General features: G+C 61.7%; 223 protein-coding genes, 5 tRNA genes and 7 pseudogenes (2 of these 235 cut by a window edge). 148 read left to right on the forward strand and 87 right to left on the reverse strand.

All coding sequences use genetic code 11. The features are described 5' to 3' along the window. The 7 genes from GEV38_RS07095 to GEV38_RS07120 form a co-directional block, all read left to right on the forward strand. Positions 1–24, forward strand: the final stretch of a protein-coding gene (locus tag GEV38_RS07095; RefSeq protein WP_015269251.1) for an adenosylcobinamide-GDP ribazoletransferase. Its footprint begins 699 nt before the window's first position; only the last 24 of its 723 coding nucleotides appear in the window; the start codon falls outside the window, past its left edge; its stop codon occupies positions 22–24. A 342-nt stretch (positions 25–366) separates the two neighbouring features. Then, positions 367–1,482 carry a glycoside hydrolase family 5 protein gene (locus GEV38_RS07100; protein ID WP_173896067.1) on the forward strand — a complete coding sequence of 372 codons (1,116 nt, stop codon included), beginning with the start codon at positions 367–369 and terminating at the stop codon, positions 1,480–1,482. A gap of 60 nt (positions 1,483–1,542) precedes the next feature. Then, complete coding sequence (locus tag GEV38_RS07105; protein WP_013971386.1) at positions 1,543–1,947, forward strand: MarR family winged helix-turn-helix transcriptional regulator; 405 nt, start codon at positions 1,543–1,545, stop codon at positions 1,945–1,947. A gap of 64 nt (positions 1,948–2,011) precedes the next feature. Next, positions 2,012–3,214 carry an MFS transporter gene (locus tag GEV38_RS07110; protein ID WP_015269253.1) on the forward strand — a complete coding sequence of 401 codons (1,203 nt, stop codon included), beginning with the start codon at positions 2,012–2,014 and terminating at the stop codon, positions 3,212–3,214. Beyond that, complete coding sequence (locus GEV38_RS27575; RefSeq protein WP_013971388.1) at positions 3,211–3,333, forward strand: hypothetical protein; 123 nt, start codon at positions 3,211–3,213, stop codon at positions 3,331–3,333. The genes GEV38_RS07110 and GEV38_RS27575 overlap by 4 nt, the downstream gene beginning before the upstream one ends. A 46-nt stretch (positions 3,334–3,379) precedes the next feature. Further along, positions 3,380–3,931 carry a glutathione peroxidase gene (locus GEV38_RS07115; protein ID WP_015269254.1) on the forward strand — a complete coding sequence of 184 codons (552 nt, stop codon included), beginning with the start codon at positions 3,380–3,382 and terminating at the stop codon, positions 3,929–3,931. 125 nt (positions 3,932–4,056) lie between these two features. Continuing rightward, positions 4,057–4,380 carry a hypothetical protein gene (locus tag GEV38_RS07120; protein ID WP_173895706.1) on the forward strand — a complete coding sequence of 108 codons (324 nt, stop codon included), beginning with the start codon at positions 4,057–4,059 and terminating at the stop codon, positions 4,378–4,380. Here GEV38_RS07120 and GEV38_RS07125 read toward each other — a convergent pair. After that, complete coding sequence (locus GEV38_RS07125) at positions 4,287–4,547, reverse strand: DUF2798 domain-containing protein (protein WP_061303109.1); 261 nt, start codon at positions 4,545–4,547, stop codon at positions 4,287–4,289. The genes GEV38_RS07120 and GEV38_RS07125 overlap by 94 nt on opposite strands. 114 nt (positions 4,548–4,661) lie before the next feature. On the opposite strand from GEV38_RS07125, the gene GEV38_RS07130 reads away from it, so the two are divergent. Next, positions 4,662–5,591: a LysR family transcriptional regulator gene (locus GEV38_RS07130; protein ID WP_054572790.1), complete on the forward strand. Its 930-nt coding sequence runs from the start codon at positions 4,662–4,664 to the stop codon at positions 5,589–5,591. Between the two features lie 41 nt (positions 5,592–5,632). Here the strand turns inward: GEV38_RS07130 and GEV38_RS07135 are convergent, their stop codons facing one another. The 3 genes from GEV38_RS07135 to GEV38_RS07145 form a co-directional block, all read right to left on the reverse strand. Next, a complete protein-coding gene (locus GEV38_RS07135; RefSeq protein WP_039614588.1) occupies positions 5,633–6,913 on the reverse strand; it encodes an OmpP1/FadL family transporter in 1,281 nt (426 codons plus the stop codon). 147 nt (positions 6,914–7,060) lie between these two features. Further along, positions 7,061–7,543, reverse strand: coding sequence for a hypothetical protein (locus tag GEV38_RS07140; RefSeq protein ID WP_003257336.1), 483 nt, complete (start codon positions 7,541–7,543; stop codon positions 7,061–7,063). A 249-nt stretch (positions 7,544–7,792) separates the two neighbouring features. Continuing rightward, positions 7,793–8,017 carry a hypothetical protein gene (locus GEV38_RS07145; RefSeq protein WP_003257337.1) on the reverse strand — a complete coding sequence of 75 codons (225 nt, stop codon included), beginning with the start codon at positions 8,015–8,017 and terminating at the stop codon, positions 7,793–7,795. Positions 8,018–8,969: 952 nt separating this feature from the next. Here GEV38_RS07145 and GEV38_RS07150 point away from each other — a divergent pair. Together GEV38_RS07150 and rmuC are read left to right on the forward strand one after the other, a co-directional pair. Beyond that, positions 8,970–9,389, forward strand: coding sequence for a tetratricopeptide repeat protein (locus tag GEV38_RS07150; protein WP_024086418.1), 420 nt, complete (start codon positions 8,970–8,972; stop codon positions 9,387–9,389). A gap of 231 nt (positions 9,390–9,620) precedes the next feature. After that, complete coding sequence (rmuC, locus tag GEV38_RS07155; RefSeq protein ID WP_161551463.1) at positions 9,621–10,994, forward strand: DNA recombination protein RmuC; 1,374 nt, start codon at positions 9,621–9,623, stop codon at positions 10,992–10,994. On the opposite strand, the gene GEV38_RS07160 is transcribed toward rmuC, so the two are convergent. Further along, positions 10,966–14,442, reverse strand: a complete 3,477-nt coding sequence (locus GEV38_RS07160; protein WP_173895714.1) for a hybrid sensor histidine kinase/response regulator — start codon at positions 14,440–14,442, stop codon at positions 10,966–10,968. The two genes, rmuC and GEV38_RS07160, sit on opposite strands and share 29 nt — an antisense overlap. Before the next feature lie 126 nt (positions 14,443–14,568). After that, complete coding sequence (locus GEV38_RS07165) at positions 14,569–15,747, reverse strand: MFS transporter (protein WP_015269261.1); 1,179 nt, start codon at positions 15,745–15,747, stop codon at positions 14,569–14,571. 269 nt (positions 15,748–16,016) lie between these two features. Here GEV38_RS07165 and GEV38_RS07170 point away from each other — a divergent pair, with 269 nt between their 5' ends. Next, positions 16,017–17,894 (forward strand): MFS transporter, encoded by a 1,878-nt coding sequence (locus GEV38_RS07170; RefSeq protein ID WP_173895716.1) that lies wholly within the window; start codon positions 16,017–16,019, stop codon positions 17,892–17,894. Between the two features lie 9 nt (positions 17,895–17,903). Here GEV38_RS07170 and sugE read toward each other — a convergent pair whose 3' ends face one another. The 3 genes from sugE to rdgC all read right to left on the reverse strand — a co-directional run bounded on the left by sugE (position 17,904) and on the right by rdgC (position 20,518). Then, a complete protein-coding gene (gene sugE, locus GEV38_RS07175) occupies positions 17,904–18,221 on the reverse strand; it encodes a quaternary ammonium compound efflux SMR transporter SugE (RefSeq protein WP_009686221.1) in 318 nt (105 codons plus the stop codon). 223 nt (positions 18,222–18,444) lie between these two features. Then, positions 18,445–19,410 (reverse strand): bile acid:sodium symporter family protein, encoded by a 966-nt coding sequence (locus GEV38_RS07180; protein WP_015269263.1) that lies wholly within the window; start codon positions 19,408–19,410, stop codon positions 18,445–18,447. Positions 19,411–19,597: 187 nt separating this feature from the next. Then, complete coding sequence (rdgC, locus tag GEV38_RS07185; RefSeq protein WP_013971401.1) at positions 19,598–20,518, reverse strand: recombination-associated protein RdgC; 921 nt, start codon at positions 20,516–20,518, stop codon at positions 19,598–19,600. A 217-nt stretch (positions 20,519–20,735) separates the two neighbouring features. On the opposite strand from rdgC, the gene GEV38_RS07190 reads away from it, so the two are divergent. From GEV38_RS07190 to GEV38_RS07205, 4 genes are all read left to right on the forward strand, one after another. Continuing rightward, a tRNA-Val gene (locus GEV38_RS07190) sits at positions 20,736–20,811 on the forward strand. 13 nt (positions 20,812–20,824) lie between these two features. Further along, positions 20,825–20,901: transfer RNA gene (locus GEV38_RS07195), tRNA-Asp, on the forward strand. A gap of 170 nt (positions 20,902–21,071) precedes the next feature. After that, positions 21,072–21,147: transfer RNA gene (locus tag GEV38_RS07200), tRNA-Val, on the forward strand. 13 nt (positions 21,148–21,160) lie between these two features. After that, positions 21,161–21,237, forward strand: a tRNA-Asp gene (locus tag GEV38_RS07205). A 225-nt stretch (positions 21,238–21,462) separates the two neighbouring features. Here the strand turns inward: GEV38_RS07205 and map are convergent. Continuing rightward, positions 21,463–22,311: a type I methionyl aminopeptidase gene (gene map, locus GEV38_RS07210; protein WP_080604847.1), complete on the reverse strand. Its 849-nt coding sequence runs from the start codon at positions 22,309–22,311 to the stop codon at positions 21,463–21,465. Positions 22,312–22,577: 266 nt separating this feature from the next. On the opposite strand from map, the gene GEV38_RS07215 reads away from it, so the two are divergent. The 4 genes from GEV38_RS07215 to pcaQ all read left to right on the forward strand — a co-directional run bounded on the left by GEV38_RS07215 (position 22,578) and on the right by pcaQ (position 30,907). Next, a complete protein-coding gene (locus GEV38_RS07215) occupies positions 22,578–26,603 on the forward strand; it encodes a bifunctional nitrate reductase/sulfite reductase flavoprotein subunit alpha (RefSeq protein WP_054573870.1) in 4,026 nt (1,341 codons plus the stop codon). 305 nt (positions 26,604–26,908) lie between these two features. Continuing rightward, positions 26,909–29,461, forward strand: a complete 2,553-nt coding sequence (nirB, locus tag GEV38_RS07220) for a nitrite reductase large subunit NirB (protein WP_054573871.1) — start codon at positions 26,909–26,911, stop codon at positions 29,459–29,461. Continuing rightward, the gene (gene nirD, locus GEV38_RS07225) at positions 29,461–29,823 is read left to right on the forward strand and encodes a nitrite reductase small subunit NirD (RefSeq protein ID WP_054573872.1); all 363 of its coding nucleotides are present in this window, start codon (positions 29,461–29,463) and stop codon (positions 29,821–29,823) included. The genes nirB and nirD overlap by 1 nt, the downstream gene beginning before the upstream one ends. Positions 29,824–29,974: 151 nt before the next feature. Beyond that, complete coding sequence (pcaQ, locus tag GEV38_RS07230; RefSeq protein WP_015269268.1) at positions 29,975–30,907, forward strand: pca operon transcription factor PcaQ; 933 nt, start codon at positions 29,975–29,977, stop codon at positions 30,905–30,907. Here pcaQ and GEV38_RS07235 read toward each other — a convergent pair. Beyond that, the gene (locus tag GEV38_RS07235; RefSeq protein WP_152976837.1) at positions 30,898–32,223 is read right to left on the reverse strand and encodes a hypothetical protein; all 1,326 of its coding nucleotides are present in this window, start codon (positions 32,221–32,223) and stop codon (positions 30,898–30,900) included. The two genes, pcaQ and GEV38_RS07235, sit on opposite strands and share 10 nt — an antisense overlap. A 311-nt stretch (positions 32,224–32,534) precedes the next feature. Between GEV38_RS07235 and GEV38_RS07240 the strand changes: the two genes are divergently transcribed. The 4 genes from GEV38_RS07240 (at position 32,535) to GEV38_RS07255 (ending at position 34,847) form a co-directional block, all read left to right on the forward strand. Then, entirely contained in the window at positions 32,535–33,299 is a 765-nt protein-coding gene (locus GEV38_RS07240; protein WP_003257347.1) for an FKBP-type peptidyl-prolyl cis-trans isomerase, read from the forward strand. A gap of 292 nt (positions 33,300–33,591) precedes the next feature. After that, the gene (locus GEV38_RS07245) at positions 33,592–34,032 is read left to right on the forward strand and encodes a YkvA family protein (RefSeq protein WP_015269270.1); all 441 of its coding nucleotides are present in this window, start codon (positions 33,592–33,594) and stop codon (positions 34,030–34,032) included. 111 nt (positions 34,033–34,143) lie between these two features. Next, on the forward strand, positions 34,144–34,482 hold the full coding sequence (locus tag GEV38_RS07250) for a helix-turn-helix transcriptional regulator (RefSeq protein ID WP_015269271.1): 339 nt from the start codon (positions 34,144–34,146) through the stop codon (positions 34,480–34,482). Further along, complete coding sequence (locus GEV38_RS07255) at positions 34,479–34,847, forward strand: hypothetical protein (protein WP_013971408.1); 369 nt, start codon at positions 34,479–34,481, stop codon at positions 34,845–34,847. Before GEV38_RS07250 ends, GEV38_RS07255 begins: the two co-directional genes overlap by 4 nt. Positions 34,848–34,908: 61 nt before the next feature. On the opposite strand, the gene GEV38_RS07260 is transcribed toward GEV38_RS07255, so the two are convergent. Continuing rightward, positions 34,909–35,877: an EAL domain-containing protein gene (locus GEV38_RS07260; protein ID WP_015269272.1), complete on the reverse strand. Its 969-nt coding sequence runs from the start codon at positions 35,875–35,877 to the stop codon at positions 34,909–34,911. Positions 35,878–35,993: 116 nt separating this feature from the next. Further along, positions 35,994–38,075: a carboxy terminal-processing peptidase gene (locus GEV38_RS07265; protein WP_013971410.1), complete on the reverse strand. Its 2,082-nt coding sequence runs from the start codon at positions 38,073–38,075 to the stop codon at positions 35,994–35,996. 144 nt (positions 38,076–38,219) lie between these two features. Here GEV38_RS07265 and GEV38_RS07270 point away from each other — a divergent pair, with 144 nt between their 5' ends. Continuing rightward, entirely contained in the window at positions 38,220–39,182 is a 963-nt protein-coding gene (locus GEV38_RS07270; RefSeq protein ID WP_054573874.1) for an NAD(P)H-quinone oxidoreductase, read from the forward strand. Positions 39,183–39,299: 117 nt separating this feature from the next. On the opposite strand, the gene GEV38_RS07275 is transcribed toward GEV38_RS07270, so the two are convergent. The 6 genes from GEV38_RS07275 to GEV38_RS07300 form a co-directional block, all read right to left on the reverse strand. Next, a complete protein-coding gene (locus GEV38_RS07275; RefSeq protein WP_015269274.1) occupies positions 39,300–39,953 on the reverse strand; it encodes an HAD family phosphatase in 654 nt (217 codons plus the stop codon). A 14-nt stretch (positions 39,954–39,967) separates the two neighbouring features. Further along, positions 39,968–40,957 (reverse strand): ABC transporter ATP-binding protein, encoded by a 990-nt coding sequence (locus GEV38_RS07280; protein WP_015269275.1) that lies wholly within the window; start codon positions 40,955–40,957, stop codon positions 39,968–39,970. 1 nt (position 40,958) lies between these two features. Beyond that, positions 40,959–41,753, reverse strand: a complete 795-nt coding sequence (locus tag GEV38_RS07285; RefSeq protein ID WP_013971414.1) for an ABC transporter permease — start codon at positions 41,751–41,753, stop codon at positions 40,959–40,961. Beyond that, complete coding sequence (locus tag GEV38_RS07290) at positions 41,743–42,594, reverse strand: ABC transporter permease subunit (RefSeq protein ID WP_039614575.1); 852 nt, start codon at positions 42,592–42,594, stop codon at positions 41,743–41,745. The genes GEV38_RS07285 and GEV38_RS07290 overlap by 11 nt, the downstream gene beginning before the upstream one ends. Further along, complete coding sequence (locus tag GEV38_RS07295; RefSeq protein ID WP_013971416.1) at positions 42,591–43,397, reverse strand: alkaline phosphatase family protein; 807 nt, start codon at positions 43,395–43,397, stop codon at positions 42,591–42,593. The genes GEV38_RS07290 and GEV38_RS07295 overlap by 4 nt, the downstream gene beginning before the upstream one ends. A 146-nt stretch (positions 43,398–43,543) precedes the next feature. Further along, a complete protein-coding gene (locus GEV38_RS07300) occupies positions 43,544–44,608 on the reverse strand; it encodes an ABC transporter substrate-binding protein (RefSeq protein WP_024086428.1) in 1,065 nt (354 codons plus the stop codon). A 315-nt stretch (positions 44,609–44,923) separates the two neighbouring features. On the opposite strand from GEV38_RS07300, the gene phnR reads away from it, so the two are divergent. After that, positions 44,924–45,637 carry a phosphonate utilization transcriptional regulator PhnR gene (gene phnR, locus GEV38_RS07305; protein ID WP_054573875.1) on the forward strand — a complete coding sequence of 238 codons (714 nt, stop codon included), beginning with the start codon at positions 44,924–44,926 and terminating at the stop codon, positions 45,635–45,637. Positions 45,638–45,749: 112 nt separating this feature from the next. Here the strand turns inward: phnR and GEV38_RS07310 are convergent, their stop codons facing one another. From GEV38_RS07310 to minC, 7 genes are all read right to left on the reverse strand, one after another. Further along, positions 45,750–47,906 (reverse strand): mechanosensitive ion channel family protein, encoded by a 2,157-nt coding sequence (locus tag GEV38_RS07310; RefSeq protein WP_015269279.1) that lies wholly within the window; start codon positions 47,904–47,906, stop codon positions 45,750–45,752. Between the two features lie 44 nt (positions 47,907–47,950). Beyond that, positions 47,951–48,118, reverse strand: coding sequence for a hypothetical protein (locus GEV38_RS07315; RefSeq protein ID WP_003260099.1), 168 nt, complete (start codon positions 48,116–48,118; stop codon positions 47,951–47,953). Between the two features lie 196 nt (positions 48,119–48,314). Next, positions 48,315–49,604: a M18 family aminopeptidase gene (locus GEV38_RS07320; RefSeq protein ID WP_015269280.1), complete on the reverse strand. Its 1,290-nt coding sequence runs from the start codon at positions 49,602–49,604 to the stop codon at positions 48,315–48,317. 169 nt (positions 49,605–49,773) lie between these two features. Beyond that, positions 49,774–50,409, reverse strand: coding sequence for an RluA family pseudouridine synthase (locus tag GEV38_RS07325; RefSeq protein WP_011532730.1), 636 nt, complete (start codon positions 50,407–50,409; stop codon positions 49,774–49,776). 156 nt (positions 50,410–50,565) lie between these two features. Continuing rightward, complete coding sequence (minE, locus tag GEV38_RS07330) at positions 50,566–50,820, reverse strand: cell division topological specificity factor MinE (protein WP_003252572.1); 255 nt, start codon at positions 50,818–50,820, stop codon at positions 50,566–50,568. 3 nt (positions 50,821–50,823) lie between these two features. Then, the gene (gene minD / locus GEV38_RS07335) at positions 50,824–51,636 is read right to left on the reverse strand and encodes a septum site-determining protein MinD (RefSeq protein WP_013971423.1); all 813 of its coding nucleotides are present in this window, start codon (positions 51,634–51,636) and stop codon (positions 50,824–50,826) included. Positions 51,637–51,737: 101 nt separating this feature from the next. After that, a complete protein-coding gene (minC, locus tag GEV38_RS07340) occupies positions 51,738–52,496 on the reverse strand; it encodes a septum site-determining protein MinC (protein WP_023660587.1) in 759 nt (252 codons plus the stop codon). Between the two features lie 111 nt (positions 52,497–52,607). Here minC and GEV38_RS07345 point away from each other — a divergent pair, with 111 nt between their 5' ends. Further along, a complete protein-coding gene (locus GEV38_RS07345; protein ID WP_054573876.1) occupies positions 52,608–53,543 on the forward strand; it encodes a lipid A biosynthesis lauroyl acyltransferase in 936 nt (311 codons plus the stop codon). A 149-nt stretch (positions 53,544–53,692) separates the two neighbouring features. Then, complete coding sequence (locus tag GEV38_RS07350; protein WP_013971426.1) at positions 53,693–54,841, forward strand: patatin-like phospholipase family protein; 1,149 nt, start codon at positions 53,693–53,695, stop codon at positions 54,839–54,841. Between the two features lie 99 nt (positions 54,842–54,940). Here the strand turns inward: GEV38_RS07350 and GEV38_RS07355 are convergent, their stop codons facing one another. Both GEV38_RS07355 and GEV38_RS07360 read right to left on the reverse strand, forming a co-directional pair. After that, the gene (locus GEV38_RS07355; RefSeq protein WP_043936071.1) at positions 54,941–55,684 is read right to left on the reverse strand and encodes a VacJ family lipoprotein; all 744 of its coding nucleotides are present in this window, start codon (positions 55,682–55,684) and stop codon (positions 54,941–54,943) included. A 73-nt stretch (positions 55,685–55,757) separates the two neighbouring features. Next, on the reverse strand, positions 55,758–57,056 hold the full coding sequence (locus GEV38_RS07360) for a hypothetical protein (protein WP_003260096.1): 1,299 nt from the start codon (positions 57,054–57,056) through the stop codon (positions 55,758–55,760). Positions 57,057–57,246: 190 nt separating this feature from the next. On the opposite strand from GEV38_RS07360, the gene GEV38_RS07365 reads away from it, so the two are divergent. Then, complete coding sequence (locus GEV38_RS07365) at positions 57,247–57,615, forward strand: hypothetical protein (protein ID WP_054573877.1); 369 nt, start codon at positions 57,247–57,249, stop codon at positions 57,613–57,615. A gap of 127 nt (positions 57,616–57,742) precedes the next feature. Here the strand turns inward: GEV38_RS07365 and GEV38_RS07370 are convergent, their stop codons facing one another. Continuing rightward, a complete protein-coding gene (locus tag GEV38_RS07370; RefSeq protein ID WP_054573878.1) occupies positions 57,743–59,308 on the reverse strand; it encodes a hypothetical protein in 1,566 nt (521 codons plus the stop codon). A 197-nt stretch (positions 59,309–59,505) separates the two neighbouring features. Here GEV38_RS07370 and GEV38_RS07375 point away from each other — a divergent pair, with 197 nt between their 5' ends. The 3 genes from GEV38_RS07375 to GEV38_RS07385 all read left to right on the forward strand — a co-directional run bounded on the left by GEV38_RS07375 (position 59,506) and on the right by GEV38_RS07385 (position 62,588). Then, complete coding sequence (locus tag GEV38_RS07375) at positions 59,506–60,366, forward strand: glycine betaine ABC transporter substrate-binding protein (RefSeq protein WP_054573879.1); 861 nt, start codon at positions 59,506–59,508, stop codon at positions 60,364–60,366. A 249-nt stretch (positions 60,367–60,615) separates the two neighbouring features. Beyond that, positions 60,616–60,927, forward strand: coding sequence for a DUF485 domain-containing protein (locus GEV38_RS07380; protein ID WP_054573880.1), 312 nt, complete (start codon positions 60,616–60,618; stop codon positions 60,925–60,927). Then, positions 60,924–62,588 carry a cation acetate symporter gene (locus GEV38_RS07385; protein WP_013971432.1) on the forward strand — a complete coding sequence of 555 codons (1,665 nt, stop codon included), beginning with the start codon at positions 60,924–60,926 and terminating at the stop codon, positions 62,586–62,588. Before GEV38_RS07380 ends, GEV38_RS07385 begins: the two co-directional genes overlap by 4 nt. Positions 62,589–62,642: 54 nt before the next feature. Here the strand turns inward: GEV38_RS07385 and GEV38_RS07390 are convergent, their stop codons facing one another. Next, positions 62,643–62,795, reverse strand: coding sequence for a DUF3309 family protein (locus GEV38_RS07390; protein ID WP_013971433.1), 153 nt, complete (start codon positions 62,793–62,795; stop codon positions 62,643–62,645). Between the two features lie 281 nt (positions 62,796–63,076). Between GEV38_RS07390 and GEV38_RS07395 the strand changes: the two genes are divergently transcribed. After that, entirely contained in the window at positions 63,077–63,886 is an 810-nt protein-coding gene (locus tag GEV38_RS07395; protein WP_015269287.1) for an SDR family oxidoreductase, read from the forward strand. Between the two features lie 120 nt (positions 63,887–64,006). Beyond that, positions 64,007–64,195 (forward strand): carbon storage regulator CsrA, encoded by a 189-nt coding sequence (csrA, locus tag GEV38_RS07400; protein WP_003259056.1) that lies wholly within the window; start codon positions 64,007–64,009, stop codon positions 64,193–64,195. Between the two features lie 43 nt (positions 64,196–64,238). On the opposite strand, the gene GEV38_RS07405 is transcribed toward csrA, so the two are convergent. The 13 genes from GEV38_RS07405 to GEV38_RS07465 form a co-directional block, all read right to left on the reverse strand. Next, complete coding sequence (locus GEV38_RS07405) at positions 64,239–64,475, reverse strand: YheU family protein (protein WP_015269288.1); 237 nt, start codon at positions 64,473–64,475, stop codon at positions 64,239–64,241. 183 nt (positions 64,476–64,658) lie between these two features. Continuing rightward, complete coding sequence (locus GEV38_RS07410; protein ID WP_085617662.1) at positions 64,659–65,843, reverse strand: osmoprotectant NAGGN system M42 family peptidase; 1,185 nt, start codon at positions 65,841–65,843, stop codon at positions 64,659–64,661. Positions 65,844–65,973: 130 nt separating this feature from the next. Continuing rightward, entirely contained in the window at positions 65,974–67,719 is a 1,746-nt protein-coding gene (ngg, locus tag GEV38_RS07415; RefSeq protein ID WP_054573481.1) for an N-acetylglutaminylglutamine synthetase, read from the reverse strand. 3 nt (positions 67,720–67,722) lie between these two features. Further along, complete coding sequence (locus GEV38_RS07420) at positions 67,723–69,510, reverse strand: N-acetylglutaminylglutamine amidotransferase (protein ID WP_015269291.1); 1,788 nt, start codon at positions 69,508–69,510, stop codon at positions 67,723–67,725. A 36-nt stretch (positions 69,511–69,546) separates the two neighbouring features. Next, positions 69,547–70,737, reverse strand: a complete 1,191-nt coding sequence (locus tag GEV38_RS07425) for a site-specific integrase (protein ID WP_173895718.1) — start codon at positions 70,735–70,737, stop codon at positions 69,547–69,549. Between the two features lie 236 nt (positions 70,738–70,973). Beyond that, the gene (locus tag GEV38_RS07430; RefSeq protein WP_012315790.1) at positions 70,974–71,216 is read right to left on the reverse strand and encodes a hypothetical protein; all 243 of its coding nucleotides are present in this window, start codon (positions 71,214–71,216) and stop codon (positions 70,974–70,976) included. Next, a complete protein-coding gene (locus GEV38_RS07435) occupies positions 71,206–71,763 on the reverse strand; it encodes an HNH endonuclease signature motif containing protein (RefSeq protein ID WP_173895720.1) in 558 nt (185 codons plus the stop codon). The genes GEV38_RS07430 and GEV38_RS07435 overlap by 11 nt, the downstream gene beginning before the upstream one ends. Next, a complete protein-coding gene (locus tag GEV38_RS07440; protein WP_173895722.1) occupies positions 71,760–71,903 on the reverse strand; it encodes a hypothetical protein in 144 nt (47 codons plus the stop codon). The genes GEV38_RS07435 and GEV38_RS07440 overlap by 4 nt, the downstream gene beginning before the upstream one ends. Beyond that, on the reverse strand, positions 71,900–72,295 hold the full coding sequence (locus tag GEV38_RS07445) for a carbon storage regulator (RefSeq protein WP_173895724.1): 396 nt from the start codon (positions 72,293–72,295) through the stop codon (positions 71,900–71,902). Before GEV38_RS07445 ends, GEV38_RS07440 begins: the two co-directional genes overlap by 4 nt. A gap of 85 nt (positions 72,296–72,380) precedes the next feature. Then, complete coding sequence (locus GEV38_RS07450) at positions 72,381–72,860, reverse strand: hypothetical protein (RefSeq protein WP_047594881.1); 480 nt, start codon at positions 72,858–72,860, stop codon at positions 72,381–72,383. After that, positions 72,860–73,426 carry a hypothetical protein gene (locus GEV38_RS07455; RefSeq protein WP_173895726.1) on the reverse strand — a complete coding sequence of 189 codons (567 nt, stop codon included), beginning with the start codon at positions 73,424–73,426 and terminating at the stop codon, positions 72,860–72,862. The genes GEV38_RS07450 and GEV38_RS07455 overlap by 1 nt, the downstream gene beginning before the upstream one ends. A 586-nt stretch (positions 73,427–74,012) precedes the next feature. Continuing rightward, positions 74,013–74,402, reverse strand: coding sequence for a LuxR C-terminal-related transcriptional regulator (locus tag GEV38_RS07460; protein ID WP_173895728.1), 390 nt, complete (start codon positions 74,400–74,402; stop codon positions 74,013–74,015). A gap of 123 nt (positions 74,403–74,525) precedes the next feature. Next, positions 74,526–75,305, reverse strand: coding sequence for a S24 family peptidase (locus GEV38_RS07465; protein WP_060709464.1), 780 nt, complete (start codon positions 75,303–75,305; stop codon positions 74,526–74,528). A gap of 98 nt (positions 75,306–75,403) precedes the next feature. Here GEV38_RS07465 and GEV38_RS07470 point away from each other — a divergent pair, with 98 nt between their 5' ends. The 17 genes from GEV38_RS07470 to GEV38_RS07550 all read left to right on the forward strand — a co-directional run bounded on the left by GEV38_RS07470 (position 75,404) and on the right by GEV38_RS07550 (position 84,927). After that, a complete protein-coding gene (locus GEV38_RS07470) occupies positions 75,404–75,739 on the forward strand; it encodes a YdaS family helix-turn-helix protein (RefSeq protein WP_060709463.1) in 336 nt (111 codons plus the stop codon). Further along, positions 75,736–76,341: a KilA-N domain-containing protein gene (locus GEV38_RS07475; protein WP_173895730.1), complete on the forward strand. Its 606-nt coding sequence runs from the start codon at positions 75,736–75,738 to the stop codon at positions 76,339–76,341. Before GEV38_RS07470 ends, GEV38_RS07475 begins: the two co-directional genes overlap by 4 nt. A gap of 414 nt (positions 76,342–76,755) precedes the next feature. Continuing rightward, on the forward strand, positions 76,756–77,061 hold the full coding sequence (locus tag GEV38_RS07480; protein ID WP_012313226.1) for a hypothetical protein: 306 nt from the start codon (positions 76,756–76,758) through the stop codon (positions 77,059–77,061). Then, complete coding sequence (locus GEV38_RS07485; protein ID WP_173895732.1) at positions 77,058–77,294, forward strand: hypothetical protein; 237 nt, start codon at positions 77,058–77,060, stop codon at positions 77,292–77,294. Before GEV38_RS07480 ends, GEV38_RS07485 begins: the two co-directional genes overlap by 4 nt. Next, entirely contained in the window at positions 77,291–77,584 is a 294-nt protein-coding gene (locus GEV38_RS07490; protein WP_173895734.1) for a hypothetical protein, read from the forward strand. The genes GEV38_RS07485 and GEV38_RS07490 overlap by 4 nt, the downstream gene beginning before the upstream one ends. Beyond that, entirely contained in the window at positions 77,578–77,874 is a 297-nt protein-coding gene (locus GEV38_RS07495; protein ID WP_173895736.1) for a hypothetical protein, read from the forward strand. Before GEV38_RS07490 ends, GEV38_RS07495 begins: the two co-directional genes overlap by 7 nt. Further along, entirely contained in the window at positions 77,871–78,644 is a 774-nt protein-coding gene (locus GEV38_RS07500) for a Rha family transcriptional regulator (protein ID WP_173895738.1), read from the forward strand. Before GEV38_RS07495 ends, GEV38_RS07500 begins: the two co-directional genes overlap by 4 nt. After that, a complete protein-coding gene (locus GEV38_RS07505) occupies positions 78,641–78,955 on the forward strand; it encodes a hypothetical protein (protein WP_015271444.1) in 315 nt (104 codons plus the stop codon). The genes GEV38_RS07500 and GEV38_RS07505 overlap by 4 nt, the downstream gene beginning before the upstream one ends. Beyond that, the gene (locus GEV38_RS07510; protein WP_015271443.1) at positions 78,952–79,515 is read left to right on the forward strand and encodes a hypothetical protein; all 564 of its coding nucleotides are present in this window, start codon (positions 78,952–78,954) and stop codon (positions 79,513–79,515) included. The genes GEV38_RS07505 and GEV38_RS07510 overlap by 4 nt, the downstream gene beginning before the upstream one ends. Then, positions 79,512–79,742, forward strand: a complete 231-nt coding sequence (locus GEV38_RS07515; RefSeq protein ID WP_015271442.1) for a hypothetical protein — start codon at positions 79,512–79,514, stop codon at positions 79,740–79,742. The genes GEV38_RS07510 and GEV38_RS07515 overlap by 4 nt, the downstream gene beginning before the upstream one ends. Further along, the gene (locus tag GEV38_RS07520) at positions 79,739–80,512 is read left to right on the forward strand and encodes a hypothetical protein (RefSeq protein WP_173895740.1); all 774 of its coding nucleotides are present in this window, start codon (positions 79,739–79,741) and stop codon (positions 80,510–80,512) included. Before GEV38_RS07515 ends, GEV38_RS07520 begins: the two co-directional genes overlap by 4 nt. Beyond that, positions 80,499–81,317, forward strand: a complete 819-nt coding sequence (locus GEV38_RS07525; RefSeq protein ID WP_043936255.1) for an ATP-binding protein — start codon at positions 80,499–80,501, stop codon at positions 81,315–81,317. Before GEV38_RS07520 ends, GEV38_RS07525 begins: the two co-directional genes overlap by 14 nt. Beyond that, the gene (locus tag GEV38_RS07530) at positions 81,314–82,726 is read left to right on the forward strand and encodes a DnaB-like helicase C-terminal domain-containing protein (protein ID WP_015271440.1); all 1,413 of its coding nucleotides are present in this window, start codon (positions 81,314–81,316) and stop codon (positions 82,724–82,726) included. The genes GEV38_RS07525 and GEV38_RS07530 overlap by 4 nt, the downstream gene beginning before the upstream one ends. Next, positions 82,713–83,219, forward strand: a complete 507-nt coding sequence (locus GEV38_RS07535; RefSeq protein WP_015271439.1) for a hypothetical protein — start codon at positions 82,713–82,715, stop codon at positions 83,217–83,219. The genes GEV38_RS07530 and GEV38_RS07535 overlap by 14 nt, the downstream gene beginning before the upstream one ends. Then, positions 83,216–83,515, forward strand: coding sequence for a hypothetical protein (locus GEV38_RS07540; RefSeq protein WP_015271438.1), 300 nt, complete (start codon positions 83,216–83,218; stop codon positions 83,513–83,515). The genes GEV38_RS07535 and GEV38_RS07540 overlap by 4 nt, the downstream gene beginning before the upstream one ends. After that, a complete protein-coding gene (locus GEV38_RS07545; protein WP_015271437.1) occupies positions 83,512–84,060 on the forward strand; it encodes a hypothetical protein in 549 nt (182 codons plus the stop codon). The genes GEV38_RS07540 and GEV38_RS07545 overlap by 4 nt, the downstream gene beginning before the upstream one ends. Before the next feature lie 357 nt (positions 84,061–84,417). Next, on the forward strand, positions 84,418–84,927 hold the full coding sequence (locus GEV38_RS07550; protein WP_015271436.1) for an acyloxyacyl hydrolase: 510 nt from the start codon (positions 84,418–84,420) through the stop codon (positions 84,925–84,927). 316 nt (positions 84,928–85,243) lie between these two features. Here GEV38_RS07550 and GEV38_RS07555 read toward each other — a convergent pair whose 3' ends face one another. After that, complete coding sequence (locus tag GEV38_RS07555) at positions 85,244–85,432, reverse strand: hypothetical protein (protein WP_015271435.1); 189 nt, start codon at positions 85,430–85,432, stop codon at positions 85,244–85,246. A gap of 117 nt (positions 85,433–85,549) precedes the next feature. On the opposite strand from GEV38_RS07555, the gene GEV38_RS07560 reads away from it, so the two are divergent. Further along, positions 85,550–86,371: a hypothetical protein gene (locus GEV38_RS07560; protein WP_173895742.1), complete on the forward strand. Its 822-nt coding sequence runs from the start codon at positions 85,550–85,552 to the stop codon at positions 86,369–86,371. 353 nt (positions 86,372–86,724) lie between these two features. On the opposite strand, the gene GEV38_RS27580 is transcribed toward GEV38_RS07560, so the two are convergent. Continuing rightward, on the reverse strand, positions 86,725–86,958 hold the full coding sequence (locus GEV38_RS27580; RefSeq protein WP_015271433.1) for a DUF6555 family protein: 234 nt from the start codon (positions 86,956–86,958) through the stop codon (positions 86,725–86,727). 286 nt (positions 86,959–87,244) lie between these two features. On the opposite strand from GEV38_RS27580, the gene GEV38_RS07565 reads away from it, so the two are divergent. The 32 genes from GEV38_RS07565 to GEV38_RS27585 all read left to right on the forward strand — a co-directional run bounded on the left by GEV38_RS07565 (position 87,245) and on the right by GEV38_RS27585 (position 112,038). Next, a complete protein-coding gene (locus GEV38_RS07565) occupies positions 87,245–87,568 on the forward strand; it encodes a phage holin, lambda family (protein WP_047594930.1) in 324 nt (107 codons plus the stop codon). Positions 87,569–87,571: 3 nt separating this feature from the next. Continuing rightward, the gene (locus GEV38_RS07570; RefSeq protein WP_123083831.1) at positions 87,572–87,790 is read left to right on the forward strand and encodes a hypothetical protein; all 219 of its coding nucleotides are present in this window, start codon (positions 87,572–87,574) and stop codon (positions 87,788–87,790) included. A gap of 188 nt (positions 87,791–87,978) precedes the next feature. Continuing rightward, positions 87,979–88,317 carry an HNH endonuclease signature motif containing protein gene (locus GEV38_RS27990; protein ID WP_225785886.1) on the forward strand — a complete coding sequence of 113 codons (339 nt, stop codon included), beginning with the start codon at positions 87,979–87,981 and terminating at the stop codon, positions 88,315–88,317. Between the two features lie 60 nt (positions 88,318–88,377). Beyond that, entirely contained in the window at positions 88,378–88,743 is a 366-nt protein-coding gene (locus GEV38_RS27895) for a hypothetical protein (protein WP_103446279.1), read from the forward strand. Further along, the gene (locus GEV38_RS07585; protein ID WP_009685291.1) at positions 88,743–89,081 is read left to right on the forward strand and encodes an HNH endonuclease; all 339 of its coding nucleotides are present in this window, start codon (positions 88,743–88,745) and stop codon (positions 89,079–89,081) included. The genes GEV38_RS27895 and GEV38_RS07585 overlap by 1 nt, the downstream gene beginning before the upstream one ends. Positions 89,082–89,230: 149 nt before the next feature. Further along, positions 89,231–89,704, forward strand: coding sequence for a terminase small subunit (locus GEV38_RS07590; protein ID WP_102059533.1), 474 nt, complete (start codon positions 89,231–89,233; stop codon positions 89,702–89,704). After that, complete coding sequence (locus GEV38_RS07595) at positions 89,701–91,398, forward strand: terminase large subunit (protein WP_102059534.1); 1,698 nt, start codon at positions 89,701–89,703, stop codon at positions 91,396–91,398. The genes GEV38_RS07590 and GEV38_RS07595 overlap by 4 nt, the downstream gene beginning before the upstream one ends. After that, positions 91,398–92,795, forward strand: a complete 1,398-nt coding sequence (locus GEV38_RS07600; RefSeq protein WP_232859870.1) for a phage portal protein — start codon at positions 91,398–91,400, stop codon at positions 92,793–92,795. Before GEV38_RS07595 ends, GEV38_RS07600 begins: the two co-directional genes overlap by 1 nt. A 13-nt stretch (positions 92,796–92,808) precedes the next feature. Continuing rightward, positions 92,809–93,684 carry a head maturation protease, ClpP-related gene (locus GEV38_RS07605; protein WP_102059536.1) on the forward strand — a complete coding sequence of 292 codons (876 nt, stop codon included), beginning with the start codon at positions 92,809–92,811 and terminating at the stop codon, positions 93,682–93,684. Between the two features lie 14 nt (positions 93,685–93,698). Beyond that, positions 93,699–94,913, forward strand: a complete 1,215-nt coding sequence (locus tag GEV38_RS07610) for a phage major capsid protein (RefSeq protein ID WP_102059537.1) — start codon at positions 93,699–93,701, stop codon at positions 94,911–94,913. A 42-nt stretch (positions 94,914–94,955) separates the two neighbouring features. After that, entirely contained in the window at positions 94,956–95,345 is a 390-nt protein-coding gene (locus GEV38_RS07615) for a hypothetical protein (protein WP_102059538.1), read from the forward strand. Positions 95,346–95,348: 3 nt separating this feature from the next. Next, positions 95,349–95,825, forward strand: a complete 477-nt coding sequence (locus tag GEV38_RS07620) for a head-tail connector protein (protein WP_102059539.1) — start codon at positions 95,349–95,351, stop codon at positions 95,823–95,825. Beyond that, positions 95,825–96,145 carry a phage head closure protein gene (locus tag GEV38_RS07625; RefSeq protein ID WP_232859869.1) on the forward strand — a complete coding sequence of 107 codons (321 nt, stop codon included), beginning with the start codon at positions 95,825–95,827 and terminating at the stop codon, positions 96,143–96,145. The genes GEV38_RS07620 and GEV38_RS07625 overlap by 1 nt, the downstream gene beginning before the upstream one ends. Continuing rightward, positions 96,142–96,612: an HK97-gp10 family putative phage morphogenesis protein gene (locus GEV38_RS07630; protein ID WP_102059540.1), complete on the forward strand. Its 471-nt coding sequence runs from the start codon at positions 96,142–96,144 to the stop codon at positions 96,610–96,612. The genes GEV38_RS07625 and GEV38_RS07630 overlap by 4 nt, the downstream gene beginning before the upstream one ends. 4 nt (positions 96,613–96,616) lie before the next feature. Continuing rightward, positions 96,617–96,964, forward strand: a complete 348-nt coding sequence (locus GEV38_RS07635) for a DUF3168 domain-containing protein (RefSeq protein WP_102059541.1) — start codon at positions 96,617–96,619, stop codon at positions 96,962–96,964. Positions 96,965–96,972: 8 nt separating this feature from the next. Beyond that, positions 96,973–97,443, forward strand: a complete 471-nt coding sequence (locus GEV38_RS07640) for a phage tail tube protein (RefSeq protein WP_102059542.1) — start codon at positions 96,973–96,975, stop codon at positions 97,441–97,443. Next, positions 97,443–97,910 carry a phage tail assembly chaperone gene (locus GEV38_RS07645; protein ID WP_100413833.1) on the forward strand — a complete coding sequence of 156 codons (468 nt, stop codon included), beginning with the start codon at positions 97,443–97,445 and terminating at the stop codon, positions 97,908–97,910. Before GEV38_RS07640 ends, GEV38_RS07645 begins: the two co-directional genes overlap by 1 nt. A gap of 14 nt (positions 97,911–97,924) precedes the next feature. Beyond that, a complete protein-coding gene (locus tag GEV38_RS07650) occupies positions 97,925–98,230 on the forward strand; it encodes a DUF4035 domain-containing protein (protein ID WP_202982206.1) in 306 nt (101 codons plus the stop codon). Between the two features lie 62 nt (positions 98,231–98,292). After that, positions 98,293–98,649, forward strand: coding sequence for a hypothetical protein (locus GEV38_RS07655; protein ID WP_121757750.1), 357 nt, complete (start codon positions 98,293–98,295; stop codon positions 98,647–98,649). Between the two features lie 223 nt (positions 98,650–98,872). After that, positions 98,873–102,064 carry a tape measure protein gene (locus tag GEV38_RS07660; protein ID WP_158239720.1) on the forward strand — a complete coding sequence of 1,064 codons (3,192 nt, stop codon included), beginning with the start codon at positions 98,873–98,875 and terminating at the stop codon, positions 102,062–102,064. Then, on the forward strand, positions 102,064–102,402 hold the full coding sequence (locus tag GEV38_RS07665; RefSeq protein ID WP_100413835.1) for a phage tail protein: 339 nt from the start codon (positions 102,064–102,066) through the stop codon (positions 102,400–102,402). The genes GEV38_RS07660 and GEV38_RS07665 overlap by 1 nt, the downstream gene beginning before the upstream one ends. Before the next feature lie 7 nt (positions 102,403–102,409). After that, positions 102,410–103,093, forward strand: a complete 684-nt coding sequence (locus GEV38_RS07670; RefSeq protein ID WP_100413836.1) for a phage minor tail protein L — start codon at positions 102,410–102,412, stop codon at positions 103,091–103,093. After that, positions 103,090–103,866 carry a C40 family peptidase gene (locus GEV38_RS07675; RefSeq protein WP_162998281.1) on the forward strand — a complete coding sequence of 259 codons (777 nt, stop codon included), beginning with the start codon at positions 103,090–103,092 and terminating at the stop codon, positions 103,864–103,866. Before GEV38_RS07670 ends, GEV38_RS07675 begins: the two co-directional genes overlap by 4 nt. Next, a complete protein-coding gene (locus tag GEV38_RS07680) occupies positions 103,866–104,462 on the forward strand; it encodes a tail assembly protein (protein WP_232859868.1) in 597 nt (198 codons plus the stop codon). Before GEV38_RS07675 ends, GEV38_RS07680 begins: the two co-directional genes overlap by 1 nt. Positions 104,463–104,517: 55 nt before the next feature. Next, positions 104,518–108,243: a phage tail protein gene (locus GEV38_RS07685; RefSeq protein WP_173895744.1), complete on the forward strand. Its 3,726-nt coding sequence runs from the start codon at positions 104,518–104,520 to the stop codon at positions 108,241–108,243. Further along, positions 108,240–109,295 (forward strand): hypothetical protein, encoded by a 1,056-nt coding sequence (locus GEV38_RS07690; RefSeq protein WP_173895746.1) that lies wholly within the window; start codon positions 108,240–108,242, stop codon positions 109,293–109,295. Before GEV38_RS07685 ends, GEV38_RS07690 begins: the two co-directional genes overlap by 4 nt. A gap of 8 nt (positions 109,296–109,303) precedes the next feature. Further along, on the forward strand, positions 109,304–109,891 hold the full coding sequence (locus GEV38_RS07695; RefSeq protein WP_173895747.1) for a hypothetical protein: 588 nt from the start codon (positions 109,304–109,306) through the stop codon (positions 109,889–109,891). A 2-nt stretch (positions 109,892–109,893) separates the two neighbouring features. Continuing rightward, positions 109,894–110,436, forward strand: coding sequence for a tail fiber assembly protein (locus GEV38_RS07700; protein WP_173895749.1), 543 nt, complete (start codon positions 109,894–109,896; stop codon positions 110,434–110,436). Positions 110,437–110,647: 211 nt separating this feature from the next. Then, a complete protein-coding gene (locus GEV38_RS07705) occupies positions 110,648–110,854 on the forward strand; it encodes a hypothetical protein (RefSeq protein WP_284147786.1) in 207 nt (68 codons plus the stop codon). A gap of 55 nt (positions 110,855–110,909) precedes the next feature. Further along, a complete protein-coding gene (locus GEV38_RS07710) occupies positions 110,910–111,398 on the forward strand; it encodes a glycoside hydrolase family protein (RefSeq protein WP_173895751.1) in 489 nt (162 codons plus the stop codon). Then, positions 111,395–111,757, forward strand: coding sequence for a hypothetical protein (locus GEV38_RS07715; RefSeq protein ID WP_173895753.1), 363 nt, complete (start codon positions 111,395–111,397; stop codon positions 111,755–111,757). Before GEV38_RS07710 ends, GEV38_RS07715 begins: the two co-directional genes overlap by 4 nt. Further along, complete coding sequence (locus GEV38_RS27585) at positions 111,754–112,038, forward strand: hypothetical protein (RefSeq protein WP_102082348.1); 285 nt, start codon at positions 111,754–111,756, stop codon at positions 112,036–112,038. The genes GEV38_RS07715 and GEV38_RS27585 overlap by 4 nt, the downstream gene beginning before the upstream one ends. Positions 112,039–112,040: 2 nt before the next feature. Here GEV38_RS27585 and GEV38_RS07720 read toward each other — a convergent pair whose 3' ends face one another. Then, positions 112,041–112,565, reverse strand: a complete 525-nt coding sequence (locus GEV38_RS07720; RefSeq protein ID WP_102082349.1) for a hypothetical protein — start codon at positions 112,563–112,565, stop codon at positions 112,041–112,043. Between the two features lie 475 nt (positions 112,566–113,040). Further along, positions 113,041–115,005, reverse strand: coding sequence for a bifunctional tRNA (5-methylaminomethyl-2-thiouridine)(34)-methyltransferase MnmD/FAD-dependent 5-carboxymethylaminomethyl-2-thiouridine(34) oxidoreductase MnmC (gene mnmC, locus GEV38_RS07725; RefSeq protein WP_054573482.1), 1,965 nt, complete (start codon positions 115,003–115,005; stop codon positions 113,041–113,043). A 153-nt stretch (positions 115,006–115,158) separates the two neighbouring features. Between mnmC and pap the strand changes: the two genes are divergently transcribed. Together pap and GEV38_RS07735 are read left to right on the forward strand one after the other, a co-directional pair. After that, positions 115,159–116,652, forward strand: coding sequence for a polyphosphate:AMP phosphotransferase (gene pap / locus GEV38_RS07730; RefSeq protein ID WP_173895755.1), 1,494 nt, complete (start codon positions 115,159–115,161; stop codon positions 116,650–116,652). Positions 116,653–116,907: 255 nt separating this feature from the next. Further along, positions 116,908–117,873, forward strand: a complete 966-nt coding sequence (locus tag GEV38_RS07735; RefSeq protein WP_015269294.1) for a DMT family transporter — start codon at positions 116,908–116,910, stop codon at positions 117,871–117,873. 131 nt (positions 117,874–118,004) lie between these two features. On the opposite strand, the gene GEV38_RS07740 is transcribed toward GEV38_RS07735, so the two are convergent. Further along, positions 118,005–119,399: a class II fumarate hydratase gene (locus GEV38_RS07740; RefSeq protein ID WP_054573483.1), complete on the reverse strand. Its 1,395-nt coding sequence runs from the start codon at positions 119,397–119,399 to the stop codon at positions 118,005–118,007. A gap of 155 nt (positions 119,400–119,554) precedes the next feature. Here GEV38_RS07740 and GEV38_RS07745 point away from each other — a divergent pair, with 155 nt between their 5' ends. The 7 genes from GEV38_RS07745 to GEV38_RS07775 all read left to right on the forward strand — a co-directional run bounded on the left by GEV38_RS07745 (position 119,555) and on the right by GEV38_RS07775 (position 127,517). Further along, on the forward strand, positions 119,555–120,079 hold the full coding sequence (locus GEV38_RS07745; protein WP_003259051.1) for a DUF2059 domain-containing protein: 525 nt from the start codon (positions 119,555–119,557) through the stop codon (positions 120,077–120,079). Positions 120,080–120,089: 10 nt separating this feature from the next. Beyond that, positions 120,090–120,386 carry a BolA family transcriptional regulator gene (locus GEV38_RS07750; protein WP_003252644.1) on the forward strand — a complete coding sequence of 99 codons (297 nt, stop codon included), beginning with the start codon at positions 120,090–120,092 and terminating at the stop codon, positions 120,384–120,386. Between the two features lie 226 nt (positions 120,387–120,612). Further along, positions 120,613–121,545 (forward strand): rhodanese-related sulfurtransferase, encoded by a 933-nt coding sequence (locus GEV38_RS07755; protein ID WP_013971443.1) that lies wholly within the window; start codon positions 120,613–120,615, stop codon positions 121,543–121,545. A 3-nt stretch (positions 121,546–121,548) separates the two neighbouring features. Next, entirely contained in the window at positions 121,549–122,181 is a 633-nt protein-coding gene (locus tag GEV38_RS07760) for a DsbA family protein (protein WP_054573484.1), read from the forward strand. Further along, positions 122,174–124,006, forward strand: a complete 1,833-nt coding sequence (locus GEV38_RS07765; protein ID WP_054573485.1) for an ABC transporter ATP-binding protein — start codon at positions 122,174–122,176, stop codon at positions 124,004–124,006. The genes GEV38_RS07760 and GEV38_RS07765 overlap by 8 nt, the downstream gene beginning before the upstream one ends. 238 nt (positions 124,007–124,244) lie before the next feature. Further along, a complete protein-coding gene (locus GEV38_RS07770) occupies positions 124,245–126,701 on the forward strand; it encodes an EAL domain-containing protein (RefSeq protein ID WP_054573486.1) in 2,457 nt (818 codons plus the stop codon). Between the two features lie 30 nt (positions 126,702–126,731). Further along, complete coding sequence (locus GEV38_RS07775) at positions 126,732–127,517, forward strand: TenA family transcriptional regulator (RefSeq protein WP_015269299.1); 786 nt, start codon at positions 126,732–126,734, stop codon at positions 127,515–127,517. 121 nt (positions 127,518–127,638) lie between these two features. Here the strand turns inward: GEV38_RS07775 and GEV38_RS07780 are convergent, their stop codons facing one another. The 3 genes from GEV38_RS07780 to ubiG all read right to left on the reverse strand — a co-directional run bounded on the left by GEV38_RS07780 (position 127,639) and on the right by ubiG (position 129,844). Further along, the gene (locus GEV38_RS07780; protein WP_102083829.1) at positions 127,639–128,379 is read right to left on the reverse strand and encodes a YciK family oxidoreductase; all 741 of its coding nucleotides are present in this window, start codon (positions 128,377–128,379) and stop codon (positions 127,639–127,641) included. A gap of 92 nt (positions 128,380–128,471) precedes the next feature. Beyond that, positions 128,472–129,143, reverse strand: a complete 672-nt coding sequence (gene mupP, locus GEV38_RS07785; RefSeq protein WP_054573488.1) for an N-acetylmuramic acid 6-phosphate phosphatase MupP — start codon at positions 129,141–129,143, stop codon at positions 128,472–128,474. A gap of 2 nt (positions 129,144–129,145) precedes the next feature. Then, positions 129,146–129,844, reverse strand: a complete 699-nt coding sequence (gene ubiG / locus GEV38_RS07790) for a bifunctional 2-polyprenyl-6-hydroxyphenol methylase/3-demethylubiquinol 3-O-methyltransferase UbiG (protein ID WP_003260863.1) — start codon at positions 129,842–129,844, stop codon at positions 129,146–129,148. Positions 129,845–129,955: 111 nt separating this feature from the next. Here ubiG and mtnA point away from each other — a divergent pair, with 111 nt between their 5' ends. The 7 genes from mtnA (at position 129,956) to rpsA (ending at position 141,706) form a co-directional block, all read left to right on the forward strand. Beyond that, complete coding sequence (gene mtnA, locus GEV38_RS07795; RefSeq protein WP_015269302.1) at positions 129,956–131,032, forward strand: S-methyl-5-thioribose-1-phosphate isomerase; 1,077 nt, start codon at positions 129,956–129,958, stop codon at positions 131,030–131,032. Positions 131,033–131,590: 558 nt separating this feature from the next. Next, the gene (gyrA, locus tag GEV38_RS07800; protein WP_015269303.1) at positions 131,591–134,356 is read left to right on the forward strand and encodes a DNA gyrase subunit A; all 2,766 of its coding nucleotides are present in this window, start codon (positions 131,591–131,593) and stop codon (positions 134,354–134,356) included. Positions 134,357–134,623: 267 nt separating this feature from the next. After that, a complete protein-coding gene (gene serC, locus GEV38_RS07805) occupies positions 134,624–135,709 on the forward strand; it encodes a 3-phosphoserine/phosphohydroxythreonine transaminase (protein ID WP_162491229.1) in 1,086 nt (361 codons plus the stop codon). After that, the gene (gene pheA / locus GEV38_RS07810) at positions 135,709–136,803 is read left to right on the forward strand and encodes a prephenate dehydratase (protein WP_013971453.1); all 1,095 of its coding nucleotides are present in this window, start codon (positions 135,709–135,711) and stop codon (positions 136,801–136,803) included. Before serC ends, pheA begins: the two co-directional genes overlap by 1 nt. 211 nt (positions 136,804–137,014) lie before the next feature. Beyond that, positions 137,015–139,222 (forward strand): bifunctional prephenate dehydrogenase/3-phosphoshikimate 1-carboxyvinyltransferase, encoded by a 2,208-nt coding sequence (locus tag GEV38_RS07815; RefSeq protein WP_054572623.1) that lies wholly within the window; start codon positions 137,015–137,017, stop codon positions 139,220–139,222. Further along, the gene (gene cmk / locus GEV38_RS07820) at positions 139,219–139,905 is read left to right on the forward strand and encodes a (d)CMP kinase (RefSeq protein WP_003260862.1); all 687 of its coding nucleotides are present in this window, start codon (positions 139,219–139,221) and stop codon (positions 139,903–139,905) included. The genes GEV38_RS07815 and cmk overlap by 4 nt, the downstream gene beginning before the upstream one ends. Positions 139,906–140,029: 124 nt before the next feature. Beyond that, positions 140,030–141,706, forward strand: coding sequence for a 30S ribosomal protein S1 (rpsA, locus tag GEV38_RS07825; RefSeq protein WP_003252673.1), 1,677 nt, complete (start codon positions 140,030–140,032; stop codon positions 141,704–141,706). Between the two features lie 239 nt (positions 141,707–141,945). Here the strand turns inward: rpsA and GEV38_RS07830 are convergent, their stop codons facing one another. Beyond that, positions 141,946–142,401 carry a transposase gene (locus tag GEV38_RS07830; RefSeq protein WP_039614560.1) on the reverse strand — a complete coding sequence of 152 codons (456 nt, stop codon included), beginning with the start codon at positions 142,399–142,401 and terminating at the stop codon, positions 141,946–141,948. Between the two features lie 493 nt (positions 142,402–142,894). Here GEV38_RS07830 and ihfB point away from each other — a divergent pair, with 493 nt between their 5' ends. The 3 genes from ihfB (at position 142,895) to GEV38_RS07845 (ending at position 145,069) form a co-directional block, all read left to right on the forward strand. Further along, positions 142,895–143,194 carry an integration host factor subunit beta gene (gene ihfB, locus GEV38_RS07835; protein ID WP_013971456.1) on the forward strand — a complete coding sequence of 100 codons (300 nt, stop codon included), beginning with the start codon at positions 142,895–142,897 and terminating at the stop codon, positions 143,192–143,194. A gap of 19 nt (positions 143,195–143,213) precedes the next feature. Continuing rightward, complete coding sequence (locus GEV38_RS07840) at positions 143,214–143,477, forward strand: lipopolysaccharide assembly protein LapA domain-containing protein (protein ID WP_054573434.1); 264 nt, start codon at positions 143,214–143,216, stop codon at positions 143,475–143,477. A gap of 98 nt (positions 143,478–143,575) precedes the next feature. Then, complete coding sequence (locus GEV38_RS07845; protein ID WP_173895757.1) at positions 143,576–145,069, forward strand: MBL fold metallo-hydrolase RNA specificity domain-containing protein; 1,494 nt, start codon at positions 143,576–143,578, stop codon at positions 145,067–145,069. A gap of 143 nt (positions 145,070–145,212) precedes the next feature. Here the strand turns inward: GEV38_RS07845 and GEV38_RS07850 are convergent. Beyond that, a pseudogene (locus GEV38_RS07850) lies at positions 145,213–145,347 on the reverse strand (IS256 family transposase); the annotation flags it as partial. Between the two features lie 925 nt (positions 145,348–146,272). On the opposite strand from GEV38_RS07850, the gene GEV38_RS07855 reads away from it, so the two are divergent. The 14 genes and pseudogenes from GEV38_RS07855 to GEV38_RS27595 all read left to right on the forward strand — a co-directional run bounded on the left by GEV38_RS07855 (position 146,273) and on the right by GEV38_RS27595 (position 161,840). Continuing rightward, positions 146,273–147,718, forward strand: a complete 1,446-nt coding sequence (locus GEV38_RS07855) for a hypothetical protein (protein ID WP_054573435.1) — start codon at positions 146,273–146,275, stop codon at positions 147,716–147,718. A gap of 162 nt (positions 147,719–147,880) precedes the next feature. Then, complete coding sequence (locus GEV38_RS07860; protein ID WP_054573436.1) at positions 147,881–149,071, forward strand: glycosyltransferase; 1,191 nt, start codon at positions 147,881–147,883, stop codon at positions 149,069–149,071. Next, positions 149,068–150,108: a polysaccharide biosynthesis protein gene (locus GEV38_RS07865; protein WP_173895758.1), complete on the forward strand. Its 1,041-nt coding sequence runs from the start codon at positions 149,068–149,070 to the stop codon at positions 150,106–150,108. The genes GEV38_RS07860 and GEV38_RS07865 overlap by 4 nt, the downstream gene beginning before the upstream one ends. A gap of 4 nt (positions 150,109–150,112) precedes the next feature. Further along, on the forward strand, positions 150,113–151,231 hold the full coding sequence (locus GEV38_RS07870; protein WP_054573438.1) for an NAD-dependent epimerase/dehydratase family protein: 1,119 nt from the start codon (positions 150,113–150,115) through the stop codon (positions 151,229–151,231). 22 nt (positions 151,232–151,253) lie between these two features. Further along, complete coding sequence (gene wecB, locus GEV38_RS07875; RefSeq protein WP_054573439.1) at positions 151,254–152,384, forward strand: non-hydrolyzing UDP-N-acetylglucosamine 2-epimerase; 1,131 nt, start codon at positions 151,254–151,256, stop codon at positions 152,382–152,384. A 6-nt stretch (positions 152,385–152,390) separates the two neighbouring features. After that, complete coding sequence (locus tag GEV38_RS07880) at positions 152,391–153,611, forward strand: glycosyltransferase family 4 protein (RefSeq protein ID WP_054573440.1); 1,221 nt, start codon at positions 152,391–152,393, stop codon at positions 153,609–153,611. Positions 153,612–153,656: 45 nt separating this feature from the next. Further along, on the forward strand, positions 153,657–154,253 hold the full coding sequence (locus tag GEV38_RS07885; protein WP_054573441.1) for a sugar transferase: 597 nt from the start codon (positions 153,657–153,659) through the stop codon (positions 154,251–154,253). After that, positions 154,250–154,873 (forward strand): acetyltransferase, encoded by a 624-nt coding sequence (locus GEV38_RS07890; RefSeq protein WP_081014006.1) that lies wholly within the window; start codon positions 154,250–154,252, stop codon positions 154,871–154,873. Before GEV38_RS07885 ends, GEV38_RS07890 begins: the two co-directional genes overlap by 4 nt. Before the next feature lie 89 nt (positions 154,874–154,962). Further along, complete coding sequence (locus GEV38_RS07895; RefSeq protein ID WP_054573443.1) at positions 154,963–156,138, forward strand: DegT/DnrJ/EryC1/StrS aminotransferase family protein; 1,176 nt, start codon at positions 154,963–154,965, stop codon at positions 156,136–156,138. Between the two features lie 51 nt (positions 156,139–156,189). Then, a complete protein-coding gene (locus GEV38_RS07900; protein ID WP_054573444.1) occupies positions 156,190–158,187 on the forward strand; it encodes a nucleoside-diphosphate sugar epimerase/dehydratase in 1,998 nt (665 codons plus the stop codon). A 168-nt stretch (positions 158,188–158,355) separates the two neighbouring features. Further along, a complete protein-coding gene (locus GEV38_RS07905; RefSeq protein WP_054573456.1) occupies positions 158,356–160,368 on the forward strand; it encodes a nucleoside-diphosphate sugar epimerase/dehydratase in 2,013 nt (670 codons plus the stop codon). Positions 160,369–160,429: 61 nt separating this feature from the next. Next, positions 160,430–160,605 (forward strand): annotated as a pseudogene (locus tag GEV38_RS07910) (transposase domain-containing protein); the annotation flags it as partial. Positions 160,606–160,954: 349 nt separating this feature from the next. Next, positions 160,955–161,515: a hypothetical protein gene (locus tag GEV38_RS27590; RefSeq protein ID WP_256674077.1), complete on the forward strand. Its 561-nt coding sequence runs from the start codon at positions 160,955–160,957 to the stop codon at positions 161,513–161,515. Further along, positions 161,496–161,840 carry a reverse transcriptase domain-containing protein gene (locus tag GEV38_RS27595; protein WP_239688297.1) on the forward strand — a complete coding sequence of 115 codons (345 nt, stop codon included), beginning with the start codon at positions 161,496–161,498 and terminating at the stop codon, positions 161,838–161,840. Before GEV38_RS27590 ends, GEV38_RS27595 begins: the two co-directional genes overlap by 20 nt. Before the next feature lie 44 nt (positions 161,841–161,884). Here GEV38_RS27595 and GEV38_RS07920 read toward each other — a convergent pair. Together GEV38_RS07920 and tnpB are read right to left on the reverse strand one after the other, a co-directional pair. Next, positions 161,885–163,424: pseudogene (locus tag GEV38_RS07920) on the reverse strand (IS66 family transposase); the annotation flags it as partial. 121 nt (positions 163,425–163,545) lie between these two features. Beyond that, a complete protein-coding gene (tnpB, locus tag GEV38_RS07925) occupies positions 163,546–163,683 on the reverse strand; it encodes an IS66 family insertion sequence element accessory protein TnpB (RefSeq protein ID WP_239688298.1) in 138 nt (45 codons plus the stop codon). Between the two features lie 153 nt (positions 163,684–163,836). Between tnpB and GEV38_RS07930 the strand changes: the two are divergent. Further along, positions 163,837–164,955: pseudogene (locus GEV38_RS07930) on the forward strand (IS66 family transposase); the annotation flags it as partial. 358 nt (positions 164,956–165,313) lie between these two features. Further along, positions 165,314–166,396 (forward strand): acyltransferase, encoded by a 1,083-nt coding sequence (locus tag GEV38_RS07935; protein WP_054573446.1) that lies wholly within the window; start codon positions 165,314–165,316, stop codon positions 166,394–166,396. A 134-nt stretch (positions 166,397–166,530) separates the two neighbouring features. Here the strand turns inward: GEV38_RS07935 and GEV38_RS07940 are convergent. Then, positions 166,531–166,740, reverse strand: a pseudogene (locus tag GEV38_RS07940) (IS66 family transposase zinc-finger binding domain-containing protein); the annotation flags it as partial. Between the two features lie 427 nt (positions 166,741–167,167). Between GEV38_RS07940 and GEV38_RS07945 the strand changes: the two are divergent. From GEV38_RS07945 to GEV38_RS07970, 6 genes are all read left to right on the forward strand, one after another. Beyond that, the gene (locus GEV38_RS07945) at positions 167,168–168,673 is read left to right on the forward strand and encodes a hypothetical protein (RefSeq protein ID WP_152976829.1); all 1,506 of its coding nucleotides are present in this window, start codon (positions 167,168–167,170) and stop codon (positions 168,671–168,673) included. Positions 168,674–168,999: 326 nt separating this feature from the next. Next, entirely contained in the window at positions 169,000–170,070 is a 1,071-nt protein-coding gene (gene rfbB, locus GEV38_RS07950; RefSeq protein ID WP_054573447.1) for a dTDP-glucose 4,6-dehydratase, read from the forward strand. Beyond that, positions 170,067–170,972 (forward strand): dTDP-4-dehydrorhamnose reductase, encoded by a 906-nt coding sequence (gene rfbD / locus GEV38_RS07955; RefSeq protein WP_054573448.1) that lies wholly within the window; start codon positions 170,067–170,069, stop codon positions 170,970–170,972. Before rfbB ends, rfbD begins: the two co-directional genes overlap by 4 nt. Positions 170,973–170,980: 8 nt before the next feature. Then, entirely contained in the window at positions 170,981–171,862 is an 882-nt protein-coding gene (rfbA, locus tag GEV38_RS07960; protein WP_054573449.1) for a glucose-1-phosphate thymidylyltransferase RfbA, read from the forward strand. Beyond that, complete coding sequence (gene rfbC, locus GEV38_RS07965) at positions 171,862–172,410, forward strand: dTDP-4-dehydrorhamnose 3,5-epimerase (RefSeq protein ID WP_054573450.1); 549 nt, start codon at positions 171,862–171,864, stop codon at positions 172,408–172,410. The genes rfbA and rfbC overlap by 1 nt, the downstream gene beginning before the upstream one ends. A gap of 251 nt (positions 172,411–172,661) precedes the next feature. Further along, entirely contained in the window at positions 172,662–173,858 is a 1,197-nt protein-coding gene (locus GEV38_RS07970) for an O-antigen ligase (protein WP_173895760.1), read from the forward strand. Here GEV38_RS07970 and GEV38_RS07975 read toward each other — a convergent pair. The 3 genes from GEV38_RS07975 to wecB (GEV38_RS07985) all read right to left on the reverse strand — a co-directional run bounded on the left by GEV38_RS07975 (position 173,855) and on the right by wecB (GEV38_RS07985) (position 177,003). Continuing rightward, positions 173,855–174,745, reverse strand: a complete 891-nt coding sequence (locus tag GEV38_RS07975) for a glycosyltransferase (protein WP_054573452.1) — start codon at positions 174,743–174,745, stop codon at positions 173,855–173,857. The two genes, GEV38_RS07970 and GEV38_RS07975, sit on opposite strands and share 4 nt — an antisense overlap. A gap of 176 nt (positions 174,746–174,921) precedes the next feature. Continuing rightward, on the reverse strand, positions 174,922–175,761 hold the full coding sequence (locus GEV38_RS07980) for a lipopolysaccharide kinase InaA family protein (protein ID WP_054573453.1): 840 nt from the start codon (positions 175,759–175,761) through the stop codon (positions 174,922–174,924). Between the two features lie 135 nt (positions 175,762–175,896). Next, positions 175,897–177,003 (reverse strand): non-hydrolyzing UDP-N-acetylglucosamine 2-epimerase, encoded by a 1,107-nt coding sequence (gene wecB / locus GEV38_RS07985; RefSeq protein ID WP_054573454.1) that lies wholly within the window; start codon positions 177,001–177,003, stop codon positions 175,897–175,899. Positions 177,004–177,592: 589 nt separating this feature from the next. On the opposite strand from wecB (GEV38_RS07985), the gene GEV38_RS07990 reads away from it, so the two are divergent. Then, complete coding sequence (locus GEV38_RS07990; protein WP_024086485.1) at positions 177,593–177,928, forward strand: ComEA family DNA-binding protein; 336 nt, start codon at positions 177,593–177,595, stop codon at positions 177,926–177,928. A gap of 279 nt (positions 177,929–178,207) precedes the next feature. On the opposite strand, the gene GEV38_RS07995 is transcribed toward GEV38_RS07990, so the two are convergent. Next, positions 178,208–178,375 (reverse strand): DUF2897 family protein, encoded by a 168-nt coding sequence (locus GEV38_RS07995; RefSeq protein ID WP_010952850.1) that lies wholly within the window; start codon positions 178,373–178,375, stop codon positions 178,208–178,210. Positions 178,376–178,556: 181 nt separating this feature from the next. Between GEV38_RS07995 and pyrF the strand changes: the two genes are divergently transcribed. Beyond that, the gene (gene pyrF, locus GEV38_RS08000; RefSeq protein WP_015269338.1) at positions 178,557–179,258 is read left to right on the forward strand and encodes an orotidine-5'-phosphate decarboxylase; all 702 of its coding nucleotides are present in this window, start codon (positions 178,557–178,559) and stop codon (positions 179,256–179,258) included. A 59-nt stretch (positions 179,259–179,317) separates the two neighbouring features. Here pyrF and GEV38_RS08005 read toward each other — a convergent pair whose 3' ends face one another. The 3 genes from GEV38_RS08005 to GEV38_RS08015 form a co-directional block, all read right to left on the reverse strand. Next, on the reverse strand, positions 179,318–180,148 hold the full coding sequence (locus GEV38_RS08005) for an undecaprenyl-diphosphate phosphatase (RefSeq protein WP_015269339.1): 831 nt from the start codon (positions 180,146–180,148) through the stop codon (positions 179,318–179,320). A 193-nt stretch (positions 180,149–180,341) separates the two neighbouring features. Next, positions 180,342–180,617: a DUF3077 domain-containing protein gene (locus GEV38_RS08010; protein WP_015269340.1), complete on the reverse strand. Its 276-nt coding sequence runs from the start codon at positions 180,615–180,617 to the stop codon at positions 180,342–180,344. Positions 180,618–181,289: 672 nt separating this feature from the next. Continuing rightward, a complete protein-coding gene (locus GEV38_RS08015; protein WP_054572718.1) occupies positions 181,290–182,291 on the reverse strand; it encodes an NADP-dependent oxidoreductase in 1,002 nt (333 codons plus the stop codon). A gap of 174 nt (positions 182,292–182,465) precedes the next feature. Here GEV38_RS08015 and GEV38_RS08020 point away from each other — a divergent pair, with 174 nt between their 5' ends. The 5 genes and pseudogenes from GEV38_RS08020 to GEV38_RS28000 all read left to right on the forward strand — a co-directional run bounded on the left by GEV38_RS08020 (position 182,466) and on the right by GEV38_RS28000 (position 186,088). Further along, positions 182,466–183,227: an SDR family oxidoreductase gene (locus GEV38_RS08020; RefSeq protein WP_039614939.1), complete on the forward strand. Its 762-nt coding sequence runs from the start codon at positions 182,466–182,468 to the stop codon at positions 183,225–183,227. Between the two features lie 161 nt (positions 183,228–183,388). After that, a pseudogene (locus GEV38_RS27605) lies at positions 183,389–183,832 on the forward strand (aminotransferase class I/II-fold pyridoxal phosphate-dependent enzyme); the annotation flags it as partial. Positions 183,833–183,845: 13 nt separating this feature from the next. Continuing rightward, positions 183,846–184,031, forward strand: coding sequence for a hypothetical protein (locus GEV38_RS27610; RefSeq protein ID WP_054572719.1), 186 nt, complete (start codon positions 183,846–183,848; stop codon positions 184,029–184,031). A 668-nt stretch (positions 184,032–184,699) separates the two neighbouring features. Further along, positions 184,700–185,227: pseudogene (locus tag GEV38_RS27995) on the forward strand (HAMP domain-containing protein); the annotation flags it as partial. Continuing rightward, positions 185,225–186,088: a methyl-accepting chemotaxis protein gene (locus GEV38_RS28000; RefSeq protein ID WP_370290417.1), complete on the forward strand. Its 864-nt coding sequence runs from the start codon at positions 185,225–185,227 to the stop codon at positions 186,086–186,088. The pseudogene GEV38_RS27995 and the gene GEV38_RS28000, both read left to right, overlap by 3 nt. 143 nt (positions 186,089–186,231) lie before the next feature. On the opposite strand, the gene GEV38_RS08035 is transcribed toward GEV38_RS28000, so the two are convergent. Then, positions 186,232–187,422 (reverse strand): benzoate/H(+) symporter BenE family transporter, encoded by a 1,191-nt coding sequence (locus tag GEV38_RS08035; protein ID WP_054572721.1) that lies wholly within the window; start codon positions 187,420–187,422, stop codon positions 186,232–186,234. Between the two features lie 292 nt (positions 187,423–187,714). Between GEV38_RS08035 and GEV38_RS08040 the strand changes: the two genes are divergently transcribed. Further along, the gene (locus tag GEV38_RS08040; protein WP_015269346.1) at positions 187,715–188,317 is read left to right on the forward strand and encodes a glutathione S-transferase family protein; all 603 of its coding nucleotides are present in this window, start codon (positions 187,715–187,717) and stop codon (positions 188,315–188,317) included. Between the two features lie 130 nt (positions 188,318–188,447). Here the strand turns inward: GEV38_RS08040 and GEV38_RS08045 are convergent, their stop codons facing one another. The 5 genes from GEV38_RS08045 to GEV38_RS08065 all read right to left on the reverse strand — a co-directional run bounded on the left by GEV38_RS08045 (position 188,448) and on the right by GEV38_RS08065 (position 191,216). Further along, complete coding sequence (locus tag GEV38_RS08045) at positions 188,448–188,819, reverse strand: glutaredoxin (protein WP_003260822.1); 372 nt, start codon at positions 188,817–188,819, stop codon at positions 188,448–188,450. Positions 188,820–188,878: 59 nt separating this feature from the next. Continuing rightward, positions 188,879–189,424, reverse strand: coding sequence for a GTP cyclohydrolase I FolE (gene folE / locus GEV38_RS08050; RefSeq protein ID WP_013971502.1), 546 nt, complete (start codon positions 189,422–189,424; stop codon positions 188,879–188,881). A gap of 70 nt (positions 189,425–189,494) precedes the next feature. Continuing rightward, on the reverse strand, positions 189,495–190,055 hold the full coding sequence (locus GEV38_RS08055; protein ID WP_013971503.1) for a Smr/MutS family protein: 561 nt from the start codon (positions 190,053–190,055) through the stop codon (positions 189,495–189,497). Positions 190,056–190,218: 163 nt separating this feature from the next. Beyond that, positions 190,219–190,539, reverse strand: coding sequence for a hypothetical protein (locus tag GEV38_RS08060; protein WP_054572722.1), 321 nt, complete (start codon positions 190,537–190,539; stop codon positions 190,219–190,221). Between the two features lie 86 nt (positions 190,540–190,625). Beyond that, positions 190,626–191,216: a cysteine hydrolase family protein gene (locus GEV38_RS08065; protein WP_015269349.1), complete on the reverse strand. Its 591-nt coding sequence runs from the start codon at positions 191,214–191,216 to the stop codon at positions 190,626–190,628. Between the two features lie 180 nt (positions 191,217–191,396). Between GEV38_RS08065 and prmB the strand changes: the two genes are divergently transcribed. Then, positions 191,397–192,305 carry a 50S ribosomal protein L3 N(5)-glutamine methyltransferase gene (gene prmB, locus GEV38_RS08070; protein WP_015269350.1) on the forward strand — a complete coding sequence of 303 codons (909 nt, stop codon included), beginning with the start codon at positions 191,397–191,399 and terminating at the stop codon, positions 192,303–192,305. 109 nt (positions 192,306–192,414) lie between these two features. Here the strand turns inward: prmB and GEV38_RS08075 are convergent, their stop codons facing one another. Together GEV38_RS08075 and GEV38_RS08080 are read right to left on the reverse strand one after the other, a co-directional pair. Further along, positions 192,415–193,197 carry a hypothetical protein gene (locus GEV38_RS08075; RefSeq protein ID WP_054572723.1) on the reverse strand — a complete coding sequence of 261 codons (783 nt, stop codon included), beginning with the start codon at positions 193,195–193,197 and terminating at the stop codon, positions 192,415–192,417. Positions 193,198–193,410: 213 nt separating this feature from the next. Then, entirely contained in the window at positions 193,411–194,373 is a 963-nt protein-coding gene (locus tag GEV38_RS08080; protein ID WP_054572724.1) for an alpha/beta hydrolase, read from the reverse strand. A 130-nt stretch (positions 194,374–194,503) separates the two neighbouring features. Here GEV38_RS08080 and aroC point away from each other — a divergent pair, with 130 nt between their 5' ends. From aroC to GEV38_RS08095, 3 genes are all read left to right on the forward strand, one after another. Further along, entirely contained in the window at positions 194,504–195,595 is a 1,092-nt protein-coding gene (aroC, locus tag GEV38_RS08085) for a chorismate synthase (protein WP_054572725.1), read from the forward strand. Positions 195,596–195,727: 132 nt separating this feature from the next. After that, a complete protein-coding gene (locus tag GEV38_RS08090; RefSeq protein ID WP_015269353.1) occupies positions 195,728–196,882 on the forward strand; it encodes an MFS transporter in 1,155 nt (384 codons plus the stop codon). Then, a complete protein-coding gene (locus GEV38_RS08095) occupies positions 196,882–197,418 on the forward strand; it encodes an oxidase (protein ID WP_054572800.1) in 537 nt (178 codons plus the stop codon). Before GEV38_RS08090 ends, GEV38_RS08095 begins: the two co-directional genes overlap by 1 nt. Positions 197,419–197,543: 125 nt before the next feature. Here GEV38_RS08095 and GEV38_RS08100 read toward each other — a convergent pair whose 3' ends face one another. Continuing rightward, positions 197,544–197,816: a DUF3509 domain-containing protein gene (locus GEV38_RS08100; protein ID WP_013971511.1), complete on the reverse strand. Its 273-nt coding sequence runs from the start codon at positions 197,814–197,816 to the stop codon at positions 197,544–197,546. Between the two features lie 265 nt (positions 197,817–198,081). Here GEV38_RS08100 and GEV38_RS08105 point away from each other — a divergent pair, with 265 nt between their 5' ends. Together GEV38_RS08105 and GEV38_RS08110 are read left to right on the forward strand one after the other, a co-directional pair. Then, positions 198,082–198,606: an ankyrin repeat domain-containing protein gene (locus GEV38_RS08105; RefSeq protein ID WP_015269355.1), complete on the forward strand. Its 525-nt coding sequence runs from the start codon at positions 198,082–198,084 to the stop codon at positions 198,604–198,606. A gap of 60 nt (positions 198,607–198,666) precedes the next feature. Next, positions 198,667–199,197, forward strand: a complete 531-nt coding sequence (locus tag GEV38_RS08110; RefSeq protein WP_015269356.1) for a hypothetical protein — start codon at positions 198,667–198,669, stop codon at positions 199,195–199,197. Between the two features lie 122 nt (positions 199,198–199,319). Here the strand turns inward: GEV38_RS08110 and GEV38_RS08115 are convergent, their stop codons facing one another. Further along, positions 199,320–200,258, reverse strand: a complete 939-nt coding sequence (locus GEV38_RS08115) for a ZIP family metal transporter (protein WP_054572799.1) — start codon at positions 200,256–200,258, stop codon at positions 199,320–199,322. Between the two features lie 125 nt (positions 200,259–200,383). Between GEV38_RS08115 and GEV38_RS08120 the strand changes: the two genes are divergently transcribed. The 4 genes from GEV38_RS08120 (at position 200,384) to GEV38_RS08135 (ending at position 203,844) form a co-directional block, all read left to right on the forward strand. After that, on the forward strand, positions 200,384–200,575 hold the full coding sequence (locus tag GEV38_RS08120; RefSeq protein WP_012271091.1) for a PLDc N-terminal domain-containing protein: 192 nt from the start codon (positions 200,384–200,386) through the stop codon (positions 200,573–200,575). A 240-nt stretch (positions 200,576–200,815) separates the two neighbouring features. Then, positions 200,816–202,891 (forward strand): LTA synthase family protein, encoded by a 2,076-nt coding sequence (locus tag GEV38_RS08125; protein WP_015269358.1) that lies wholly within the window; start codon positions 200,816–200,818, stop codon positions 202,889–202,891. A gap of 207 nt (positions 202,892–203,098) precedes the next feature. Further along, positions 203,099–203,335 carry a hypothetical protein gene (locus GEV38_RS08130; protein WP_015269359.1) on the forward strand — a complete coding sequence of 79 codons (237 nt, stop codon included), beginning with the start codon at positions 203,099–203,101 and terminating at the stop codon, positions 203,333–203,335. Between the two features lie 176 nt (positions 203,336–203,511). Continuing rightward, positions 203,512–203,844 carry a ribonuclease E inhibitor RraB gene (locus GEV38_RS08135; RefSeq protein ID WP_003260395.1) on the forward strand — a complete coding sequence of 111 codons (333 nt, stop codon included), beginning with the start codon at positions 203,512–203,514 and terminating at the stop codon, positions 203,842–203,844. Positions 203,845–203,966: 122 nt separating this feature from the next. Here GEV38_RS08135 and GEV38_RS08140 read toward each other — a convergent pair whose 3' ends face one another. Continuing rightward, positions 203,967–204,767 carry a cytochrome c gene (locus GEV38_RS08140; protein ID WP_015269360.1) on the reverse strand — a complete coding sequence of 267 codons (801 nt, stop codon included), beginning with the start codon at positions 204,765–204,767 and terminating at the stop codon, positions 203,967–203,969. A 528-nt stretch (positions 204,768–205,295) separates the two neighbouring features. Between GEV38_RS08140 and GEV38_RS08145 the strand changes: the two genes are divergently transcribed. Beyond that, the gene (locus tag GEV38_RS08145) at positions 205,296–206,027 is read left to right on the forward strand and encodes an amidotransferase (RefSeq protein WP_015269362.1); all 732 of its coding nucleotides are present in this window, start codon (positions 205,296–205,298) and stop codon (positions 206,025–206,027) included. 132 nt (positions 206,028–206,159) lie between these two features. Here GEV38_RS08145 and GEV38_RS08150 read toward each other — a convergent pair whose 3' ends face one another. From GEV38_RS08150 to GEV38_RS08160, 3 genes are all read right to left on the reverse strand, one after another. Continuing rightward, positions 206,160–207,131 carry a magnesium and cobalt transport protein CorA gene (locus tag GEV38_RS08150; RefSeq protein ID WP_015269363.1) on the reverse strand — a complete coding sequence of 324 codons (972 nt, stop codon included), beginning with the start codon at positions 207,129–207,131 and terminating at the stop codon, positions 206,160–206,162. Positions 207,132–207,195: 64 nt separating this feature from the next. Beyond that, positions 207,196–207,915, reverse strand: coding sequence for a 1-acyl-sn-glycerol-3-phosphate acyltransferase (locus GEV38_RS08155; RefSeq protein ID WP_054573476.1), 720 nt, complete (start codon positions 207,913–207,915; stop codon positions 207,196–207,198). Positions 207,916–208,034: 119 nt separating this feature from the next. Then, on the reverse strand, positions 208,035–208,724 hold the full coding sequence (locus tag GEV38_RS08160) for a crotonase/enoyl-CoA hydratase family protein (RefSeq protein ID WP_015269365.1): 690 nt from the start codon (positions 208,722–208,724) through the stop codon (positions 208,035–208,037). 198 nt (positions 208,725–208,922) lie between these two features. On the opposite strand from GEV38_RS08160, the gene GEV38_RS08165 reads away from it, so the two are divergent. Beyond that, a tRNA-Ser gene (locus GEV38_RS08165) sits at positions 208,923–209,012 on the forward strand. A 104-nt stretch (positions 209,013–209,116) separates the two neighbouring features. Here GEV38_RS08165 and GEV38_RS08170 read toward each other — a convergent pair. The 4 genes from GEV38_RS08170 to GEV38_RS08185 all read right to left on the reverse strand — a co-directional run bounded on the left by GEV38_RS08170 (position 209,117) and on the right by GEV38_RS08185 (position 214,065). Further along, the gene (locus GEV38_RS08170) at positions 209,117–211,249 is read right to left on the reverse strand and encodes a TonB-dependent siderophore receptor (protein ID WP_054573475.1); all 2,133 of its coding nucleotides are present in this window, start codon (positions 211,247–211,249) and stop codon (positions 209,117–209,119) included. 141 nt (positions 211,250–211,390) lie between these two features. After that, entirely contained in the window at positions 211,391–211,771 is a 381-nt protein-coding gene (locus GEV38_RS08175; RefSeq protein WP_015269367.1) for a hypothetical protein, read from the reverse strand. A gap of 120 nt (positions 211,772–211,891) precedes the next feature. Continuing rightward, positions 211,892–213,079, reverse strand: coding sequence for an MFS transporter (locus GEV38_RS08180; RefSeq protein WP_015269368.1), 1,188 nt, complete (start codon positions 213,077–213,079; stop codon positions 211,892–211,894). A 236-nt stretch (positions 213,080–213,315) separates the two neighbouring features. Next, the gene (locus tag GEV38_RS08185; RefSeq protein WP_015269369.1) at positions 213,316–214,065 is read right to left on the reverse strand and encodes a 3-oxoacyl-ACP reductase family protein; all 750 of its coding nucleotides are present in this window, start codon (positions 214,063–214,065) and stop codon (positions 213,316–213,318) included. 118 nt (positions 214,066–214,183) lie between these two features. Here GEV38_RS08185 and GEV38_RS08190 point away from each other — a divergent pair, with 118 nt between their 5' ends. Further along, positions 214,184–215,122 carry a LysR family transcriptional regulator gene (locus GEV38_RS08190; protein ID WP_054573474.1) on the forward strand — a complete coding sequence of 313 codons (939 nt, stop codon included), beginning with the start codon at positions 214,184–214,186 and terminating at the stop codon, positions 215,120–215,122. A gap of 124 nt (positions 215,123–215,246) precedes the next feature. Here GEV38_RS08190 and GEV38_RS08195 read toward each other — a convergent pair whose 3' ends face one another. Further along, on the reverse strand, positions 215,247–215,717 hold the full coding sequence (locus GEV38_RS08195) for a GreA/GreB family elongation factor (RefSeq protein ID WP_054573473.1): 471 nt from the start codon (positions 215,715–215,717) through the stop codon (positions 215,247–215,249). 2 nt (positions 215,718–215,719) lie between these two features. Next, positions 215,720–216,118: a hypothetical protein gene (locus GEV38_RS08200; RefSeq protein WP_013971528.1), complete on the reverse strand. Its 399-nt coding sequence runs from the start codon at positions 216,116–216,118 to the stop codon at positions 215,720–215,722. Between the two features lie 130 nt (positions 216,119–216,248). Here GEV38_RS08200 and earP point away from each other — a divergent pair, with 130 nt between their 5' ends. Together earP and efp are read left to right on the forward strand one after the other, a co-directional pair. Further along, positions 216,249–217,376 (forward strand): elongation factor P maturation arginine rhamnosyltransferase EarP, encoded by a 1,128-nt coding sequence (gene earP, locus GEV38_RS08205; RefSeq protein WP_015269372.1) that lies wholly within the window; start codon positions 216,249–216,251, stop codon positions 217,374–217,376. A gap of 48 nt (positions 217,377–217,424) precedes the next feature. Further along, positions 217,425–217,994 (forward strand): elongation factor P, encoded by a 570-nt coding sequence (efp, locus tag GEV38_RS08210; RefSeq protein WP_013971530.1) that lies wholly within the window; start codon positions 217,425–217,427, stop codon positions 217,992–217,994. A gap of 57 nt (positions 217,995–218,051) precedes the next feature. Here the strand turns inward: efp and GEV38_RS08215 are convergent, their stop codons facing one another. The 3 genes from GEV38_RS08215 to GEV38_RS08225 form a co-directional block, all read right to left on the reverse strand. Further along, the gene (locus GEV38_RS08215; RefSeq protein WP_013971531.1) at positions 218,052–218,480 is read right to left on the reverse strand and encodes an organic hydroperoxide resistance protein; all 429 of its coding nucleotides are present in this window, start codon (positions 218,478–218,480) and stop codon (positions 218,052–218,054) included. Between the two features lie 141 nt (positions 218,481–218,621). Continuing rightward, positions 218,622–219,077: a MarR family winged helix-turn-helix transcriptional regulator gene (locus GEV38_RS08220; protein ID WP_003260416.1), complete on the reverse strand. Its 456-nt coding sequence runs from the start codon at positions 219,075–219,077 to the stop codon at positions 218,622–218,624. A gap of 58 nt (positions 219,078–219,135) precedes the next feature. Then, a complete protein-coding gene (locus tag GEV38_RS08225; protein ID WP_013971533.1) occupies positions 219,136–220,089 on the reverse strand; it encodes a LysR family transcriptional regulator in 954 nt (317 codons plus the stop codon). A 114-nt stretch (positions 220,090–220,203) separates the two neighbouring features. On the opposite strand from GEV38_RS08225, the gene GEV38_RS08230 reads away from it, so the two are divergent. Then, complete coding sequence (locus GEV38_RS08230) at positions 220,204–220,953, forward strand: sulfite exporter TauE/SafE family protein (protein ID WP_015269373.1); 750 nt, start codon at positions 220,204–220,206, stop codon at positions 220,951–220,953. Between the two features lie 70 nt (positions 220,954–221,023). Here the strand turns inward: GEV38_RS08230 and GEV38_RS08235 are convergent, their stop codons facing one another. Further along, positions 221,024–221,400 carry the 3' portion of a LysR substrate-binding domain-containing protein gene (locus GEV38_RS08235; protein WP_015269374.1) on the reverse strand. 475 nt of this gene lie beyond the right edge of the window, so 377 of the gene's 852 nt are visible here — the last part of the coding sequence; its start codon lies off the right edge, out of view; its stop codon occupies positions 221,024–221,026.

Consider the following 221,400-nt stretch of genomic DNA (forward strand, 5'->3'; position numbering starts at 1 on the left):
CTGGGGTTGGCGTTGGGCCTCTGAGCCTTGCTCTGGGCCCTGTAGGAGCGGCCTTGTGTCGCGAATGGGCTGCAAAGCAGCCCCGGCAATTTATGCACTAACGCTGAAGTCATGGGGCTGCTTTGCAGCCCTTTCGCGACACAAGGCCGCTCCTACAAGTGACCGCGCAAGCAGGATGTTTCTGTAGGGCGTTTCTGAGCCTAACGTGTCGGTAAATTCCTGAAAAACTCAGCAAGAACCGGCATCTTTTCACTGGCGTATGCTTGCCCCTCCCGCAAACTGTCGAGGAGTGTCGGCACCATGCGTCATGTCATTCTTGCTGCGTTTTTGTTGGCCATGGGGCCTGCCGCCGTGGCAGCCGATCTCATGGCTTTCTGGAACACCCCCCGCCACGGTGGCAACAGCTTCAACCGGCTGCCACCTGACCAAGCCTACTTCGACGCCTTGAGCGGTTATGGCGCGACCTGGGTGCGGCTGTCCTACGACAAATGGCAGCCGGCGGAACGCGATTTCCTCCTCGGCGATGCCGATGCCTACCAAGGCCTGCCTGCCGCCGACCTGGCAACGCTGCGAGCCACCCTCGACCGCGCCCACCAAGCCGGCCTCAAGGTGGTCATCGCACCGCTCTCGCTACCCGGCATGCGCTGGTCGCAAAACAACCATGGCCAGTTCGACGACCGCCTCTGGCAGGACAAACGCTACTGGTTGCAGGCTGCGGCCTTCTGGCGGGATCTGGCCCATGAGCTGAAAGGTCACCCGGCCATCGCCGCCTACAACCTGGTCAACGAGCCCGCCCCGGAGAAGCACGGTGGCCTGGCCGAGCATGCCGACCCTGGGCAAATGCAGCAGTGGTATGCAGGGCAGCAGGGCAGTGCGCGTGATCTGCCGGCTCTGTATCGGCAGTTGATAGCGGCCATTCGCGAGGAGGACGCGGACACGCCGGTCATGCTCGATGCCGGCTGGTTCGCCGCCGCTGATGCCTTCGGTTACTGGCCGGCTCCCCTGGAAGACCAGCGGGTGCTGTACAGCGTGCACATGTACGAGCCCTATCTGGTGACCAGTGCACCGAACATGACGCGCAAGCAACCCATCGCCTATCCCGGCCCGGCACCGTTTGCGGGGCAGACGCAGCAGTGGGATGGCCAGCGTGTGGCGCAATACCTGCGCCAGCCGCTGGATTGGGCCGCGGCCATGAACGTGCCCCGCTCGCGGCTGGTGGTGGGTGAGTTCGGCTGCATGCGCAGGCTGCCGGGCTGCCGGCAATACCTGGAAGACGTGCTCAGCGTGCTGGATCGCCACCGGTTGCACTGGGCCTTCTACAGCTTCCGTGAAGATAACTGGGACGGCATGGACTACGAATTGGGCTCGACCAGGGTACCGTGGCGCTATTGGCAGGCAATCGAGCAGGGCGCTCCAGACCCGCTGGCGCGCAAGGCCACGGTGGAGTTCGAGCCGATTCGCAAGCGCCTGAACCCAGGCTGAGGTGTCTGACAGTCGTGAAAACTCTTGCAACACACATGATGCGGGTATATACACGTATCCATGTTGACCAGTGAATGCATCTGCACCCATCTGCGTCGCGCCGCCCGTGGGGTGAGCCGGCATTACGACGAGGCCCTTGCCAGCTTTGGGGTCAATGTCGCCCAGTTTTCCCTGTTGCGTCATCTGCAGCGGCTCGATCGTCCCAGTATCACCACCCTGGCGGAGGCCATGGGCCTGGAGCGCAGTACCCTGGGCCGCAACCTACGGGTGCTGGAGGCTGAAGGGCTGGTGGCCTTGGCCGATGGTGACGACCAACGCAACCGCGTGGTGCTGCTGACCGAGGCCGGTACCCAGTTGCTGCACGCGGCCCATCCGGCCTGGGAACAGGCACAGGCAGAGTTGGTGGAGCGGCTGGGGGCAGGGCAGCGGGATGAACTGGTCCGTTTGCTGAACCAGCTGGCTTGAAATTGATACGACTATAAGCGGGTATATACCCGTAAAACCTTGCGATGTGCTGGAGATAACGACAATGACTTCGGTGTGGCGAACCAGCGGGTGGGTATTGGTGGGGGCAGCGCTGATCCTGGCGCTATCCCTGGGTGTGCGGCACGGCTTCGGCCTGTTCCTGGCGCCTATGAGCGCGGACTTCGGCTGGGGGCGTGAGGTGTTTGCCTTCGCCATTGCCTTGCAGAACCTGATCTGGGGGCTGGCGCAACCGTTCGCCGGCGCCCTGGCCGACCGCATGGGTGCGGCGCGGGTGGTGATCATTGGCGGTATTCTCTACGCTGCCGGGTTGGTGTTGATGGGCATGGCCGACTCGGCCTGGTCGTTGTCGCTGAGTGCCGGCTTGCTGATCGGTATCGGTCTGTCCGGCACCTCGTTCTCGGTCATCCTCGGCGTGGTCGGGCGTGCCGTGCCTGCGGAAAAGCGCAGCATGGCCATGGGCATTGCCAGCGCTGCCGGTTCTTTCGGCCAGTTCGCAATGTTGCCGGGCACTCTCGGCCTTATCCAGTGGCTGGGCTGGTCCGCAGCGTTGCTGGTACTGGGCCTGATGGTGGCGCTGATCGTGCCCTTCGTCGGCCTGCTGCGCGACCGGCCTCTGCCCACTCATGGAGCCGAACAGACCCTGAGCCAGGCTTTGCGCGAGGCTTGCTCGCACTCAGGCTTCTGGTTGCTGGCGCTGGGCTTTTTCGTTTGTGGTTTCCAGGTGGTGTTCATTGGCGTGCATCTGCCGGCCTACCTGGTCGACCAGCATCTGGCCGCGACTACCGGCACCACGGTGCTGGCGCTGGTAGGCCTTTTCAATATCGTCGGTACCTTCACTGCCGGCTGGCTGGGTGGGCGCATGTCCAAGCCGCGCCTGCTGACCGGGTTGTACCTGCTGCGTGCGGTAGTGATCGTGCTGTTCCTCTGGGCGCCGGTGACCGAATTCAGTGCTTATCTGTTCGGCATCGCCATGGGCCTGCTGTGGTTGTCCACGGTGCCGTTGACCAACGGTACCGTTGCCACCGTATTCGGCGTGCGCAACTTGTCCATGCTTGGCGGTATCGTCTTCCTGTTCCACCAGCTGGGTGCCTTCCTGGGCGGTTGGTTGGGCGGGGTGGTGTATGACCGCACCGGCAGCTACGACCTGGTCTGGCAGATTTCCATCCTGCTCAGCCTGCTGGCTGCCGCCCTCAATTGGCCCGTGCGCGAACGCCCGGTTGCCCGCCTGCAGGCCCAGGCCGCATGAACCGCTACCTGGCTCGAGGGCTACTGGCCCTCGCCGCCCTGTCGTTGCTGGCGCTGGTGTGGTGGGGCTGGCACAAGGGCGGGATGGCGTTGATGCAACTGGGCATGAGTGTTTGTTAGGCGCTACCCTGCAAGTTCGAGGATTGTCTTGCGGGAGAAAAGAGTCATGCGTGCACATTGGTTGACGGTGCCGGTGCTGGCCCTGCTTGCCAGCGCATCGAGCTGGGCTGCTGATTGCCCGGCGTTGTTGCAGGGCAGCCTGCCAGAGTTGCGGGGCAAGGGGCAGGTGGACCTGTGCGAGCGCTTTGCCGGCAAGCCCCTGGTGGTGGTGAATACGGCCAGTTACTGCGGTTTCGCGCCGCAGTTCGAGGGGCTTGAAGCGACCTACAAGGAATATCACGGGCAAGGCTTGGAAATGCTTGGCGTGCCGTCCAATGACTTCAAGCAGGAGGACGCCGACAGCGAGAAGACAGCCAAGGTATGTTATGCCAACTATGGCGTTACCTTTACCATGACCAAGACACAGTCGGTGCGGGGGGCGGATGCGATACCGCTGTTCGCGGAGCTGGCAAGCCAGAGCAGTGCGCCGAAGTGGAATTTCTACAAGTACGTGGTGGACCGAAAGGGCAAGGTGATTGATAACTTTTCCAGCCTGACCAAGCCGGATGATCCAGCATTCCGGGCAGCCATCGAAAAGGCCATTGCCTCCCAGCCATAACCTAGCAGCTCTTGCTCTTGCTCTTGCTTTGGCTTTTGCTTCTAAGTGCGCGATAGTGCAGGCGCTGCAGATTGCGACTTCAGGAGGCCGAGCGAAGGGACTGCGGAGGGAGGTGACGGGCATGGATGCCCGTCACCTCCCTCCGCAAGACCTCTGCTCGGCCTCCTGAAGTCGCGAAGATCAAGATCAAGATCAAGATCAAGATCAAGATCAAGATCAAGATCAAGATCAAGATCAAGATCAAGATCAAGAGCAAGAGCAAGAGCAAGAGCAAGAGCAAGAGCAAGAGCAAGAGCAAGAGCAAGAGCAAGAGCAAGAGCAAGAGCAGGGGGCTTGCCTGGGCTTTGGGGTTACTTCACTTTGCATGCACAGTAATCGCCACCAACCGCACCACCACCGGCCTGACCATCAATACACAAACGAACGCCACAGGCATTGCCAATTGGTAAGCCTTCAGCACGTTGCCAAGGTACTCAGGGTTGACCCCCGCATTCGCTGCCGTGATCACGAAACACATCAATAGCGCCATGATCGACGACATGTAAAAGGCAAAAACGTAAGGCGTGGCGGCGGGATGCAATTTGCGTCGGCTGCGTGCCTGGGACAAGTTGCTCATGCGAACTCCTGAAAAGTAAGTAGAGACGCAGGTTAGCAACGCACCTGGCAACAGTTGTAGACCAGTCGTATTGAGTTCTTTATAAAGAAATTCTTACGAATCAAAGGGCTCAGCATGGACCTGCTCAACGCCATTCGCAGCTTCATCAAGGTTGTCGAGGCCGGCAGTATCGCCGCCGGTGCCCGCAACCTGGGCCTGAGCCCGGCTGCGGTCAGCCAGAACCTGGCACGCCTGGAAGGTCACTTGCAGGTTCGCCTTCTCAGCCGCACCACCCGCAGCATGGCGCTGACACCCGCCGGTACCCAGTATTACGAACGCGTCAGGCACATCGAGCGCGATCTGGCCATGGCCGAACAGGCTGTCACCACCCCCGACAGTGAACCCCAAGGACGGCTCTGCATTGCTTCGACATCCGCCTTCGGTCGCCATGTCCTGGCACCATTGATACCTGCGTTCAATGCCCGCTACCCACTGCTTTCGATAGAGTTGGTAACGACTGATCGCCGGGTCAACCACGCGCGGGAGGATGTGGACGTGAGCCTGCGCATTGCCCCGCAACTCGAAGACCAGTTGCTGGCCCGGCATATCGCCCGTATACCGTTCATATGCTGTGCCTCGCCCGGTTACCTGCAAAGCGCCGGCGTGCCGGCCACGCCCGAGGCCTTGCGTGACCACCGCTGCCTGGTGTTCCGCTACCCGGTGGATGGGCGCTTCCTGCGTTGGGGGTTCATGCGCGACGGGCTGCGGTTCGAGGCAGAGTTCGGCGGTGTCCTGATCAGCGACGACATCGATGCCCTGACCCAGATGGCGCTGCACGATGGCGGCATCACCCGCCTTGCCGAGTTCATCGTAAGGCCGCATCTGGATAACGGGGCGCTGGTGCCGTTGTTCGAATACAGCGATAGCGGCCAGGCCTATGCCCAGACCGAACCGATGGATATCTATCTGTGCCTGGCCGACCGCTTTGCCATGACCGCAAAAGTACAGGTGTTCATGGACTACCTGCGCGAATGCCTGGGCGATGACTGGCAGGTGAAGGTGTAAAAAAACCGCCACGAGGGCGGTTTTCATGTCACGCGTATGAATCAGAAGCGGTAGGTAAGGGATGCACCAATACCGTGAGCACTGTTCTCATACTTGGCCTGATAGGTGCCTTTCAGCGCCTGTTGTGTCGGCGAGCCGGACACATTGTTCACCTTGGTATCCTCTTCCCACAGATACGAGTAGGCAACATCGATGGTCATGTCGTCGTTCGGGCTCCAACCGGCACCAAAGCTGACAGCCTTGCGGTCGCCGGTAGGAATGCGCGGCGAGCGATCATGGTTGTTGGTGGGCGACTGGTCGACGGAGAAGCCTGCACGCAGGGTCCACTCCTTGTTCACCTTGTAGGCAGCACCAATGGCGTGTGCCCAGGTGTCATGCCAGTTTTGCTCTTCGGTGATGGTCTGCAGTGGGTAGCCCGTCGGTGCTTCGTTCTTGACAACGATGCTCTCCAGGCGGCTCCAGCGAGTCCAGGTACTACCCGCATAGAGTGTCCACTGGTCATCCAGTTCATGGGTGATCGAGAAGTCCACCGATTCTGGCGTCTTTATTTTCAGGCTGGCGTCGAATTTGCCGTTCAGGCCGAGGGCTGCAATCGGGTACGACACTCGCGTGTCGCCTTCAAGCTTGTAGTCGACCATGGAGTGATAGGTCAGGCCCAGGCGGGTACGGTCTGTGGCTTGCACGAGGACGCCAATGTTGTAACCGATCGCGGTGTCGTCGCCCTTGATCTTGATTTCGCCATCCGGCCCGTTCGGGCCCAGCAGCGCCTTGCTGGACAGATTCGAGCCCAGTTCACCCTTGATACGGTTGATGGTCGGACCGAAACCGATCGACACCTTGTCGTTGAAGGCATAGCTGATGGTTGGCTGGAAGGTGACAACCTCGACCTTGCTCTTCTTGCCCCAGTAGCGTGCCGCGTCGTCGCTGCCGTAGTCCGTGATCAGGCCGTATGGCACGTAAACGCCGAAACCGACGCTCCAGTGATCATCGATCGGTTTGACGTAATAGCCCATGGGTACACCCACGACCGGGACCATGTCGCCATCGGTTTCCCCCCCGAAATTGCTACCACGACCCGAAATATCAGTTTTGGCAATGACAGCCGCGCCACCCACGGTGACCTGTTCGCGCTTGAGGCGAGACATGCCCGCAGGGTTGCCATACACCGTGCTGGCATCTTCGGCAGAAGACGAACGTCCCGCAAACCCGGTTCCCATGCCGCTGATGCTTTGTTCGTTCAGCGCGAAACCTGCGGCGAGCAGTTGGCTGGAAGCAAGTGCAACGGCTACGCCGAGGGAGGCTTTGAGCATTACTTTTTTCATTATTAGAAAACTCCTTGGGATCTCCGGGGCGAAAAGCTACCAACAAATCACGCGCCGCGCTATAGCCTCAATCGCAGGAGATAGAGCGGTTTTGTAGGACAATCCGACCAAAATTCCCTTTTTTCCGGGTGCGTTGTAGGACGCGTCTTAAGATGCCTGCGGCAATCTCTGATCTATGCAGGTATGCCAGGCGTGTGTGAAGTCGCGCAGGCGACCTTGGGGGTTGAAAATCTGTCGCCAGATTCGCGCAAGCGCGAGAAGGTCATCGGCGGCCGGCAGTGGCGTGGCCTGCTCTTCGATGAGCATCCAGGCAATCGCGGTTGAATAACGCAGGTTGACGGTGAGTTCCAGGTGCGGGCCGCCGAGGAAGGCGTGCTGGCTGGCCAGGCCGCGGACCAGGCTGGCCAGGTCGGGGTCACGGGCAAGATAGTCGTCCCAGATAGCCTGGTGACGGTGTTCGCCAATACGGTACAGACCGTGCCCACGACGGTCGTGCAAGGCCGACCCCAGGGCCGACTGGCTGGCGGCGATGCCAAGCAACAAGGCTTCGGCGCTGGCGCAGTGACGGTTCAGGTAGACCAGGGTGGGTCGGATCACATACTGACACAATTCATTCGCCGCGATACCCATGATGCCCTCGAGCAGTTAAGGGCCGGACGGGCGCTGGAGCTTGGCAGCTGGTGAGTGATCAGGCCCGCCGGAAGCGGCAAGCACCGCTCGAGTTGAAGTGTAGTGTGATAATCGTGGTGTAAAGGGCTGTTTTTAAATCGATTGCTGCCTGACGTACTTGGCTATATGCCTTAAGGCAATTACGCCACGAACGTTCAGGCAGGCTTGCGATGGGATGATTCAGCGCTTGAATACCGCAGCATTCGCCGCTCACGCGGTGAGCGACTGGCGGGTTCGAGCGATGACCGCCTGCAGCGGTTCACTGCGGCTGTACTGTTCAGGGTACAGGCGTTCGGTGTGGCAGGCGACGCCGTGTTCGTCTACCAGGGTGAAGCTGAAGCTGCCTTTGCGAGGGGCAACGATAAGGCACTTCAACGGCGAGAAGGCCTGGGAGAGGGTGCCAATGGCAGCCTGAATCTGATGATGAGTTTGCATATTGTTGGAGGTTCCTGCTTTAAACACGGGAGTTATGATCCGTGCATGATAGAAACGTTCCAGTGACGCCTTTATTAAGGGACGAACGAACCTGACTGGAACAGGGCAGCCAGAGGGAGCGCAATCAAAGGTGGGCGCGTGGGCTGACTGGTAGGTACTTCAGAGGACAGGCAGCACGCCGGGGCCAAGGTTCTAGGCCGTCGGGGTGGGATCCTGATCAATCTGTCACGTGATTCGTGCTTGAACAGCGCAGGGCTGGCGAGTGAATCATCGAATGGGCCGGTCCTGGTTTCAGCAGCGTCACCCTTGGGAGGAGTGTGTCTGCAAGGACGCTTAAGGCCAGAATTGACTTTCAGCTTGGTACTAACGATGCGCACCTTAGCGAGAATACAGGTGCTTGGCAAGGACTTTGTGTTAATACAGGTTAGCCGCGCAGTATGGCGCGTATTTTCCCTGATGGGAAGGGGCTGCAAAAGCCCCGTATCCGGCCTGATGTACCGATTTCGTGCATTCAATTGAAGGTTTTTGGTGCACTTGTTCACATTTGGAGCAGCGCTTGCAACTGCCTTGCAGCATGCGATGACAGCCTCGCCAATGCCTTGACTGGCCGGTTAAGTCAATGAAAAAAAACACTATTTTTAGCTGGTGAAAAAATCGTCAGTTTGAGCGAAAGCCCCAATTCATAGGGGTTTGCGGGGGATGCCAGGGGGTTGTCCACCGAGTTATCCACAGGAACTGTGGATTGTCCCTGGCGCTTGCTCTAGGACGAGCGTGCCAGCAATACAGTGAACTGTCCGACAATCTACATGCTTCAGGAGGCCAGTTGGTCATCCACTTGAAAACGTCAAGAAAAGATCATTGAAAATTTTTTCAATCCTGCAGAAATCGGAAGGCCATGTCGCAAAAAAAAGGGTAGAGTGGCGCGCCTTTCGAGTTGCCAATCCTGTTGCTCATGAAGTTTCGCGGTAAACACCTCGCCAGCCCTGCTGCATCGACGCCTGCGCCTCCCCCCAAACGTTTCTCCCTCAAAGTGGCCTTGTGGCTGCTCGACAACCCGCGCCTGGGTGACAAGCCGCAGGTCAAGCACTTGGCCGGGCGCCTGTTGAAACAGCCGGCGCGTCAGGGTGTGGTAGTGGCGCAAAGCCGCCTGGGACAGATGTTGTGCCGTGATTGCGGCAATGCCCGTGACCGGCGTATTGGCCATGAACTGCTGCGCCAGGCGGCCCGCGCCGGTGATCGGCGCGCGCAACTGGAGTATGCACGGCTGTGCCAGCACAACGAGCCGGAGCAGGCGCGGTACTGGCTGGAGCTGGCGGCAGGGCAAGGGTCGCAGGAAGCACGGCGGCTTTTGCGGCAGTGGTTCCATGCCTGAGGTGTATTGCCAGCACTGGCCTTTTCGCGGGTTTACCCGCGAAGAGGCCGGAACAGGCAACACACCGCTCAGGCTGATAAGCTGCGATGCATTCATCCAGGATCATTCGGGGTAAGCATGACAGTGGATCTGGCCAGCATTCTGCTGGGCTTGGTGGCAGGTGCATTACCTTGCCTGGGTTGGGTCATGCAGGTGCAGCGTCGCCAGGGCACGCGGCAAGGCGAACAGGCTTTGCTCGAAGAGCGCCTCAATGCTGCCCAGCTGGCCCTGGCCGGCTTGCAGGCGCAACTGGACGCCAGCCGCGATGAAATCAGCGATCTCAGCGAAGCCAACACCGTCAAGCAGACCCAGCTGGCCGCCCAGGGCCGTGAGCTGGAACTGCTGCAGATCGACCGTGACAATGCCCGTGATGCCGCTCACGCCTGGAACCTCGAACGTGCCAACCGCGAAGCCGAACTGCGTCGCCTGGAGGCCCAGACCGCACGCCTGGACGCCGAACTGCGCGAGCAGCAGGAAAGCCACCAGCAGCGCCTGGAAGACCTGCAGGAAGCCCGCGACACCCTGCGCGCCCAGTTCGCCGACATGGCTACCAAGATCTTCGACGAGCGCGAGCAGCGCTTCGCCCAGACCAGCCAGCAGCATCTCGGCCAGTTGCTCGACCCGCTCAAGGAGCGCATCCAGGCTTTCGAAAAACGCGTGGAAGAGAGCTACCAGCAGGAAGCCCGCGAGCGCTTCTCGCTGGGCAAGGAGCTGGAGCGCCTGCAGCAACTCAACCTGCGCCTGTCCGACGAAGCCACCAACCTGACCCAGGCGCTGAAGGGCCAGAAAACCCAGGGCAACTGGGGTGAGTTGATCCTCGAACGGGTGTTGGAGCATGCCGGCCTGGAAAAGGGCCGCGAATACCAGACCCAGGTCAGCTTGAAGAGCGCCGATGGCGAGCGCTTCCAGCCTGACGTTCTGATCATGCTGCCCGGCGACAAGCAGGTAGTGGTGGATGCCAAGGTCAGCCTCACCGCCTACCAGCAGTTCGTCGCCGGCAACGACGAGGCTGCGCTCAAGCAGCATGTGCAGTCGCTGCGCAGTCACGTCAAAGGCCTGTCGAGCAAGGACTACAACCGCCTCGAAGGCCTGCACAGCCTGGATTTCGTGCTGCTGTTCGTGCCGATCGAGGCCGCCTTCTCGGCAGCCCTGCAGGCCGAGCCGAACCTGTTCCAGGAAGCCTTCGACCGGCAGATCGTGATCGTCAGCCCGACCACCTTGCTGGCCACCTTGCGGGTGATCGACAGCCTGTGGAAGCAGGAACGCCAGGGCCAGAACGCCCGCGAGATCGCCGAACGCGCCGGCTGGCTGTACGACAAGTTCGTGCTGTTCATCCAGGACCTGGACGAGTTGGGCAGCCGCCTGCAGCAGGTGGACAAGGCCTATGCCGCGGCGCGCAACAAGCTGTGTGAAGGGCGCGGCAACCTGGTCAGCCGCAGCGAACAGCTGAAGCTGCTGGGCGCCCGCGCCAGCAAGAGCCTGCCGGCCGACCTGCTGGAGCGGGCGCTGTCCGATGAGGCGTTGCCGGACGAAGCGCTTACTGAACCAGGTTCAGATGGCGATTGAGCATGGCACGCAGGGCCGCCGGCTTGACCGGCTTGGCCAGGTAGTCCAGGCCAGAGGCATGCACCATGGCGATGGTTTCCTTGCTGCCGTCAGCGCTGATCACCACGCCCGGCACCGGCTCGCCAAGGCGCGCGCGTAGCCAGCCCATCAGCCCGGTACCAGTTTCGCCGTCGTCCAGGTGGTAGTCGACCAGCGCCAGGTGCGGGCGCATGCCCTTGGCCAGCAGAGCTTCGCATTCGGCGCGGTTGCGCGCGGTCCACACCTGGCAACCCCAGCGGCTGAGCAGGCTGTTCATGCCAATCAGGATGCTGTCTTCGTTGTCCACGCACAGTACCTGCAGCCCGGCCAGTGGCTGGCCGCCCTGTTCCACCGGGGCGGCGGGCGCCGGCGCGGCCTGGTGGGCAATTGGTACGCTGACGCGGAACACCGTGCCCTTGCCCGGCCACGAGCGCACTTCCAGCTTGTGCCCCAGCACCCGGCACAGGCCGTCGGCGATCGCCAGGCCCAGGCCCAGGCCCTTCTCGGCGCGGGTCTGGTGGCTGTCCAGGCGCTTGAACTCCTGGAAGATCACCTGCAGCTTGTCGTCGGCGATGCCGGGGCCGCGGTCCCACACTTCAAGCCACAACTGTTCACCCTGGCGCCGTGCGCCCAGCAGGATCGGGCTCTTGCCGTAGCGCAGGGCGTTGGTCAGGAAGTTCTGCAGCACCCGGCGCAGCAGCTTCATGTCACTGTCCACCCGCAGGCGGCTGCCGCGCAGGCGAAATTCCAGGCCCTTCTCGGCGGCCAGCACCTTGAATTCGGCACCCAGGGTGTCGAACAGCTCGTTGAGGGCAAAGGGTTTGGCATCCGGGGTAATCTTGCCGTTTTCAAGGCGTGAGATGTCCAGCAGGTCGCTGATCAGCTCTTCGGCCGAGCGCAGCGAACTGTCCATGTGCTGCACCAGCTGCCGGGCCTCTTCATTCATGCCCTCGGCCTGTTGCGACAAGGCGGCGGAGAACAGCCGGGCCGCGTTCAGCGGCTGCATCAGGTCATGGCTGACCGCAGCCAGGAAACGGGTCTTGGACTGGCTCACCGCTTCGGCACGGCTCTTGGCTTCGGACAACGCCTGGTTCAGTTGCGACAGCTCCTGGGTGCGTTCCGCCACCCGTTGCTCCAGGCGTTCGTTGGCATCGCGCAGGGCCTGCTCGGCCTCACGGAACGGGGTGATGTCGGTGAAGCTCATGACGAAACCGCCGCCCGGCATCGGGTTGCCGATCAGCTCGATCACCCGGCCATTGGGGAACAAGCGCTCGGAGGAGTGCGCACGGCCCTGACGCATCCAGTGCAGGCGACGCGCCACGTGCACCTGCGCCTCGCCCGGTCCGCACAGGCCACGCTCGGCGTTGTAGCGGATGATGTCGGCGATCGGCCGGCCCACGCTGATCAGCCCGTCGGGGTAGTTGAACTGTTCCAGGTAACGGCGGTTCCAGGCCACCAGGTGCAGGTTCTGGTCGACCACGCTGATGCCCTGGTTGATGTTCTCGATTGCCCCTTGCAGCAGGGCGCGGTTGAACTGCAGCACCTCGCTGGCTTCGTCGGCGATACGCACCACGTCTTCCAGCTGCATGTCGCGGCCTTCGATGGCGGCCTTGACCACGGCGCGGGTCGACGAGGTGCCGAGTACGCCGGCCAGCAGGCGTTCGGTATGTTCGATCCAGTCGCCGTCGGCGTTCTGGTTGGGGTTGAAGCCCTTGCCCTGGCGGTAGGCGAAGCGGATGAAGCTCTGCCGGGCGCGTTCTTCACCAACGAAGCGCGAGGCCAGGGTCAGCAGGTCGTCGATCTGCACCGCCAGCAGCGGCTTGCTGCTGGGCCTGGCGCTGGTCTGCTGGCCGATGAAGCGGCCGGCCTGCCAATGCTCGGAAACCCGCGTGCGCGAAAGCACCGAGACCCAGGCGAACAGAGTGAAGTTGCCCGCCAGCGACAGCACGACACCCTGGGTCAGTGGGCTGATCGGCAGGTCAAGCGGGTTGCCGTGCAGCCACGCCAACCCTGGGAACAGCTGCAGCGACCAGCCCACGCTATGCGCGGCAATCGGCAGCACCAGGGTGTAGAACCACAGGAAAATACCTGCGGCCAGGCCGGCGAACACACCGCGGCGGTTGGCCTGTTTCCAGTACAGCGCACCAAGCATGGCCGGTGTCAGTTGGGTCACGGCAGCGAAGGCGATCTGGCCGATGGTCGCCAGGCTGGCGGTGGAGCCCAGCAGGCGGTAGCTGACATACGCCAGCAGCAGGATCACCACGATGGTCACCCGGCGTACAGAGAGCATCCAGTGGCGGAATGCCTCGAACGGCCGCTCGGCGTTGGTACGGCGCAGCAGCCAGGGCAGCAGCATGTCGTTGGAGACCATGGTCGACAGCGCCACGGCCTCGACGATGACCATGCCCGTGGCCGCCGATGCACCACCGATGAATGCCAGCAGGGCCAGGCTCGGGTGTGCCTCGGCCAGAGGAAGGCTGATGACGAACGAATCGGAGATCACCGTGCCCGGCAGCAGCATCTGCCCGGCCAGGGCGATCGGCACCACAAACAATGCGGCGAGCGCCAGGTACATCGGGAATACCCAGCGCGCCAGGCGCATGTCCTGGGGTTCGATGTTCTCCACCACGGTGACGTGGAATTGCCGTGGCAGGCAGATGATCGCCATCATCGCCACGGCGGTCTGCACCACCATCGACGGCCAATTGATGGTCTCCTGCCAATAGTCCTGAAGGTGGATCGACTGGCGGGCCTGGCTGAACAGGTCGTCGAAGCCGTCATACAGGTTGAAGACGACAAAGATGCCCACGGCGAGGAAGGCCAGCAGCTTGATCAGTGATTCGAAGGCAATCGCCAGGACCATGCCACGGTGGTGTTCGGTCACGTCCAGGCTGCGGGTACCGAAGACGATGGCGAACAGTGCCAGCACCAGGGATACAACCAGTGCGGTGTCCTGTACGCGGGTGCCGGTGGCGTCGGCGTTGGCGCCGATCAGCAGGTTCACCCCCAGCACGATGCCCTTGAGTTGCAAGGCGATGTACGGCAGCACGCCGACCAGGCAGATGAGCGCCACGACCACCGCCAGGGACTGCGACTTGCCATAGCGCGCGGCGATGAAGTCGGCAATCGAGGTGATGTTCTGTTGCTTGCTGATCAGCACCATCTTCTGCAGCACCCAGGGCGCGAAGATCAGCAGCAGCACCGGGCCCAGGTAAATCGGCAGGAATGCCCAGAGCTGTTCGGCGGCCTGGCCGACCGCGCCGAAGAAGGTCCAGCTGGTGCAGTACACGGCCAGCGACAGGCTGTACACCCAGGCACGCAGCTTCGGCGGCAACGGCGTGCTGCGGCGGTCGCCGTAGAAGGCGATGGCGAACATGATGGCCATATAGGCCAGGGCGACCACGGCGATCAGCCCGCTGGACAACGACATGAAGACTCCGAAGCAAAAAGATAACGCGGTCCCGATCAATCAGTCTGGCACGCAGGTGCCGCTTCGTCAGCGCAGACGATGGTTGTAGGAGCGAGCTTGCTCGCGAAGAGGCCGATACAGCCAACATCAGTTACTGCGGGTACCCAGCCAATAAAACACCCCCGCCAGTATCACCGACAACACCAGCAGGTAGAAGATCGCCCCCGGCCACAGATGTACCAGGGCAAACCCCACCATCACCGGCCCCAGCGCCGCACCGAGGTTGGACAGGTTCTGCGCGCCGTAATACACCCCACGCAAGTGCTCCGGCGCGATCAGGTCGATGAACATGTACTCGGCCGGGATCACGATGATCTCGCCCAGGGTGAACACCAGCATCGCCAGGCACCACGCCAGCGCCGAACCGGCCAGGGCGAAGCCCAGCAGCCCGGCGATGAACAGGCCCATGCCGGCCAGCAGCCAGGGCATCAGGCGCTGGCGGCTGATGCGGCGGCCGATCAGGTACTGCAGGGCAATCACCGTCACCGCGTTGGTGGTCACCAGGTAACCGATCAGGCGCGCCGCCTCGGCCGGGCTGCTGGTTACCACCAGGTATTGCGACAGGTAGGCAGTGAACTGGCCGAATACTACCGCGCTCAGCACCCCGCCCAGGGTGAAGCATATCAGCCGTCGGTCACGGGCCAGACCCAGCGCCACCTGGCCAAAGCCGACCCCGGGTTTGTCCGGCACACTGGCCTGCAGGCCGCGGTCCCCCAGGCGCCAGTAGGTCAGGCACATACCCAGGCCGAGCAGGGCGGAGGCAATGAACGGCATATGGTCGTTCAGCTCCAGCATGGCCACGCCCAGCAGCGGGCCGGCGGCGTAGCCGACGTTGCTGAGGGTGTACTTGATGGCGAACACTTCGGCCCGTGCCTCCACCGGTAGCAATGCGCAGAAGCCCGCCTTGGCAGCGATGTCGACCACTGCCAGGGCCAGGTTGATCAGCACCAGGCAGATAAAGAACAGCAGCGCCGAGTTGCTGGCGACCGCGCCGACGAAAGCCAGGGCAAACAGCAGGGTGCTGGCGCTGACCAGGGTGTGGTTGCGCAAGGTATCCACAAGGTGGCCGCCATACAGGCTCAGCAGCGAGGCGATGATCAGCGCACCACCGATCAGCAGGCCGATCTGGCTGATCGGCAGCTGGAAGTTGTCAGCCAGGTACACCACCAGGTAGGGCAGGGTAAGGGCACGGGCGACGGTGAGGGTGAAGGTAGTGCCGAGCAGCAGGCGCACGGTGTGCGGGTAGCGTTTGATGGCGGCGAGCATTGCCACGTCCTTGTTGTGGAATAGCCGAATCGGAGCATATGACAAATGGGGGCTGCTCTGCAGCCCATCGCCGGCAAGCCAGCTCCCACCTCGACCGCATTGATCTCAAGCCATGTGCGGTACCTGTGGGAGCCGGCTTGCCGGCGATGAGGCCGGGACAGGCTTGCTACAGAATCACCGCGCTTGCCAGTCAGTGCATTTCCCATGCAGATTTGTGGCTTGTCGCGCCCTGCGCGCCTCCAATTGAAAAGCCCTCAGGACCAAGGACGATGAGTCACTCCTCGCAATTCACCTTGCTCGGCAAGCGGCGTTTCCTGCCGTTTTTCATCACTCAGTCGCTGGGTGCCTTCAACGACAACCTGTTCAAGCAGTCGCTGATCCTGGCGATCCTGTTCAAGCTCAGCCTGGGCGACGGCGACCGTTCGATCTGGGTCAACCTGTGCGCCCTGCTGTTCATCCTGCCGTTCTTCCTGTTCTCTGCGCTGGGCGGGCAGTTTGGCGAGAAGTTCGCCAAGGATGCGCTGATCCGGGCCATCAAGCTGGCCGAGATCGCGATCATGGCGGTAGGCGCGCTCGGTTTCATCACCAACCACCTGGCACTGATGCTGGTGGCGCTGTTCGGCATGGGAACCCACTCGGCTCTGTTCGGCCCGGTGAAGTACTCGATCCTGCCGCAGGCCCTGCGCGAGGAAGAACTGGTCGGCGGCAACGGGCTGGTGGAAACCGGTACTTTCCTGGCCATCCTCGCCGGCACCATCGGCGCTGGGGTGATGATGTCGGCTGACAGCTATGCCACCGTGGTGGCTGGTGGCGTGGTCGGCACCGCCGTGCTCGGTTACCTGGCCAGCCGCTGGATCCCGCGGGCCGCTGCCGCTTCGCCGCAAATGCCGCTGGACCGGAACATCTTCAGGCAGTCGTGGGCGATCCTGCGCATGGGCCTGGGGCAGCCGCCGGCGGTGTCGCGCTCGATCGTCGGCAACTCGTGGTTCTGGTTCGTCGGTGCCATCTACCTCACGCAGATCCCGGCCTACGCCAAGGACTGGCTGCACGGTGACGGCACGGTGGTGACACTGGTGCTGACCCTGTTCTCGGTGGGGATCGCCCTGGGTTCGCTGCTGTGCGAGCGGCTGAGCGGGCGCAAGGTGGAAATCGGCCTGGTGCCGTTCGGCTCGTTCGGCCTGAGCCTGTTCGGCCTGCTTTGGTGGTGGCACTCCGGCGATGTGCCGGCTGCGGCGGCCCCGCACGACTGGCTGGCGCTGTTGGGCATGGGCCAGGCCTGGTGGATCCTGCTGTCGATCGTCGGCCTTGGGGTGTTCGGCGGCTTCTACATCGTACCGCTGTATGCACTGATCCAGGCCCGCACCGCCGAAGACCAGCGCGCCCGGGTGATCGCGGCCAACAACATCCTCAATGCCTTGTTCATGGTGGTGTCGGCAGTGCTCACCATCATCCTGCTGGGCCTGGCCGAGCTGACCATCCCGCAACTGTTCCTGGTGGTGTCGCTGCTCAATATCGCGGTCAACGCCTATATCTTCAGGATCGTGCCCGAGTTCACCATGCGCTTCCTGATCTGGCTGCTCAGCCATTCGATGTACCGCGTGCAGCACCGCGACCTCGAACGCATCCCCGACGAAGGCGCGGCGCTGCTGGTTTGCAACCACGTGTCGTTCGTCGATGCGCTGCTGCTGGGCGGGGCGATTCGCCGGCCGATCCGCTTCGTCATGTACTACAAGATCTACAACTTGCCGGTACTCAACTTCGTGTTCCGCACCGCAGGCGCCATCCCGATTGCCGGGCGCAACGAAGACCTGGCCATCTACGAACGTGCTTTCGCGCGCATTGCCGAGTACCTGGCCGATGGCGAGCTGGTATGCATCTTCCCTGAAGGCAAGCTGACCGGGGATGGCGAAATCGACGTGTTCAAGGGCGGCGTCAACCGCATCCTCGAAGAAACCCCGGTGCCGGTCATTCCGTTGGCCTTGCAGGGGCTGTGGGGCAGCTTCTTCAGCCGTGACCCGGCAAAGGGCTTTTTCAAGCGCCTGTGGTCGCGGGTGACCATCGTGGCAGGCGCCGCCATCCCGGTGGAGGCGGCGCAGCCAGAAGCCTTGCGTGAGCAGGTCAGCCGCCTGCGCGGCAACCTGCGCTAGGGAAGGGCGTCAGCTGGCGCTGACTTTCAGGCCGACCAGGCCGGTAATGATCAGCGCCACGCTGACCAGGCGTACCAGGGCCATGGACTCGCCGAACAGGATGATGCCGGCGATCACCGTGCCGACGGCGCCGACGCCGGTCCATATGGCATAGGCGGTACCCAGCGGCAACTCTTTCATGGCCAGGCCCAGCAGGCCTAGGCTGATGGCCATGGCGGCGACGGTGAGGACGGTGGGCAGTGGTTTGCTGAAGCCGTCGGTGTATTTCAGGCCGACGGCCCAGCCGACCTCGAACAGGCCGGCGAAGAACAGGATGATCCAGGACATGGTGCGTCTCCATCGTTGTGAATGATGGGGCCGTCCCCGGAATGGTCACGCTGTGCGTCGTGAGGTCGTCCTCACAGTGGATACATGGTGCACACCTGCAGCCCTAGGGGCAAGCCTGTACCGGCCTCTTCGCGGGTAAACCCGCTCCTACAGGGATCTCCACAATTTTCAGACCTGTGCAGTACCTGTGGGAGCACCCGCGAAGGGGCCAGTTCAGGCAACTTCAATGCCTGGCCAGCTCCCCACCTTCGGCTTCTGCCACAGGGTCCCCCATACGCCGGAACCAGGTAGACAGCAGCGCCCCGGAAATATTGTGCCAAACGCTGAACAACGCACTCGGCACCGCAGCCAGCGGCGAAAAATGCGCCGCTGCCAGTGCTGCGCCCAGCCCGGAGTTCTGCATGCCCACCTCCAGCGCCAGCGACTTGCGCTGTGCCAGCGGCAGCTTGCACAGCCTGCCGGTCAGGTACCCCAGCAAGTAGCCGAAGCTGTTGTGCAATATCACCACCGCCATGATCAGCAGCCCTGACTCGGCGATCTTCGCCTGGCTGGCCGCCACCACCGCGCACACGATCATCACGATACTCACCACCGACACCAGCGGCAGTACCTGCACCGCCGCCTGCACCCGCGCGCCAAGCAGCCGCTGGGCCAGTACGCCGAGCACGATCGGCAGCATCACCAGCTGCAGGATCGACCAGAACATGTCCATGAAGGACACCGGCAGCCAGGCCGAGGCCAGGAACCAGATCAGCGCCGGGGTCAGCAGCGGGGCGAGCAGGGTGGTGACCGCAGCGATGGCCACCGCCAGCGCCAGGTCGCCGCGTGACAGCCAGACCATCACGTTCGATGCCGTGCCGCTCGGGCAGCAGCCAACCAGGATCACGCCCACGGCGATTTCTGGTGGCAGGTGGAACAGCTGGCACAGCAGCCAGGCCATGCCCGGCATGATCACGAAGTGCGCGACCACCCCCAGCATCACCCGCCAGGGCTGGCGGGCGAGGGCGGCGAAGTCATCGAGCTTGAGGGTGAGGCCCATGCCGAACATCACCAGGCCCAGCAGCGGCACGATGGCCACCTTCAGGGCGATGAACCATTGCGGTTGCAGGAAGGCCATTACGGCGAACACCAGCACCCACAGGGCGAAGGTATTGCCGACGAAGCGGCTGAGGGTGGCGAGGGCACGCATGGGGGGCAATTCCTTTTTGTTTTATCGCTTCAAGAATTTCACTGGCCTCTTCGCGGGCTTGCCCGCTCCCACAGGTACACCACAGTACTCAGAAGCTGTGGTGTACCTGTGGGAGCGGGCAAGCCCGCGAAAGGGCCAGTACGGTCTGAGGATATCTCCCAGGCCAGCACCGGCATTTCAAAACCAGTCAGACCCCTTGCGGAATCTCTTCTCCACCCAGCGCCTCGAACAGCACCGGCAGGAATTCGGCAAAGGTCATCATCATCAACTGGAAGCTGGCATCGAACTGTTGCGCAGCCTCATCGCCACCATCCTGTTCGGCCTGCTCCTGCAGCAGCTCTTCGAACTTCAGGCGCTTGATCACCATCTTGTCATCCAGAATGAACGACAGCTTGTCCTGCCAGGCCAGGGCCAGCTGGGTGACCACCTTGCCAGTGCTCAGGTGCAGCTGAATTTCCTCGCCGGTCAGGTCCTGGCGCTTGCAGCGCACGATGCCGCCGTCTTCGGCAGTGTCGCGCAGTTCGCACTCGTCCAGCACATAGAAGCCTTCGGCAGCTTCCTGCGACTTGACCCACTCGGTCATGGTGGCAACCGGGGCGATTTTCACGGTGGCCGGGCGCACCGGCAGCGAGCCCATCACTTCACGCAAGGTCGACAGCAGGTCTTCGGCACGCTTGGCGCTGGCCGAGTTGACCAGGATCACGCCCAGGCGCGGGGCGATGGCGGCGAAGATCATCGAGCGGCGGATGAACGCGCGCGGCAGGAAGGCCTGGATTATCTCGTCCTTGATCTGGTCGCGTTCCTTTTTATAGACCTTGCGCATCTGCTCGGTCTCGATCTCTTCGACCTTTTCCTTCACCGCGTCGTTGACCACGCTGCTGGGCAGGATGCGTTCCTCCTTGCGCGCGGCAATCAGCAGGTACTCGCCGCTGACATGCACCAGGGGAGCGTCTTCGCCCTTGCCGAATGGCGCGACGAAACCATAGGTGGTCAGCTCCTGGCTGGCGCAGGGGCGGGCCGGCTTGCTGGCCAGGGCCGCTTCCAGCGCTTCAGGCTCGAACGGGACTTCCTGGGTCAGACGGTAGGTCAGCAGGTTCTTGAACCACATGAGGGGCAATCTCTTCTTAATGCATAAGGCGGGCATTATTCTCCGAGCGGTGCTCTCAGGCCAACCCTGTCGGAGTGCCAGTAGCTGTAGCTGAATGTAAAGATGCACGTGGCAACGCTAGGTCTTTGAAAGGCCTGAGGTTTTTTTTGAAAAAAGTTAAAAAAGTGCTTGCCAGGGTACGGGGTCGTCCGTAGAATGCGCGCCACACCGAGACGAAGGGTGATTAGCTCAGCCGGGAGAGCATCTGCCTTACAAGCAGAGGGTCGGCGGTTCGATCCCGTCATCACCCACCACTCGATGTTTAGCGCAGCGGTAGTTCAGTCGGTTAGAATACCGGCCTGTCACGCCGGGGGTCGCGGGTTCGAGTCCCGTCCGCTGCGCCATATTTCACTTCCAGGGCCTACTGAACACCCTGAAGTAACAGAGAAAGCGACCTCAGGGTCGCTTTTTTTGTGCCTGCGATTTGGTGTTTTCGCGAAATCTGCAAAAAGTTTGATAAGTGCTTGCCAGAGCGCCAAGTCGCCCGTAGAATGCGCGCCACACCGAGAGACATGGGTGATTAGCTCAGCCGGGAGAGCATCTGCCTTACAAGCAGAGGGTCGGCGGTTCGATCCCGTCATCACCCACCACTCGATGTTTAGCGCAGCGGTAGTTCAGTCGGTTAGAATACCGGCCTGTCACGCCGGGGGTCGCGGGTTCGAGTCCCGTCCGCTGCGCCATATTCCACTTCCAGGGCCTACTGAACACCCGGAAGTAACAGAGAAAGCGACCTTAGGGTCGCTTTTTTTGTTTCTGCATTGAGCAAAAAACTATCTTGTATTGCCTGTCAGGGCCTCATCGCCGGCAAGCCAGCTCCCACCTCGACCGCATTGATCTCAAGCCATACGCTATCCCTGTGGGAGCTGGCTTGCCGGCGAATGGGCTGCAAAGCAGCCCCGGCAATCTCAGCGGCGACGCTCTTCTTCCCGTAAGGTCAGCACCTCGACCCCATCCTCGTTCACCGCCACGGTATGCTCCCACTGCGCTGACAAGCTGTGGTCGCGGGTAATCACCGTCCAGCCATCCTTCAGCGTGCGCGTCCCGCGTCCGCCCTGGTTGATCATCGGTTCGATGGTAAACACCATCCCCGGCTTCAACTTCAGGCCCATCCCGCGCTGGCCAATGTGCAGCACCTCGGGCCCTTCATGCATCTGCTGGCCAATGCCATGCCCGCAATACTCACGTACGACGCTGTAGCCCGCCGCTTCGGCATGGGTCTGGATGGCATGGCCGATATCACCCAGCGTAGCCCCGGGGCGTACCTGTTCGATGCCTTTCCATAGCGCGTCATAGGTGGTGTCGACCAGGCGCTGCGCCTCATCGCTGATCGGCCCGATGCTGTACATCTTCGACGAGTCGGCGATATAGCCGCCTTGTTCCAGGGTGATGTCGACGTTGATGATCGAGCCTTCTTTCAGCACTTCATCGACCTTGGGCATGCCATGGCACACCACATGGTCCACCGAGGTGTTGAGCGCATAGGGGAAACCATACTGGCCCTTGCTCGCCGGGCGGGCCTTGAGCGTGCCGACGATGAACGCCTCGGCGCGGTCGTTGATCTGCATGGTGGTTACGCCGGGGCGGATGAAGCTGTCGAGGTCGGCGAACACCTGGGCAAGCAGCTGGCCGGCGCGGCGCATCAGGTCGAGTTGGGCGGGGGTCTTGATAATCACCTGGGACATGGGGGGAGGGCAGTGGCTCATGCTGGAATGTGCCCCAGCATAGCGCCATGGGGTGCGGGGTTGCCATCGCATGGTGCACAGCCTGTACCGGCCTCTTCGCGGGCACGCCCGCTCCCACAGGTGCAGCACCGCCCTCAGGCCTTGCGATATCCCTGTGGGAGCGGGCATGCCCGCGAAAGGGGCGGCACAGCTGGCCCATAAATTGCTGTTTCACCTCCATCCAGGGCTATCAACGTCGACAGCCCACAAAACTTCACGACAAAGGCGCCGTGTTGCCCCGCTTGCCCAGCAAGCAGGGGCAGCCGGCGCCTTTTTGCGTTCCCTACAGGAGCCCGCCCATGGCCAACAGCGAAGTGCGCAGCGTCTGCCCCTACTGCGGCGTCGGTTGCGGCATCGTCATGAGCGTCGCCGATGGCAAGGTCGGCAAGATCAGCGGCGACAAGCAGCACCCCAGCAACTTCGGCCGCCTGTGCACCAAAGGCCTCACCGCACACCTGCCGCTGACCGCCGCCGGGCGCATGGAGGATGCCTATGTGCGCCAGCAGCGCAGCCAGCAGCCAGCGCGTACCGGTATCGACCAGGCCATCGCCGCCGCCGCTGCGCGCCTGCGCGGCATCATCGACCAGCACGGCCCCGACGCCGTGGCGCTGTACGTGTCCGGGCAGATGTCGCTGGAGGCGCAGTACCTGGCCAACAAGCTGGCCAAGGGCTTTATCCGCACCCGCCACATCGAGTCCAACTCGCGCCTGTGCATGGCCAGTGCCGGCAGCGGCTACAAGCTGTCGCTCGGTGCCGATGGCCCGCCCGGCAGCTACCAGGACTTCGAGCACGCCGACGTATTCCTGGTGATCGGCGCCAACATGGCCGATTGTCACCCGATCCTGTTCCTGCGCCTGCTCGATCGGGTCAAGGCGGGGGCCAAGCTGATCGTCGTCGATCCGCGGCGCAGCGCCACCGCCGACAAGGCCGACCTGTTCCTGCAGGTGCGTCCCGGCAGCGACATGGCCTTGCTCAACGGCCTGCTGCACCTGCTGCTGCGTAACGGCCACACCGACCCCGACTTCATCGCCCGCCACACCGAAGGCTGGGACGAACTGCCGGCCTTTCTCGATGACTACACCCCTGACCGGGTGGCAGCCGTCACGGGGCTGGCCGAGGCCGACATCATCAAGGCCGCCGAATGGATCGGCAGCGCCAGCAACTGGATGAGCTGCTGGACCATGGGCCTGAACCAGAGCATCCACGGCACCTGGCACACCAATGCGATCTGCAACCTGCACCTGGCCACGGGCGCGATCTGCCGCCCGGGCAGCGGTCCGTTCTCGCTGACCGGCCAACCCAATGCCATGGGCGGCCGCGAGATGGGCTACATGGGCCCCGGCCTGCCAGGTCAGCGTTCGGCGCTGCTAGCGCAAGACCGAGCCTTCGTCGAGCAGCAGTGGCAACTGGCCCCGGGCAGCCTGCGCAACGAAGGCGGCGAGGGCACGGTGGCGCTGTTCGAGCAGATGAAAAGCGGCGCGGTAAAGGCCTGCTGGGTCATCTGCAGCAACCCGGTGGCCAGTGTCGCCAACCGCCAGCAGGTGATCGACGGCCTGCGCCAGGCCGAACTGGTAATTACCCAGGATGCCTTCCTCGACACCGAGACCAACCGCTACGCCGACATCCTGCTACCGGCTGCACTTTGGGCCGAAGGCGAGGGCGTGATGATCAACAGCGAGCGTAACCTCACCCTAATGCCACGTGCCGTCGAACCGCCCGGGCAGAGCCTGCCAGACTGGCAGATCATCGCCCGGGTCGCCTGCGCCATGGGCTATGCCGACGCCTTTGACTACCCCGATGCCGAGGCGGTGTACGAGGAGATCCGCCGCTTTCACAACCCAACCACCGGCTACGACCTGCGGGGCATCGGCTATGCCGAACTGCGCGAGCAGCCGCACCAGTGGCCCTGCGCCCCGGGCCGCGACAACCCGCGCAGCCCGCTGCGCTATCGCAACGACGGCAGCAGCCAGACGCTGTTGCGCGATGCCCAGGGCGAGTGCCCGGTGTTGGCCTTCCCGACCGCCAGCGGCAAGGCCCGCTTCTTCGCCCGGCCCTGGTTGCCGGCGGCGGAGCTGCCGGATGCCGATTACCCCATGGTGCTGAATACCGGCCGCGTGCAGCACCAGTGGCACACCCTGACCAAGACCGGCAAGGTAGCGGCGCTGAACAAGCTGGAGCCCGGCCCCTTCGTGGAAATCCACCGCGACGATGCTGCCCGGCTGGGCATTGCCGAAAAGGACCAGGTGGCCATTCGCTCGCGCCGCGGGCAGGCCGTGCTGCCCGCGCGAATCAGCGACCGGGTCATGCCGGGCAACTGCTTCGCCCCGTTCCACTGGAACGACCTGATTGGCGAGCAACTGGCGATCAACGCCGTGACCTGCGATGCGGTCGACCCGCTGTCGCTGCAGCCGGCGTTCAAACATTGTGCCGTGACCCTGGAGCGGATTGCCGGTGAGCGCATCGAAGCCCTTGATCTGAACACTGCCAATCCGGAGCCTGCCCGCATGCCGACCGCCACCCTGTCCCGTCTGCTTGGCCTGGACACCCTGCCAGCTCCGGTGCTGGCCGAGGAAGAGCGCCATTACCTGCAAGGCTTTTTGCTGGGCCTGGACCAGGCTCGCGCCGAGGGCGTGCCCTGTCTGCCGGCCAGTGCGCCGCTGGCCGCCAACCGCCGGTTGTTCGTCGATGGCTTGCTGGCCGGGCTGTTCGCCCAGCCGGCGGTGCTGCCCGATGCGGCGTTGATGGCACCACGGCACCAGGTGCTGTGGGCTTCGCAAACCGGCAACGGCGAGCTGTTGGCCGAACGCTGTGCCGAGCGCCTGCGCGGTGCCGGCCTCGACGTGCAGCTCAGTTGCATGGAAGCGGTCAGCCCGCGCCAGCTGCAGGGCGCCGCCAGCGTGGTGCTGATCGCCAGCACCTTTGGCGATGGTGACGCGCCCGACAGCGCAGCGGCATTCTGGCAAGCCTTGCAGGGCGAGGAGGGCGCCCACTGCGCCGAACTGCCTTTTGCCGTGCTGGCCCTGGGCGACTCCAGTTACGACCAGTTCTGCGGCTTTGGCCGCAAACTCGACCAACGCCTGGCCGAGCTGGGCGGGCGGCGCCTGCTGCAGCGGGTGGACTGCGAGCCGGACTTCGACGACGCCTTCGCCGCCTGGCTGGATGCGCTGCTGCCCACGCTAAGCAGCGCTGCTGCACCGCAACCGGTCACCGAGCCTGCGCCCGTGGCGGCCTATGGCAAGCAGCAACCCTGGGCTGCCACCTTGCTGGAAAACCGCCTGCTGAACGGCCCGGGTGCTACCAAGGAAACCCGTCAACTGGTGTTCGACCTCAGCGGCAGCGGCTTCACCTATGCCGCCGGTGATGCCCTGGGCGTGTGGCCGCGTAACTGTCCCGCCCTGGTCGACGAGCTGCTGGCGCTGATACAGCTCGATGGCCAGACCATGGTCGAACTGAAAGGCCAGCCCGCCATTCCGCTGACCGAAGCCCTGCAAGCGCACCTGGAAATCGCCAAGGTCACCACGCAGCAGCTGCAGGCCTTCGCCGGCAATGCCCCGGACCTGCAGCGCCTGCTGCAGCCCGAGTGCAAGGCCGAGCTGCAGGACTGGTTGTGGGGGCGGCAACTGGTCGATGTGCTGCGCGCCTTCCCCCAGCAACTGCCGCTGGCCAGCTGGCTGGAGCTGCTCAAGCCCTTGCAGCCGCGCCTGTACTCGATCAGCTCCAGCCCGCTGGCGCACCCGCAGCAGGTGCACCTGACCGTGTCCACGGTGCGCTATGGCGCGCGCAAAGGGGTGTGTTCAAGCTTCCTTGCCGACCGTGCGCAGGCGCTGAAGGTTGCCATCTTCCCGCAGGTGTCGAAGCACTTTCGCCTGCCCGAGGACGACAGCGTGCCGGTGATCATGGTCGGCCCCGGCACCGGAATTGCGCCGTTCAGGGCCTTTCTCGAAGAACGAGAGGCACGTGGGGCGAAAGGGGCTAACTGGCTGTTCTTTGGCGAGCAGTACGCGGCCACCGATTTCTATTACCAGGAGCAGCTACAGGCCTGGCAGGCTGCAGGGCACTTGCGCCTGGACACAGCGTTCTCGCGCGACCAGGCCGAGAAGGTCTACGTGCAGCAGCGCATGCTCGAGCACGGCGCGCAGTTGTGGCAGTGGCTGGAGGCGGGCGCGTACTTCTATGTGTGTGGCGATGCGCAGCGCATGGCCAAGGATGTGGATGCGGCGTTGCGGGTCATCGTCGCCGAGCATGGCAGCATGGATGCAGCGGCGGCTGCGGCTTATGTCGAAGCGCTGGGCAGGGCCAAGCGGTATCGGCGGGATGTGTATTGATGTGCTCCAAGATGGGGAGTGATGCACTTGGAATGTGCATTTGCTGTACTGGCCTCTTCGCGGGCACGCCCGCTCCCACAGGTACTGCACAGGTCTGAATAAACGTGGAGAACCCTGTGGGAGCGGGCGTGCCCGCGAAGAGGCCGGTACAGGAAACAGGGTTGGCACACTCCCTGCTTTATCCCAGTTACAACAAAGCCCACTGATCAACGGCGATCAACCCGGGCCCCCTACCGTGATGAATACAGGCAAAGGCGCCTGGAGCTTCGGCTCCAGGCGCTTTTTTTTTGATCGAGGATCGGCTTATGAAGGCAACAGCGAGCAGCGGGCAACGAGAGCGACTGGTCATCGTCGGCAACGGCATGGTCGGCCACCATTGCGTCGAACAACTGGTCAGCCGCGGCGCCTTGCAGCGCTTCGAAGTGCATGTGTTCGGCGAAGAGCGCCAGCGTGCCTACGACCGCGTGCACCTGTCCGAGTACTTCGGCGGCAGCTGTGCCGAAACCCTGGCCCTGTGCGGGCAGGACTTCTACGGCGCCAACGGTGTGCACCTGCACCTCGGTGAAGGGGTGCTGGAAATCGACCGTGAGCACGCCGAAGTGGTTACCGCCGAGGGCCGCTACGGCTACGACCAGTTGGTGCTGGCCACGGGTTCCTATCCCTTCGTGCCACCGATCGAAGGTTCCAGCGGCAATGCCCGCCTGGTCTACCGCACCCTCGACGACCTCGACGCCATCCGCGCTGCCGCAGCCAGTGCCCGACGTGGCGTGGTAGTGGGCGGTGGCCTGCTTGGCCTGGAAGCAGCCAACGCCCTCAAGTCGCTGGGCCTGGAAGCCCACGTGGTGGAGTTCGCCCCACGGCTGATGCCGGTGCAGCTGGACGGCGAGGGCGGTGCCGCGCTCAAGGCACAGATCGAAGCGCTGGGTGTTGGCGTGCATCTGTCGCGGGCCACCCAGTCGATCAGTGCGGGTGAAGACTACCGCTACCGCATGAACTTCGATGGCGGCGAGCACCTGGAAACCGACCTGATCGTGTTCTCCGCAGGTATCCGCCCGCAGGATGCCCTGGGCCGTGCCTGTGGCCTGGACATCGCCGCGCGTGGCGGCGTGGTGATCGACAACCATTGCCGCAGCAGCGACCCACGCATCTTCGCCATCGGCGAGTGCGCCTCGTGGAACGGCAGCGTGTTCGGCCTGGTCGCCCCTGGCTATAGCATGGCGCGCAACCTGGCGGCTTTGCTGATGGGTGAGGCCGCTGGCGAATTCACCGGTGCCGACATGTCGACCAAGCTCAAGTTGCTGGGCGTGGATGTCGGCTCCATCGGCGATGCCCATGGCGCCACCCCGGGCGCACGCAGCTACCGCTTCATCGACGAAGCCAACAGCGCCTACCGCCGGCTGGTGGTGGATGCCAGCGGCAAGCACGTGCTCGGTGCGGTGCTGGTGGGCGACAACAGCTACTACGACACCCTTCTGCAATACGCCCAGAACGGCATCGCCCTGCCAGCCGACCCCGCGGCACTGATCCTGCCGCAAGGCGGCGGCGCACCGGCCCTGGGCGCCGATGCGCTGCCCGATAGCGCGACCATCTGCTCGTGCCACAACGTCAGCAAGGGCGCGGTCTGCGCCGCCATAGACAGCGGCTGCGGCGACCTTGCCGCAGTCAAGGGCTGCACCAAGGCCGCCACCGGTTGTGGTGGTTGCGCGGCACTGCTCAAGCAGGTGTTCGAGCACGAGCTGACCGCCCGTGGCGTGGCGGTGGACAAGAGCCTGTGCGAGCACTTCGCCTACACCCGTCAGGAGCTGTACGGGCTGGTGCGGGTAGAGGGTATCCGCACCTTCAACGAACTGCTCGAACGCCACGGCAAGGGCCACGTTGGCTGCGATATCTGCAAGCCGGCGGTGGGCAGCATCCTTGCCTCGTGCTGGAACCAGCCGATCATGGACCCGGCGCTGGTGCCGCTGCAGGACACCAACGACACCTTCATGGCCAACATGCAGAAGAATGGCACCTACTCGGTGGTGCCGCGCATCCCCGGTGGTGAAATCACCCCCGACAAGCTCATCGTGATCGGCCAGGTGGCGAAAAAGTACGACCTGTACACCAAGATCACCGGCGGCCAGCGCATCGACCTGTTCGGCGCCCAGTTGCACGAGCTGCCGCTGATCTGGGGCGAGCTGATCGAGGCCGGCTTCGAAACCGGCCACGCCTACGGCAAGTCGACCCGCACGGTAAAGTCGTGCGTCGGCAGCACCTGGTGCCGTTATGGCGTGCAGGATAGCGTCGGCATGGCCCTGCGCCTGGAAGACCGCTACAAAGGCCTGCGCAGCCCGCACAAGCTCAAGTTCGCGGTGTCCGGCTGCACCCGCGAATGTGCCGAAGCACAGAGCAAGGACATCGGCGTGATCGCTACCGACAAGGGCTGGAACCTGTACGTATGCGGCAACGGCGGCATGCGCCCGCGGCACGCCGAACTGTTCGCCACCGACCTCGACGACGAAACCCTGGTGCGCCTGATCGACCGCGTGCTGATGTTCTACATCCGCACCGCTGACAAACTGCAGCGCACCTCGGTGTGGCGCGAGAACCTGGAAGGTGGGCTGGACTACCTGAAGCAGGTGATCATCGACGACAGCCTGGGCCTGGCCAGCGAGCTGGAGGCGCAGATGCAGCATGTGGTCGACCAGTATGAATGCGAATGGGCCAACGCCCTCAACGACCCCGAGAAGCTCAAGCGCTTCCGTACTTTCGTCAACGACCGCCGCGCCGACCCGGACGTGCACTTCGTGCGCGAACGCGAACAGCGCCGGCCTGCTGCGCCACTGCACCTGATCCCAACCGTCGAGGAGGCTATGTGATGAACTTGTCCAATGCTGCTGTGAAAACCCACGAGAACTGGCAGACGGTGTGCCAGGCGGATGACCTGGTGGCTGATTCCGGGGTGGTGGTTTGGCTCGACGGGGCCCAGGTGGCGCTGTTCTACCTGCCGGGGCAGGCGCAGCCGCTGTACGCGGTGGACAACCGCGACCCGCGGTCCGGCGCCAACATCATCGGTCGCGGCCTGGTGGGCAGTGTGCAGGGCGAGCTGGTGGTGGCGGCTCCGTTGTACAAGCAGCACTTCAGCCTGGAGAGCGGGGAGTGCCTGGAGGATAGCGGGCAGCGCCTGCGGGTGTGGCCGGTGCGGTTGAACGGGGAGGCTGTGGAGTTGGCTGTGGCCTGATAGTCATCTGCCGCCTGCACCGGCCTCTTCGCGGGCACGCCCGCTCCTACAGGTACTGCACTGGTCTGGAGAACTGTGGAGATCCCTGTGGGAGCGGGTTCACCCGCGAAAGGGCCGCTACAGGCTACCTGCATGCGGTAAGCTTGAGCCCATGAACCTCGACACCCGCATCAAGTACCGCCACCTGCTGTGCTTCCTGGAGATTGCCCGGCAGGGCAGCCTGGCCAGGGCTGCCGACATCCTGGCAATCAGCCAGCCAGCCATCTCCAAGACCCTCAAGGAACTCGAAGACCTGCTGGAAACACGCCTGTTCGCGCGCAGCCGCCAGGGCGTCGAGCTGACCCCGGCCGGTACGCGTTTCATGCGCTATGCCGGGCCCAGCGTGCAAGCCCTGCGCGATGGCGTCAGCAGCCTGCGTGGCGAGGCGCGGGCGCCGTCGCAAGTGCGCATCGGCGTGTTGTCCACGGTCGAAGGCCTGCTCATGCCCGAAGTGCTGTGCCGCCTGCACCAGCGGCATGAGGCGCTGGTGATCAGTGTGGTCACAGGGGTCAGCGCGCAGTTGCTCGGCCAGTTGCGCCTCGGCGAACTGGAACTGGTGGTCGGGCGCATGACCGACAGCCCGCAGATTCAGGGCCTGTCGTTCGAGCACCTGTACAGCGAGTCGATGAGCCTGGTGGTGCGGCCAGGCCACCCGCTGCTGGCCAGCAAGCCATTAGAGCGCGGGGAGGTTGGACATTACCCGCTGGTGCTGCCGCCAGCCGGCACCACCATCCGCCAGCATGCCGACAGCCTGTTCGTGCAATGTGGCATCCAGATGCCCGCCCAGCGCCTGGAAACCCTGTCGCTGGCGCTGAGCCGGCGCTACCTGTTGGGCAGCGATGCAGTGTGGGTGGCGCCGCGCGATGCGGTGCTGCTCGACCTGCGCCGGGGCGAGCTGGTCGAGCTCGACCTGGGTGTGCGCGAGCCGGGCGGCTCGGTCGGCATCTGTCGCAATGCTGCCTTGCCGCAGAGCCTGCCCGGTCAGTGGGTATGCGAGGTGTTGCGTGAGATGGCGGAGCAGTATCGGCAGGGGAGTTATCCCTGAGGGCGTTCACCAAGACCGGCTTGGTAGGAAATAGCTGCTATCACAGCGTTGGCACCTTTCTGGTTGTCTCGGAATATTCGTCCGGCGACCAACAACCGTTGGCTATCGGGCACGAAGGCAACAGAGGCCTCGATAGTCGGGCGGAAACCATCCATGTAGGGGGTTACACCCAGCTCTCCAAAGCCATCCGGAAAGACGAATCGGGTGTCCAGGTTACCTTCAAGGGCGTAGCACACCGCTCGGTTGTGGCTGTAGAAACTACCGTATCCCATGAGACGACCGTTGACCTCGTGCATGTAATGCCAGCCACCCGGCGTGTCGAACCGTACAGGTTTGCCGCCGTTGAATTCTGCCAGCGGCTTGCCATCGGCACTCAGGCGCAGAAGCTCGGGGTACATTGTTACGTAATCATCGCTATGGCCACCGGGCAGGGTGATTACCATCGCCGGCTCATGGATGGACAGACCGTAGTGATACGTCCCGTCCTGGGCTTTGAAGACGCCTTGATCTGCGAACCCGGTGTCGAGTACCCCGACATCGTTGAAGCTGGCCAGCAGGGAAAAGTCGTGTTCAGAATCGACCGCGACTATGGTTACAAGGACGTTTTGGCCAAATGCGGCCAGTGCGAATCCGGCTCCCGTGGAAAGCGGATACTTCAACGCTGCGTCGAGATCGACAAAGCCGTCGCTACCAAAACCACGTTTCAACTCCCCCTTATCATCGAGCGCGATGAGGAAAGGCCTGCCGTCCTTCGTGGCAATCAACTTGTATCCGTGCGCATGCGAGGTCAACTGCAAGATAGCGCCAGCACCGAGCATCAACTCTTCGCTGTCAATGTAGCCCTTGCTCGCAAAACCCTGATCCAGGCTACCATCAGCATCGAATCGCCACAGGCGCATGGTGAAGCTATTACCGGTGGACAGCCTGCCAAGGCAAAGAAGCTTTTTGTTGTCTGGATCCTCGACCAATTGCGTTGGCGTGAAAGTCTGGTTGGAGAGGTAGTCGTTGAAGCTGGCGAAGGGGGACTCGGCTATTCCTTTTTCGTCCAGCTGCCGGATAAAGCTGCCATTGTAGTCGTCAGCCGCCCGGTATCTATATGTGGCAGCATAGTAAAGCCGCGAATTGATATGGCTCGCGCAAATGTCGGCGCAAACCGAACCGTGCAGGGGGTCATGGCTCTCTACGTGGCTGTAGCCGCCTTCTCCGTAACTCACATCCACAGGCGCCGGCTGCAATGCATCGGTGATACGTGCTGCTGAAGGTGGCATTGGCATTGGCATTGGCATTGGCATTCTGGTTTTGAGTTCACTGTTCATGTCCATCGAACCTCACTGGTTTTGACGTATGGGCATATCTCGCCCGGGGTTCGATTAGGCTCCGTGCAGTGGAGAGGCACCACTGGCAGAAATGACAGGTACTTCAAGCGGCTCGTGCACGTAACGGAGGAAAAAACCTGCTTTCAGGTCAATACTGGCCAGTGGCTGCACATCCTTTGATGAATAAGCGTTTAACTACTGAACTTCCTTACCAAAACCCGCTCCTATGCCGGTAGCCATTGGTCATGGCCGCCTGCTAAGCTCGCGGCTTTACCCTGATTGCCCTTTTGGCGCATGAACAAGGAAATAGCATGAAACAGCATCGTTTGGCGGCTGCGGTTGCCCTGGTAGGCCTGGTACTGGCTGGCTGTGATCAACAGACCAGCAGCCCCGAGCTGAAGACTCCGGCACAGAAAGCCTCCTACGGTATCGGCCTGAACATGGGCAAGAGCCTGGCTCAGGAAGGCATGGAAGACCTTGATTCGAAAGCAGTAGCCCTCGGCATCGAAGACGCCGTTGGCAAGAAGGAACAGCGCATCAAGGACGAAGAGCTGGTAGAAGCCTTCACTGCGCTGCAGAAGCGTGCCGAAGAGCGCCTGGCCAAGGCCAGCGAAGAAGCCGCCTCCGCCGGCAAGAAATTCCTCGAGGAAAACGCCAAGAAGCCAGGCGTGGTCACCACTGCCTCGGGCCTGCAGTACGAAGTGGTCAAGAAGGCCGATGGCCCGCAACCCAAGGCGACTGATGTGGTCACCGTCCACTACGAAGGCAAGCTGATCGATGGCAAGGTGTTCGACAGCTCCGTCGAGCGCGGCAGCCCGATCGACCTGCCGGTCAGCGGCGTGATCCCGGGTTGGGTCGAAGGCCTGCAGCTGATGCACGTCGGCGAGAAGTACAAGCTGTTCATCCCGGCTGAACTGGCTTACGGCGCACAAAGCCCAAGCCCGCTGATTCCGGCCAACTCGGTTCTGGTGTTCGACCTGGAACTGATCGCCATCAAGGATCCGGCCCAGTTGCAGGGCGCCGAGCCGGAAGCGGAAGCTCCTGCTGAAGCCCCGGCCGAAGCGCCTGCCAAGTAACACTGGCTGGCTCACGCAAAACGCCCCGTCCTGACGGGGCGTTTTCGTTTGTGCCGGGTAGTTGGACGAACCTGCAACTGCTGATACTGTCCGAGGAAATGCAGCGTGAAGAAGCAGTATGCTTCTGACGCAAATCGTTTGCGGCGTACGCACCCACGGTGTGAAACGACTGTGTAAAAAACGCCCGATCTGACCGAGGCCCTTGCCTGGCAGGCACCTGGGGTCAGAAACATCGCCCTGTTCACAAGGTTATCCACAATAAATGTGGATAACCTTTTCCTCTGGAGGCTCCATGAGCGCACCCTGGAATTTTGCCCGTTTCCTGCCGTTGGCCGAGCGCCTGCTCAGCCGCGGCCGGTTGCCCGCCTTGCTGTTCGCGGTAGCTCGCAAAGGTCCGCGCATCGGCCAGCTGCGTGAAGACGTGAAGCTGCTGCAGTCGCTGTGCCTGGCCTGGTGGCGCGGCGAGTACCGTGCCATCAGCCCCAAGGCGCTGGTCACCATCGTCGCCGGGCTGCTGTATTTCGTCAGCCCCATCGACGCCATCCCCGACTGGCTGCTGGGCGTGGGTTTCCTTGATGACATCGCGGTGCTGGGCTGGGTACTGAAGACCGTGGCTGACGAACTGGCGCGCTTCAAGGCCTGGCGCGACAGCCAGGCGCCCGAACGGCTGCGCGTGGTCGAGCGGCTGCCGGCCACCCCCGAAGCGCTGCGGTTGGAACGCAACACGCAGTGAAACTGGCCGCAACCGCAGCGCAACTGCACAGACCCCAGAGTTGGTAATATAATTGGCATAAGGGTTATGCCTACGGATTACATGCTGTAATCCTTTTTAAAGGGGTTTGTAATGGGTATTCAGGTCATCAGCCGGGACGGTCAACCCGAGTACGCCGTCGTTCCCTGGGAACAGTACCAGGCACTGCTCAAGGCCGCTGGGCAGGCACCAGCCGAGGTAGTTGCCAGTGAAGCGCAGGGCGATGTAGCCAGTGCGCCATTGCCGGCCTTCAGCGAAGTGGCACAGATTCGCCAGGCAAAGGGCATTGCCCCTGAGCAGTTGGCGCGCAATGTCGGGGTAAGCCCGGCATACCTGGCCATGATCGAATCAGGTGAACGCCAGCCGGATGCTGCTATCCGCCGTGCTCTGGCCTGGCATCTGGGGGTGGCTGGCTGGAGCGAACCATCATGAGCCAGGTCAGGATCAGCCGTCAGCACTGGGATAACCTGCTGGGCGAGCTTGACCTGGCCCGTCGTCAACGTCACTTGCTGACCTATCGAGCGCTGATCGAGCGCTTGCAGTTGCCCAGCCCGGCCATGCAGACGCTGACGGCCGCGCTGGAGTATCTGGCGGTGCTGGATGCCCGCGCCGAGCAGCCATTGCGCAGCTCTCTGGTGATCAGTCAGGGTGCCAGCCGTTTGCCGCGTACCGGATTTTTTGAGTGCGTTGAACGGTTGGGCCGATTTTCCGGGCCGGTCGACGGCATGGAAGCAGCCTCATGGCATGCCTCCGAGGTGGTCAGGGTGTTCGAGTACAGCTATCCCGAAACGGCCTGATTCGTTGCCTGTCCCGGCCTCTTCGCGGGTAAACCCGCTCCTACAAGGTACTGCACAAGGTTCAAGATGTGTGGTGAGCCTGTGGGAGCCGGCTTGCCGGCGATAGGGCCGGAACAGGCAGTGCATCCCTGTGAATCAATCCGCAAGCCCTGCCATCGGCATCCACCACCTCCAATACCTCCAGGTGCCGGTGTCGGCCAAACAACTCCAGCAACTGCCCAATCGTGGCATTGAGCCGCACCGTCGGCTGTTCGGCCTGCGGAACGTTCATCAGCGCCGGTAGCGGCCGGCTTTCGCGCACCCCCAGCTCCTGCGGCCGCCCCAGCAGATAGCCCTGCACCAGGTCCACCCCCATCTCCACCAGCACCGCCAGCTCCTCCGCCATCTCGATGCCTTCGGCAATTACCTGCGCCTTCGACGCTCGGGCAATCTGCAATATCGAACCGACAAATTCACGCTTGAGCGGGTCGCGGTGGATGCCGTCGATGAAGTGGCGATCGATTTTCACATATTCGGGGCGCAGCTCCGACCACAGGCGCAGGCTCGAATAACCCGCTCCCAGATCGTCGATGGCAATCGAGAAGCCCATGTCCCGGTAGTGGTGCAGGGCGTTGGACAGCAGCTGGAAGTCGTCGGTCGGGGTGTGTTCGGTCAGCTCGATTACCACCCGGCTAGGCGGCAGGCCGACCTGTCCGAGCAGTTTCAGGGTCTGCCCGGACGGGTAGTGCGGCTCGAGCAGCGATTCTGGCGAGATGTTGAGAAACAGTTTGCCCTGCAACTGCTGTTCGCTGAAACGCCGGCAGGCGCTTTCCCGGCAGGCAGCCTCCAGTTCGGTCAGGCGGCCAGCCTGGCGGGCGATGGTAAACAGGTTCAGCGGTGCGTGCAGCGGGCTGTTGGACGGCCCGCGGCTCAACGCCTCATGGCCGAAAACCCGTTGCTCGCTCAGGCACATGATCGGCTGGAACAGACTGTGGATGCTGCGTTGAGCCAGGATGGCACTCAAGGCACTGAGCTGTTCGGCGACGGTCATGGCGTATTCCTGAAAATGAAAGGGCCGGGCGATTCCACGCCCGGCCCCTCTATTTCACGACAGCGCGATGACTGTTTGATGACAGGTAAAGCTAATTTGCCATCATTGCCACAGTCTTACTTCTTGGCCACCTTGGTGCTTGCACTCAGGTAGTCGATAAGGATGCGGCCGGTTTCCGACAGGTAGGCATCGTCTTCCGGCTTGGTGTTTTCATCCTCGGTCGGCAGCGCGTCCTCGTCCTCTTTCTTCAGCTCCTTCAGCGGCTCTTCACCCTTGGCCTTGCGGCGGATGTTCTCCAGTGCCAGCTGCTTGGCCTCGATTGCATCGTGGCGTGCACGACGGTCCTGCTCGTTGAGGCTGACGGTCTTTTCGTTCATCAGCTTCTGGGTCAGGGCCAGGCGGTCGCGGATGTAGGTGAACTCTGCATCCTTGTCGCTGCGCGCTTCATGCTGTGCCTTGAGTTGGGCCAGGAACGGCTTGAACGGGTCGGCCGCCGGCTTGACCACCGGGCGAATGGTGTCCCACGGCATGGCCTCGGGCAGGGCGCTCTCGCCGATCTCTTTGGTATCGATGATCGACGGGTAGTCGATGTCCGGCAGCACGCCCTGATGCTGGGTGCTCTGCCCGGAAACCCGGTAGAACTTGGCCAGGGTAAGCTTCAGCTCGCCATGGTTGAGTGGCTGGATGGTCTGCACGGTGCCTTTGCCGAAGGTCTGGCCGCCGATGATCAGCGCACGGTGGTAGTCCTGCATGGCACCGGCGAAGATCTCCGAAGCCGAGGCCGACAGGCGGTTGACCAGCAGTGCCAATGGGCCCTTGTAGAAGGCGCCGGGGTTTTCGTCTTCCAGCACGTCGACACGGCCGTCGCTGTTGCGCACCAGCACGGTCGGGCCTTTCTCGATGAACAGGCTGGTCAGCTCGGTGGCTTCCTGCAGCGAGCCGCCGCCGTTGTTGCGCAGGTCGATGACCACGCCGTCGACTTTTTCTTTCTGCAGCTCGGTCAGCAGCTTCTTCACGTCACGCGTGGTGCTCTTGTACTCCGGGTCACCGGCGCGATAGGCCTTGAAGTCGAGGTAGAAGGCCGGGATCTCGATGATGCCCAGCTTGTAGTCACGCCCGTCCTGCTTGAGCTTGAGCACCGACTTCTTCGCTGCCTGCTCCTCGAGCTTTACCGCCTCGCGGGTGATCGACACGATCTTGCTGGTCTGGTCGCTAGGCGCGTTACTGGCGGGGATGATCTCCAGGCGCACCACCGAGCCTTTCGGGCCGCGGATCAGCTTGACCACTTCGTCCAGGCGCCAGCCGACCACGTCGACCATCTCCTTGTTGCCTTGGGCCACACCGATGATCTTGTCGGCCGGTGCCACCTGCTTGGTCTTGGCCGCCGGGCCTGCCGGCACCAGGCGCACGATCTTGACCTGGTCGTTGTCGCTTTGCAGCACTGCGCCGATGCCTTCCAGCGACAGGCTCATGTTGATGTCGAAGTTTTCTGCGTTGTCCGGCGACAGGTAGTTGGTGTGCGGGTCGTAGGACTGGGCGAAAGTATTGATGTAGGCCTGGAAGATGTCCTCGGCACGGGTCTGGTCCAGGCGCGACAGTTGGTTCTTGTAGCGCTTGGTCAGGGTTTCCTGGATCTGCTTGGGTTCCTTGCCGGCGATCTTCTGGCGTAGCACTTCGTCCTTGACGCGTTTGCGCCACAAATCGTCGAGCTCGGCCTGGTCCTTCATCCACGGGGCGTCCTTGCGGTCGATCAGCAAGGTTTCCTTGGCGTTGAAGTCGATCTTGTCCACGCCCTTGTTCAGCTCGGCCAGGGCGAAGTCCAGACGTTGCTTGACGCGGTCCAGATAGCGTTTGTAGATGGTGAAGCCCGGGTCCAGATTGCCGCTCTTGAGGAAATCGTCGAATTGCGTTTTCCATTTGTCGAATTCGGCGATGTCGGCAGCGGTGAAGTAGCTGCGCGCCGGGTCCAGCAGCTTGATGTAGCTGTCATAGATGATGACCGAACGGGCGTCGTCCAGCGGCGGCTTGCTGTAGTGGTGGCGCTTGAGCAATTCCACCACGTTGAGGCTGGCGACGATCTCGTCGCGGTCCGGCTGCAGGCTGTCCCATTTGTTGGCGGCCGCCGCATTGCCGCCGAGCGTGAGGCTGCCCAGGCCGATCATCAGCGCCAGGGCGGTGCTTGGGAGGAAATGCTTCATGCTGATTCGACGTGGAGACAATTGATCACGCATAGTAGGCCGTCTTTTCTGTTCACCGGTTGCAAAAAACCGGATGCATACTGCAAAAAGCCTGGGGACTTGGCGTTCCCAGGCTCGGTCATATGATTCAACTATGGAGGCACTGTGAAGGCATTGCAAGGCGTTGACGGACATGTGGCTTGGGTCGAGGCCGAGCGCCCGGCCTGCGACGCGGGTCAAGTGCGCATTCGCGTGGCTGCTGCGGGGCTGAACCGCGCCGATCTGCTGCAGATGAAAGGTTTGTACCCACCACCGCCAGGCGCCAGCCCGTACATGGGCCTGGAGTGCGCCGGGGTGATCGAGGAAGTGGGGGCCGGTGCCGACTGGCGGGTGGGTGACCGGGTGTGTGCGCTGCTGGCCAGCGGCGCCATGGCCGAGGAAGTGGTGGTGGATGCCCGCCACGTGCTACCGGTGCCCGAAGGCCTGAGCCTGCACGAAGCGGCGGCGTTGCCGGAGGTATATGCCACTGCTTGGCTGAACATCTTCCAGCTGGGTGGCGTGAAAGCTGGCGAGAAGGTGCTGGTGCACGCTGGCGCCAGTGGCGTTGGCTCGGCCGCCATCCAGCTGTGCAAGGCGTTCGGCAGCCCGGTATGGGTCAGCGTCGGTTCCCAGGACCGCCTGGCCTACTGCGAGGCGCTGGGCGCCGCCGGTGGTGTGGTACGTAACGAAAACCTGGAAGCACTGGAAGGTTTCGGCCCGTTCGACGTGATTCTCGACCCGGTGGGCGCCAGCTACGGCGAGCTCAACCTCAAGTTGCTGGCGCGTGACGGGCGCTGGGTGATCATCGGCCTGATGGGCGGGCGCAAGTTCGAGCTGGACCTGGCACAGGTACTGGGCAAGCGCCTGGAGATTACCGGTTCCACGCTGCGTAACCGCGATGACGGCTTCAAGGCCGAACTGCTGCGCGAGTTGCAGCAGCAGGTGTGGCCGCTGTTTGCCGAAGGGCGCCTGTCGCCGCAGTTGGTGGACACCTACCCGGTGGAGTTTGCCCAGGCGGCGTATGCCGAGCTTGAGACCAACCAGGTGTCGGGCAAGCTGGTGATGGTGATCGACCCAGGCCTGGCTTGAGATTGCCGGGGCTGCTTTGCAGCCCATCGCGACACAAGGCCGCTCCTACAAGGGAAAGCGATTTCCTGTAGGAGCGGCCTTGTGTCGCGAAAGGGGCGCAAAGCGCCCCCATGGCCCTCAAGTCCAGCTCAGAATCGGCCAGCCATTGATCTCGGCATGCTCCCGCAACACCGCATCCGGGTTCACCACATGCGGATGATCCACCTTCAGCAACAGCGGCAAATCGTTGCGCGAGTCGGAATAGAAAGTCGCCCCTTCCAGGTTCTCCTGCTCCTGGTCCAGCCATTCCAGCAACCGCGTGATCTTCCCTTCGCGATAGGTCAGCACCCCGTGGGTCTTGCCGGTATAAACCCCGTTCACCGCCTCCAGTTCGATCGCCAGGTATTCGTCCACCCCCAGCCGCGCCGCAATCGGCCCGACCAGGTGCGTACCCGACGCCGAAATGATCAGGATGCGATCCCCGCGCTTGCGGTGCTCGGCAATGCAGCGGCAGGCGTCGCCGTAGATGATTGGCTCGATCACCTCTTCGACCCACGGTGCTACCAGGTGCTCGACCTCTTCCAGGGTGCGCCCGGCAATCGGCTCCAGGCTGAAGGCCATGTAGTCCTCCATCCGCAGGTGGCCCTTGCCATAGGCTTCCATCAACTCATGGTCGCGGCGCAGGAAGGCTTTGCCGTCGACCCAGCCCAGCCGGGCCATCTGCTCGCTCCACAGTGAGGCGCAGTCGCCGTGGATCAGGGTTTCGTCCAGATCGAAAATTGCCAGTGCCATGGTGTTGATTCTCCTTAGGCCACTTCCCGTAGCGCCGTGGGGTCGATCGACAAGCTTACCCGTTGCCCGTCCGCGTGCAGGTCGGACGGTGAGCGGTTGAGTACGTCGACCACCAGTTCCACCTCGCGCACCCGCACCCGGTAGCGGATCACGTTGCCCAGCAGGCTGTGGCTGCGCACTTCGGCGTCCAGTTCACCGTTGTTGCCCAGGGTGATCGACTCGGGGCGAATCGCCAGGCGGCTGGTCACCGGGCGCTGCAGCAGGCGGCTGGCGCTGTCGGCGTCGAGCAGGTTGTAGTTGCCGATGAAGCCGGCGGCAAACAGGTCCACCGGCGCGGTGTACAGGGTTTCGGCATCGCCGCTCTGGACGATGCGCCCCTGGTTCATCAGGAAGATGCGGTCGGACATGGTCAGCGCCTCTTCCTGGTCGTGGGTGACGAAGATGGTGGTCAGCCCCAGCTCGCGCTGGATGGCGCGGATCTGCTCGCGCAGGTGCTTGCGGATGCGCGCATCCAGCGCTGACAACGGTTCGTCGAGCAGCAGCAGGCGCGGGCGGGTGACCAGCGAGCGGGCCAGGGCAACGCGCTGGCACTGGCCGCCGGACAACTGGTGCGGGTAGCGCCCGGCGAAGTTGCCCAGTTCCACCAGTTCCAGCGCCTCGCGCACCCGGGCCTGGCTTTCGTCGGCCTTGACCTTCTGCATGCGCAAGCCGAAGGCGACGTTCTGCTCCACGGTCATGTTGGGGAACAGCGCGTAGCTTTGAAACACCATGCCGATGCCACGCTTTTGCGGGCTCAGCGGTACGATGTCATGGCCGTCGAGCAGGATCTGCCCGCTGTCCACCGGGGTCAGCCCGGCGATGCAGCGCAGCAGCGTGGACTTGCCGCAACCGGACGGGCCAAGCAGGGTGACGAACTCACCGCGTTCGATATGGCAGTCGATGTTCTCGAACACCGGGCTGCCGGCGTAGCTTTTTTGCAGTTTCTGTACGCTGACGAAGCTCATGTCAGGTCTTGTCCTTGTTCAGGCGGTTGGCGACCCAGGTCAGTACCAGCACGAAGGCGAAGTACGAGATCACCAGCGCGCTGTTGAAGTGGCCGCTGCTGTTGCGCATGTTGTTCAGGTACACCTGCAGGGTCTCGTAGCGGGTGCCGACCAGCAGGTTGGCGAACACGAACTCGCCGAACAGGAACGAGAACGACAGTAGCAGTGCCACCATCAGGCCCTTGCGCAGGTTCGGCAGCACCACCAGCAGCGCCGCCTGCCAGGTGCTGGCGCCCAGCAGCTGGGCGGCGTCCATCAGGTCGCGCAGGTTGATCGCCTGCAGGTTGTTGGTAATGGCCCGGTACATGAACGGCAAGGCGATGGTGAAATAGCAGCCGATCAGGATCCACGGTGTACCGACCATGGCCATGGGCCCGCTGCCATACAGCTGCAGCAGCCCCACCGACGACACCACCGGCGGCACCGCGAACGGCAGCAGGATGAGGATGTTCATCAGCGCATCGAGCCTCGGGAAGTGGTAGTGCACCACGAACAGCAGCGGCAGGATCAGTACCACCGACAGCAGCAGCGCGCCCACGCACACCAGCAGCGACTGGCCGAAGGCGGCCAGGAAGCGCGGCTCACTCCACAGCGCGATGTACCACTTGAAGGTCAGGCCGCTGGGCAGCAGGCTGGCCGACCAGCTGGTGGCCAGCGAGTAGAGCAGGGTGCCGGCCAGCGGCAGCAGCAGGATGAGGAACAGCAGGTAGACCACGGCGCGGTGGTACCAGCCGCCGGAACGGGCGTCAGCGCGCATGGTAGCTCCTTTTCAGCAGCCATTGGTGCACCACCGTGACCAGCGTCATCAGCCCCACCAGTACCATCGCCAGGGCGCTGGCCAGGTTGGGATCGAGGCTGATGTCACCGGCCACCAGGCCGGCGATGCGGATCGGCAGTACGTTGAAGTTGCCGGTTGTCAGCGCGTACACGGTGGCGTAGGCACCGAGGGCGTTGGCCAACAGGATGACGAAAGTGCCCAGCAGTGCCGGGGTCAGCACCGGCAGGCCGATGTGCCGCCAGAATTGCCAGTGGCTGGCCCCCAGCAGTGCGGCCGACTCGCGCCAGTCTTCGCGCAGTGCGTCGAACGCGGGGTACAGCAGCAACACGCCAAGCGGGATCTGGAAGTAGGTGTACACCAGGATCAGCCCGCTCTTGGAATAGATGCTGAAGTCCTCCAGCAGGCCGACCTGCTTCAGCAGCAAGGTCAGCGCGCCGTTGAAACCGAGCAGGATGATGAAGGCGAAGGCCAGCGGCACCCCGGCGAAATTGCTGGTCATGTTGGCGAAGGCGCTGACGAAGTCGCGCAGCTTCGAGTCCACCTGGCGCAGCGAGTAGGCGCCCAGGGTGGCGATGACGATGCCGAACAGGCTTGACCAGAAGCTGATTTCCAGGCTGCGTTGCAGGGCCTGCAGGTAGAACTTCGAGGCGAATACCTTGCTGAAGTTGTCCACGCCCCAACCCGCTTCCGATTGCAGGCTGTTGATCGCCACCCAGGCCAGCGGGGCGATCTGAAAGATGACGAAGAACACGGCGAACGGTAGCAGGCAGAGCAGGGCCAGGTAGCGGCCACGGGTGTTGCTGCTCTTGGGTGTGGTCACTTCAGCAGCTCCCGGCAGACGGTCTTGTCATGCGGCGCGCCGAGCAGCTCGCAGATGGTCCCGCACAACTCGGTCTGCAGCGGTTTGGCCGCAGGATCGAGGCTGAAGGCATCGCCGAAGACGAACAGCGGCACTTCGCGCTCCTCGGTCAGCAGGCCATTGTGCGAGCGGTCGTTGTTCATGCCGTGGTCGGCGGTAACCAGTACCTGGTAGCCCTCTTCGAGCCAGCCTGGCAGGTAGTCTGCCAGCAGGATGTCGGCGCTGCGTGCGGCGTTGCGGTACTGGCTGCTGTCCAGACCGTGGTGGTGGCCGACATCGTCGATGCTCATCGGGTGCACCAGCAGGAAATTGGGGGCGTGGCGGCGGCGCAGGTATTCGCCATCGGCCAGCAGGTGCGAATCGGGGTAACGGTCGTCCCAGTAGAACAGCCCGTGCTGGATCGGCAGCTTCGGTGCGTGGGTATGGCGGTCGCGCTGCGGGTCGAATGGCGAGCGGTTGTACAGCTCGCTCATCCAGTGATAGGCCGCAGCCGCAGTGCCCAGGTTGGCCTCGCGGGCGTAGTGGAACACGCTGCGCTGGTTGGACAGGCGGTTGACATTGTTGTGCACGATGCCGCTGTCGATCGGCGGTACACCGGTGAGGATGCACTCGTACAGCGGCCGCGACAGCGACGGCAGTTCGCATTCCACGCGGTACAGCGCGGCACGGTCGGCCTCGACGTAGGCGTGCAGGTGGCCCATGGCGTGATGCGCGACCTGGTAGTTGAGGCCGTCGAGCAGGACCAGGATGACGTTGTGTTGCATGGTGGCTCCAGTCATAAACCGCGTTGGCTTCTTCGCGGGCTCGCCCGCTCCCACAGGTTGATCACTGCCTTTCAGGCTTGTGCTGTACCTGTGGGAGCGGGCATGCCCGCGAAAGGGCCGGATCAGGCGCTACAAAAGCTAGCCCCTTACTCCATCTCGATGATCACCTGCTCCTGCCACATCTGCGGCAGTTTCTTCGAGCTCGCCTCCCAGGCTTCGGCATTCTTGATCGGCTGCGCAGCCTTGTACTGTTCGTTGGGCAGCAACTTGGCCTGCACATCGTCCGGCAGCTTCAGGTGCTCGGCACGGATCGGCCGCGCATGCCCTTTGGCCAGGTTGATCTGCCCGGCATCGCTGAAGATGTATTCACGTGTCAGCTTGGCCGCATTCGGGTGCTTGGCGTACTTGTTGATGATGGTGGTATAGCCGGAGATCACCGAGCCATCCGACGGGATCAGCACTTCGAAACGCTTGGGGTCGATCTGTTCACGGTAGCTCAGGCCGTTGAAGTCCCACACCACGCCCACTTCCACCTCGCCCTTCTCCAGGGTCTGGATGGTCGGGTTTGCCAGCGACAGGCGCTTCTGCTGGGCCAGCTTGGTGAACAGTTGCAGGCCCGGTGCCAGGTTGGTCTCGTCACCCTTGTAGGCGATAGCCGCTGCCAGCACGCCGTTGGCGGCCTGGGCTGCGGTGCCGACGTCACCGATGGCAACCTTGTACTTGCCTTTTTCCAGGTCGTGCCAGGTCGTTGGCCGCTCGCCTTCCTTGACCAGGTCCTTGTTGATGATGAAGGCGATGGTGCCGGTATAGGCCAGCGCCCAGTGGCCGTCCTTGTCCTTGGCCCACGTCGGCACCTGGTCCCAGGTGCTCGGCTTGTACGGCTGGCTCACGCCCTTGCTCACGGCGATCGGGCCGAAGGCGGCACCCACGTCGCCGATGTCGGCGCTGGCGTTGTCCTTCTCGGCTTCGAACTTGGCGATTTCCTGGGCCGAGCTCATGTCGGTGTCGCTGTGCTTCAGGCCGTACTTGCTGGCCAGGTCTTCCCAGGTGCCTTTCCAGTTGGCCCAGGCATCGGGCATGCCCACGCTGTTGACGTTGCCTTCCTTGCGGGCGGCGTCTTCCAGGGCCTTGAGGTCGGTATCGGCGGCCATGGCCGTGGTACACAGGGCGATGGCCGAACCGAGCAGTGACGCCATGAACAACTTTTTCATCCGAAGCTCCTTGGTGGGTGCCTTTAGCGATGGTTGTTATGAGTGAAGCCGTTGTCTGGTGACCGTTGGTCTAGGTCAGCAAACCTTGAGCCAAGGTAGGCTGCTTGCGTGACAGTTTGATGTAGGGAAGGGCCGGTGAAGGCCCTGAAGCTACAGCGTAGACCACGGAACCGCCCCGGTTCTGCTGGCTTGGCGCGTTTCTGGCAGTGTTTGGCCAAAGCCTTGTCACAGGATGTTCATCAGCCCTGCCTAGGCTTGCACTATTCTCCAAGTGCCCTGTTCTGGGGCTGGACTAGTCCAGATAGGTAACCTTTGATGCAGCCGATGCCACCGCGTGCGGTAACAGCCATCTGTCACGCCCTGCAGGAACAGATAGAGCACGGCCTGCTGGCGCCGGGCGGCAAGCTGCCGGCCGAGCGCAAGCTCAGCGAGGTGTTCGATACCACGCGCATTACCCTGCGTGAGGCGCTGGTGCAGCTGGAAGCCCAGGGGCTGATCTACCGCGAAGAGCGTCGCGGCTGGTTCGTCGCGCCCGAGCGGCTGACCTACGACCTGATCGAGCGCAGCCACTTCCATGCCATGGTCCGCGACCAGGGGCGGGTGCCCAGTACCGAACTCTTGTCGGCTCGGCTGCAGCCGGCGTCGGCGGCCATCTGTGCGCGCTTGCAACTGCCGGCGTTGTCCAGCGTGGTACGTATCTGCCGGTTGCGGCGGATCGATGGGCGGGCGGTGCTGTATGCCGAGCACTACCTCAACCCCCGGTACTTCCCGGAGATTCTCGAACAGGACCTGGCCCAGTCGCTGACCGAGATTTATGGGCGGGTGTACGGTATCCAGTATGGGCAGGTGTGCTTCGAGATCTTGCCGACGGCGTTGCCGGTGGAGGCGGCCAGTGCCTTGAAGGTGTCGGCGGGAAGCCCCGGGTTGCATATCACCCGGGTCAACAGTGACCAGCATGGGCACCTGATCGACTGCGACCTGGAGTATTGGCGGCATGATGCCATCCGCATCCGCGCCCAGGCGGGTTGACCATGGTTTTTTGGGGCTGCTTTGCAGCCCATCGCGACACAAGGCCGCTCCTACAGGGAAACGCGTACTCCTGTAGGAGCGGCCTTGTGTCGCGATGGGGCGCGAAGCGGCCCTAGTTCGATACGGCGTTGCCATCCGCCATCGTGCCACCAGCCGCCGTGACCACCTGCACCGACAATCGCGGCGTCGCCAGGTCCAGCCCCGCCTCATCCAACTGCCGCTTCAACGCCAGGTTGAACGCCCGCGAAACCTCCCACTGCTTGATAGGCGCAGTCTTGAACCGCGCCCGCAAGATCGCCGACCCCGACTCGAAGCTCTCCACCCCCTGCAGCTCCAGCGGCGACCAGATGTTGCGGCGCATCAGCGGGTCGTTGCGCAGCTTCTGCCCCACTTCGCGAATCAGCGTGATGGCCTGGTCGATGTTCATGCTGTGCGGGATCGCCACGCGGAAGATCGCGTAGCCGAACTCGCGCGAGTAGTTCTTGATGCTCTTGATCTCGCTGAACGGGATGGTATGCACGATGCCGTCGATGTCACGCAGGCGCACGGTACGGATGGTCAGCCCCTCCACCGTGCCCAGGTGGCCGCCCACATCCACGTAGTCGTCGATGGCCAGCGAGTCCTCGATGATGATGAACAAGCCGGTGATCAGGTCGGCCACCAGCGACTGGGCACCAAAGCCGATGGCCAGGCCGATCACACCGGCACCCGCCAGCAGCGGGGTGACGTTCATGCCCATGTTGGCCAGGGCGACGATCACCGCGATGATGAAGATGACCACGAACATCACGTTGCGGATCAACGGCATCATGGTTTGCGCGCGGGCGTTGGCCAGGCCCCGGCGCGAGCGCACCAGGGCGTGGTGCACGGCGGTGTCGGCAAGGATCCACACCAGCCAGGCGACGATCAGCGTGCCGGCCAGGCCCAGCAGGCGCACGCTTATGTCGTGACCGTCGCCTTCGGCGAAGCTGATCATCGACAGGCCCCACACACGCAGCCCCAGTTCGATGAACACCAGCCAGATGAACAGGTGCACCAGCAGGTAGCCGAAGTTGCGCAGGCGTTCGGCGTACACCGCCTGGCGCTTGCTGGCGCGCTTGGGGTTGGCGGCGTGGCGGCGCACCAGGCCGTTGAGCACCATGCACACCACCACCAGCACCGTGCACATCAGCGACTGGCGCAGGGCGGTGCTGGTGTCGCCGGCCGAGATAAAGGTAGCGAACAGCGAAATCGCCACCAGGATCAGTGCCGGCACGAACCAGAAGCTGCCGAGGATCTCGATGGTGTCACTGAGGGTGCGCCGGGTCAGGCGCCGTGACAGCGGCTGGTTGCGGATCAGGTGGGCGATCGGGCGACGGAAGCGCAGGATGAACAGCCCGGTGCACAGCGCCGCGATCACGTTGGCCAGGGTGGCCAGGGCGTGGGCCAGGTGGGTACCGAGGGCGACCATCAGGCGCGGGTCGCTCATCGCTTCGCCAAACGCGGCGAAACTGCCGATCAGCCACAGCGGGCGGAAGGCCTGGTGGCGCAGGATGTACAGGGCGCGGTGGCGGTGGGGGCCGTCGAGCAGCGAGAAGGCAATCACGCAGATGGCCGAGAAACAGGTGCCGACCACCAGTGCGTAGGCCAGCACCATGGCCAGTGACTTGCCCAGCGACGGCGGCAGCACGAAGCTCAGGTAAACGGTGAACACCAGCGCCACCAGCCACGGGCCCAGCTTGCGCAGGGCAAAGCGCACCAGGTCCCAGGTGCGCGGGTGCTGCGGCAGTTCCTCGCTCAGGCCAAAACGCAGGCGTACCCGATGCCCGACCCAGTTGAAGGCGTAGGCCAGCACGCTCCAGACGGCGATGACGGCGGCAAAGCCAAACAGAATGGCCGGCCACTGGTGCACCGGCACCATCAACTCGGTCAGTTCGGCCTGGGCCTGTTCGATTTCCGCGGCCCAGCGATGGAACGGGCTGGCATCGCCGCTGAACTGCTTTTCGAAGTCATGCAGGGCGCCGCCGATCAGGCCGAGCACGCCCTGTTCGACGGTGGGTTGCGATTGCCTGGTGGCGTCGCGCAGCTTTTTCAGGTCGGCCAGGAGTTTGGCCCGCTGCTGGTCGTTTTCCAGGTTCTTGATCACCTCGTCCAGCGACTTGCCCAGCGGTTCGCTGGCTTCTGGCTGCGCGGGCGCGCTGCCACCCAGCAGGCCTGGCAGGCCCGCAGCCTGTAACGGGGTGACAAACAGGAACAGCAGCAGGAACAGGCAACGCAGGAGAGCAGGCACTGGCAAAACTACCTCAGGTCAAACGATTGACCGAGTGTAGAGGTTCACGACGGCAGTTGCTCCAGGATTTTCCAGCAGGTGAGGCCGAAGATACCCAGTGTGCCGACCCACATCATCACAACGCCGATATTGCGCTCGCGCAGGCTGAAACCGATGGTCAGCAGCAACAGGAACAGAAACACCGGCACGAACAGGGACAGGAACGGGGACATGGACAGCAATCCTTTTGCAGTGGGGCCATGTAACAAGCATAGCGGGTGGTAGACGAAGCGGGATTGACCTTGAGCAGGCCCGGCCTCTTCGCGGGCATGCCCGCTCCCACAGGTACTGCACAGTCCTTGAATGCTGTGATGATCCTGTGGGAGCGGGCGAGCCCGCGAAGAGGCCGGGCCTGGCTACATCAAAGCATCAAGGCAACTCGCGGCAACGGTAGAACGCGCTCAGCACCTTCACCAGGTGCGCCAGGTCATGGCTGCCGCACAGTTCGCGAATCGAATGCATGGCAAAGGTCGGCAAGCCGATATCCACCGTACGCACGCCCAGGTGGCTGGCGGCAATCGGCCCGATGGTCGAACCACAGCCCATGTCGCTGCGTACCACGAAGCTCTGCACCGGCACTTCCTCGGCCATGCACAGGTGACGGAAGAACCCGGCGGTTTCGCTGTTGGTAGCGTAGCGCTGGTTGTTGTTCACCTTGATTACCGGCCCGGCGTTGAGCTTGGGCCCGTGGTTGCCGTCGTGCTTGTCGGCGTAGTTGGGGTGCACGCCGTGGGCGTTGTCGGCCGACACCATCAGCGAGCGCTGGATGGTGCGCACGTAGGCGTCGCCATCCGGCAGCAGGCGTTGCAGGGTCTGCTCCAGCATCGGCCCGTCGGCGCCACAGGCCGAGCAGCTGCCGACTTCTTCATGGTCGTTGCACACCAGTACGCAGGTCTCGTCGCTGTCGGCGGCCAGCAGTGCCTGCAGGCCGGCATAGCACGACAACAGGTTGTCCAGGCGCGCGCCGGCGATGAAGTCGCCGTTCAGGCCGACCAGCGCGGCGTTTTGGGTGTCGTAGAAGCTCAGCTCGTAATCCAGCACCACGTCGGCGATCAGCTCGTGCTCGCGGGCCAGTTGCTCGGTGAGCAGGGCGCGGAAGTCGATGCGCTCGTCACCCGCCACCTGGGCCAGGATCGGCGGCAGCTCGTTCTGCGCGTTGATGGTCCAGCCTTCGTTGGCGGTGCGGTTGAGATGGATTGCCAGGTTGGGGATGACTGCGATCGGCAGCTTGAAGTCGATCAGCTGGCTTTCGACCTTGCCGTCACGGCGATATGTGACCCGGCCGGCCAGCGACAGGTCGCGGTCGAACCATGGCGCCAGCAGGGCGCCGCCATACACTTCGACGCCCAGCTGCAGGAAGCCCTGGCGCTGCAGCTCGGGCTGCGGCTTGACCCGCAGGCACGGGCTGTCGGTGTGGGCGCCGACCATGCGGATACCGTTCAGCAACGGTGCCTGCTTGCCCAGCTTGATGGCGATGATCGACGAGTCGTTACGGGTGACGTAGTAGCGGCCGCCAGGTACCGTGGCCCAGCTGTCGCGCTCGTCCAGGCGCTGGTAGCCGGCAGCTTCCAGGCGCTGGGCCAGGCTGGCGGTGGCATGGAAGGGCGTGGGGGAGGCCTTGAGGAAGTCGATAAGGCCAGAATTCAGTGCGTCGCGCATAGCTCACTCCAGACAGCAGTGGCGCGAGTTTAGCGTATTAGGTCGACAAATTGTGTCTGCCTCTTCGCGGGCTCGCCCGCTCCCACAGGGATCGCAAAAAACTTGACAGCTGTGCGGTCCCTGTGGGAGCGGCTTCAGCCGCGAAGAGGCCGGTACAGCCACTCACAAATCAGAAAGGCGCAGGGCACTCGAACTTCAACCGCTCCCCGGACACCGGGTGGGTAAAGCTCAGCATCGAGGCATGCAGGCACAACCGCTCATGGGCAGCCAGTGCTTCGGGGTTGGCATACAGCCGGTCGCCCAGCAGCGGGTGCCCGATCGACAGCATGTGCACGCGCAACTGGTGCGAACGCCCGGTAATCGGTGTCAGCTCTACCCGGCAGTAATCACCGCAGCGCTCGACGATGCGCCAGAAGGTCAGCGCATGCTTGCCCTGCTCGTGGTCCACCACATGCCGTGGCTTGGTCGGCGGGTCGTAGCGCAGCGGCAGGTCGATGCTGCCGCTGTCCAGCGCCGGCTGGCCCCAGCACAGCGCGGTGTAGGCCTTTTCGGTTTCGCGGTCGTGGAACTGGCGCGACAGCTCACGATGGCTGTCGGCATCCCGGGCCAGCAGGATGATGCCGGAAGTTTCCCAGTCCAGGCGGTGCACGATCAGCGCGTCGGGGTAGCCGTTTTCCTGCAGGCGAGTGATCAGGCAGTCCTTGTTGTCCTCGGCGCGGCCGGGTACCGACAGCAGCAGGGTCGGTTTGTTGATCACCAGGATGGCGGCGTCTTCGTGCAGGATCTGGATGTTGGACAGCGGCATTGCTTGGTCTCGGTTATATCGGGGAAAACACTGGGGCCGCTTTGCGGCCCATCGCCGGCAAGCCAGCTCCCACAGGTACAGCGCGAACCCTGTGGGAGCTGGCTTGCCGGCGATGGGCTGCAAAGCAGCCCCAATGATCCAGGCCTGGTCGCGAAATCAGCGATCCGGCAAGGTGATGTTCAGCTCCAGAATCGAGCAGCTACCCTGGTTTTCCAGCTCGATATGCACATCATCGTTGCCGATGTTCACATATTTGCGGATCACTTCCAGCAGTTCTTTCTGCAGCGCTGGCAGGTAGTCCGGTTCGCTGCGTTGGCCGCGCTCGTGCGCCACGATGATCTGTAGACGCTCTTTCGCTACCGACGCGCTGGTCTGTTTCTGTCTGCCACGAAAGAAGTCAAAAAGGTTCATGGTTTACTTGCCTCCAAACAGGCGCGCGAAGAATCCTTGCTTCGGCACTTCGATGAACCGCAGGGGCTTTTCTTTGCCCAGCAGACGGTCGACGGTATCGCTATAGGCCTGGCCGGCATCGCTCTGGTCGTCGAGGATGACCGGGATACCCTGGTTGGAAGCCTTGAGCACTGCCTGGCTCTCGGGGATCACACCCTTGAGCTTGATCGCCAGGATCTCTTCGACGTCGGCGATGCTCAGCATTTCGCCCTTTTCCACGCGCTCCGGGTGGTAGCGGGTGATCAGCAGGTGTTCCTTGATCGGCTCTTCGCCGTTCTCGGAGCGGCGCGACTTGCTCGACAGGATGCCCAGCATGCGGTCGGAGTCTCGTACCGAGGATACCTCGGGGTTGGTGACCACGACGGCTTCGTCGGCAAAGTACATGGCCAGGTGGGCGCCTTTCTCGATACCGGCCGGCGAGTCGCAGATGACGAAGTCGAAGTCTTTCTTCAGCTCCATCAGGACCTTTTCCACGCCTTCCTGGGTCAGCGCGTCCTTGTCACGGGTCTGGCTGGCGGCCAGCACGTACAGGTTCTCGAGGCGCTTGTCCTTGATCAGGGCCTGTTGCAGGTTGGCTTCGCCGTTGACCACGTTGACGAAGTCGTACACCACGCGGCGTTCGCAGCCCATGATCAGGTCGAGGTTACGCAGGCCCACGTCGAAGTCGACGATGACGGTCTTGTGGCCACGCAGTGCGAGGCCGGTACCAATGGCGGCGCTGGTAGTGGTCTTGCCCACACCCCCCTTGCCGGAAGTAACCACGATAATCTTGGCCAAGGTGTTTCACCCCTAAAATAATCGGGACACACGTCCCTGCAAAAATACAAATAAATGGCAACGGTAAGAAAAGTTGCACTAAAAATGCTGGCAAGTATCCGTTAAAGACGGGTGATGTTCAACACGTCGCCAGACAGGCTGACTTGCACGCCGGTACCCCACAGCGGGTCGCGGCGCAGGTCCTCGCAGACCTTGTACTGGCCGGCGATGGAGACCATTTCGGCGGTCATCTGCTGACAGAAGATACGTGCCTTGGTATTGCCTTTGATGCCGGCCAGGGCGCGGCCGCGCATGGCGCCGTACACATGGATGTTGCCATCGGCCAGAAGTTCCGCCCCCGGGCTGACCGAAGCGGTCACCACCAGGTCACCGCCCTGGGCGTAGATCTGCTGGCCGCCACGTACTGGCGCAGTGATGATGCGGGTCGGGCGCACCTCGGGTTCGAGGATTGGTGGCGGGACAGGGGCTGGCTCTGGCTTCTTCACCTCGGGTTCGGGCTCCAGCGGCCGCTCGCGCGCGCCGGATGGCGGTAGCACCGGCAGGTCGATGGCAATGGCGGCGGCGATGTCCTCGATGCGGTTGGCACGGATGGCCAGGGTACGCAGGCCGTGGTGGCGGCAGATCCGCATCAAGCCGGGCAGGTCGATTGCCCCCTCGTCGGCCGGCAGCTTGTCCAGCGCCAGCACCAGTGGCGTGTTGCTGAAGAAGTTCGGTGCCTGGGCGACTTTGGCCGCCAGTTGGCGGTCGAGGGCTTCAAGGTCATTGCGCGCCAGCTCCAGCACTGTAATGGCGAGCATGCTGCCCTTGAGCTGGAACACGGAGGCGGTGTCGGGTGTGTGGTTTGGGCTCATGGTCTGCATAGACGGCTTGTTGCGAAAAAAGTGCCCTGACTTATAACGATAAGACCGGTTGCCCGCAACATGCGCTGATCCGTTGTAGAATGCGCGGCCTTTGTCTTTCCGGAAGCTTCAATGGAACGCCCGCGTTTTCGTCCCTATTTCCTTCACCCACGTTTCTGGGGCCTGTGGCTGGGCCTGGGCCTGCTGTGGCTGGTGGTCCAGTTGCCGTACCGGGTCCTGTTGAAAGTCGGTGCCGCGCTGGGAGCGGTGATGTACCGCTTTGCCGGTGAGCGGCGGCGCATTGCCGCGCGCAACCTGGAACTGTGCTTCCCGGAGCTGTCGGTCGACGAACGGCAGCGCCTGCTCAAGGCCAACTTCGCCTCCACCGGTATCGCCTTCTTCGAAATGGCCATGAGCTGGTGGTGGCCCAAGGCCCGGCTGGCGCGCCTGGCCCATGTCGAGGGGCTGGAGCACCTGCAGGCCGCCCAGCAGGCGGGGCAGGGGGCCATTCTGATGGCGGTGCACTTCACCACCCTGGAGATCGGCGCCGCACTGCTGGGCCAGCATCACACCATCGATGGCATGTACCGCGAGCACGGCAACCCGCTGTTCGACTTCATCCAGCGCAGCGGCCGCGAGCGGCATAACCTCGACTCGCTGGCGGTGGAGCGCGAGGACGTGCGCGGCATGCTCAAGCTGCTGCGTTCGGGCCGGGCGATCTGGTACGCACCCGACCAGGACTACGGCGCCAAGCAGAGCCTGTTCGTGCCGCTGTTCGGCATCCCGGCGGCGACGGTGACCGCTACCACCAAGTTTGCCCGGTTGGGCAAGGCGCAAGTGATACCGTTCACCCAGAAGCGCCTGGAGGATGGCAGCGGCTATCGCCTGGTGATCCACCCGCCGCTGGCGGATTTCCCCGGGGAGAGCGAAGAGGCTGACTGCCTGCGAATCAACCAGTGGGTGGAAAGCGTGTTGCGCGAATGCCCCGAGCAGTACCTGTGGGCGCATCGCCGGTTCAAGTCGCGACCCGAAGGGGAGCCGCGGCTGTATGACAAGAAAAAGCGCTGAATTTTGTTTTGCCTGTGCCGGCCCTTTCGCGGGTGAACCCGCTCCCACAGGTATTGCACAGCCTTCAAGGCCGGTGAAGAACCTGTGGGAGCGGGTTCACCCGCGAAAGGGCCGGCACTGACAGCACATCAACCCCAGGAAGGACTCCTATGGCCCCACCCCCGGTAACCGGTCTTATCCTTTCTGGCGGCGGCGCCCGCGCCGCCTACCAGGTGGGCGTGCTGGCCGGCATTGCCGAGTTGCTGCCCGCCGGCGCGCACAACCCGTTCCCGGTCATCGTGGGCACCTCCGCCGGGGCCATCAATGCCGTCACCCTGGCCAGCGGCGCCACCCATTTCAGCGACGCCGTACAACGGCTCACCGCCTTCTGGCAGAACTTCCGCAGCCACCTGGTCATCCGCAGCGACTGGCCCGGTGTGGTCCGCCAGGCCAGCCGCTTCGTCGCCCACAACCTGCTGGGCGTGGGTGGCCCGGCGCCAGTGGCGCTCCTGGACAGCAGCCCATTGCGCGGCTTGCTGCAGGCGCACCTGAACCTGGACGGTATCGCCCACTCCCTGGCCGCCGAGCAACTGCGCGCCGTCGCGGTGACCGCGTTTGGCTACGAGTCCGGCCAGGCGGTGACCTTCTACCAGGGCCGCGGCACCATCGAAGCCTGGCTGCGCCATCGCCGTATCGGCATGCCCACGCCATTGACCATCGATCATCTTCTGGCCAGCGCGGCCATCCCGTTGCTGTTCGCCCCGGTGCGGCTGGGTGATGAATATTTCGGCGATGGTGCGGTGCGCCAGTCGGCACCGATCAGCCCGGCCCTGCACCTGGGCGCCAGCCGGGTACTGGTGGTTGGTGTCAGCGGTAACCCGCAGCGGCCGGCGCCACCGCTGCCGACCCAGCGGGTGTTCAGCGGGCAGCAGCCGAGCCTGGCGCAGATCGGCGGGCATATGCTCAACAGTACGTTCATTGACAGCCTGGAAGACGACATCGAGCTGCTGCAGCGCCTCAACCACCTGAGCCACCTGTTGCCGGCGCACCTGGACGCCCGGCGCCTGGGCCTGGCGCCGATCGATGTGCTGGTGGTGGCGCCCAGCCAGCCGCTGGACGAGATTGCCGCGCGACATCGGCGCGAGTTGCCGGCGGCGTTGCGCATGTTCCTGCGTGGGCCGGGGGCGACGCGTACGAGCGGGGCGGGGGTGTTGAGCTATTTGCTGTTCGAGGCCAGTTACTGCAGCGAGCTGATAGAGCTGGGGCGAAAGGATGCCTTGGCCAAGAAACGGGAGCTTTGTCAGTTCCTGGGGATTTGATATTGCTTGTGCCGGCCTCTTCGCAGCACAAGGCTGCTCCTACAGGGTAGCGCGTCGCCTTGTAGGAGCAGCCTTGTGCTGCGAAGAGGCCTGGCCGGCCTACTCGGCTATCTGCAACTTGCGCGCCTGGGTATAAACGTACCGCACCTTCTCGTACTCGAACGGCGAGTTGAGCTGGCCATAGCGGAATTTGGTGCTGTAGCGCTTGTCCACCACGCGTAGCACGGAGATTTCCGGGTGGTCGCTGCTGGCTTCGGCCACGTTCAGGTAGTTGATCGCCTGTTCGCCTGCATAGTCCACCACCAGCCCGGTGGTATCGCGCAGGTTCGAAGGCCCCAGCACCGGCAGCATCAGGTACGGCCCGTCCGGTACGCCATAGAAGCCCAAGGTCTGGCCAAAGTCTTCACTTTGCCGCGGCAGGCCCATCTTGGTGGCCGGGTCCCAAAGCCCACCCACGCCGATGATGGTGTTGAACATGAGCCGCGCGGTGATCTCGGCCGAGCGCTTGGCCTTGAGCTGCAACACGCTGTTGAACAGGTTCGGCACGTCGCCCAGGTTGTTGAAGAAGTTGGTCACCCCGGTGCGCACGAAGCGCGGGGTGACGTATTGGTAGCCGCTTACCATCGGCAGCAGCACCCATTGGTCCAGGCGGTAGTTGAAGTGATAGACGCGCCGGTTGATCGACTCCAGCGGGTCGTACACGTTCAGCGCTTGCAGGGTGGAGCGCTCGAACTCGCGCTGGTCCAGCCCCGGGTTGAATTTCAGCTCACGCAGCGGGTCGAGGAAACCATCGGTCTCGGGCGCCAGTGGCGCTTCGGTGACTTGCGGGTCGGCCTCGACCACGCTGGCCCGGGGGGCGGTTTCGGCAGCCAGGGCGTGGCCGGCGGCGAACAGGGCAGTGGCGAAGAGGAGTTTGTTAACCACGGAAGAACTCCAGCATGGCGTCACTGTTGACGCGGTAATTGAGGTTGCCGCAATGGCCGCCATGGGGGTAAAGGGTCAGACGCTCACCGAACACCTTGCGCAGGAAGCCGATGTCGCCAGGGCCGAGGATGACGTCGTCGGCGTTGTGCATCACGGCGATCTTGTCGCTGCTGCTCAGGTAATCTTCAAGTGCATACAGGCTGACCTGGTTGACCAGTTGCAGGATGCTGTTGCCGTCGGTACGGGCGCGCCACATGGGGATGACCTGCTCGGTCATGTAGCAGTCGAAGTCGCACTGCAGGGCACGCTTGAAGAATGGCGTGAGGCTGCTGCCCTCGGTGATCGGGAACTTCGGCGGAATGATCAGGCCGCGGCGGTTGATCAGGTCGGAGGTAAAGGCAATGTCGGCCGCCGAGAAGCGGAACGAGGTGCCGATCAGCATGGCCATCTGCTCGTTGGACAGGTGCTGGCGCGACTGCTGGAAGTCGTACAGCAAGGCCTCATTGAGGTCGATGTAGCCCTTTTCCTGGAAGTAGCGGGTCAGCTTGGCCAACATCAGCTCGTAGAAGGTGGTGCTGCGGTCGATGCCCTTGACCTGGGTCTGCACCAGCTTGTCCAGGTTGTTGATCGAGGTGTACAGGTTGACCGGCGGGTTCAGCAGCAGTACGCGCTTGAAGTTGAAGCTGCGGCGGGTTTCGTCCAGGTGGCTGACAAAGGCAGCGTCGAGTGCGCCCAGGCTGTAGCCGGTGAGGTAGAACTCGCTGATTGGCAGGCGCGGGTGCTGGGCGCGCACGGCCTGCATCACCCGGTACATGTCTTCGGCATCCTCCTGGCTGACGCCTGGGGTGGCGAAGCGCGAGGCGGCGCTCATGAAGTCGTAACTGGTTGGCGACGACAGCTGCACCACGTGGAAGCCGGCCTGGTAGAACAGCTTCTTCAGGTATTCGTTGATGCTGCTGGTGTAGGGCGCACCGGTGCCGGCGATGATGAAGATCAGCGGCGCCTCGCGGTCCTGGCGGGCAAGGCGGTACTTGAGCTTTTTCACCGCCCAGAAATTGTCCGGCAGAGTGAATTCACGGTCCGGGCGCAGGTTGAGGCTGTAGTCGGACTGGTTGATTTCGTCATCTTCGGGCAGGGTGGGGCGCTGGTCCGGTGGCGTGGTGGCGATGGTTGCCTCGAACGGGTTGGTCAAGGGAAAACCATAGCTCGCGGCGTCGATATCCCGCGCCGAAGCGGCCACAGCCATGAGCAGGCCACCGAGCAAGGCAGCGAGGCGCAAAGATCGAAGCATGTAATCCCCCAAAAGAACGCAAGGTCGAGCAGTGTGCAGGCTAGGACCACAACGGGCCGGGCAAAGTTGCCAGGTGCGGTGGTCTTTGGTGTGCTTGTTATCTGCAACATAGCTGCAGGGAGGTGATTTTGCCTTACAACTGGGCATAAGCGATCATGGATGCTTTCGATTACCGCTATTGGAGAGCTGGATGTCTCGTTCGCTGCCGGCTGCGCTGCTTGTGCTGTTTCTGGGGCTCTGGCTTGCTGCCAGTTATGGTGTGCGCTATGGGCTGATGGAGGACGGGCAGTGGGTGGGGCTGTGCACGGCGCCGGCGGCGTACTGGCAGTGTGAGGTGCGGTCGTTGCTGGGGTTGGGCATTCATCACCAGGTGATGGCCTGGGGCGGACTGGGGCTGGCGCTGCTGGCGCAGGTCATTGCCGGCCGTGGCGGCTGGTGGCTGGCGGTGGTGGCGTTGGTGTTCGCGGTGCCGGCACTGGTGCTGTATACCGCCAGCATTGCCGTGTTCGCGCTGGTGCTGGCGGGGTTGCGGTTGGTCAGGTCGCCGGATCAAGGCTGAAAGGGGCCGCTTTGCGGCCCATCGCAGGCAAGCCAGCTCCCACAGGGACCGCGCCGATTCCATAGGTAGCATAACTCCTGTGGGAGCTGGCTTGCCTGCGATGGAGCGCGAAGCGGTCCCAAGGATATCAGGCCGGGCGCAGCCGCAAGCTCCGCCACAAGGCCGCGGTCATCAGCACACTGACCACTGCCCATCCCCAGGCCTGTTGGTTCTCCAACCCTTCCACAAACAACTGCGGCGCCACCCCGGCACCGACGATGAACGCCAGTAACGCCACCTCCGCACGCCGCGCCCGCACCGGCCACACTGCAAACACCAGCGCCGGCAACGCCAACGCCGCGCTGGGGAAGCTGCGGTAGCGTGGGTCGAACACCATCGCCAGCATGCTCACCGCCGCGGCAAAACCCGCCGCCAGCAACAGCCAGCCGGCCCGCGCCTGCAACCAGGCGTACAGGCGCTCGCGCCAGCCCGAGCGCCGTGCCAGGGCCAGCACGGCATGGGCCAGCACCAGCAGGTTCAGTCCTGCCAGCAGCACCGTCCACAGCCACTCCCCGGCAAAACGCGCATGGGTGCGCATCAGCTCGCCCCAGAGCCCCAGGCAGCCTGCCCCAAACGCTGCCAGCAACGGCAGCAGCATGGCTGCCGTCGGGGTGGCGGGGCGCCCGGCAAGCATCAGCATCACCACCGTCAGCACGGCACTGGCCAGCAACCACTGCGGCCAGTAAGGCAGGTTGCTCACCGGCCCTTCGAGTATGCCCTTGTCCTGCCGGTCGGCATCGTAAAGCCCCCAGTAACCACCAACCGCCCCTTCATTGGCGCGCTTCCATGGCTGGTCGAACGCCTCGATCAGGTTGTAGTGCCAGCCGTTGCTTTCGGCCATGGCCACGAACCCGCGAATGAAACGCGCCTCGTTGACCCGGCTGGGCTGTGCGGTTTCGCGCTGGCGGCCTTCGCTGGGCCAGCCGGTTTCCCCGATCAGAATGTCCTTCGGCGCGAAGCGCGTGCCGAACACCCGGCGCACATCGGCGACGTGGGCCAGGGCTTCGTCGATGCCCCGCGGGTCGTCTTCCCAGTAAGGCAGCAAGTGGATAGTCAGGAAGTCCACCGCAGGCGCTACCTGCGGGTGCTGCAACCAGAATTCCCACACATCGGCGTAGGTTACCGGCACCTTGACCTGGCTTTTCACACGGGCGATCAGCGTGGCCAGGTGTGCGCCGGTCACCTCCTTGCGCAGCAGCGTCTCGTTGCCAACGATCACCGCACTGACCACGTCGGGGTTGGCATTGGCGGCGGCGATCAGTAGCTCGATTTCTTTCTCGGTGTCGGCCGGGTGGGCGTTGACCCAGGCACCCAGCATCACTTTCAGGCCATGCTTGCGTGCCAGCGCCGGGATTGCCTCAAGACCGGTCTGGGAATAGGTACGGATGCACTGGAAACGCTCGGCCAGCAACGCCAGGTCGGCATCCATGCGGGCCGGGCGCAGGCGCAACGGCTGGTCGTGGGGCGACTGGTCCTTGTCGAACGGGGTATACGAGGCGCATTGCAGCTTGTGCGTCGGGCTGGCCGCGTCCGGCAGTTGCACCGGCTTGCCAAGCCCGTACCAGAGCCCTCCGAGCCCGAGCAGGGCGAGCAGGCAGGCAAGCAGGTACAACGGCAGCAGCAGGCGGGTAGAACTGGGCATCGGGCGGTCCATCGTCAGGCGCAAAAGGGTAGATAGTAGCCCGGCGCCAAACTTTTGGCATGCAAGGATCGCGCAGGGCGGCATAGGCCGATGGCGCTAATGGCATAGTGCTGTCGCATATGGGGCGGATATAGGTCGTAGCTGGAGCAGGTCGACTGTTGTTGCAGGACCATGATGCAAATTCCGAGACCTGACGAGGGGATGCTTTGATGGCTGCTAATACAAAAATGCGACGTTTCCTGGGTGTGGGCACTGCCATGGTACTGGCCATGGGCGCGGCACAGGCAATGGCCAAAGAAGTCAGCATTGGTTACGTGGATGGTTGGGCTGACAGCGTGGCGACCACCAACGTGGCTGCCGAAGTGATCAAGCAGAAACTCGGCTACGACGTGAAGTTGCAGGCCGTTGCCACCGGGATCATGTGGCAGGGCGTGGCCACCGGCAAGCTCGATGCCATGTTGTCGGCCTGGTTGCCGGTGACCCATGGCGAGTACTGGGCCAAGAACAAGGACAACGTGGTCGACTACGGCCCGAACTTCAAGGACGCCAAGATTGGCCTGATCGTCCCTGAGTACGTCAAGGCGGTGAGCATCGCCGACCTCAAGACCGATGACACCTTCAAGCAGAAGATCGTCGGCATCGACGCCGGCTCTGGCGTAATGCTCAAGACCGACCAGGCCATCAAGGACTACGACCTGACCGGTTACAAGCTGCAGGCCAGTTCCGGCGCGGCGATGACTGCGGAACTGGGCCGTGCCTATGCCAAGCAGCAGTCGATCGCGGTGACCGGCTGGGTACCGCACTGGATGTTCGCCAAGTGGAAGCTGAAGTTCCTCGAAGACCCGAAAGGCGTGTATGGCGCCGCGGAAACCGTGAACAGCATCGGCAGCAAGGAACTGGCCACCAAGGCCCCGGAAGTGGCGGAGTTCCTGAAGAAGTTCAACTGGCAGTCGAAGGACGAGATTGGCGAAGTGATGCTGGCTATCCAGGAAGGCGCCAAGCCTGAAGCGGCGGCCAAGGACTGGGTGGCCAAGCACCCTGATCGCGTGAAGGAGTGGACGGGCAAGTAACACCCGTTCCGTTGTAGGAGCAGCCTTGTGCTGCGAAGAGGCCGGTGCAAGCTGCGAAGATTCGGGCAGCCTGTACCGGCCTCTTCGCAGCACAAGGCTGCTCCTACAGGGATATGTGCAAGCTGTTTTGTTGCGTGATCCGTAAAACACCGTTGCATCTAAGACTAAGGTCGTCTGGTTGGCGTCCGATAGCCGCATAAAGTAAGGGTCGTGGGTTCCACCCCTATCTGTGCTGCTAGGACAAAAACAATGAACGACAGCATTTACCTCTCGATACAAAACAGCCCCCGCTTCAAGGAGCTGGTCACCAAACGCGAACGGTTCGCCTGGATTCTCTCGGCGATCATGCTCGGCCTGTACTGCGCCTTCATCCTCCTGATCGCCTACGGTCCTCAGATCCTGGGCACCAAGCTCAGCGCTGAGTCGTCGATTACCTGGGGCATCCCCCTGGGCGTCGGCCTGATCGTCTCGGCATTCGTCCTGACCGCCATCTACGTACGCCGCGCCAACGGCGAATTCGATGAGCTGAACAAGGCCATCCTGAAGGAGGCGCAACAATGATTCGCCACGCCAAAGCCCTGGCCGTACTGGCCTGCGGAGCCTTCGCACCCGCCGTGTGGGCCGCCGATGCCCTGACGGGCGAGGTGCAGAAGCAACCGCTGAACGTCTCCGCGATCGCCATGTTCGTGGCCTTCGTCGCCTTCACCCTCGGCATCACCTACTGGGCCTCCAAGCGCAACAAGTCGGCGTCGGACTACTACGCCGCAGGGGGCAAGATCACCGGCTTCCAGAACGGCCTGGCGATTGCCGGTGACTACATGTCGGCCGCCTCGTTCCTGGGTATTTCTGCACTTGTGTTCACCTCTGGCTACGATGGCTTGATCTATTCGATCGGCTTCCTGGTCGGCTGGCCGATCATCCTCTTCCTGATCGCCGAACGCCTGCGCAACCTGGGCAAGTACACCTTCGCCGACGTGGCCTCGTACCGCCTCGGGCAGAAGGAGATCCGCACCCTGTCGGCCTCCGGTTCGCTGGTGGTGGTGGCGTTCTACCTGATCGCGCAGATGGTCGGTGCCGGCAAGCTGATCGAGCTGCTGTTCGGCCTGGACTACCACGTGGCGGTGATCCTGGTGGGTATCCTGATGTGCCTGTATGTACTGTTCGGCGGCATGCTGGCCACTACCTGGGTACAGATCATCAAGGCCGTGTTGCTGCTGTCCGGTGCCAGCTTCATGGCGCTGATGGTGATGAAGCACGTTGGCTTCGACTTCAACACCCTGTTCTCCGAGGCAATCAAGGTGCACGCCAAGGGCGAGGCGATCATGAGCCCGGGCGGCCTGGTCAAGGACCCGATCTCGGCATTCTCGCTGGGCCTGGCGTTGATGTTCGGTACCGCCGGCCTGCCGCACATCCTGATGCGCTTCTTCACCGTCAGTGACGCCAAGGAAGCGCGCAAGAGCGTGCTGTACGCCACCGGCTTCATCGGCTACTTCTACATCCTCACCTTCATTATCGGCTTTGGCGCCATCCTGCTGGTCAGCACCAACCCGGACTTCAAGGACGCCGCTGGCGCCCTGCTGGGTGGCAACAACATGGCAGCGGTGCACCTGGCCAACGCCGTGGGTGGCAGCGTGTTCCTCGGCTTCATCTCGGCTGTTGCCTTCGCCACCATCCTGGCGGTGGTCGCCGGCCTGACCCTGGCCGGTGCCTCGGCGGTGTCCCACGACCTGTACGCCAGTGTATGGCGCAAGGGCAAGGCCAACGACAAGGACGAGATCCGCGTGTCGAAGATCACCACCGTCGCCCTGGGCGTACTGGCGATCGGCCTGGGTATCCTGTTCGAGAAGCAGAACATCGCCTTCATGGTCGGCCTGGCGTTCTCCATCGCGGCCAGCTGCAACTTCCCGGTACTGCTGCTCTCGATGTACTGGAAGAAGCTGACCACCCGCGGTGCGATGATCGGCGGCTGGCTGGGCCTGGTGAGCGCGGTGACGCTGATGATCCTCGGCCCGACCATCTGGGTGCAGATCCTCGGCCACGAGAAGCCGATCTACCCGTACGAGTACCCGGCGCTGTTCTCGATGCTGATCGCCTTCGTCGGTATCTGGTTCTTCTCGGTCACCGACAAGTCCAAGGCTGCCGAAGACGAACGTGCGCTGTTCTTCCCGCAGTTCGTGCGTTCGCAGACTGGCCTGGGCGCTTCGGGTGCTGTTTCGCACTGATCCTTCCGGCAATGAAAAACCGCGCTTCGGCGCGGTTTTTTTGTGTTTTCGCCGCTAGATCATGCCTAGCAGCAACAAAACCAGCAGAACTACCAGCACCACGCCGATGATGCCGGACGGGCCATAGCCCCAGCTGCGCGAGTGCGGGAAGACCGGTAAGCCACCAATCAGCAGAAGGATCAGGATGATGATGAGAATCGTTGTCATGACGGAGTCCTTGCGTGGTTGAGGGTCAAGGGCCTCGGACTGCTGGCCTCTTGTAAATAAGGACTGGTGGTGAGTGTCAAAGATTCCATTTGTGTAGGGCTTGTACCGGCCTCTTCGCAGCACAAGGCTGCTCCTACAGGTGTGTGCGGTCCCTGCAGGAGCAGCCGGTGCAGGCTAACCACACAGTCATGCCCGTCCATTCACTACCCTGATGAACCCTGCCTGCCCACCAGGCCTTGATTAGACTGGTTGCACAACCCATCAGAACAAGGCCAGTCACCATGCAAAACCGCATCATGATTACCGGCGCCGGGTCCGGCCTCGGTCGCGAGATCGCCCTGCGCTGGGCGCGTGAGGGCTGGCGCCTGGCGCTGGCCGATGTCAACGAAGCCGGCCTGCGCAAAACCCTGGAGCTGGCCCGCGCAGCTGGCGGCGAAGGCTTTGCCCAGCGTTGCGACGTGCGCGACTACAGCCAGCTCACCGCCCTGGCCCAGGCCTGCACCGAGCAGTTCGGTGGTATCGATGTGATCGTCAACAACGCCGGCGTCGCTTCGGGCGGGTTCTTCGCCGAACTGTCGCTGGAGGACTGGGACTGGCAGATCGCGGTCAACCTGATGGGTGTGGTCAAGGGCTGCAAGGCCTTTCTGCCGCTGCTGGAGCGCAGCAAGGGGCGAATCATCAACATCGCCTCGATGGCTGCGCTGATGCAGGGGCCGGGCATGAGCAACTACAACGTGGCCAAGGCCGGCGTACTGGCCCTGTCGGAAAGCCTGCTGGTCGAGCTACGCGAACTGGAAGTGGCGGTGCACGTGGTGTGCCCGTCTTTCTTCCAGACCAACCTGCTGGACTCGTTCCGCGGGCCGAACCCGGCGATGAAAGCCCAGGTTGGTAAGCTGCTTGAAGGCTCGCCGATCAATGCGGCGGACATCGCCGAATACATCCACCGGCAGGTTGCCGCTGGTGAGTTCCTGATCCTGCCCCATGAGGCCGGGCGCCAGGCCTGGCAACTGAAGCGTCAGGCACCTGAGCGGCTGTATGACGAGATGGCTGAGATGGCGGTGAAAATGCGGGCCAAGGCTCAGTCGCGATGATTCGTCTGTAAGGAAAGTTACCGGCAGATGTAGGGTGCTTCTGAATCACGGTAGAACTATTGAGTAGCCCTATGCCGTCAAGGCAGGCTCCGGTTTTCCCTTTCGCTGGAGGAACGGAGCATGCTGGTAATAGGGCGCGAAGTGGGAGAGATCATCGTGATTGGTGATGACATTCGGATCATGGTCGTGGAAACGCGGGACGGGATGGTGCGCTTTGGCGTGGATGCACCGCGGCAAGTGCCGGTGCATCGGGCCGAGGTGTACAAGCGCATCAAGGAAGGGCAGCAGGCCAAGGCCCGCAGGGTTTGATGTTGCCTGTGCCGGCCTCTTCGCGGGCACGCCCGCGAAGAGGTCAGATCTGTTGGTCGAGCAGCTCGCGGGGCACATCATGCTTGGCCAGCAACTGGCACTGCTGGCTTTCCGGGTCGAAAAGGATGAACGCCTGGCCCTTGGCCAATGCCTGGCGCACCCGCAGCACGCGGGTTTCCAGCGGGGTGTCGTCGCCGTTGTCGGTACCGTCGCGGGTGACGAAGTCCTCGATCAGTCGGGTCAGGGTTTCGGCTTGCAGTTGGTCGTAGGGGATCAGCATGGTGGCGTTGCCTAGGGTCTTGGTGGGGGCATGCTACGCGAAACATTCGGGATTTTGGGGCCGCGTTGCGGCCCAATCGCCGGCAAGCCAGCTCCCACAGGGACAGCACAAAGCCTGGGCCTGTGGTTATCCTGTGGGAGCTGGCTTGCCGGCGATTGGGCTGCAAAGCAGCCCCCAGGGCCCTCAGCCTTTGTTGCCAACCAGGCTATCCACCGCCGGCACCCGCGTATCGCTCTCCATCTGTGCATCATGTTCCAGCTGGTGGCTGAAGCGCTCCAACGACGCATTGGCCGGCTGCGAATCACTGGCAAACACCGGCGGGCTCAGCAGGTACGCCGACAACAAGCGGCTCAACGCCGCCAGGCTGTCGATGTGTGTTCGCTCGTAGCCATGGGTGGCATCGCAACCAAAGGCTACCAGCGCGGTACGAATATCGTGCCCCGCCGTCACTGCCGAATGGGCATCGCTGAAGTAGTAGCGGAACAGATCGCGCCGCACCGGCAGGTCGTGGTCGCCGGCCAGTTTCAGCAGGTGCCGGGACAGGTGGTAGTCGTAAGGCCCCGACGAGTCCTGCATGGCCACGCTCACTGCATGTTCGCTGGAGGCCTGCCCGGGCGCCACCGGGGCGATGTCGATGCCGACAAACTCGCTGACGTCCCAGGGCAGGGCGCCAGCCGCTCCCGAGCCGGTCTCTTCGGTGATGGTGAACAGCGGGTGGCAGTCGATCAACGGTTGGCGGCCGCTTTCCACCACGGCTTTCAGCGCCGCCAGCAGCGCTGCCACGCCGGCCTTGTCGTCCAGGTGGCGGGCGCTGATGTGGCCGCTTTCGGTGAATTCGGGCAGCGGGTCGAAGGCAACGAAATCACCGATGCTTACACCCAGCGCCTCGCAGTCGGCGCGGGTGGCGCAGTAGGCGTCCAGGCGTACCTCAACGTGCTCCCAGCTGACCGGCATCTGGTCGATGGCGGTGTTGAAAGCATGCCCGCTGGCCATCAGCGGCAGCACGCTGCCCCGGTATACGCCGGTGTCGGTGAATACGCTGACCCGGCTGCCTTCGGCGAAGCGGCTGGACCAGCAACCGACCGGCGCCAGGGCCAGGCGGCCGTTGTCCTGCAACTGGCGCACGCTGGCGCCGATGGTGTCCAGGTGAGCGGACACGGCGCGGTCGGGCGAGGTTTGCCGGCCCTTGAGGGTGGCGCGGATGGTGCCGCGGCGGGTCAGCTCGAAAGGGATGCCCAGTTCGTCCAGGCGCTCGGCCACGTAGCGCACGATGGTGTCGGTGAAGCCGGTGGGGCTGGGGATGGCGAGCATCTCCAGCAGCACGCGCTTGAGGTAGTCGAGATCGGGTTCGGGATGTCGGTCGGACATGGTTGGGGGGCTCCTTTACTCCTGTGCCGGCCTCCTCGCGGGCACGCCCGCTCCTACAGGAACCCCACAAGTCTCGTGGGCTGTGCTGGACCTGTGGGAGCGGGCGAGCCCGCGAAGAGGCCATCAGCCTTTACGCCAAAGGCCGGCTATGCGGAAACAGCAGATCGATAAAACGCTCGGCGGTCGGTTGCGGTTCATGGTTGGCCAACCCTGCACGCTCGTTGGCCTCGATGATCACGTACTCCGGTTGCCCGGCATCACGCACCATGAAGTCCAGCCCCACCACCGGGATCTCCAGCGCCCGTGCAGCGCGCACGGCGGCTTCGGCCAGCACCGGGTGCAGGCGTTCGGTCACGTCTTCCAGGGTGCCGCCGGTGTGCAGGTTGGCGGTGCGTCGCACGGCCAGGCGCTGGCCGGCGGGCAACACGTCGTCGTAGCCAAAGCCCGCCGCGCGCAGGGTGCGCTCGGTTTCGTCGTCCAGTGGAATGCGGCTTTCGCCACCGGTTGCGGCCTGGCGCCGACGGCTCTGGGCATCGATCAGCTCGCGGATGCTGTGCTTGCCATCGCCCAGCACTTGGGCTGGGTGACGGATCGCTGCCGCCACCACTTCGTAGCCGATCACCACGATGCGCAGGTCATGCCCGGCATGGAAGCTTTCCAGCAACACGCGGCTGTCGAACTGGCGGGCATGCGCCACGGCTTGGGTGATGTCGTCGATGCAGGTGAGGTTCACCGCCACGCCCTGGCCTTGCTCGCCATCGACCGGCTTGACCACCACCGCGCCATGCTCTTCGAGAAACGCCAGGTTGTCGTCGGCATTGCCGGCCAGCTGCTGCGCCGGCACCTGCAGCCCGGCATTGTGCAAGGCATGTTGGGTAAGGCGCTTGTCCTGACACAGGGTCATGGTCACGGCGCTGGTCAGGTCGCTGAGCGACTCACGGCAGCGAATGCGGCGCCCGCCCAGGCTGAGGGTGAACAGGCCGCCAGCGGCATCGTCCACTTGTACCTCAATGCCTCGACGCAGCGCTTCGTCGACGATGATGCGTGCGTAGGGGTTGAGGTCGGCTTGAGGCCCCGGCCCCAGAAACAGCTGTTCGTTGATGCCGTTCTTGCGCTTGACCGCGAAGGTCGGCAGGTTGCGAAAACCCAGCTTCTGGTAAAGGCGTTTGGCCTGGCGGTTGTCGTGCAGCACCGACAGGTCCAGGTAGGCCAGGCCGCGGCTCATGAAGTGTTCGATCAGATGGCGCACCAGCACCTCGCCCACGCCGGGGCGGGTGCAGTGCGGGTCTACCGCCAGGCACCAGAGGCTGCTGCCGTGCTCGGGGTCGTCGAACGCCTTGGCGTGGTTCAGGCCCATGACACTGCCGATCACCGCGCCGCTGTCTTCGTCCTCGGCCAGCCAGTACGCCGGGCCGCCCAAGTGCAGAGGCGTAAGCAGCTCGGCGTCCACCGGCAACATGCCGCGCGCCTGGTACAGGGTGTTGATCGCCTGCCAGTCGCCCGGGTTCTGCGCCCGGCGCACGCGAAAGCCGCGGAACACCCGCTGCGCCGGGCGGTAGTCGGTGAACCATAGGCGCAGGGTGTCGGACGGGTCGAGGAACAGTTGCTGCGGGGCCTGGGCCAGCAGCTGCTGCGGCGCGGCCACGTACAGGGCGATATCGCGCTCGCCGGGGCGTTCTTCCAGCAGGTCGGCGGCCAGGTCGGCCGGGTTGGGGTAGGTGTGGCCGATCAGCAGCCGGCCCCAGCCGCAATGTACGGCGCGCGGCTGGTCGTGGGGCTGGCTGCCGTCGCCGGCCAGGCGCGCCTGCAGGCGCTCGTAGGACGGCGCCTGGCCGCGCAGCAGGCGCTGACCGTAAGCGATTTCATGGGCTTTCATCGGTCAGATTCCTTGTTCGCTCAGCCACAGGTTCAGCGCCGCCAGCTGCCACAGCTTGGAGCCGCGTAGCGGTGTCAGCTGGCCGTGCGGGTTGCTCAGCAGGCGGTCGAGCATGGCCGGGTTGAACAGCCCGCGGTCCTGGCTGGGGTCGGTCAGCAGTTCACGTACCCAGCCGAGGGTGGCGCCTTCCAGATGCTTCAGGCCCGGCACCGGGAAGTAGCCCTTCTTGCGGTCGATCACCTCGTGCGGGATCACCCGCCGCGCCGCCTGCTTGAGCACCTGCTTGCCGCCGTCGGGCAGCTTGAAGCGTGCCGGAATGCGTGCCGAAAGCTCCACCAGCCGGTAGTCGAGGAATGGCGTGCGCGCCTCCAGGCCCCAGGCCATGGTCATGTTGTCGACCCGTTTGACCGGGTCGTCGACCAGCATCACCGTGCTGTCCAGGCGTAGCGCCTTGTCTACCGCATCGGGGGCGCCAGGGCGGGCGAAGTGTTCACGGACAAAGTCGCCCGCTGCGTCGCTTTCCAGCAGCCAGGGTGCCTGCACGGTGTCGCGGTACTCGGCGTGGCTGCGATCGAAGAAGGCTTCGCGGTAGGCGGTAAAGGCATCCTCTGCGCCGTCCACCTGCGGGTACCAGTGGTAGCCGGCGAACAGCTCGTCGGCGCCCTGGCCGCTTTGCACGCCCTTGCAGTGCCTGGCCACTTCCCGCGACAGCAGGTAGAAGGCGATGCAGTCATGGCTGACCATGGGTTCGCTCATGGCGCGGAAGGCGGCTGGCAACTGGTCGATGATTTCGTGCTCGGCAATGCGCAGCTGGTGGTGACGGGTGCCGTAGTGCCTGGCGATCAGGTCGGAGTACTGGAACTCGTCGCCGCGTTCGCCACCGGCATCCTCGAAACCGATGGAGAAGGTCGACAGGTCATCCACGCCCACTTCGCGCAGCAGGCCGACCAGCAGGCTGGAATCGACCCCGCCAGACAGCAGTACACCTACGTCCACTGCTGCCCGTTGGCGAATGGCCACGGCGTCGCGGGTGGCGTCGAGCACGCGGGTGGTCCAGCCTTCCAGGTCCAGCTCACGTTCATCGGGGTTGGCGCCGTAGTGCAGCTGCCACCAGGTCTGGCGTTCCACTTCGCCATGACGATCGATGCGCATCCAGGTGCCGGGTTCCAGCTTTTGCACGTTGGCCAGCAGGGTGCGTGGCGCCGGCACCACGGCGTGGAAATTCAGGTAGTGGTTGAGTGCCACCGGGTCGAGCATCGGGTCGATGTCACCACCCTTGAGCAGCGCTGGCAGGGTCGAGGCGAAGCGCAGGCGCTCGCCGTTGCGCGACAGGTACAAGGGCTTTACGCCCAGGCGGTCGCGGGCGAGGAACAGGCGCTGGTTGTCGCGTTCCCAGATGGCCAGGGCGAACATGCCATTGAGCTTGGGCAGCAGGGCCGCGCCCCAGGCGTGGTAGCCCTTCAGCAACACCTCGGTGTCGCCGTCGGACCAGAAGCTGTAGCCCAGGGCTTGCAGCTCCTGGCGCAGTTCGGGGAAGTTGTAGATGGCGCCGTTGAAGGCCAGCGACAGGCCCAGGGTGTTGTCCACCATCGGCTGGGCAGAGCCGTCGGACAGGTCCATGATTTTCAGGCGCCGGTGGCCGAGGGCGATCGGGCCTTGGCTATGGAAGCCCCAGGCATCCGGGCCGCGGGGCGCCAGGTGGTGGGTTATGCGCTCTACCGCAGCCAGGTCGGCTGGGCGAGGGGCTTGGTCGATGGGTGTAAAACGCAACTCTCCTGCTAATCCGCACATGTAACGTAAACCCTTTGAGTTTCGGCACTCTTGGCGTTACTGGCTTTTAGCTCGTACCATTTTTGTACCACTTTCCAGCGATTTCAGCTTATCAAGCTCAGCCCAGTCATTCGGCGAGTTGATCCACTTCGCATATGTCGAAAGCAGCACCTGCACGCTATGCCCGAGTTGCGCGGCGATGAATGCCGGGTTCATGCCGGCCATCAGGCACATGGTCGCGTATGTGTGGCGCGTGTCGTACATCCTGCGACGCCTGATACCAAGCTTCCGTAGGGCTGCCAGCCAGTAGCGTTTTTGACTCGTCTCGGAGCGAATGAACATCTCCGAGCGGTCACCTGTCCCACTGGGCGCGAACACGTAATCTGAACGGGCCTCGGTGAGCGGTCTGGCTTTTTCGAGCGCATGCAGGGCGCGATCGTTCAATAAAACTTTTCGGGAACGCTTCGTTTTGGTGCGATCCTGGATCACTCCACGGATCTGAATGCGGCAAACGTTGGCAGTCTTTACGCGCCTGTCGATCTCGCTCCAGCGCAGAGCCATCACCTCGCCCGGCCGCATGCCGGTGTAGAAACAGAACTCGAAATACGCCGCGTAAATTGCCGTCAAACCGCTCGTCGTTTCGTACAGATGGGCAATAATCGAATCCGCTTCCTCTTTGGTGAAGGGGTCGACCTCACGCTTCGGCACTTTGGCACCCGGGATAGACAGGGCCGGGTTTCGAACGATCAACTCGTCCGTCACCGCCTGCTGGAAGATCGACACCAGCAGGCCGACCACGCCCTTGCGGCGTACCGGGGAAGTCCACTTGATGTCGTTCATGATCTTGCGCAGGAGCACTGACGTGATGGTGTCGATCGGCTTCTCGGCCAGGTACGGAACCCAATACACCTGCAGGGCAGAGCGGTAGTTCTTCCGAGTACCCTCCACGATCTGCAAGCTGTTGAGCCAGTCCTGCGCGTAATCGAAGAAGATCGGGGTAGTTTGCTCCTGAACCACCACGCTGCGCGTATTGGGAAACAGCTCGGCGTACTTCTCTGCCGTCAGGGCGCCGAGCTTGTCCAGCCCCTTTACTTGAGCACGTAGACTCGCTGCTGCTGCGATCCCTTTCGGGGTCTGAGGGAGGGGGAGCGTCTCGCAGCACCGCTTCTTGTTCCAGGTGAAGCGAATTCGGATTGAGCGCCCGACAAGCTCGACTCCGGCCGGCAGGTCCATAGGCTTTCGATCCATTCGTCATATCTCCTTTTGCTGTACATGATCCTGCCGTTTATCTTCATCCACACCCAGTTGGGGATGATGCCTTTCTCACGCTTGCGTTGAAGCGCCTTCGCTGTACACCCCACCAACTCGCCCATCCGTTTCTCGGTGACCTTGTCGTGCACATGGTCGTCGGGCAGATTCTCTGCTGCTGCCATCGCTATTCCTCCTGACGCGTCAGGTTTTGGTTGTCACGCTGATCTGTCACGTCAGGTTCGTTTTGCTGGCGGCAGCGCAGGCTTCGACTCAATGAACGAGCTGGCCGAGTGTTCGCCGCCAATGTGGCGGAAGTAGTCAATCTCAACCTTTGCGCTTTCAATCAGTACGCGGCTGATATCCGATACCGACTGGGCGCGCTGAACCTCCTTGGCCAAGTTGTCGTCATCGGCCTCACGCACCGCTTCGAGCTGGGCGAACAGGTGGTCGCGAAGGTCGCTGAGCTTATTTTTCATTCCTGGTCTTCCTCTTGATCTCTTTTTTCAGTTCGTTTTGCAGGTGGAGAATGTCAACGATCTCCTCCGGCAAGCCTTTGTAGTGATGGTTGTTGCGCAACTGGTGTTCGGCACGCGTGCGCAAGCATAGGTTGGCCAAGTTCGTGTTCTGCACGTTGCCGTCTTTGGCTGCCACGACCATCCCCTCTGGAACGGGTCCGTTGGCTTGCTCCCAGGTGTAGGTATGAAGCGGCTTCCACACGTCGGGCTGAGCTACCTTGATCAGCGTGTACCGACCCTTCCGGTGGGTTGCCCCTACTGGCCTTGGATCTTGGCCAATCTGACCCCCTTTGGCCTCCAGCCTGGCAAGCAGGATTCGGCGATGCGTTTCCGACCTGTGGGCATCGGTCTTAACCAGTCCAAACTGGGCTGCCCTCAACGTGATGGCTGTCTTCGTCCGCCCTGGCAAAAGCAGGCAAAGCTCCTTGTTGGTTTTGTTGGGGTAGAGCTGGCGAAGGAGTGCATCCTCCGCCTCGGTCCAGCGCTTTACCGGCCCCCGCTTAGTCACGATCTGCTCCGAAAGTGGTCGGCCAGTACCCGGCGCCCATCCAAGCCACAGGCCGTGGAAAGGTCGATGACTTGGCCAAAGGTGGTTTCACGGCGCTGCAGGGCGTCCCACAGCAGCAGAAGCAGGCCGGCCTGGTTCATGGCTGCTGATCCTGTACCACCTGCTGCTGCAAGGCCTCCAGGCGCAGGGCGGTGTCGATCTCCTGATCCAGCTCTTCGCCGGAGAGCCAGTTATCGCCGCGCACCACCAGCAGGTCTTCGTCGGGATCTTCGATTCGCTCACGGTCACGCAGCCAGCGGTACCGGCGTGCATCTGCCGCCATGCGGACGTGGTCGTCGATGCTGAACGCTGGCGCTTCCTCGACGGTACCTTCAGCCACGCGACGGGCGTGGATCTCTTCGCGGTCAACGATCACCCCGCGCGGGGCCTCAATCCCCAGACGAACCTGGCAGCCGTTAACCTGGGCCACGCTGACCCGGATGTTGCCGCCGATGATGACGGCCTTGCCGATGTTACGACTTAACATGAGCATCGGTGAATCTCCTTATTTAAGGCGAGCGAGTACCCGCCGAGTAACTTGGCTTTCGATAAAAGTTGTTGATGTTGCTGTGCGGAAGTTATGCCTTGAACAGGCTGAATACTTCGCGCTTACTTTTGCCTACCATTCCGGCGATTGCTGAAACTTTCACTTGTGCGTCGGTGTGCCGCTTAATCTGGTCAGCATCAAGTTCTCCGAGGCGAGTATGTTTCATGACCTTCTCGCATTTACTGAACTCGCGGCGAACACCTTGCATTGCGTTATCAACAGCGATGAATGCCTGGTCGCTCGGCGGAACAATCCGATAACCCTTGCCGCGCACGCTAACAATGTAGATTTGATGTTGAGTTAACAGTGCTTCCTTGAACTGCTCTACACGGTCCAAGATGATGAACTGACAGTTGACCATTTCCTTTGCGGTGCTGGGCTTCGGCAAGTTCAGCGCCCACTCAAGCCAGGCGTGGCTGATGAGCTGGCCATCCTCGAACTTGTCGGCAAGGAACTGCTCGACGGCCTTGTCCAGGCTCCAGCTGTTCGGCTTGAGCGGCACGACAGGCATTACAGCACCTCCACGGCGAAGCGGCCGAATTTCGGGCGGTAGTCGCCGACACCGCAGTACTGGCCAGCGTCCTCGAGGCACTTCAACACCTGGTCGCGGTCGATGGACTCCTGGTCGTAGGCGATCTCGCAGACCACTGCCCAGGAGCGGAAGAGGGGGCGATATCGGGTGATTCGGGCGGTGCCGACCTTCACCGAGCGGGCATCGTAGAACTGCTCATCCCACAGGCCTTCTACGGTGCGCGGGCCTTCGTAAATGATCGGGCAGCGGGTATCCATTATCTCGACGGAGCGCTTGAGCTGGGTACCCATCTTCGAAAGTTTGCCGCCAGCAACCAATGCGGATTCAATGTTGATACCTGGCAAGTACGGCCCGACATCATCGGCAAAGTACAATCCGCCACGCCACTCACTGCGGGCAATAAGTTCGTGATCTTCGTCTGACTTTTTGCGCTTAGAAGTCAACTGTTTATGCGCTTTGGTTAGTTTGTTCAAAGGGTCGGCGAACACGTCGGCATGAACGAGAAGCGGACGGGTGCCTACGATTTTAACTTTCAAAGTTTGCATGTGAATCTCCAATAGATAGCTGCGTGTGCCTTTTCGCTCAATGCGATGCACGGTGCTTTGCGTGTTGGAACTTCAAAACAACCTCGGTGGAAGTTGCTTTGAGGTCGTCACTGGATTCAGCGCCAGTGACATCGCTGCGAGTTATCGCCCTTGCCGTGCCCGGCCGTGGCTCGCCATGCCTTACCCGGCCTCACCCCAAGTGCTTTCGCACCGCAATGACCACTCTATGAATGGGCATTACGCTGACCAGCAGCCCTTGCCGCGCTCTACCCGATCGCGCCAAGCCTCGCCTCGCACTGCCTCGTGGTACTCGGTACCGGAAAGCACCCTCTGCGAAGGTGCTGACCGCTACGTTGTAGCCCTTGCCACGCCATGCCCAGCCAAACCACGCCCAGGGCTGCCCCGCAGTGCCGTGCCTCTTGATGGCTATCGCCACCGGACTACGCTCCCGAGGAAGCGCAGGCCGCTGATTACAGCCCTTGCCGAACCCGGCCTGACCAACGCCATGCCTAGCCGAACGCTGCCGCGCCAAACCTCATGATGCCTTCGCACCGGACAGCGCCCTCACCGAAGGCGCTCGCCGCTGCTATGCCACCAGTTGTTGCTCAACCCGCCGCGCTGCAACGCGAAGCTCAACACGCTTCTCGCCACTCCCTCGACGAACCCGAAGTGCAACGTCATCAGCCATCAGGCCGTGGATCACCAAAAACAGAGCCAGGGCGGTTGCGGCGGGGCTGATGACGCCACGTTTGAATGCCTCAGCAACCAGGGCGGCACGACGGGTGACACCCCATTTCGTGCCGAGGGCGATCAGTCGCTTCTTGACACCATCCTCGCTGATGCCCAATGTCCGAGCAGCTTCCTTGCCCGAAGCGCCGCCAGCGATGGCCAGCAGGCACTCCAGCTCACGCGGAGCAGCGCCTTGGCCCAGTAGGCCTTGCCAGTTGCCTACGGTGATTGAGGTTGATGGGGTCATGCTTGGAAACTCCATGGCAAGTGCGATGGAGCAAAGAGTACCAATTGGTAAATCTTTGTCAATCGGGTGGCCGAAAATTTACCAAAAAAAACCCGCCGTAGCGGGTTGTCTGGTTCATGTAAGCTATATTCTTGATCCGCTCCAGATGTAGACGACACGCGCTACCACCGAGATTCGGTCCATCATGTCATGGGGTATGCAGACCTCTTTGAACTGCGGATTATCGGACAGGATACGGATCCCATCCATGTCTACCTGTATGCGCTTGATAGTGAGTACGCTACCAATACGGACTACATAGACGGCATCGTATAGAGCCTCTGTCACCCCAACATCCACGACAAGGAGGTCACCATGCTTGATGGTTGGAGCCATACTGTCCCCGAGCCCTGTTGACATGCGTAGATTCGAGATGTCCGTCATGGACATGGATCTACGCAGCCATGCCAAGTCAAACACGGCAGTCCTAATAGGGGTTTCGCTTTCAGCGCCTTGCGCGTGCTTCCCCCAGCTTTCAGGAATCTCGAGCACGGGAATTGTGACGTTGTAGAACGGATACTCGTGGTCGTCAGTCGAGTCCCAGTTCCTCACGTCTATAGGCTCAGAGATTGTTGAAGCGCGGGATTGAGCGTCGTTTACCGCTGATATGGCCAGCTCCAAGCCCTTAGGATCATCTAGCCATCCGTTGGGCAAATGACACATGCCTTCAATCTGCCGCGCCAATGATTCCCCAATATTCCTTGAGTGCGCTGGATTGTCAGAAAACAGCCTGGCCACGTAGGAGGGAGAGCGCTCAATGGCTTCCGCGAAGGCTGATTGCTTTCCGCCAAAGCGTGTCAGCACAAGCTCCCGGAGCCGGAGCCTGCGTACATTTCTGATTTGGTTCGAGTCATTAGTGTCCATGCCTGACTGTACCTTTTATTTCCCTTTTGGAAAATTACCTTGAAATGGTGCATGAATCAGGTAGCCTGCGACATAAATGCACCAATAGGTAAATCTGAATGAACCTATCCGAGTACCTTTCGCAGCTCCCGCGGGGCGGCAAGAAAGTCCTTGCGCTCAAGCTTGGCGTGACAGCGTCGTATTTATCGAGGCTCGTTTCAGGCGACAGGGCGATCACGGCCGAAAGGGCTCTGCAGATAGAAAGCGCTACTGACGGGCTCGTAAGTCGCTGCGTACTTCGCCCGGATCTGCAGTGGGGCTTGACTCGCGATGAAGAGCAGCTTCCCAAGGCAAAGGCCCTGCCGACCTTGAACGCAAATGTACGCTCAAGATCACGGCCAGGTCAGTCCCTTGAAGTGGCTGGCGTTTTATCCAGTACCGGAGGTGCCCAGTGAGCAATGTAATCCACCTCGACTTCGAAGGGCGACAGGTAGACCTCAGCGCTGACGGCTGGTTGAACGCCACGAAAATCGCCAAGCAGTTCGACAAGGAACCTACCGCTTGGCTTCGCCAAATCGACACCCTCGAATACCTTTGCGTCATGGGGGATGCCCTTGGTGTCAATTCTGTCACCCTGACAGAATTCAATGAAATCAAAGAGTTGGATGCGTCTAAGTCCTGGGTTCGCTCCAAGATTCTCGCCCTCACGAAAAGGACTGGCCTCGTGTTGACCAAGGCTGGCGGCAGTGGCGGAACATGGTTGCACCCGAAGGTCAGGGTTTATTTCGGTCGCTGGATTAGCACCAGGTTCGCTGTTTGGTGCGACACGAAAATTGAAGCGCTGTTGAGCGGCGCTCCGTCGAAGCTAGATCGACTCAATCGCGCTTGCAAGATATTCGACGACCGCGAATCTCTCGCCAGCACCTACGGGCGCGGGCTTTGTGAGTGGAAGCGCGACAAACCGCTGCTGCTAGGCGACATCGAGCGTGATCTTGATTCGCTGCAAATGGTGCTCGGTCTGAACAACCCAAATCAACCTCGCCTGAAGGCCTCCTGATGACGGCCTCGGCATCCATGTTCTTGCTGTCCGGCTGATTTTTTCCGGGCAACAAAAAACCCGCTGCCAGGCGGGTTCTTTAACCGACCTCTGCCAGGAGGTCATCGCTTCACATCACCTTGAGATAGGAGGATGCGCTATGTCGCACCCAAAAAATACCACTGCGCAATCACCCGCGCAACCACCCAAGCCTCACTTGAGCGATCTCCGTAGCCGCTTCCGTGCGGCATATGGCGTTCACGGCATCGCCAGGATACTGCTTGAAGACTCGGCGGAGTCTGGCGAGTTGCTCAATGGACGCGACCGAGAGGCCTTGTTGAACGCCTTAGAGCACTGCGCAGAAACGCTCTACGCCTACCACGAACACGCCTACCAAGACGCGCTCCCTCATGCCGTTGAGCAAGGCGGTGCCCAATGACCGCACTTGTCACGCGCATCCAGCGTTTCGCTGTCTCTGGTGTCTCGTACCAAGTTGAAGCTGGTGCTCCCTGCAGCGTTGCTCTTGTCGCTGCAGGGAGCATCTTGTCGGGCGTCAACATCTTGCTCGGCAACCTCATTGATCAGGCAGATGAGCAAGCTTGCGAGCTCTACGCAATCCGCACCTTGACCATGCAGGTCGAGGCCATGATCGATTCTATGGAAGTACCGATCCGCGACGCTGAAGACCGCGCACCACAAAACCCAACCTCTCCAGTTCGTGGCGCGGAGGTGACCCAATGAGCACGAAAACCAGCGACCTGGGCGAAAAGATCATGGCCCGACTGCGCGTCATCGAGGGTTTCGCTTCCATTTTGATGGAGAACGGTAGCTTCAAGGGGGGGGCGGACAGCCAGTTCGTCCCTCAGCTCGATCACCTCAGCGAATCCACCATCCAAGAAGCGATGTACATGCTGGCGGATCAGGCTCAGGAACAACTGCTTCAGCTGATGAATGCCGCAGGGGGTGCCCAATGAAGACCCTTCAAAACATTGCTGATGAAGCCTACGACGACCTGATGGTGCTGCGGGAAAAGCTCAACGACTTCAAGACCATGTTCCTGGCTGTGAGCAAGTTGCTGCCCGAGCATGACACTGCAGGCCGCTTGGCAGGCATCGGGGCCATTCAAACCGAAGAGTGGGCGACCAATGCCGAGGAGTGGGCGCGAAAGATGGATGAAAACCTTCGAAACCTTGAAGCCCAGCAGCCCGCCGCGCCACAAAAACCTGCCTCTGCAAAACGTGGCGCGGGAGGTGCAGCATGCTGACCGTGCGAAACGAGCTGATGCCAGCGCTGGCTGCTGGGGTGATCGTGCAGGACGTGATTCTCTCCGCAGAAGAAATCGCAAAGTTCAACGAGGCCCGCGAGGCTTTCCGGGCGATCAAGACTCTGTACTGGACACAAGTCGTCCCTGGGCTCGGCGGCTTCGAAAATCCCGTAGTCTGCGAGCTTGAGCGCCTTATCGAGCGTGTTGTTTTCGACACTCGCAACTTTCTATACCCCCACCGCAACTCGGCCGCCTTCCATGATGCAAAGGATGTGGGAGGTGCTGTATGAACCTGATCACCGCCACCGCACTCACTATGTCTTCTCGCGACATCGCGGACTTGGTTGGATCTCGTCACGACAAGGTGAAGCAGTCGATTGAGCGTCTTGTAGAGCGCCGCGTGATCGTCCAACCCCCAATGGGGGATGAACAGACCGTCGATTCTCTTGGGCGCCCCCGTACCGAATCCGTCTACCACGTCAACAAGCGCGACAGCTTCGTTGTCGTCGCGCAGCTCTCACCCGAGTTTACTGCGGCGCTGGTAGACCGCTGGCAAGAGCTGGAAGCCAAGCTTGCTGGTCGACCAATCGTTCCGCAGAGCCTGCCGGAGGCCCTGCGCCTTGCTGCTGACCTCGCCGAGGAAAAAGCGGTGCTGGCGCTGGAGAACCAGCAGCAGGCCAAGAAGATCGAGGCCTTGGAAAACCTGTTCATGCCAGGCGAGACGGTTCCGCAGTTCGCCAAGCGGCTCAACGGTGTGAATTCCCAGCTGGTGCTGGCATTTCTGGCCGAGCTGAAGTGGATCTACAACACCGAATCTGACCCCGACCATTCGCCCAAGTATCGCGTGTATGCCATGGCGCGAGACAGGCATCTGCTCACTGAGAAACCCTACAAGGTCAGCGGCGAAGGCATGACGGGCTTCATCCGCTATGCCCCGGTGATGCTGGAGAAGGGCGCCCAGCGCCTGCACGACCTGTACATGGAGGGCCGGCTGCCCATGAAGAAGACCTGGGACGGCAAGTTCTTTTACACCAAGTTCAACCCGGAGAATTCCCTGTGAGTAAGAAACTGACCTACGAACAACTCATGGGGCAGATCGCCGAGGCCGCGGTGGGCTATCAGCAAGCCGAGACCCAGCGCAATGCCCTGCGCCGCGAGCTGAACGGCCTGTACAGGACCTACTTTGCCGCCTACGGCCATCCTTACCCGGGCGAGCCGCGCAAGCGCATTGACCCCGAGGACGAGCGCTTCCGCGGCGTTCTGAGCTTCACCGACGCGGCCTTCCAGCGCTGGCTCTCCGCACGCGAGCTCACCACCCGACTGAAACGCAAGCTGCGCGGGCTGGTCGAGCGCCTGGAGCGTGCCCAATGAGCAAGGTAATCAACAAGGCCTATTTCGAGAGTTTCTCCAATGCGGCTCTGATGCTGCTGTCCTTCGAGGCCGTTATGGACGCAATCGAAGTGATCAGCGACGGCGCCAAGATCCGCGAGTACGACGAAACCTATGTCGGCCTGATCGGCGCGAGCCTGGCGCTGAGCGTGCTGTTCGAGCGGCAGACCGGCAATGACGCTTCAGTCGTGTGCGGCGAGCACCTTGAGCAAGAGCGCCGGCATCTGCTGGAGGGTGGTGAGCCGCCAACCTTCAGCATCCCGATCGTCAACACGCGGCGTGAACCGCTCCCGCCGGAGTCATTTGATCAACTGACCAACCTGCAGCTTGCCAGTGCGTCGTTCAATTACGCCGACAAGGTATTTGAGACGATCAGCAACCACTCGCCTCACGCGCTCGAAATGGCCGAAGCCAGGGTGTCGTCGCTTGATGCTGTTACCGCGCTTCGCTCGCTCGTCCTGCGTTTGGCTGGTGGCACGTTTACTGACCTTGGCCAACATGTCGCGAAGATCACCGGTCTCTCATCGGAGACTCTCCAATGACCATTACCCCAAACTCCGCCCAGGAGCTCCATCAGCGCGCTGGCGCGTCGATCGTGCCGAGTGGATGGCCTTGCTGCGATCTGTTCAAGCTATTCCCAGAGGGTGCCCGCTGGCAGTTCTACGAATGGGCAAAACAGCAGCGGGCTTTTCTTGAGCAGCGCGGCTGGATTTTCGAGGAGTCGCACGACCAGTACGTGCGCCGCGTTTGTGAGGAGTTGCAGCTGTGAGCAAGCCTGTGAACGTGGAAAAAGCAACGCCCACGACCTTCTACGCCAAGCAAGCGCCGTATAGCTCGCTGAGCAATGACGTGGTGGCCATGATCATCAACCCTGATGCTCTGGCCATCTGGACCTACCTGCAGACGCGCTCCAGCGACTGGAAGGTCATTGGCTCACACCTGCAGGACAGGTTCGCAATCGGTCGTGAGCGCTACTCGAAGGCCATGGCTTGCCTCAAGGACTTAGGGCTGGTGAGCCATGAGGTCGTGCGCGAGGAGGGCACTGGCAAGGTGCTCGGCCGTCGCGTGATCGTCCACTACGAACCGAACCTACAGGTTTCCGAATATTCGGTTAACCGAAGTGTGGGTTTACCGAACTGTGGGCAAACCGACAACTACTTAATAAAGGATTCTATTACTCAATCAATAGAGAAAAAACCAACGGTCGCTGACGCTCCCTGTCTGGTCGAGTTCGATAGTTTCTGGAAGCTCTACCCGCGCAAGGTCGGCAAGGTCAAAGCCGAGAAGGCCTGGGCGAAGCTCAAGGTGGACACTTCCCTGTTCAACCGCATTGGCATCGCTCTGGCTGCCTGGACCAATTCTCACGACTGGACCAAGGATGGCGGCCAGTTCATCCCGCACGCGGCCACCTGGCTCAACGGCAAACGCTGGGAAGACGAACTACCAGCAGCCGCTGGCGCCAATGCAAAGCCCCAAGCAAGCGCAGTACTGCAAGTGCCTGCCCATCACCAGGAGATGTACCCTGATGACCTCATCTAAATTCAGTCCAGCCCCAGGCGAGCGCGCCATCGGCATTGCCAAATGTGAAGCACCTGGTCATGGCCAGTACGAAACGAAGCAGGTCGAGCAGTTTGATGGAGGGTGGAAGGCGACTGAGTGCCCGCGCTGCCGCTGGGAGGCTCTGAACCTCCAGTGCGAGGGTAGCGTGCGTGACGCTGCGTACGCTGAGAAGGAAGCCGAAGAGCTCAACCGTGACCTTTTCGCCACCGGCATCACGCCGCGCTTCCGGGGCTGCACGTTCGACAGCTTCATCACCAACGCTGAATCGGCCAAAGTCCGCGCCCAGTCTATTTGCCGGCGCTACGCCGAGGAGTTCGAAGGCCACTACCGGGCTGGCCGCGCACTCATGCTACTGGGCGAGGTCGGGAACGGGAAAACTCACTTGTCATGCGCCATCCTGCAGCACGTTGTTCGGGAGTATGGCGCCAAGGGCCTGATTGTCACTGCTGAGGCGATCATGCAGGCCGTGACGGACAGCTTCCGTAGCAACGCCGGGCCGTCGAAGTCCGGCCTGCTGGCAGAGTTGGCCGCTGTCGACTTGCTGGTTATCGACGAGGTGGGTATGCACACGCCCCGCCCGGGAAAGGACTTCATGCCCAGCTTGCTGCATGAGGTGATCGACCGGCGCTACCAGCTTGTCCGTCCGACGATCCTGATCAGCAACCAGGACCGTGAGCAGTTGCCGGCCTACATCGGGCCGCGGGCCATGGATCGTCTGCGTGAGAACGGCGGCCTGCTGGCGCCCTTCACCTGGTCGTCAGCGCGTGTCGGAGGGGTAGTATGATCAGCCAAGATTACGTGGCTTGCACACAGGATGTGTCACGGTTGCACAGCCCTGAGTCAGAGCATGCCCTGATCGGCGCCATGATCCACCAGCCAGCGCTCATCGACGACGTGAAGCTTGAGGTCGGCGACTTCTATCAGCCCGACTGTGCCGAGCTGTTCGAGCTGCTGCTGGCGCTCAAGGCGAAGGGACGGCAGATCGACGTGGTAACCCTGTCGGATGCCAGGCCGACCTTGGCAGACGGCCGTGGCACGCTGGCAGTGGCTGCTCACATCGCTCATAACACGCCGAGCGCGGCAAACTTCGCAGAGTACGCCCGGATCGTGAAGCAGCGGTCGGTGGCCCGCCGGGTAGTCGCCGCTGCGCACATCATGTCGGAGCGCCTGAAGGATGGCGACTCACTGGACGAAGTGCTGGCGCAGGGGCAGCAGGCCTGGATTGCCCTTGAGGCGGAAGGGTTGGATTCCCGCAAGCGGTACCGTTTCGTCGGCGAGATCCTGCCCGAGGCAATCGATGGGATTGATCGCCGGTTCAACCGCGAGGTGGTGCTGGGCTTCGATACCGGGCTGCCATCGCTCGACAAGTTCATTCCCGGCATCTGCGCCGGGCACATGGTGGTTATTGCCGGCGCCCCAGGCAGCGGCAAAACCACCTTGGGCCTGGGCATCGCTGAGCGAGTGGCGCTGGTGGCCAAGTCCACGTCGCTGGTGTTCAGCCTTGAGATGACAGATGTGGAGCTGACAAACCGGTCGCTGGCCTCGGTGGGTAGCGTGCAGCTGAAGCACATCACCGAAGGTCATTCGATGGCCGACAACGATTGGCCGGGCCTGACGGCGGCTGTGAGCAAGCTCGATGGGGCGCCGCTGATCTTCTGCGATGACGCCTCGTTGACGATGCGCGATATCCGTCAGATCTGCCGCACGGTCAAGCGCGAGCACGGCCTTGGCTCTGTCACGCTGGACTACATCGGTCTGGTCAACGGCGAGAGCAAGTCGGCCAGTAGGTACGAGCAGGTCACCGACATCAGCAAATCGATCAAACGCCTGGCCAAGGAGCTGGGAGTGCCCGTGATGGTGTTGGCGCAGTTGAACCGGGGCCCAAGCAACCGCGCCAACAAGCGCCCCACCAAGAGCGACTTGCGCGACTCAGGCCAGATCGAAGCCGACGCCGACGTGGTGGTGCTGGTCCACCGCGATCCCGAGTCGGAAGAGGGGCAGTCGGGGGTGACCGAGCTGATCGTGGACAAAAACCGTCATGGCGAAACCGGTATCTGCCGCGTGCAGCACCAGGGTGCCTATCACAGGTTTGCCGAGCTGGTCGGGTATCAGCCGAGCAACGAAGAAGTCGAAATGGGCAGGACATTTGCCGGCCGCCACCGCACCAAAGGAGCTAAGCATGAATCTTTCTAATTTCTGGCCACGCGCTGGCGCTGGCAAATCAGCGACCCCGGTCGTTTCGGTGAGTGTCAGCAAGCGTGCTGGCGCCGGGCATCCTGTTGCCACTGGCAATACCCCGAAGCTTGCAGAACCGCACCCGCGCTTGGTTGGGCCCCGTGAGTTGCCCGACACTCTGGAGGCCTGCGAGGCCCTGCATGAGCAGCTGGTGGCTGACGCTATCCGCCTGGAGCTGTCGCTGGCGCAGGCCGTCGAGCGCGCCATCCAGGGCACGCCATACGACCGAGCCTGGTACAACCGGGCGAAGGCCGCGCTCAAGCACTTGAACCATGACCGCACCCGGCTGCTGTACCGGTGCGGCCAACTGCGCAAGGAGGCCAAGGCGCACGCCCAGCAGCACATGGATCGGGTCATCCTCGACGTAATCAAGGAGTCGATGCCCGCCGACCAGTTCCTGGGCTTTGTTCGAATCGCAGAGGCTCGCATGGCCTCGGGGGTGACCCAATGAGCAACGTAACTGCGGCATTGCCGCGCAAAAGCCTTCAGGAGCATGAGCGCCAGTTCCTGAAGATCGCAGGACAGCACTTGGCTGAAGAGAAACTTGGTGGCGCGGATGCCATGGCCTGCCTGCTCGACATGGTGGCCAGCTGGCACGCGACGCGGATCAACATTGAGTTCGGCGAGTACTGCAAGCGTTGGGTCACGGAAGGTAACGCAAAGAGCAAGTTCGCCGACAGACTGCTGCGCGACCTGTTGGGCTTGGATGACAACCCGCCACCACGTCGCATTCGGAGAGCTGCATGACGGTCTATCGTGACGCCGAGCACGGCGTAGTCAGGGCAATGACGCTCGACGCAATATCGCTACACAAGGGCCAGGCCTGGCAGGGCAAGTACCAGCCACCGGGCTCGCAGCCGGGAAAGGGTGACAACCCGTGCCCTCTGGATCGTTTCGACCAGCTCACCCAGGACGCTATGACCCGATCTCTGCTACACAGGGTACTTTCGCCGCTGCACTGGAACATGCTTGAGGCGTTCTACAAGGTCGACAACAGCAAGTCGTTGCAGCGGGAGAGGGCGCTCGCCATCCAGTATGTGGCCAGGGCGGCACCGGGCAAGGCGCATTGGCTGTTCCGGCAGAAGTGCGTCACAGCGTGGGCTGTCGCCAACCTGTCGGAGGGGTTCATGGTGATTCACAGCTGGGACAATCTAGACTCGCCCACGCCAGAGAAGACGCTTTACCGCTGGAGATCGGATATGCGGCGGTGGCTCAAGGAGGAGATGGACAAAGCGTTCGCTTCGGCAGCGGTGATTCTTGACGAAGCAGGCCTCATTGCAGAATCCACTTGACGCGGTGAGAAAATGAGAATCTAATTAGCCACATTGCGGTTCTGCGTCTTCTGAATGAGAACCTCCAAAAGCCCCGGCAATCATGTCCGGGGCTTTTGCGTTATGGCTCTCTGGGTTCGAGAGCCTGCGTAAAAAGTTCTTTCATGCCGGATAAACACCTGTTTTCATAACAGCGTGTCCAGCTTGCAACGTTACGCGACACAGACAAACCCCGGCCATCGTGTCGGGGTTTTGTGTTTTTGAGGGGCTTCGATTCAGGTAGCCCTCCAGAAAAAGCATTTTTCTTGTATGAGGGAACGATTTGATAGCGCTATGATTCTGATAGGTTGCTACTCAATAACATGGAAGACCGTGAGTATGAAAAACGTTCTCGCCGTTGTGGCGCTTTCCCTTTTCGCTGCGTCCGCCGGAGCGGCTGAGCTATCCGGAGCGCTTGGCGCGACAGGCCAAGGTGGTCTTACAGCGCGCGTCGGCATTGGCTTTAACTGGGGCAAAAGCTGGTTTGAATCCAGTACTGGCCGTCTCACCGGTTATTGGGATGCTGGCTACACCTACTGGGAAGCAGGCGATGCTTCAGGTGGGGCTCACTCGCTGTCCTTTGCGCCAGTTTTCGTTTACGAGTTCGGCAGCGGTAACGTGAAGCCATTCGTTGAGGCTGGCATCGGCCTGGCGGTCTTCTCTGGTACGTCCGCAGGTGACCAGGACTTTGGTTCGGCCTTCAACTTTGAAGACCGCATCGGTGCGGGCTTGAAGATCGGCGAGACGCAGAAGGTTGGCATCCGAGCGATTCACTACTCCAACGCTGGCATTAAGCAGCCCAACGACGGTATCGAGTCGTACTCGCTGTTCTACAGCCACCAGATTTAAAAAAGCACGATCCCTCTTTGCCCGCCCTGTGCGGGCTTTTTTATGCGGATGACACGCTCAGGCAGCTGGGCTAAGTCGGTAGTGGCGTCGATCAAAGCCGTGCGCTCCCTGATCGGCTACGCGATGAGAGTCTGGGGTATGTGACCCAGCGATCCAGGCCAACAAGCCGGGTAAGCACCGGCCCTCCGCACCCATTCCAAGCCTCGGTATCTGCCGGGGCTTTTTCGTATCTGGAGGTTGTATGGAAAAGCTACAGCTCGACGTTGAGGTTGAGGGCGCCGCTGACTTCCTGCGCCCTCTGAGCGAAACGCTCAAGTCACTTGAACAGTTTCCCGAGCTGCCGCTCCAGGTCTTTCGTGACCTTGTCACCCACAGCCTTCATGAGCTTTCCGTAAGTCTCGATAGCGCCGCACTTGCCGCAGGTGACCTTCGAGTTGTTGTTCGGCCTAGCCGGAACCTCGAACTTGTCACTGCCGCACTTGGCGCACTTGAGGGTTACCTTCATCGTTTTTCGCTCCGTGAAACGTCTTGTGTGGAAACTCGACGATAGCACGGAGCCACCTTTCTACCCATTCCAAGGGCTCGCCATTTCGGCGGGCCTTTTTCGTTTCAGGAGCCTGCCTTGGACGTCAACGTTATTCAGAGTGCCGATTATGTTCCCGGCATGTCCGGCTACCGCCTGGATCTCAAGGCGGGCGCCATGGAGATCAATAGCGGTCATATGGCTGTCGGATCTTTGCCCAGCGACCCGCAGATGATCACCGTCACCGCCAGCGAGTGGCCAGAAAGCGAAGTCCCGGCAGGGGCTAAGGCCCGCCTGGCGTTCTTGCAGGAGCAGATCGGCAAGGTGCCGGTCGAGTTCCGCGCTGATGCCGAGTTCTCGACCGAGGATATTTCGTTCGATCACGACGGATCGGACATCCGCACCACGCTGACCTACCGGCGCCTTGAGACTGATCAGGAAGCAGCAGAACGGGTTGCCCGTCAGGCCGGGCCTGGCATGACCATCAATGCTGACGGCGTGTGCATCACGGCCAACGGCAAGGTCGTCGTCAGGCTGGGCCGCTGCATGGATGATGAGCGGCCTGCCGAACAGCCATGTCGTGACGATGACAGCGAGGGCGAACTGCGTGATGCGCTGGCTGACTGGAAGCCAGGCGAAGGATTGCTGGCAGGAAAGCTCCTGACGGCTGCTGATCGGTTCGCAGTGAGCATGGCGAAGAACTCCCAAGGTGATTACATCTGCACTGGCATTGGCCTTGGCGTCGATCCTGCCCGGAGCGAAACCAAGGATGGCTTGGCGGATCGACTGCATGAGATCTCCAGCCAGATCGCCGAAAGCGAGCTTGGTCAGGAGCTCCGTTCCAAGATCGATGCGGTTGATACCGTCCGTGAAGTCATCCGCAAAGAGCTCCGCCCTGGCGGCATGCTGTTCCGCCGCTGATCTGCTGTGTTTAGCCCGCCATGAGCGGGTTCATTTTTCTATGGAGCATCACCTATGGCCGAGCCAAGCACCGGCGCCCTTGCAGTGACCGGCGTACTTGCCAGCGTCGGCCTGGGTGCCCCGGCATAGCTAATCATCCCCCTCAAAGCGTACATCCGAGATACCCAAATCTGCGACCGCAATGCGGAGATCATCATGTGATAAGCGGCACGGCGCGCGCGCCTCAGGCAAGGGGGCAGCGGGGGCATGCAGACGGAGGAGAGCGGTCAGCACATTGTCTTCGTTCGGCGTGCTAGACCAATCGCATATCCAGAATCTGGTATGGCCTTTGAGGTTGTAGTCGATGCGGTATTTCATAGGTTGCCGGACCTCCGCCATTGGACGTCAGTTATGCCGAAGCGCTCAGCAACAGGTCGAGAGACCTTCCTGATATCCGAAGCAGTGAATTTAGGAATGACTCCTACGCCAGCTTCGCAGGCCGCCCAGTGCCAAGCCTCAGCGTTATTCATTCGCTCGGCGCGGACGATGAATTCGCGAGCCTCCCCGTGGAGCTTGTAAGCGATTAAAAAAATGTCACTGATCGGCATTTATTAGTTCCCTCTAGTGAGGCCAGATCGGGCAACATTCCTTTTAGCCTCTAGGGGGCTCCTGGGCAAGCATCCGACCGGTTTTACGTCGGTGCACGAATTTTCATTTACGGAGCAAGCAATGGCCCGACCGACCTCGGCCCAGGCGCAGCCACCTCGCTGGGCATAAGGCTCCTCTACTGTTCTCGCTGGGTGGTTGGTCGCCCCAGCCTTCCGCACCCACTCCTAGGCTCGCCACAACGGCGGGCCTTTTCTTTTTCCGCTCCCCGCAAAGGGAGGAATCGAGATGGCCCCGATGCCCGAGAAAGACCCTGGCCTCTGGGCCGCACTCATCGCTTGGGTGATCGCCCACCAGCCGCAGCTCTACGCCGCCGGCCTGTCGGTCGCCATCGCTGTATTCCGCGTGATGTATGGCGGAGGCAACCGTCGGCAGATGTTGCTGGAAGGTGCGCTGTGCGGCCTGATCACCCTGGCCCTGGTGCCGCTGCTCGAATGGATGGGCTTGCCACAGGGTATGGCCACATTCGCCGGCGGCGCTGTCGGGTTCATGGGTGTGGAGAAGCTTCGCGGCTACTCCGACCTTTTCCTTTCTCGCAAGGCTCAGGGGTGATCAATGAAGACGGCAGAGCAATCCCGTATCAAGTACCTGCTCTCCTCGCGGCCTTTGGTCGTCAAGCGCGACGGCATGCACGTTTGCCTGCATGACGCGTTCAGCGGCGAGGTGTTGGCAGGGCAGACCAAGGTCCAGCTGATTCAAGAAGCTGGGCAGGTGACGCGGCTGGTCGTTGAGTTCAACTGTGACGGTACTCATGTTCGGCTGGACGGTGAGTGATGTCCTGCAGCGGATGCGCCGCCCGGCGCGAGTGGAGGGACTGAGCAGTGATTCCCATCGATAGATTGAGGCAACAGTTAACCTACGACCCTGCTTCCGGCGTGCTTAGAAGGGTTGTAGGGCCGAACGCGGGCAGGATTGAAGGAGCGAAGAGCTCCAACGGTTATCTGAAGCTTCGCCTGGATGGTGTGAATCTCTACGTCCACCGGGTAGCTTGGGCTCTCGTCCATGGCGCCTGGCCCAGCCATGACATTGATCACATCAATGGTGAGAGAGATGACAATCGGCTCTCGAACCTGCGGGTGCTTAGGCGCCACGAAAACTTGCAGAACATGCGCAAGCGTCGACCTGGCGCAAGCGGCGTCCGAGGGATTACATGGGATAAGCAGACGCAAACCTGGAGGGCTCAGCTGAGCACCCAAGGAAAGCGAATCAACATAGGCCGATTCAAGGATAAAGAGATGGCAGAGGCCGCTTACCTCGAAGCGAAGCGGCGCCATCACCCTTTTTCTGCGGAGGCCGCTTAATGACATGCGCCACTTGTATGAAGCATCGAGAGTGGGCGTTGAAGTGGACAAAGGTAGCGTATGAGCGAGCAAGAAACCTTTTCACACCAGATCGAGCAGCTGAGCCCGAAGAAGGGCGACCTGCTGGTGATCAGCGTTCCATTCCCGATCAAGGCGGAGGTGCGCGAGCGACTGACTCAACACCTGGCGGGGACGGCTGATCGACTCAAGTGTGAGCTGATCGTGCTTGAGGCGGGCATCACTGCTCAGCTGCAACCAAGCGTGAGCGACTTGCTGGCCGAGCAGCGGAAGCAGACTGCGCTACTGGAGCAGATCGCCACCCAGAACCTGGCGCTGATCGAAGCGCTGGCTGACGGTGACGATGTAGATCCTGACGCCGTGCCATTGGCCTACCTGGATGGCACGCCCGTTCACGGTGGCCGCTGATGGCCAGGCTCACGTCCCTCAAGCCACCGATGCAGGCGCAGCCATCAAGGCTGGCGACGGTCAACCCGGAGTCATGGCGAACGGCGAAGGGTACAGCTGCCCAGCGTGGCTATGGGTACAAGTGGCAAGTGGCGCGGGCCGAATGGCTCCAGGCCAACCCGCTGTGCGTGTACTGCCAGCGTGAGGGGCGGGTGACCGCAGGTACTGTCGTCGACCACATCGTCCCGCACAGGGGCGACATGAAGCTGTTCTGGAGCCGAAGCAACTGGCAGACCCTGTGCCGGCATTGTCACGATGTGGTGAAGGCAGCCGAGGAGGCCGCCGGCCAGATCGGTTGATGCACGTCAATGGCGTGCTTCATATGTTTGAAGCACGTCACTTCCCCGATTTTAAGGGGAGGGGTGGGTGGAGAGTTCATGGCTTTTCGCTTCCAGACCACCCGTCCCCGCACGCGTGAATTTTTTTCCCGTTTCAGAGGTTTTTGTTAATGGCGTTAACATCGAAAAAGCGCCGTTTTGTCGAGTCCAAGGCTGCTGGTGCCTCGAATCGCGAAGCGGCAGAGGCCGCAGGATACGCGGCGGGCAGCGCTTCGGCAGCAGGTTCTCGACTCGCCAAAGACCCTGACGTTGTTGCAGCCCTGGAAAAGTTAAAGGCGCCCCGAAATGTTAAGCCTGCGCCAGAGCGAGAGGCCTTCGAGGCCGACCCGCCGGGTGAAGAGTCGGGCGACCTGGTCGACCTGCCCAACACCGACGATCCGCTCGTTTGGCTGCTGGCGCTGATGAACGATCCCCAGGCCAAGATCTTTGATCGGCGCAATGCCGCCCAGTCGGCGCTCCCGTACTTTCACGGCAAGAAGTCCGGCATGGGCAAAAAGGAACAGAAGCTCGAAGAAGCGGCGAAGGTGGGAGCCAGCGGCAACCGCTTCGGGCTGCGTGAGCGCCACTTGAAGGCCGTCAAATGAAGAAGTGGACAACCGCGTGCCCAGATTGGGAGAGCAGGATCGTCCGTGGCCAGGCACTCGTGCCGGTGGAGCCCATCTTCCCCGAGCAGGCAGAAGATGCTCTCGACGTGTTCTGCAACCTTCGAATGGTTGATGCCGACGGCAGCCCCCTGATGGGGGATACCTGCCGCAGCTGGGTGCTCGACGTTGTGGCCGCGCTCTTCGGCGCGTATGACGCCGACGCCGGCCGCAGGCTGATCACCAACTACTTCCTGATGGTCAGCAAGAAGAACGGCAAGTCGACGATCGCCGCGGGCATCATGCTCACGGCCCTGATCCTGAACACCCGGCCCTCTGGCGAGTTCCTGATCTTGGCGCCGACGAAGGAAGCGGCTGACAATGCCTTCAAACCGATCCGAGACATGATCGATGCGGACGAAGACCTGCAGGCCAGGTTCCATGTGCAGGAATACAACCGGATCGTCACCGACAACCTGAACAAGGCAAACCTGAAGGTGGTGGCGGCCGACTCGGCCACTGTCACTGGCAAGAAAGCGACTGGTGTGTTCATCGACGAGCTCTGGGAGTTCGGTAAGCAGGCCAAGTCGGCGAAGATGCTGGTCGAGGCCACCGGCGGCCTGGCGTCACGCCCAGAGGGGTTCGTTTTCTACTGCACCACCCAGTCTGATGAGCCGCCGGCCGGCGCCTTCAAGGCCAAGCTGGACTACGCGCGCAAAGTGCGTGACGGGGAGATCGAGGACCGGCGCTTCCTGCCGGTGATCTACGAGTTCCCGAAAGAGATGATCGAGCGGAACGAGCATCGTGACCTGGCAAACGCCCATGTGACCAACCCCAACTGGGGGCTTTCTGTCGATCAGGAGGTGATCGAGCAGAAGTATCAGGAGGCGCAGGCAGAGGGCGAGGGGGCAATTCGCGGTTTCTTGGCAAAACACCTCAACGTCGAAATCGGGCTGGACCTGCGGTCGGACCGCTGGGCGGGCGCTGATCATTGGGAAGCGGGAGCCGAGGCTGGCCTGACTCTGGAGAGTCTGCTGCAGCGCTCTGAAGTGGTTACGGTGGGGATCGACGGCGGCGGCCTTGACGACTTGCTCGGCCTGACCGTGCTCGGTCGCGAGCCCTTCACTCGCCAATGGCTCCACTGGGCGCACGCCTGGGCGCACAACATCGTGTTCGAACGGCGGAAGGATATCGCCAGCGCGCTGAGGGACTTCGAGAAGGCGGGCGATCTGACCGTCGTTGATCGACCAGGAGATGATGTCCAGCAGGTAGCCGACATCATCTGCGACATCAGGGACCGCGGCCTGCTGCCGGAGAAGCTGGCAATCGGTGTGGACTCTGCCGGTATCGGCGACATCGTCGACGAGCTCACCACCCAAGAGCGCGGGATCACCATGGAACAGATCGTGGCCATCTCGCAGGGCTGGAAGCTCAACGGCGCGATCAAGACGACCGAGCGCAAAGTGGCCGGGGGCGAGCTGGTCCACTGCGGCAGCGCGCTGATGAACTGGTGCGTCGGTAATGCCCGTGTCGTCCCGCAAGGCAATGCCATCACCATCACCAAGCAGGCCAGCGGCTCGGCGAAGATCGACCCGCTGATGTCGACATTCGATGCTGTTTCGCTGATGGCGCTGAACCCGGAAGGCTCTGGTGATCTCCAGGGCTTCTTTGATAACCCGATCATGGTAGGAATTTGATGGCCGACAAGAAACCGGGCCGGGTGAAGGCTGCGCTGCAAAACTGGCTCGGGGTTCCCATTGGCCTAAAGGACGGGGCATTTTGGCAAGAGTGGTTCGGCAGCTCCGCATCTGGAAAGCACGTATCGGTCGACAAGGCCATGCAGCTGTCCACGGTGTGGGCTTGCGTGAGACTGCTGTCCGAATCCGTCTCCACGCTGCCGCTCAAGCTTTACCGGCGCCTTCCCGACGGATCACGCGAGGTCGCTAAAGACCATCCGCTGTTTCGTGTGCTTTGCCGCATCCCGAACGCCGAGATGACCCCACAGCGCTTCATGCTGCTGGTGGTGGCAAGCATCTGCCTGCGAGGCAATGCGTTCGTCGAGAAGAAGATGATCGGCAGCCGGATCATCGCCCTGGTGCCGCTTCTGCCCCAGTCCATGAGGGTGAAGCGGCAGGACAACGGGCGCCTGAAGTACACCTACAACGAGGATGGCGTGGACCGCGACATTCCCGAGAAGAACCTGATGCACATCCGCGGCTTTGGCCTGGACGGGGTGTGCGGGATGCTGCCGGTCACCACCGGGCGCGAGATCTTCGGCTCAGCGATGGCGATCGAGGAAGCAGCGGCGAAAGTGTTCGCACAGGGCATGCAGGCGTCCGGCATCCTGAGCAGCGACACCAAGATCACGCCGCAGCAGCGCGAGCAGCTTCGGGCCAGCATGCAGGCGTTCATGGGTTCGAAGAACGCCGGCAAGATCATGGTGGCGGAGGCCGGCTTCAAGTACCAGGGCATCACAATGAACCCTGAGGCCGCGCAGATGCTGGAATCCAGGTCTTTCGGGATCGAGGAAATGTGCCGTTGGTTCCGCGTGCCACCCTTCATGGTCGGCCACATGGACAAGCAGTCCAGCTGGGCTGCATCGGTTGAGGCGCAAAACCTGCACTTCCTCACCAACAGCCTGCGGCCGCTACTGGTCAACATCGAGCAGGAGATCACTCGCTGCCTGATCGGCGAGGCCGATGCCGACGACTACTTTGCGGAGTTCGCGGTGGAAGGTCTGCTGCGAGCGGACAGCGCCGGCCGCGGGGCCTGGTACAACACGGCGCTGCAAAACGGTTGGATGTCCCGCAACGAGGTTCGTCGGCTGGAGAACCTGCCACCGATCCCGGGCGGCGACACGTACACGGTGCAATCCGCACTGGTGCCATTGGACCAGCTCGGGAAGCCGAGCGCAGGCGTCTCGCCGGCGGCCTCGGCGTTCATGCTTCGGCTGGTCTCGGCGCGGAACAACGACGACCGAGAGGCCATCAACAAGGCCGTCGATCTGGCGTCTCAAGCTCTGGAAGCAGGAAACCCGGACGGCCCAATGATGGCCCACGCGCTGATATCGATGCCGCTGCTCAAAGCGGCCTGACCTGGAGTAACCCATGACTCTCAAGACACTACCGGCGGCGCCGGCGGTGCGGCCGCACGCGCGCGTCGAATCCGACCTACTGCCCAAGGCCATGGAGCGCTGGAATCCAGCGATCAAGGCGGCAGCTGGTGACGACTCCACCACCATCACCATGTACGACCCGATCGGCATGGACTGGTGGACCGGCGAAGGCGTCACCGCCAAGCGCGTCAGTGCCGCACTTCGCAGCATCGGCGACAAAGACATCACCGTGAAGATCAACAGCCCAGGCGGCGATGTCTTCGAGGGCCTGGCGATCTACAACCTGCTGCGCGAGCACAAGGGCAAGGTAACCGTTCAGGTGCTTGGCCTGGCTGCCTCGGCCGCGTCGTTCATCGCCATGGCCGGTGACGAAATCCAGATCGCCCGAGCCGGCTTCATGATGATCCACAACGCTTGGACTATCGCCGCTGGGGACCGGAACGACTTCACCGAAGTCGCAGACTTCCTCGACCAGATCGACGCGACCCTGGCCGACATCTACTCGGTAAGGACGGGCGATGAAGCCGCAGCAATGCGCGCCCTGATGGACGTTGAGACCTGGATGGGTGGCAGTGCGGCGGTCGATGCTGGTTTCGCTGACGGCTTGCTCCCATCGGATGCGGCCCAGGAAGACCCGCAAGCCATTGCGTCGCAGCAGGTCGCGGCGCGACGCCTCGACACAATCCTGGCCAAACAGGGCATGCCCCGCTCCGAGCGGCGGTCCCTGATTCAAGAACTCAAAGGGGGTACGCCTGGCGCTGCCCCCTCCGGTACGCGCAGCGCTGCCGACAACCAGGCCGATCTGGCCATCCACTTTGCCGATCTACAAGCCGCGATGTCGCGGTTCTCGGCAGCAGCCCTCAAGTAACCGGAGAAGATTCCATGGCAGACAATACCGCTGACCTGTTGAAGCAGGTTTCCGCCGAGCTGAAGCAGGCCACCAGCGATTTCAGCAAGCAGGCCGAGAACGCACTGGCCGAGGCGAAGAAGGCCGGCAGCCTTTCCGAAGAAACCAAGAACGCCGTCGACGAGCTGGCGACCAAGTTCAACAGCCTGACCGAAGCCGAGAAGCAGCTGAAAGCCCAGCTGGGCGAGCTCGAACAGGAGTTCGCGCGCCTGCCTTCGGCTGGCACCCCGCAGACCCAGGACAGCCTCGGGGGCGTGGTGATCAAGAGCGAAGCGCTCAAACAGTTCGCGGCCAGCATCGAGGGCGGCAAGCGCGTCAACATTCCGGTCAGCGCCGCCCTGCTGTCCACCGATGTTCCCGCCGGCATCGTCGAGCCTCAGCGGTTGCCCGGTATCGACGCCGCGCCGAAGCAGCGCCTGTTCATCCGCGACCTGATCGCCCCGGGCCGAACCACCGCCCCGGCGATCTTCTGGGTGCAGCAGACCGGTTTCACCAACGCCGCCAAGGTCGTGGCCGAGGGCACCCCCAAGCCGTACTCGGGCATCGAATTTGCTTCGAAGCTCACCGCAGTTTCAACCATTGCCCACATGTTCAAGGCCTCCAAGCAAATCTTGGACGACTTTGCCCAGCTGGGTTCGACCATCGACGTCGAAATGCGCTATGGCCTCAAGTACGTCGAGGAGCAGGAGATCCTGTTCGGTGACGGCACTGGCGTGCACCTGCACGGCATCGTCCCCCAGGCCTCGAAATATGTCCCTGCATTCGAGGTGGAGAATCGGTCGGGCATCGATGATCTCCGCCTGGCGATGTTGCAAGCCCAGCTGGCGCGTTTGCCGGCTTCCGGTCATGTCCTGCACTTCATGGACTGGGCCAAGATCGAACTGACCAAGGACACGCTGGGTCGCTACATCCTCGCCAACCCGCTGGGTCTGGCTGGCCCCGTGCTGTGGGGGTTGCCAGTGGTGGCCACCGAGGTCGCCGCCTTCCTGGGCAAGTTCCTGACCGGTGCATTCCAGACTGGCGCTCAGCTGTTCGACCGTGAAGACGCCAACGTGGTGATTTCGACCGAAAACGCTGACGACTTCGAGAAGAACCTGATCTCGATCCGCTGTGAAGAGCGCGCCGCGCTGGCGGTCAAGCGTCCGGAAGCGTTCATTTTCGGCGAGTTCGCCGCCCCGGTCACTCCGTAATCCAATGTGAGGGCCGCACAAGATGCGGCCCTGGAGGCATTCATGAAGCTGAAAACCCTGAAACCTCTGTACCTGGGTGGCCAAACGCTGGTGGAGGGCACGCCCTTCGAGACCATCGAGCAGCACGGGCGCCAGTTGATCCAGAAGGGCTATGCCGAACTGGACGACTCGGAAAGCGAGGTGGTGTTGACCATCTCGCAGGACGACGCAGTTGGCTCGGGCGTGCTGACCACCGGCAGCTTGGGCGCCGTCACCTTGCCGATTACTCAGCCAGTCGCCGCCTTCAAGCCGAAGCACAAGGGCGCAGGCAAGTACGTTGTGGTGGACGCTGAAGGCAACCAGGTTGGCGATTTCTCCGGAAACCAGGAAGAAGCCACCGCTGAAGCCGAGCGACTGATCGCTGGCGGCGAGACAGCTCAGGCCGAGGAGTAACCCATGCCGGTGATCGCACTTGATGCGGCCATGAATCATCTGCGGGCTGACTCTGAAGACTTGGATCTTGTGCAAGCCCAGCTTGATGCGGCCGAGGAGGCGGCAATGAAGTTCCTGAATCGCCGCTTTTACCTGGATCAGGTCGCGCTCGACGCCGCCCGCACAGGTGTGCACGGCGCGCTGCAGGCGGCCAAGAGCGCGAATGCTGCGGCGACAGAGGTTGCTGAGGCGGAGCAAGACCACGCCCTGCGCTGCCGCCTGCTTGAGCACGCACGCCAGGCCCTGGCCGACGCATACGACCAGGCGGACGCCATCGCCTACGGCATGGTGCTCAACCCTGCGATCCAGGCTGCCTGCCTGCTGAAGCTGGGCCATCTGTTCGCCAATCGCGAGGAGGTGGTGACAGGAACCATCGCTGCCGAGCTGCCGCTGGCCTCGCAGCACTTGTTGATGCCGTATCGCATCCGGATGGGTGTCTGATGCGTGCCGGACCGATGCGACATCGCTGTATGCGCCGCGGCTTCATAGATGGCAAGGACGCCCTGGGTCAGCCCTCAAAGGTGTGGGGCGACTTAGGCATGATCTGGGCGGAAATCAACATCCCATCGGGGCGCATGTACGAGGCTGCGTCACAGATGCAGGTCACGGTCAGTGCTGAGATAAACATTCGGTACCGCAAGGACGTGATAGCCGGACAGCACCTGGTTCACCAAGAGGTTACCTACGAGATCATTGCCCCGCTGCCCACCAACCAGCGGGACATGCTCAAACTCATGTGCAAAACGGTGAAGCCAACATGAGCAATGGATCATTGACTGTCGTCGGCCTGGGTGATTTACAGGCCGACTTCGAGCGCTTGGCTAAAGCCACGGGCAACAAGATCGTGCGTGATGCCGTAATGGCTGGCGCCCGAGTTGCCAGGGACAAAGCTCGTGCCACGACGCCGGTTCGTACTGGCAAGCTCAAGAAGAACATCACAGCTGTGCGCCTGAAGCAGTCCGAGACGCCTGGCGGCGCCACAGCTGGCTTGCGCGTGAAGAAGCCCAACGGCAAGCAGTCCAAGGCCCTCAAGCGCCGCGGTAAGAAGGGCCGGACCTCCGCGACGGAATGGGAGGCACCGTTCTACTGGAAGTTCCTGGAATTTGGCACCTCCAAGATGCAGGCCCATCCGTTCATTCGGCCGGCCTGGGACGGGAGCCTGCCGGAAATCGAAGCGGCCGTGAGTGACAAGCTGGCCGAAGGCATCGACAACGCCACCGCGCGGTAATCCCATGATCGAGAAATCCCTGATCGACAGGCTGTCGCCTCTTGTCGATGGCCGCGTGTTTTTCGGCGTTGCCCCTGAGGGGGCGGCTCAGCCGCGCCTGGTGATCCAAACGGTCAGTGGCTCCACCGGATTCACCCTGGCCGGTTGGGACGGCTCCAGTGACTTAACCATTCAGCTCGCCGCATGGGGTGAAAGCTATTTGCAGGCGCTGACACTGGCCGGTGAAGCATTCAATGCCATGACCATCGACGGCGAAGATTTCACCACTGGCGGCGCCGATCGCCTGCCGGACGAATTCGAAGATGACACCAAACTCTTCAGCGTGAGCTGGGAGTACACCCTGCAACCATAGGAGGCCCCATGGCCGCGCAGAACCCAACCAAAGCCAAGTTCGTGAAAACGCAGGGTACCCAGCTCAGCGTTTCCAAGACCACCACGCTAGACCCGGCCGCCGACGGCCTGGAGTACGCCGACCTGTCGGTAACGATCAAGCAGCCTCAGTTCCAGGGCGGCCAGTCGGACGAAATTGAGGTAACCACCCTGGCCAGCGAGGCCAAGGAGTTCACTGTTGGTCTGGCCGACAACGGTACCTTCAGCATGTCCGGCAACTGGAAAGCGGATGACGAAGCTCAGACCGTGCTGCGAACCGCACGCGACGACGGCGAGCCGCGGGCATTCAAGTCGGTATTCAAGGATGGTACGTCCTCGACGTTCCTCGGCCTGGTCACCCAGTTCACCTGGGATGCTGCGCCCAACGGCACCGTTAACGGTACCTTCAACGTGCGCATCACCGGCAGCGTCACCTTCACCGTCCCGCCGGTGACCCCGTAATGGCCCGCGCAAAGACTGCAGGCGCACAGGGCCTGCGAGCGATGGCGCTCGACCCGATCCGGAACTTCAAGCATGAATCGCTTGAGGTACCGGAATGGGATGGCGCGAAGGTCGTGGTGATGGCGTTGAGCGCTGGCGACTGGGCTGAGTACCGGCGCCGTGCTGCGGCAGCAGTGGCTGCGGCGCGTGCCGCTGCCGGACTCAGTGAGGCGCCAGATGAGAGTGCCGACGAAAACCCGGCTGCCCGCCTGGTCGATATCGATTCCTCGCCGCTGTACGCCTTCGTGCTGGCGCGCACCCTGCTGGACGAATCCCACTCCCGCATTTTTGGAGATGAGGATGTGCCGGTCGTGGCCAAGGCCTTCAGCCCTGTTCACGACCGGCTGGTGGGCAAGGCGTTCGAGCTGAGTGGTGTCGAGGCAGGCGCTGGCGCCCAGGACCCGGTTGACGCGGCGGGAAACGGCTAACGGAGGAGCCAGAGTTGGCCTTTATGCTGACTCTGGCCCTCCGGCTGGGCATGACTCTGCAGGATCTCAAGCAGTGCATGAGCGCCGAGGAGCTGTTCCTCTGGCAGGCCTACAACGAGGAGTCGCCGCTGAGTGACGCGCGCGGTGACATCCAGGCTGCGATCGTTGCTGCTTCGACACTGCAGGCCCAGGGCGCCAAGGTGACTCCGATGGACCTGCTTCCTCAATGGAAGACGGAAAAGCCAGCTTTTGAGCAGGCCCCGGAGGAAGGGGAAGAGCTGTTCAAGGCCTTCCTGATGACGAAAGCAGTAGAAAGCTAGAGCGGTGAGTTTTTTTCGTCATGGTGCATCATGGTAGATTCCCCGGTTTCCAAGGAGGAAGCATGAAGCGACTACTGTTTATTTTACCGCTGGCAATCTACGGCTGTGGAAATTCTGAGAGGCCTGACTCTGAGGTTGTTGTTGACGAGTCTGTTCTTTCTATCTACACGCGAGAAAGCTACCCACGAACTTATCAGCTGTGGGGCGACTCTGGCATTGAACGAATCAAGAGCGTTGAGCGATCTGCTTTGTTTAAGGCCGGTAAACAAACTCGATGCGACCAGGTGGAGTACGTTGGACTTTCGGAGAAGCTGAGCCGAGCGCCAGATAAAATCGTCGTGTATGCAGATTGTCGGAATCGATGGAGATATTACATCGATGAGGACAACGAGATTGTACAAAGTGAAAGAACCAAATAGCCCGCTTCGGCGGGCTTTTTAATGTCTGGAGAAAGGCATGGCAGGGCAAACTCTTCGCTCTCTGATCGTTAGTGTGTCCGCTGAGACCAGCGCTTATCAGCGCGAGATGGCCAAGGCCGGGCGAATGGGACAGAGCTATCTGCGGACCATAACGTCAGGAAATCGGGAATCAGTCAGTTCTTGGAGGTCTCAAGAAGCTGCGGTTCGCGCACAAAGTACGGCCATGCAGTCCCTGACATCGTCTGTCGGTGGCTATGCAAGTGCGATGGCAGGGGCGCTTGCAGTCGGAAATTTGATCCACCAGGCAGACAGTTGGAACCAGGTTAACGCAAGGCTTAAGCAGGCATCCACAAGTACCGAAGACTTTACTGTAAGCCAGAAAGCATTGTTTGAGGTCAGCCAAAGAACTGGTACCGCCTTTGCCGACAACGCAAACCTGTTCAGCAGATCTTCCGCATCCATGCGCGAGTTCGGCTATTCCTCAAGCGACGTGCTCGGCGTAACAGAAGCCTTAGCGCTTGGCCTGCAGCTATCTGGAGCAGGCGCCGCAGAATCCTCCTCTGTGATTACCCAGTTTTCTCAAGCACTTGGCCAGGGAGTGCTGAGAGGCGAGGAATTCAACTCGGTCAACGAAAACGGCGATCGAGTGATACGAGCGCTGGCAACTGGGATGGGGGTTGCTCGGAAAGATTTGAAGGCGATGGCAGATCAAGGTCTGCTTACGATTGATAAAGTCGTCCCTGCTCTGATCAGCCAGCTAGGTGCGCTTCAGGGAGAGTTCAAGGATCTTCCTGGCTCGGTTGGCGGGGCCATAACAACAGTCAACAACTCCTTCCAGGCGTGGGCTGGCGGGTTGGATGGCACAACCGGTAGTACGAAAGTTTTAGCGGCAGCTATTACGTTAGTTGCTGAGAACATGGACGTTCTAGCCGCCTCGGCGCTCACTCTTGGAGCAGCATACGGCGGTAGGAAGATTCTCGACTTCACCAAGGATCTCTGGGATCAAATAACTGCAATTCGCAGCGCTCAATCCGCAGAAATTGGGCGTACCGCGGCTCAGCTTGACGCTGCTTCGATGGCAGTACGTCGCGCTGCTGCAGAGACGATTGCGGCGGAGGCGCAGGTTGCCGCTACCAGGTTCACCGATGCTCATGCGGCTGCACTTAGTCGGCTTAGGATCGCACGTCTAGCGGACGCTCAAGCGGCCGCCGCGCAAACGGCCGCCCAAGCGGCAAACAATTCTGCAACCTCGCTTGCTGCTCGCGCAGGCAGAGGCCTCTTCGCTGCCCTGGGGGGGCTCCCCGGGCTTGGCCTGACCATCGGCGCCGTCGCGGCGAGTTACCTGCTGTTTAGTGACAACAGCGAGAAGGCCAGGAAGGCCACCGTCGACCTCAAGCGTCCGGTTGAAGAGCTCCGCAAGGAGTTTGCAGAGCTCGGCAAAGAGCAGGCTCGCTACAAGCTGGACGGCGTCCTGCAGCAGCAAGCTGACGCCCAGGTGGCGGCACAGAAGGCGCTGCGGGAGATTCGCGCGTCGTCCCAGGCCAATGACAAATGGGGCGACACCTACGGGGCAAACCCATTCCAGCGCGACCACGCTGTCGCTCAGTTCAATCGACGTATTGCCGGTGGCCAGGACATTGATTCAGCCACCCAGCAGCTTGTCGCTGCCATCCGCCCGAACGAGGAGATGACGAAGGCCATCAACGCCTCCGCGGCTGCGTATGGGGAGGCAATCAAGGCCTCGGGCGATTACGGTGATGTGGCCAACATGCTGCGCGGTCGGCTGGATGACGTTGCCGCTGCTGCGGCTGGCGCAAACGCTGGGTTGAAGAACATGCCCGGCCCGGATCAGAAGACGGTAGACGGCTGGAACAGTTACACCAAGAACCTGGTGGAGCGCCTGCAATCTGTTCGCGACGGCGGCGATCTTCTGGGCGAAATCAACCGGCGGATCGAGCGCGAAGGGGTTGACCCGGGTACAGCTGAGGGCTGGCGAATCCTCGCTACTGCCATTCAAGGTTCGGAGGCGGCGGCCAAAGCATCCGAGGAGGCACAGCAGCGGGCCAAAAAGGCCTCCGAGGATATCCAGCGACAAGCCGAGCGTCTGAACGACGCCTACAAGCAGACCCTGGCCAACCTCACTCAACAGGTTGCGCTTTACGGCGAGACGACTGAGTTAGGCCGCCTTCGTTACGACCTGGCCAACGGCGAGTTGTCGCAGTTGAGCCAGCAGAACAAGCTGCGCCTGGAGGGCAAGGCGATAGAGCTGGATGCGTTGAATGCTCGCAAAGAATACGACGCGCTCATGAGCAGCTTGCAGTCGCAGGAGCAGGCACTGCTAGCGACTACCCGCGAGCGGATGAAGGTGCTGGAGACGGCCAACCGCGCCGGCACGCTCAATTCCGACCAGTACCGTGCGGGCGCCGACGCCATTTCGAAAGCGACGATTACCCAGGCGCCTGAGTATGGCGGGCTCGACGCGTCGGTTGCCGGTGCTTCTGGTGAACTGATCAAGATCGCCGAGGCCGAAGCGGCGCTGAAGAAATGGCACGATAAACAGCTATCACTCCAGGCCGAACTGCGTGACCAGATCCTTGCGGACCAGCAAAGCACCAACGAGCAGCGGCTGGCGGCCGAGCAGCAATACTTGGACCGAGTTGCCGACATCACTAGGACCAACAACGAGCGCCTGTCTGCCATTCAGGACTCGTACAAGGTAGCTGTCGTCAGCACCTTCAGCGAACTCTCGGGGCAGGCAGCGGATATGGTCGGCAAGATCGCTGGCGAGCAGTCTGGGGCTTACAAGGCTCTGTTCATCGCTCAGAAGGCCTTCGCTGTCGCCTCCATCATCATGAACGCGCAGATCGCTGCAGCGAAAGCGCCTGCCGAGTTGACTGTGCTCGGCGGTATTCCAGTGGGGGCCGCGCTGCTGGCTGCGGGCTACGCGAACGCCGGCATGGTGGCCGGTATGTCTCTGGCAGGGTTTTCGGAGGGTGGGTTCACCGGCCCGGGCGGCAAGTTTGAGCCCAAGGGGGTGGTGCACGGCGGCGAAGTGGTGATTCGAAAGGAGGTCGTCGACCAGCCAGGGATGAAGGATTACCTGATCGGTTTGAACCGAACCGGCAAGCCTGGTTTTGCCAGCGGCGGATACGTCGGTAGCTCAGTATCGCCGGCGCTGGCGTCCTTTTCGCCATCTGGCGTGATTGGGGGTGGCGCCGCTGCCCCCCAAATCAACATCCACATCAAAGGCGATGGATCTGGTGGGTCGGTATCTGCGCCCGAGGGTTACGAGGCTATGGGCCAGGCGCTGCTCAATACTGTCCGCGAGGAAATGCCCAAGGTAGCGCGAGGCGTGATCATCCAGGAGAAAGGGCAAAACGGTCTGCTCGATCCAAGCAATCGGAGGAATGGGTAATGCCGGAAGTCTTCACCTGGTCGCCGCGCGTGGGTTCTAGCGGCGACGTGCAGCCCAATGTGCTGACGTCTCAGTACAACAACGGATACAGCCAGCGGCTTTCGGTTGGCATCAACAACCTGGCCGGGTCGTACCAGGTCTCATTTACCGGCACCGAAGCCTACCTGGCGCCGATCCTGGCATTTTTTTCCCGCCACAAGGGGGCTGTCAGCTTCCTGTGGAAGCCGCCTATGCAGGAGCAAGGGCGGTACATCACCACCGGAGGGTGGCAAACGGCAAGCCACGGCAAGGGCCGTTATACCCTGAGCACGACTTTCCAACAGGTATTCAGTCCATGAGGTGCGCATGATCACTGCTGATGACCAGAAGCTTGAGCCCGGCGACCTGATCCAGCTCTTGGAACTGGATGGCGAAGCCCGGGGCATGGGCATTCTGCGCTACCACGCGCACCAATTGAACGGCCCCATCTTTTGGAAGGGACAGATCTACCAGCCTCGGCCGTTTGAGGTCGGTGGCTTCGGGCGCGGCACCGAGGGCAACACCAGCACTCCGATGCTCAAGCTTGGGAACCTGGACGGCGTCATCACCGCTCTGTGTGTCCAGTTTCAGCACCTGGTGGGCATCAAGGTAACTGTCCGCGAGACTTACGCCAGGTATCTGGATGCGGCCAACTTCCCCGGAGGAAACCCGAACGCAGGGGATCAGGAGCGTCTGAACATTTCCTATATCAACGTGCCCACCAGTATCGGCCGGCAGGAGATTGTGTTTGGCCTTGCTCCGCCTACCTCGGTGAAAGGACAGATGCTGCCAGGCGGGCTGATCATGAATCGTTGTGAGTGGTGCCTGTGGGGCGAGTACCGCGGGCCCGACTGCAACTACACCGGCTCGGCGATGTTCGATGCTGACGGCAACCCGGTGGACGATCCAGCGCTTGATCGATGCGGTGGCCGGTTGAGCGATTGCAAGAAGCGCTTCGGCGAAAATAATCCACTGCCTTTTGGCGGCGTCCCTGGCGCTGGCCTGGTATGACCATGAACAAGACTTTGCTGAAAAAGGTCCAGGCACACGCTGAGGCCGAATTCCCGCGCGAGTGTTGCGGTGTTGTTATCCGCGAGAACGGAAGGCGCGTCTATGTGCCATGCCGAAATGATGCCCAGACGCCCAGCGAGCACTTCATCATCAACCCAGAGGACCAGTGCGCCGCCGAGGACCGGGGCGAAGTCGTCGAGATCGTGCACAGCCACCCGAACGCACTGGCAACCCCAAGCATGGCCGATCGCGTCAGTTGCGAGCTGCACGGCGTGCCATGGTTCATCCTGGGTTGGCCTGGCGGCGATACCGCAACTATCAAGCCTGAGGGCTATGAGGCACCACTACTGGAGCGTGAGTTTCACCACGGCATCCTCGATTGCTATGCCCTGGTACGCGACTGGTACGCCCGGGAATGGGGCATCGATCTGCCGAACTTCCCGCGGCGCGACGGCTGGTGGAACGATGGCGAAAGCCTCTACGAGCGGTATTGCGAGGAGGCTGGGTTCTACAGGGTAGGCGATTTGCGCAAGGGCGACCTGGTCGTCATGCAGATCGCCGCTCAAGGGGGCAGCATGCCGGCAGCCCCTAACCATGCCGGCGTCTACCTGGGTGATGGCTTACTTTCGAGCGTGCCCGGCCTACATGCCGCGCCCGGGACATTCCTGCACCACCGCTACGGCAAGAAATCTTCCCGCGACGTTTATGGCGGAATGTGGGCTGAGCGCACCGTGATGATTCTTCGCCACCAACGAGCACCGGAGGAAACCTGATGTCCATGCAAGTAGGCGCCCCGGCTTTGCCGGCCGTCGTATCAGTCCGGCTCTATGGTGTGCTGGGTGCCCGCTTCGGTCGGATTCACCACCTGGCGGTTGCTTCCTGCAGCGAAGCGATCCACGCGCTGTGTGTGATGGTACCGGGCTTCCGGCGGTTTCTGCGCTTAGGGCACGAGCGCGGCCTGGAGTTCGCTGTGTTCCGCGGTAAGCATAACGTCGCGGAAAACGAGCTTGAGATGCGCTCGAACCGCACCGATGACATCCGTATCGCTCCCATCGTAGTCGGCAGCAAGTCTGGCGGACTGTTCGCAACAATTGCTGGCGCTGCGCTGATCGTCATCGGCGCGATCACACAGCAGTATTGGCTGGCCGCAATCGGCGCCGGCTTGATGCTGGGTGGGGTGGCCATGAACATGGCTCCGTCGACAGCGGGCTTGCTGGGCGATGAGGGCGACGGCAACAAGTCGTCCTATGCATTTGGGGGCGCAGTGACTACCACGGCTCAAGGACGATGCAAGCCTCTGCTTTACGGCGAGCGCGACGTAGGTGGAGCCCTGGCCTCGGCCGGTATCTATGCCGAAGACCAGACTTGATTGAGTTGTTTGAACGAACCGCCTCCGGGCGGTTTTTTATTGCTCGGAGGAAAGCATGGGTTCAGCACTGAAGATTGGCGGAGCAAAGGGTGGCGAGAGCAAACCCCGGCAGCCATACAAGGCGCCCGATAGCGCGTTGTCGATCGCCACCGCCAAGATGCTCTACATCATCAGTGAAGGTGAGATTGCCGGGCCGGCCGACGATGCGCGTTCATTCAAGCTGGATGGCACGCCCTTGATCGCTCCGGACGGCTCCGAAGCGTTTCCCGGGACCACCTGGGAGTTTCGCTCGGGCTCGGTTGATCAAGAGCACATCGCGGGCTTTCCTGCCGCCGAATACGAACAATCGGCTGGCTTGCCGGTTGAGTTGCGATCGGACGTGGCATGGACGCGGGCGATCACCAACCGTGATCTGTCCGCTGTCCGGGTGCGTCTTTCGTGGCCGCAGATCTGGGAGGTGAAGACCAACGGTGACCAGGTCGGCTACCGCATCGATTACGCCATCGAGCTTTCCGTCGACGGAGGCGCTTTCAACACCGTACTGTCTGCCACCCTCGACGACAAGGGCACGACCGAATACGAGCGCAGCCACCGCGTCGATCTGCCCCAGGGCTTCAATACCGCCGTGCTGCGGGTGCGCCGGCTGACTCCAAACCGCAACGACAGCAATTTCGCCGATGTCATGCGGGTGAAGGCGCTCACGGAGGTTATCGACGCCAAGCTGCGCTACCCAAATCTCGCCCTGGCTGCGTTGCAATTCGATGCTTCCCAATTTTCCAACATCCCAAAATTCAGCCTTCTTTGCCGTGGCCGCATTATCAAGGTGCCGAACAACTACGACCCGGTCACACGCACCTATACCGGCAGCTGGGACGGCACGTTCAAGCTGGCGTATTCGAACAATCCGGCCTGGGTCTGGTACGACCTGCTGCTGCACCGCCGGTACGGCCTTGGCCGCCGAATCACGGCTGACATGGTGGACCGTTGGTCTCTGTATGAGATCGGCCGTTACTGCGACGTAATGGTGCCGGACGGGAAGGGCGGCATGCAGCCACGCATGACCACCAACGTCTACATCCAGGACCAAGTTGAGGGCTATGCCTTGCTGTCCGACCTGGCCAGCGTTTTCCGCGGTAGCAGCTGCTGGAACGGCTCGAAGGTCACCGTGATCGCCGATATTCCGGGAAATGACGACGGCTACGTGTTCACTCGTTCGAACATTGTCGGCGAGTTCGAATATGGCGCAATCGCGCTTCCCGACCGTCATACGCGAGCCAAGATCAGCTGGGACAACCCCGCCAACGAGTTCAAAACCGAGCCCACGGCCGTCACCAACGACGACATGATTGGCGTCCTGGGTCACCGCATGCTTGACGTGGCGCGGTTCGCTTGCACCGTTGAAGGCGAAGCGATTCGGCACGGCATATGGGCCTTGAAGTCCGAACAGTACGAGACGTGGACCGTCAGGTTCACCACCGGCATGGAAGGTCGGAACATCGAGCCAGGCCAAATCATCGGCGTCGCGGATGAGCTGCTGTCTGGACGGGCCAACGGCGGGCGTATCTCCGCCGCCACTGCGCGGGTCATCACGCTTGACTTCGACGCTCAGGTGCAACCAGAGGACAGACTCATAGTTAACCTGCCTAGCGGGAAGGCAGAAGGACGGATCGTGAAATCGGTCGCCGGGCGCCAAGTCACCGTCATGGCGGACTACTCGGAACTGCCAGAGCCTGAAAGCGCTTGGTCGATTGAGAGCGCTGACCTTGGCGTCATGCGCTTCCGGGTGAACACCATTGAGCCGAAAGGTATGCACCAGTGGGAAATCACCGGCGTGCAACACGAGCCAGACAAGTTCGATGCAATTGACCACGGAGCGCGAGTTGACCCTCAACCGATTACCGTCTTGCCACCTGGTGTCATTGAGCCGCCAGAGAGCGTCGTAATCACCTCGCGCAGCGTTGTCTCGCAGGGCATTGCGGTTACCACGATGCGGATTTCCTGGCCGGCGGTGAAGGGCGCTGTTGCGTACGACGTAAAGTGGAGGAAGGATAACGGCAGCTGGCTGCGCCTGCCGCGCACAGGCACGCTGGGCGCCGAGGTCGAAGGGATCTATTCCGGGGTTTACCAGGCAAGAGTGAGTGCTGTCAGCGTGATGGACGTGTCGTCTGTCTTCGCCATGAGCGCCCTGGTCGATTTGAAGGGCAAAGAAGGTCTGCCGCCCGCAGTTGCATTCCTCACTACCACGCCACTGGTTTACGGCACAGGTCTCGCCTGGGGCTTTCCTGCTGGCGCCGAGGACACCGAGCGCACCGAGATCTGGCAGAGCGCAACCACCAACCGCGACGACGCTATCAAGCTGGGTGACTTCGCCTACCCGCAGGCAGAGCACGAAATTCATGGCCTTGCCGCGGGTGTGTCGTTCTTCTACTGGGCACGCTTGGTGGATCGCTCCGGGAACATCGGCCCCTGGTACCCGACAGGTGTTGGCGTAAACGGACAGTCCAGCAGCAACCAATCCGAATACGAGGAGTACTTCAAGGGCAAGATCAGCAACGGCGCGCTGTATCCGGGCCTGCGTGATCGTATCGACTTGATCGACGGCAATGGCCCGGGCTCGGTCAACGAGCGTATTGGCGAGTTGCGCAGCGAGATTGACGGCCTGGTCGATGCGCTGGAATACGATCCGCAGAAGGCCTACCTAGACGGCGATAGCGTGCGCCATGGGCAGCGCCTGTACCAGGCCATTCAATCCGTGCCTGCTGCGCCCGGCGGGGAAAATGCACCGCCGAACGCGACCTACTGGCTGGACATTGGCCAAGTGGTGGAATCGGCGAATGGCTTGGCCGCTCAGGTTGAGCAGAACCGCGTCGACATCGAGGAGCAGGATGGCCGGATCACGGCCACGGCGGAGAGCCTTCAATCAGTACAGTCAAAGGTCAACGACCCGGTAACCGGGCTTGCCGTGACGGCTGAAGGCCTGAGCCAGATCAAGGGCGCGGTTGAAACCCTCGATGGCCAGGTTGCAGCAAATGCGCAGAAGCTGGACGGCGTGTTCGCCCAGGTAAACCCGACAATGGCCGGTAGCGAAGAGGGCTTCGCGGGTTCCGAGGAGACCTACGTCGGCGTCTGGTCCGAACTGTCAGCCAGGATCGAGGGCGATGTTGCCCAGGCCAAGCGCACTGACCAGGTCGAAGTTCGCCAGGGCGAGACCAATGCACTGGTACAGCAGGTCAGTGAGTCTGTGGTTGACCTCGAGAGCTCCACGGCCACCCAGTTCAGCCAGGTCCAGGCTCAGCAGGGACAGACCAGTGCTGCCGTCCAGCAAGTCAGCCAGGCAGTCACAACCCTGGACGGCAAAGTCGAGGCGAAGGTGACCATCAAGGCGCAGACAATTGCTGGCGGCAGGCAGGTTACAGCTGGCTTGGCATTTGGCAGCAACGGGGAGACTTCTGAGTTTCTCGCGTTCGCCCAGCGCTTTGCAGTGGTGGATGAGGTCGGTGGCCAGGTCGTGGCGCCGCTGGTGGTGCAGAACGGCCAGGTGTTCATCAACACCGCACTGATCAACCAGGCATTTATCCAGCAGATCATCCTCGGGATGACATTGCGATCGCAAGCCGTCGATTCACAGGGACGACCGCTGATCGAGATGAACATGGTCAACGGCACGTTCACTCTTCGCGGGCAGGATGCAAGCGGCAGCCTGCTGATCAATAACGGCGGGGTCTACGTCTACGACGCCAACAACATCGAGCGTACGGCGGTGGGGAGGATGACGACATGACGGACGTGTACGGCCTTCGGACGCGAGATGCGTCCGGGGCCATCACTCTGGACACCACCATCACCCCCATTCGGTCCCTGAAGATGATGCAGGTCGTGGGCAACAACGCCTTCGACCAGTACATCGCGATACCGGAGATCCAGGCGGCGTCCTTTGTCGTGGTTGATGCCCTGTTTGACGGCGGTGACAACACCTGGAGCCCTCCCGCTTGGGCAACTACCGGACAGCTGCAGCTGCGACAGCCCGGTACCAGGACCTGGCAGGTGATGATCCTATCGCAGGGCGGAGAGCCGTTTTCGGCAGCAGGCAGTTACGGGATCAGGGCGGCAAACAACAACGTCCGCACACAGATCGACGCGATCAACCGGGTGCTCAGCGTGCGCTACAACGGACGGATGAATATTGGGTTTCAGGGGCCTGGGAGCGCAAATCAGATCCAGTATGGCACTGTGACGTTTCCTCAGCCGGTCACGACCTACGAGCGCCCGATGATCTTCCTGAATGCCGACAACTACATGATGGTTGGGAGATTCTTCGTCACCGGATCTCCCGGCAACTGGACCGGGTTCCGCATCAAGGCCTACAACAACCAGCAGGCTCACGGAAGCACCGCGCTGTATCCGATGATGATCAATTGGTTCTGTGCAAGCTACATGGTGCCAAACACGCCTGTGGATGCGTACGGCGCATCAGTGCGGGATGCGGCAGGGAACAGGACTTTCGTCACGTCGGCCAACCTGGCTCTGCTTAATAGCCAGCCAGCCAATAACTCGTTCGCGACAGCAGGAACGCCGATCACCGGGACAGGCTATTACGCGTCGTCGGCGCAGATGGCTTGGACCGGGAATTATGCTGATTACGTCCTCGCCAATGCGCTTTTCTCCGTTACAAACGTTGGCCAAACCACTCAGCCCTTCAGAGCTAATTACGGTGGGTTCCTTCCTGGTAGGCGTGATGTTCTCCAAATGTATTGCGAGAACTTCGACGGCATTAACCCGCTGAGCGTGAATGGCCGAACGCTATTCGCCTCCAGACCAATGAAGCCAATATAGGATCAGACATGGCAAAACAGACTATTAATCTCGGTAGCGCCCCAACCGGACAGGGCGGAGACACGCCTCGCAGCGCCAACGTGAAGATCGATGCGAACTTCGATGAGCTGTATGACGCGCTGGGGGCCGGAGGGGCGCCAAAAGCGCTGCCTGCTGCACTTCCTGTGGCGAAGGGCGGCACGGGCGCGACCAATTCCGCTTCAGCAAGGGTAGCGCTTGAACTTGGCACAGCCGCCCAGGCGAATATGGGATTGGGAGTAGGGCAAGTTCCACCCGCTGAAGCGCTTGGCTATGCGAAGTCGTCTTCCTCAACGACGAGTTGGTACGCAGACATTGATCATGGATTCGCCCCAGTCCTGTATGAGCCAGGGGCACCCGGCGCACCCACCGGAGGCACCGGCTACTGGTATAAGCAAGCCATCCGGTTCGGCTCCTCCGGCAACCGTTTGTTAATTGCGTGGCCGTATGGGCTTCCAGGCAATACAGGCACCATCAAAATTTGGTCGGTTTACGGCAACGAGATCACTCCGGTGATCGAGCTTTATCACACCGGAAATACCACACGCGCCGCTGACGGCACACTGAAGGCGATCTGAACATGGCAAGAGCAGCAATCAATATCCTCGGCGACGGCTCGATCATCGACATCACCTCGCTCGGCAAGGCCGATATCACCGTAGAACATCCCGGCCCTGGACAGTACCTGGTGTCCGGCACACTGGGCATGTGCCCGCCGCCGGAGGGCTGGGGCTACGTGATCAACCAGATGGACGCAGACGCATCGGTGTCCACCAGCTTTGCCGACGACGTGCTACTGGTGAGCGTGGCCAAGGACGGTGAACCAGCGGACCTGTTACACAGCATCACTCTGCATGTGTCGGTGGAAGAGGCCCCTGTGCCGCTGCCACCAGAGCCGGTACCGGCCGATCCGCTGCAGCAGGCGCAGGAAGAAGCGGGCAGGCTGCGAGAGATCGCCGATGCCGCCATCGCGCCGCTGCAAGATGCCGTCGATCTGGAGGAAGCGACCGACGCAGAAATCGCGCTGTTGAAGGAGTGGAAGCGCTTCCGGGTAGCGCTGAACCGCCTGCCTGAGCAGGAAGGGTATCCAACGACCATCGACTGGCCTGCGCCGCCTGCCTGACCCGCACCGAATCCACCGACCGCCGCCTGGCGGTATTTTTTTGCCTGGAGAAAACCCAATGCGTACATCGCAACGCGGCTTGAGCCTCATCAAGTCGTTCTAGGGTCCGCATCAGGACGCCTTCGATCTAGACTCGGTTGAAAACTCTTTTCCTGGTGATGGCGTATTGCTACATTCCGCGCCGGAAAAGCACCCAAGGATAGAGGTCCGAATGAAACATCTTGTTCTTATGTCAGTCATTGCTGCCAGCGCCGCTTTGAGCGGCTGCGTTGTTCAAAGCTCTTACAGCAAGACAGTCGCCGTAACCAAGGATGCTGACGGGAAAATCGTGCAGACCGTTGAAACCGAGACTGTCGTCCAGCCTGCTCAAGGCTACCCAATGCGCCTTCAGTTGATCAAAGGCATTCAGCCAAACTGACGAGCGCCTCGTTTAGAGCCCGCCTTGAGCGGGCTTTTTTTTGCCTGGAGAAAACATGGCCAGACTCACCGAAACCCAGGCCGGAGGCGCAAACGTGCTCCGGTTCCTGGACCTGATCGCCTTCTCCGAAGGTACCTCGACCGTCAATGGTAGCGATGACGGCTACAACGTCCTGTATGGAGGCGGCCTGTTCACCGGCTACCAGGATCACCCACGCCAGAAGCTTACCTTCCCCATCAACGGCAAACCGGTGACCAGCACCGCGGCGGGCCGGTACCAGCTCCTGGCGCGCTACTGGGATGCTTACCGGATGAGCCTGCGCTTGCAGGGTGGCTTCACGCCGGAGAATCAGGACCGTGTTGCGCTGCAGCAGATCCAAGAGCGCCGATCCATGGACGACATCAAGGCCGGCCGCATTGCCGATGCGATCGCCAAGTGCTCGAACATCTGGGCCAGCTTCCCGGGCAACACCTACGGGCAGAACCCGCACCGCCTGGACAAGTTGCTGGCGCAGTGGGCGAAGCTCGGCGGGGTGCTGGCATGACGTCTTGGGCATTGCGCGCGGCCGGCGCCGGCCTGCTGATCCTGCTGGGCATCGCCGTCGGTACCTGGGCCACCACCAGCCACTTCCGCCCGGTTCTCGATCAGGTGCAGGACCAGGCATCCATGTGCGCCGCCGCGCGCGAGAACCTCGCCGGCCTGGCAGCGGAGCAGGGCAAGGCCATGGGCGACCTGATGCTGGCCGCAAACGAACGCCAGGCCAGGGCGGAGCAGGCGGTGAAGGATGCCCAGGCCAATGCTAAGGCCGACTATGCCGCGGCGAACCGTCTGCAACAGGAGCGTACTGGTGGCGACCAATGCGCGGCTGCCACATCGATCATCGACAAGGAGCTTGGCCTATGAACTTCGCTGACCAATTCCTGCGAGGGGTGGGGTTGCTCGCAGGCACCGCTCTGCTCGCCGCCTGCGCAGGGAAGGTCGGGCCAGACGTCCAGTACGTTCGTGTAGAGGTCCCTGTGCAGGTGCCTTGCCGGGCGCCTGACGTGGCGGTACCACTCTGGGCGGCCGCCGGCCTGCGAAAGACCGACAGCCTGGAGGTGAAGGTGAGGGCATTGCTGGCGGAAAGACGGCAGCGAATTGGGTACGAGCGGCAACTCGTCGCAGCTATCGATGGTTGTAGATGATTTTAACCGGCCGGGAAGATGGATAGTTGGAGTTCGGCCCTCTGTTTTGTGAGGGCCTGGAGGTTAGTATCCGCCTCGATGGCATCAGTGAACCGTCGCATCGCCTCGATCCACTGCTCGGTAAAGTCAATGCACTGCACCACCACGACGTTGCTCGGCGCAAGGCCCAGCTTAGGAAGCGTCAAATGCACCTCTGCCTCAACTTCCGCTTGAGGCCTTCGAGGGCCTGTAGGGTTGATAATTTGCTTCGCTTTGCTGTCTCGGTAGAGCTTCGACTCGGCCGTACCAGCATGAAGAAAGCCGCAGCGTGCTGCGTAAATGTCGACAGCAGCAAGCGGCGAGGCGAACCCCGGCAAAAAATAATCATCGACCCATGCCATGAATTCCTTGCGACCGTGGTCGATACTGGCGCTTGAAAGCCAAGCCATCTTGTCTATTGAGCTGTACATCAGCGATAGGGCATGTATGTCGCAGCCGTTGTAGGTAAGGACTGCGACGGCATGTAAATCAGCTTCAATCGTTCTCATCACAGCTCTTGGAACGGACATAACACCCTCAGTGGTTGTTGCTTGGCCTACCTTGGCAAGCTTGATTTACATCGAATCTATCACAAGACTTGGGGGAGTTTGTTCGGAAGGGCGGGGGACTAGTTGGTGCGGATTGCGCGTACCACTTTTTGTACCAAAAGAGGTTTTTTATGGGGGAATCAGGGGGATTTATAGCCCCTGAAAGCCTTTAAAACCCCCTTTTCCAATACTCCTGCTAATCCGCACATAGGTCCTTACCGGTTTTTCCGTTGGGGAGGGGGTGCCCCGGATTAGGGCACCTTAAGGAACTGACCCATGTGGTTTGCGAGAGTTTTAGATCGATCTGTTATATGGGGCTGCTGCGCAGCCCTTCGCGGGCTCGCCCGCACAGGTTCACCACAGGCCTGGGGCCTTACGCGGTCCCTGTGGGAGCTGGCTTGCCGGCGATTGGGCTGCGCAGCAGCCCCCGGCCCGATCACTTCCCACGAATCAACCTGCGCAAGGCAAACCGATTCGGGTGGCACGCCTCCGCCACCGCCCGTGGCAACGGCAGCGGTTCCCCGCATACCCACGCCGCCACCAGTTCGCCGCTCAACGGCGCCGTGATCAACCCGCGCGAGCCGTGCCCGCTGTTCACATACAACCCATCCAGCCAGGGGCAGGCCACATCCGGCACCTGCCGCGCATCCCGGCCCAGCACTGCATATGCCTGGGCGAACGCCTGCGCATCCGCCACCGGCCCGACGATCGGCAGGTAATCCGGGCTGGTGCAACGGAACGCTGCACGGCCTTCCAACTGCCCGGGGTCCAGTTCGGCGGCGCCCAGGCGCTGGGCAAGGTCGACCGAAATCTCGTCCAGCAATGCCAGGTTGCCCTGGTGCTCGGCTACCGTCGGCGCCAGGTCTGTGCTGTGGAAGTCGAAGCTCGCGCCCAAGGTGTGTTCATCGCCGCGCGGCGGCGCTACATAGCCTTCCGCACACACCACGGTGCGCAGCGCGCGGCTGCTGGGGGTGGCCGGCAGGCGGGTGATCTGCCCGCGGATGCGCTTGAGCGGCAGCTGCGCGCATGGTTCGAAGCGCAGTATGTCGGCGGCACCGGCCAGCACCACCACCGGCGCGCTGGCCAGCAAACGTTCGCCAGCCCAGGCTTGCCACTGCCCGTCGACCTTGCGCAGCTCGAGCACCTCCTGGTGCGTCAGCAGGCGAATACCCGGGTGCTGCAACTGCTGCTGGCACAGCGCCGGCGGGTGCACCCAGCCACCTTCGGGATAGAACAGCCCGCCAGCCGGCAAGGCCACACCTGCGATGGCTTCGGCTTCTGCACGTTCCAGCGAGTGCAGCAGGCCATGTTCGAAGGCGCCAGCCAGTTTGCCCTGGCGTTCGGCTTCCTTGTTGTCGAAGGCCAGTTGCAGCACGCCGCAGGCATCCCAGTCGTGGCCACGTTGCAGGCGCTGCAGCTGGCGCCGGGTGTAGCCGAAACCGGCGAGGATCATCTGCGACAACGCCGTGCCATGGGCGGACAGCTTGAGGTACAGCACCCCTTGCGGGTTACCCGAAGCTTCCCCAGCCGGCGTGTCGTGGCGTTCCAGCACGGTAACCTGCCAGCCACGCCGTGCCAGGCTGGCGGCGGTGGTGCTGCCGGCGAGCCCGGCGCCTATCACCAGCGCTTCACGCGGCCCCGCAACGGCAGCCGGGCGCGTATACCATGGCGCACCGGGGCTGGGCACAGGGCCGACATAGGCGCCGCTCATCACTTCCCATTTCTTGCCGATGCCCGGCACCTTCTTCATGGCGAAGCCGGCATCGACCAGGCTGCGGCGTACCCAGCCGGTGGTGGTGAAGGTGCCTAGCACCGTGCCCGGGTGTGACAGCCGTGCCAGTTGCGCGAACAGCTCCGGGGTCCACATGTCGGGGTTCTTGGCCGGCGCGAAGCCGTCGAGGAACCACACATCGATCTGCGCATCGAGTTGCGGCAGCTGCTCCAGTACGTCGCCTATCAGCAGGGTGAGGGTGACCCGGCCGTTGTCGAAGGTGAACTGCTGGAAGCCAGGGTGCACCGCAACGTACTGCTCCAGCAGGGGCTGGCTGTAGGCCGCCAGTTCCGGCCACAGGCGTATGGCGCGGGCCAGATCGTCGCGGCCGAGGGGGTATTTTTCGACGCTGACGAAATGCAGGCGGGCCTCGGCATGGGCGTGCTGCTCGAACAGTTGCCAGGCGCAGTAGAAATTCATGCCGGTGCCGAACCCGGTTTCGCCGATCACCACGCAGGCGTGCGGGGCGAGGTTGGCAAAGCGCTCGGCCAGACGGGTTTGCCCGAGAAACACGTGCCTGGTTTCTTCGATGCCTTCGTTGACTGCGAAATAGACGTCGTCGTATTGCCGCGAATGGGGGCGGCCCTGGTCGTCCCAGTCGATCTGGGCGTGCTGGAGGAGGGTGGACATGGTTGGCTCGGTTGCAGCGGATGGGCGGATTTTATGCCATCTGAGGATTTTGCGCTGGCTGTGCCGGCCCTATCGCCGGCAAGCCAGCTCCCACAAGTACTGCACAAGCCTTCAAATCCGCTAGTCTTGCTTATCCATTGAAGGAGCCAGTGCATGTTCGAATCCGCAGAAATCGGCCACAGCATCGACAAGGAGGCTTACGACGCCGAGGTACCCGCTTTGCGCGAGGCCCTGCTCGAAGCCCAGTACGAACTCAAGCAGCAGGCGCGCTTCCCGGTGATCGTGCTGATCAACGGTATCGAAGGCGCCGGCAAGGGCGAGACGGTCAAACTGCTGAACGAGTGGATGGACCCGCGCATGATCGATGTGCTCACCTTCGACCAGCAGACCGACGAAGAGCTGGCCCGCCCGCCGGCCTGGCGCTACTGGCGGGCCCTGCCACCCAAGGGGCGGATGGGCGTGTTCTTCGGCAACTGGTACAGCCAGATGCTGCAGGGGCGGGTGCACGGGGTGTTCAAGGATGCCGTGCTCGACCAGGCCATCACCGGCGCCGAACGCCTGGAAGAGATGCTGTGCGACGAAGGTGCGTTGATCATCAAGTTCTGGTTCCACCTGTCCAAGAAGCAGATGAAGGCGCGGCTGAAATCGCTCAAGGACGACCCGCTGCACAGCTGGAAGATCAGCCCGCTGGACTGGCAGCAGTCGGAAACCTACGACCGTTTCGTGCGCTTTGGTGAGCGCGTGCTGCGCCGCACCAGCCGCGACTACGCGCCATGGCATGTCATTGAGGGCGTCGATCCGAACTACCGCAGCCTGGCGGTAGGGCGCATCCTGCTGGAAAGCCTGCAGGCGGCACTGGACAACAATCCCAAAGGCAAGCACCAGGGCAACGTCGCCCCGCTGGGCCGCAGCATCGACCAGCGCAGCCTGCTCGGCGCGCTGGACATGACCCTGCGCTTGGACAAGTCCGACTACCAGGAGCAACTGGTCACCGAGCAGGCCCGCCTGGCCGGCCTGCTGCGCCACAAGCACATGCGTCGGCATGCCTTGGTGGCGGTGTTCGAAGGCAACGACGCTGCCGGCAAAGGGGGCGCCATCCGCCGCGTGGCGGCAGCGCTGGACCCGCGCCAGTACCGCATCGTGCCCATTGCCGCGCCCACTGAAGAAGAGCGCGCGCAGCCATACCTGTGGCGGTTCTGGCGGCACATTCCGGCGCGTGGCAAGTTCTCCATCTTCGACCGTTCCTGGTATGGCCGGGTGCTGGTGGAACGTGTGGAAGGCTTCTGCAGCCCGGCCGACTGGATGCGTGCCTACAGCGAGATCAACGATTTCGAGGAACAGCTGGTGAATGCCGGCACGGTGGTGGTCAAGTTCTGGCTGGCGATCGACCAGCAGACCCAGCTGGAGCGTTTCGAAGAGCGCGAGCAGATCCCGTTCAAGCGTTACAAGATCACCGAGGATGACTGGCGCAACCGCGACAAGTGGGACGACTATGTCCAGGCGGTGGGCGACATGGTCGACCGCACCAGCACCGAGATTGCGCCGTGGACGCTGGTGGAGGCCAACGACAAGCGCTGGGCGCGGGTGAAGGTGTTGCGCACCATCAACCAGGCGCTTGAGGCGGCGTTTGCCAGGGACAAGAAATAGCCAGGCTTGTTGGTTGCCTGTTCTGGCCTCTTCGCGGGCACGCCCGCTCCCACAGGATTTGCACACACTCTGAATCTTGTGGGGTCCCAGTGGGAGCGGGCGTGCCCGCGAAAGGGCCAGAACAGGCAGCACACCTGCCAAGCCATGCCGCAGAAGAATGACCTGATGAATTCTTTTCCCGGCACCCACCACCGTCCCCGCCCTCCAAGCCCGTAGAATTCAACCACCCCCACCACGGGCTCGATCGAGGATTTTATGCACACCATTACCGGCCGCTGGGGCTATGGCCTTTTCCTGGCACTTTTGACGGCGTTGCTCTGGGGCATCCTGCCGATCAAGCTCAAGCAGGTGCTGCAAGTGGTCGACCCGGTCACCGTCACCTGGTACCGCCTGCTGGTCTCCGGCGGCCTGCTGTGCGCCTGGCTGGCCGCCAAGCGCAGGCTGCCTTCCTTCAGCAAGCTGACGCCCAAGGGCAAAGGCCTGGTGGTAGTGGCCGTGCTTGGCCTGATGGGCAACTACGTGCTGTACCTGATCGGCCTGAACCTGCTCAGCCCGGGCACCGCGCAACTGGTCGTGCAGATCGGCCCGGTGCTGTTGCTGGTGGCCAGCGTGTTCGTGTTCCGCGAGCGCTTCAGCCTGGGGCAGGGCGTGGGTCTGCTGATCCTGCTGGCGGGGTTCGGGCTGTTTTTCAACCAGCGCCTGGAAGAGCTGCTGACCTCGCTCGGCACCTATACCACCGGCGTGCTGACCATCCTGTTGGCCACCAGCGTCTGGGTGTTCTATGCGCTCAGCCAGAAGCAGTTGCTGACGGTGTGGCATTCGCAGCAGGTAATGATGGTGATCTACCTCAGTTGCGCCGCGCTGCTGACACCCTGGGCCCACCCGTTGGAGGCGTTGCAGCTGACCCCGGTGCAAGGCTGGCTGTTGCTGGCCTGTTGCCTGAACACCCTGGTGGCCTATGGCGCGTTCGCCGAGGCGCTGGCGCACTGGGAGGCGTCGCGGGTGAGTGCCACGCTGGCGCTGACCCCGCTGGTGACCTTTGTCGCGGTGGCACTGGCGGCGTTGGTCTGGCCTGATTATGTGCACGCCGAGGACATCAATGCCCTGGGCTATGTGGGGGCGGTGACCGTGGTGCTGGGCTCGGCGCTGGTGGCACTGGGGCCTTCGCTGGTGGCCGGGTGGCGCGCCCGCAAGTTCAAGAGGGTTGCGCGCTCTGTGTAGGAGCGGCCTTGTGTCGCGATGGGCTGCGCAGCAGCCCCAGAAATCTATGTTGCTGCCGAGATTTCTGGGGCTGCTGCGCAGCCCATCGCGACACAAGGCCGCTCCTACAGGGGAGCGCGGTCTCTGAGCTGTCAGCCTTTGCCCCCCGGAGCCAGCATGTTCTCCGGCCTCACCCACTGGTCGAACTGCTCATTGGTCAGGTACTTCAACTCCAGTGCCGCCTCGCGCAAGGTCTTGCCTTCGCCATAGGCCTTCTTGGCAATTTCCGCTGCCTTGTCATAGCCAATATGCGGGTTCAACGCCGTCACCAGCATCAACCCCCGCTCCAGGTGTGCCGCCATCTGCTCGGCATCCGGCTCGATGCCCGCCACGCAGTGCTGCTGGAAGTTGCGGCAGCCGTCAGCCAGCAATTCGATCGACTGCAGCAAGTTGTGGATGATCACCGGCTTGAACACGTTCAGTTGCAAATGCCCCTGGCTGGCGGCAAAGCCGATCGCCGCGTCGTTGCCCAGCACCTGACAGGCCAGCATCGACAGCGCCTCGCACTGGGTAGGGTTGACCTTGCCTGGCATGATCGAGCTGCCCGGCTCGTTGGCCGGCAGGCGTACCTCGGCCAACCCGGCGCGCGGGCCGGAACCCAGCAGGCGCAGGTCATTGGCGATTTTCATCAGGGCCACGGCCAGGGTCTTCAGGGCGCCGGCCAGGCTGGTCAGCGGCTCGTGGCCGGCGAGGGCAGCGAACTTGTTCGGCGCAGTGACGAACGGCAAGCCGGACAGCGCCGCCAGCTCGGCGGCGATGGCTTCGGCAAAACCGTGCGGGGCGTTGAGCCCGGTGCCCACGGCAGTGCCGCCCTGAGCCAGCTCGCACACTGCCGGCAGGGTGGCGCGGATGGCACGCTGGGCGTAGTCGAGTTGGGCGACGAAGGCCGAGACCTCCTGGCCGAAGGTGATCGGCGTGGCGTCCATCATGTGCGTGCGACCGGTCTTTACCAGCTTGTGGTGGCGTGCCGACAGCTCGGCCAGCCCCGAGGACAGCTCTGCAATGGCCGGCAGCAGCTTGTCGTGCACCGCCTGCGCCGCAGCGATATGCATGGCGGTGGGGAAGCAGTCGTTGGAGCTCTGCGAGCGGTTGACGTGGTCGTTGGGGTGCACGGGCGCCTTGCCGCCACGGCCCTTGCCGGCCAGTTCATTGGCCCGACCGGCGATCACTTCGTTGACGTTCATGTTGCTCTGGGTGCCGCTGCCAGTCTGCCAGACCACCAGCGGGAACTGGTCGTCATGCTCGCCGCCCAGCACTTCGTCGGCGGCCTGTTCGATCAGCCGGGCGATGTCGGCCGGCAAGTCACCGTTACGGTCGTTGACGCGTGCCGCGGCCTTCTTGATCAGCGCCAGGGCATGCAGCACCGCGATGGGCATGCGTTCCTTGCCAATGGCGAAGTTGATCAGCGAACGCTGGGTCTGCGCACCCCAGTAGGCGTCCTCAGGAACTTCGACCGGGCCCAGGCTGTCTGTCTCGATACGGCTCATTCTGTACTCACTCCCTTGTAGTTCGAAATCGCAGTTTAGGCCCTGATTCGACCGAGCGGTTCAGTCGCTCGTCGTGCCACTTGAGCACATCGCCACCACGGCGCAGAATGCTCTACTCTGAGGTACCCGCCTCCCTCTCTTCTGAAGGAAATGCAATGACCCGTCTCCGTGTCCTTTGTGCCGCCGTTGCCCTGGCTTGCGCCAGCGGCCAGGTACTCGCTGCCACCGCCAGCCACAACGCTGCTGCCGAGAAATTCCTGACCCTGGCCAACGCCGACAAGCTGGGCACCCCGGTGTACATGCAGGTCCAGCAGATGTTCGCCCAGCGTTTCGCCCAGACCAAGGCCCCGGCCACCAAGCAGCCAGTGCTGGAAAGCTACCAGGCCAAGGCCAACGCCGCGCTGGACAACGCCATCGGCTGGAACAAGCTGAAGCCGAAGATGGTCGACCTGTACACCCAGACCTTCACCGAGCAGGAGCTCAAGGACCTGGTCAAGTTCTACGAATCGCCGCTGGGCAAGAAAGTGCTGCGTGAAATGCCCAAGGTCACCCAGCAGTCGGCCCAGCTGACCCAGCAGAGCCTGGAGCCAGCGGTACCGGTGGTGAACAAGCTGCTGGACGACATGACCAAGGAACTGGACCCGAACGCTGGCAAGGCCGCCGCCCCGGCGAAGAAGTGAGTACGCCGCGATGACCATGCAACAGCGTATCGAACAGCAGTTGGCCGCCCTGGCGCCGCAACACCTGCAAGTGCTCAATGAAAGCCACATGCACAGTCGTGGTCAGGAGACCCACTACAAGGCAGTGATCGTCAGCGAGCAGTTTGCCGGGTTGAACAGCGTCAAGCGCCACCAGAAGGTGTACGCCACCATGGGTGAGCTGATGGGCGAGATCCATGCCCTGGCCATCCACACCTACACCGCCGAAGAGTGGGCCAAGGTCGGCGTTGCACCGGCCTCGCCGGTGTGCGCGGGCGGCGGGCACTGAAACCTTGCTGTTGTTCTGGTAGAATCCTGCAAAATCCGGGGGCCGCTTTGCGGCCCATTCGCGGCACAAGGCCGCTCCTACAGGGATAGCGCAGCCCGTCGGCTGGTGCATTCCCCAGTAGGAGCGGCCTTGTGCCGCGAATGGGGCGCAAAGCGCCCCCGCTTTTTTGTCACACTGTCAAACCCGGTCCGCCCCTTACGAGGGCAACCACTGGAGATCCTGCTTCATGTCCCAACCCATCGTCGTCGCGGCGCTGTACAAGTTCGTCACCCTGGAAGACTACGTCGAGCTACGCGAGCCGCTGCTCAAGACCATGCTCGACAACAACGTCAAGGGCACCCTGCTGCTGGCCCACGAGGGCATCAACGGCACCGTTTCTGCCACTCGCGAAGGCATCGACGGCCTGCTGGCCTGGCTGCGCAACGACCCACGCCTGGCCGATGTCGATCACAAGGAATCGTACTGCGACGAACAGCCGTTCTACCGCACCAAGGTCAAGCTCAAGAAAGAGATCGTAACCCTCGGCGTACCGGGCGTGGACCCGAACCAGGCGGTCGGCACCTACGTCGAGCCCAAGGACTGGAACGCGCTGATCAGCGACCCGGAAGTGCTGCTGATCGACACCCGCAACGACTACGAAGTGGCCATCGGCACCTTCAAGGGCGCCATCGACCCGAAGACCGAAACCTTCCGCGAGTTCCCCGACTACATCAAGGCCAACTTCGACCCCAGCAAGCACAAGAAGGTTGCCATGTTCTGTACCGGCGGTATCCGTTGCGAAAAAGCCTCCAGCTACATGCTCGGTGAAGGCTTCGAGGAGGTCTATCATCTTAAGGGCGGCATCCTGAAATACTTCGAGGAAGTGCCTCAGGAAGAAAGCCTGTGGGACGGCGACTGCTTCGTTTTCGACAACCGCGTCACGGTGCGCCATGACCTGAGCGAAGGTGAGTACGACCAGTGCCACGCCTGCCGTCACCCGATCAACGCAGAGGAGCGCGCGTCCGAGCACTATTCGCCAGGGGTCAGCTGCCCGCACTGCTGGGACACCCTGAGCGAGAAGACCCGGCGTAGCGCCATCGACCGGCAGAAGCAGATCGAGCTGGCCAAGGCCCGCAACCTGCCGCATCCGATCGGTTACAACTACAAAGCCGAGGCTTGATGCATGTCTGCACGCCTGATCTATGTGATGGACCCGATGTGCTCCTGGTGCTGGGGTTTCGCACCCGTGGCAGCGGCCCTGATCGCCCAGGCGCGTGACGCAGGCGTGCCCACCCGCCTGGTGCCGGGCGGGTTGCGTACCGGCGGCAGTGCCCTGGACAGCTCTACCCGGAAGTACATCCTTGAACACTGGCAGGCGGTGGCCGACGCCACCGGCCAGCCGTTCCGCTTCGAGGGGGCCATGCCCGACGGCTTCGTCTACGACACCGAGCCGGCCTGCCGTGCCCTGGTCACCGCCCGCGAATTGGACGCCGAACGCGTCTGGCCGCTGCTGGCGCTGATCCAGCGTTCGTTCTACGAGCAGGGCGTGGACGTGACCATTGCGCCGCATCTGGTCGACCTGGCCGAACAGGCAGGCTTCGACCGCACCGTGTTCGCCGAGGCCTTCGCCTGTGCCGACAGCCGCGCCGCCACAGCAGCCGATTTCAGCTGGGCCCAGGACCTGGGCATCGCCGGTTTCCCGACCTTGCTGGCCGAACGCAATGGCCAACTGGCCCTGCTGACCAACGGCTATCAGCCGCTGGAGCGCCTGCAACCCTTGCTCGGCCGCTGGCTGCAGCAGGCCGCCTGTGCTTGATGTGCCTGGGTCACCCGACCCGGTGCCGGGCAAGCCTCACACTGCGGCCGATCGACTGAGCTGGGCGGAAATCCGCCGCCTGGCCCTGCATCACAAGAAAAACCTCTGGTCCGCCAACTTCATCGCCGTATTGGCGGCCTGCTGCAGCGTGCCCATCCCGCTGTTGCTGCCGCTGCTGGTGGACGAAGTGCTGCTGGGCCATGGCGATGCCGCGCTGAAGTGGATGAACCACCTGCTGCCGTCCAGCTGGCAGGTGGCGGCGGGCTACATAGGCCTGATGTTGCTGCTGACCCTGTGCCTGCGCCTGGCCGCGCTGGCGTTCAACGTGATCCAGGCCAAGCTGTTCGCCGGCCTGGCCAAGGACATCGTCTATCGCCTGCGCATTCGCCTGATCGAGCGGCTCAAGCGCATCTCGCTGAAGGAATACGAAAGCCTGGGTAGCGGCACGGTAACCACCCATCTGGTCACCGACCTGGACACCCTCGACAAGTTCGTCGGCGAAACCCTGAGCCGCTTCCTGGTGGCCATGCTGACCCTGACCGGCACGGCGGCCATCCTGATCTGGATGCACTGGCAGCTGGCCATGCTGATATTGCTGTTCAACCCGCTGGTGATCTATTTCACCGTGCAGTTGGGCAAGCGCGTCAAGCACCTGAAAAAGCTCGAGAACGACAGCACCGCACGCTTTACCCAGGCGCTGGCGGAAACCCTCGACGCCATTCAGGAAATTCGCGCCGGTAACCGCCAGGGCTACTTCCTCGGTCGCCTTGGCCTGCGCGCCCGCGAAGTGCGGGACTATGCCGTGGACTCGCAGTGGAAGAGCGATGCCAGCGGCCGCGCCAGTGGCCTGCTGTTCCAGTTCGGCATCGATATCTTCCGTGCCGCGGCCATGCTCACCGTGCTGTTCTCCGACCTGTCGATCGGCCAGATGCTGGCGGTATTCAGCTACCTGTGGTTCATGATCGGCCCGGTGGAGCAACTGCTCAACCTGCAATACGCCTACTACGCCGCCGGCGGCGCATTGAGCCGCCTCAACGAGCTGCTGGCACGTGCCGACGAGCCGCAGTACCCGGCGGCCAGCAACCCGTTCGCCGGCCGCGAGACGGTAGGTATCGAAGTACGCGACCTGCGCTTTGCCTATGCCGACGAGCCGGTGCTCGAGCACCTCGACCTGTCCATCGCCCCGGGCGAGAAGGTGGCGATAGTCGGCGCCAGCGGTGGCGGCAAGAGCACCCTGGTGCAGCTGTTGCTGGGGCTTTACAGCGCCCAGGCCGGCACCATCCGCTTTGGCGGTGCCAGCCTGCAGGAAATCGGCCTGGAAACCCTGCGTGAAAACGTCGCGGTGGTGTTGCAGCACCCTTCGCTGTTCAACGACACCGTGCGCGCCAACCTGACCATGGGCCGTGACTGCAGCGACGAGGCCTGTTGGCAGGCACTGCGCATCGCCCAGCTGGATGCCACCATCGCCGCCTTGCCGCAGGGCCTGGACAGTGTGGTGGGGCGCTCTGGCGTGCGCTTGTCCGGTGGCCAGCGCCAGCGCCTGGCCATTGCCCGCATGGTGCTGGCCGAACCCAAGGTGGTGATCCTCGACGAAGCCACCTCGGCCCTGGATGCCGCCACCGAATACAACCTGCACCAGGCCCTGGCGCGCTTCCTCAGCGGCCGCACCACACTGATCATCGCCCACCGCCTGTCGGCGGTGAAACAGGCCGACCGGGTGCTGGTGTTCGACGGCGGGCATGTGGCCGAGGATGGCGACCACCAGCAGCTGATTGCCGAGGGTGGGTTGTATGCCAAGCTTTACGGGCACCTGCAGCAGAGCTGAATTTGTGGCTGCCTGTGCGAGCCCTATCGCCGGCAAGCCAGCTCCCACAGGATTACCACAGGCCTGAGCGTTGTGGGGTACCTGTGGGAGCTGGCTTGCCGGCGATAGGGCCGGGAAGGCCGTGCGAAAACCCCCGGGTTTCCTGTCATAAAAAACCCAACCGCGAGGATGGCAAATGGCCTACGCTGTGCTTTGTCTGGGTTGATTTGCGCCTTATCTGCTCTGTGACAGGGACTCCATGAAGGGACATCGCACTCTAGAAGCGCCAAAGTTGCTCGGCATCACCTGGCCCTTCATCGCCGTTGTGGTCTTCCAGGTAGCCTTGGGCAGCCTGAGCCTTTATACGCTCTCGGCCGTGCGTGCCTACGTCGCGGGCGAAAGCCTGTGGTCCAAGGCGCAGAAAGACGCCATCTACTACCTCAACCTGTACGCCGAAACCCGCGACGACAGCACCTATCAGCGCTATCGCCAGGCCATCACCGTGCCCCAGGGCGACCACCAACTGCGCGAAGTGATGGACCAGCCCAGCCCCGACCTGGATGCCGCACGCCAGGCCGTGCTGCAAGGCGGTAACCACCCCGACGATGTCGAGCGGATCATCTGGTTCTACCGTAACTTTCGTAACGTAAGCTACATGCAGACGGCCATCGACTACTGGGACATCGGCGACGACTACCTGGGCAAGCTGGATATGCTGGCCGTGGAAATGCGCAGCAGCTTCGCCGCTGGCTCGGTCGACGCCCGCACAATAAGCGACTGGAAGGCGCGCATCGTCACCATCAACGAAGGGGTAACCCCGGCCGCCAAGGCGTTCAGCGATGCCTTGGGCGAAGGCTCGCGCATGCTGCTGCGGGTGCTGCTTATCACCAACCTGCTGACCGCGATGTTCCTGATTGCCATTGCCTGGCGCCGCTCCAGCAAGCTGCTGGCCCAGCGTCAGGCCTTTGCCAGCGCCCTGCAAGAAGAAAAGGAGCGGGCGCAGATTACCCTGCAGGCCATTGGTGATGCGGTGATTACCACTGATGTGGAGGGCAGTATCGGCTACATGAACCCGGCCGCCGAACAACTGACCCACTGGCAGGCCGGCCAAGCCCAGGGCCTGCCGTTGTCGGCGCTGTTCAGCCTGGTGGACGAGCAGGCCGAGGAAGACGGCCGCAGCCTGGTCGAGCAGGTGCTCAGCGGCAGCCTCAAGGGTGGCGCCGAGCATGCCCGGCTGATCCAGCGCCTGGACGGCAGTACTGTGTCGGTCAACCTGGTCGGCTCGCCGATCGTCAATGACGGCCAGGTCAGCGGTATCGTGCTGGTGCTGCACGACATGACCCAGGAGCGCCAGTACATCGCCAACCTGTCCTGGCAGGCGACCCATGACGCCCTGACCGGCCTGGCCAACCGCCGCGAGTTCGAATACCGCCTGGAGCAGGCGCTCAATGACCTGGCGCGCCAGGCCGGGCGGCATTCGCTGATGTTCCTGGACCTCGACCAGTTCAAGCTGGTCAACGATACCTGCGGGCATGCCGCCGGCGACGAGCTGCTGCGGCACATCTGCGCCGTGCTGCAGTCCGGCCTGCGCGAGGGCGATACCCTGGCCCGGCTGGGTGGTGACGAATTTGGCGTGCTGCTGGAAAACTGCCCGCCCGACCAGGCCGAGCGCATTGCCGAGCAGCTGCGCCAGCTGGTGCAGAGCCTGCATTTCGTGTGGAAAGGGCGGCCGTTCGTCACCACCGTCAGTGTCGGCCTGGTGCACATGGCCCAGTCCCCCGGCACCCTCGAAACCTCGCTGCGCGCCGCCGACATGGCTTGCTACATGGCCAAGGAAAAGGGCCGCAACCGCGTGCAGGTGTACCATGCCGACGACAGCGAGCTGTCCATGCGCTTTGGTGAAATGGCCTGGATCCAGCGCTTGCACGTGGCCCTGGAAGAAAACCGCTTCTGTCTGTACGCCCAGGAAATCGCCCCGCTGAAAACCTTCGAAGGCCCCGGCCATATCGAGATCCTGCTGCGCCTGCACGACGAAAGCGGGCGTACCATCCTGCCCAGCAGTTTCATCCCGGCGGCCGAGCGCTACGGCCTGATGACCGCGCTGGACCGCTGGGTGGTGCGCAATGTGTTTCTGGTCATCCGCCAGTGCCTGGACGAAGGGCGCGAGGGGCCGCTGTCGATCTGCGCGATCAACCTGTCGGGGTCGAGCATTGGCGATGACAAGTTCCTCGAATACTTGCAACGCCTGTTCGTCGAATACGCCATTCCGCCACGGATGATCTGTCTCGAAATCACCGAAACCAGCGCCATAGCCAACCTTGGCAGCGCCATCCGTTTCATCAACGAGTTGAAGGGGCTGGGTTGTCGCTTCTCGCTCGACGATTTCTGCGCCGGCATGTCGTCGTTCGCCTATCTCAAGCATTTGCCCGTGGATTACCTGAAGATCGACGGGAGTTTCGTCAAGGACATGCTCGACGACCCGGTCAACCGGGCCATGGTCGAGGTCATCAACCACATCGGTCACGTAATGGGCAAGCGCACCATTGCCGAATTCGTCGAAACACCCTTGATCGAGCAGGCCTTGCAGGAAATTGGCGTGGATTATGCCCAGGGCTACCTCATCGAACGCCCTCAGGTGTTCACCTGTGACAGTCTGCAGCGCCAACGGATCGCCGCCCGGCCTCTGTTGCAGCGGGCACCTGGCACGTTTCGCTAGCTAGAAATCACAAGGATCAAGGAGCTGAAAGTGATTGACGCATTCGTTCGTATCGGGCCTTTGATGGATCCCGCCAGCTACCCCCAATGGGCCCAGCAACTGATTGAAGACTGCCGCGAGAGCAAGCGCCGGGTAGTCGAGCATGAGTTCTACGCGCGCCTGCGCGATGGCCAGTTGAAGCAATCGACCATTCGCCAGTACCTGATCGGTGGCTGGCCGGTGGTGGAGCAGTTCTCGCTGTACATGGCCCACAACCTGACCAAGACCCGCTATGGCCGGCACCAGGGCGAAGACATGGCGCGGCGCTGGCTGATGCGCAACATCCGTGTCGAGCTCAACCACGCCGACTATTGGGTGAACTGGTGCCAGGCGCATGGCGTGCACCTGCACGAGCTGCAGGCCCAGGAAGTGCCGCCTGAACTGAACGGCCTGAACGACTGGTGCTGGCGCGTGTGCGCCACCGAGAACCTGGCCATTTCCATGGCGGCGACCAACTACGCCATCGAAGGTGCGACCGGTGAATGGTCGGCGGTGGTGTGCTCCACCGACACCTATGCGCTGGGCTTCCCGGAGGACCAGCGCAAGCGGGCGATGAAGTGGCTGAAGATGCATGCCCAGTATGACGACGCGCACCCGTGGGAGGCGCTGGAGATCATCTGTACGCTGGCTGGCGAGAACCCGACCCTGGGGCTGCGCAATGAACTGCGCAAGGCGATTTGCAAGAGCTACGACTGCATGTACCTGTTCCTGGAACGGTGCATGCAGCTGGAAGGGCGCCAGCAAGGGCGCATGCGCCCGGTGTTGGCAGCGGGGTAGGCCCGGGGGCCGCCATGCGGCCCATCGCGACACAAGGCCGCTCCTACAGGGGATCGCATACCCATGTAGGAGCGGCCTTGTGCCGCGATGGGCTGCAAAGCAGCCCCGGCAATTCCAAGCCTTACTGGGCGTTGAACGCCTGCCCATTCACCCCTTTGCTGTCCGGCCCCATCAGGTACAGGTATACCGGCATGATCTCTTCCGGCAGCGGGTTGTTCTGCGGGTTTTCGCTAGGGTAGGCTTGTGCCCGCATCGCCGTGCGCGTGGCACCGGGGTTGATGCTGTTGGAGCGCACTGGTGCCACGCCTTCCAGTTCATCGGCCAGGGTTTGCATCAGGCCCTCGGTGGCGAACTTGGACACGCCATAGGCGCCCCAGTAGGCCCGGCCCTTGCGCCCGACGCTGCTGCTGGTGAACACCACCGAAGCGTCTTCCGACAGCTTCAGCAGCGGCAGCAGGGTGCTGGTGAGCATGAAGGTGGCATTGACGTTGATGTGCATCACGCGCATGAAGTTGTCACCCGACAGCTGCTCCAGCGGCGTACGCGGGCCGATGATCGAAGCGTTGTTCAGCAGGCCGTCGAGGCGGCCGAACTGGTCTTCGATCATTACCGCCAGTTCGTCGTACTGGTGGGGCAGGGCGGTTTCCAGATTGAACGGGATCACCACCGGTTGCGGGTGCCCGGCGGCTTCGATCTGGTCGTAGATCTCGTTGAGGTTGGCCTCGGTCTTGCCCAGCAGCAGCACGGTAGCGCCCAGCGCCGCGTAGGCCTTGGCGGCAGCGGCGCCGATGCCGCGGCCGGCACCGGTAACCAGGATGACCCGGCCTTGCAGCAGGTCGGGGCGGGCGGTGTAGTCGAACATGGTAGGTCCTTCGAGTTCGTTGGCGCGGCACAGCCCCTGTGGGAGCGGGTGAACCCGCTCCCACAGGGGCTGTGCCGCGGTCTAGACGGGGTTCAGCAGCCGCACAGCGCGCTGTCGATCACCTTGCGCAGTTCCAGCGGGTGGTCCACCACCACATCGGCGCCCCAGTTGTTGGGGTTGTCCTCTGGATGAATATAGCCGTAGCGCACTGCCGCCGTGCGAGTACCGGCGTCGCGGCCAGACTCGATGTCGCGCAGGTCGTCGCCGACGAACAGTACGCTGGCAGGGTCCAGGCCAAGGGTCTTGCAGGCGAGGATCAGCGGCTCGGGGTCGGGCTTGCTGTTCTTGACGTGGTCCGGGCAGATCAGCAGCGCCGAACGCTCGGCCAGGCCCAGTTGCTGCATGATCGGCTCGGCGAAGCGCACCGGCTTGTTGGTGACCACACCCCACAGCAGGTTGCCTTTCTCGATGTCGGTCAGCAGCTCGGCCATGCCGTCGAACAGCTTGCTGTGCACCGCGCAGTCGCGCTGGTAGCGCTCGAGGAACTCCAGGCGCAGGGCTTCGAAGCCCTCGGCTTCCGGGCTGATGGCGAAGGTCGCGGCGACCATCGCGCGGGCACCGCCGGAGATTACGTCGCGGATCACCTTGTCATCGACGGCCGGCAGGCCGCGCTCGGCGAGCATGGCCTGGCAGATGGCGATGAAGTCCGGCGCCGTGTCGAGCAAGGTGCCGTCCATGTCGAAGAGTACTGCTCGCAAACTCATGTTTATTCCTCGCGCAGGGTCTGGACCATGTAGTTGACGTCGACGTCGCTGCTGAGCTTGTAGTGCTTGGTCAGTGGGTTGTAGGTCAGGCCGATGATGTCTTTCACCTGAAGGCCGGCAACGCGGCTCCAGGCGCCCAGCTCGGACGGGCGGATGAACTTCTTGAAGTCGTGGGTGCCGCGCGGCAGCATCTTCAGGATGTACTCGGCGCCGACGATGGCCAGCAGGTAGGCCTTGGGGTTGCGGTTGATGGTGGAGAAGAACACCTGGCCGCCAGGCTTGACCATGCGGTAGCAGGCGCGGATGACCGAAGACGGGTCGGGCACGTGCTCGAGCATTTCCAGGCAGGTGACCACGTCGAACTGTTCGGGCATTTCCTCGGCCAGGGCTTCGGCGGTGATCTGCCGGTATTCCACCTGCACGCCCGACTCCAGCTGGTGCAGCTGGGCCACCGCCAGTGGCGCCTCGCCCATGTCGATGCCGGTGACCGTGGCGCCGCGCAGGGCCATCGCCTCGCTGAGGATGCCGCCGCCGCAACCCACGTCCAGCACCTTCTTGCCGGCGAGGCTGACGCGCTCGTCGATCCAGTTGACGCGCAGCGGGTTGATTTCGTGCAGCGGCTTGAACTCGCTTTCGCGGTCCCACCAGCGGTGGGCCAGCGCTTCGAACTTGGCGATTTCGGCGCGGTCGACGTTGCTCATTAGAACAGTCCTCTGAAACTTCGCAAAATTGCGCCGGAGTATACCCGAGCGCTCGGCCCCGAGGGTCGCTATAATCGCCGGCTTTTGATATCCGAACGACGGGGAGAGGCGATGCGCGAGCGACTTTTGGCGGCGGAGAAGGTGACCGGGATCCGCTGGCAGGGCGGCGTCCTGCACCTGCTCGACCAGCGCCTGCTGCCGTCGGAAGAGTGCTGGCTGGCCTGCGACAATGTCGCGCAGGTAGCAGCGGCGATCCGCGACATGGCCGTGCGCGGCGCCTCGGCCATCGGCATTGCCGCGGCCTATGGCCTGGTGCTGGCCCTGGAAGAGCGGCTGGCCGAGGGCGGCGACTGGGAAATGGACCTGGAGGAAGACTTCCTTGTCCTGGCTGAAGCGCGCCCTACCGCCGCCAACCTGTTCTGGGCGCTGAACCGCATGCGTGAGCGCCTGCAGCGCCTGCGTCCGGAGGAAGACGTGCTGGCTGCACTGGAGGCCGAGGCGGTGGCCATCCACGAGAGCGATCGCGAGGCCAACCTGACCATGGCCCAGCACGGTATCGAGCTGATCCGCCGCCACCAGGGCAACGCCCAGATCCTGCTCACCTATGGCAACGCCGGTGCTCTGGCCTGTGGTGGTTTCGGTACCGCGCTGGGGGTGATCCGTGCCGGTTACCTGGAGGGCATGGTCGAGCGTGTATACGCCGGCGAGACCCGCCCCTGGCTGCATGGTTCGCGCCTGACTGCCTGGGAGCTGGCCAACGAAGGCATCCCGGTGACCCTGTGCGCCGACTCGGCGCTGGCCCACCTGATGAAAAGCAAGGGCATCACCTGGGTGGTGGTGGGCGCGGACTGCATCGCCGCCAACGGCGACGTGGCCAGCAAGATCGGCACCTACCAGCTGGCGGTCAGCGCCATGCACCACGGCGTACGTTTCATGGTGGTGGCGCCGAGCACCAGCATCGACCTGAACCTGGCCACGGGCGAGGACATCCCGCTGGAAGAGCGCGCTGCCGACGAGTTGCTGGACATTGGCGGCACCCGCGTGGCGCCGGATGTCGAGGTGTTCAACCCGGTATTCGACGTGACCCCTGCCGACCTGATCGACGTGATCGTGACCGAGCGCGGCATCGTCGAGCGGCCGGATGCCACCAAGCTGGCGCAATTGATCTGCCGCAAGCGGCTGCACTGAGGGTGTAAGGCGGTAGAGATGTGGCGCCTGTGAGATCGAGCGCCGCCCGCGCGGCGCTTCGCGGGGCAAGTCGGATCGCCGCACCGCCGCTCCCACATTTGTTGCAACGTGGCCATGCCTGTGGGAGAGGCGTTGTCAGCCTAGGTGCATGGCTTGAGACTGGTGATGCGGCAGCAATGCCAACTCAGAAATCCAGCCAGCCCACCAAGGCTGGCAACCATGACCTGTCAGGTTCGGTACGTTGCAACAAATGTGGGAGCGGCGGTGCGGCGATCCGACTTGCCCCGCGAAGCGCCGCGCGGGCGGCGCTCGATCTCCCAGGCACCACAAATTTCACGGCAGGCACCCTTGTGCCACATCTCCCCACCGCTCCTGCCTTTGTGATAACATCCGGCAGTTTCCAAGACCGCCCACCACGGCGGCCTTCATTGCGCAGATCCATGGCACAACTCATTGATTTGTCGTAAGTCGTCGCACCCTTATGCGCTGCGGCGGCGAGCTTCGTTCGGCCCTTGATGGAGCTGCGAAGTTTCACCAGAAAAAGGAATCAGGCTTCTCATGGGCGAACTGGCCAAAGAAATCCTCCCGGTCAATATCGAAGACGAACTGAGACAGTCTTACCTCGACTACGCGATGAGCGTGATTGTCGGGCGAGCGCTGCCCGATGCGCGTGACGGCTTGAAGCCCGTGCATCGTCGCGTTCTCTATGCGATGAGCGAACTGGGCAACGACTGGAACAAGCCGTACAAGAAATCCGCCCGTGTGGTCGGTGACGTGATCGGTAAGTACCACCCGCACGGCGACATTGCGGTCTACGACACCATCGTGCGTATGGCCCAGCCGTTCTCGCTGCGCTACCTGCTGGTCGACGGCCAGGGCAACTTCGGTTCGGTGGACGGCGACAACGCCGCAGCCATGCGATACACCGAAGTGCGCATGGCCAAGCTGGCCCACGAGCTGCTGGCCGACCTGCACAAGGAAACCGTCGACTGGGTGCCCAACTACGACGGCACCGAGCAGATCCCGGCGGTCATGCCGACCCGTATTCCCAACCTGCTGGTCAACGGTTCCAGCGGTATTGCCGTGGGCATGGCGACCAACATCCCGCCGCACAACCTCGGCGAGGTCATCGATGGCTGCCTGGCACTCATCGACAACCCCGAAGTCACCATCGATGAGCTGATGCAGCACATCCCTGGCCCGGACTTCCCGACTGCCGGCCTGATCAACGGCCGCCAGGGCATCATCGAGGCCTATCGTACCGGCCGTGGTCGCATCTACATGCGCGCCCGCTCCGAGATCGAAGACATCGACAAGGTCGGTGGCCGCCAGCAGATCGTGGTTACCGAGCTGCCGTACCAGCTGAACAAGGCTCGCCTGATCGAGAAGATCGCCGAGCTGGTCAAAGAGAAGAAGATCGAAGGCATCACCGAGCTGCGCGACGAGTCCGACAAGGACGGCATGCGCATCGTCATCGAGCTGCGTCGCGGCGAGGTGCCGGAGGTGGTGCTCAACAACCTCTACCAGCAAACCCAGCTGCAGAGCGTATTCGGCATCAACGTGGTGGCCCTGGTCGACGGGCGTCCGCGCCTGCTCAACCTCAAGGACCTGCTCGAAGCGTTCGTGCGTCACCGTCGTGAAGTGGTGACCCGTCGTACCGTGTTCGAGCTGCGCAAGGCCCGCGAACGCGGCCATATCCTTGAAGGCCAGGCGGTCGCGCTGTCCAACATCGACCCGGTCATCGCCCTGATCAAGGCCTCGCCGACCCCGTCCGAAGCCAAGGAAGCCCTGGTCTCCACTGCCTGGGAATCCAGTGCCGTGCAGGTCATGGTCGAGCGCGCCGGCGCCGATTCCTGCCGCCCCGAGGACCTGCCGGAGCAGTACGGCCTGCGTGAAGGCAAGTACTACCTGTCGCCGGAACAGGCCCAGGCCATTCTCGACCTGCGCCTGCACCGCCTGACCGGCCTGGAGCACGAGAAGCTGCTGGCCGAGTATCAGGAAATCCTCGAGCAGATCGGCGAACTGATCCGCATCCTCAGCAGCGCCGAGCGCCTGATGGAAGTGATCCGCGAAGAGCTGGAAGCCATCCGCGCCGAATATGGCGATGCCCGTCGTACCGAAATCCTCGATGCGCGCCACGACCTCAACTACGGCGACATGATCCCGGAAGAAGAGCGTGTGGTGACCATCTCCCACGGCGGCTACGCCAAGACCCAGCCGCTGTCCGCCTACCAGGCCCAGCGCCGTGGCGGCAAAGGCAAGTCGGCTACCGGGGTGAAGGACGAGGACTACGTCGAGCACCTGCTGGTTGCCAACAGCCATGCCACCCTGCTGCTGTTCTCCAGCAAGGGCAAGGTGTACTGGCTGAAGACCTACGACATCCCTGAAGCGTCCCGCGCCGCCCGAGGCCGCCCGCTGGTCAACCTGTTGCCGCTGGAGGAAGGTGAGCGCATCACCGCCATGCTGCAGATCGACCTCGAGGCCCTGCAGCAGAACGCTGACGCCGACGAAGAGCTGGAGGACGCGGAAGACACCGTGCTCGAAGGCGAAGTGGTCGAGGCCGAGGAAGTGGACGAGGAAGACGGCGACACCCCAGAGTGGGTGGCCGAGCCGACCGGCGCCTACATCTTCATGGCCACCGCTTCGGGTACCGTGAAGAAGACCCCGCTGGTGCAGTTCGCCCGTCCGCGCTCCAACGGCCTGATCGCCCTGAAGCTGAAGGAAGGTGACACCCTGATCGCCGCGGCCATCACCGATGGTGCCAAGGAGGTCATGATGTTCTCCGACGCCGGCAAGGTGATCCGCTTCGCTGAAAGCGTGGTGCGCGAGATGGGCCGTAACGCCCGTGGCGTGCGCGGCATGAAGCTGGGCAAGGGCCAGCAGATCATTTCCATGCTGATCCCGGAATCCGGCGCGCAGATCCTCACCGCCTCCGAGCGTGGCTTCGGCAAGCGCACTCCGCTGTCCAAGTTCCCGCGTCGCGGCCGTGGTGGCCAGGGTGTGATCGCCATGGGCACCAAGGGGCGCAACGGTCTGCTGATCGGTGCCATCCAGGTGCAGGAAGGTGAGGAGATCATGCTGATCTCCGACCAGGGCACGCTGGTGCGTACCCGCGTTGGCGAGGTGTCCAGCCTGGGCCGCAACACTCAGGGCGTGACCTTGATCAAGCTGGCTGCCGACGAGACACTGGTGGGCCTGGAGCGTATCCAGGAGCCTTCCGAGGACGAACTCGATGATGGGATCGAGGCGGACGAAGAGGGTGTCGAGGCCGAAGTGCCAGACAACGAAGAAGCTGCTGGTGCCGAAGAGGCCCCGCAGGAGTAAGCAAGCGTAAAACCCGAACGGGGCGACCAAGGTCGCCCCGTTTGACTGATTACAGCAGGCAATGGCAGGCCCTGAAGGGGCAGGCTGTTTTTGTAGGAGCAGCCTTGTGCTGCGAATGGGACGCGAAGCGGCCCCGGGATTTCAGCGTCAACGCATGGATAGCCGGGGCCGCTACGCGTCCCATTCGCAGCACAAGGCTGCTCCTACAAGAGCGATGCGAGGCCTGCAAGAAACGAATTTGTACCATTTGGCAGAGCGAGAGTGGATGTGAGCAAACGAGCCTTTAACTTCTGCGCAGGCCCTGCCGCGCTTCCTGACGCTGTTCTGCAGCGCGCCCAGGCCGAGATGCTGGATTGGCGTGGCAAGGGCTTGTCGGTGATGGAAATGAGCCATCGTAGCGACGATTACGTGGCCATCGCCGAAAAGGCCGAGCAGGACCTGCGTGACCTGCTGTCCGTCCCCTCCAACTACAAGGTGCTGTTCCTGCAGGGCGGCGCCAGCCAGCAGTTCGCCGAAATCCCGCTGAACCTGCTGCCGGAAAACGGCACCGCCGACTACATCGAGACCGGCATCTGGTCGAAAAAGGCCATCGAGGAAGGGCGCCGCTTCGGCAACGTCAACGTCGCCGCCAGCGCCAAGCCTTACGACTACCTGGCCATTCCGGGCCAGAACGAGTGGAAGCTGACCAAGAACGCTGCCTACGTGCACTATGCGTCCAACGAGACCATTGGTGGCCTGCAGTTCGACTGGGTGCCGGAAGCCGGTGACGTGCCACTGGTGGTCGACATGTCGTCCGACATCCTCTCGCGCCCGATCGATGTGTCGCAGTACGGCCTGATCTACGCCGGCGCGCAGAAGAACATCGGCCCGAGCGGCCTGGTGGTGGTGATCGTGCGCGAAGACCTGCTGGGCCGCGCCCGCAGCAGCTGCCCGACCATGCTCGACTACAAGGTATCGGCCGACAACGGCTCGATGTACAACACCCCGGCCACCTACTCCTGGTACCTCTCGGGCCTGGTGTTCGAGTGGCTGAAAGAGCAGGGTGGTGTCGATGCCATGGAACAGCGCAACCGCGCCAAGAAAGACCGCCTGTACGGCTTCATCGACAGCAGCGAGTTCTACACCAACCCGATCAGCCACAACGCCCGTTCGTGGATGAACGTGCCGTTCCGCCTGGCTGACGAGCGCCTGGACAAGGCCTTCCTCGCCGGCGCCGATGCCCGTGGCCTGCTCAACCTCAAGGGCCACCGTTCGGTAGGCGGCATGCGCGCCTCCATCTACAACGCCCTGGGCCTTGAAGCGGTCGAAGCTCTGGTGGCCTACATGGCCGAATTCGAGAAGGAGCACGGCTGATGTCCGAGCACGAACTGAAGGCGTTGCGCGTTCGCATCGACAGCCTCGACGAGAAGATCCTCGAGCTGATCAGCGAGCGCGCCCGGTGCGCCCAGGAAGTGGCCAAGGTCAAGACCGCCTCGCTGGCGGAAGGCGAAAAACCGGTGTTTTACCGCCCCGAGCGTGAAGCCGCCGTGCTCAAGCGCGTGATGGAGCGCAACAAGGGGCCGCTGGACAACGAAGAGATGGCGCGGCTGTTCCGCGAAATCATGTCGTCGTGCCTGGCCCTGGAAGAGCCGCTGAAAATCGCCTACCTCGGCCCTGAAGGCACCTTCACCCAGGCTGCGGCCATGAAGCACTTCGGCCACGCGGTGATCAGCCGGCCGATGGCGGCCATCGACGAAGTGTTCCGCGAAGTGGCGGCCGGTGCCGTCAACTTCGGCGTGGTGCCGGTGGAAAACTCCACCGAAGGCGCGGTCAGCCACACCCTGGACAGCTTCCTCGAGCACGACATGGTGATTTGCGGCGAGGTCGAGCTGCGCATCCACCACCACCTGCTGGTGGGCGAGAACACCAAGACCGACAGCATCACCCGCATCTACTCCCACGCCCAGTCGTTGGCCCAGTGCCGCAAGTGGCTGGACGCGCACTACCCGAACGTGGAGCGCGTGGCCGTGTCGAGCAATGCCGAGGCCGCCAAGCGGGTCAAGGGCGAGTGGAATTCGGCGGCGATCGCCGGCGACATGGCGGCCAACCTGTACGGTTTGACCCGCCTGGCCGAGAAGATCGAAGACCGCCCGGACAACTCCACGCGCTTCCTGATGATCGGTAACCAGGAAGTGCCGCCGACCGGCGACGACAAGACCTCGATCATCGTTTCGATGAGCAACAAGCCGGGTGCCTTGCACGAGCTGCTGGTACCGTTCCACCAGAACGGCATCGACCTGACTCGCATCGAGACCCGCCCGTCGCGTAGCGGCAAGTGGACCTACGTGTTCTTCATCGACTTCGTCGGTCACCACCGCGACCCGCTGATCAAGGCGGTGCTCGAGCAGATCAGCCAGGAGGCTGTGGCGCTGAAGGTGCTGGGTTCGTATCCGAAGGCGGTGCTTTGATTTGAGATGGTTGGGGCCGCTGCGCGGCCCATCGCGACACGAGGCCGCTCCTACAGGTATTGTGCAGGCCTCGAAACTGTACTGGCCCCTGTAGGAGCGGCCTTGTGTCGCGATGGGCTGCAAGGCAGCCCCAATGGCCCTCACAGGCTGTCTAGATTTCTGAACAGGGTTCGCACCAGTGGTAAAAGCAGTAACAACCAAACCCGCGCCAATCATCAACCGCCTGGTCGTGGTCGGCCTCGGCCTGATCGGTGGCTCGTTCGCCAAGGGCCTGCGTGAAAGCGGCCTGTGCCGCGAAGTGGTCGGTGTCGACCTGGACGCCCCCTCCCGCAAGCAGGCCGTGGCCCTGGGCGTGGTCGATCGCTGCGAAGAAGACCTTGCCGCCGCCTGTGTCGGTGCCGATGTCATCCAGTTGGCCGTGCCGATCCTGGCCATGGAAAAAGTCCTGGCCCGCCTGGCCAAGCTCGACCTTGGCGCTGCCGTCATCACCGACGTCGGCAGCGCCAAGGGCAACGTCGTGCGTGAGGCGCGGGCGGTCTTTGGGGAGCGCTTGCCGCGCTTCGTCCCCGGCCACCCCATCGCCGGCTCCGAGCAGAGTGGGGTAGAGGCCTCCAATGCTGCCCTGTTCCGCCGGCACAAGGTCATCCTCACGCCGCTGGCCGAAACCGACCCGGCCGCCCTGGCCCTGGTCGACCGCCTGTGGCGCGCGCTGGACGCCGATGTGGAGCACATGTCGGTCGAACGCCACGACGAAGTGCTTGCCGCCACCAGTCATTTGCCGCATCTGCTGGCCTTCGGCCTGGTCGATTCACTGGCCAAGCGCAATGAAAACCTCGAAATCTTCCGGTACGCTGCGGGAGGCTTCCGCGATTTCACGAGAATCGCTGGCAGCGACCCGACCATGTGGCATGACATCTTTCTCGCCAACCGCGACGCTGTCCTGCGCACGCTTGATACATATCGCAGCGATCTCGACGCCTTGCGCGACGCGATCGCTGAAGGGGACGGGCACCAGCTGCTGGGTGTATTCACCCGCGCACGCGTTGCCCGCGAGCATTTCAGTAAAATCCTGGCCCGCCGGGCCTATGTGGACGCTATGAACGCCAACGATCTGATTTTCCTGGCCCAACCGGGTGGCCGCCTGTCCGGGCGAATCCGCGTACCGGGCGACAAGTCGATTTCCCACCGCTCGATCATGCTCGGCTCGCTGGCCGAAGGCACCACCGAGGTCGAAGGCTTCCTCGAAGGTGAGGACGCGCTGGCGACCCTGCAGGCATTCCGTGACATGGGTGTGGTCATCGAAGGCCCGAACCACGGTCGCGTGACCATTCACGGCGTCGGCCTGCACGGCCTCAAGCCGCCACCCGGGCCGCTTTACGTGGGTAACTCGGGTACCTCGATGCGCCTGCTGTCGGGCCTGCTGGCCGGCCAGCCGTTCGACGTGACCATGACCGGCGACGCTTCGCTGTCCAAGCGCCCGATGAACCGTGTGGCCAACCCGCTGCGCGAAATGGGTGCCGTGGTCGAGACCGGCCCTGAAGGCCGCCCGCCGCTGACCATCCGCGGTGGCCACAAGCTCAAGGCGCTGACCTACACGCTGCCGATGGCCAGTGCCCAGGTCAAATCCTGCCTGCTGCTGGCCGGCCTGTACGCCGAAGGCAAGACCACCGTCACCGAGCCAGCGCCAACCCGTGACCACACCGAGCGCATGCTGCGCGGCTTTGGCTACAGCGTCGAAAGCAACGGCCCGGTGGCCTCGCTGCAGTCCGGCGGCAAGCTAACTGCTACCCGTATCGAAGTACCGGCCGACATCTCCTCGGCGGCGTTCTTCCTGGTGGCGGCGTCCATCGCCGAAGGCTCCGAACTGGTGCTGGAACACGTTGGCATCAACCCGACCCGTACCGGCGTGATCGACATCCTGCGCCTGATGGGTGGCGACATCACTCTGGAAAACCAGCGTGAAGTCGGCGGCGAACCGGTGGCCGACCTGCGTGTGCGCGGTGCCAAGCTGAAGGGTATCGACATCCCTGAAGAGCTGGTGCCACTGGCCATTGACGAGTTCCCGGTGCTGTTCGTCGCCGCTGCCTGCGCCGAAGGGCGTACCGTGCTGCGTGGTGCCGAAGAGCTGCGGGTGAAGGAATCCGACCGTATCCAGGTCATGGCCGACGGCCTGATCACCCTTGGCATCCAGTGCGAGCCGACCCCGGACGGCATCATCATCGACGGCGGCCAGTTGGGCGGCGGCGAAGTGCATGGCCACGGTGACCACCGTATCGCCATGGCCTTCAGTGTGGCCTCGCTGCGCGCCAGCGCGCCGATCCGCATCCACGATTGCGCCAACGTCGCAACCTCGTTCCCCAACTTCCTGGCGCTGTGCGCCGAAGTGGGCATCCGCGTGGCCGAAGAGGGCAAGTCGTGAGTGCCCTGGCGCCGGTCATCACCATCGACGGGCCAAGCGGTTCGGGCAAGGGCACGGTCGCCGGGCTGCTGGCCCGCGAACTGGGCTGGAGGTTGCTGGACTCTGGCGCGCTGTACCGTCTGCTGGCGTTCAACGCCAGCAACCACGGCGTCGACCTGACCAACGAAGAGCTGCTGACCAAGCTTGCCGCCCATCTGGATGTGCAGTTCATCGCCGCCGAGCCCGGTAAGCTGCAACAGATCATCCTCGAGGGCGAGGACGTCAGCAACGTCATCCGCACCGAAACCGTCGGTGCCGGTGCGTCGATGGTTGCTTCGCTGCCGGCCGTGCGTGATGCGCTGTTGGTGCGTCAGCGCGAATTCCGCGAGGCGCCAGGCCTGATAGCCGACGGCCGCGACATGGGCACCGTGGTGTTCCCGGACGCGCCGTTGAAAGTCTTCCTCACCGCCAGCGCGGAGGAGCGGGCGCGTCGCCGCTACCTGCAGTTGAAGGGCAAGGGTGAAGATGTTAGTCTGTCGAGTCTGCTGGATGAGATTCGTGCGCGTGATGAGCGCGACACCCAACGTGCAGTGGCCCCGCTGAAGCCAGCGGTCGATGCCATTCAGTTGGACTCTACCGAGTTGTCCATCGAGCAGGTGTTGCAACGTATCAGGAGCGAGATCGCACTGCGCGACCTTCTCTGATAGCCAGGAAAGCAGGCAGGGGCACCAGTCAACGTCCTGCAGGCTTTCCTTTACTTAAAACAAACCCACATTGTCTGGAATGTGGCTATGGGCGTCTGTTTCGCCCGAATCTACAGGAATTAAAATGAGCGAAAGCTTTGCAGAACTCTTTGAAGAAAGCCTGAAAACCCTCAATCTTCAGCCGGGTGCCATCATCACCGGTATCGTTGTCGACATCGACGGCGACTGGGTTACCGTACACGCTGGCCTGAAGTCCGAGGGCGTCATCCCGCTCGAGCAGTTCTACAACGAAGCTGGCGAGCTGACCATCAAGGTCGGTGACGAAGTTCACGTTGCGCTGGACGCGGTCGAAGACGGCTTTGGCGAAACCAAGCTGTCCCGTGAAAAAGCCAAGCGCGCCGAGTGCTGGATTGTTCTGGAAGCAGCTTTCGCCGCCGAAGAAGTGGTCAAGGGCGTTATCAACGGTAAGGTTAAGGGCGGCTTCACTGTCGACGTTAACGGCATCCGTGCGTTCCTGCCGGGCTCCCTGGTTGATGTCCGCCCAGTGCGCGACACCACCCACCTGGAAGGCAAAGAGCTGGAATTCAAGGTCATCAAGCTGGACCAGAAGCGCAACAACGTTGTCGTTTCCCGTCGCAGCGTGCTGGAAGCCGAGAACAGCGCCGAGCGCGAAGCCCTGCTGGAAACCCTGCAGGAAGGCCAACAGGTCAAGGGTATCGTCAAGAACCTCACCGACTACGGCGCCTTCGTGGACCTGGGCGGTATCGACGGCCTGCTGCACATCACCGACATGGCTTGGAAGCGCATCAAGCACCCATCGGAAATCGTTAACGTTGGCGACGAAGTCGACGTACGCGTTCTGAAGTTCGACCGTGAGCGCAACCGCGTTTCGCTGGGTCTGAAGCAGATGGGCGAAGATCCGTGGGTAGCTATCACTGCCCGTTACCCAGAAGGTACTCGCGTACAGGCTCGCGTTACCAACCTGACCGACTACGGCTGCTTCGCTGAGCTGGAAGAAGGCGTTGAAGGTCTGGTACACGTTTCCGAAATGGACTGGACCAACAAGAACATCCACCCGTCGAAAGTCGTTCAGGTTGGCGACGAAGTGGAAGTCATGGTTCTGGACATCGACGAAGAGCGTCGTCGTATCTCCCTGGGCATCAAGCAGTGCAAGTCCAACCCATGGGAAGACTTCTCCGGCCAGTTCAACAAGGGTGACAAGATCACCGGTACCATCAAGTCGATCACCGACTTCGGTATCTTCATTGGTCTGGACGGCGGCATCGACGGCCTGGTTCACCTGTCCGACATCTCCTGGAACGAAACCGGCGAAGAAGCCGTACGTCGTTTCAAGAAGGGCGACGAGCTGGAAACCGTCATCCTGTCGGTCGACCCAGAGCGCGAGCGCATTTCCCTGGGCATCAAGCAGCTGGAAGACGATCCGTTCTCCAACTTCGTTGCTGTCAATGACAAGGGCGCTATCGTCAAGGGCATCGTGAAAGAAGTTGACGCCAAAGGCGCCATCGTCACCCTGGCCGACGACATCGAAGCTACTCTGAAAGCTTCCGAAATCAGCCGTGACCGCGTTGAAGACGCGCGTAACGTCCTGAAGGAAGGCGAAGAGATCGAAGCCAAGATCATCAGCGTTGACCGCAAGTCCCGCGTTATCAGCCTGTCGATCAAATCGAAAGACGACGCTGAAGAGCGCGAAGCCATCCAGAGCCTGAAAAACGCTCCGGAAGCGGCTGCCGACACCACCATGGCTGCGCTGCTGCGCGAAGCAATGGCCAAGCAGAACTGAGTTCTGTTTGATCGGTAAAAAAGGGCGACCCTCGGGTCGCCCTTTTTTTTTGGCGTGGATTCAGGTTTGTGTTGTTCGTCGTGGGTTATGTGGCGTCGGCAGATCGAGCGCCGCCCGCGCGACTGGCCGAGACAAACGTAGGAGCGAGCGCAGCTCGCGATGCATCGCGCGGGCGACGCTCGATTGACAGGAGCGGGCACTCCACCGTCAAACCCTCCGCTCTACCGCCACCCCCCCCCTCAAAGCCAAACCGCATCCCAATGCGGGTAATCGCCGGCCCTGTTAACCAGTCCCGCCCGAATCGGATTTGCCACGATATATCTGGCTACCTTGATAATATCCTCGTCCCGGCGCAAGGCCCGGTCGTAATAACCTGCTTGCCAGATCGGCGACGCCTTCGCCCCGGCCTTGTGCAATGCTCTGCTGGACTGGCACTTGAACCGTTGCATCAGTGTGCCAAGCGTCGTGTTTTTCAATTCGAGCAGCCAATGCACGTGGTCTGGCATCACTACCCACGCTAGAGAATGACAGTGCTGTCTCTGTTCTGCGTGGCGCATGTTGTGGATAGCCAGACGGGCATAGTGGAAGTTTTGAAACAAAGGTCGGCGTTGGTGGGTAACGGTTGTCAGCAGGTAAAGCCTGCCTGGTACCGAGCATCGTGCATGGCGAAGCCGGTGGCCGTGGGGTTTGAGCATTGTGTTCATCCTTGAGCACGGGCGTATGGTCGCAGCGTAGTTGCGTTGGGCGGATACCGGTGGGGATTAGGGTTGCAGCATGTAAGTGGATGGCGCGAGGTTTGTGGTGTGTGGTAGGTCGAGCGCCGCCCGCGCGGCGCATCGCGAGCTGCGCTCGCTCCTACGTTTGCCTCGGGCCGGTAACGCCTGGTTTGTTCCACGCGATATCGAGACATGCGCCAAGGCGTTTGCGCGCAATCCCCCGGGAATGACTGGTCCGAAACAAACGTAGGAGCGAGCGCAGCTCGCGATGCGCCGCGCGGGCGGCGCTCGATCTCCGCGTCACCGCAACCCCCTGGCCGCACGCCTCCAGCCCCCGCCAGCTAGACCATTCCTGTAAAACTTCAATCTTGAATTTTTTTATTAAGTCAAGAACCACCCTGTTCAAATCCCTCCCAGCGTGCTACAAACTGGTTAAGTAATGATCTAGCTGCTTGATAACGAAGGGAAAAATATGACGAAGTCGGAGCTGATCGAACGTATTGTCACCCATCAGGGGCTGCTCTCGTCCAAGGACGTGGAGCTTGCCATCAAGACCATGCTTGAGCAGATGTCACAATGCCTTGCCACCGGCGATCGCATCGAGATTCGCGGTTTTGGCAGCTTCTCGCTGCACTATCGCGCCCCTCGCGTAGGCCGCAACCCGAAGACCGGCCAGTCGGTCAGCCTCGAAGGCAAGTTCGTGCCGCACTTCAAGCCCGGCAAAGAGTTGCGCGACCGGGTCAATGAAGAAGAGCATGAGGCCCACACCTGATTCCACAAGGAGCAATCTGATGCGTAACCTCAAGCGCGCCCTGGCGGCGGTGTTCGTGCTGCTGTTGGCGGCTGTGGTGCTGTTCTTCGTGCTGGAGAACCAGCAAACCGTCTCGTTGGTCCTGTTCGGTTGGGCTGCCCCGGCCATGCCAGTCGCCGTGCTGGTTCTGGCTGCCCTGGTCATTGGCCTGGCTATCGGGCCGTTGCTGGGTGCCTACGGCGTGCAGCGCAGCAAGCGCAAGATTCGCGCCTCCGCGCGGCAAGCAGCGTTGAGCGGTAATTAAGACAATTCCTACCCTGTTTAAGGAAGGGGCACCTTCGCGCGCACTCGTCGTCATGGAGTAATAGGCCACTTCATTTTCGACTCAGGCGAGTGTGCAGCGTGGAATATCCTTCCCTTTCCCATCACGGCGGCACCCGGGGTGTTACCGGTTCTTGCCATCAACTCCACCTCGATGCAGTCACTAGCCTGCTGGTAGACTGTGGTCTCGAGCAGGGCGCCGACGTTGCCCCGGGCGCAGAATTCGCGCCGCTCGCTTTCGATATCCAGGGTATCCAGGCTCTGGTCGTCACCCATGTACATCTCGATCACGTAGGGCGTATCCCCGCACTGCTCGCTGCAGGCTTCCGCGGCCCGATCTTGTGCAGCGAACCATCAGCGAAGCTGCTGCCGCTGGTGCTGGAGGATGCCTATAAGCTGGGTATAAGCGCTGACCCCGTCCAGGTCGATCGCTACCTTGCGTTGTTGCAGCGACTCATCGTTGCGCTGCCTTTCGAGCAATGGCATCCCGTTGTCGAGTGTGGGGGTGTTGCTTGTTCCATTCGGTTGCAGCGTGCCGGCCACCTTCTGGGGTCGGCGTATGTGGAATGTGATGTGCGCTACCCAGGCATTGAGCCCAGTTCGCGCATCGTTTTCTCGGGCGATCTCGGCGCGCCCGGTAATCCGCTGTTGCGTCCAGTTCAGCCGCCTGAGCGGGCCGACGTGCTGGTACTGGAGAGCACTTATGGTGATCGGCTGCACCCTGATCGCAGTGATCGGCAGCAACGTTTGGAAGTGGCCATCGATCGTGCGCTGGCTAATGGTGGCACCATTCTCATACCGGCATTCAGCCTCGGCCGGACGCAGGAATTGCTGTACGAGATCGAAGGCATTCTTCATCGCAAGGCCCTGCTGAACAAAGCCGGTCCGGCCCCTGATGGCGACCCGCTCGACTGGTCGCAGCTGCCCATCATCCTCGATTCACCCCTGGCCCAGCGCATCACTGGCGTGTACCGGGAGTTGCACGACTACTGGAATGCCGAAGCCAGGGCGCGTCTTGCCGAGGGGTGCGATCCGCTGGGTTTCAGTCAGTTGATCTGCGTGGATACCCACGCCCGCCACCAGCAGGTGGTCAATTACCTCAAGAGCACCGGGCGACCAGCGATCGTCATAGCCGGCAATGGCATGTGCTCGGGTGGGCGCATCGTCAATTACCTCAAGGCCATGCTGGGGGATCCGCGGCATGAGGTGATGTTCGTGGGGTATCAGGCCAGGGGCACGCCGGGGGCGGTGATACAGGCCAGCGAAGGGGCGAAAGGGTTTGTGCGGATTGATCTGGATGGGGAGATGTATGAGATCCGGGCGAAGGTGATGACGTTGGGTGGGTATTCGGGGCATTCGGATCAGGTGGGGTTGGTGAGGTTTGCGCAGGGTTGTAATGCTCGGTGGATAGTTTTAGTGCATGGGGAAGGAAGGGGGAAGCAAGTTTTGGCGAAGGCGCTGCGAAGAGCTTTTGCACAGGTGGGGCATGAGGTTTGCGTCACAATGGCGGCATGGCCGTCTCGCGGGGTTTGGCGGAAAGAGTGGTTTCTGTCGGAGCGTGAGGGCTTTTTGTAGGAGGCTTCTCTATGCAACTGATTAATATGGTGTTAGAGGCGGGGCGGTAAGAATGGCAGATGGCTGCTATGGTTTGATTCTAGCTCTAGGGCACTGACGCCAGGCAGGCGCTGATTTTCATCAGGTCGGCCTGATGGGCCGATCTCCGTACACACAATCGCGAATTGATTCACTGTACTTTTCCAATCATGCGTCGCCGAGCTCCAATTTGCCGTGATGTTTCGCAGCCCCAGCCAGATCAGTTTGGTGGCTGCCTCATCGTTCGGGAAATGGCCCAGCAAATCTTGATTCCGACGAAGCGGATCGACAAACCACTGCTCGGATTCCCCTCCCACGACGAGGGGGCAGGCACTGCGTGCCGCGCCCAATGCCAATCCATGGTGGGGGTGGCGCGATGGTATCCTGGTCGCGCTGCCCTATAGCACGGAGACGCGAGTTTTTTGGTTTCAGGGCAATCACGCTGGTCGCGCGATGTATTGAAATCGGGTGCGGCACGCAGTGCCTGCCCCTCGTCGCGGGAGGGGAATCCGAGCAGTGGTTTGTCGATCCGCTTATCGGAATGGCCAATATTTACTGGGTCAGATGTAGGGCTGGCGGCATTGAAGGCCACGTATTGGGCGATGCCCGCGCGGCGGCCAAGTCGTGCGGCACGACTGTGCACTGACCAATCCGCGGAAAAGAGGCCGCAACCAGCACTGTTCCGAATGAGGGAGTGGCCCAAATGGCATCGGCATTAGTCTCTGTCGGCACAGCTTGCTGTGATCGCGTATAGAAGAGTGAGCGCTCCGCTGCCATTGGTTCCTCGCCCCCGTTTTTTTGTATAAAAGAACAGGGAGTTACCTTTTGCCCGTATGAGTTGAGAAGCTCGCGTATGGTTCAGCGAGAGGCTGTAGGTGAAGTCCCCCCCGGGGGGGCTCACCAGCGCAGGCCTCTGCCTCTGGCTCAAGCGCTTGGAGTCTGAGCGTTTCGAAACCTAGCCAGGGGGGGCACCGACGGAACCATTGCCCTGACCGCCCGGGAGCTGGGCTGGCTAGTCGCCGACTCCGACCTCTGGTACAGCTGTCTACATCTGTTCCTGCCATAATATTTCAGCTATTATCCTAGATTCTGTTCCGCTGCGAGATCTTCGAAGGTAAGCTCGCTAGCGGATCGCTAACACCCTGAGTCGCGCCGCGCAGAGAGGGATTTGTGAAGGGGACGCAAGTGGCGATTAGTGTCAGGGGAAATGGATTTCTCGGGAAGTTCTTGTTGTACGTTCCGGTTAAGTTTCTGCCGGCTTTCCTTACTGTTTTTTTTATATTTTTTTTGTATCGTTTCTTCCCTGAGGATGAATACGTATCCTATTCGGTTAGTCTCTCCTGCTCGATGATCGTGGCGCAATTGAGCGCGATGTGGGTGGGGAATTCCTACGTTTATTATTTTTCTTCCAGTGCTGAATGTCGGACGCTTTTTTCAAGTTGCCTTTACTTGGTTACGTTGCTTGCTCCCTTTGCGGCGTTAATGGCAGCGTTGGTGGCCGTCCTTTTTTCTGCTGCGCCGGACACCTTTTACTGTGTGTTGCTCTTGTGTCTCACGCAGATGTACTTCTTTTTCATGTCTTCCGTTTGTCAGGCCGCATTTCTGGTGCGTCAACAATTGCTGGCCGTGGTCATGCAGGTTGTAGCACAGCTGGGGGTCATCTACTTCTGCTACTCGAATTTGGGCGTAACATACTCGGATGCCATGCTTGCGTTGAGTGCGGGTTATGGCGTAGCCGCGCTAATCATGTTGATCGCTGCGGTTGTCAGAATGGGTATTCGTAGTCCTCTTGCCGTCAAAGCAGTGTTTGGTAGCGATGTCCGTGCTGTTTTCAGCTACGGCTCAGCATTGGCTCCCTGGATGCTGGGGATGTTGCTGATGGTGGCGGCAGATCGCTTCGCTATCGGCTCTCTCGGTATCCCGGGGGGGGACTCGTACTTGTCAATGAAGGATTTGTTCGTCGGAGCGGGTGGGTTGTTGAGCATGCCATTGCTCATGTTGGTACATCCATTGATCATCAAGCGGTTTCGTGATGGTGTGTTCGAAGGCGCGTTAATTCAAAGTTCGGTTGGTTTTTTGGTGGTGGTGTTTTCGCTCTTGTGGGGCGTCATCGCCCTTGTTGGGCTTTCGGTGTTTGAGCGGTTTACCGGAAAGCCCATATCCGCCCCGCTTGGTGCGCTGTTGATCGCCTATCTTGGTGTATTTTTGAATTGTGCAGCGGTTTACGCTCAGAAGCGTCTTGAGGTGCACAGGCGAATGCGCCTTCTGGCGTATTTTTCATTGATGGCCGCATTGGTTTCGTTAGCGCTCTCCTATGCAGGCGGCTTGGTGCTCGGCCTTTACGGTGTGGCATTGGGCGTGGTGATCGGGCAGCTCTTGTACTTTGGTGTTGTGACAGCAACCATCTTAAGAAAGGTTGATCTTTACCGGGGGGCAGTAAAGCCGTTCGCCGTGTCTATGATGGCGTTGGCGGTGGGGTATTCGCTTCAAGTGGCGCTCAATGTCTCCCTAGGGGGGGTGGTGTGGTGGGTGAGGACCTTGATATGGACACTGCTTTTTTCGGTATTTTCTCTAATCGTCGTTTGGAAGGCTGTGTCGTGGAGAGACTTAATGAGCGCAAAAATGGATTGAGATGTTCTATGTCAAGCGAGGCTCGGCATGCTGTCACGCTAGCTAATAATTTGACGTATTTAATGGGTTTAGGGTCAATTCGAACCGGTTTCGAGATTTCTTGTCGATAAATATTGTGCCGGTTGTTTTCTTTGATGGTTATTTTTTGACTGAGGTGACGTGATGCGTGAAGTCCTGCTGTTGGGCTTCCATGTCGGAAAGCAGTATTTCGAGCGCTATTCAGCGGGCGATGCTTTTCCGCAGGTGGCGGCGTACAAGCTGGAATCACGGTTTATTGATGCGCTTCGTTTGGGTGGATTGAGGGTGAATACACTTGCCACTATCGCGGTGTCCACCTTTCCGCGCATCAAGCGTGTGTGGTTTCCTGGGGCTGCGCTTCAAGGAGGGGATGCCGGTCAAGGGCGGGTCATGCCGCTGGTCAACCTTCCCGTGATAAAGATGATCACGCGTTGTCTTGGGTCATTTTATGGCCTGTTGCGCATGGGGCGCGGCGCAGATGTGGTATGCGTGTATGCGGCCCACTCGCCTAACCTTCTGGCTGCTTACCTGTATTCAAGGCTGTGCGGCAAGCCGTACTACGTGTATGTACCGGATTTGCCCTCTTTTATGGGCGGGGCCCTAGAGCGTGGTCGCTTACTCAGGTGGTTGAAAAAAATCGATGCCTCGTTGCTTTCGTGGTTGCTTCGGTCGGCAAATGGCTTGGTGGTGATCAGTCGGCCAATGGTTGAAGATCAACCAGCTTGGAAAACCAGGCCTTATCTTGTGCTCGAGGGAATCTCCGAGTTGTCGCCTATACCTGTCGGTGGTGTGGTTGACAAAAAGATGATTTTTTACGCGGGCGGTGTGAATCGCTCGTATGGTATTGTCGAGCTGGTCGAAGGCTTTCTACGGTCGGGTATAGATTACGAGCTTGTTCTGTGCGGTCGTGGGGACCTTGAAGGGTACCTTGCAGAAATTTGCTCCAAGCATGCCTCTGTCAAGTACTTGGGTTTTGTGTCGCCTGAAAAGGTAGCGGAGTTGCAGAGGGGCGCATCCTTGTTGGTGCTTACTCGTAATCCTGCGGAAGCGTACACGCGTTACTCGTTTCCCTCCAAGCTGATTGAGTATATGTCTGCTGGTATACCGGTGCTCACAACGCGTCTGGCGGGAATACCTGATGAATATTTCGACCATCTTAATATAATTGAAGGCTTCTCAATCAGTGCTGTTGCGGATGCTCTTGTCAAGGTTAGTTTAGTTGATGAGCAGTATTTGTCTGATAAAGCCGCGCGTGGTAGGATTTGGGTTCTTGGAGCCAAGTCAAGTCGTGCCGTCGGAAAACAGCTTGTTGAATTTATGGAGGATAATAGGTGAATGTATTTTCAGGTAAGGTCCTGCTGATAACAGGCGGCACAGGTTCTTTTGGTAATGCAGTTCTGAAAAGGTTTCTAGATAGCGATATCCGGGAGATCCGCGTTTTCAGTCGCGACGAGAAAAAACAAGATGACATGCGAAAACGCTACGCCAGTGAAAAATTAAAATTTTATATTGGGGATGTGCGTGACTACCAGAGCGTCCTAAATGCGACGCGTGGTGTTGACTACGTCTATCACGCCGCTGCACTAAAGCAAGTACCCTCCTGCGAGTTTCATCCTCTCGAAGCCGTAAAAACTAATGTCTTGGGTACTGAAAATGTCCTGGAGGCGGCTATTCAGAACGGGGTCAAGCGAGTCGTGTGCTTGAGTACCGACAAGGCGGTCTACCCCATCAATGCCATGGGTATTTCCAAAGCAATGATGGAAAAAGTGATGGTCGCCAAATCCCGCAATGTCGATGAACGGAAAACGGTGATTTGTGGCACCCGGTACGGCAACGTGATGGCCTCTCGTGGCTCGGTCATTCCGCTGTTCATCGAGCAGATTCGCGCCGGCCAGCCGTTGACGCTGACCGATCCCAACATGACACGTTTCATGATGACCCTGTCCGATGCTGTCGACCTCGTGCTCTATGCCTTCGAACATGGCAATAACGGCGACATTTTCGTGCAGAAGGCGCCCGCTGCAACCATCGAAGTGTTGGCGAAGGCGCTAACCGAACTGGTTGGCAAACCGGAACATCCGATCAATGTCATTGGTACCCGTCACGGCGAAAAACTCTACGAAGCTCTGCTGAGCCGGGAAGAAATGGTTTGTGCCGAGGACATGGGCGATTACTACCGCGTACCGCCAGATCTGCGCGATCTAAACTATGCGAAGTTCGTGGAAGAGGGCGAAACTCAGATATCCATTACCGAGGACTATAACTCGCACAACACCCAGCGCCTTGATGTCGCCGGCATGCAGCAGTTGCTGCGCAAGCTCGACTTTATCCGCGCCATCGAGCGCGGCGAGCACGCAACCCCAGAGGAGTGAGGCGATGAAAGTTCTGGTCACAGGGGCCAACGGCTTCGTAGGGCGCAACCTGCTGGTGCACCTTGGGGAGCGCAAGGACATCGAGGTTGTGCCGTTTACACGGGAACATGCCCTTGAGTCGCTGGCCGAAAAGGTTCGCGATGTGGATTTTGTATTCCACCTTGCGGGCATCAACCGCCCGAAAGATCCCGGGGAGTTCAAGGTTGGCAATGCCGACCTGACCGTGGAACTGTGCCGAGCTATCGAGGCAAGCGGGCGGCAGATTCCAGTCCTTTATACTTCGTCGAGCCAGGCTGAACTGGATAACGCCTACGGTGCCAGCAAGCTCTCTGCTGAGCAGGCGCTGGCCGAGTTGCAGGCGCAGCACGGCTCAGCCGTACACCTATTCCGCTTGCCCAACGTGTTTGGCAAGTGGGCGCGGCCTAACTACAACTCGGCGGTCGCCACGTTCTGCCACAACATCGTGCATGGCTTGGACATCACCATCAATGACCCACAGGCGCGTATCAACCTTGTCTACATCGACGATGTGGTAAAGGCTTTCGTCCAGGTGATGGATGGCGTGAAGGCCGGCACGCCGTTCGCGCAGGTCGAGCCGCAGTACAGCATCACGGTGGGAGAACTGGCTGACTTGCTATGCACTTTCCGTGACAGCCGCGCGAGCATGGTCACGGAGGCGGTGGGCACCGGCCTGGTACGGGCTCTGTATTCGACCTATCTGAGCTACATGCCCCCCGAGAACTTCACCTATACGGTCCCCAAGCATGGCGACCCGCGAGGTGTGTTCGTCGAAATGCTGAAAACCAAGGACAGTGGCCAGTTTTCCTACTTCACGGCACATCCAGGCATCACCCGAGGCGGGCATTACCACCACACCAAGACCGAGAAGTTCCTGGTGATAAAGGGTAAGGCGTGTTTCCGCTTCCGTCATGTGGTGTCAGGGTCATTCCACGAACTGTTCACGTCTGGCGACGAGCCGGAGATAGTCGAAACTGTCCCGGGCTGGACCCACGACATCACCAACGTGGGTGATGACGAAATGATCGTCATGCTCTGGGCCAACGAAATTTTCGACCGTGAAAACCCTGATACTTACGCTCGGCCAGTAGGCACTGAAGCCTGAACGGGCCCGAGAGGATGAACTGATGAAAAAACTGAAAGTTGTCACTGTCGTTGGTACCCGCCCGGAGATCATCCGGCTGTCGCGTGTGATTGCGCGCCTGGATGAATACTGCGAACACATCTTGGTGCATACCGGCCAGAATTATGACTACGAATTGAACGAAATCTTCTTCCAGGACCTGGGCATCCGTAAACCGGACCACTTTCTGAATGCCGCAGGTGCGAGCGGAGCCGAAACCATCGGTAATGTGATCATTGCAGTGGACAGGGTACTGGCTGAGGTCAAGCCGGAAGCCTTGCTGGTACTGGGCGATACCAACAGCTGCATGGCCGTGTTGCCAGCCAAGCGCCGGAAGATCCCGACCTTCCACATGGAGGCAGGTAATCGCTGCTTTGACATGCGCGTGCCGGAAGAAATCAACCGCCGCATCGTTGACCATACGGCAGACATTAATCTGACCTATAGCACCATTGCCCGGGATTACCTGCTACGCGAAGGCTTGCCAGCTGACCAGATCATCAAGACCGGTAGCCCGATGTTCGAGGTGCTTAACTATTATCGCCCGTCGATCGAGGCGTCTGATGTACTGCAGCGCCTGGGGCTGGAAGAGGGGCAGTTTTTTGTTGTCAGCGCACACCGCGAAGAGAACATCGAGGCCGACAAGAACTTCCTCAAGCTGGTGGATGTGCTCAATACTGTAGCGGCCGAGTTTGATCTGCCGGTGATTGTTTCTACCCATCCCCGCACGCAGAAACGTGTCGATGCGCTGGGTGTCAAGTTTCACGCCAACGTACGCCTTCTTAAACCTTTGGGATTCACCGACTACAACAAGCTGCAATTGACCTCCAAGGCTGTCTTGTCAGACAGCGGGACAATCAACGAAGAGTCTTCGATCCTTAATTTCCCGGCATTGAATTTGCGCGAAGCACATGAGCGGCCCGAGGGTATGGAGGAGGCTGCCGTCATGATGACTGGCCTGGAAGTGGCGCGCGTGCTGCAGGGGCTGGCGCTGCTGGAAACCCAGCCACGTGGCGAGGTCCGTGGCCTGCGTCTGGTCGAGGACTACAGCATGCCAAATGTGTCCGAGAAGGTGGTGCGGATTATCCACAGTTACCGTGACTATGTAATGCGTACCGTCTGGAGAATGTACTGATCAACCATGGCCACGCGCATTCTACTGCTCACTCAATGGTTTGACCCGGAGCCAACTTTCAAAGGGCTGGTTTTTGCCCGTGAGCTGGTTGCCCAGGGTTTTGATGTGGAAGTTGTCACCGGCTTCCCCAATTACCCTGGCGGTAAGTTGTACTCGGGATACAGGGTCAAGCTCATACAGCGTGAAATGATCGATGGCGTTAAAGTGACGCGTGTTCCGCTCTATCCCAGCCATGGACAGAGCGGCATCGGGCGTGTGCTCAACTATGCAAGTTTTGCTGCGACCAGCCTGTTTTATGGTTTGTTTGGCGCGCGTAAGCCGCATGTCATCTATGCCTATCACCCGCCGTTGACGGTCGGTATGTCGGCAGCACTCATACGGATGTTTCGTAGGGTACCGGTCGTGTATGACATCCAGGACATGTGGCCGGATACCTTGAAGGCTACTGGCATGTTCTCCAGCGAGAAGGCACTGCGGCTGGTCGGCCGGGTATGCGACTGGGTGTACCGCCGTGTTGACCAGATCGTGGTGCTTTCGCCTGGGTTCAGGCGGTTGCTTATCGAGCGTGGTGTCCCGGCTGCAAAGATCGATGTGATTTACAACTGGTGCGCCGAGGACATGGTGTGTTCCGCGGACGCAGACAAGCCTCGCAACTTCCCGGATAACGCCACCTTCCGTGTGTTGTTCGCCGGCAACATCGGCAAGGCGCAATCGCTTGATGCGGTGATCGAGGCGGCAGCGATTCTCAAGCAAAGAGGGGCCAATGTATCGCTGGTCTTTCTGGGAGGTGGCGTTGAGGTTTCGCGCCTGCAGGCTGTTGTGCAGGAACGGCTACTCGACAACGTGAGTTTTTTGCCGGGCGTGCCCATGGCAGAGGTTGGGGCATACCTGGCGAGTGCTGATGCGTTGCTGGTACACCTGAAGAAGGACCCGCTTTTCACCATTACCATACCGTCGAAGACTCAGGCTTACATGGCAGCCGGGAAGCCGTTGATCATGGCAGTGGAAGGTGATGCGGCGCAGTTGGTGCAGGATGCTGACTGCGGAGTGATAGCTGAGCCGCAGAACCCTCAAGCGCTCGCGGATGCCTGCATCGAGCTCAGCTTACTGACTGAGCAGCAGCGGGCTCAGATGGGCCAGAGAGGCGCGGAGTTTTATCGTCAGAAGCTTTCTTTGAAAGTGGGGGTACAGCGCTTTGGTGAACATTTCAGGCGCCTATGCAAGTAATTGTGCAAATCATGGTCGGGTCGTTGAATTTGGTTGGGTATTGAGATGTTGAAACGATTGTTCGATGTGGTTGCAGCGACGGCAGGCCTGATGGTCCTGTCGCCAGTTATCGCCATCGTTGCGATGATGGTCCGGCGCAAACTTGGTTCACCAGTATTGTTCCGTCAGGTACGCCCTGGTATGAATGGCAAGCCTTTCGAGATGGTCAAGTTCCGAACGATGCGCGATGCGGTCGATAGCCGAGGCAACCCGTTACCCGACGCCCAACGCATGACCCGGTTCGGTAGCTTCTTGCGCTCGAGCAGTCTCGATGAGTTGCCCGAGCTGTGGAACGTCGTAAAAGGCGATATGAGCCTGGTTGGCCCGCGGCCGTTGTTGATGGAATACCTTCCGTTGTACGACACCGAGCAGCGGCGGCGTCACGATGTGCGCCCAGGCGTTACCGGCTGGGCGCAGATCAACGGTCGCAATGCATTGAGCTGGGAGGAGAAGTTCAAGCTGGACGTCTGGTATGTGGACAACCACTCTTTCTGGCTGGACCTCAAGGTCATCTTCCTTACGGTAAAAAAAGTCATAATACGCGACGGTATTAGTGCTCAGGGCGAGGTCACCATGTCCAAATTTACCGGTTCGCGCAAATGAGCCGGCTGGCGATTCTTGGTGCCAGCGGTCACGGTAAGGTGGTGGCCGATGCCGCAGCGTTGTGCGGCTGGGCACATATCGACTTCTTTGATGATGCCTGGCCAGAGCGCACAGTGTGTGGCGCGTGGTCAATTGTCGGGGGCAGTGCGCAGCTGCTTGCTGTCGTTGACGCCTATGAAGGCGTGGTTGTGGCGATTGGCAACAACGCCATCCGCCGCGCCAAACAACAGTTGCTCGAGCAGGCTGGCGCTGTGCTGGCTACCATCATCCATCCTGCCGCTGTGGTCAGTAAGCACGCGCGTCTGGGTGCCGGTAGCGTTGTGTTTGCCACTGCCGTGATTAACCCGTTTTGCGAGATCGGTGACGGTGCCATCCTCAACACTGGCTGTAGCGTCGATCACGATTGCAGTCTTGGGGCATTCGTTCATGTCAGTCCTGGGGCACGTCTGGCAGGCCAGGTGCAGGTCGGAGACGAGAGTTGGATAGGCATTGGTGCCAGCGTGCGTCAACTAACCAGCATTGGCGCGCATGTCACTGTTGGCGCCGGGGCGGTGGTAGTTTCGGCTGTTGCTGATCACCTGACAGTCGTTGGAGTTCCCGCACGGGCAGTCAGCAAATGACCGCAGTTAACGTTATCGAACCAAGTATTTATTGCTGGCGCAGCTTTTCGCCAGTGTCGACAAACATTCTGGATAGCGAGTGAATCACTGTGTTGAATACTTCTTTTGCCCCTTGGCCATCGTTCACCGAAGAAGAGGCCAATGCAGTTCGTGATGTCGTGCTGTCCAACAAGGTCAATTACTGGACAGGCCAGGAGTGCCGCGAGTTCGAGCATGAGTTCGCTGCCTGGGCAGGGACAGCCCATGCGGTAGCGCTTGCCAACGGTACCGTTGCGTTGGACCTGGCATTGAATGCGCTGGGAATTGGCGCGGGTGATGAAGTCGTTGTCACGCCGCGGACCTTCCTCGCCTCGGTGTCCAGTATCGTCAATGCCGGGGCGGTGCCGGTTTTCGCTGAAGTCGACAGGGATACGCAAAATATCACTGCCGAAACCATCCGCGCAGTGCTGACGCCGCGTACCCGGGCCGTGATCTGTGTTCACCTCGCCGGTTGGCCATGCGACATGGACCCCATCATGGCATTGGCGGCCCAGCATGACCTGAAAGTGATCGAGGATTGTGCGCAGGCGCATGGTGCAACCTACAAGGGGCGTTCTGTTGGCTCCATTGGTCACGTTGGCGCCTGGTCGTTCTGTCAGGACAAGATCATGACCACCGGCGGTGAGGGCGGCATGGTCACTACCAACGACCGTGAGCTTTGGGCAAAGATGTGGGCGTTCAAGGACCACGGCAAAAGCTGGGAAGCGGTTTATGAGCGTAAGCATGCACCCGGTTTCCGCTGGTTGCACGAGAGCTTCGGCACCAACTGGCGAATGATGGAAATGCAAGGGGTTATCGGTCGTATACAGTTGCGTCGCATGCGTGATTGGAGCAAGGCGCGAATCGGCAATGCCACCACGATCTGGGAGTGTGCGAAAGCGCTCAAGGGCTTGCGCGTGCCTTTTCCAGCGCACGACATCGGCCACGCAGCCTACAAATGTTATGTTTTCGTCGAGCCAGGAGCATTACGCCCGGAGTGGACGCGTGACCGTATTCTTGGGGAGATCACGGAGCGCGGTGTACCCTGTTTCTCCGGCTCCTGCTCAGAGGTCTATCTTGAAAAAGCATTTGATGGCACAAGCTGGCGCCCAGAGCCGTATCTGAGTGTTGCCAAGGAGCTTGGGGATACAAGCCTGATGTTCCTGGTACACCCGACCTTGAGCGCTGCGGAAATCGAAAAAACCTGTCAGGCACTGAAAGATGTGATGGCGTTGGCCGCGGCGTAATGCTCCGCAACTGTACGGAACCTGTGTGGAGAATGGTATGGAAGTGGAAGTATGATTAACAGACTGCGCGCCTGGTTGCTGGCCTTGCCAAGGCGCCACAAGCGCCTTGTTCAGGTAATCGCAGACATCCTGCTGGTGTGGGTAGCCCTGTGGCTGGCCTTCCTGGTCAGGCTGGGTATTGATGAACTGGCCAACCCGGTTCAGGAACATGCATGGCTGTTTATCGCGGCTCCTGCCGTTTCCATCCCGCTGTTCGTTCGATTCGGCATGTACCGAGCGGTAATGCGTTTTTTTGGCAACGAAGCCCTGATCACAATCATCAAAGCGGTCACCTTGTCTGCGTTAATACTGGGGCTTGTGGTGTATTGGTATAGCAACCATGAGCGCTTGGTGCCGAGATCGGTCATTTTCAACTACTGGTGGCTGAGTCTGATCATGGTGGGCGGGCTACGCCTCGCGATGCGGCAGTACTTTCTCGGCGACTGGTTCGCAGCGGCACAACATGTACCATTTGCCAGTCGGCAGGATGGGTTGCCCCGGGTGGCAATCTATGGTGCCGGTGCTGCCGGCAACCAGCTCGTGGCGGCACTGCGGATTGGCAAGATGATGCGCCCAGTGGCATTCATCGACGATGACGACAGTATCGCTGACAGAGTGATCTCGGGTTTGCAGGTCTACAAGCCTGAGCATATCGAGAAAATGCTGGATATTACGGGGGCGCAGGAGATTCTGCTGGCCATCCCTTCTGCCAGCAGGGCCCGGCGCCGGGAAATTCTGACCTGTCTTGAGCATTTTCCGCTGCATGTGCGCAGTATCCCAGGGTTCATGGACTTGGCCAGTGGCCGGGTCAAGGTGGATGACATCCAGGAGGTTGATATCGCCGACCTGCTGGGTCGAGATGCAGTGCCTGCGCAGGAAGATTTGCTGGAGCGCTGCATTACAGGGCAGACGGTGCTGGTAACAGGGGCAGGCGGCTCGATAGGGTCTGAGCTGTGCAGGCAGATCCTGAGCCTGTCGCCGACGACCTTGCTGATGTTCGAGCACAGTGAGTTCAACCTATACAGCATCCAGTCGGAGCTGGAACAGCGCATAAATCGCGAAGGCTTGGCCACACGGTTATTGCCAATACTCGGTTCGGTGCGTGATCCCAGGTTGCTGTTGGATGTGCTGCACAGCTGGAAGGTTGATACGGTTTACCACGCCGCAGCCTACAAGCATGTACCGATGGTCGAGCACAATGTTGCCGAGGGTGTGTTGAACAACGCCATCGGTACCCTCTACACAGCGCAGGCTGCATTGCAGGCAGGCGTTGCCAATTTTGTGCTTATCTCGACAGATAAGGCCGTACGCCCGACAAACGTAATGGGCAGCACCAAGCGTCTGGCCGAACTCTCGTTGCAGGCCTTGAGCCACGAAGCGGCTCCTGTGCTTTTTGGCGAGGAGGGCAATGTGTCTCAGGTCAACCGCACACGTTTCACCATGGTGCGGTTTGGCAACGTGTTGGGCTCTTCAGGTTCTGTAATCCCGCTGTTCCACAAACAGATTCAGGCAGGTGGCCCGGTTACGGTCACGCACCCAAAGATCACACGTTACTTCATGACGATTCCCGAAGCCGCCCAGCTGGTGATCCAGGCCGGCTCCATGGGGCAGGGTGGCGACGTATTCGTACTGGACATGGGCGAGCCGGTCAAAATTGTCGAACTCGCCGAGAAGATGATTCATCTGTCGGGCCTGAGTGTGCGGTCCGAACGGAATCCGCATGGCGATATATCCATCGAGTTCAGCGGCCTACGGCCCGGTGAGAAACTTTATGAGGAGCTGCTGATTGGTGACAATGTAATCGCCACGCGTCATCCGATGATAATGAGGGCGCAGGAAGATTATTTGTCTTGGGACATCATGAAGCAAAGGCTAACGACGTTACTCACAGCGATTGAAACGGATGACTATGTGTCGATTCGGCAGATCTTGCGCGAAACCGTGGCCGGCTATACCCCTCAGGGTGAAATTGTCGACTTCATGCATCTTCAGCGTCGTCTGGAGCCTTGACAGCATGTGCTTCGTGATGACCCGCGGAGCACCGCCTGAACGCTGCATGATCTTCGCACGGGCGCTTGTACAGCGCCTGGACTGGTAGGGTACAACCGGTAGGGATGCCGGTGAATGCAGGAACATCCCGATCGCCGCCAGGCTGATCGCCATTATATTGGGGGCGTCATGGGAAACGGGGTCGGCAATAGCATTCGAGAACGGTTGCAGAACCTGCCGCGCGGACACAAGGGCTTGTTACAGGTGCTGAGTGACGTCGGTCTGGTTTGGTGCGCTTTGTGGTTGGCCTTCGTGGTCAGGCTGGGGGTAGATAACCTGATCAACCCGTTGCTCGAGCATGCGTGGCTGTTCTTGTGTGCTCCGGTTGTGGCCATCCCGTTGTTCGTACGTTTTGGGCTCTATCGGGCAGTAATGAGGTACTTTGGCAACGACGCCCTGATCGCAATCATCCAGGCGGTTACGCTCTCGGCGTTGATCCTTGGTGTCATCATCTATTGGGTGGGCGACCGCCAGGCCGTCGTGCCCCGCTCGATCACGTTTAATTACTGGTGGCTAAGCTTGGTCATGGTTGGCGGACTGCGTTTGGCAGTGCGTCAATACTTCCTGGGTGACTGGTTTAGCGCTGCCGTCCAGCATGTGCCATTCGCTAGCCGCGAAGACAGCCTACCGAGAGTTGCCATTTACGGCGCAGGCGCCGCAGGCAATCAGTTGGTGGCTGCACTGCGCATGGACAAGGCCATGCGCCCCGTAGCGTTCATCGATGATGATGCAAGTATCACCGATCGTGTCATTGCCGGCTTGCAGGTGTATCACCCTGATCAATTGCAACGGATGATCGACATGACCGGTACCCAGGAGGTCCTGCTGGCGATCCCCTCTGCCACCCGTCCCCGTCGACGGGAGATTCTGAGCTTCCTCGAAGGCTTCCCGCTGCACGTACGCAGCGTGCCCGGTTTCATGGACCTGGCCAGTGGCAAGGTCAAGGTGGAGGACATCCAGGAAGTCGACATTGCCGATTTGCTGGGCCGTGATGCCGTGCCTGCGCAAAGCGACTTGCTGGAGCATTGCATTGTCGAGCAGACGGTATTGGTCACTGGAGCAGGCGGGTCAATCGGCTCCGAGCTTTGCCGGCAGATTCTTGGGCAATCCCCCAGAACCTTGCTGCTGTTCGATCACAGTGAATTCAACCTCTACAGTATCCTCTCGGAGCTGGAGCAGCGTATTGCCCGTGAGTCGTTGTCGATCAATCTGATCCCGATCCTGGGCTCGGTACGCAACCAGCCGCAGATGCTCGACATCATGAAAACCTGGCGGGTCGACACCGTCTACCATGCTGCCGCCTACAAGCACGTGCCGATGGTAGAACACAACATTGGCGAAGGCCTGATGAACAACGTAATTGGTACCCTGCACACCGCCCAGGCTGCGCTGCAGGCGGGCGTTGCCAACTTCGTGCTGATTTCCACCGACAAAGCCGTGCGCCCGACCAATGTGATGGGCAGCACCAAACGCCTAGCCGAAATGACCCTGCAGGCCCTTAGCCGTGAAATCGTGCCTGTGCTTTTCGGCGACAGCAGTAATGTCCCGCGGGTGAACAAGACCCGCTTCACCATGGTCCGCTTCGGTAACGTGCTGGGCTCCTCGGGCTCGGTGATTCCGTTGTTTCACAAACAGATCAAGGCGGGTGGTCCGCTGACGGTCACCCATCCGAAGATCACCCGCTACTTCATGACCATTCCCGAAGCGGCGCAGCTGGTAATTCAGGCCGGCTCGATGGGCAAGGGCGGTGATGTGTTCGTGCTGGATATGGGCAAGCCGGTGAAGATTGTGGAGCTGGCCGAGAAGATGATTCATTTGTCAGGATTCAGTGTGCGTTCGGAGCGCAACCCCAAGGGGGACATCGCCATCGAGTTCACCGGCTTGCGTCCGGGCGAGAAGCTGTACGAAGAGCTGTTGATTGGCGACAACGTGATTGCCACCCGCCATCCGATGATCATGAGTGCGGATGAAGATTTCCTGCCGTGGGATTCATTGAAAGATGCGCTGAGCCAGTTGCTGAGCGCGGCCGCAGCTGACGATTTCGTGTGGCTGCGTCAATTGCTGCGCGAAACGGTCATCGGGTATACGCCGGAGGGGGAAATCGTCGACTGGATCTACCAGCAGCGGCGTCTTGAGCATTGAAACCACACACGCTGCGCGCGATGGCGCTGGCGTTGCCGGTGTTCGCGGGTAACCTGCTCTTAAAGGCGCAACGGCCAGTGCCCAGACCTATAGCTTGGTCGAAACCCCGCGAAAGCCAATGGCCAAGAGCCCTATACGTAGCTGCGCCACGTACTGGAACGACTGCCGCAATCGTCGTCAGTAACAGACTACGAAGCGCTGGTGCCATGGAACTGCTCGCCAGAGATGCCACGATAACCTTGGCTTCCACTTCGCGGTAGGTGTGGTTAATGGATCGGTTAGTGCGCCAGCTAAGCTAGCAGTTGATAAAGGGTGAAAGTCCCTACGAGAGAAGTTATGGCGAAACACCTCGATCCCGAGTCATGCGCTGTGCACCGTGAGGTGTACGGTGAAGCGTTGACAGGGGAAACCAGCAGGCCAGCCATTGAGCCGCGAAAACATGAGTCCAGAGCGCCGACGCTGTTAAGCGAAGCGGAAGGCCACAGTGTGCATGGCGATAATCGCAAGCCATGTATCACGCCCTGCGCGGTCGTAGAACCTGAGCATGCTGGGAAGTCAACTGTACGGAAGCTGGGAGATCTCATCCGTGTCTGGTCGTGACAAGCCAGACGGGGCAGGAAAGGCCACAAGCCAAAAGCTTGCCGTCTACGCGGATGAGAAGTCGGATAACTCCGTAGTACTTGAGAAGTTGTCGAACAATGGGTTTTGCTCAGCGGAGACGATGGAGGAAAGGGAGTTAGCCAACGGGAACAGTGATCAGCCTCCCGTATCCCGGACGCAGAGCCGGACAAGTGCGTTGTCAGGGTTTCTCGCTTTACGTCAAGCCGCCCGGCGGGATCGCCGGGTCAAGTTCACGAGCCTGCTACACCACGTTACGGTCGAGCTATTGCATGAGAGTTTCTACAACCTCAAGCGAGACGCGGCCAGTGGTGTGGATGGTCTATCGTGGCGGGAGTACGAGCTAGGTCTGCTCACAAGGCTGACAGCTTTATACGACAAAGTTCGCAGCGGCCGCTACCGCGCCCAACCTGTTCGGCGGGTGTTTATTCCAAAGACAGATGGCAGTGAGCGTCCGCTGGGCGTAACCGCTTTGGAAGACAAGATCGTCCAGATCTGCAGTCGTGCGAGTGCTCAACGCAATTTATGAGCAAGACTTTCTCGGATTTTCGTATGGGTTTCGCCCAGATCGAGGGCAACACGATGCATTGGATGCGTTATCGGTAGGAATACAGAACTCACGTGTTCGTTGGATACTGGACGTGGATATTCGAGCGTTCTTTGACACCATTGATCACGAGTGGATGATGTACTTCCTGCAACACCGAATTGCGGATAGACGAATGTTAGCGCTGATAGCTCGATGGTTGCGCACTGGTGTTCTCGAAAATGAAAAGCGTATTCCTGCGAAGCAGGGCACGCCGCAAGGTGCGTCCATTTCACCGTTGCTTGCCAACATCGTAAGCGATCCATGAACCCCACCTACCGCGAATAGGAAGTCGCAGTTACCGTGGCATCTCGGCGAGCAGTTCCACGGAAGTAACGCTTCATAGTCCGCTACAGTCTGCGCGTGGGGCAGTCGCTCCAGTACGTGGCGCAGCCACGTATAAGGCTCTTGGCCGTTGATCTTTGCAGTCTCGACCAAGCTGTAGATCTGGGCACTGGCCGTGGCGCCCTTGGGCGTGTCGCTGAACAGCCAGGCCTTCCGACCGATGACAAACGGCTTGATCGAGCGTTCGGCCAGATTGTAGTCGATCGGCAAAAAAACAGCCTCGACGTAACGCACCAATCGGCTCCAGTTATTCGCGAGATAATTCACGGCCTTGCCCAGCACGCTTTGCGACGTGACTTGGGACTGGGCCTTGTCCAACCAACTTTTCAACTGGCTCAGGACTGGCAAGGCTTGCGCCTGTCGCGCGAAAAAAACGCTACTCGTCACTGGCATCTTTCAGTTCGCGCTCGATGCCATACAGCTTGTTGATTATCATCAGTGCGACATCGGCCCGTCCGGTTTTGCCTTTAGGCTGCACTTTCTGAGCGTCGACGAATTTGCGCTGGGCATGCGCCATGCACGCCAACCGTTCCACGCCAGGCTGCAGCGCCAACGCGTTATAACCAGCGTAATCGTCCGTCATGACATACCCGCGATAACTTTCCAGCAGGCGCAACGGCACTTCCTGCGCTCGGCTCGAGCTGTAGTCGAACAGCACGACTTTTCGGTCAGGCGGCCCGCTGACTTGCACCCACATCCAGGATTGGCTGGTCGGGTCTCGATCCGGTTCTTTCAGTACCTGGACACGGGTTTCATCGCAATGGATGACAGGACTTTCCAGCAATTACTCACGCATCAGATTCAACAGCGGCTGGACATGTTCGCTGCATTGGATAATCCAGCGCGCTAGTGTCTGCCGTGGAATGTCGATCCCGTGCCGGCTCAGGACACTTTCAAAACGGTGCAGCGGCAAGCCATCGACATACTTGGTGGTCAGCAACATCGCCAACACGCTCGGGCTGGCCATGCTCTTCTCGATCAGTTGAGCCTGTTTGTCTGCCGTGACCGGGGCAACTTCACAACCCCGGCAGCCGTAGACCTTACGGATATGTTTGAACACGAGGATCTGCATCGGCACGATATCCAGTTGCTCACTGATTTCCTCGCCGATCTCATGCTTGCGGCAACCGCAGGCACAGGTCAGTTCGTGTTCAGGCAGTTCGTGGATGACTTCGATACGTGGCAGATCAGCCGAGAGTGGCTTGCGTTTTCCCCGGCGTGGCGCTGGCGTGACGACTTCTTCATCCGGCGTCTCCACCGCCAACAGAGGTTCGCTTTCAGCCTCGTTGAACATCGCCAGTTGCGGCGTGTTGGGATCGATGGCCTGCTCGGACTTGCGGCCGAAAAGACGATCACGCAGCAACTTGATCTGTTCTTTCAGGTCAACGATGTGAGTGGCGTAGGCTTCTTTGACTCCCTGCTCACGCGAGCGTGCTGCGTAAGCCTCAAGCAGCATTTGCTTGAGCAGGACAGGGTCATCGGGCAGGTCATCGGGCCTGGGATTCATGCCGAGGATTATACCGATTCAGGCAACGAAACGAGGGGTCAAAACCTGATGCGGACGGTTGCGCCAGAGGTCGAAGCCGTGGAGTAGCCAGTTCAGCTCCTGAACAGTCAGGACAATGGCTTCACCAGTGATGTCGGGCGATGTTTTGAAGCTTGATATCCAGTTCCACCAAGGCTGCGAGGCCATCGATGGATTTTCGAAAGTCGACGGGCTTGGGGTAGAGATAGGCTTTTTCGACTTTGGCGTCGGGGCGCATCATCGTCGGCAGGCTCCAGAAAGAAATCGGGAGCACAGCATCGAGGATCAGGTAAGCGTTTTTTTGAATGTGGGGTTCGTGTAGCGCTTACGTTCAACCTGACATTACATCCAGAGAAAATACGTTTGCTACGGTTTGGCTGGTTCGCGATCGAAGATCGCAGGAAAACTTGATTACACCCCGGGTGTGTTTACCGTCGAGCAACACGTGCGTGGCAAATGGGCCTGCCGTCAGTGCGAAACACTGATCCAGGCGCCGGTGCCAGCGCAGGTTATCGACAAAGGTATTCCGACCGCAGGCTTGCTGGCCCATGTGATGGTGGCCAAGTTTGCCGATCACTTGCCGCTGTACCGGCAGGAGAAAATCTTTGGCCGCGCCGGGCTGGCCATTGCTCGCTCGAGTTTGGCCCAGTGGGTCGGGCAAACCGGTGTACGGCTCCAGCCGCTGGTCGATGCACTGCGTGAAACGGTGCTGAACCAGGGCGTAATTCACGCCGATGAAACACCGGTGCAAATGCTTGCATCGGGCGAGAAGAAAACCCACCGGGCCTATGTCTGGGCCTACAGCACGACGCCGTTTTCGGCGCTCAAGGCGGTGGTGTATGACTTCAGCCCAAGCCGTGCTGGCGAACACGCGCGCAACTTCCTGGGCGACTGGAACGGCAAACTAGTCTGCGACGACTTCGCTGGCTACAAGGCCGGTTTTGAGCAAGGCATCACTGAAATCGGCTGCATGGCTCATGCTCGCCGCAAGTTCTTCGACTTGCATGTTGCGAACAAAAGCCAGCTGGCCGAACAGGCGCTGCACTCGATTGGCGCTTTGTACGAGGTTGAACGTCAGGCTCGGGATATGAGCAACGAAGATCGTTGGCGAATACGTCAGGAAATGGCGGTACCGATCAGCAAAACACTGCATGACTGGATGTTAGCCCAGCGCGACCTGGTGCCCGACGGATCAGCCACGGCCAAAGCCCTCGATTACAGCCTGAAACGCTGGGTAGCGCTGACGCGCTACCTGGACGATGGGGCTGTGCCCATCGACAACAATTAGGTTGAGAACCAGATACGGCCATGGGCGTTCGGACGCTCGAACTGGTTGTTTGCCGGGTCGCTGCGCAGCGGTAAGCGGGCGGCTGCAATCATGAGTCTGATCCAGTCAGCGCGTATGAATGGGCATGATCCGTATGCCTATCTCAAAGATGTGCTGACGCGGCTGCCGACACAGCGGGCCAGTGAGATTGGGCAACTACTGCCGCATCAGTGGATGCCGGCCTGACTTACGCAAGGTGAGTTGGGCGGACGCTTACTCCAAGAGAGCTACCAATGCATCCGCATCCCATAACCCGCTTCGGCGTCAAAACCTAAGGCAGGAGCCGTATGCGGTAATTCTGCACGTACGGATCTGTGCGGGGGCAGGTGACTGCCATTCCTACCGCGACCTCAGGACCTGAGTGCAGCACCCGTTTTTGAGCTAAGGATGGGCTGGATGAACGCATCTGCCGGTGGGGCAACGGTCTTGGGAGTAGCTGTAATCGACTGACCACCTGCCAGGCTATACTCGACAAATGATCTCGTTTCGATATCATTCCTCGTTGGCCCGCCACCTTGGTTCCCATCCTTCCTGCGAGTTAATAATGACCGACAGAATTATCTTTGCAAATACCTTGAGGGGCTTTGCAGCCATTTTCGTTCTACTATCCCACTTCCTCGGAATATTCTGGATAATGAATCCCGCCATTTCAAGTTTGATGGGCGTGCCCAAGCTGGAGAATCTGCCAAACTTGCCTGGGTTGTTATCTATCTTTGCTGAACATTGCATTGTAGCCGGCCAATTCGGTGTGGGCATTTTCTTTATTGTCAGCGGGCTGGTAATCCCTTTCTCTATTGACCCCTCCAGGAAATTAAACTTTCTGCGTCGGCGTGCTTGGCGAATATATCCTGTTTACATTGCGGGGTTCACATTTGTGATGTTTTCTCTATACCTGCTGGCGCTCTACAAAAATGTCGACTATCGCATTACATTAGCTGATACCTTGGCTCACTTCGGTGTCATAACCCGTGCCCCTTTCGGGGTGACGCGAATCGATGGCATCAGTTGGACACTGGAAGTGGAAATCTATTTCTATCTCATTCTTTGCGTACTTGGTGCCCGCGCTCTGAATTTTGATTTCAAGCGCTTCATTGCTGTAATTTTCTTCATCGCAATCGTTGCCGCTGTTACATTCAAGGTCAAACACTATCTGATCGGGGTGCAGGTAGCCTCCGGTATGCTGCTGGTGTTGGGGCTGGCGTACCACGCATTGATGGCCAGCCGAATTACCCTCCGCCAGCTCTGGATTATACAGATTCTCGTTACATGCCTCATCCCGATACTCTGGCTGCTGGTAGCCGAGCCCTACCAATACACGCTGCAATGGATGAGTGGTTATTTGTTGGCAATCGCCATCTTCCATCTGTGCTACATTTTCAGAAGTCGCTTCACAGATAACAAAATACTATCGCACATGGCTGATATCAGCTACCCACTGTATGTCGTCCATGCCTTGTTTGGCTACGCCATCATGTATGTCATGGTGGAACACGGTATAGGTCCGCTAACAGCTGTAGCAGCAGCGTGCCTGGCAGCCTATCTTATGGCTGTCATCATCCATCTGGTTATCGAAAAGCCGTCATTGAAGCACAGCAAAGTCAAGCATCTGCGCGGCGCAACAGCCTGACACAGTACGTAAGGGATCCATCATCCCCACATTCCAGGCGTCCACCTGAACCCCGATGCTGTGCTCCCGATTTCTTTCTGGAGCCAGCCTGCCATGACCGGAGCGGTTTCACAACCTCGGCAACCGTAAACTTAGTGGATGTGCTTGATCACGCGAATCTGCATCGGCACAATGTCCAACTGCTCGCTGGTTTCCTCGCCAATGACATGCTTGCGGCAACCATAGGCGCAGGTCAGCTCGTGTTCTGGCAAGTTGTGGACAACTTCGATCCGGGGCAGCTCGGCCGGAAGTGGCTTACGTTTGCCGCGACGCTTGAACGGTGCAACAACTTCTTCGTCAGGGTCTGGCTCGGCTGCAGCCGCATTTGTTGGCGAACGCAGGAGAGGTGCGCGTGTAATACAGGAGGTGGCTGCTGCGCAGTGGCTTGCCGCGGCCGATGGGCCTGAAAAATCAGAGAGGATTGATCAATCCTGACGTGCGTCATTTTTTGAAGTGCTGACCGCTCGATAGTCGGAAAATATCCGGTTATTTCAGACCACTCCTTAAAGCTTTTTTGAAGCCTTGGTCGTTCCGTCCCTCAATCCACCTCACCGCACAGAAGCTGCTTCACACCGCAAACCAGATAAATGGCATGGGCCGTTTCCAAGGATTGGAGGAAACGAAGTCTTGCGGACTGGATAAATGCAGGATTCGGCCGTATCATAGGGGGCACCTGCCACTTCACAAATATTACAAGCTGGCTTATACAGAACTGATTTTTGGAATTAAGATATGGATGCTATGCGCGGTGAAGGATTTAGGGTTTTTTTTTCGCGAAACTCTCAATCTATTTGTTTCTTGGCTGCATATTTCGTTCTCGTTGTCCTGGGGAATTTGATATACGCAAGCCCATACGGTTATCAAGCTATATCTATTTCAGGTTACCCAGTTTCAATTCTTAAGCTTAATTATATTTTTAGTTTTGGTTTCTGGGTTCTATTGCTGATGCCTTTTGTGCTTACGCCGCTGCTTATCTACGCAGTAAAGCGTACCTCGGCGCATCAAGTAGATTTCATATCTAGGAAATTCCCAGAGATTACCAAGGCATGGTTTGTTGTCTTGTTCTCGGTATCTTGTGCTTACATTATATTCAGTTTTCAAAGGCATGGGGTTGCAGACTTGTTCCTTTCTGGCAAGGATTCTGTCTCATCTGTCTATGCAAGGTTCGAGATACGCAATAGACTGCATTTTACAGTCTTTCTGGTTATGCAGGCAATTGTTCCTTATTTGTCATACGTGGCGGTGATTAACTCTACCAAGAAAGGTGGTCGGTTCTGGTTCGGGGCTGCGTGTATATCGATTTTGATGGCATCGCTATTTTTTATTATGATTAATATGAAGTGGCCAATTGTTCTCTATTATGTAGGGGTGGTTCTGGCGATATTCATCCATACTGAGCGGCATCCATATATCAAGGCGGTTGTAGGGGGCGTGCTTGTTATTGTTTCCTATCTTCTTATATCGACAGTTGTTTTTCGTCTTGCTCCTGAGCCGATTCCAGCTATAAAGCCAGTGGAAGTCGGGGAGGCCAGTCCGTCAATGCAAAGTGAATCAGATAACAGACTAGATACTTCGAAAAAAACTTTAGAAAAAGTTGCCGAAAAAAGCGAGCGAGAAGTGTCGCTCACTCAAAATGAGGTAGCTCAATCAACAGTTGAGGGGGGGGCTAGCAGGTCTGAAGAAACTGCAGTAGTAGCCGTAGCAGAGCGGGCAGCTGCCGTTTCAGAGGCGGCGGTAGGGGCTGCACCAATACTGATGATGCACTTAGTTAGTCGTATGTCAATGCCATACCCATATTACTATCAGGAGTTCACAGAGCATCCTTCTGCTTGTGGTGGCATACTCGTTCAAGCGAAACCCGGGCCCGCCTGCCGGCCCTCCACATATATCTACGATAAGATGTTTGCATCAAGCAACGATGAGTTCTTGGGGAAAGGAACTACTCCGGCAGCAGTCCACATTTCGGGCTATGCATTGGGAGGTTGGTCAATTGCAGTTTTGGCTTTAACGTGCGCAAGCATCATTCTCGGTATTTTTTCATGCTTGCCTTTAAATGCGAGTTCTACCATCTCGGCGTTCGGTATTATGGGAGCTCTCGCAGGCTATCATTTTTCGCAGGTTCCAGGCGAGGGTGTTATTTTCTATGAGCATGGTTTGTTTTGGACATTCCTATTAATGCTCGGATATGCCGGTGTTGTGTGGTTGTTCGGAAATAAGGTGAGGAAAGCTGAGGCGTAAGCAGTCAGCCATTCACCTTGCGAATTCGGCTTTAAGGGTGATGTCGTCTGTTTATTTTAAGCAGGCTCGATCATCCTTATCGCGTATACGATCCACAGCTTGAACAGCCCAAGGGAGCGGCGGTCAGTGCACAGCGCTACAGCTTGGTCGAGACAGCAAACAGGCGTTCGCCCTGGTCGAGGGCAACACGATGCATTGGACACGTTTTCGATAAGGGATACAGAAGTCAAAAGCTCGGCGGGCTAACCGCACCACTCCTAGAGCATTCCGTCTAGAATTGCGCCAGCTATCTTCAACCGACACTCACTCGAGAAGCGTTCAACCCTATGACAATCCTGGTAACCGGCGGCGCCGGCTTCATCGGTGCGAATTTCGTGCTGGATTGGGTAAGCCAGTCAGGCGAAACCATCGTCAACCTGGACAAACTGACCTACGCTGGCAACCTGCGGAGCCTGGCTAGCTTGGAGGGTAATCCGCAGCATGTCTTCGTGCATGGGGATATCGGCGATGGGCCGTTGGTGCAACGGCTATTGGCCGAGCATTGTCCGCGCGCCGTGCTCAATTTCGCCGCCGAGTCACACGTCGACCGCTCCATTCATGGGCCCGAGGCGTTCGTTGAAACCAATGTGGTTGGTACTTTCCAATTGCTGGAAGCAGTGCGGGGCTACTGGCAAGGCCTGGATGAGGCGCAGCGGGCGGCGTTCCGTTTCCTGCATGTTTCCACCGATGAGGTGTATGGCTCGCTGAAAGCCGGTGAGCCTGCGTTCAGCGAAACGCATCAATACCAGCCAAACAGCCCGTACTCGGCCAGCAAGGCGGCTAGCGACCACCTGGTGCGTTCCTATCACCACACCTATGGCCTGCCGGTACTGACCACCAATTGCTCGAACAACTACGGGCCGCTGCATTTCCCCGAGAAACTGATCCCGCTGATGATCGTCAATGCCTTGGCTGGCAAGGCGCTGCCGGTGTATGGCGATGGCCAGCAGATTCGCGACTGGTTGTACGTCAAGGACCACTGCAGTGCCATCCGCCGTGTGCTGGAAGCAGGGCAGGTGGGTGAGGTGTACAACGTCGGCGGCTGGAACGAGATGCCCAACCTGGGCATTGTCCAGCGCGTTTGCGCGCTGCTCGATGAACTTCGCCCACGTGCCGACGGGCAGCCTTATGCCAGCCAGATCAGCTTCGTCACCGATCGCCCGGGCCACGACCGCCGTTATGCCATCGATGCCCGAAAGATCGAGCGCGAGCTTGGCTGGAAGCCTGCCGAAACGTTTGAAACCGGCATTCGCAAAACTGTTACCTGGTATTTGGACAATCAGGAATGGGTCAACGGTGTTATGGACGGCAGCTATCGTGACTGGGTTGCGCAGCAATATGGGGCGAACAGAGTGTGAAGATTTTGCTGTTGGGGAAAAATGGACAAGTCGGTTGGGAGTTGCAACGTGCCCTCGCGCCATTGGGTGAGGTGATTGCGCTTGATCGCCAAGGCTCCGGTAGCTTATGTGGGGATCTGAATAACCTCGATGGTTTGGCGGTTACAGTACGCTCACTAGCCCCGGACGTGATCGTCAACGCTGCGGCCTACACGGCAGTGGATAGAGCTGAAAGTGAGCCGGAGCTCGCCGCTCGGATCAATGCCGAAGCGCCCGGCGTTCTGGCGCGTGAGGCGGCCAAGCTGGGCGCTTGGCTGATACACTACTCCACAGACTACGTATTCGATGGCAGCGGCCAGGCGCAATGGCATGAGGACGCCCCCACCGGTCCGTTGTCGGTCTACGGCCGAACCAAGCTCAATGGTGAGCTCGCCATTCAGGCCAGCGGTGCCTCTGCCGTGGTGCTGCGTACCAGTTGGGTGTATGCCGCGCGCGGCCACAATTTTGCCAAGACCATGCTGCGCCTGGCGGCCGAGCGCGATGTGCTCAATGTGGTGACAGACCAGTTTGGCGCCCCCACTGGCGCAGAACTGATCGCCGATGTTACCGCTCATGTTCTGCGCCAGATATTCAGCGCGCAGGACGCAAGCCATTTGGCCGGCACCTACCACCTTGCTGCCGCCGGTGAAACCAGCTGGCACGGGTATGCCCAGTTCGTATTGGCACAAGCCAGCCGCAATGGCGTCGCCTTGAAGGTTTCAGCTGAACGGGTAGGCGCAATCAGTAGCGAAGCCTACCCGGTGCCGGCGCCACGCCCGCGAAATTCCCGGCTGGCATTGGCTAAACTCGAAGAAACCTTCAATCTCAAGATGCCGCTTTGGCAACAAGGTGTGCAACGCATGCTGGACGAAATCCAGCGCTAGGAGTTGTTATGGCACGTAAAGGACTCATTCTTGCGGGCGGCTCTGGCACTCGCTTGCACCCCGCCACGCTGTCGGTATCGAAGCAGCTGTTGCCGGTGTACGACAAGCCGATGATCTACTACCCGCTCAGTACACTGCTGCTGTCCGGCATTCGTGACATCCTGATCATCTCGACGCCACAGGACACCCCGCGCTTCGAGCAACTGCTGGGTGATGGTAGCCGTTGGGGCATCAACCTCTCGTATGCTGTGCAGGCTAGCCCGGACGGGTTGGCCCAGGCATTCACGATCGGGGCAGACTTCATTGGCAACGCCGTGTCCGCTTTGGTGCTGGGTGACAATATTTTCTATGGTCACGACTTCCAGGCGCTGCTACAGAGCGCTGACCAGCGGCAGACGGGGGCGTCCGTCTTTACTTATCATGTCCAGGACCCGGAGCGTTATGGGGTCGCGGAGTTCGATGACAGCGGGCGTGTGCTGTCGATTGAAGAAAAGCCGAAGGTGCCCAAGTCCAACTATGCGGTCACCGGCCTTTATTTCTACGACAACCAGGTCGTCGACCTGGCCAGGCAGCTGAAGCCGTCGGCACGTGGCGAACTGGAAATTACCGACCTCAACAACTTGTACCTCCAGCAGCAGCAACTGCAGGTCGAGATCATGGGACGTGGTTATGCCTGGCTGGATACCGGTACCCATGACAGCCTGCTGGATGCCAGCCAATATATCGCCACCATGGAGCGGCGCCAGGGCCTAAAGGTCGCCTGCCCTGAAGAGATTTGTTACCGCGCAGGCTGGATCAATGCTGAACAGCTTGAGTGCCTTGCCCAGCCGTTGCTGAAGAACGGTTACGGGCAATACCTGAAGAACCTGCTTGAGGTGAAGGTATTTTGATGCACGCTATTTCATTGGCCATCCCTGAAGTCGTCCTGTTTACCCCAAAGGTTTTCGGTGATGAGCGTGGCTTTTTCTACGAGAGTTTCAATGCGCGCGTGTTCAATGAAGTGACTGGCCTGCAGCCAGACTTCGTTCAGGACAACCATTCCCGCTCGGTGAAGGGCGTGCTGCGCGGTTTGCATTACCAGTTGCCGCCCCATGCCCAAGGCAAGCTGGTGCGTGTGGTACAGGGTGAAGTGTTCGATGTGGCGGTGGATATCCGCCGCAGCTCGCCCACTTTCGGCAAATGGGTTGGTGCGGTGTTGTCGTCGCAAAACCATAACCAGTTGTGGATTCCACCGGGTTTCGCCCACGGCTTCGTTACGTTGAGTGAGACTGCCGAGTTTGTCTACAAGACCACCGACTTCTACTCGGCCCAGAGCGAGCGTTGCATTGCCTGGGATGATCAGCAAATTGCCATCGACTGGCCGATAACCTTCGAGCCCACGCTGTCTGCCAAGGACCAGGTCGGCAAGGCCCTGGCGCAGGCCGACCTGTTCGACTGACGGTACCTGCGGGGTAGTGGGCGGTGAACGTGCATTGCTCTGGTGGTCTGCGTACGATGGCGAGCTGCCATGAACCGCTTGCCAAGCGCAGCGCTGCTGCAATTGGTGACTCTGGTCGTGGCAGAAATCCCCAGCTGAGCCGGAAAAAGAACTTGTTTCAGAAAAGTGCGATTTCCATCAGCGGCAGCATTTTTATAATTAAATTCGCATAGGATATGTGATGAAGAACGCCGTTTGCCTGAGGATGCTAGATGTCGATTGATGTATCAATAGAGTCCCCGGTTCAACGCTTTGGAAGTGTAGTTAACAACTACCTGTTGCCATTGGGCTGGTTTTTCATCCTTACCGGGATGTTCTGGGCCGGGGACCGTACTACCTACCACAAGCTTTTCTACATTTTTCTTGCCCTGCCCACGCTTGGGATGTTGATCGCACAGCGTAAATGGTTCAAACCTCTCGTTTGTAACCCACTGTTCGTGGCTTTCCTGGCTTTCAGTGCCTACATCCTGTTGAGCATCGCCTGGTCCGACACGGAAAACTCCGTTGGTAGCTTGCTCAAGCGGCCACTGTACATCGCAATGTTGCTGTTCGCTGCCGGTATGATCAGCCTGCGTTCTCCTGGGCAGCTGGAGCAATGCACGCGTCTGGCAGCTATTTTCGCTGCAATTGCGGCAGGCGTTTCAGTGGCTTACTTCCTCTACCTGAACCCGTCTTTTGCGGGTAGGCGTTTGGTAGGTTACGGCGCGCTGTACAACCCTTTACTCACCGCCCATGTGTTTGGCGCATTTGCTGCGTTCTGGTTGGCATCCTGGTTCCAGGCCCGTAGCGCGCTCAGCCCATTGCCGCTTGTGTGCCTGGCGATCTTGGGGCTGGCGGTTCTCGCAACCGGCTCCCGCACGCCATTGATTGGCCTGGCGGCTGCTTTGGGTTGGCTCCTGGTGGTTGGCGACCGCAGACGTGGGCTCATGGCCGTTGCGGCGATCGTGCTTGTGCTGATTGGCGTTGCACTGGTGTATCCCGAGGCCGTGACTCAGCGTGGCGTTTCATACCGCCCGGCCATTTGGTTGGATGCGCTGCGCCAGGCCAGCGAACATCCATGGTTGGGGCATGGTTTCGACTCACCCATGACGGTGATTATTCCGGGGCTTGGAAGAACACTTGCCGATCCGCATAACATCGAGTTAGGCGTGCTATACGCCGGTGGGGTCGTAGGTTTGGCCCTGTGGATGGCGATTTACGGCGTGGCCATGTACTTCTGCTGGGCTTACCGCAAGCACCCCGGTGTTACCCTTGCGGCAACCTGGCTGATCTTCGGCTTCGCCTCGGGCCTGACGGAAGGCAGTGCCTTCATGTCACGCCCGAAGGAGCATTGGTTCCTGATCTGGATTCCGATGGCCCTGGTCTATGGCCAGTCACTGGTCCACTGGAAGCGTAGCCGCGTGGCTTAAGACCAGGCCATCCGCCACATACCGCGCAGGGTCTTCTTGTTCCAGTACCTGAGCGGGATTTCTGAAAGGACTTCCTGGCTCAGTGCCTTGTCGCGGTTGGCGTACTTCAGCACCATGGAGTTACGGAATTTCATGCACACCTGCTCGTACTGCGGGTGGTCGCTGAAAACGGCAAAGGTGCGCAGCACGTTATCCACCATGAAGCGGCCGTTCTTGAAGGTGTTGGTGGGGTGGTCACGGTACTGCGCCAACACCTCGCCCAGCACGTCGATGAAGTAACCGGCACGTGCGATCGACAGCTCGATATACACGTCTTCCAGGCGGATGTCGGCATTGAAGCCGCCCACTTTTTCCAGCGCCTCGCGGCGTAGCATCAATGTGGCTGCCATGGGGCCAGGCTTGCGGTCGAGGAACAGGTCGTCGAAGTCCAGGCGGCGGAAAGGCAGGTTACGGTTGCGCTGCTCGCGGGCACCCATCACCTTGCCATCCTGGTCGATGGTTTCGATGTTGGCCGAGCAGATGCCCACTTCAGGCTTGCCGTTCATGTATTCCACCTGGGTGGCGATACGGTGCGGCAGCATGATGTCGTCGGAGCCGAAAGGCACGATCAGGTTGCCCTTGGCGCGTGCGATCGCGTCGTTGAGCGTGCGTGCCAGGCCTTGGTTGGCCTGGAAGCGCAGGTCGAAGCCGTACTGCTCCTGAAGGCGCTTGAGCACTGCAGGGCTGTCGTCCTTGGAGCCGTCATCGATCACCAGAAGCTCGATGTTCTTGTAGGTCTGGTTGATGACGCTGGTGATGCTTGCTTCGATGTAGCGCGCATGGTTGTACGACGCGATGATCACTGTCACCAACGGAGTGTCAGTGACGGCGTGACTCTCAGAACTCATGTGAAATCCCTAGCTTTGATCCGTTTGTATGAAGCTGTGCGCAGGCTGCCTGCTTGCTCTTTTCTAAAGTGATGGCAATTCAGTGTCTTGGGCAGGTAGTTCCCATTCTAAAGGAAGGGGCATCTTGGGGATACGGTAGGCACGGCGCAGGTTGCCTACCCGTGTAGCAATGGGGCTTACCAACGACTTTCGAATACGCCACGGGTGAAGATCTCGCGGCGCTTCATGCGCCCGATTTCCTCATGCTTGGCAAGCGCGTACACCCGGTTGAAGGCAGCACGTTGCACATCAGGGAAGTACTCGGCCAGTGCGCATTCAACCGCAGCATCGTAGTCCGCTTCGGTTATGTAACGGTAAATTTCCCGGTAGTAGAAAAAGCCGAACTGAAAGCCCAGGGTTTCGCTGAAGAAATTGCCCGGCTCGGAGAAGCTGTTCTCCAGGTCGATGGCCTGCGCTTTGCCTTGTTGCGGGAGCATCACATTGGCGGCCCACAGGTCCATGTGGGTGACCCCTCGGCAGTGCAGGGCATGCAGCAGTTCGAAGGCGGCCTCGATTACCTGGTGCACCGCTTCGGGCATCCTGCGGATTCTTGCCAACCCGTCTTCGTGGCCACTGAGCAATTCGGTGATAAGGAAAAAGTCCTGCATCAGGCCGAACCTGGAGCGGCTGTAACCGTAGCCGACCAGCCTTGGCACCCGTGCACCGCGGCGACCGGCTTCGCGCGTATTGATCAGTTCCTCGAGAGACCAGTCGTACATGCCGTTGCGCTTGGGCCTTCCGCGTTGCATGCGCAGCTTCTTTTTCAGTGAGTCGAGTTTTTCGCGCTTGGTGAACAACTGGCTCTGCACGCAGGCGAGCGGTGCGCTGACCCGTTTGGCGTTGGCGCTTTGCGCGATCAGCTCTTCGAAGGCTTGTCGGGTGTGAGGGGCAATGGGTCCCTGAAGGTGCAGGGTGGTGTCGCGATACCGCAGGGTGTGGGGGTATTCGTCTTGCCAGATCTGTGTGTCGCCAACCACGCTTCATCCTTGCGATATCAAAAAGCCATGCTTAAATGGATCCAATGTTACAGAACTTTCACGTTTTTCCTACAATTTATTGACGTTAGTTAACTTGATTGTATGGTACAGGGCCGCACCGGCGGCCTCTATTGCTCAAGCCTTGGGCGGCTTCTGCGCATCCTGTGCAACGGTAAAATCAGCGAGCGCCTGCACTATCCGCCCACACGCTTTACCATCGCCGTAGGGGTTATGCGCCACGCTCATCTCCCGGTAAGCCCCCTCATCCGTCAGCAACCTGGCCAGCTCACCGGCAATGGAATCCACTTCCGTACCCACCAGCTTCACCGTCCCCGCTGCCACCGCCTCTGGCCGCTCCGTGGTATCGCGCATCACCAGCACCGGCTTACCCAGCGCCGGCGCTTCCTCCTGAATCCCCCCCGAGTCGGTCAAAATTACATAGGCACGGCTCATCAGATAAACGAACGGCAGGTAATCCAGCGGCTCGATCAGGTAGATATTCCCCACATCCGCCAGCAGCCGGTTGACCGGTTCGCGCACGTTGGGGTTGAGGTGCACCGGGTACAGCACATCCACCTCGGGGAACTGGCGCGCCGTCTGTACCAAAGCCTGGCAGATGCGTTCGAAGCCACCGCCAAAGTTCTCGCGACGATGGCCTGTTACCAAAACCATGCGGCGGTTGGCAGCCAGGTAATCGAACTGGCGCTCGAACTGTGCCCTCAGCGCCGGGCTCTCCAGTTTGTGCACCACTTCCAGCAGGGCGTCGATCACAGTGTTGCCGGTGGTGAAGATGCTCGCCGGGTCGATGCCTTCCCTTAGCAGGTTGTCAAGCGAGGTGGCGGTGGGGGCGAAGTGCAGGGCGGCCAGGGTGCCGGTAAGGCGCCGGTTGCCTTCCTCTGGCCAGGGTGAATACAGGTTATTGGTACGCAGGCCGGCTTCTACGTGGGCTATGGGTATTTGTTGGTAATAGGCCGCCAGGCTGGTAGCAAAAGTGGTCGCGGTGTCGCCATGCACCAGCACCACATCGGGCTTGAATTCGGCCAGTACCGGCTGGATACCCCGCAAAATCCCGGTGGTCACGCCGGTCAGGTCCTGGCCGGGTTTCATGATGTTCAAGTCGTAATCGGGGGTGATATCGAACAGTTCCAGTACCTGGTCGAGCATTTGCCGGTGCTGGCCGGTGACGCACACGCGCGACTCGAAGCGGGCGTCCTGGGCGAGTTGCAGGGCAAGGGGGGCCATCTTGATGGCTTCTGGACGGGTGCCAAATACGGTGAGGGTCTTGAGGGGGCACGGCGGTGATCCTCTTGCTGGACGGGCTGGTACGGGTGGGCCAAAAGGGGCCAGGCAGGCGCGCGGAGACTGGCCTTGTGGACGGGCCGGGAGCGAGGGCAAGCGGCGGGTGCGTGAGGGCATGCAGCTTTGGTCCTTCAAGCAAACGGCTGTCCATTGCTCAAAAAATCTAGCAGTTGGTTCATGTGATGCCAGTTGGCGTAGGCGGGGATGGCCCGCTGGAGAGTGCGGTTGTTCCTGCTCAGGCCTTGTTCACCGGAGGTTGTAGGAATGTGGGCAGGTTTTGCTGTGAATGCGGCATCGGACAAACGGGTATTCGGCTACAGGCCGTGATGCATGGCGCCAATGCTCTCGGGCTGGGGTAGTGGAGGGAAAAGGCGATTGTTTTTGGGTTGGCAAAGTTGGCTGGGTGATTGATCGATTTGGTAACCATTCGCCGATGATGGTAGCTGTTTCGATGTCGGGTTTGCCGCTAGGGTTGATTGCGCAGCTGAAGGAAACCGGCTGCTGGAAAATGACCAACCCAGGAGTGTTCACCATGCGTAACAACGTTCTGTCGTACTTGCTGCTGCCGCTGTTCGCCAGCCTGTCCTTTTCCCTTAGCGCCGCCCCGGCCAGTACCACGGCGGTGGCCGAGCCGGTGCCGGTGGTAACCCAGCAGCAGGCCCAGCAGCCGCAGCGGCTGGACCTGAACACGGCTGATGCGCTTACTTTGCAGAAGGAGCTGAATGGGATAGGGAAGGCCAAGGCTGAGGCCATAGTGGCCTACCGGGAGGCCAATGGGCCGTTTGCTTCGGTGGATGAGCTGCTGGAGATCAAGGGGATTGGTAATGCGTTGCTGGAGCGTAACCGGGACAAGGTGATGGTGGAATAAGGGGGAGGGGGCTGGGGTTTGTGTCCTGGCCCTGCCTTTGATGAGGATTCAATTCAGAGAACGGAATCCAAAAGCGGTCCGCGTACCCTGTGGGAGCGGCTTTAGCCGCGAAGAACCAAACGCGGTGCATGGCACCGGCTGCGCCGGTATTCGCGGCTAAAGCCGCTCCCACAGGGACCATGCTGATTCAATGAGTTATGTGCAACTCTATGAAAGCGGCCTTGCGACGGTACATGGACCGTATCAGCGGTCAGATCGTGCCAGCGACCAGCGGGGGCGCTAGCGGTCCTGCGCATCCTTGGCATCCGCTTCGGCATTGCGCTCATGTACCTTGCGCAGCTGTTCTTCGGTCAGTGGCAGTTTTTTTGCGGTGTCGCGCAGCAGCATCAGCCCGCCGACGATCGAGCCGAGGGCTATGATGAGTATCAGCCAGGCATACCAGGGCATTGTCGTTCTCCTTTGCTGGTGATGGGCAGCGCTTGTACAAATGTTGAGCAATTGCCCGTTCCGTTGGTTCAATTATAGGAGCCAGCCACTGTCGGGCCAATTCCATGACCCGCGGGCCCCAAAGCCTGCGCCACTTCGTTTACAATGCGCGCCGTTTTCGACTTGCCAAGAGACCCTGCCCATGTCCGCCTGCCAGACGCCCCTGATCGTCGCCCTGGATTTCCCTACCCGTGAGGCCGCCCTGAAGCTGGCTGACCAGCTTGACCCTGCGCTGTGCCGGGTGAAGGTTGGCAAGGAGCTGTTCACCAGCAGTGCTTCGGGCATTGTCGAAACCCTGTGCGACAAGGGCTTCGAAGTGTTCCTGGACCTCAAGTTCCACGACATCCCCAACACCACCGCCATGGCGGTGAGGGCTGCGGCCGAGATGGGTGTGTGGATGGTGAACGTGCATTGCTCCGGTGGCCTGCGCATGATGGCGGCCTGCCGCGAAGAGCTGGCCAAGCGCAGCGGCCCGCAGCCGTTGCTGATTGGCGTGACTGTGCTGACCAGCATGGAGCGTGAAGACCTGGCCGGTATCGGCCTGGATGTCGACCCGCAAGAGCAGGTGCTGCGCCTGGCGGCGCTGGCCGAGAAGGCTGGCATGGACGGTTTGGTGTGCTCGGCTCTGGAAGCCCCGGCACTGAAGGCTGCGCACCCGTCGCTGCAACTGGTGACCCCGGGTATTCGCCCGGCGGGCAGTGCGCAGGATGACCAGCGCCGTATCCTCACCCCGCGCCAGGCACTGGATGCGGGTTCGGATTACCTGGTGATCGGCCGGCCGATCAGCCAGGCTGCCGACCCGGCGCAAGCGCTGGCTGCGGTAGTTGCTGAAATACGCGGCTGAACCTGACCAATGAAAAAGGGCTGCGATGCAGCCCTTTTTCATTTTCGTGTGTCGTGATATCAGCCCTGAGCTGTCGACCAGTCGATCCAGCCGAACTGCCAGGTAGCCAGGATCAATAAACCGAAGGCGATGCGATACCACGCGAACGTTGCGTAGCTGTGGTTGGCGATGAACTTGAGCAGCGCACGCACGGCGATCATGGCGAAGATGAACGAGGTCACGAAGCCGATGGCGAACACCGGCAGGTCGCCGGGCTGGAACAGCTCGCGGTACTTGTAACCTGAATACACCGCCGCACCGACCATGGTCGGCATCGCCAGGAAGAACGAGAACTCGGTGGCCGCCTTGCGCGACAGGCCGAACAGCAGGCCGCCGATGATGGTGGACCCGGAACGCGACGTGCCCGGGATCATTGCCAGGCACTGGACGAAACCGATCTTCAGGGCATGGCTCCAGCGCATGTCATCGACGTGGTCGACCGCCACACGGTGGGTACGGCGTTCGGCCCAGAGCATGATTACCCCGCCAACCACCAAGGCCGTTGCCACGGTGATCGGGTTGAACAGGTAGTGGTGAATCAGGTCGGCGAACAGCACGCCCAGCACCACCGCCGGCAGAAACGCCAACAGCAGGTTGCCGGTGAAGCGCCGCGCCGTGGGCTGGCTGGTCAGGCCGAACACCACTTCCAGGATCTTGCCGCGAAACTCCCAAACTACCGCCAGGATCGCCGCCAACTGGATGATGATGTTGAACGCTATTGCGCGTTCACCGCCGAAATCTATCAAATCGGCAACGATGATCTGGTGCCCGGTACTGGAGATTGGTAGAAACTCCGTGAGCCCTTCAACCACTCCCAGGATGATTGCCTGGAAGGCAGTCCATAAATCCATTGATCCCCCGTTAGAGCCGTGCTGCTTGCAGGGCCCATGCTCTTGATTTACCTATGATTGCCGGTTGAGGCGGCAAAGATGTTGGCGCGCGCCGGATGCTACCAGAGCGACGGTGCGAAGACTTGTGTGGGGTTGTAACGGTGTGGAAGCGTCTGCTGTGCCGGCCGCTTCCACAAGGGGCTGCGTTGCCCTGTCAGTGCAGCTTGTTCTTGGCCAGTTCGATGTCGTTCATCAGGGCCTTGGCCATGGCCAGCAGGTAATCGGCTGAGCCCAGCAGCTTGTGGTCATCTTCCATGTCGCCTTCGCGCACAAGGTGCTTGATGTAGCCCAGCAGGACTGACACGTGCTCGTAGGCATCATCGATGGGCACGCCGGGCTGTACGCGGAGCAGGTCGAGGGTGGGGTTGCCGGCTTCGAGGAAGGTTTCCAGGCCTGCGGTGAGGATGGGGGAGGGGGTGTACTTTTTCATGGTGAAAATCCAGTGCGTGATGAGGAGCAACCACCCGGATCTTTCTCACGGACAAAGGTGGCAGCCATTGCGCGGGGTGAGAAACCGGTGCACTGACGCCGGCCAAGCCGAAGCCTGCCCGCGAATGGCTGCCATTGAACAGTGGAGCAGCAGTGCATAACAGGTTCTCACACCCGGTCGCCAACATGGCGACCCGGTGAAGTTATCCCTGAGGGATTTCCCCGACAATTCAGCTGCTTCCGACCGCTGCGTAGGATAGTTCGCTTGCTGCTTCAAGCTGAAGCGGTGGGGGCAAGGTTCAGGAAAGTCTGACGCGCTGCGAACGCGGTGCTGCAGTTATCGCCGGGGCCGCTGTGCGGCCCAATCGCCGGCAAGCCAGCTCTCATAGAACAACACATGACTCATTGGTTCGGCGAGGTTCTGTAGGAGCAGCCTTGTGCTGCGAAGAGGCCGGTACTGACAAAGCCTGTCTGTTGCTTGTACCGGCCTCTTCGCAGCACAAGGCTGCTCCTACAAAGGACGCGTCAGACGAGCGATATTTGTTCTCTGCGCGACAGCGCAGCCCAAAAGGGCTGGGTAATCTCTCACAGGTACAGCGTCGGGCTCAACGGTGGCGCTGTACCTGTGGGAGCTGGCTTGCCGGCGATGAGGCCAGTGTTGGCTACCTCAATCTCAAACCTTCAGCACCAACTTGCCAAAGTTCTCCCCACTGAACAGCTTCAGCAAGGTCTCGGGGAAGGTCTCCAGCCCTTCCACCACATCCTCCTTGCTCTTCACCTGCCCGCTGGCCAGCCACCCGGCAATCTCCAGCGCGGCCTTGCCGTAATCCTTGGCGTAATCCATCACCACGAAGCCTTCCATGCGCGCGCGGTTCACCAGCAGCGACAGGTAGTTGGCCGGGCCTTTCACCGCTTCCTTGTTGTTGTACTGGCTGATCGCGCCGCAAATCACGATGCGTGCCTTGAAGTTGATGCGGGTCAGCACGGCGTCGAGGATGTCGCCGCCGACGTTGTCGAAGTACACGTCCACGCCTTTGGGGCATTCGCGCTTCAGGCCGGCCAGCACGTCTTCGGCCTTGTAGTCGATCACCCCATCAAAGCACAGTTCGTCCTTCAGGTACTGGCACTTCTCGGCGCCGCCGGCAATGCCGACCACGCGGCAGCCTTTGATCTTGGCAATTTGCCCGGCAATGCTGCCCACCGCGCCAGCCGCGCCGGAAATCACCACGGTGTCACCGGCCTTGGGTTGGCCGACGTCCAGCAGGGCGAAATAGGCGGTCATGCCGGTCATGCCCAGCGCCGACAGATAGCGGGGCAGGGGCGCCAGGTTGGGGTCGATCTTGTGCAGGCCCTGGGGTTCGCCAGTGAAGTAGTCCTGCACGCCAAGGGCGCCGCTTACATGGTCGCCCGGCTTGTAACTGGGATGGTTGGAGGCAACAACCTCGCCAACACCCAGCGCGCGCATCACCTGGCCCAGGGCCACGGGCGGGATGTAGGACTTGCCTTCGTTCATCCAGCCGCGCATGGCCGGGTCCAGCGACAGGTACAGGTTGCGCACCAGCACCTGGCCTTCGCCGGGTTGTTCGGCGGGCACGGTCTCGAAGCTGAAGTCGTCACGGCGCACGGCGCCGACCGGGCGTTTGGCGAGCAGGAAGCGGCGGTTGGTGTTGGTCATGGCGGGTCCTCGTAGGCATTGAAGGGGGAGGCGTCAAATCTACCCTGTTGATGTAGGCAGGTCCGTAACATCACTGACAAGCATGGTAGCCCAACCGGTGGGGTGATGATGCTGCCCGTGCGGGTGGTGGCTGACTATGCTCTGAACCCCACCAAGCACGCTTTGGAGCACGCGATGAGCATGACCTTTTCCGGCCAGGTTGCCCTGGTCACCGGCGGCGCCGCCGGCATCGGCCGGGCAACCGCCCTGGCTTTCGCCCAGGAGGGCCTGAAGGTGGTGGTGGCCGACCTCGACCCGGCCGGTGGCGAGGCCACTGTGGCCCTGATCCACGCTGCGGGCGGGGAGGCGCTGTTCATTGCCTGCGACGTTACTCGTGACGCCGAGGTGCGCCAACTGCACGAGCGCTTGATCGCCGCCTATGGCCGGCTGGACTATGCCTACAACAACGCAGGTATCGAGATAGAGCAGGGCCGCCTGGCCGAGGGCAGCGAGGCGGAGTTCGATGCCATCATGGGCGTCAACGTGAAGGGTGTGTGGCTGTGCATGAAGTACCAGCTGCCGTTGCTGTTGGCCCAGGGCGGTGGGGCCATCGTCAATACCGCTTCGGTGGCGGGCTTGGGCGCGGCGCCGAAGATGAGCATCTACAGCGCCTCCAAGCACGCGGTGATCGGCCTGACCAAGTCGGCGGCCATCGAATACGCCAAGAAGGGCATCCGGGTGAATGCGGTGTGCCCGGCGGTGATCGACACCGACATGTTCCGCCGCGCCTATGAGGCCGACCCACGCAAGGCCGAGTTTGCCGCTGCCATGCATCCGGTGGGGCGCATTGGCAAGGTCGAGGAAATTGCCAGCGCCGTGCTGTACCTGTGCAGTGATGGCGCGGCGTTTACCACAGGGCATTGCCTGGCAGTGGATGGTGGGGCTACGGCGATCTGAGCCGATATCGATGTGGCCTTCTTCGCGGGTAAACCTACAGGTACTGCACCGCTCTCGGGTTGGGTGCGATCTCTGTGGGAGCGGGTTCACCCGCGAAAGGGTCGGGCCTGCCCACTCTGATGCCAGCCCACCCCCATCACCAGACACACCGCCAACCCTTTATGCTTAACTGTTCGCTCAAAACCAGCGAACACTTGCCCCTCGACCGCACCAGCCCCACCCCGCTGGTGCAGCAACTCACCGACCACCTGCAAACCTGGATCGACCAGCAACGCCTGCGCCCGGCGCGCGCCTGCCGTCGATTCGGGCCTTGGCCCGCAGCCAGGCGGTCAGTGCGTCGTAGTTGGCGCGCGGCCACCGAGCTGGCCCAGGCAGTGCGCCAGGTAAGCCGTGGCAACCCGCAGGACCTGTTCGACTATTGCCCACCCCTTGGCCTGGCCAGCCTGCGCCAACAGCTGCACAAGCGCCTGGCGCAGCTGGGCATCGCCGCCGGCCCCGAACGTATCCTCACCACCCACGGCGCCAGCCACGGCCTGGACCTGCTGGTGCGCACCCTGCTGCTTCCGGGCGACACGGTCCTTGTGGAAAACCCCGGCTACTACAACCGTCTGGGCCCGGGTGCCAGACCGCGATTTTGCCAGCCTGGAGCGCCTTGCACTGGAACACGACGTGCTGCTAACCCCCGGCAGCGCCTTCGATTACCAAGGCGCGGCCAGCGCCTGGCTGCGCATCGATGTCGCTTACGGGCAGGACTCCCGCGCCCAGGCCTTCCTTCAGCACGCAGGGCGACCTCTGCCAAGCTGATAGCGACACGCTCATAGCTATTTGACACTATTCTGACGTCAGGCCCTTGTTCATCGGCTGGCAACGTTGCCACCCTTGGCCTTCGGGATAACCTCGCACGCAGAAGGGGAATCGGCATGGGCACGAGCAAGCACGGTGTGCTGGCGAACCTGGGCATGGCACGCAAACTCGGCCTGGGCTTTGCCCTGGTGCTGGTGCTGACCCTGGCGGTGGCCGGCATTGGCATTGCCGCGCTGCACAGCGTTGGCCAGCGCTTCGACAGCTTGCGCCAGCTGGCCCAGTTCAATACTGACCTGCTGCGCTTGCGCCAGCACGAGCAGGCATTTGCCCTGCGCTCCGACCTGCAGCAGGCCGAGGCCTTGCGCAGCGGCTTGCAGGGCCTGGTCGAACGCGCCCGTGGCCTGCCGGCGCTGGCGGCGGTGGAAACCGACCTGGCAGCCTATGGCCAGGCGTTCGAGGCCTTTGTCGAGGCGGTGCAGGCCAAGGAGCTGGCGCTGGACATGGCCAGTTGGTCGGTGTCCAGCGTGGCCAATAACCTCGATGTACTGCAGGCCGGCCTGGCCGATGACGGCGTGTATACCCTCAAGCAGTCCCAGGGCCAACAGGGCGGCGCGTTCCTCGAGCAGGCCACGCAGGTGGCGCAGGTGTCGCGGCTGATGCTGCAGGCCATGGACGAAGCGCGGGTACGCCTGGAAAAAAGCCGCAAGGGCGAAGAGGGCGTCAGCCAGGAGCGCATTGCCCAGACCGTCGAAGCCGCCAGCCTGGTCAGCCAGTTGCAGGGCGCTGTCAGCGATGCCGGCTACCAGAGTGTGCTGGGCGAAGTGGCGGGGCACATTGGCAGCTTCTCGGAAAAGCTTAACGAATACACGGACCAACTGGCCCGCGAGCAGGGCTTGAAGGCGCAGTTGCAGGCCAGTGCCGAGCAAGTCACCAACCGGGTCGACCAGGCTTACCTGGGGCAGGAGCAGGCCCTGCAGGGCGAACTGCAACGCAATGCCGTGGCCATCGGCCTGGCTACCGCATTGGCGCTGCTGGTAGGTGTGCTGGCAGCCTGGCTGATCACCCGCGCCGTGGTAGGCCCGCTCAAGCATGTGATTGCCCGCGCCCAGCGCATCGCTGCCGGCGAGCTGAGCTTCGACGCCCAGGCACCACGCCGTGACGAAGTAGGGCAGCTGATGCAGGCCATGCAGCAGATGGCGGCGGGCCTGTCGGGCATTGTCAGCGGTTTGCAGCAGGGCATCGAGCAACTGGCCGGCAATGCGCAGGCGCTGTCGGCGGTGACCGAACAGACCAACCGCGAGGTGGGCAGCCAGAAGGAAGAGACCGAGCAGGTGGCCACCGCCATGCAGCAGATGACCGCCACCGTGCACGATGTGGCGCGTAATGCCGAAGAGGCGGCGCAGGCGGCCCAGGCAGCGGATGAGAAGGTTGATTCCGGGCAGCAGGTGGTGCGCCAGAGCATGCAGCGCATCGAGCAACTGGCGGCGGCGGCGGAGACGGCCAGCGCCGGTATCGACAGCCTCAGTGCCGAGATCCACACCATTGGCGACGTGCTGGAAGTGATCAAGAGCGTGGCCGAGCAGACCAACCTGCTGGCGCTGAATGCTGCTATCGAAGCCGCCCGCGCGGGTGAGCAGGGGCGTGGCTTTGCCGTGGTCGCTGACGAGGTGCGTGCGCTGGCGCGGCGTACCCGGCAGTCTACCGAGCAGATCGAGACCTTGGTCGCCAGCCTGCGCGGCAATGCCCAGCAGTCGGTGGCGCAGATTCGCGGCAGTACCGAGCTGGTGCGTTTGGCGGTGGCTGATGCACTGCAGACCGAAAGCGCGCTGGGCAGCATTGCGGCGGCGGTGTCATTGATTCAGCAGATGAACCAGCAGATTGCCGCGGCGGCCGAGCAGCAGAGCTCGGTGGCAGAAGAGATCAGCCGCAGCGTCACGCAGATCCGTGGTAGTGCCGATCAGGCGGCGTTGGCGATGCAGGATAATGCCCGGTCGAGTATCGAGCTGGCGCAGCTGGGTACCGACCTGAAGGGGATGGTGGGGCATTTCAGGTTGTGATCTGGACCTGGGGCTTGTGTTGCCTGTACCGGCCCCTTCGCGGGTAAACCCGCTCCCACAGGAATACCACAATGCTGAATATTGTGTGATCCCTGTGGGAGCGGGTTTACCCGCGAAGAGGCCAGTACAGGCAACAAATACCTTCAGGCCCTGCGCGGGTTGAGGATCATCAAGGCCAGTACCCCCGCCACAATCCCCCAGAACGCCGAGCCGATCGAGAACAAGGTCAGCCCCGAAGCGGTCACCATGAAGGTAATCACCGCCGCCTCCCGTTCGCGCGCTTCGCTCATTGCCACGGTCAGCCCGTTCATGATCGAGCCGAACAGCGCCAGCGCCGCAATCGATAGCACCAGCTCTTTCGGCAGCGCCGCAAACAGCGCCGCCAAGGTCGCGCCGAACACCCCGGCAATGCCATAGAAAATCCCGCACCACACCGCCGCGGTATAACGTTTGGCCGGGTCTTCATGGGCATGCGGCCCGGTGCAGATTGCCGCGCTGATCGCCGCCAGGTTGACCCCATGCGAACCAAACGGCGCCAGCAGCAGCGAGGCAAAGCCGGTGGCCGAGATCAGCGGCGAGGCCGGCACCTGGTAGCCGTCGGCGCGCAGCACGGCCACACCCGGCATGTTCTGCGAGGTCATCGCCACCACGAACAGCGGAATGCCAATGCTGATGGTCGCCGCCAGCGAGAAGCTTGGCGTGGTCCACACCGGCGTGGCCATCTCCAGCCGGAAGCCGCTGAAGTCCAGCAGGCCCAGGGCGCCGGACAGCGCCGTACCCACCAATAGCGCGGCCAGCACGCAGTAACGCGGCGACAGGCGTTTGACCAGCAGGTAGCTGAAGAACATGCCCAGTACCAGCAGGGTGCGATGCTGGGCGGCAACGAAGATTTCGCTGCCGATCTTGAACAGGATACCCGCCAGCAGCGCCGAGGCCAGCGAGGCCGGGATGCGCTTGACCAGGCGCTCGAAGCTGCCGGTCAGGCCACAGATCAGCACCAGCACGGCACAGGTGATGTAGGCGCCGATCGCTTCGCCATAGCTGACCCCGCCCAGGCTGGTGATCAGCAGGGCGGCGCCGGGGGTGGACCAGGCCACGGTGATCGGTGTGCGGTAACGCAGCGACAGGCCGATGCTGCACACCGCCATGCCGATCGACAACGCCCAGATCCATGAGGAAATCTGCGCGGTGGTCAGCCCGGCTGCCTGGCCGGCCTGGAACATCAGCACCAGCGAGCTGGTATAGCCGGTGAGCATGGCGATGAAGCCGGCGACCACCGCCGACGGGGAGCTGTCTGCCAGGGGCCGCAGGCGTATGGAAGTGGCGTCGGTCATGAACAAAATCCTTGTAAAGGTGTAAGCAGTTTTTTCAGACTACAGCGAGCAAGGTTGATCCTTGCCATACAGCGGCCATTGCTTTTAGCCGTACAGTCGCCAACTATTGGGCGCAAATGCAGAACTGCACAGGCAGCCACAAGAATGGCGCCCGCTTTTGTAGGAGCAGCCTTGTGCTGCGAAGAGGCCGTTTCAGCCCATGCAGGTGCTGCGCCTGTAACGGCCTCTTCGCAGCACAAGGCTGCTCCTACAGGGCCAGGCGAGATCTTTGGCATAGAGGGGGAGAGGGGCGATGTACAAGGTCTACGGCGACTACCAGTCGGGCAACTGTTACAAGGTCAAGCTGATGTTGAGCCTGCTGGGCCGGCCATATGAATGGCACCCGGTGGACATCCTCAAGGGCGAGACCGAAACGCCCGAGTTCCTGGCGATGAACCCCAACGGCAAGGTACCGGTGCTGGAGCTGGAAGACGGCAGCTACCTGTGGGAGTCCAATGCCATTCTCAACTACCTGGCCGATGGCAGCGAGTTCCTGCCCACCGAGCCACGCCTGCGCACCCAGGTGTTGCAGTGGCAGTTCTTCGAGCAGTACAGCCATGAGCCGTACATTGCAGTGGCGCGTTTCATCCAGTTCTACCTGGGGTTGCCGGACGAGCGACTGGAGGAGTACCGCAAGCTGCACAAGGGCGGTTACAAGGCACTGAAGGTGATGGAGCGGCAGCTGCAGATGACGCCGTTCCTGGTCGGCGAGCAGTATTCGATTGCCGATGTGGCGTTGTATGCCTACACCCACGTGGCGCAGCAGGGCGGGTTCGACCTGGCCGACTACCCGGCAGTGAGGGCCTGGCTGGAGCGGGTCAGCAGCCACCCGCGGCATGTGCCGATGGTGGGCTAGTTTATAGCCTGTGCCGGCCTCTTCGCGGGCATGCCCGCTCCCACAGGTATTCCACAATATTCAGCCCTGTGGTGAACCTGTGGGAGCGGGCGTGCCCGCGAAGAGGCGGGCACAGGCCGCCGGCAAACGGTCAGGCCGAAGCGAACCGCTCATCCAGGTAGGCAATGATCGCCTTGGACTCATACATCCAGGTCACCTTGCCCGCTTCTTCAATACGCAGGCACGGTACTTTCACCCGGCCGCCACCTTCCTGCAAGGCCTGGCGGTGCACCGGGTCGTTCTTGGCATCGCGCAGCGCCACCGGCACGTTCAAACGGTGCAGGGTGCGGCGGGTCTTGACGCAGAACGGGCAGGCGTGGAACTGGTACAGCGCCAGGCCCTGGGCCGCTTGCTCGACGCGGGCCTGGGCGGCGGCGTCGCGCTTGCGCTTGGCCGGGCGGCTGATCCAGTCGCCGAACACGATGAGCTGGCCGAGGCCAACCCGCAGGGCTTTGACGATCATGGGCAACTCCTGAAATGAAAAAGCCGACCCGGCAGGGTCGGCTCGGGGTCAGCAGCCAATCACTTGATCAGGCTGAGGAACTCGCTGCGGGTGGCGGCGTTTTCGCGGAACTCACCCAGCATCACCGAGGTGATCATGGTCGAGTTCTGCTTCTCGACACCGCGCATCATCATGCACATGTGCTTGGCTTCGATGACCACGGCAACGCCGGCGGCACCGGTTACCTGCTGCACGGCCTCGGCAACCTGGCGGCTGAGGTTTTCCTGGATCTGCAGGCGGCGAGCGTACATGTCGACGATGCGCGCCACCTTCGACAGGCCCAGTACCTTGCCCTTGGGCAGGTAGGCCACGTGCGCCTTGCCGATGAACGGCAGCATGTGGTGTTCGCACATCGAATACAGCTCGATGTCCCGGACCAGCACCATTTCGCTGTTGTCAGAGCTGAACAGCGCGTTGTTGGTGACTTCTTCCAGTGTTTGCTCATAACCGCGGCAAAGGTACTTCATCGCCTTTGCAGCCCGCTTGGGCGTGTCGAGCAGGCCCTCACGGGAGACGTCCTCGCCAATCTGGCTGAGGATCTCGGTGTAGTTCTGTTCCAGGGACATGGATCTACCTGTGGGAAAAAATCGCAAAAACGAAGGGTACGGCGGTGAGGGCGGCGCTGCAAGCGCGGCGTTACTCGTCGCGGCCTTCGAGCATGGTTCGCTTAAGCATCACATACACCGCGCCGGTGCCGCCGTGGCGGGCGCTGCACGAGGCAAAACCGAGCACCTGCGGGTGCTGGCGCAGCCAGGTGTTGACGTGGCTCTTGATCATCGGGCGCTTGCCGTCCAGGCGCGCGGCCTTGCCGTGGGTAACTCGCACGCAGCGCACTTCCAGTCTGGTGGCCTCGGCGATGAAGTCCCACAGGGTTTCGCGGGCCTTTTCCACGGTCATGCCATGCAAGTCGAGGCTGCCCTCGAACGGGATCTGCCCCAGCTTCAGCTTGCGCAGCTGGCCTTCCTGTACGCCATCGCGGCGCCACAGCAACTCGTCTTCGGCGCCAACGTCGATGACGAACTGGTCGGACATGCCGTCGATCACCAGCGCCTTGTCACTGCGCACGGTCGCCGCCTGACGCAGGCCGGCCAGCTTCTGGCGGTCGGCCTTGGGCTTGCCGACTTCGGCGCGGTCGTGCCTGATCGGTTTGACACCGCGCACTTCGGCCTTGAACAGGGAAAAATCGTCGTCTTGCATGATGCCTCCACGTGGGCGGCGTAGTTTACGCGACTGTGGGGCCTTGTGCAGCCTGTGTGGGCCCTATCGCCGGCAAGCCGGCTCCCACAGGATTACCAAGGGCCTGAGGACTTGTGGGGTACCTGTGGGAGCTGGCTTGCCGGCGATAGGGCCGGTACAGCTTTCAGTCATGCTTCTTCATCAGGTGCGGCGACAGGTTCAGTTCCCGCCCGCGGCGCAGGCGAATGCGGCTGCGCCGCCAGAAGCGCACGCCCAGCCACAGCAGCAGCAAACCGGCAACGGTGAGGATGCCGGCCAGCGGTTTGTTGGCGTTGAGCTCCGCCAGGGCAGGGTAGTTGCCCAGCAGGCCGGCAACGCCGGCCATCGCCAGCAGCACGCCAAGGGTCGCCAGCATGGCCGAAAGGCCTGCCGCCAGGCGGGCACCCCAGTTACGCGGTTCGAGCGGGCGCAGGCGCTTGGCGTCGAAACTGCCTTTGAGCTTCATTCCGCTCTCCTCTGTGGATATCCGGAATTCGACCTGGGGCCGCCCATCGGGTTCCGCCCGGCTGCCGGGCGGTTGTACTCAGCCGCTCAGATCAGGCTGGCGGTGGGGGCCACGCAAGCGAAGTTGTCGGCCATCACGGCCATTTCGCACTGGTGGATCTGCGCGGCCGGGATCACCCTATCCTTGAATGCCAGGTCGCGGGTCGCCGAAGCGTCTTCCACCAGGGTGCAGCGGTAACCATAGTCCTTGGCGCGGCGTACCGTGGTGCTGACGCTGGAATGGCTCATGAAACCGCAGACGATCAGGTCCAGGTGGCCCAGCGCCTGCAGGGTCTCATGCAGCTGGGTGTTCTTGAATGCATTGGGCATGCGTTTTTCGATGACGATTTCGCCTTCCAGCGGCTCCAGCCCCGGAATGAACTGGCCGGCCGGCCCTTGTGGGTCGAAGCGGCCACCGACAGTGCCCAGGTGGCGAACGTGGATGATCGGACGGCCGCTCTTGCGCGCGGCGTCGAGCAACCTGGCGATGTTGGCCACGGCCTCGTCCATGCCCGACAGCGCCAGGGGCCCGCTGAGGTACTCCTTTTGCGCATCGATGATGATCAGGCTGGCGTGGCTCAGCTTGGCCGGCGGGTAGTCGCGGCCAGTGAGGCGAAACATCGTGGTTGGAACGGACATCAAGGGCTCCTTGGATAGGGCTTTTGTATACCTATTCTCCCCTGCCTTGGCGCCAATGGGAATGGTTGACAACGCAAGCGGCATGGTTACTGGCTTGTGGCTAGCCATTGGGTAAGGCAAAGGAACAAATGTGCGGGTGGGGCTGTTAGACTTTTGTCCGGTCTGAATTAGGAGTACCCCGTGATCACATCCCGCCTGCGCACGCTGCGCGACTACATCCGCTGGGCGGTCAGCCGCTTCCACGAGCACGACCTGTTCTTCGGCCACGGTGCCGACAACGCCTGGGACGAGGCCCGCCTGCTGGTACTGGGGGCGGTGCACCTGCCGTGGGAGGTGGCCGACAGCTATCTGGACTGCATGCTCGAGGACGACGAGCGGGTACGCCTGCAGCACCTGCTCAAGCGCCGTATCGAAGAACGCGTGCCGGCCGCCTACCTGTTGGGCGAAGCCTGGTTCTGCGGCATGTCGTTCATCGTCGACGAGCGCGTGCTGGTGCCGCGTTCGCCGATTGGCGAGCTGATCGAGAAACGCTTCGAGCCGTGGCTGGCGAGCGAGCCGGCGCGCATTCTTGACCTGTGCACCGGTTCTGGCTGCATCGGCATCGTTGCCGCCGACGTGTTCCCCGAGGCCGAGGTAGTGCTGGCCGACCTGTCGTTCGAAGCGCTCGAAGTGGCCAACCAGAACATCGAACGCCACGGCCTGGACGGGCGCGTGTACACCGTGCAGGGCGACGGTTTTGGCGGTTTGCCGGGGCAGCGTTTCGACCTGATCCTGTCCAACCCGCCGTATGTCGATGCCGAAGACTTCGACGACATGCCGGCCGAGTACCACCACGAGCCCGAGTTGGGCCTGGCCTGCGGCAACGATGGCCTGGACCTGGTGCGGCGCATGCTGGCCGAGGCGGCGGACCACCTGACCGACAAGGGCTTGCTGATTGTCGAGGTGGGCAACAGCCAGGTGCATGTCGAGGCGCTGTACCCCGAGGTGGACTTTGCCTGGCTGGAGTTCGAGCGCGGTGGGCACGGGGTGTTCATGCTGACTGCCGAGCAGTGCCGCCAGCATCAGGAACTGTTCAAGGCCCGGGTCTGACTTCAGGGCCCATTCGCGGGCTTGCCCGCTCCCACAGGTACAGCGCTGTCCTCAGGCTTTGCGCAATTCCTGTGGGAGCGGGCAAGCCCGCGAAGCAGGCGACGCGGTGTCAGCGCGTGGCAATCCAGATCAGCAACCCCGCCTGGAACACCGCAAACGCCACCAGGCAGGTAATGGTAAAGCGCAACCCGCTGTCTTCACGCTGGTACTTGGCAACCCGCTCATCCCGCTCACGCAGTTGCCCTTCCTTCTCCTGCAACTGCTGGTCAGCCTGCTGCAGCAGGCCGGCAGCATCCAGTATCCCCACTCGCTGCAAGCGCTCGCTGTTCCACGCCCCCTTGAGCTCGCCCACCGTCATTTCCACGGTACGACCCTTCAGATGCTGGCTGTCCTCGTACTCCACCCCGATACCCATCGCGCGCAGGCAGTGGTCACGACGCAGGCGTGAGTCTTCGTTCAGCGCATCCTTGCTCGGCAGCGCCATGCCCTCGATCCGGTAGTGCGACCACTTGCGCTGCAGCCACTGCGCGGCCTGGGCCAGCAGGAAGCGGCCGATGCCACGGTTCAGCGGCTCCAGTTGCAGGCCATGTTCATTGCCAATGCGCACCAGACGCGCGGAGTGGTCGACGCGAATGTCCAGGCGGTTCTGTTCCTTGTGCACCTTCTGCCCGGGCAGCTGGATTTCCATGCGCAGCAGGCTGTGGGCCTTGTCGTGGCGCTCGGCATAGCCGAACTGCACGAAGCGCAGGGGCCGCGCGCCGGTGTTGCGGTCGGTGGGCAGGGCGGCCAGGCGCAACAGCTGGAAATGTTCGGCGGCCAGTTCGGCCCAGGGCAGGGCAGGGCTTTCCTCGGGCTCTTCGGCTGGCTCTACGGCGGCGGGGGCGGTTGTCATCAGGGCTTGTCCTCAAGTGCGTGCCGGCTGCAAGAGGGGGCACTGCGTGCCCCTTTCGCGACGCAAGGCCGCTCCTACAGAGGATCGCGCATCGCAGAGACGACGCGTACGCTGTAGGAGCGGCCTTGTGTCGCGAAGGGCCGCGTAGCGGCCCCAATTTTCGCCGTTATCCACCCTATCGGCAGAAGCGCCCAGGACCTGAGCCTCTTTCCCTTACGCCGAAGGCAAATGCTGGATAAACGTCACAATCTGCTCGCCAAGCTCCCTTGCCAGCGGCAGTTCAGGGTTGAGGTAGCTGTCGCGCTGTTGGCTCATTGCCTTGGGGCTGATGCGCAGCATGTGGTTCATGCCATCGATCAGCACCAGTTGGGCATCCGGCTTGGCCGCCTTCAGTCGTTCGGCGTCGATCACGCCCACCTGCACGTCGTTGCGCCCCTGCACGATCAGCGCGGGCATGGGCAGGCGGGCGAAGGCCGCCGCCGGGTTTTGCTGGAACAGCGAAATCAGGTAGGGCTGCACGCTAGGGCGGAACACCTGACGCAGCGGCGCCGGTACCTCCAGGCTGGTCTGCCCGGCCTGCAGGCGGTCGAGCAGGGCGCTGCCACCGGCCAGTTGTGCCGGCGGCAGGCGCTGTGCCAGCTGTTCGCGCAGCACGTCGGCCAGCGGTCGGCCGCTGCCAGCCAGTGTAATCACCGCGCTGGCGCCGGCCTGCTCGGCGGCCAGGCTGGCGATCAGCGCGCCTTCGCTGTGGCCGATCAGGATCAACGGGCCGAAGCGCGGGTCGGCCTTGAGCTTGCGGCTCCAGGCGACCACGTCGGCTACATAGCGCTCCACGCTCAGGTCACGCTCGTCGGGCGTGGCCGGCTGGCTGGCGGCCACCCCGCGTTTGTCGTAGCGCACGCTGGCGATGTGTTCGTTGGCCAGCAGCAGAGCCAGGCGCTTGAGGTTGTCGACCCGGCCTGACGCCGGGTTGTTGCCGTCACGGTCGGTGGGGCCGGAGCCGGCGATGATCAGCACCACCGGTGGCGGGGTTGGCTGTTGCGGCAGCAGCAGGCTGCCGTGCAGCACGCCCTGGCCGGTGTCGAGGTCGATCGGGCGTTGCAGCACGGTGGGGGTGGCGGCCTGGGCCAGGCCGGTGCACAGCAGGAAGAAGAGGGCGACGAGGCGCGACATCATGCGGTACTACATGGGGAGATGAGGGTTTGACCCAGTGTTTGCGGGAAGGTTCGAAGAGGCCAGCACAGGCGATCAATCCATCTGTATACTGCCGCTTTCGTTCACTTCAGGCAGATCTCGCGGAGCGTCCATGTCCGGCAATACCTACGGCAAGCTGTTCACTGTCACCACCGCTGGCGAGAGCCATGGCCCGGCGTTGGTCGCCATTGTCGATGGATGCCCACCGGGCCTGGAGATTTCTCTCGACGACCTGCAGCACGACCTTGACCGGCGCAAGCCCGGCACCAGCCGGCACACCACCCAGCGCCAGGAAGCCGACGAGGTGGAAATCCTCTCCGGCGTGTTCGAAGGCCGCACCACCGGTTGCTCGATCGGCCTGCTGATCCGCAACACCGACCAGAAGTCCAAGGACTACTCGGCAATCAAGGACCTGTTCCGCCCGGCCCACGCCGACTACACCTACCACCACAAGTACGGCGTTCGCGACTACCGCGGCGGTGGCCGCAGCTCGGCGCGCGAAACCGCCATGCGCGTGGCCGCCGGTGCCATCGCCAAGAAATACCTGGCCACCCAAGGCATCACCGTGCGCGGCTACATGAGCCAGCTGGGCCCGATCGAAATCCCGTTCAAGACCTGGGAGTCGGTGGAGCAGAACGCTTTCTTCAGCCCTGACCCGAGCAAAGTGCCGGAGCTGGAGGCCTACATGGACCAGCTGCGCCGTGACCAGGACTCGGTGGGTGCCAAGATTACCGTGGTCGCCGAAGGCGTGATGCCGGGCCTGGGCGAGCCTATCTTCGACCGCCTCGACGCCGAACTGGCCCACGCGCTGATGAGCATCAACGCGGTCAAGGGCGTGGAAATCGGCGCCGGCTTCGCCAGCGTGGCCCAGCGCGGCACCGAGCACCGTGACGAACTGACCCCGCAAGGCTTCCTCAGCAACAACGCTGGCGGCATCCTCGGCGGTATTTCCTCGGGCCAGCCGATCGTTGCCCACCTGGCGCTGAAGCCGACCTCCAGCATCACCACCCCGGGCCGCTCCATCGACATCGACGGCAACCCGGTGGACGTCATCACCAAAGGCCGCCACGACCCGTGCGTGGGCATCCGCGCCACGCCGATCGCCGAGGCGATGATGGCCATCGTGCTGATGGACCACCTGCTGCGCCACCGCGCGCAGAATGCCGATGTGAAGGTGAATACCCCGGTGCTGGGCCAGCTCTGATTCGCTTGCACTGGCCCTATCGCCGGCAAGCCAGCTCCCACAGGATTACCACAAGCCTGAACATTGTGGGGTACCTGTGGGAGCTGGCTTGCCGGCGATAGGGCCAGTACCGGCAACCCCATAGGCCACCCCATGCAACCGATCCCCTACTGGCGCCTGTCCAGCTTCTACCTGTTCTACTTCGCCCTGCTCGGTTCCACCGCCCCGTTCCTGGCGCTGTACTTCGACCACCTGGGCTTCTCTCCGGCACGCATCGGCGAGCTGGTGGCCATCCCCATGCTCATGCGCTGCATCGCCCCCAACCTGTGGGGCTGGCTGGGTGACCGCACTGGCCAGCGCTTGCTGATCGTGCGCCTGGGCGCGCTATCTACCCTGGCCACCTTCGCCCTGATCTTCCTTGGCAAAAGCTACGCCTGGCTGGCGCTGGTCATGGCCCTGCACGCATTCTTCTGGCATGCGGTGCTGCCGCAGTTCGAGGTCATCACCCTGGCCCACCTGCACGGGCAAACCGCGCGCTACAGCCAGGTGCGCCTGTGGGGCTCGATCGGCTTCATCCTCACCGTGGTCGGCCTGGGCCGGCTGTTCGAGTGGCTGAGCCTGGACATCTATCCGGTGGCGCTGGTCACGATCATGGCCGGCATCGTCGCCGCCAGCCTGTGGGTGCCCAATGCCCAGCCGGTGGAGCAGGGCGAGCGCAGCGGCGCGGGCGGTTTCCTGCAGCAGCTGCGGGCGCCCGGGGTGGTCGCGTTCTACGCCTGCGTGGCACTGATGCAACTCAGCCACGGGCCGTACTACACCTTCCTCACCCTGCACCTGGAGCATCTGGGTTATGCCAGGGGGGCCATCGGTTTGCTGTGGGCACTGGGGGTTGTGGCTGAAGTACTGGTGTTCATGGCCATGAGCCGTATCTTCGCGCGGTTTTCGGTGCAGCGGGTGCTGCTGGCCAGCTTCGTGCTGGCGGCGCTGCGCTGGCTGTTGCTGGGCAACCTGGCCGGCGAGCCGGCGGTGCTGGTGTTTGCCCAGGTGTTGCACGCGGCCACCTTCGGCTGCTTCCATGCCGCCAGCATCGCTTTCGTCCAGGCGAGTTTCGGCGCCCGCCAGCAGGGCCAGGGCCAGGCGCTGTATGCGGCGCTGTCGGGCACTGGCGGTGCGCTGGGGGCGTTGTATTCGGGTTACAGCTGGAAACTGCTGGGGCCCACCTTCACCTTTGGTATGGCCAGTGCCGCAGCCTTGGCTGCAGCCGTTATCATTGCCCTTTGTTCGCAACCGACCAGGACCCGCCCCTGATGAGCATTCTCAGCGTTTTCCACCCCTCCAGCCCGGAACTGCCGAACAAGGTGTTGACCCACCACGACGATATCGTTGCCACCCTGGCCGAGCAGGGCGTGCGCTTTGCCCATGCCGAGCTTGGCCTGCGTGTGCGCCCTGGCACTGCCCAGGAGGAGGTACTGGAGGCCTGTCGCGAGCACCTTGACCAGTTGATGACGGCGCATGGCAGCAAGGCTTTCGTGGTACTCAACCGTGAAGGTGCGGCCCCTGCGCAGGTGGACGTTCGCGATGAGCATGTGCATGACGCCGACGAGGTGTTCGCCGTAGTCAGCGGGCGGGCTCAGGTTGGCCTGCGTTTGGGGGATTGGGTGTATTCGGTGCTGTGCGAGAAGGGTGACCAGCTGGTGGTGCCGGCGGGGACTCGGCGCTGGGTCGAGCTGGGCGATGCGCCGTTTTGCCTGGCGTTGCGGTTGTACGGCAGCGAGGAAGGGATGCAGCCGAGGTTTACCGGGGATGTGACTGCGCGGGCGTTTCTGGGCATTGATGAGTTGTGATGGCTTTGCCGGCCTCTTCGCAGCACAAGGCTGCTCCTACAAGTAAAACGCGAAGCTTGAGGCCAGCGCGGGCCCTGTAGGAGCAGCCTCGTGCTGCGAAGAGGCCAGATCAACCAACAAAAAACTCAGCGATAAGTCGGCAGGGCAAACCGCTGTTGGCTCTGCAGCATCGAAATCACCGGCAATTCACTGGCCTGCTCGGCCAAATCGCGGCGAATCGCACTGATTGCCCAGGACAGCTGCTCGGCACTGTGCAATTGCGCGTAGGTCAGCACGCGGCGGGTGACCTTGCCATCAGCTGCGCGCAGGGTCAGCAGCACACCGCCGTCTGGGCGGGCCTGGGTATTCACCTGGTAGGCAGAAAATACCGAAACGAACTTTTCCTGGATGAGGTCCATATCAACTCCTGGCTGTTGCGTGGCAGACGTGAGTTGATGGTTGCAGTGACCGTGCCAGGAAGCTTTTTCTGAAAAAATCCTTAAATTTCAGTCAGTTATTTGTTTTTTGCCGAAGCGCTATCGTGCAGCCTGCATGGTCGTGCATTTTGCACAGTGCATATTGCACGACCCATGGCCAGCTATCGCCCCGATAGAATCTGAACCTTTGACCCGGCAGCCTTGCCTGACAAAGACTTGGGCAACGATTTCTGCCAGGAGGTTCCAAATGTCCAGCCAACCCACGCCCACCACCATGACCGACGACGAGACCGCCGCCTTTGCCGAGCAGGTGTTCGAACGTGCCCGCCAGGGCGATGCCGAGATGCTCGGGCGCCTGCTGGCCAGCGGCCTGCCGGCCAACCTGCGCAACCACAAGGGCGACACCCTGCTGATGCTGGCCAGCTACCACGGCCACCACGACGCAGTGCGTGTGCTGCTGGCGCATGGCGCCGACCCGCTGATTGCCAACGATAACGGCCAACTGCCCATCGCCGGCGCTGCGTTCAAGGGGGACCTGGCCATGATTCGCCTGTTGCTGGAGCACGGAGTACCGGTGGACGCCGCCGCGCAGGATGGCCGCACCGCACTGATGTTGGCGGCCATGTTCAACCGTAGCGAAATCCTCGACTACCTGCTGGCCCAGGGCGCCGACCCGGCGCGCCAGGATGCCCGCGGTGCCACCGCGCTGATGGCGGCGCAAACCATGGGGGCCGTGGACGCCGCAGCGCGCCTGCAAGTGCTGGCCGGCTAACCGCAAGGGGGCATTTGCGGCTATCCTTGGCGACTTTTCACCCGTCGCAGGCCCCCTTTCATGAAAACTCAGTTGCTCGAATTCATCAGCCTCATTGGCGCTGGCTGCATGCGCGAGGAAGACATCGAGCGCATCGCCGACGAGGCCGCCCAGGCCTACGCCGACCCCGCCGCCTTCCTGGCCGCCAACCCCGACATCAACTACGACGACAGCTTCCCCATTCCGCTGGGCGAATGGGTGGTGCTGGGCAGCCTGCCGGACACCGTGGTGTTCCAGGCCGACAGCTACCAGGACCTGTTCCAGCAGATCAGCGATTCGTTCGACCAGAGCGTGCCGTTCACCCTCAAGCCCAAACAACTGGCCCGCACCGAGCCGCTGACCGCGCTCAATCGCATTCAGGTGCAGATGGGGGCGCTGAACAAGGAGGCGGGCGGGTATGTGCTGCTCAACTTCAGCCAGTTGCTGGATGACGAGCTGCAGATGGTGATGGTAGGGCAGAACGACCTGGCGCGGGTGCTGGAGCTGGGGGCTGAGGTGGGGATCAAGGTCGAGCCGGCACTGGAGGCATTGAAAGTGGCTGTACACATCTAAAGGCTGATGGCCCTATCGCCGGCAAGCCTGCTCTCACAGGATCACCACAGAGTTCGAAACCTGTGCTGTACCTGTGGGAGCTGGCTTGCCGGCGATAGGGCCGGTACAGTCAGCCCAGAACTTCAGCCCAGTGCGGTATCCAGGAACATCATCACCGCAAACCCACCCATCAACCCCAGGGTCGCCGCCGTCTGGTGCCCATTGCGGTGGGTTTCGGGAATCACCTCGTGGCTCACCACAAAAATCATCGCCCCCGCCGCCAGCCCCATGCTGACCGGGTAGGCCAAGGCAAAGCCGGTCGAAATCCCCAGGCCGATCACCGCACCCAGCGGCTCCATCAGCCCCGACCCGATCGCCACCAGCGCAGCTTTCAGGTTCGACAACCCGGTAGCGCGCAAGGCCAGCGCCACGGCCAGCCCCTCGGGGATGTCCTGAATGGCGATGGCGCTGGTCAGCGGCAGGCCGATGTCCATGTCGCCATTGGCAAAGCTCACGCCAATGGCCATGCCTTCAGGCAGGTTGTGCAGGGTAATCGCCAGCACGAACAACCACACCCGGCTGATGCGCTCGGCCTCCGGGCCGCAAGGGCCGGTGCTTTCGTGTTCATGCGGGGTGAAGCGGTCCAGGCCCAGCATCAGCAGCACGCCCAGGCCCATGCCCAGCACCACGGTAAAGGCCGCGGCCGGGCCGTTGCCGGTAATTTCGCGGGCGGCATCCAGGCCCGGCAGAATCAGCGAAAACGAACTGGCCGCCAGCATCATGCCGGCGGCAAAACCAAGCATCACATCCTGGGTGCGGGCCCTGACATCGCGCAGCACCACTGCCAGCACTGCGCCCAGCGCCGTGGCGCCAAAGCCGGACAACCCGCCCAGCATGGCCAGGTGCAGGTTGTCGGCATGGTCGCCGTTCACTGCGTTCCACAGGCTGGCGGCCAGCAGTAGCAACACCGCCAGCAGGCTCAACCCCAGGCCGGCGCTGAGCCACGGGGTGTTCACGGCCTGCTGGCGCCAGGCGTTCAGCAGCGAGGTCGGGGCGGCGCTTTGAGTGTGGGCGGGGGGCATGTGAACCTCGAATCAGTAAATAACGGCAGTCTACTCAGGGACCTGCACCAATCGCCAAGGATTCCCTTCTATCGCCTTGATAGCTGACTATGCTGTGCAGCAAAGCCTTTGACAGGAGTTTTGGCATGGGGTCGACGTTCAACAGCCTGGTCGGGCTGATCATCCTGGCGCTGGATATCTGGGCCATCCTGAATGTGATCAAAAGTGGCAGTGAAGTGGGCATCAAGGTGTTGTGGATCCTGCTCATCGCCTTGCTGCCGGTGGTGGGCCTGGTGATCTGGGCGATCGCCGGGCCGCGGGGGAATGTGCGGATCTGAATGCCTGTACTGGCCCTATCGCCGGCAAGCCAGCTCCCACAGGTACTCCACAATGCCAGGGCTTGTGGTGATCCTGTGGGAGCTGGCTTGCCGGCGATAGGGCCGGAACAGACAAAACCCGCAACACCCCCGTGACAAAATTTTCACATTGGTTTAAACAGAATCCGCACCCGCACAATGCTGCGTTGGTATACACCTGCGCCATATCCGCAAACCCGCAATCCTAGGACCTTCCCATTCATGGCTAACCTGGACGCCTTGAAGCAACGGGGCGCGCGAGCGTCGTTCTCGCCCACTCTGAAATCCCACCTGGCCTACACCCTGCTCAGTGGCCTGGTGATCATGCTGATGCTCAGCCTCGTGCGCCTGGCGCTGCTGGTCTACAACAGCGACATGATCGGCGATACCCCCAGCGCGACCGTCGCAGAAGGCTTCCTCAACGGTTTGCGCTTCGACCTGCGGGTAGTGGTGTACATCAGCATTCCGCTGCTGCTGGCCATCCTCAGTCCCTGGGCCATGGCCCGGCGTGGCCTGTTCCGTTTCTGGCTGACCATCACCTCGAGCGTGGTGATGTTCCTCGGCCTGATGGAAATGGACTTCTATCGCGAGTTCCACCAGCGCCTCAACGGTTTGGTGTTCCAGTACATCAAGGAAGACCCGAAGACCGTGCTGAGCATGCTCTGGTACGGCTTCCCGGTGGTGCGCTACCTGCTGGCCTGGCTGTTCGGCACCTGGCTGCTGAGCCTGCTGTTCAAGGGCATCGACCGCATGACCCGTGGCAACGGTGCCGGCGAGGTCACCCTGCAGCGCCGTGCAGCGCCGTGGTACAACCGCCTGGCGGTGTTCATGGTGATCCTGCTGGTGGCCGTGGTCGCCGCCCGTGGCACCCTGCGTCAGGGCCCGCCGATGCGCTGGGGTGATGCCTTCACCACCGATTCCAACTTCGTCAACCAGCTGGGCCTGAACGGCACCCTGACCCTGATCGATGCTGCCAAGAGCCGCTTCGGCGAAGACCGCGCCAACATCTGGAAGCCGGTGCTGGAGCAGGACGTGGCCACGCAGAGCGTGCGCGAGCAGCTGCTGACCGCCCACGACACCCTGGTCGATGCCGACGAGGCTGCAATCCGCCGCGACTTCGTGCCGCCGGCCGAGCGCACCCTGCCGATCAAGAACGTGGTGGTGATCCTGATGGAAAGCTTCGCCGGCCACTCGGTGGGCGCGCTGGGCAGCCCCAACAACATCACCCCGTACTTCGACAAGCTGGCCAAAGAAGGCCTGCTGTTCGACCGCTTCTTCTCCAACGGCACCCATACCCACCAGGGCATGTTCGCCACCATGGCCTGCTTCCCCAACCTGCCAGGCTTCGAGTACCTGATGCAGACCCCGGAAGGCGGCCACAAGCTCTCTGGCCTGCCAGCCTTGCTCAGCGCCCGCGATTACGACGACGTTTACGTCTACAACGGCGACTTTGCCTGGGACAACCAGTCCGGGTTCTTCGGCAACCAGGGCATGACCACCTTCATTGGCCGTAACGACTTCGTCAACCCGGTGTTCTCCGACCCGACCTGGGGCGTGTCCGACCAGGACATGTTCGACCGCGGCGCCGAAGAGCTGGCCAAGCACGATGGCAAGAAGCCGATCTACGCGCTGCTGCAGACCCTGTCCAACCACACCCCGTACGCGCTGCCCAAAGACCTGCCGGTAGAGCCGGTAACCGGCCAGGGCCGCCTGGACGAGCACCTCACTGCCATGCGCTATTCGGACTGGGCGCTGGGGCAGTTCTTCGAGAAGGCGCGCAAGGAGCCGTACTTCAAGGAAACCCTGTTCGTCATCGTTGGCGACCATGGCTTTGGCAACCACCAGCAGGTCACCGAGCTGGACCTGGGCCGCTTCAACGTGCCGCTGCTGCTGATTGCCCCAGGCATCCAGGAGAAGTTCGGTGCGGTCAACCACACCGTGGGCACCCAGGTCGACATCGTGCCGACCATCATGGGCCGCCTGGGTGGCCAGGCCCGTCACCAGTGCTGGGGCCGCGACCTGCTCAACCTGCCTGAGGGCGACCAGGGCATGGGCATGATCAAGCCATCGGGCAGCGAGCAGATCGTCGGCCTGGTACAGGGCGACCGTATCCTGATCGAGTCCAAGGACATGACCCCGCGCATGTACCGCTACCAGCTGGGCAGCGAGTTCAAGGCCGAGCTGATCGAAAGCCCGGACCAGCCGGAAATGCTGAAGAAGCTGGAAGCGTATATCCAGACTGCGACCAAGAGCTTGCTGGATAACACTGCCGGTGTAGTGCACGGCACGCCGAAGTAGGTCGGGGCCGTTTCACGGCCCATTCGCGGGCACGCCCGCTCCCACAGGTACAGCACAGGTTTCGGACCTTGTGTTGGCCTGTGGGAGCGGGCGTGCCCGCGAATGGGCCCAACACAAATCCCTCCGACTGAACATTCTCCCCACCTCAAGGTCACTTGTTTCAGGCATCACACACCTTGGTGTTCGTTGACTGAGAGGGTTCGTTCAATGAAAGAGTGGGAAGTCATCTTTGCCGACCAGAAAGGCGTGCTCACCACGCTGACGCTGCGCGGCGACCAGTGCCCCAGCGAAGAGGACGCCGCGCGGGCCATCCGTTCGCACCTGTTCCCGGTGATGGACGAGCTGGACCTCAACGACTTCCAGGACCGCACCATTTCCCCCACCGCACGCTGGCTGAAGGAGCAGAGTGGCGTGACCATCACCAGCATCCACGAAACGCCCTGAACCACACGTTTGCGTGGTGCCCTGGCAGGCACTACGCTGCATGAAGGTGCCGGCCTATTCTGCGGGTCGGCACCGCACCCCTTCGCGTCTTGCATCAGCTCGAACTGCCCGGCCGCTGCCGGCAGGTGCGTAGTGCACGGAAAGTCTATCCATCGCATTATTCAGGAGGACGTTTCATGAGCAGCCAGAACGACGATATCAGCAGCAACGTCCTGCGCCAGATGAAGGCAGGCGGTTTCGACTTCACCCAGATCCATCCCATCGAGTTCTACGCCATATTCCCCGACGAAGCAGGGGCCCGCCGTGCGGCCGGGCAGTTTCGCGGTGAATCGCTGAATGCCCAGGTCAAGGAACTGGGCGACGGTGCATGGCATCTGGAACTGAGCAAGGTCATGTATGCCACCCATGGCGGAATTGGCGACTTTGAAGAGGCCTTCGAGCAGCTGGTGACACCTTATGGCGGTGAGGTGGAAGGGTGGGGGGTCAAGCAGGAGCGGCCCATAGCCTGAGATTTCGGGAATTTGGGGCCGCTTTGCGGCCCATCGCGACACAAGGCCGCTCCTACAGGCGTGCGCGTACCCTTGTAGGAGCGGCCTTGTGTCGCGAAAGGGGCGCAAAGCGCCCCAGGTTCTCAAGGCCTGCGCCCAGCCATATGCCCCAGGTAAGCCAGCAATTCATCCAGCTCCGGTTCACCCAAGACACTCTCTGCAAACCCCGGCATCTTCGCCTGCGGCCACTGCCGCAGGCTTTGCGGGTCACGAATCAGCTGGCGCAGATATTCAGGCCGAAAATACTCGGTCGGGTTGTGCGGCATATTCAGGTCCGGCCCCACCTGTGCATCCCCTGCGCCATTCAACCTATGACACGCCAGGCAATTCTGCTGGAACAAGGCAAAGCCTCGGCGCACCGGGCTGTCGGCCGGCAACTTGGGGTCGGGCAGCAGCGCCGGAAAACGCGCTTCGACGGAGGCCAGCTTGCGAATCGTGGAAATCTGGAACGGCCACTGCTCCGGGCGGATACCGCTGGCCTGCGGTGCAGTCCACACCAGGTAGAACGGTCCTGCACTCGGCTTGCCTTGGCCCAGTGGTGGCCATGGCCGGTCAGGTTCCTCCACCGCCAGCCAGGCCTGTGCCGGCCCCTGCTGCAACAGTGGCGCCGCGGGCATTTCGGCGGCAAAACCGTCCAGCGCCACTGCCTGCAGGTGGTCGCTGGCGCTGACGCCGTCCAGCAGCGCGGCCAGCGGCACAGCCCGATAACGCATGGGCTGCTTGTAGGAAACGTCCTGGTCGATGCTGATGTCCCGGGCCTGCGGGTGGTCGAGCAGTTCTGCACTGCTCCATTGGCGCGTCGTGGCGCCCAGTTCAAGGTGCAGTTGCGCCGCCGATAGCGGCAGGCTCAGGAGCAACACTAACAGTGCAAGGCAGTGGCGCATGGGTAATCTCCGACCATCAAGGCCAGCAGGTTACCTGTGCGTTGCCTGTTGGCGCCACAGCGGCAGTCAACCGAACAAACGTGTGAGGTTCGGCAGGATCAGCAGCAAAGTCGTGGCGAAGAGAATGAGCCCAGCTTGGCGAATTTTCGATTGTCTGAACATGGCGGACCGCCTTCTTGTTGTTATTCCTGAATACCCGTTGGCTTCCCTGTCGCGCTTCGGGTCGATCGCAGTGGCGTTGCGTGACGCCTGAACTGCCTGCCTCTTGAAAGTGGATATACAACCAACAGTAGGGTGTGCGTCATCCATGTTTGAGAACCCTTTGTTCTAATGTTGTCGGTCATTAATTTCTTCGGGCTATGAGGCCAAGTGCCAGCCGGCTGGCATGCTCTCGCTAGACGGTGGCGCAAGTGCCAGCAGGGCACCGATGAAATGTGACCGTTCGTCAGTGCGGCCTACTTGCTTGTACGTGCCTTTCGCGTCAGTCTCTACAGCAGATTCCCACCCATGTCGTTCAGGACTATCCCTATGTCGTTACGCATCTGCATCCTTGAAACCGATGTCCTGCGACCGGAGTTGACCGCGCAGTACCAGGGCTACGGCAGGATGTTCGAGCAGCTCTTCTCGCGTCAGCCGATCGCCGCCGAATTTCGTGTGTACAACGTGATGAACGGCGATTACCCCGCCGACAACGAAGTGTTCGATGCCTATCTGGTGACGGGCAGCAAGGCCGACTCGTTTGGTACCGACCCGTGGATCCAGACCCTCAAGGCCTACCTGCTGAAGCTGTACGAGCGTGGCGAGAAGTTGCTGGGTGTATGTTTCGGCCACCAGTTGCTGGCGTTGACCCTGGGTGGCAAGGCCGAGCGTGCCGAGCAGGGCTGGGGCGTGGGTATCCACCGCTATTCGCTGGCGGCCCATGCGCCGTGGATGGACCCGGAGGTGTCGGAGCTGACCTTGCTGATCAGCCACCAGGACCAGGTGACCGAGCTGCCGGAAGGCGCCACGGTGATCGCCTCCAGCGATTTCTGCCCGAACGCTGCGTACCACATTCGTGACCAGGTGCTGTGCTTCCAGGGGCACCCCGAGTTCGTGCACGACTACTCCCGCGCGCTGCTCGATGCGCGCCAGGAGTATCTGGGTGATGAGGTGTACCACAAGGCCGTGGCCAGCCTGGCCACCGAGCACCAGGGCGACCTGGTGGGGGAGTGGATGTTGCGGTTTATCCAGCAGCCGGTGAGCAAAGATACCGCAGCGTGATGGCTGGGGGCTGCTGTGCAGCCCATCGCGACACAAGGCCGCTCCTACAGGGATCGCGAATAACCTGACTGGCGCGACCCCCTGTAGGAGCGGCCTTGTGTCGCGATGGGCCGCAAAGCGGCCCCGACAATCTCAAAGCCAGCCAGATTTCTTGAAGCTGGCATACAACGCGGTACAGCCCAGCCCGATTACCCCCAGTACCCCGAAGTACCCATAGTGCCACCCCAACTCCGGCATGTTCTGGAAGTTCATCCCGTAAACCCCTGCAATTGCCGTGGGGAACGCCAGGATCGCCGCCCAGGCTGCAAACTTGCGCTGCACGATGCTCTGCCGTGACGACTCCAGCAGCATGCCGATCTCGATGGTCTGGCTGGCGATGTCACGGATACCGGCCAGGTCTTCCATCTGCCGCGTCACGTGGATCTGCACGTCACGGAAGTACGGGCGCATGTTCTTGTCGATGAACGGGAAGCTCAGGCGCTGCAGTTCCTCGCTCACTTCCACCATCGGTGCCACGTAGCGGCGCAGGCGCAGGATGTCGCGGCGCAGGCTGTGCAAGCGGCGGATATCGTCTTCTTGCAGCGACCCGCCAAGCACGCTCTGCTCCAGCTCTTCGATCTCGCCATGAATGGCCTCGCTGACCGGCTGGTAGTTCTCGGTGACGAAGTCGAGCAGGGCGTACAGCACGAAGTCTTCGCCGTGCTCCAGCAGCAACGGCCGCGCCTCGCAGCGTTGGCGCACCAGGGCATAGGATTTGGAGTGGCCGTTGCGGCAGGTGATGATGTAGCCGTTGCCGGCGAAGATGTGGGTTTCGATGAACTCCAGCTTGCCTTCGTGGCGCACCGGCGAATAGGTGACGATGAACAGGGCGTCGCCGAAAGTTTCCAGCTTGGGCCGGCTGTGCTTTTCCAGGGCGTCTTCGATGGCCAGTTCGTGCAAATTGAACTGGCATTGCAGGTTGGCCAGTTCCTCAGCGTTGGGCTCTTCCAGGCCAATCCACACAAAATGCCCTGGCTTGCGTGCCCATTCGCTGCCTTCGTCGATGCTGATGTTGGTGACCTTTCTGCCGGCGCTGTATACCGCCGATGCCACGACTCGACCCATGGTTGTTCGCTTATTCCGGTTGGACACGGGTTACAGCTTGGGCTGTAGTGGGCTCAAGAGCAACCTAGCTCTTGGCCAGTTCCCCTTCCATGCGGTCGATGCATTGCTGCATCTGCCCGCGGCACTGTTCGATCAGCGCCGGCAGGTCCTGCAGGGTCATGCCCGCCGTGGCGATCGGTGGCAGCGAGCGCACGATCACCGTGCGCTGGCGCCAGCTGTTCAGGCTGAGGCGCCCGGCATAGCGGCTGACGCATACCGGCACGATCGGCACTCCGGCCTCGATGGCCATGTGAAACGCGCCCTTCTTGAAGGCCAGCAGGTGCTCGCCGGGATTGCGCGTGCCTTCGGGGAAAATCCAGATCGAGGTGTCGTCCTGCAGTACCCGGGTGGTCTTCTGCATGGCCTTGCGTGCCTGGTAGGCATTCTTGCGGTCGACCAGCACGTTGCCACCCAGCCAGAACAGCTGGCCGAACAGCGGGATCCAGCCCAGGCTTTTCTTGCCGATGGCGACGGTGCGCTGCGGCACCACCTGGCCAAGCACGAACAGGTCGAAGTTGGACTGGTGGTTGGCGACGATCACGCAGCCTGGCGGCTGGTCCCACAGCGGGCCGACTTCGGCCTTCACCCTGATGCGCATCAGCCAGGTGGCCGGCAGGCTGTAGAGGCGGGCGAACACGCGGCTGTTGTCGGGGTTGAAGGGGCGGCACAGGCCAATGATCAGGCCCAGGGCCCCAACCACAAGGAAATGCAGCGCCAGCAGGAGCATGCGCAATGAATAAAGCATGGTACGACTCACACCAGACAGTCGCCGGGCAGTGTACGGATGTGCACTGGTCGGGGCAAACCCTGGTGCAAGCCTCTTGCGGACTCTTCGCGGGCTTGCCCGCGAAGAGGTCGGCCCGGCTAACCCATATGCTGCTGGTCCAGCTCGATCGCCTTGTCCAACGCTTCCAGCAGCCCTTTGCGCACCTTCAGCTTGGTGTTCTTGTGCGCCAGCATGTTCAGCTTCTTCAGCTCCCGCGCAGCCGCCAGTGCCGCATCCTGCAACTGCTCGGCCGGCACCACCTTGTCGAGGAAGCCTGCGTCCACCGCGCCCTGCGGGTCAAACACCTCGGCATTGATCACCGAGCGGTGGAAGGCCGAGCGACGCAGGCGGTCGCGGGCCAGTTCGATACCGGCATGGTGCATGGTCATGCCGATCTGCACTTCGTTCAGGCACACCTTGTACGGCCCTTCGACGCCAATGCGATAGTCGCCCGACAGCAGCAGGAAGGCGCCCTTGGCCACGGCGTTGCCCGGGCAGGCGACCACTACCGGGAACGGGTGCGACAGCAGGCGGCGGGCGAGGGTGGAGCCGGCGGTGACCAGGCTGATCGCCTCCTTGGGGCCGCTGGTCATCACCTTGAGGTCGTAGCCGCCAGACAGGATGCCGGGCTGCCCGGTGATGATCACAACCGCGCGCTCTTCGGTGGCGCGGTCGAGCGCGGCGTTGAAGGCGGCGATGACGTCTGGCGAGATGGCGTTGACCTTGCCGTTGTTCAGGGTCAGGGTGACGATGCCGTCTTCGGCGTGGTAGGTAATCAGCTCGCTCATGGCAGAGTCCTTTTGTTGGCGTGGCGACGACGTTACCCAGCGGCAGGGGCGAGGTAAAGCAGTAAGGCTGACTGGTCGGTCAGCGTTCGCCAGGGCTCAAATGCAAATGCATGAAAAAATTGAAAAAAATGCTTGCCAAAGGGAAGGTCTTTCACTAAATTATCGCACCTCGACAGGCTGCAAGGCTTGAAGAGAAACGGTGAAGTGTCCGAGTGGTCGAAGGAGCACGCCTGGAAAGTGTGTATACGAGAAATCGTATCAAGGGTTCAAATCCCTTCTTCACCGCCACATTCTACGAAGAGCCCCCGAGCTGAAAAGCCGGGGGCTTTTTGTTTTCACGCCCTTTGGGGCCGCTTTGCGGCCCATTCGCAGCACAAGGCAGCCCCAAAAACCTAGAAGCTGACCGAAGCCGAAAGCCGAGCCGTGCGCGGCGCTCCCTGGAACAGGTAGTTATCCCCCAGGTAATCCCCCACATCGCGCCAATAACGCTTGTCGAACACGTTATCCACAGTCAGCCGCAGCACCGTGTCATACCCCCCGATGCGCGTACGGTAGCGGCTACCCACATCGAACACCGTATACCCACCAACTTCCACATTCTCCGCCTGGCTCGCATATTTGCTGGCGCTGTAGCGCGCCCCACCCAGCAGTGCCAATCCCGGTACCGGCAGGGTGTATTCCGCCTGCAACGCCGCCCGGAACCTGGGCACGTTGATCGCCTGGTGGCCCTCATAGGCATCGGTATCGCTGTTCTGCACCCGCGCCCGAATCGCTGCAGCGCTGGCCTGCACCTGCAGGTTCGAGGTCACCCAGCCGCTGGCGCCCAGTTCCAGGCCGGTGTTCTTCTGCTGGCCTTGCTGCACGTAGGTGAAAGTGCCGGCGTCGTCCGGGCGCGCGTACTGGTACGCCTGGCGTATCTGGAACAGTGCGGCACTGAAGCTCAGGCCTTGCCAGTCATGCTTGAGGCCTAGTTCCAGTTGGTGTGAGGTCGTCGGTGCCAGGATTTCGAATCTGTTCTCGGCGAACCACGGTGCGGTACCGCCTGCCGACAGGCCTTTGGAATAACTGGCATATACCGTGGTATCCGGCTGCGGCTTGTAGATGAGCGCGGCGTTGGGCAGCAACTCGTACTGCCGGGTATGGCGACCGGCAACGCCGTCCTCATTCCAGGTTTTCTCGTCCAGGCGTACTTCACGGGCACCCAGTACGGTCTGCCAGTGCTCGTTGAAGCTGATGCGGTCGCTCACGAACAACCCGTATTGGCGGCTGTCCAGGCGACGTTCGCTAGTCCTGATGGGCTTGTCGGATGGATCAAAGGCCGGTGCACCCGTGTAGATGTTGCCTGTACCTACCCATTCCATATAGCTGGGGCGCTGATCCAGCGTGCGCCGCTGCGCACTGGTGCCCACGGTCAGCTCATGCCCCACGCCCAGCGCATCGAAACGCCCGTTGAGCATGGCCTGCGCCTCGTCGGTACGGCGGGTGTCGTCCGGGCTGCGGAAGTCGTAGATGTCGTAGTCGCCGTTGCTGCCGAAGAACGCGCCTTCGCTCGAGCCCCAGGCAAACGAGCTGTAGTCATCGATCACCACCTTGCTGCGCGAGGCACTCAAAGTCCCGGTCCAGGCTTCGTTGAAACGGTACTCGAAGCGCCCGCCCAGGTTCAGCGAATCGTTCTGCACCGGCTTGGCCCAGTGCTGGTAGGCCAGGCGGTCGTCCGGGTCGATGCCATGGGGTACTTCGCTGCCACCGAGCAGCTGGTAACCCGGCACCGAGCGCTGTTCACGGTGCTGGTATTCGGCATCCAGCTGCAGGGTGGCATCTGGGTTGATCTGCCAGTCGAAGGCCAGCGAGGCGAAGTCGCGCTTGCCGTCGGCGTGGTCGACGTAGGAGCGGATGTCTTCATGAGCCAGGTTGGCCCGCAGGCCGAACTGCCGCTCGCTGCCGAACCAGCCACCCAGGTCGGTGGCCAGGTAGCGCTCGCCTTGTTCGTTGGTCGACACCGTGACGCTGCGCACGTCTTCGGCGCGCTTGGTCACGTAGTTGATCAGGCCGCCCGGCTCCGATACGCCGCTCTGCAGCCCGGACAGGCCCTTGAGCAGCTCCACCTGCTGCTTGTTTTCCAGGGCCACGTTCTGCTCGCCGGCGATGGTCTGGCCATTGATGCGGTAGCTGCTGGCGGCATTCAGCTCGAAGCCGCGCACGTTGAAGTTTTCGTAGTAGCCGATGGGGGCGTAGCTTTCGCCCACCGAGGCGTCGCTTTGCAGCACTTCGCTGAGCTGGCGTACCTGGCGGTCTTCCAGCAGTTGCTGGCTGAACACGCTGATCGAGGCCGGGGTGTCGAGCAGGGGCGCGGGCTGGAAGCCGCCTACTGCTGCCTGGCGTGCCTGATAGCCGTCGTTGGTGTAGGTATCGGAGACCTGCAGCGGGGCCAGTAGCACGCTGTCTTCGGCAAGCACATGGGGGCAATGCAGGGCCAGGCCCAGGCTGAGCAGGCTCAGGGGCAGGCGGGGATGACGCGGGGGCATGCGGTGGGGCTCCTGGATGCGCGACACCTGCGCCGGCCTCTTCGCGGGTGAGCCCGCGAAGAGGCCAGTACAGGCCATGAAAAAAGGCGGCATCTTACAGCCGCCTTCAACATAAAACGATCCGGGCCCTGCGATATCCCGTCAGCCTTTGCTGGCCGGCCGCCTGTGCTGCTTCCAGTTGTCGTCGATCTTCGACCAGGTCTTGCCATCGGTAATGGCCATGAGCTTGCGCCCGTCCTTGAAAGTGGCCAGGAAGGTGGCTTCCTCCTCCTTGCCACCCAGCCAGAGCCCGGCCAGCAACCCCACCGGCCCGGCAACCAGTGCCCCGGCCACGCCCCAGCCCAGGGCACTGCCCAGGCTGCGGCTGGATTCCAGGCTGGCCAGCCGCAGGTCGCTGATGCGTGCCAGGGAAATCCGCTCGCCCGGGGAGGGGCTGCGCGGGGTCTTGAGTGTGAGCGATCCGTTGCGATACTCGCCTTCGCCTTGCAAGAAATCGCCGGATTGCACCGTGAGTCTTGTCATAACGTCGTCCTGTCAGGGAAAGGGCATTGACCAGCGCCTACTGAGCGCTGCCCGGGCAGGCAAGTCAACGGCCATGCGACGGAGGGTCGTGCGGTGCATTGTCGCTCAGGTCAATGGGCTTCAGGCGATCTGCAAAGCGTTCTTGCGCTTGCGCTCGGCCAAACCCCACGCCAGCAACGCCAGCCCGCCAATCACCAACCCGGCCAGCACAATCCCCATCCAGCCCTGGCGTTGGAACAGCTGCGTGCCCAGCAGCGATCCCAAGGCCCCGCCAATGAAGTAGCAGGTGATATACCCGGCATTCAGCCGCGTGCGCGCCTCGGGTCGCAGGGCAATTACCGCATTCTGGTTGCTCACGTGCACCAGTTGCACTGCCAGGTCGAGCATCAGCACGCCCAGCAGCAAGGCCAGCAACGACTGTTCGGCGAAGCCCAGCGGCACCCACGACAGCAGCAATACCACCAGGCCCACGGTGGTGCCCAGCGAACCCTTGCCACGGTCGGCCAGGCGCCCCGCCCAATTGGCCGACAGTGCACCCGCTGCACCGGCCAGGCCGAACAGGCCTATCACCGCGTCCGAATAGTGGTACGGGCCTTTCGCCAGCAGGAACGCCAGTGGCGTCCAGAACAGGGCGAACAGGCTGAAAGCCAGCAGGCCTAGCAGAGAACGCAGGCGCAGCACCGGTTCTTCGAGGAACAGGCGGAACACCGAGCCGATCAGCGCTGGGTATTTCAGCCCGGCATGGCTGTGGTGTTGTGGCAGGCTGCGGTACAGCGCCACGGCGGTGATGGCCATCAGCACCGCGGCCAGCACGTAGATGCTGCGCCAGCCACCCAGTTCGGCCATGAACCCGGCGGCGGTACGCGCCAGCAGGATGCCCAGCAGCAATCCGCTCATCAACGTGCCGACCGCTCGCCCGCGCTGGTGTGGCTCGCTGAGGGTTGCGGCCATGGGCACGAGGATCTGCGCCACCACCGAGAACAGCCCGGTCAGCGCGGTGCCAAGGATCAGCCAGGGAAGGCTCGGTGCGCAGGCGCTGATGACCAGGCCAAGGGTAGAAATGGCAGTCATCACGGTGATCAGCCGGCGCTGCTCGAACAGGTCGCCCAGGGGCGCCAGCAGCAACAGGCCGGCGCCGTAGCTCAGTTGCGCGGCAACGACGATGCTGCCGGCACTGGCGGTGCTCAGGCCGAACTGCTGGGCGATGCTGTGCAGTAGCGGTTGCGCATAGTAGTTGCTGGCCACGGCCAGGCCGGTGGCGGTGGCCATCAGCAGAATCAGGGCACGGCTGAGAGTGGGGGCGTTCATGCAGTTCTCGTGGCGGGCAGGATCAAAGGGGGATTATCGGAAAGTGTCGGGCACTACATCAATGCATTGTGCGGCAGAGCAGAGTGGGGGGGCTGGAGGTCGGGGATCGGTTAAGCCTGTGCTGGCCTCTTCGCGGGTAAACCCGCTCCCACAGGTACAGCACTGGGCTCGGGGCCTGTGATATCCCTGTGGGAGCGGGTTTACCCGCGAAGAGGCCGGCACAGGCAACCCTTCAATCAGGCAGCAAACCCGCCATCGACCGTCAGGCTGGCCCCAGTGACATACCCCGCCTCAGGCCCCGCCAGGTAAGCCACGAAGCTGGCAATCTCATCCGCCTCGCCATAGCGCCCGATCGCCATCAGCGGGATCAAACTGTCTGCGAACTCGCCGCTGGCTGGGTTCATGTCGGTGTCCACCGGCCCTGGCTGCACGTTGTTCACGGTAATGCCTTTCGGCCCCAGGTCACGGGCCATGCCGCGGGTCAGGCCGACCAGGGCTGATTTGCTCATGGCATAAGGGGCGCCGCCGGCAAACGGCATGCGCTCGGCATTGGTGCTGCCAATGTTGATGATGCGTCCGCCTTGGCCCATGTAGCGTGCCGCGGCCTGGCTGGCGACGAATACGCTGCGCACGTTCACCGCCAGCATGTGGTCGAAGTCGGCCAGGTCGAATTCGGTCACCGGCGCTACCGCCAGCACACCGGCGTTGTTGACCAGGATATCCAGCCGGCCGAAGGCCTTCACGGTGTCATCCACGGCCAGTTGCACGGCCGCCGCGTCGGCGCTGTCGGCCCGCAGGGCCAGGGCCTTGCCGCCGTTTTCGGTAATTTCCTCAGCCAGCGCCTGCGCCGGGCCGGCGGAGCTGACATAGGTGAAGGCCACCTGTGCGCCTTCGCGGGCCAGGCGTCGCACGATGGCTGCACCAATGCCGCGGGAACCGCCCTGTACCAGGGCCACCTTGCCTTCGAGTGAGTGTTGCTTGGACATGTTGATCTCCTGCTGGAAGCCAGGCCGGAATGCCTTGGATGGGCGCAGTATCGGCGCTTGATTACCTGCTGATAAGATGGCAATCACTATCAGCAGAGTAAACCTTTGGTTGCCAATCATGGCCATGGAATCATTCAACGCGTTGGAATGCTTCATCCGCAGTGCCGAAGTCGGCAGCTTTGCCGAAGCCGCCAGGCGCCTCAGCATTACCCCGGCTGCCGTAGGCAAGCATGTTGCCCAGTTGGAAGCGCGCCTGGGGGTGCGGTTGTTCCAGCGTAGTACCCGCAAGCTGACCCTGACCGAGGCAGGGCAGCGATTTCTGGGGGAGGTCAGTGACAGCTTCCGCACCATCCAGTACGCCGTGGCCAACCTGGCCAGCAGCGAAGGCCAGCCGGCCGGGTTGTTGCGGGTGAGCATGGGCACGGTATTCGGGCGCTTGTATGTGTTGCCATTGCTGGGTGAGTTCCTGCGTCGCTACCCGGCCATTACTCCGGACTGGCATTTCGACAACCGCCAGGTCGACCTGATCGGCCAGGGCTTCGATGCGGCGATTGGCGGAGGTTTCGAGCTGCCGCCGGGGGTGGTGGCGCGCAAGCTGACCCCGGCGCACAGGGTGCTGGTGGCGGCGCCGGCGTACCTGGGGCGGCACGCGCCGATTGACGACCCGCAGGTATTGCAACGGCATGACGGTATCCTGATCCGCTCGCCGCAGACTGGGCGGGTGCGGTCATGGCCGTTGACCAGCCGTTGGCAGGTGCAGCAGCCATTGCAGTTGCGCCAGACGATGACCATGAGCGATTCGGATGCGGCTTGCGCGGTGGCCGAGCAGGGCTTGGGGGTCGCCCTGGTGAGCCTGCCGTTTGCCGTGCCGTACCTGGAAGGCGGGCGGCTGCGGCGGGTGCTGCCGGACTGGTATGTGGACGATGGGCATATCAGCCTGTATTTCGCCGAGCACAAGCTGTTGCCGGGCAAGACCCGGGCGTTTGTCGATTTTGTGGTGGAGCAGTTCGCAGAGCAGGGGTTGGCGCGGCGGTTCGATGCCTTGCAATCCGTGTAGGAGCAGCCTTGTGCTGCGAAGGGGCCGGTAAGGCAAAAGATCTTCTGTGTTGCTCATGGCCCCTTCGCAGCACAAGGCTGCTCCTACAAGGGGTATCACTGGCCTGAGGGGCGAAGAGGCCGGTTCAGGCAATATCGATGATGACCAATGTCTGTGCCCCCAGGTTTACCTCATCATCAACCTTCTTGCCGACCAGTTGTTGCCCCAGCGGCGAGCGCGGGGTAATCACCGTCACCAGCCCATCCCCCTCGCCAATCTTCAACCCCGCCGCCTCGGGGCCGAGGAACAGTCGGCGCTGCCCGCCATCTTCATCCTCCAGTGTCACCAGGTTGCTCACCTGCACCCCGCGTGCCGGGTCGTAATCGCGCAGCAGCAGTTGCTGGTAGGTCAGCAGCGCCTTGCGGATCTCGGCGCTGCGGCGGGCCTGGCCGGTGGCCAGGTACGAGGCCTCCAGGCCCAGGGTGTCGTACTTGTTCTCGGCGATGTTCTCTTCGGCAGTGGCGGCTTCGTACGCAGTTTGCGCCGCGCGGGTCAGCACATCCAGGTCATGTTCGAGGGTGGCAACTATCTGCGCCAGCAGGCTGGGCTTGTCCATGGTCAGTAACAGAACTCCAGCACGTTGGCCTGGCTTTTGTCGGTGGGCGCGGTGCGGTTCTGCTGCAGCCAGAACTGGCACTTGGGGCTGTTGAGGTTGCGCGGGTTGCCCTGGGCGGCCTCGGCGGCCTGTTGCAGCTCCTGCTTGTGCAGGATGTCCTTGTAGCGTTCGAACATTTCCGCCTGGGCATCCGCCGCAGGGGCTGGCGCTGGCGGCGCGGCAGGCCGGTACGCGGCGGGGGCCACGGCTTGGGCCAGTGGCTGTACCTGCTGTGGCCACAGTTGCAGGGCCAGCCACAGGCTTGCGGCGATCGCCACGGCGCCCAGCCACAGGCCAAAGGCAACGCACACGATCAACGGCAGCGGCTTGAGGGTGATCTTCAGTTCACGGTGGCGCGCCATGGCAGCCTCCTGGCAGGGTGTTCGGGGGGCATTGTCGCATGCGCCTGGGCATTTTTCCGCGCAGGTGCTTTTGTCAGCGACAATTTATACGCAGAATGCGCGGTTTTTCCGCTGGGCGAGGGCTGGGCACATGAAAGCCACTTGGGACATCTTCTGCAGCGTCGTCGACAACTACGGCGATATAGGCGTGACCTGGCGCCTGGCCCGGCAGCTGGTGGCCGAGCACGGCCTGGCTGTGCGCCTGTGGGTGGATGACCTCAATGCATTCACGCCCATGTGCCCCGGGGCCGATGCCACCGCCCCGCAGCAGTGGCAGCACGGTGTGGATGTGCGCCAATGGCCGGTAGCCTGGTTGCCGGTGGCGCCGGCTGATGTGGTAATCGGTGCCTTCGCCTGCCAATTGCCAGCAGCCTATGTGGAGGCAATGCGTGCTCGTGTCACGCCGCCGCTGTGGCTGAACCTCGAATACCTCAGTGCCGAGGACTGGGTGGAAGGTTGCCATGGCTTGCCTTCGCCGCAGCCCAATGGCTTGCGCAAGGTATTTTTCTTTCCAGGCTTCACTGAAAAAACCGGTGGCCTGCTGCGCGAGGGCTCGCTGCTGGCACGGCGTGATGCGTTCCAGCAAGGCGCACGGCAGGCCTTCTTGCACGGGCTTGGCGTGAACCCTGAAGCGGGGGCGTTGCTGATTTCCCTGTTCGCCTACGAAAACCCGCAATTGGGCAACTGGCTTGAGGCCCTGGCCTCGGGCGAGCAACCTTGCCACCTGCTGGTGCCGCAAGGGCGCGTTGTCGCGGGGCTCGGCCAGTGGCTTGGCGAGGCGGTACTGCAAGTGGGCAGCGTGCGCAAGCGAGGGGCGCTGACCCTGCAGGTGCTACCTTTCGTCAGCCAGGACGACTACGACCGATTGCTGTGGAGCTGTGATTTCAATGCCGTGCGCGGCGAAGACTCGTTCGTGCGCGCGCAGTGGGCCGGGCAGCCGATGCTGTGGCACATTTACGTGCAGGACGAGAATGCCCATTGGGAAAAGCTCGAAGCGTTTCTCGCGCATTATCGACAGGGGTTGTCAGGCGATGCCGATGCCGCCCTGCTTGGCCTGTGGCGTGCCTGGAACATGGACCGCGACATGGGCCAGGCCTGGCAGGCAGCCCGTCAGCACTGGCCGGAACTGCAGCAGCATGCCCGGCTTTGGGCGGCGCGACAGGCCGCTCAGCCGGACCTTGCCACAGCGCTAGTACACTTTTACCGAAATTCGCTATGATACGCGGCCTCGATTTTTATAAATCCATCCAGATTCGGATACTTCGTAATGAAAACTGGTAAAGAACTGAAACCCGGTACCGTCCTGCGGATCGACAACGACCCGTGGCTGGTTCAAAAAGCTGAGTTCACCAAGTCGGGCCGTAACAGCGCGATCATGAAGACCAAGCTGAAGAACCTGCTGACCGGCTACAAGACCGAAACCGTCTACGGTGCAGACGACAAGCTGGACGACGTGATCCTGGATCGCAAAGAAGCGACCCTGTCGTTCATCAACGGTGACGAATACACCTTCATGGACACCACCGACTACACCATGTACGAACTGAACGCCGAGGACATCGAAGCCGTTCTGCCGTACATCGAAGAAGGCATGGAAGACGTCTGCGAAGCCGTGTTCTTCGAAGGCCGCCTGGTATCGGTTGAACTGCCGACCACCATCAGCCGCCAGGTTGTCTACACCGAGAACGCTGCACGCGGCGACACCTCGGGCAAGGTCATGAAGCCTGCCAAGCTGAAGAACGGTACCGAGATCTCGGTTGCCGACTTCATCCAGATCGACGAGTGGATCGATATCGACACTCGCGACAACAGCTTCAAAGGCCGTTCCAAGAAGTAATCCTTCTTGTGAAACGCAAAAAACCCGGCCTAGGCCGGGTTTTTTTATGCCTGTGGCTTACACGGTCACATGCAGGCGCACATCCACATTGCCGCGGGTGGCGTTGGAGTACGGGCACACCTTGTGCGCCTTTTCCACCAGCCCTTCGGCATCGGCCTGAGCCAGACCCGGCAGGTTGATGTGCAGGTCGATGTCCAGGCCGAAACCACCTGGAATCTGGCCAATGCCCACTTTCGCGGTGATCGAGGCGTCCGCCGGCAGGGCTTTTTTCTCCTGCCCGGCCACGAACTTCAGGGCACCTATGAAGCACGCCGAGTAACCTGCGGCGAACATCTGCTCGGGGTTGGTGCCGTCACCGCCAGCGCCACCCAGTTCCTTGGGGGTGCTCAGGCTGACCACCAGCTTGCCGTCACTGGAGCGGGATTTGCCGTCGCGCCCACCGGTAGAGGTAGCTTCTGCGATGTACAGCGGAGTGACCTTTTGCATCTTGAGCCTCGCTAATGTGCTGTGCGCTCCCCGTCTGGAGGAGGGCGCGGGTTGGTGTGGGATTTAAATTAGCGCGCAATTAGTTAGTGCGCAAGATAAATCATCACCGTTCATCTGAACGGCCATCGCACAGCATAGCTGTCAGAGGGTTTTCTGCAGGTTCTCCCGCAGCGCCAGCAGGTCGGCCTGCAGCTGTTGCAGCTGTTCCAGGCTGCGCCCGCTGGCCTTGAGGATGCACTGCGGCACTTCTTTGGCCTGCTGCTGCAAGGCGCGGCCCTTGTCGGTCAGCTGCACCAGTACCACCCGTTCGTCCTCGCGGCTGCGGTTGCGCTGCAGCAGGCCTTCGCTCTCCAGCCGCTTGAGCAGCGGTGTCAGCGAACCGGGGTCGGTGAGCAGGTGCTGGCTGATCTCGCCTACGGTCAGGCCATCGTGCTCCCAGAGCACGAGCATGGCCAGGTACTGCGGGTAGGTCAGGCCCAGGGCCTGCAGCAGCGGTTTGTAGACCTTGGTCATCAGCAACGAGGTGGAGTGCAGGGCGAAACAGACCTGGTTGTCCAGCAGCAGCTCGTCACAGGAGGCTTGGGTGTCGGCGTTCATGCAGGTCCTTGAAGGTAATCAATGGGAAAGTCTGGCACGCGGATCGTTAGTGCGCGCTTTATTCGCGCAGCTCACTGCGCAAGGCCAGGTCCCAGGGTGGAATCGGGCTGAAGCGGCTCTTGAGAAATTCGAGCAGCAAACGGCTGCGAGAGTTCGTTTCATGTTCCAGGCGAAGTGCGTAAATACCGCTGGTTTCCGCTTTGGGCAAGCCACCGTCGCAAAACAACGGTATCAACTCGCCGCGCAGCAGGTATTCGCTGATCAGCCAAGTAGGCAGGTGGGCTATGCCTAAGCCTGCGAGCGCACCGAACAGCAGGGTTTCGGCGTTGTTGGCGGCCATGCGCATGCGTGAGGGGCGGTACAGGCGGGTTTGCCCGGCCACGTTGAAACGCCAGGCGAATGGTGGCGCAAGGCCGTCCCAGTCCAGGCCGTCGTGCCCTGGCAGCTCGCTGGGGCAGCTGGGCATGCCGCGGCTGGCCAGGTAGGCCGGGCTGGCGCAGGCGATGCGCACCATGTAGGCCAGTGGCGTGGCGACCAGCCGGGTGTCGGCCAGGGGGCCGGCGCGCAGCACCAGGTCGACCTCGCCCAGGTGGCTGCCATGCAGGTCGACGAAGCTGTCGATCAGGCGCAGTTGCACATCCAGGCCCGGGTAGGCGACCAGGAAATCGGCGATGGCCGGGGCCAGGTGACGGCGGCCGAATGCGGCGGGGGCGTCGATGCGGATCAGGCCTTCGGGGGCATTGCTCAGCGACACCGCTTCAGCGCGGGCCAGGCGCAGTTCCTCGATGATGCGCCTGGCCCGTTCGGCAAAGGCGTTGCCGGCAGGCGTGGCACGCACGGCGTGGGTGCTGCGGGTGAACAGGCGGCTGCCCACGGCGCTTTCCAGGTTGTCGATGCGGCGGGCCACGGCGGAAGGCGTCAGCGGGTGGCGGCGGGCGGCGGCAGAAAAACTGCCGGTTTCCAGCACATCGAGGAACAGGCTTAGCTGGTCGGTCAGGGTATCGGGGCTCATGGCTGCCTTGCTTTTGCGAAAAACGCACAGCCATTGTGCGCTGCTGTGCGTTTCCCCACCAGCCCGCAATCGATAGCATGCTCGCTTTATGTGTACAGGCGGATGAGGCCCCTGATGATCGAGTGGTTGTTGTATATCGTGTTGGGCGCAGCCTTGGGGACCATGGGTGGCCTGTTCGGCATTGGCGGCGGGCTGATCGCGATTCCGGCGCTGGGCGTGCTGTTCGGCCTGGACCAGCAGTTGGCGCAGGGTACTGCGCTGGTGATGGTAGTGCCCAATGTGCTGCTGGCGCTGTGGCGTTATCACCAGCGTAACCGCATCGAGTTGCGCCATGCGGTACCGCTGTCGCTGTGCAGCTTCGTGTTCGCCTGGCTGGGGTCGATCTGGGCGGTCGGGCTGGATGCGCATTCCATGCGCCTGGGCTTCGTCGGCTTCCTGGTGGCCCTGGCGGTGTGGAACGTTGCGCGGATGTTCATGAAGGTAACGCCGCCCAGCGCCGAGTTGCGCTATGCCTGGCCTTGGCTGGGTGTACTGGGCAGCTTTGCCGGGACCATGGGCGGCTTGTTCGGAGTTGGTGGGGCCGTGGTAGCCACGCCGATTCTGACCAGTGTGTTCGGTACCACCCAGGTGGTGGCGCAGGGGCTGTCGCTGGCGCTTGCGGCGCCAAGTACCTTGGTAACCCTGGTCACCTACGGGGTGCACCACAGTGTTGACTGGGGGGTGGGGATCCCATTGGCGGTGGGCGGCTTGCTGAGTATCAGCTGGGGGGTGAAGTTGGCCCATGCGTTGCCGGAGAAGGTGTTGCGGGCGATGTTCTGTGTGTTTTTGGTGGGTTGTGCGGTGATGCTCGGGTTCGAGCTTTGAAATTTGGGGCCGCTTTGCGGCCCATTCGCAGCACAAGGCTGCTCCTACAGGGGGACATGCCCGCTGCGGCTCACTTGAACCCTTCGACAATGTAGTCGGCCATGCAATCGGTAATCGGCGAAGGATTCTGGGTACTGCGCACCAGCATCACATTGGCCACCGGTAACTGCGGCAACCCTTCGTTTTCGCCCAGAATGCGGATATTCCCGCCAATCAGGCTCTGCAACTGTGCGGTCACCGCCAACCCTGCGGTGACGATGGCAAAGATCGCTGCCAGGCTCGGGCTGGTATAGGCGATGCGGTAGTCGATGCCCTGGGCCTCCAGGGCATTGCAGGTCCAGGCCCGGCAGAAGCAGTCGGTGTTGAACAAGGCTACCGGCATGGGGCGTTGCTCCTGCGGGCAGAAGCCTTCCGCGGCGGCCCAGACCAGGCGTTCCTGGCGCAGCA

Source organism: Pseudomonas sp. 13159349 (genome assembly GCF_013305685.1).
Lineage (GTDB): Bacteria > Pseudomonadota > Gammaproteobacteria > Pseudomonadales > Pseudomonadaceae > Aquipseudomonas > Aquipseudomonas asiatica.

Excerpts from the sequence above, each read along its gene's own strand:
- GEV38_RS07165 (WP_015269261.1), bottom strand. The coding sequence starts at position 15,747 with ATGCTCGCCGCCATCAAACGCTACCCGCACACCGTGCGCCTGCTGCTC.
- GEV38_RS07100 (WP_173896067.1), top strand. The coding sequence starts at position 367 with ATGGCTTTCTGGAACACCCCCCGCCACGGTGGCAACAGCTTCAACCGG.
- GEV38_RS07840 (WP_054573434.1), top strand. The coding sequence starts at position 143,214 with ATGCGTAACCTCAAGCGCGCCCTGGCGGCGGTGTTCGTGCTGCTGTTG.
- GEV38_RS08155 (WP_054573476.1), bottom strand. The coding sequence starts at position 207,915 with ATGCTTTATTCATTGCGCATGCTCCTGCTGGCGCTGCATTTCCTTGTG.
- GEV38_RS07995 (WP_010952850.1), bottom strand. The coding sequence starts at position 178,375 with ATGCCCTGGTATGCCTGGCTGATACTCATCATAGCCCTCGGCTCGATC.
- GEV38_RS07135 (WP_039614588.1), bottom strand. The coding sequence starts at position 6,913 with ATGAAAAAAGTAATGCTCAAAGCCTCCCTCGGCGTAGCCGTTGCACTT.
- GEV38_RS07430 (WP_012315790.1), bottom strand. The coding sequence starts at position 71,216 with ATGAAAAATAAGCTCAGCGACCTTCGCGACCACCTGTTCGCCCAGCTC.
- GEV38_RS08105 (WP_015269355.1), top strand. The coding sequence starts at position 198,082 with ATGTCCAGCCAACCCACGCCCACCACCATGACCGACGACGAGACCGCC.
- GEV38_RS07890 (WP_081014006.1), top strand. The coding sequence starts at position 154,250 with ATGAGCCGGCTGGCGATTCTTGGTGCCAGCGGTCACGGTAAGGTGGTG.
- GEV38_RS07115 (WP_015269254.1), top strand. The coding sequence starts at position 3,380 with ATGCGTGCACATTGGTTGACGGTGCCGGTGCTGGCCCTGCTTGCCAGC.
- GEV38_RS07110 (WP_015269253.1), top strand. The coding sequence starts at position 2,012 with ATGACTTCGGTGTGGCGAACCAGCGGGTGGGTATTGGTGGGGGCAGCG.
- GEV38_RS07235 (WP_152976837.1), bottom strand. The coding sequence starts at position 32,223 with ATGAACAGTGAACTCAAAACCAGAATGCCAATGCCAATGCCAATGCCA.
- GEV38_RS08135 (WP_003260395.1), top strand. The coding sequence starts at position 203,512 with ATGAGCAGCCAGAACGACGATATCAGCAGCAACGTCCTGCGCCAGATG.
- GEV38_RS07600 (WP_232859870.1), top strand. The coding sequence starts at position 91,398 with ATGGCCGACAAGAAACCGGGCCGGGTGAAGGCTGCGCTGCAAAACTGG.
- GEV38_RS07465 (WP_060709464.1), bottom strand. The coding sequence starts at position 75,305 with ATGGACACTAATGACTCGAACCAAATCAGAAATGTACGCAGGCTCCGG.
- GEV38_RS07590 (WP_102059533.1), top strand. The coding sequence starts at position 89,231 with ATGGCGTTAACATCGAAAAAGCGCCGTTTTGTCGAGTCCAAGGCTGCT.
- pap (WP_173895755.1), top strand. The coding sequence starts at position 115,159 with ATGTTCGAATCCGCAGAAATCGGCCACAGCATCGACAAGGAGGCTTAC.
- GEV38_RS27575 (WP_013971388.1), top strand. The coding sequence starts at position 3,211 with ATGAACCGCTACCTGGCTCGAGGGCTACTGGCCCTCGCCGCCCTGTCG.
- GEV38_RS07680 (WP_232859868.1), top strand. The coding sequence starts at position 103,866 with ATGTCCATGCAAGTAGGCGCCCCGGCTTTGCCGGCCGTCGTATCAGTC.
- GEV38_RS07720 (WP_102082349.1), bottom strand. The coding sequence starts at position 112,565 with ATGAGAACGATTGAAGCTGATTTACATGCCGTCGCAGTCCTTACCTAC.
- GEV38_RS08140 (WP_015269360.1), bottom strand. The coding sequence starts at position 204,767 with ATGCGCCACTGCCTTGCACTGTTAGTGTTGCTCCTGAGCCTGCCGCTA.
- GEV38_RS08145 (WP_015269362.1), top strand. The coding sequence starts at position 205,296 with ATGTCGTTACGCATCTGCATCCTTGAAACCGATGTCCTGCGACCGGAG.
- GEV38_RS07740 (WP_054573483.1), bottom strand. The coding sequence starts at position 119,399 with ATGAGCCGTATCGAGACAGACAGCCTGGGCCCGGTCGAAGTTCCTGAG.
- mnmC (WP_054573482.1), bottom strand. The coding sequence starts at position 115,005 with ATGTCCACCCTCCTCCAGCACGCCCAGATCGACTGGGACGACCAGGGC.
- GEV38_RS08015 (WP_054572718.1), bottom strand. The coding sequence starts at position 182,291 with ATGACCAACACCAACCGCCGCTTCCTGCTCGCCAAACGCCCGGTCGGC.
- rdgC (WP_013971401.1), bottom strand. The coding sequence starts at position 20,518 with ATGTGGTTCAAGAACCTGCTGACCTACCGTCTGACCCAGGAAGTCCCG.
- GEV38_RS07885 (WP_054573441.1), top strand. The coding sequence starts at position 153,657 with ATGTTGAAACGATTGTTCGATGTGGTTGCAGCGACGGCAGGCCTGATG.
- GEV38_RS07625 (WP_232859869.1), top strand. The coding sequence starts at position 95,825 with ATGCGTGCCGGACCGATGCGACATCGCTGTATGCGCCGCGGCTTCATA.
- GEV38_RS07105 (WP_013971386.1), top strand. The coding sequence starts at position 1,543 with ATGTTGACCAGTGAATGCATCTGCACCCATCTGCGTCGCGCCGCCCGT.
- GEV38_RS07695 (WP_173895747.1), top strand. The coding sequence starts at position 109,304 with ATGGCAAAACAGACTATTAATCTCGGTAGCGCCCCAACCGGACAGGGC.
- GEV38_RS07405 (WP_015269288.1), bottom strand. The coding sequence starts at position 64,475 with ATGCTGATCCCCTACGACCAACTGCAAGCCGAAACCCTGACCCGACTG.
- GEV38_RS07735 (WP_015269294.1), top strand. The coding sequence starts at position 116,908 with ATGCACACCATTACCGGCCGCTGGGGCTATGGCCTTTTCCTGGCACTT.
- rfbC (WP_054573450.1), top strand. The coding sequence starts at position 171,862 with ATGCACGCTATTTCATTGGCCATCCCTGAAGTCGTCCTGTTTACCCCA.
- GEV38_RS07360 (WP_003260096.1), bottom strand. The coding sequence starts at position 57,056 with ATGCTTCGATCTTTGCGCCTCGCTGCCTTGCTCGGTGGCCTGCTCATG.
- GEV38_RS07645 (WP_100413833.1), top strand. The coding sequence starts at position 97,443 with ATGGCCCGCGCAAAGACTGCAGGCGCACAGGGCCTGCGAGCGATGGCG.
- folE (WP_013971502.1), bottom strand. The coding sequence starts at position 189,424 with ATGTCCCTGGAACAGAACTACACCGAGATCCTCAGCCAGATTGGCGAG.
- mupP (WP_054573488.1), bottom strand. The coding sequence starts at position 129,143 with ATGAGTTTGCGAGCAGTACTCTTCGACATGGACGGCACCTTGCTCGAC.
- wecB (WP_054573439.1), top strand. The coding sequence starts at position 151,254 with ATGAAAAAACTGAAAGTTGTCACTGTCGTTGGTACCCGCCCGGAGATC.
- GEV38_RS07605 (WP_102059536.1), top strand. The coding sequence starts at position 92,809 with ATGACTCTCAAGACACTACCGGCGGCGCCGGCGGTGCGGCCGCACGCG.
- GEV38_RS07410 (WP_085617662.1), bottom strand. The coding sequence starts at position 65,843 with ATGTCCGACCGACATCCCGAACCCGATCTCGACTACCTCAAGCGCGTG.
- efp (WP_013971530.1), top strand. The coding sequence starts at position 217,425 with ATGAAAACTGGTAAAGAACTGAAACCCGGTACCGTCCTGCGGATCGAC.
- GEV38_RS07690 (WP_173895746.1), top strand. The coding sequence starts at position 108,240 with ATGACGGACGTGTACGGCCTTCGGACGCGAGATGCGTCCGGGGCCATC.
- phnR (WP_054573875.1), top strand. The coding sequence starts at position 44,924 with ATGCAGCCGATGCCACCGCGTGCGGTAACAGCCATCTGTCACGCCCTG.
- GEV38_RS07540 (WP_015271438.1), top strand. The coding sequence starts at position 83,216 with ATGAGCAACGTAACTGCGGCATTGCCGCGCAAAAGCCTTCAGGAGCAT.
- GEV38_RS07510 (WP_015271443.1), top strand. The coding sequence starts at position 78,952 with ATGAGCAAGGTAATCAACAAGGCCTATTTCGAGAGTTTCTCCAATGCG.
- GEV38_RS07470 (WP_060709463.1), top strand. The coding sequence starts at position 75,404 with ATGAACCTATCCGAGTACCTTTCGCAGCTCCCGCGGGGCGGCAAGAAA.
- GEV38_RS07345 (WP_054573876.1), top strand. The coding sequence starts at position 52,608 with ATGGAACGCCCGCGTTTTCGTCCCTATTTCCTTCACCCACGTTTCTGG.
- GEV38_RS07585 (WP_009685291.1), top strand. The coding sequence starts at position 88,743 with ATGGCCAGGCTCACGTCCCTCAAGCCACCGATGCAGGCGCAGCCATCA.
- GEV38_RS07275 (WP_015269274.1), bottom strand. The coding sequence starts at position 39,953 with ATGGCACTGGCAATTTTCGATCTGGACGAAACCCTGATCCACGGCGAC.
- GEV38_RS08120 (WP_012271091.1), top strand. The coding sequence starts at position 200,384 with ATGGGGTCGACGTTCAACAGCCTGGTCGGGCTGATCATCCTGGCGCTG.
- GEV38_RS08040 (WP_015269346.1), top strand. The coding sequence starts at position 187,715 with ATGTACAAGGTCTACGGCGACTACCAGTCGGGCAACTGTTACAAGGTC.
- pcaQ (WP_015269268.1), top strand. The coding sequence starts at position 29,975 with ATGAACCTCGACACCCGCATCAAGTACCGCCACCTGCTGTGCTTCCTG.
- GEV38_RS07900 (WP_054573444.1), top strand. The coding sequence starts at position 156,190 with ATGATTAACAGACTGCGCGCCTGGTTGCTGGCCTTGCCAAGGCGCCAC.
- GEV38_RS07675 (WP_162998281.1), top strand. The coding sequence starts at position 103,090 with ATGACCATGAACAAGACTTTGCTGAAAAAGGTCCAGGCACACGCTGAG.
- GEV38_RS07620 (WP_102059539.1), top strand. The coding sequence starts at position 95,349 with ATGCCGGTGATCGCACTTGATGCGGCCATGAATCATCTGCGGGCTGAC.
- GEV38_RS07180 (WP_015269263.1), bottom strand. The coding sequence starts at position 19,410 with ATGCGTGCCCTCGCCACCCTCAGCCGCTTCGTCGGCAATACCTTCGCC.
- GEV38_RS07215 (WP_054573870.1), top strand. The coding sequence starts at position 22,578 with ATGGCCAACAGCGAAGTGCGCAGCGTCTGCCCCTACTGCGGCGTCGGT.
- GEV38_RS07565 (WP_047594930.1), top strand. The coding sequence starts at position 87,245 with ATGGCCCCGATGCCCGAGAAAGACCCTGGCCTCTGGGCCGCACTCATC.
- GEV38_RS08125 (WP_015269358.1), top strand. The coding sequence starts at position 200,816 with ATGGCTAACCTGGACGCCTTGAAGCAACGGGGCGCGCGAGCGTCGTTC.
- GEV38_RS07880 (WP_054573440.1), top strand. The coding sequence starts at position 152,391 with ATGGCCACGCGCATTCTACTGCTCACTCAATGGTTTGACCCGGAGCCA.
- GEV38_RS07350 (WP_013971426.1), top strand. The coding sequence starts at position 53,693 with ATGGCCCCACCCCCGGTAACCGGTCTTATCCTTTCTGGCGGCGGCGCC.
- GEV38_RS07260 (WP_015269272.1), bottom strand. The coding sequence starts at position 35,877 with ATGACCGTCGCCGAACAGCTCAGTGCCTTGAGTGCCATCCTGGCTCAA.
- GEV38_RS07760 (WP_054573484.1), top strand. The coding sequence starts at position 121,549 with ATGTCTGCACGCCTGATCTATGTGATGGACCCGATGTGCTCCTGGTGC.
- GEV38_RS07770 (WP_054573486.1), top strand. The coding sequence starts at position 124,245 with ATGAAGGGACATCGCACTCTAGAAGCGCCAAAGTTGCTCGGCATCACC.
- GEV38_RS07390 (WP_013971433.1), bottom strand. The coding sequence starts at position 62,795 with ATGACAACGATTCTCATCATCATCCTGATCCTTCTGCTGATTGGTGGC.
- GEV38_RS07255 (WP_013971408.1), top strand. The coding sequence starts at position 34,479 with ATGAGCCAGGTCAGGATCAGCCGTCAGCACTGGGATAACCTGCTGGGC.
- GEV38_RS08090 (WP_015269353.1), top strand. The coding sequence starts at position 195,728 with ATGCAACCGATCCCCTACTGGCGCCTGTCCAGCTTCTACCTGTTCTAC.
- GEV38_RS07635 (WP_102059541.1), top strand. The coding sequence starts at position 96,617 with ATGATCGAGAAATCCCTGATCGACAGGCTGTCGCCTCTTGTCGATGGC.
- GEV38_RS07830 (WP_039614560.1), bottom strand. The coding sequence starts at position 142,401 with ATGCTCAAACCCCACGGCCACCGGCTTCGCCATGCACGATGCTCGGTA.
- aroC (WP_054572725.1), top strand. The coding sequence starts at position 194,504 with ATGTCCGGCAATACCTACGGCAAGCTGTTCACTGTCACCACCGCTGGC.
- GEV38_RS08065 (WP_015269349.1), bottom strand. The coding sequence starts at position 191,216 with ATGTCCGTTCCAACCACGATGTTTCGCCTCACTGGCCGCGACTACCCG.
- GEV38_RS08170 (WP_054573475.1), bottom strand. The coding sequence starts at position 211,249 with ATGCCCCCGCGTCATCCCCGCCTGCCCCTGAGCCTGCTCAGCCTGGGC.
- GEV38_RS08180 (WP_015269368.1), bottom strand. The coding sequence starts at position 213,079 with ATGAACGCCCCCACTCTCAGCCGTGCCCTGATTCTGCTGATGGCCACC.
- pheA (WP_013971453.1), top strand. The coding sequence starts at position 135,709 with ATGTCCGAGCACGAACTGAAGGCGTTGCGCGTTCGCATCGACAGCCTC.
- GEV38_RS08110 (WP_015269356.1), top strand. The coding sequence starts at position 198,667 with ATGAAAACTCAGTTGCTCGAATTCATCAGCCTCATTGGCGCTGGCTGC.
- GEV38_RS07130 (WP_054572790.1), top strand. The coding sequence starts at position 4,662 with ATGGACCTGCTCAACGCCATTCGCAGCTTCATCAAGGTTGTCGAGGCC.
- GEV38_RS08020 (WP_039614939.1), top strand. The coding sequence starts at position 182,466 with ATGAGCATGACCTTTTCCGGCCAGGTTGCCCTGGTCACCGGCGGCGCC.
- sugE (WP_009686221.1), bottom strand. The coding sequence starts at position 18,221 with ATGTCCTGGATCATCCTGTTCTTCGCCGGCCTGTTCGAGGTCGGCTGG.
- GEV38_RS07150 (WP_024086418.1), top strand. The coding sequence starts at position 8,970 with ATGAAGTTTCGCGGTAAACACCTCGCCAGCCCTGCTGCATCGACGCCT.
- GEV38_RS07700 (WP_173895749.1), top strand. The coding sequence starts at position 109,894 with ATGGCAAGAGCAGCAATCAATATCCTCGGCGACGGCTCGATCATCGAC.
- GEV38_RS08010 (WP_015269340.1), bottom strand. The coding sequence starts at position 180,617 with ATGAAAAAGTACACCCCCTCCCCCATCCTCACCGCAGGCCTGGAAACC.
- GEV38_RS28000 (WP_370290417.1), top strand. The coding sequence starts at position 185,225 with ATGGCGGCGGGCCTGTCGGGCATTGTCAGCGGTTTGCAGCAGGGCATC.
- GEV38_RS08075 (WP_054572723.1), bottom strand. The coding sequence starts at position 193,197 with ATGACAACCGCCCCCGCCGCCGTAGAGCCAGCCGAAGAGCCCGAGGAA.
- earP (WP_015269372.1), top strand. The coding sequence starts at position 216,249 with ATGAAAGCCACTTGGGACATCTTCTGCAGCGTCGTCGACAACTACGGC.
- GEV38_RS07420 (WP_015269291.1), bottom strand. The coding sequence starts at position 69,510 with ATGTGCGGATTAGCAGGAGAGTTGCGTTTTACACCCATCGACCAAGCC.
- GEV38_RS07245 (WP_015269270.1), top strand. The coding sequence starts at position 33,592 with ATGAGCGCACCCTGGAATTTTGCCCGTTTCCTGCCGTTGGCCGAGCGC.
- GEV38_RS07425 (WP_173895718.1), bottom strand. The coding sequence starts at position 70,737 with ATGGATCGAAAGCCTATGGACCTGCCGGCCGGAGTCGAGCTTGTCGGG.
- GEV38_RS07250 (WP_015269271.1), top strand. The coding sequence starts at position 34,144 with ATGGGTATTCAGGTCATCAGCCGGGACGGTCAACCCGAGTACGCCGTC.
- GEV38_RS07545 (WP_015271437.1), top strand. The coding sequence starts at position 83,512 with ATGACGGTCTATCGTGACGCCGAGCACGGCGTAGTCAGGGCAATGACG.
- gyrA (WP_015269303.1), top strand. The coding sequence starts at position 131,591 with ATGGGCGAACTGGCCAAAGAAATCCTCCCGGTCAATATCGAAGACGAA.
- mtnA (WP_015269302.1), top strand. The coding sequence starts at position 129,956 with ATGCGCGAGCGACTTTTGGCGGCGGAGAAGGTGACCGGGATCCGCTGG.
- GEV38_RS08035 (WP_054572721.1), bottom strand. The coding sequence starts at position 187,422 with ATGACCGACGCCACTTCCATACGCCTGCGGCCCCTGGCAGACAGCTCC.
- GEV38_RS07550 (WP_015271436.1), top strand. The coding sequence starts at position 84,418 with ATGAAAAACGTTCTCGCCGTTGTGGCGCTTTCCCTTTTCGCTGCGTCC.
- GEV38_RS07325 (WP_011532730.1), bottom strand. The coding sequence starts at position 50,409 with ATGCCGCTGTCCAACATCCAGATCCTGCACGAAGACGCCGCCATCCTG.
- GEV38_RS07515 (WP_015271442.1), top strand. The coding sequence starts at position 79,512 with ATGACCATTACCCCAAACTCCGCCCAGGAGCTCCATCAGCGCGCTGGC.
- GEV38_RS07125 (WP_061303109.1), bottom strand. The coding sequence starts at position 4,547 with ATGAGCAACTTGTCCCAGGCACGCAGCCGACGCAAATTGCATCCCGCC.
- GEV38_RS07485 (WP_173895732.1), top strand. The coding sequence starts at position 77,058 with ATGAGCACGAAAACCAGCGACCTGGGCGAAAAGATCATGGCCCGACTG.
- GEV38_RS07240 (WP_003257347.1), top strand. The coding sequence starts at position 32,535 with ATGAAACAGCATCGTTTGGCGGCTGCGGTTGCCCTGGTAGGCCTGGTA.
- nirD (WP_054573872.1), top strand. The coding sequence starts at position 29,461 with ATGAACTTGTCCAATGCTGCTGTGAAAACCCACGAGAACTGGCAGACG.
- GEV38_RS07320 (WP_015269280.1), bottom strand. The coding sequence starts at position 49,604 with ATGCGCGACGCACTGAATTCTGGCCTTATCGACTTCCTCAAGGCCTCC.
- GEV38_RS08150 (WP_015269363.1), bottom strand. The coding sequence starts at position 207,131 with ATGGGTCGAGTCGTGGCATCGGCGGTATACAGCGCCGGCAGAAAGGTC.
- GEV38_RS07145 (WP_003257337.1), bottom strand. The coding sequence starts at position 8,017 with ATGCAAACTCATCATCAGATTCAGGCTGCCATTGGCACCCTCTCCCAG.
- GEV38_RS07935 (WP_054573446.1), top strand. The coding sequence starts at position 165,314 with ATGACCGACAGAATTATCTTTGCAAATACCTTGAGGGGCTTTGCAGCC.
- GEV38_RS08115 (WP_054572799.1), bottom strand. The coding sequence starts at position 200,258 with ATGCCCCCCGCCCACACTCAAAGCGCCGCCCCGACCTCGCTGCTGAAC.
- GEV38_RS07385 (WP_013971432.1), top strand. The coding sequence starts at position 60,924 with ATGATTCGCCACGCCAAAGCCCTGGCCGTACTGGCCTGCGGAGCCTTC.
- GEV38_RS07655 (WP_121757750.1), top strand. The coding sequence starts at position 98,293 with ATGAAGCGACTACTGTTTATTTTACCGCTGGCAATCTACGGCTGTGGA.
- rfbA (WP_054573449.1), top strand. The coding sequence starts at position 170,981 with ATGGCACGTAAAGGACTCATTCTTGCGGGCGGCTCTGGCACTCGCTTG.
- GEV38_RS08130 (WP_015269359.1), top strand. The coding sequence starts at position 203,099 with ATGAAAGAGTGGGAAGTCATCTTTGCCGACCAGAAAGGCGTGCTCACC.
- GEV38_RS08215 (WP_013971531.1), bottom strand. The coding sequence starts at position 218,480 with ATGCAAAAGGTCACTCCGCTGTACATCGCAGAAGCTACCTCTACCGGT.
- GEV38_RS07535 (WP_015271439.1), top strand. The coding sequence starts at position 82,713 with ATGAATCTTTCTAATTTCTGGCCACGCGCTGGCGCTGGCAAATCAGCG.
- GEV38_RS08185 (WP_015269369.1), bottom strand. The coding sequence starts at position 214,065 with ATGTCCAAGCAACACTCACTCGAAGGCAAGGTGGCCCTGGTACAGGGC.
- GEV38_RS07460 (WP_173895728.1), bottom strand. The coding sequence starts at position 74,402 with ATGACCCCATCAACCTCAATCACCGTAGGCAACTGGCAAGGCCTACTG.
- GEV38_RS08190 (WP_054573474.1), top strand. The coding sequence starts at position 214,184 with ATGGCCATGGAATCATTCAACGCGTTGGAATGCTTCATCCGCAGTGCC.
- csrA (WP_003259056.1), top strand. The coding sequence starts at position 64,007 with ATGCTGGTAATAGGGCGCGAAGTGGGAGAGATCATCGTGATTGGTGAT.
- GEV38_RS08005 (WP_015269339.1), bottom strand. The coding sequence starts at position 180,148 with ATGGATTTATGGACTGCCTTCCAGGCAATCATCCTGGGAGTGGTTGAA.
- GEV38_RS07615 (WP_102059538.1), top strand. The coding sequence starts at position 94,956 with ATGAAGCTGAAAACCCTGAAACCTCTGTACCTGGGTGGCCAAACGCTG.
- GEV38_RS07490 (WP_173895734.1), top strand. The coding sequence starts at position 77,291 with ATGAAGACCCTTCAAAACATTGCTGATGAAGCCTACGACGACCTGATG.
- GEV38_RS07660 (WP_158239720.1), top strand. The coding sequence starts at position 98,873 with ATGCAGTCCCTGACATCGTCTGTCGGTGGCTATGCAAGTGCGATGGCA.
- GEV38_RS07525 (WP_043936255.1), top strand. The coding sequence starts at position 80,499 with ATGACCTCATCTAAATTCAGTCCAGCCCCAGGCGAGCGCGCCATCGGC.
- GEV38_RS07480 (WP_012313226.1), top strand. The coding sequence starts at position 76,756 with ATGACCGCACTTGTCACGCGCATCCAGCGTTTCGCTGTCTCTGGTGTC.
- tnpB (WP_239688298.1), bottom strand. The coding sequence starts at position 163,683 with ATGATGCGCCCCGACGCCAAAGTCGAAAAAGCCTATCTCTACCCCAAG.
- GEV38_RS07685 (WP_173895744.1), top strand. The coding sequence starts at position 104,518 with ATGGGTTCAGCACTGAAGATTGGCGGAGCAAAGGGTGGCGAGAGCAAA.
- GEV38_RS07755 (WP_013971443.1), top strand. The coding sequence starts at position 120,613 with ATGTCCCAACCCATCGTCGTCGCGGCGCTGTACAAGTTCGTCACCCTG.
- GEV38_RS27580 (WP_015271433.1), bottom strand. The coding sequence starts at position 86,958 with ATGCCGATCAGTGACATTTTTTTAATCGCTTACAAGCTCCACGGGGAG.
- GEV38_RS08160 (WP_015269365.1), bottom strand. The coding sequence starts at position 208,724 with ATGAGCGAGCTGATTACCTACCACGCCGAAGACGGCATCGTCACCCTG.
- GEV38_RS07555 (WP_015271435.1), bottom strand. The coding sequence starts at position 85,432 with ATGAAGGTAACCCTCAAGTGCGCCAAGTGCGGCAGTGACAAGTTCGAG.
- GEV38_RS07530 (WP_015271440.1), top strand. The coding sequence starts at position 81,314 with ATGATCAGCCAAGATTACGTGGCTTGCACACAGGATGTGTCACGGTTG.
- rfbB (WP_054573447.1), top strand. The coding sequence starts at position 169,000 with ATGACAATCCTGGTAACCGGCGGCGCCGGCTTCATCGGTGCGAATTTC.
- GEV38_RS07365 (WP_054573877.1), top strand. The coding sequence starts at position 57,247 with ATGTCTCGTTCGCTGCCGGCTGCGCTGCTTGTGCTGTTTCTGGGGCTC.
- pyrF (WP_015269338.1), top strand. The coding sequence starts at position 178,557 with ATGTCCGCCTGCCAGACGCCCCTGATCGTCGCCCTGGATTTCCCTACC.
- GEV38_RS07670 (WP_100413836.1), top strand. The coding sequence starts at position 102,410 with ATGATCACTGCTGATGACCAGAAGCTTGAGCCCGGCGACCTGATCCAG.
- GEV38_RS07370 (WP_054573878.1), bottom strand. The coding sequence starts at position 59,308 with ATGGACCGCCCGATGCCCAGTTCTACCCGCCTGCTGCTGCCGTTGTAC.
- ubiG (WP_003260863.1), bottom strand. The coding sequence starts at position 129,844 with ATGAGCAACGTCGACCGCGCCGAAATCGCCAAGTTCGAAGCGCTGGCC.
- GEV38_RS07295 (WP_013971416.1), bottom strand. The coding sequence starts at position 43,397 with ATGCAACACAACGTCATCCTGGTCCTGCTCGACGGCCTCAACTACCAG.
- GEV38_RS07665 (WP_100413835.1), top strand. The coding sequence starts at position 102,064 with ATGCCGGAAGTCTTCACCTGGTCGCCGCGCGTGGGTTCTAGCGGCGAC.
- GEV38_RS07745 (WP_003259051.1), top strand. The coding sequence starts at position 119,555 with ATGACCCGTCTCCGTGTCCTTTGTGCCGCCGTTGCCCTGGCTTGCGCC.
- GEV38_RS07905 (WP_054573456.1), top strand. The coding sequence starts at position 158,356 with ATGGGAAACGGGGTCGGCAATAGCATTCGAGAACGGTTGCAGAACCTG.
- GEV38_RS07395 (WP_015269287.1), top strand. The coding sequence starts at position 63,077 with ATGCAAAACCGCATCATGATTACCGGCGCCGGGTCCGGCCTCGGTCGC.
- GEV38_RS08175 (WP_015269367.1), bottom strand. The coding sequence starts at position 211,771 with ATGACAAGACTCACGGTGCAATCCGGCGATTTCTTGCAAGGCGAAGGC.
- GEV38_RS08055 (WP_013971503.1), bottom strand. The coding sequence starts at position 190,055 with ATGCAAGACGACGATTTTTCCCTGTTCAAGGCCGAAGTGCGCGGTGTC.
- GEV38_RS07870 (WP_054573438.1), top strand. The coding sequence starts at position 150,113 with ATGAAAGTTCTGGTCACAGGGGCCAACGGCTTCGTAGGGCGCAACCTG.
- GEV38_RS07160 (WP_173895714.1), bottom strand. The coding sequence starts at position 14,442 with ATGTCGTTGTCCAGCGGGCTGATCGCCGTGGTCGCCCTGGCCTATATG.
- GEV38_RS07280 (WP_015269275.1), bottom strand. The coding sequence starts at position 40,957 with ATGAGCTTCGTCAGCGTACAGAAACTGCAAAAAAGCTACGCCGGCAGC.
- GEV38_RS07120 (WP_173895706.1), top strand. The coding sequence starts at position 4,057 with ATGCCCGTCACCTCCCTCCGCAAGACCTCTGCTCGGCCTCCTGAAGTC.
- rpsA (WP_003252673.1), top strand. The coding sequence starts at position 140,030 with ATGAGCGAAAGCTTTGCAGAACTCTTTGAAGAAAGCCTGAAAACCCTC.
- GEV38_RS07570 (WP_123083831.1), top strand. The coding sequence starts at position 87,572 with ATGAAGACGGCAGAGCAATCCCGTATCAAGTACCTGCTCTCCTCGCGG.
- GEV38_RS08230 (WP_015269373.1), top strand. The coding sequence starts at position 220,204 with ATGATCGAGTGGTTGTTGTATATCGTGTTGGGCGCAGCCTTGGGGACC.
- GEV38_RS07315 (WP_003260099.1), bottom strand. The coding sequence starts at position 48,118 with ATGTCCCCGTTCCTGTCCCTGTTCGTGCCGGTGTTTCTGTTCCTGTTG.
- GEV38_RS07945 (WP_152976829.1), top strand. The coding sequence starts at position 167,168 with ATGGATGCTATGCGCGGTGAAGGATTTAGGGTTTTTTTTTCGCGAAAC.
- GEV38_RS07630 (WP_102059540.1), top strand. The coding sequence starts at position 96,142 with ATGAGCAATGGATCATTGACTGTCGTCGGCCTGGGTGATTTACAGGCC.
- GEV38_RS08200 (WP_013971528.1), bottom strand. The coding sequence starts at position 216,118 with ATGGCGCGCCACCGTGAACTGAAGATCACCCTCAAGCCGCTGCCGTTG.
- GEV38_RS08225 (WP_013971533.1), bottom strand. The coding sequence starts at position 220,089 with ATGAGCCCCGATACCCTGACCGACCAGCTAAGCCTGTTCCTCGATGTG.
- GEV38_RS07450 (WP_047594881.1), bottom strand. The coding sequence starts at position 72,860 with ATGCCTGTCGTGCCGCTCAAGCCGAACAGCTGGAGCCTGGACAAGGCC.
- GEV38_RS07300 (WP_024086428.1), bottom strand. The coding sequence starts at position 44,608 with ATGAAAAAGTTGTTCATGGCGTCACTGCTCGGTTCGGCCATCGCCCTG.
- GEV38_RS07445 (WP_173895724.1), bottom strand. The coding sequence starts at position 72,295 with ATGCTCATGTTAAGTCGTAACATCGGCAAGGCCGTCATCATCGGCGGC.
- GEV38_RS07610 (WP_102059537.1), top strand. The coding sequence starts at position 93,699 with ATGGCAGACAATACCGCTGACCTGTTGAAGCAGGTTTCCGCCGAGCTG.
- GEV38_RS08080 (WP_054572724.1), bottom strand. The coding sequence starts at position 194,373 with ATGATGTCGCGCCTCGTCGCCCTCTTCTTCCTGCTGTGCACCGGCCTG.
- GEV38_RS08095 (WP_054572800.1), top strand. The coding sequence starts at position 196,882 with ATGAGCATTCTCAGCGTTTTCCACCCCTCCAGCCCGGAACTGCCGAAC.
- GEV38_RS07780 (WP_102083829.1), bottom strand. The coding sequence starts at position 128,379 with ATGTTCGACTACACCGCCCGCCCCGACCTGCTGCAAGGCCGGGTCATC.
- GEV38_RS07375 (WP_054573879.1), top strand. The coding sequence starts at position 59,506 with ATGGCTGCTAATACAAAAATGCGACGTTTCCTGGGTGTGGGCACTGCC.
- GEV38_RS07455 (WP_173895726.1), bottom strand. The coding sequence starts at position 73,426 with ATGCAAACTTTGAAAGTTAAAATCGTAGGCACCCGTCCGCTTCTCGTT.
- GEV38_RS08060 (WP_054572722.1), bottom strand. The coding sequence starts at position 190,539 with ATGAAGCTCAAAGGCAGTTTCGACGCCAAGCGCCTGCGCCCGCTCGAA.
- GEV38_RS07265 (WP_013971410.1), bottom strand. The coding sequence starts at position 38,075 with ATGAAGCATTTCCTCCCAAGCACCGCCCTGGCGCTGATGATCGGCCTG.
- GEV38_RS07170 (WP_173895716.1), top strand. The coding sequence starts at position 16,017 with ATGAGTCACTCCTCGCAATTCACCTTGCTCGGCAAGCGGCGTTTCCTG.
- GEV38_RS08220 (WP_003260416.1), bottom strand. The coding sequence starts at position 219,077 with ATGAACGCCGACACCCAAGCCTCCTGTGACGAGCTGCTGCTGGACAAC.
- map (WP_080604847.1), bottom strand. The coding sequence starts at position 22,311 with ATGCGATGGCAACCCCGCACCCCATGGCGCTATGCTGGGGCACATTCC.
- GEV38_RS07500 (WP_173895738.1), top strand. The coding sequence starts at position 77,871 with ATGAACCTGATCACCGCCACCGCACTCACTATGTCTTCTCGCGACATC.
- GEV38_RS07860 (WP_054573436.1), top strand. The coding sequence starts at position 147,881 with ATGCGTGAAGTCCTGCTGTTGGGCTTCCATGTCGGAAAGCAGTATTTC.
- ngg (WP_054573481.1), bottom strand. The coding sequence starts at position 67,719 with ATGAAAGCCCATGAAATCGCTTACGGTCAGCGCCTGCTGCGCGGCCAG.
- GEV38_RS07140 (WP_003257336.1), bottom strand. The coding sequence starts at position 7,543 with ATGGGTATCGCGGCGAATGAATTGTGTCAGTATGTGATCCGACCCACC.
- GEV38_RS07285 (WP_013971414.1), bottom strand. The coding sequence starts at position 41,753 with ATGCGCGCTGACGCCCGTTCCGGCGGCTGGTACCACCGCGCCGTGGTC.
- GEV38_RS27585 (WP_102082348.1), top strand. The coding sequence starts at position 111,754 with ATGAACTTCGCTGACCAATTCCTGCGAGGGGTGGGGTTGCTCGCAGGC.
- GEV38_RS27895 (WP_103446279.1), top strand. The coding sequence starts at position 88,378 with ATGAGCGAGCAAGAAACCTTTTCACACCAGATCGAGCAGCTGAGCCCG.
- GEV38_RS08045 (WP_003260822.1), bottom strand. The coding sequence starts at position 188,819 with ATGATCGTCAAAGCCCTGCGGGTTGGCCTCGGCCAGCTCATCGTGTTC.
- GEV38_RS07705 (WP_284147786.1), top strand. The coding sequence starts at position 110,648 with ATGAAACATCTTGTTCTTATGTCAGTCATTGCTGCCAGCGCCGCTTTG.
- GEV38_RS07990 (WP_024086485.1), top strand. The coding sequence starts at position 177,593 with ATGCGTAACAACGTTCTGTCGTACTTGCTGCTGCCGCTGTTCGCCAGC.
- GEV38_RS07975 (WP_054573452.1), bottom strand. The coding sequence starts at position 174,745 with ATGAGTTCTGAGAGTCACGCCGTCACTGACACTCCGTTGGTGACAGTG.
- GEV38_RS07640 (WP_102059542.1), top strand. The coding sequence starts at position 96,973 with ATGGCCGCGCAGAACCCAACCAAAGCCAAGTTCGTGAAAACGCAGGGT.
- GEV38_RS07495 (WP_173895736.1), top strand. The coding sequence starts at position 77,578 with ATGCTGACCGTGCGAAACGAGCTGATGCCAGCGCTGGCTGCTGGGGTG.
- wecB (WP_054573454.1), bottom strand. The coding sequence starts at position 177,003 with ATGGCCCCCCTTGCCCTGCAACTCGCCCAGGACGCCCGCTTCGAGTCG.
- minC (WP_023660587.1), bottom strand. The coding sequence starts at position 52,496 with ATGCAGACCATGAGCCCAAACCACACACCCGACACCGCCTCCGTGTTC.
- GEV38_RS07750 (WP_003252644.1), top strand. The coding sequence starts at position 120,090 with ATGACCATGCAACAGCGTATCGAACAGCAGTTGGCCGCCCTGGCGCCG.
- GEV38_RS08100 (WP_013971511.1), bottom strand. The coding sequence starts at position 197,816 with ATGGACCTCATCCAGGAAAAGTTCGTTTCGGTATTTTCTGCCTACCAG.
- minE (WP_003252572.1), bottom strand. The coding sequence starts at position 50,820 with ATGAACCTTTTTGACTTCTTTCGTGGCAGACAGAAACAGACCAGCGCG.
- GEV38_RS07380 (WP_054573880.1), top strand. The coding sequence starts at position 60,616 with ATGAACGACAGCATTTACCTCTCGATACAAAACAGCCCCCGCTTCAAG.
- nirB (WP_054573871.1), top strand. The coding sequence starts at position 26,909 with ATGAAGGCAACAGCGAGCAGCGGGCAACGAGAGCGACTGGTCATCGTC.
- GEV38_RS07595 (WP_102059534.1), top strand. The coding sequence starts at position 89,701 with ATGAAGAAGTGGACAACCGCGTGCCCAGATTGGGAGAGCAGGATCGTC.
- GEV38_RS07970 (WP_173895760.1), top strand. The coding sequence starts at position 172,662 with ATGTCGATTGATGTATCAATAGAGTCCCCGGTTCAACGCTTTGGAAGT.
- GEV38_RS07715 (WP_173895753.1), top strand. The coding sequence starts at position 111,395 with ATGACGTCTTGGGCATTGCGCGCGGCCGGCGCCGGCCTGCTGATCCTG.
- GEV38_RS08195 (WP_054573473.1), bottom strand. The coding sequence starts at position 215,717 with ATGGACAAGCCCAGCCTGCTGGCGCAGATAGTTGCCACCCTCGAACAT.
- GEV38_RS07710 (WP_173895751.1), top strand. The coding sequence starts at position 110,910 with ATGGCCAGACTCACCGAAACCCAGGCCGGAGGCGCAAACGTGCTCCGG.
- GEV38_RS07440 (WP_173895722.1), bottom strand. The coding sequence starts at position 71,903 with ATGAACCAGGCCGGCCTGCTTCTGCTGCTGTGGGACGCCCTGCAGCGC.
- ihfB (WP_013971456.1), top strand. The coding sequence starts at position 142,895 with ATGACGAAGTCGGAGCTGATCGAACGTATTGTCACCCATCAGGGGCTG.